Source organism: Photobacterium rosenbergii (genome assembly GCF_003026455.1).
GTDB classification, from domain to species: Bacteria; Pseudomonadota; Gammaproteobacteria; order Enterobacterales; family Vibrionaceae; genus Photobacterium; species Photobacterium rosenbergii.
In genome coordinates this window covers 978932-1209617 of the sequence record NZ_PYMB01000001.1, presented here as the reverse complement: position 1 = coordinate 1209617, position 230686 = coordinate 978932, and the positions used below count along the sequence as shown (strand labels likewise).

Sequence of the window (230686 nt, the reverse complement as noted above, 5' to 3'; positions counted from 1 at the left end):
TGTGAATGGATCCCTAGTTATCAATAACTCTGGGTTTTATTACTTTGGGAACTTTCCCAATGCCCTGTTCAGAGTGTGATCTACACGAGTTTTTGGCAACGTAAACCAGCGTAAAAGCAGCAATAGTGTTGGTGGTAGGGAATAATAATGGCTTCTTTTTTACCGGCGTTGCCGGGTTGATAAGGTGCAGATCCAACATGGCTTTAACTGAAAAACAGAAGATGATTACCGGTGAAATGTATCAAGCTTGGGATGAAGAGCTTGTTGCTGACCGCCAAAAAGCAAAGAAGCTTTGCTTTGCGTTGAACCAAACATGTCCTACTGATAAAGATGCCCGTCAGGCATTAATTAATGAATTATTGGCCAAAGAGACCGATGCATGGATCGAGTCTCCGTTTAACTGTGATTATGGTTACAACTTAAAGGTTGGAAAGGGCTTTTATGCTAACCACGGGTGTACGATCCTTGACTGCGCGCCAATCAATATTGGTGATAACTGCCTATTGGCACCGGGCGTAGTCATTGCAACTGCAGGCCATCCGCTAGACCCAGTCGAGCGCGCTTCGGGTGAAGAGTTTGCCAAGGAAATTACTATTGGCAACGATGTGTGGTTTGGTGCCAATGTGACAGTTTGCCCTGGAGTAACCATTGGCGATAACGTGGTAGTCGGTGCGGGAAGTGTGGTAACGAAAGATTTGCCTGCCAATACGGTATGTGTAGGTTCGCCAGCAAAACCAATCCGTACCCTAAAGATTGAAGACAAGAAATCAGCACTGATTGAGTCTTGATAACCTTGAATAGGTTCTGCTGTCTAATTGATATCGCTAAGTACCGATTTAGTACATAAGCTCGATAATTGGGCAGTGGAGCCATTCAGATACACCAACGGCAAGCGTTGGGAAGGTAATTAGCATCCCTGCAACTGACAAAACAAGCTTCTGAGTGTTCATACTCGTTCCCTAAGAAAGTATTCATTAACTTATTAATTGTAATAAATCGACGTAAAAAGTCCTGCACTTTGACAATGATTTACTTTCGGAAGCATTCCTCTATATGCAACCTCCTGTCTGCTTGAGCTATTTCAGTAGCCTGTATCAAGCTAATAAGTACCACCAAACTAGGACTTTTCTTACCCTTGAGTAAGTTGTCTCATTTTTGAGGCAGTGTATGGTTTTTGAGGCATGGCCCGACAACTACACTTTGCGACACGAACCAGTTGTTGGTGTGGGAGGGGGTATGAGTAGACACTTGATTTGGTTATTGCTGTTGGTTGTTACCTCATTAGTCGGTTGCCATGATGAAGAAATGACATTTGAAGTCACGCTGTCTGGCGCTCAGGAAGTGCCGCCGGTGAAGACTGAAGCGGTGGCTTCTGGAACAGTGACATTATTGATTGAAAAGAGTCACGATGATGATTTTGTCAATGTGACAATTAATGAAGTATCGGCGGGTGATCAGCTTAATAAAAGCGAGGACGAAGATACTCCCTATAAAGATGATGACGACGATGATGGGACTGATGAAGAAGAACGCTTTCTATTATCGGCAAACATTGACGTCAGTGGTGTCGAGAATGTGGTTGCCGCTCATATCCACCAAGGAACAATTGGAGAGAATGGCCCTGTCGCGTTCGCGTTTGTTGATAATGGTGATGGCACCATGTCAGTAGAGGAAATTGAGATCACCGCAGAGCAAGCCGATATGCTGCAAAATGATGAGTGGTATATCAATGTTCATACTCAGCAAACCCCATCAGGTGAAGTAAGAGGCCAGATTGTTGGTGGTGACACTGAAATATTGGCTTTTGTACTGAGTGGTCGCCAAGAAGTACCAGCTATAGAGTCTGATGCTACGGGTAATGGTTATGCAACGGTAAATACCGAAACTAACGCAGTGAACTTGAAAGTAGTAACGACAGGTGTAGAAGATGCCGTTGCCGCTCACATTCACGAAGGGGAAGTCGGTGAGAATGGCGGTGTGGTGGTCTTCCTAGAACAAAGCACCGATGATCCGAATGTGTGGCAGACACCGGATGGCGCGATGCTTGAAGACGATGTGATCGATCAATTGCTCGAGGGTGGTCACTATGTAAATGTCCACACGCCTGATGTACCTAGCGGGGAATTGAGGGGGCAGATACTTCCTGCAACAGTAACGCTGTTTGCCTTTGAGTTGGATGGTGAACAAGAAGTGCCTCCGGTCGAAACAGATGGCTCTGGCGATGGTTATGTTTGGTTTGATTCACAAACTAACTTGCTCTCAGTACTGATCTACACAACTGACTTAGATGATGCCGTGGCGGCACATGTGCACGAAGGTGAAGCCAGTACTAATGGTGGAGTCATTGTAGAACTGGAACAAGATGGAGCTTCAACTTGGCGGAGTCCTGGAGAGGTAGAGATTGACGATGAAACCGCAGAGAGATTACTGTCAGCCGGGCATTATCTAAATGTGCATACACCAGATGTGCCAAGTGGTGAAGTTCGAGGGCAGATAGAGTAGCGGTCACTGCCGAATTATGATTTATCATACTGAGAATAAAACAAAGGAGCTAGAAAGCTCCTTTGTTTTATGGATAGAGGTAAAGAAAGCGTTATTTCTTCTTGGTCAGAATAAACTGCTCGTCGCTGCTGACCACGATATTGTGCTTAAGGAAGTTCTTGCCAAGAATCATGCTGTATTCAAACCGGCTTCTATCACGTAAGTTGACCGCAATTTCTTTTTCCATCCCGTCAAAATTGACAGTCATATTTACCACATAACGTGTGCTTGGTTTTTCTCCGGCACGGGCCTTGATACGCATGGTTTTTACGATTTCTCGGGTATAGGTTTTTTCGTCTCCCTGATGGTTACCATAAGAGAAGGTGACCATCTTCTTGCCGTTGTCTTCAAATGTCTTGATGTCGGTGGCATGCATCGAGCTGACATCGGCGCCGGTATCTAGCTTGACTGGGAAGTGCATGTTATCCATGGTCAGTTGCTCGATGTAGCCGGCTTGTTTGGGTGCCTGTTTTTCAAGCAACTGTGTCGTACGGGTATTGATAAGCAGGGCTCCTGGAACTAAATCCGGGCTGATTTCTAATTGGCTGTACGGGCTATCGTCCTGCTCGCGAGTTTCAAGGGCTATGTCACGAAGTAGCAGTGAGGATGGCAACGAAATCTCGGTACCGACGATCGGTCTAACCTGATCACCAACACGGATCTTTCTCTTTAGTGGCCTGTCGAGACGGTGGGTATCACCATTGGCATCTTTGACGGTGTACTGGATCATCCTGCCGTATTCTGTTCGCTGTTCGTCGATCTGCGATACTTTCAGCAGGGGCGTTTTGATGATACCAGAAGGTCCAGCTTTGACCCTGACGCCATCGATTTTGACGGTTTCCTCACCACTGATCATCAAGATGGAATCATCTTTTGCCATCGTAGAGATAGGCGCCAACTCTGATTTCCCCAAGTAACTCTCACCAAGGTTGACGACAAAGTACTGGTTGAGTGCTTCGGTTCCCAGCCGCAGTTGGCTTTGGTTTCGTGAGCGGTCTTTGAGGTACACCTGAATGAACTGCTCTGAGTTACCTAACTTAACGGGTACGTAAACCATTGGCCTTTGGGCATTGCTAAAGCGAAGCATACGACTTAATGGTTTGGTCATTGTCTTGCGGGATTTGTCTTCGCCTACCAAAGTGAAGGTCACACGCTTATTGTCTTCGTCGACCTTGATATCAAGTGCATGAAGAATGCTGTAACGGCTATCGAAGGAGGTGCTCACTTCTAAGCGGACATCGCCAATTGCTGCTTTTTCTTTGCGGCCAATGATGTGTGCGTCAGGTTGCGCCTGAAGGTAATCAAAACCGGCATCGACCCAGGCTGTATTTCGAAGGAAGGTCTTGCCGATCAGAATAGGATAAGAGAACCTTTCCCTGTTGGTGAGGTTAACTTCGGTGCGGACTGTTTGGCCTGCGATGGTAAGGTCGAGCTCAACAACTGGACGGGCGAGGTGACCATCACCCCGGCTTTTGATCATCGCCAGTCTAAATAGTGGTTTCTCAAGGTGGATCAGCTCCCCGGTATATGGGTGCCTGATATCAAATTTCACCATGATATTGGTTTTGTCTTTCCTATCACGGAGCTGTGTACTGCCAAGGGCATCGTACTCGACGGCGATAGCATTAAGCAGGTCATCACCCTCTAAACCTTCGAAGGCCGGTTCATCGGTGTTAATGACAATGTTTTCGGCATGGATAGAAGTTGAATCAGCTCCGGTGTCAATTTTGGCTGGAATACCTATGTTATCGAGTGAATCAATAGCAGGAAAATAAACGAGTTCAGTGCGGCCTAAGACGACTTTATCGTCAATTTGGCTGCGGCTTTCGATAATGCTTTCATACTGGGTGTTTTGCGCCATGGCGGGTGAGGCGGCAAAGGCTGCCAAGCACAAGGTGGTCAACAGTCGTAGGGAAGTCATAAGTTTCCTGTATCAATTCAGCGAAGGGGATGTCATCGGGTTAAGTGTACTGTTTAAAGGTAGCGTGAATGTGGCTTATTGGCTGTAATTCAGCAGAGATTCAGTAAATCTGACAGAACTCTTGCAAAACTTAGCTGGAAATTTTGTTTTCGCTGTAAACCTTTATACAACAGTGAGTTGGTTAATGAGCGTTGACTTCTTCACTGGATTTGCAGTTGTAAAGTTTTGCTTTGCCCGTGTATGATTGCAGCCTGTGCATTATGGTTTTGTGTTGTCATCATAATGATGATGTTTTGGTGGTTGTATGGGTTTACGTTTTAACAAGAGAATTAAGATTGCTCCCGGTGTCAAAGTAAATATTGGCTTGGGTGGTGTAAGTGCCACTTTGGGGGGACGAGGGGCGTCGGTCAATATTGGCAAGCGTGGCGTCTATGCCAATGCCGGATTACCTGGTTCTGGGCTGTCCTACCGAACAAAGATTGGGGGCAACGCCGCCAGAAGAAACCAGCAGCGCCAGGAAAAACAATTAGTTCGCCAGCAGGCCCAGCAAGCACGATTGGCAGCGTTGTCGAAAGTAGAAATAAGCCTCGACAAAGAAAATGGCACTGTTGTACTTACTGACATAAACGGTACCCCGATCGAGGGGCGCGATAAGACACTTGTTTGGCAACATAAAGGCGAGACTATCACAGAGTGGTTGCGGGAGCAGGCTGAGGAAATCAACGGGGATGCTGAATTACTTGAAGATATTTACCTTGATATGCCAGAGTCGTTTGATGAGCCCGTCTACACTATACAACCTTATGAGACCCCGAAACCGGTAGCCCCGGCCAAGCCTGAGCCAGTGGATAAGCCAGAAAAAGGGATACCGCCATCCATTGGCTTTTTCGCAAGGTGGTTTGAAAGCAAGAGAAAGCAGCACCAAAGTCAGTTGAGTGAATTCGAGCAATCCTACACCTTGGCAATCAAGCACTGGGAGCAACAGGTTCAAGACAGTGAAAACGCATACCTGAGTGCGAATCAACAGTGGGAAGAGCAATGTGCCTTATGGGCAGAGGCTAAACTAGCCCATGAGCAAACTGAACAAGCTAACAGTGACAATTTTGCCCGCACAATCCGAACGGATGTGAAAGTCATGGAGTCATTGTTGGAAAATGCGTTTAGTGACTTGGAATGGCCAAGAGAAACCTTAGTCGACTTTCAGGTGGAGCATGACGGTCAGACGATTTGGGTCGATGTCGATCTCCCTGAAATTGAGGATTTTCCTGCTAAGGTTGCAGCGTTATCAGCAAATGGCCGGAAATTGAACATTAAAAACAAACTCAAGAAGCAGCTACAACTTGAGTATGTAAAGCATATCCATGGTATCGCATTGCGCTTGGCGGGCTATTCGCTAGCGACATTACCCTCAGCAGGGGAAGTCGTTGTCTCAGGCTATTCTCAGCGGTTAAATCGTCAGACAGGGCATATTGTTGATGATTACCTATACAGCATAAAGTTTACCCGTTCAGGTATCGAGCAACTTAACTTTGATGACTTGGAAAGTGTCGATCCGGCCGCAGCCATTGAGTTGTTTGAGCATCGCCGGAATATGACAGTTACAGGCATCCTAAAAGCCATAGCACCTTTTGAGTTATCAACTGCGCTTGCCTAAGGGCATTAAGTTAAGACGGAAAGGGGAGCAATGTGCCGAAGCAGATAGATTGCTCCGGCATTTTTATGGGGATTTTGGGCAGAAATCTGAGTTACTGTTTAGGCAGGTTGGAAATGTCTTCTGCCATTTCCATCAGCTTATCCAAAATACGTTCACCATCGGCGCGAAGGCCGTTGTGCTCATACTCATTGGTGATCCAGGCTTTGCTGTTAGGAATGCCTTTCAAGGTTTCCAGTGAATACTGCATTTCTACATACATGTCTTCGGCATAGACCGCACAAGCAACGGGTACGGTGTTGTTCGCCAGCGCTTGAATGTCATATAAATCTGCCCAATCTGTGCGTTCGGCAAGTAGGTTGGCAACTTCTTGCAATGGCTTGAGGCACTCAAATTGCTCAAACATCCATGGGTAGACCATTTCGCCAGTAAACTGGAAAGTATTCCCTTTCTGGTAGTTAAACTGCGGGAAGCTATCGCGAACCCGGTGGGCAGACCATTTTGATGCTGAGTGTTGGCAATAGATAGACTCGTGCAAAATCGCATAGATAGGGTTGGTCTGGTAGCTTTGCTCTGCCAGCATGGCATTGAGGAAAGCGTAGCTTAGGGTCTCTTGGCCGTTTGTCTCGACAAAGGCATCCTCAAGTAGGTAATACATAGGCACATTGGCACCGCTACGGCCAAGGTTGATGCCTATCATCTGGAACTGCTCAACCGTGAAGCTCTGCCCGTTAGGCAAGCGAACATCATTGTCCAAGAGGTAATCAGCAATTTTCTGGCATTGGGCCTGTGCAGAAGGGAACTGGGCAAAGAAGGCGTTATTCTTGTCCTGTACCCGCTGATAAGTGGCTTGGTATACCTCGTCGGCATGACGAGACAGTGAAGGTACCCCACCGGTAATATACGCCCGGCTGAGGCTCTGCGGGAAGAAAGATAGGTAAGTCAGCGAGCAGAAGCCACCAAAGCTTTGACCCAGCGTTGCCCATTGTTTGACCCCAAGTTTTTCCCTGATGGTTTCAGCATCACGGACAATATTGTCTGCGCGGAAATGGCTCAAATACTCAGCTTGTTCAGGCGCAGATAAATGGGCCAGCGTCTGATGGCTGATCACTGTGCTGTTACCTGTTCCACGCTGATCCAGCAATAACACGCGGTATTGCTGCAATGCACGCTTCAGCCACCCGGAACGACTGTCTGGGCGAGGCGATGGGAAACCAGGGCCACCTTGGAAATAGACCAACCAAGGAAGATCATCTTTTTGTCGGTTAAGGTCGACCATTTCACGGGCGAACACCGAGATGGTTTGTGCTTGAGGTTGGTTGTAATCCAATGGGACTTCGAAAGTATGCTGACGGTAAAGCAAATCACCGTCGATAAATGAGGTTTGCACAGGTAGCTCCTTTACTAGCGAAAACAGACTGATATCGCAAAAGGGTATCCTACCACCAATTCTAATTTCTTTTCATTCTCATCTTACTCATGCAGCTTCTCCCCTCAATGATTGTCCTTGCAGTAAGGTGGAGACTAGGGTTCTGTTTTTGGGCGGAGAATTTGCTCAAACAGCCGGGGTTGGTCGAAATGACGGATGCCGATAAAGGCAATGGCATGATGGCCTAACTGCCGCATGGCTCCCGCAGATGGAATGCCAAAAGGCCAAAGATAGGTACTCTCTAGACGTTCACTACCCGCAAGCATTCCTCTTTGGTCGAAAAGGCTTATTGTGTGTTGTTGGTGGGAGGGAAGTTGGCGCAGTTGATCATAGTGGTGACCGACTAGCGATTGGACTTTATTGGCGTTAGGTAAATCCTTCTTTGCCAGCCACCCAACTTGCTTAATCATATGCTCGCCATGGGATAGGGTGACAGACCATGTTGGCGAATCGAAAGGGGCTGGTCGATTAAACAGTAACGGACTTTCGGTATCGGGTTTGGCATTTTCGAACACGAACTTGTCAGAGAAGTTAAACACCATATGGTAGCAGCCGCAGTGGTGGATAGAGTCGAGTAACATAGGCCGGCCTTGGTGATCGAGTGTAAGCCGAAGCAATACCCCGTCAAATTTACCCGCATAGGGGTCAAAAGATGATGTTGGTGTGCGGTTGGCAAACCATAGGCTGTAGTTCAGTTGTAGGTAGATTTTGCCGTAAAGCTGGGTATAGCTGTGGTGTAGGTAGATGGCCGGTTGCGAGGTATCGACAGTTGGTTTATGTTGGCTATCCACATAGTTTACTGTCCCCGGAATATCATCTGCCGAGGCGGTTTCTATGTTAATTAATGGCGAATAATACTGGTAGAGCTGTGAAATTGTCGTCTTGCTTAACTGGGGCCAATGGATGGTAGATGCATCTAATGCATCACTAAACCAACTCGCAATTAGCTCTCGGTTGATATGAGCTTGGCCGCCTTTGTGTAGAGAAGCCGCAATGCCTGAATCTGAAATGGTTTCAGTGAGCTGATATTGAACAATGTCTTTAGTTGGTGTGTGGAACCCCAGCAAAATCCGCTTTTTCTCTTTATCAATAGAAGACTGGGCGATTTGGCTGCTGATTGGGTAGAGCCCAAATACACGCAGCCAAGGTTCGTAACTGTCTGGAATCGAGACTGTTTGCTGCCTCAGTTCGGCCCATACCTTTTCGTTATGCTTGGCCTCTTTGACCATTTTTTCCGCACAGGTATCAAGTGCAGCGAGATCGTAAGGGTTAACAATAAGGTTGTGGTATTCGGCTTGGCGCTGCTGGGTAGCGAGTTGGGCCGTATAGTTGAGCCATTGCTCACGGTCTTGCTGCGAGGATAAACGGCTAAGTTGCGACTGGCTGAAACGATCAAAGGCAAGATAGGGAAAAGCGGTTAAGTTAACCACCTGAGCATCAGTGACTTTCTGGCGGTTGACCTCTTGCTTGAACATCGCCAATTGGCTTAAGCAGCCTTGCAGATCTTGGGAATAAAGATGTGGCTGAGAAGAAGCACATGCACCCAAGAGGGCTATCAATGTGGCAAGTAAGAAAAAGCGCATAACCACCTAAATGTATAACACATTGAAAGTATTAAATTATAGATGCTTATGGCATTGGTGTTAAAAAAAGCAGGAGCTAGTTGCCCCTGCTTTTAAAATAATACCGAGAGTAATTAGCCTAATTGCTTGATGACGTAATCCAGTGCGCCGGTAATAGCGGCAACTTGCGCCTCATTACACTGCTCTGGGGTCGCACGGTCACTATCTGGGTAAACCTCTGTGGTCGTACCGTAAGTACAATCTGTAATGCCGTTACATAGGCTCAGTTTTTTCAACGGGTAGTTGATCACACCTTCTTGCTGTACTGGGCTACCGATGATATTGCCATCAGCGTCAGGTGGGGCAATATGGGTCACCTTGCGAACAGAGTCGATGATCGCTTTTTGGAAGTCTGGCTGAGGGTTTTCGGTATCACCAACGGTGTAGAAACCATCTGGCACACCGTCTTCAATGTAAAGCTTACCGTCACGGGCTTCACGGGCTGGGCGGAATTCTAGTTCATCGGTATCGGTTGTTTCATGCAGGTCGATATGAACCAGCACTTCGCCTTCTAGTTCACCAACCATCTTCATAAGATTGGCCGCTTCTTCAGAAGGGCTGTCGGCATAGAATGCGCGGTTTGGGTCAACCGTGTTAGGGTTCCAGCGGTTGATCACTTCGTAGCCCCACGGGCTGACGCAAGGTGCAATGACAATGTTGAAACGATCACTGTATTTAGCCGCCTCGGTTTGGGCAAATTTCAGGGCACCGTGCACGCCACTGGTTTCGTAACCGTGCACACCACCGGTCACCAGAACAACGGGTTTGCTGCTATCCCAATTGCGGGTTTTGATGGCAAACAAAGGGTATTTATCGGCATCGTAGCTAAGCGCGCCATATTGGTGGAGGTCAAAGTCAGATTCTAGCGCTGTGATTTTAGATACGACTTCTTCTTGATAAGAGCGCTTAATGGTGGTTTGTGCTAGCCACTGTGCCTTTTCTTCGTCGCCCCATGGCTTGCCCGGTGTCCCGATTGGGTAGTTATGTTCGCGTTTCATTCGATTGTCTTTTGTTGTGTGTGTTTGTCTTTGTTCAAACAGAATAATTGACTGTGTAACCAGACGCAATCGTATTGATATCCGTAATATGTCTCTGTGGTTGCTATTTTGTGAATGGATGTAACGGATTGCTTAGTTACTTAGTCACAAAATGTCACTAGTGTCTGAAAACACGATCAAGCTAACTTCAAACTATTCCCGTAAGTCATTATGCTGGTTGCTAAACTGATGCCCTTTAGAGGAATACTGCGTGAAGCTACATGATCCCCAACTACTGAAACAGGCCTGCTATGTGGCAGGTAACTGGGTGACTGCGATAGATGATGCCTATACCCCAGTGACTAACCCATCAACGGGCGAATTGATTGCAACAGTACCGAGCCTTGGCCGTGATGAGACACTTTCAGCTATTCATGCAGCCGAAAAGACTCAGGGTGAGTGGGCAACACGAACAGCGAAAGAGCGGGCAACAGTCTTGCGCCGTTGGTATGAATTGATTGTCGACAATACCGAAGATCTAGCGGCCATCCTGACGCTAGAGCAGGGTAAGCCATTGGCGGAAGCAAAGGGTGAGATTACCTATGCTGCCAGTTTTGTCGAATGGTATGCCGAAGAAGCTAAACGCGCTTACGGGGAAATGATCCCGAGCCATAAGCCAGATGCCCGTATACTGGTATCCAAACAACCTATTGGCGTTGTTGGTGCAATTACGCCATGGAACTTCCCTGCGGCAATGATCACCCGAAAATGTGGCCCTGCATTCGCAGCAGGGTGCGCGGTTGTGCTGAAACCCGCGCCAGATACGCCGTTAACTGCTTTGGCATTGGCTGAGTTAGCTGACAGGGCAGGGATCCCTGCAGGGTTATTTAGTGTGGTTACCGGTGATGCCGCGGCAATTGGTGGTACTTTGACCGAAAGCCCTGTGGTGAAGAAAATTTCATTCACGGGCTCTACCGGTGTCGGAAAGTTATTGATGGCGCAATCGGCTAGCACAGTGAAAAAAATGGCTCTAGAGCTCGGGGGCAATGCACCGTTTATTGTCTGTGATGATGCAGACCTAAATAAAGCCATCGACGGGGTGATGGTGGCTAAGTTCCGTAATGCCGGGCAGACCTGTATTTGTGCTAACCGTATCTATGTTCACGACAGCGTGTATGACGCCTTTACGGCGAAATTGGTCGAGAGAGTCAAAGCGCTGAAAGTAGCTGATGGGTTTGAGGAAGGGGCTAATTTAGGGCCACTTATCAATGCTGCTGCCGTTGCCAAAGTGCAGAGCCATATTGATGATGCGTTGGCGAAAGGTGCAATCCTTGCGTACGGTGAGACCCAGCCAGAAGGTACTTATTTCTTCCCGCCTCAGGTATTGACCGAAATGAACGACGATATGTTGATTGCTAGCGACGAAACATTCGGTCCGGTCGCCGCCTTATTCCGTTTCTATGATGACGATGAGGTGATCCGCCGTGCAAACCATATTAGCTCTGGCCTTGCCTCTTACGCTTATACGCAATCCCTGTCTCGAGCTTTCAAATTCAGCGAGTCTTTGGAATACGGTATGGTCGGGATCAACGAAGGATTGATTTCAACCGAAGTGGCTCCTTTTGGTGGGGTTAAGGAATCAGGTCTAGGCCGTGAAGGTGCAAGGCAAGGATTGGAAGATTTTCTTGAAACCAAATATACCTTAATGGGCGGCTTGTAATCGCCTTTACCCGTTTTAGGTGTTTAACAATCCAAGAGAATTTCTTAAACTTGCATGCATGAAGAAACAATACTCTCCTGCTTGCAAGAAAGTAGAAATGGATAATAAGGCTCAGCCTGAGGAATAACCAATGACTAAAGCAAAAATCGGCATCGTGACTGTCAGCGACCGCGCAAGTGCAGGTGTATACGAAGACATCTCTGGGCAGGCGATTATCGATACGTTGAACGATTACCTGACCTCTGAGTGGGAGCCAGTATACGAAGTCATTCCTGACGAACAGGATGTGATTGAAGCGACACTGATCAAGATGGCTGATGAGCAAGACTGTAGCCTGATTGTAACGACGGGCGGTACAGGTCCAGCCAAGCGTGATGTAACTCCTGAAGCCACTGAAGCCGTTTGTGACCGTATGATGCCAGGTTTTGGTGAACTGATGCGTGCTGAGTCGTTGAAGTTTGTACCGACAGCGATTTTGTCGCGCCAGACAGCCGGCCTGCGTGGTGATAGCTTGATTGTTAACCTGCCGGGTAAGCCTAAGTCGATCCGCGAATGTCTGGATGCCGTTTTCCCGGCGATTCCTTACTGTATCGATTTGATGGAAGGCCCTTATCTTGAGTGTAACGAAGAGGTGATGAAGCCTTTCCGCCCTAAAAAGAAGTAATCATTCGCTTAACTCAAGATTAAGGGAATAGTGGGATAAAAGGCTGAGCGTGGTGCTTGGCCTTTCTTTTATCTGCTTGGGCTAGGCTTATAACACACTTGGTATATAACCTAGCGAGGAGGGACGATTGTGAAGTTACGTTCATTAGTCGTTGCCATAGCAATGGCGACAACAGTTATGGCAACAACAGCTCCGGTTTATGCTGGCTGGGATGAAATCAAAGATGCAGCTTCAAAACTTGGTGAAGAAGTTGGCAAAGGATCGAAAGAGGCGTGGGATTCCGTGTCGGATTTCTCTAAGGAAACATGGGATTCGGTTTCCGAATGGGGCGAGGATGCCTACAATACCGCCGGTGAATGGACTGACGCCTCGATTGAAAAGAGTAAGGAGTGGCTCGATGTAGCCGATGCCAAGCTGGATGAAATGCTGGAGCCAGAAACCCCTGAGGAAGCCCGCCTAGCGTTAAACACTATGGCAGATACTGCACTGGTCCGTTTATTCAATGAGCAGCCGTCAGCCAAATTGCTATTTGATAGTGCCTATGGCTATGCCGTTTTTGATTCTCGCAAGTTTTCGTTGATGCTCCATACCAATCAAGGGGCAGGGGTTGCGGTTAACCGTAAAACAGACGAACACACTTATATGAAAATGTTTGGCGCGGGGCTTGCGGTTGGCCTTGGTGGTAAGTTCTATCAGCAGATCATCTTTTTTGAAGATCAAAAGACCTTTGATGGCTTTGTTACCGATGGCTGGGAAGCTACGTCAGAAATGGGCGTGGTGGCCGGTACCGATAGCGCTGAGTTAACCGCCAAATACAATGGCGGAATGGCGATTTACCAGATTGGTGAAAAAGGCTTATTGCTAGACGCCAACATTTCAGGTTCTAAATACTGGATTGATACAGATTTAACCCAGTAGCAAGGTTATTCTCCTAGTTAGCGTTAATATGCTTACTAAACCTTCCTCATATGCCCAAGCACCCAATAGTTGCTTGGGTATATTTTTCGCTTCTATGTATGTAAATGCAGTAGTCAAAGTAACCAATACTGTGTTTTTTGGAAGCTTGTTCATAAAAATATCAATAACGCCTGATATTTTCACTTTCCTACGTTATGTTGACAATGATTCATCGTAATCACGTTAGCATAAAACGAATAGAACTAAAGACTAGGCTAGACATGGACATCAAACGTACTTGGGGTTTCCTTTCGCTACTGATCGGTAGTGTTTCTTTGATATTTGGGTTTGTCACTATTGGCGGTATGATCGGCCAAACGCAGGTGGTCTCTGATATGAGCACCTTTATTAGCGCTGGAGGGGGCGATTATCTTCACTCTTTCAGCCCGACACATGCTGCCAGTGAAGTGAAGCACAAATACCAACTACTGCTAAGCAGCGGTATTGTGATGATGGCTATTGGCGGCTTTATGATGCGCGGTCAGTGGCAACGCTACTAAGCGGAAGGCCTTAAGTTTAACTACACTACTTTCAATACCATCTAAGACTCCTAAAGGTAGGTGACCTACCTTTTCTGTGGAGGACGAGTAATGAAAGGCTTTATTAGTGGGTTACCTAAGGTAGAACTCCATCTTCACCTTGAAGGGACGCTTGAGCCAGAGTTAATGTTTGCTCTGGCCCAGCGTAACAACGTCACACTTTCCCATTCATCCATTGAGTCGTTAAAAGCGGCTTATCAATTTCGCGATCTCCAAGCATTTCTGAACCTCTATTATCAAGGGGCCTTGGTATTACGTACCGAGCAGGACTTTTATGATCTGACTTACGCTTATCTTGAGCGTTGTAAGCAAGAGCATATTGTTCATACTGAAGTGTTTTTCGACCCTCAAATCCATACTCGGGCAGGCGTGTCTTTTGATACGGTCGCCTCAGGCATAATACGAGCCTTGCGGGATGGAGAATCCAATTTGGGTATCTCATCGGGTTTGATCATGTGTTTTTTACGGGATTTGCCTGAAGATGACGCCATAGAGACACTTAAGCAGGCCATTGCTTATAAAGACGATATTGTTGCTGTGGGTCTAGATTCATCAGAGCAGGGCAACCCGCCAGAGAAGTTTGAGCGTGTTTTTGCGATGGCAAGAAACACAGGATTCAAAACCGTTGCCCATGCAGGAGAAGAAGGCCCTGCCGATTATATTTGGGGAGCCATTGAAGCACTCAAGGTGGACCGAATTGATCACGGTGTGCGTTGCTTAGATGATCCAAAGCTGGTGGCGTATTTGGTAGAGAAGCAACTCCCTCTGACGGTATGCCCGTTATCCAATGTGAAGCTCAAAGTTTTCAATGATATATCAGAGCACAACATTGTTGAGCTGTTTAAACAGGGGGTACAAGTAACGATTAATTCTGATGATCCCGCTTATTTTGGTGGTTATCTAAATGACAATTATTTGGCCGTTGCACAGGCCTTTAACCTGTCAAAGCAGGATGTTGCGCTGTTGAGTGATAATGCTATTGAGGCAAGTTTTTTGAGTGAAGAGAAGAAGCAGTTGCTGCAACAGAAATTAGCCCACTACTTGGATATTCAGTTCCGGCCGATTATTTAAAAAAAAACGCCTATCAAGTCCATGATAGGCGTAGCAATAAATCGATTAAGGAACAACATATTTGAAGTGCAAGAATCATACGATCTGGGTGAAAATCACGCAACGATCAATGATGTAAAAGTTGTATGCACTTTTGTTAAATGCCTTTTTGATTAAATGCTTAGATTAGACTAAACATTCAAATTATTTTCATTGTTTGCTTGGGCGGCAAATAACCATTATTTTTCAATGGTTAATGCAGGTTATTGCCTTAAATAAGAACCAGTAACTTTGTTTTTTAGGCTAACTGATTTATTTAAATATTGATTTTACAGCATTTTGTAATGTTAACAGCAGACTTGTTTTCGGCTTCATACTGTGAGCCTGATCAACACCAAGGTAATAGGATTGCATGAATTTCTGGCGTATTGATTCAGCCCTGTTGCTATCATTGGCCGCAAGCTGTTGGCAGATCTCTGTTGCGTGGTCATTGGCATAGCTAAAATCGATGCTGTTGAACCCTTGGCATAGGAACCAAATCATTGCGATAGCTTTGACCTCTAACTCATTCAGTGTGTGGAACTTTTTCGCATGCTGCTCCCCGACATGCTGCTTGAATAACGTATCCATTTCACTGATCTTGCTTTGTGTGGCTTGAAACTCATCTAAGACTTGCTGGATTGCGTGGGTAAATAACCCTAGTGCAAGATCTTGCTGCGGCTTGTCCGCTTTTTGCTGGCAAACACTCTGGAAAAAATCAGAACGGAAGTTGACGAAGTCTTGTGCGAATTCGCGCTCGGCATCAGTGAAGGGGAGATGTTCAAAGCCGAAATCGTTTAATAGTTGTTGTAATGTTTTCATAGCGGACTAAAAGTAAGGAGCAATGTTGGCAGTATACAAAATTAGAGCTCACTTTCTAAATCATTCATTTACTATAAATCAGGTATATAAATAGATATAGAAAAGAATCTAGTCATTATAGAGGGAAAGGTTATGTCAGGCTTTTATGAGCTTTCAGCGAATAAAATCAACGGCGAAACTGTTGATATGGGTGAGTTCGAAGGGAAGGTAGTACTGGTCGTTAATACCGCAAGTGAATGTGGTTTTACGCCACAGTACAAAGGGCTACAAACTCTGTTTGATAAGTACCAAGAGAAGGGATTGGTGATCCTTGGTTTCCCGTGTAATCAGTTTGGTGGACAGGAACCTGGTGAAAACAACGAAATTGAGCAAGTTTGTCAGCTTAACTACGGGGTAAGTTTCCCGATGTTTGAAAAAGTTGATGTCAATGGGCCTGATAGCCATGAAGTCTTCAAATACCTGACCAGTGCGCTCCCTGGATTAATGGGTAAGAAGATCAAATGGAATTTTACTAAGTTTCTGATTGGCCGTGATGGAAAACCGATGAAGCGTTTTGCACCAACCAAAACCCCTGAGGCGATCGAGAAAGATATTGTTCGCGCGCTTGATCGCTAAGCCGTCAGCAAAGCTAGCCTAAAGTCTGTGTGGGCTAGCATGTTCGATTTTTGACGGCCTAATCTTGAGGTTCTTGATATAGGGTGTAATAAATATCTAGGCTCTTTGGCTGTCTAAATTGGACGAGTTGCTCTACCGTTAACTGCTTTGCTTTATTGTGGTAATCCCCATATATATCGATTAACTCCTCAATGGCTTTGTAACGGCCACTTTTCTTTTTCTGCTCGGTCAGGTAATGCTTGAAAAACTCTAACTGAACAGAAGAGTCGTTGAAGCTTCCCAACGTATCTTGCAGTGTTTTGAGTCGGTCAACTTGTTGCTTGGTATCGCGAGAAGCGAGTATTGGCGCAAAGTACTCTAGGAGATAGCGGAACTTCTTACAGTCGATTCGAAGTTGATGAATGATGGCGTCATCGCTGTTGGTATCAATGTTGTGGCATTGGCTTTCTATCTGCTTAAATTGATGCCATAACATACTGTGGGCTGTGGCTTTGCAGCCTAATTTGCCCTCTGTGGTCGGATTATCCCGCATACTATCAAGTTGGGTTAGCACTTGATTGCAAGCCGATTTATATTCACCAGATTTTAGCCACCCTTTGAGTGTCTTTAGAGATTTCCTCCGTTGTGACTGAATATCATCGAAGAAGCGGATCAGGCCTTTGTGGTGTTGATGTTCAAGCAAAGAAAAATATTGTTCCATATTGATGAGGAACACATCGAGATCACGCATCAGGTTGGTGTGCTGCATGAGTTGCCTGAGTGTGTCTTTTAGGATGTCTTTTTCTTTACTACGAAATAGCGGTTTCAGTAGGCTGATCAACGCACGACTTCTTCTCAGGGCAACACGATATTGATGAATAAACTCTTCATGATCATCGCGGATAATGCCTAGCTCGTGTTTTCTAGCGTGGTCAAACTCGTTAATAAGGAAATGGTAGGTAGGGAGGTAAATTTCTACTTCCGGTTTCAGCTGAACGGCTGGTTTTTTTCGTTTTGGTAGCTTGAGCTGATCCCGCTTAGTCACTGACATACTGCAATTGCCTCCTTCATACCTCCTCATTAACTTTAGTGGGTAAATTTTCTTTTTGGTGATGAGAAAGTGAAAATCTCACTGATCAATAACAAGAAAATGAATTTTGTGATAGCTCACTCAATAGTTGCTCTAAGTGTATGTATCAAATTGGCAATATGGGTTTACGTTGCGGGTTTACATTTTTGCAACATGGTTTGCAGCACGAATTTCTCATCCAAACAGAGAACTGCTAATTCTTTAAATAAGGTCAAATGACTGCATATTTTAGTGGCTGAAAAGGATGATGAAGATGATTGAGAACCCACTAGGGACGGACGGCTTTGAGTTTGTGGAATACACGGCACCAACACCAGAAGGGATTGCAAACCTAAAACAGCTTTTCCATGACATGGGGTTTGCTGAGGTTGCCAAGCACAAGCACAAGTCCGTTTGGTTATACCGTCAAGGTGACGTCAATTTTATCGTCAATGGTGAGCTGCATTCTCAGGCTTCAGGCTTTGCTGGTGTGCATGGTGCAAGCGTTAACGCTATGGCCTTTCGGGTAGCGGATTCTGCAAAGGCGTTGACTTATGCTGTTGAGAAAGGCGCGACGGCTTGCCCTGCACAAGCTGGCCCAATGGAGCTCAATATCCCAGCTATCTACGGGATAGGTGAGTCGCTGATTTACCTCGTAGATCGCTATGGCAGCAACAATATCTATGATATCGACTTTGATTTTTACCCCGATTATCAAGAACGGATGAAAACCCTAGATGCTGGTTTGAATGTTATTGACCACCTCACTCACAACGTGAAGCAGGGTAACATGGATTTATGGGCCAGCTTTTACGAGCGTATTGCCAATTTCAGGGAAATCAGGCATTTCGACATCAAGGGCAAAATGACAGGTTTGCTATCACGGGCGATGACCGCTCCTTGCGGCAAGATCCGGATCCCGATCAACGAATCCAGCGACGATAAATCGCAAATTGCTGAATATCTTGATCAATACAACGGTGAAGGGATCCAGCATATCGCCATGAGCACCGATGACATATTTGCCACGGTATCGAAATTGAAGTCAGGTGGATTGATCTTCATGAATACGCCAGACACCTATTATGAAGGGATCAACAAGCGTGTCCCGGGCCATCACGAAGATGTCGCCAAGCTCCATGATCTGAAGATCCTGATCGACGGCGATGAGACAGGCATCTTGCTGCAGATCTTTACCGATACCGTTATCGGCCCAGTATTTTTTGAGATCATCCAACGTAAAGGTAATGAAGGGTTCGGTGAAGGTAACTTCCAGGCGCTATTCGAGTCTATCGAGCTCGATCAGATCCGAAGGGGTGTGCTCAAAGCGGAATCTGATTCCTAATTCATGTTTTAATCCGCACTATCCAGTTTGGCCGGTTTGTCCGGCCTTTTTTGTTTTTGTATATGTGAAGTGTTGATTATCAAGCCGCGGGGTTAACGTGTTGTGGACCCAAAAGATGTGAGTTGCAGCACGTTATATAGACTGAATATACGAAAAGAATTCACCATGTATTAAACGTGTATTACTGTATACATGTTTAATACAGGTTGGGATTGGTTATGGCAAACTACAGCAAGATTGCTGATCAGCTTATTAAGGTGATTGGCGAAGACAACATCGAGTCGATTGCCCATTGTGCAACACGACTACGGATCATCGTTAAGAATAAAGATCTTATCGATGACAAGAAAATTTCTGATATTGATTTGGTGAAGGGGCAGTTCTTCACATCGGGTCAGTATCAGGTCATCTTCGGTACAGGTATCGTTAATAAGGTTTACGATCAACTGGCCGAGAAAGGCTTTGCCGCCAAAACGGCTAGCGAAGTGAAGCAGGAAGCTATTCAACGTGAGCCTGCACACAAGCGTGCCATGCGCTTTTTCTCAGACGTTTTTGTGCCGCTGCTACCTGCAATTATCGCGACTGGTGTCGGTCTTGGTTTGAAATCGGTTCTGCTTAACCCTGCTATTTTGGCAATGATGGGCCTGACGCCAGAGAGCGTTCCACAGCCGTTGACCGCATTTTTGGCCGCTGTAACAGAAACCGCCTTTGTGTTCTTGCCGGCCTTGGTTTGCTGGTCTGCTTACCGAGTGGCTGGTGGTTCGCCTTCTTTGGGTATTTTACTGGGTTTGATGCTGATTTCTCCGGCTTTCCCTAATGCATGGGACGTAGCGCTCAACCCGGATGTTAATGCCATCATGCTATTTGATGTGATTGCGTGGCAAGGCTATCAAGGCTCTGTTCTGCCATCGCTGGTTGTTGGTTTGATGGGCGCCAAAATCGAAAAGCGCTTGAATAAGGTAGTACCGGATGTATTACAGCTAATTCTGGTTCCTATCTTGTCAGTATCTATTACTTTGTTCTTGGCATTGAGCGTGCTTGGTCCTGCACTTCAGGTCGTAGAGCAGGGCATTGGCTTTGTTCTGGTTGGTCTTGCTGATATTCCATTTGGTATCGGTGGCTTTATCTATGGCCTGTTCCTGCAAGCGATTGTAGTTACCGGTATGCATCACATCATTACCATGTTTGAAGTCATGCTGGTTAGCCAGACCGGAATGAACCCAATTATCGCGCTGGGTATGCCTTCGATGGCCGCACAAGGTGCAGCAGCTCTCGCTCTGGCTTACCGTTCGCGTAACAAAAAAATCCGCGCGGCGGGTATTCCAGCGGGTGCCACGGTTTATCTGGGTATTACAGAGCCGGCTATTTTCGGTATGAACCTACGTTTTGGCATTCGCCCATTTGTTGTGGCTTCGATTGTCGGTGGTTTCGGTGGTATGGCTGCGGCGCTTCTGGAATTGGCGGCACAGGGTAACGGCATCAGTATGCTGCCGGGAATTCTGTTCTACACCTACGACATGCACCAGTTTGTCTCCTATGCAGCGTTGATGCTTATTACCTCTGTTGTGGCCTTTATTGCGGTCTGCCTATGGGGAATTCCGAAGAAGATGATAGAAGACTACCCAGCTGATGTTGAAAGTACATCATCTAGCAACAAGGCCGCTGCAAAAAAGTCAGTAACAGAAAGTAATGTGGAAACAGCGTAATGATTGATAAGTCGAATCGATTCCGAGCGCTAGGGACGGCTAAACCGGGAGAACTAGAAAACCTACGCCAGCAGATGCTGGCGCAGGATACGGATTACCTTCCTGCTTACCACATTACACCGAAAACAGGTCACTTGAATGACCCTAACGGGATGGTGTTTGACGGTGAGAAATACCACTTGTTTTATCAGTGGTTTCCGTTTGGCCCGTTCCATGGCATGAAGCATTGGAAATACCTGATCACCAAAGATTTCATCCATTTTGAAGAAGGTGATGTCCTTGCGCCGGAAAACGAGTTTGAAACCCATGGTATCTATTCGGGCGGCGCAATCTGCATCGACGGTTTCATCTACTGCTTCTATAGCGGCAACGTGATGAATGAGGATGGTGAGACATTCTCCCAGAACCAGAATATCGCCAAGTATTCCACTGACGGTAAGCTACTTGATAGATGGAATATTGTGTCACAAGCACCTGCTGGCTATACCGGTAACTTCCGTGACCCGAGTCCATTCATCAATGATGACGGCGAACTGATGTTCGTCGTGGGTGCCCAGCGTGAAGACGAATCCGGTGCAACGCTACTGTATAAGATGGCATCGCTGACCGAGGCGGAATTGGTCGGCGAGGTTAGCTACGGTGGGAAGTCGGATCTTGCGCAGCAGGCAGATGTCTACATGCACGAATGCCCGGATATCAGCCATTCCAATGGCAAAGACTTGTTCATCCTCTCGCCAATGGGCTTGAAACCACAGGCAGAGCGCTACAACAATATCTTCAGTACCCAGTTGATGATCGGCCAATACCAGAAAGGTGAAATGCACGCCGAGCAGGTGATTGAACTCGACAAAGGGTTTGATTTCTATGCGCCACAAACGTTTACCGATAGTGAGCGAAATATCATGCTGGCTTGGTGCGGTAATGGCTCATTGAGCATCCCGACGGAATTATTGGGTTGGAAATTCATGCTTTCCATGCCGCGTGAATTGCTGATGGAAGGCAATAAGCTGATGCAGCGTCCACTGGTGGAGTTTGATCAACTCAAGCAGCCTTTGGTGACATTGGAACAGCCTAGTCGCTATGACATTGATGGTAATCTCAGCCAATCACACATTGTTGTCGATGGTATTGCTGACCAAGCGTTTAGCCTAACCTTGTTTGAGGATGCTGAACATAAGCTCGTGCTGACCTACCAAGATGGCAGCCTATTGCTTGACCGCAGCCAGACCATTGAAACCGATGATATGAAGCGTTTTGGCTCAGAGCGGACAGTGAAGTTGGAAAGCTTGCAGCAGTTGGAAATCTTTATCGATAACTCAGTGATTGAGATTTTCATCAATGGTGGTGAAGAGGTGATGACATCTCGGTTCTTTATTCCTAACCGGAGCCACAACATGGCGTTTGCTGGTGCTGCTGCAGTGAAAATCTCTGAAATGTCAGCGATTTCTTTGTACTAAGGTTTCCCCCGAGCCTTTGTACCCTAATAAAACGTTACTCGTGTTGGGGGTAACGTTTTGGGCGCCCCTTCCATCTTTCGGGGCGCCTTTTCTTTATCTATTACTTTTCTTTATCTATTAATTGGCTTGTTTATTTGTTGCCGGTACTATTCGTTATAAGCAATAAGCTCGAAATCGTACTCGCTGGTTTTGAAATAAACCGTTGAAAGTTCGAAGATTTGACCGTCTTTAAGGTATGAGAGCGATTCGTTGATCAAGATAGGCGTTAAAGGATCAATGTCGAAATAGCCTTGAATACGTTTTTCCGGCAAGGCGGGTTTTAGCTTTTGGGTGATCTGGCCAATGCTATAGCCTTTGGCTTCTAGGTAAGCGAACTTGGAGCCTGCCATATCTTGCTCGGTCATTTCTGGGAGATAGCTGACCGGGATATAAAAGGTTTCGAAAGACGCGACACGGTTGTCCAATAGGCGCTGACGGGAGCAGCAGTAGACTGGGCTGTTTTCTGCGATCTGTAGCTTTTGAGCTACTGCAGCAGGCGCATCAATAACGGCGAAATCAATCACTTTATTACTGACTTTCTGGCCGCCTAACTGGCTTTCTTCTGTTAAACCCACCACATTGACAAAGCTATGTTTGAGTTTCTGCTGGGCAATAAAAGTCCCTTTACCTTTTTCACTGTATGTCAGCCCTTCATCATTCAGGATCTGAATCGCTTTTCGAACGGTTACGCGGCTGACATTGAAATCTTCCACCAGTTGCTTTTCTGAAGGCAATATCGAACCCGGCTTGAAGTTACCGCGTTCAATTTCTTGTTTAATAAAATCTGCAATTTGCACATAGAGCGGCAGTGATTGTTTCTGCGCAATGTAATTCGTCATCATCCCTCCTGGTGAATCTCCAAATTATACCTGACTGATGCAGGGATATCAGCCAACGGAACTACCACTTTTGGGGTGGCAGTTCCGGCGCGATTTGTGTTTATAAGCAAGTGGTTAGATATGTTTTTTGGCTGGTTTCAACTGAAAGTGAGTTACAAAACGTAACACTGGAACGCCTGACAAGTCGAAGCGGGCTGGTATTGGTCGTGTGAATGTGATCCGTGTCACCATCAAGATCGACTTAATAGAGCTAAATTGCTCTTTGTGTGATCGCGATCACCAACTGATTAACAAGTACTCCGCGGTGTTCTGTGATGTAGATCGTTTATTTTTTATTGACAAATTGATTTTGGCTTATTTGTAGCAAAGTTTCATTACAGTTTTGCAATAAAGATCACGAAGAAAAAGGTTTGGAGGGGGATTTCGGGGATGTGGCTCACAAAAAACCCGTCATCAGATCGGTTTAAAAATTCTGTGTTAGATTAATTGGGTACTAAGCAATTGGACGGTTTTGGCGAACCGTACCTAACACAAAATCTATAACTGAACATCAGACGGGGAATCGATATGATATCACCAGATGCAAAGATCAAGATACAAAATTTTGGTCGTTTCTTATCTAACATGGTGATGCCTAATATTGGCGCATTCATCGCGTGGGGCTTCATCACAGCACTTTTCATTCCAACAGGTTGGTTCCCGAATGAAGAACTAGCTAAGTTGGTTGGTCCAATGATTACTTACTTGCTGCCGCTACTCATCGGTTATACCGGTGGTAAATTGGTAGGTGGTGATCGCGGTGCCGTAGTCGGTGCCATTACAACCATCGGTGTGATTGTCGGTACCGATATCCCGATGTTCATGGGTGCCATGATGGTGGGACCGCTGGGCGGTTGGGCAATCAAGCGTTTTGACCGCTGGGTTGATGGTAAAGTGAAGAGCGGTTTCGAGATGTTGGTTAACAACTTCTCTGCCGGTATCGTTGGTATGCTATGTGCCATCCTTGCCTTCTACATGATTGGTCCATTCGTGAAGGTATTGTCATCAGCCTTGGCTGGTGGGGTAAACATGCTGGTGAGCGCAGGCCTGCTTCCTCTGACGTCAATTTTTGTCGAGCCAGCGAAGATCCTGTTCCTCAACAATGCAATTAACCACGGTATCTTCTCTCCTCTGGGTATCCAGCAGGCAAACGAGATGGGTCAGTCAATCTTCTTCCTGATTGAAGCTAACCCAGGTCCTGGACTAGGTATCCTACTGGCTTACATGGTGTTCGGTCGCGGTACGGCTAAGCAAACTGCTGGCGGTGCATCTATCATCCACTTCTTCGGTGGTATCCATGAGATTTACTTCCCGTATATCTTGATGAACCCACGTCTAATCCTTGCAGTTATCGCAGGTGGTATGGCGGGTGTGTTCACCCTGACAGTTTTCGATGCAGGCATTGTGTCTCCAGCATCTCCGGGTTCAATCTTCGCAATCTTGCTAATGACACCTAAAGCATCATTTGTCGGGGTAATCCTTTCAGTTATCGCAGCAACGTCCGTCTCTTTCTGTGTCGCTGCACTACTGATGAAAACGCAGAAAGTGACAGATGAAGAAGGCGACGACCTTGCAGAAGCAACGAGCAAGATGAAAGGCATGAAAGCCTCTTCGAAAGGGTCACCAGCAACTGTACTTGCTCAATCAGAATTCAATCTAGCCAATGTGCGCAACATCATCGTCGCTTGTGATGCCGGTATGGGCTCCAGTGCGATGGGTGCCAGCCTACTTCGTAAGAAAGTTCAGGAAGCTGGCCTAAATATTAGTGTGACCAACTGTGCTATCAATAGCTTGCCGCAAGAGGTGGATATCGTGATTACTCATAAAGATTTGACTGACCGTGCTCGTAAGCATGCAGCTAATGCCCAGCACCTTTCGCTAACTAACTTCCTTGATAGCCAGGTGTACAACGACCTAGTAACCAGCATTGTGGCAGCGGGCAGCCCAGAAGCCGCCAATGATGGTGAGATGGTAAAAGTTTCTCCTATTGCCGCCAACGATGACAGTTTTGAAGAGCAACCAGCGCAAGTATTCCAGATTCAAGCGGAGAATATCCACCTTGGCCTGAAGGCTAACAGTAAAGAAGAAGCTATCCGTTACGCAGGTGAGCAACTGGTTAAGCTTGGCTACGCAAAAGATGAATATGTTGATGCCATGTTCGAGCGTGAAAAATTGGTTCCGACTTACCTTGGCGAGTCAATCGCCGTACCTCACGGTACAGTGGAAGCTAAAGACAAGGTTATGAAAACCGGCATCATTATCTGCCAATACCAAGACGGTGTGCAGTTTACTGAAGACGAGGACGATGTAGCGAAACTGGTTATCGGTATCGCAGCTAAAAATGATGAACACATTCAGGTAATTACTACCATCACCAATGCACTTGATGATCCAGAGGCGATTGAGCGCTTGACCACGACCAGTGATGTCAACGAAGTGCTAGAAATTCTAGCCGGCGAAAAAGCCGCTTAATCAACCCCAATCATTGAGTTAAATCGAGGCCGGTGTTCCCCCTCCGGCCTCACCCCTCTAGCGCGAAATTAGAGAACACTTTTTTAGGTAGGAATTATTATGAAAGCAGTACATTTTGGTGCAGGTAACATCGGTCGTGGTTTTATTGGTAAATTGCTAGCAGACGCTAACGTAGCTGTAACGTTTGCAGATGTTGATGAGCCGTTGGTTGACCAATTAAGCCATGACCAGTCATACAAGGTAAAAGTGGTTGGTAGCGAGTGTAAAATCGATACGGTTACCCATGTAACAGCCGTTAACTCAGCAAGCCAGGACGTAATTGATCAGATTATCCACACTGACATGGTGACTACCGCTGTTGGTCCTAACGTATTGGATATCATTGCAAAAACCATTGCGACTGGTCTAACACACCGTTTCGAAGCGGGTAATAGCAACCCACTTAATATCATTGCTTGTGAAAACATGGTGCGTGGTACGACCCACCTGAAAGAAGAAGTCTACAAACACCTGAACAGCATTTACCACAGCCAAGCAGATGAGTTGGTCGGCTTTGTTGATTCAGCTGTTGACCGTATCGTGCCTCCATCAGAGGCGGCCAATGATGACCCATTGGAAGTAACGGTAGAAAGCTTCAGCGAGTGGATTGTTGACAAGCAGCAGTTCAAAGGTGATATCCCTGCCATCGAAGGCATGGAAACCACTGATAACCTGATGGCTTTTGTTGAGCGTAAGCTATTTACCTTGAATACAGGCCATATCGTTACCGCTTACCTTGGCTCCCTGAAAGGTCACGAGACAGTTCGCGATGCGATTGAAGACCAAGAGATCTATGACCAAGTTAAAGCTGCCATGCAGGAAAGCGGTGAGGTGCTGATCCGCCGTTATGGTTTTGATCGTGATATGCACAATGCCTACATCGATAAGATCTTGAGTCGTTTTGCCAACCCATACCTACGTGATGAAATCGACCGTGTTGGCCGTCAGCCAATCCGTAAGTTGGGTGCGAATGACCGCCTAATCAAACCTCTGCTAGGCACGATGGAGTACGGTGTCGAAAACGGTATGCTGCTCAAAGGTATTGCAGCAGCATTCAAATACACTAATGACACGGATCCACAAGCGATCGAACTGCAAGCGTCATTGAAAGAAATTGGTCTGCGCCCAACATTGGCAAAATACACTGGCCTTGATGCAGAAGGTGAAGAAGCGAAAAAAGTTGAAGCACTTTTCCAGTCGCTTTAAGTAATGGATAAAAAGGAGGCGCAATGGCGCCTCCTTTTGCTTTATATCCGAATCGCTTTATACCTAAGTCACTTTATACCCAAGTCTCTTTCGCTGAACCAAGCAACCTGAGAGGATTTAGGTATAGGGCGTTAAATGATAAATCTCGAAGTAGGAAGTGGGGTAGAGTCATGAACCTGACCAAAAATAAATTCCGAGTGGGCGATATGGTTATCGTTAACTGTGGCATGGTAGATCCAGATTTTGGCCAAGAGATCTCCGGTTGGATTGGAACGATTGAAAGCTGCCATTTTATTGAAGGGCAAGGCTATATCTACAAACTACGTTGGAGTGATGAAACACTCATGGAAAACAGTGTGTTAAAGGTTTCTTGCCAAGATCTCGGGTTAGAGTTTGAAACCATGCAGTTATTTGAAAACGAGCTTTCCCTTCACTCATCGGTACGGGGTAAGCACTTTATTCAGCAATGCTTGGCTTTGCCTAGGCGTGAACGGGCATATAGCTATGCCGGTTTTGCATTTTGTTAGGTGAAAATTGGTAATTTAAACAATACTTTGAAATAAGCAATTGTGCGGTTTGGCTCGACTTGGGTATAGTGGTTAAAGAAAGAAAAATGATGGGATGATTTATGCTTTCACCAACAACAAAAATAAAAATACACAGCTTCGGTCGTTTTCTTACCAATATGGTTTTACCCAATATTGGTGCATTTATCGCTTGGGGCTTTTTAACCGCTTTATTTATTCCGACCGGTTGGTGGCCCAACGAGGCCATAGCCCAACTTGTCGAGCCAATGATTATCTACTTATTGCCCCTGCTTATAGGCTATTCAGGCGGTAAGCTCATTGGTGGAGAGCGAGGTGCAGTCGTCGGTGCTGTTACCACTATGGGCGCGATTGTTGGCACCGATATCCCAATGTTTATGGGGGCAATGATCCTCGGGCCAATGGGCGGTTGGATCATTAAGAAGTTCGATCAGGCGGTTGAGGGTAAGGTCAAAAGTGGCTTCGAGATGCTGGTGAACAATTTCTCATCCGGCATTATCGGAATGGTATGCGCCATTATAGCCTTCTTTATGATTGGCCCTGCTGTCAAAATCATTGCTGTTGCCTTGGCAACAGGGGTGAATGCCATGATAGATATTGGCTTATTGCCTCTGACCTCGATATTCGTTGAACCTGCCAAAGTATTGTTTTTAAACAATGCCGTCAATCATGGTATTTTCTCGCCGCTGGGAGTACAGCAAGTGCGAGAAGCCGGAGATTCTATCTTCTTTCTGATAGAGGCAAACCCTGGCCCTGGACTTGGTATTTTACTGGCTTATATGGTGTTTGGTCAGGGGATGGCGAAGCAAACCGCAGGCGGTGCCACGGTTATTCATTTCTTTGGCGGGATCCATGAGATTTACTTCCCGTATATATTGATGAAGCCAAGGTTGATCCTTGCGGCCATTGCTGGAGGCATGGCGGGCGTGTTTGTCCTGTCTTTCTTTGATGCTGGGATGGTATCGCCAGCTTCACCGGGCTCAATTTTTGCGATTTTACTGTTGACCCCGAAGGCATCACTGCTTGGTGTCGTATTGTCTATTGTATCAGCAACCCTAGTGTCCTTTGCTGTTGCGGGTATTTTGCTTAAAACCGAACCGAATGCGGACGAGAAGTGCGAAAAAGCGGCAGGTACGGCATCATAAAGTGAAATAATGCCGGCTGTGATGATACAATCACTTTTATAACAACAGGTTAAGGAGGCTAAGTGCTATCCTTTTGTTACAGAGATACATAATTTATGGCACATAGTGACCAAGAATCTGACATTTTAGAGCGGCTCAATGATGCCCCGACGGTACGAGGTTTTTTCATTACCTCGGTTGAGGTGTTTGATGAAGCGGTTGAAAATCTGATCCAGCGGATCTTCCGCAAAGATGACTTTGCCGTGAAGTCTGTTGTCGAACCCTTGTTAAGCCAGTCAGGCCCGTTAGGGGAGCTTTCTGTGCGCCTCAAGTTATTGTTTGGTTTGGGCGTGGTTGAAGACAATGTGTACCACGATATTGAAGCGATTATTAAGCTGCGTGACTTTTTGAATAAAGAAGGTAAGGAATATAGCTTTACTGAGCCAGCTATTCTCGACCCAGTTAAACAGCTACATATGGTACAAACTATGGGTGTCGTTTTACTTGATGTCGCACCACCAGATGATGATACAGATATCACGTTTTATCAGATGCAACTAGCCCGCCAAGAACAAGTGATCAAATCAGCAATGGCATTGGCTGTATCAGGTATTTGTGCCGAACTCGACAAAGACAGTCCATTCTAAATCTTCGTTTTCCTGACCCTAACCCTAACTTTTAGCCTGTTTTGCTTTTCATTTTTACGCACTCTACACATAATGAGAGGCAAGATGTAGCTAAAACGGGTTAGTTGTGGAAAAAAGAAAACGTATAACGATAGCCGACATTGCCAAATTGGCAGGGGTTTCCAAAACAACCGCAAGTATGGTGCTAAATGGAAGGGCATCGACTTTTCGGATCAAGGATGAAACGCGTGAGCGGGTTCTCGCAGTAGCAAAAGAGCAAAACTACTCGCCGAATGTTCATGCCAAGTCACTACAAGCCAAGCGTTCAGATGCCATTGGCTTGGTGATCCCAGATCTCACCAACTTTGGTTTTGCCTCTATTTCCCGCGAACTGGAGCGTTTATGCCGTGAGGCTGGGTTGCAGCTTTTTATCGCTTGCTCAGAAGATAATCCAGACATTGAACGGCAGGCTGTAGAAGGGCTGGTCAAGCGACAGGTCGATGGTCTAATCATTGCTTCAAGCCAAACCGATGATGACAATTACCAGGCATTAACCAAGCAGATCCCGGTGCTGCAACTAGACCGCCATATCGGACAATCCACACTGCCAATGGTAATTACCGATGCTGCAAAAGTAACCGCTGAATTAATTAGCAAAACAGCGGAGTCGGTCGATGAGTTTTATTACTTCGGTGGTCAACTGGAGCTATCCCCAAGCCGTCACCGCTTGGCCGGATTCAAGTTGGGACTGAGCAGGGCAGGGCTGGAGCTAGACGATGCCTGGATTCGGCACCGTGATTACCAAACCGAGTCTGGTTATATGTTGATGGAGCAACTCCATAAAGAGCTAGGCCGGTTGCCAAAAGCGCTTTTCACTGCATCGTATACCTTACTTGAAGGGGTACTGCGATACTTGAATGAACACAATTTATTAAACGCTCTGCTGAACAAAGAGATGCGCTTGGTCACTTTCGATAATCACGATCTTCTTGATTGCCTCCCTTTGAATATCGACTCGATCGCGCAAAACAGTGAAGAGTTAGCCAAACGAAGCTTCCAGCTCATCCAGCTATTGATGTCCAGTCAAAATGTCACACCGACCGCTTTTGCATTGGATGCCGCTATTCGTTGGCGAAGCGAATAATTACTTTTTCTTGATGAGATTCTAGCCCCTGTTAATGACAAAGTTAGTAGGGGCTTTTTTTTGCTATCAACACTGATTTATCGACAATGAAATTAAGTTCTTGTTTTAAAAGGGATTTAAAATAAGAGTGTTTGGTAAAACGATAAACTTATTAGCCATACCAAATTACTACAAATAATTTGAAATTAGTCACAGCATTATCGTCTATACGAACTGACGATTAACGAATGCGTGCTAAATCCAGTAAACCAAATTGCTCCTACCACACTGCAGAATATACCTTCGCTAACTGAATCCATTGCTCACTACAGAGCATTTGGCATATCTATGTGTGTTTATCGACATATAGCCTGATCACAAAAAAGCACTAAATTGTTTTAGTGATCACAAAGCTAAACGGTTTTAGCAAGTTTTTCTCGATCTGCTAAATCAGTTTAGCAATAATCGCAGCGAACACAATGATTAGCATATATAACAATTATCCGGAGTATCTTTTATGAAACGCAGTGGTCTATTCAAACTGTCCCTAGCTGCTTTAGCAGTTGCAACTTCTTTCACCGCAACAGCAGGGATCAGCATCGTAGATAACGAGCAAGGAAACTTTTCTATCGGTGGTGATGTTGAGTTTGATTTTAACTACCAAGATAACGATAAGGCAGATCAGCTAAACCGCGGCAAAGATTCAAACTACAACCAAACAGGCCGTGTACTTGTTGAATTTGCGGGGGAGCGCAAGACTGAAAGTGGTCACTACCTTGCAATTAAAGCGCAGCCTTTGATGGACTCAAACGGCGAAGTAAATCTTGATGATGCTTACTTCTCGTTCGGTGAGCAAGGTGGTTGGGATCTACGTATGGGTCGTTTTGAAGCCTACGATATGTTCCCAGTTGGTCAGGATACATTCCTAGAATACTCTGGCGATACTGCCAATGACCTATACCGAGACGGTGCAGGTTATGTTTACCAGATGAAAGAAGCGCGTGGTCGTGCAACATCAGCAGGCCAACTAATGTACAGCCAAAGCTTCGACAACCTTTATGTTGAATTGGCAAGTGTGATTGGTGAGCGTGCCGACCTATTCGGTACAAATACGTCTGATGAGAAAGTGACTTACCATGGCCGTGAAGTTTCATCGAATAAAGATGCGATCGTTTTGCGCCCGGTTGTTGCTTATCAGATGGGTGACTTCCGCATTGCCGGTGCGATTGAAGCAAACCTTGTTAAGGATGCTGTGATTGATACCGAAGGTAATGATGTAAGTGACCGTATTGGTTACGGTATTACCGCAAACTACACAATGAATGACTTATCTGTGAATGCAAACGTTGCTTACATGGATGCGCTAAACGAAAAAGATACCTCTGTTGGTCTGAACGTATTGTGGAAAGGCTTCGGTATTGGCTATGTCTACGGTGTGAATGACTTCGATGCAAAATCTGATTTCTACGACGGTAAAGTGAAGATTGATACGTTCTACGCATCTTATGAGTTTGCCAACGTGCTGGACGTGGAAGACTTCTCAATTTACCTAGGTGCTTTCCACACTAGCTTGAATGAAGAAGGTACGCGTTTGAACGATGGTGCAATGTTCAGCGAACTTGACGACAAAGGTGCTCGCGTACGCTTCAAGTACTTCTTCTAAGCTAAACGTCTCTTAAATACTGTTATCTTTTGTTCTTTTCAGTCCTTTTTGGCAACAGCAAATACTGTTGCCACTTTTTAACGGGAAGTGAATTTCACTTCCCGTCTTTTATTGAGCTGAGTATTACCGCTCAATCCCATTTCGCTGCTTTACCACCAAGCTTCGAACTGAACCCCGACGTTAAACTCAGAGTCTACTGTCGACACAACATTGTTATCGTCGATACTGTCAATGTTTGAGAAGTAGGTACCGTAGAGACGAATTTCCGGACGGGCAAAGAAATCTTCACCGGCATTCCATGCCTGGGCAATAGTGATTTTCTGACCAGAAAGGTCTTTTCCACTGGTATCTTGGTTGTTGAAGTAACCTGCTTCAAAAATGGTTTTGTGGTGTTTATCCCAGCTATAGACGGGGCGTACCACGGCAGAAAAGTATGTCAGGTCGTCATTTTGATTGGCTTCAATATCATCAATAGTTGCAGACCATAGCAGTTGGTGGCCAAGTTCAATGTTTTTGGTCAGATTGACCACACCCCAGTTGATCAAACGATATGCACTCCCACCACTTTTGGTATTGGCATGGTAGGTCGTACCCGCACCGAATGTAGCAAGTTCGGTGGCGTAACCTTCGGTGGCGTATTGAAGGACAGTTTTATTAAAGCCACTGTCTAGGTTTTGAGTGATCTGAGCTGTTGCCATCACACCGTCTTTACTGTCTTTCGCTTCTTGCGGGGCATCTTCCGAAGGGTTAGTGATTGCGTAGTTAATGCCTAGCTCCAAGTCCGCATTGTTCCACAGATCAATACCGGCATAACGCATGTCGATAACGTTGACATTAAGCCCCTCACCTCGGTTACCTGTATCGGTAATATCATTATCGTCGTTGCGGATCACGGCAAATGAAAAGCGGCCATCGCCCAGGTTGAGGTTTTCGATACCGGCACCGGCACCCGAAGTATTCCAGTAGTAAAAATCGGTAATATGAACATCGTGACGTTGGTAGTAACGTTTACCAGCCCACAGTGTCGCCTCGGGAGCAAATTTTAAAATGCCTGTTGCTTGCACATTCAACTGGCGGAAATCAATGAAGCCGTTTTCTTCGTCATCTTTGAGTGACTCAAAAATGTTAGAGCCGTCACTGCCCACTGCCAGCATAGAGTCAAAGTAAAAACGGGCACCATCTTGGTTATAGATTTCTTTGCCGAGACCAAACTCTGCAAAGGTATCAGCTTCGTTGCCCAAACGGCCCAGTTGTTGTTTGTTGAATTCAACATTCTGGCCATTGTCGCCACTGATACCGATACCTGAGCGAGCGTAACCGTGGAAGACAAAGCTGTCATCAGCAAAAACTACTGGAGTGAGTAGGGTGGCAGAAACAGCCAGAGCGGTAAGGTTCATTTTCATCATTTTTAATCCCTTTAATGGAAATGTATTGGTATTAAATATTGAAATTATTTTGTGGGAATGTTCCCATTTGTTGGTGGCAGATGATGGCAGGGAAGTGCGATTACGTAAATGGGAATGTTCCCATGGCGTGAGTCGGTTCACACTCTCCTGATAACAGTGAGGAGGGGGGAATTAGGCGAAATCTACCAAAATCTCTTTAATATCAGTAATATGGTTTGCAAGTGATTCATTCAGGTGATAAATGCCAACAATGCCCGTTTGTGGGGTATGGGTATCCGGTAAGGGGATGATGTCGAATTGGGCAAAGTAGTCAGCCATACTTTTGGTATAGGGCATGATGGCTTTGGAGCTAACAAGAAAATCTATACTGGCACTGAGTGAGTTTATTTCGTAACTGATTCTTTCTCCCAGTTTTTTTCTTTCTTTTTCTTGCTGTTTGGGCTGTGGGTTTTCAATTAGGTGTTGATAATTGTCCTGATCAGGGGTGACTTGGAGTAAAGGATAAATGTCATAGTCTTTTTCGATATCACTGCCAATTAGCAGAGGATGCGAGCAATGGACAAATTGTGCTTCATGATCTTGCAGTATCGGTGTGAATAATACATTGCAGCGGCGTGAAAGACCTTGAATTTCGTGCCCGATAAATAGGTCAATATGGCCATGGATCAGCATGTCCATTAGCTTAAGGTGATTGCCAAACTCAAGTTGTATTGAAATACCCGGGTGCTGGCGACAATAAGCGTTCAGTGCATCTTTAACGAAGACCTCCCACCATGCATCACCGGTACCCATTTTTATTTTTTCTGTTTTACGCGCTTTTAGGTCAGCGAGCTTGTCCAGCATGGCATCATGGCGTCGGCTCAGGTCTTGGATTTGCTCTTGAAAAAGCTTGCCGTACTCAGTGAGTTCAACACCTTTGGAGCGGCGAGTGAATAGAGAAACGCCCAGGTTACTTTCCAGCTTTTTCATATTGTTGGTCAGTGTTGGCTGGCTAAGGTTTAGTTGCTGTGCCGCCGAGCTGATATTGCCTAACTCAGCTATCGCGAGAAATTGGCGGTAATGCTTTTCCATTGATAAAACCAGTGAAAATTTCTTTGCAAGCAGTCTCACATTTTTTGAAATCCATCACAAAGAAAAAGGAATTGAACTTGTGATCTCTGTCGTCAATTTTCTTTGTGATATAGAAAAAAGCTATACCATAGCGATGGGGATGTATTTTTCATAATGAGAGCGACGTCATAAGATATTGGAAATTTCGATTTCTCCTCAGAAATCAACCTAGATGACAACTGAGCTCCTAGAGGGCATTTTTTGAGGTTTTGCCATGAACATGAAGCCTAAATGGTGGCACGATGCCGTCGTATACCAGATCTACCCGCGCAGTTTTTGCGATAGCAACAACGATGGTATGGGTGATTTGCAAGGTATTATAAGCAAACTGGATTACCTGAAAACCTTGGGCGTGAATGTCCTTTGGTTGTCGCCGGTGTATAAATCACCAATGGACGACAATGGTTATGATATTTCTGATTATCAGGATATCGCACCAGAATTTGGCACCATGGAAGATATGGATCAGTTGTTGGCGGAAGCTAAGCAACGTGACATTCGCATTATCATGGATCTAGTGGTGAACCATACCTCTGATGAACACCCTTGGTTTGTTGAAGCGCGTAAGTCGAAAGACAACCCTTACCGTGATTACTACGTCTGGCGCCAGCCTGCCGAAGACGGCGGTGTACCAGATGAGATGGGCTCAGTATTTGGGGGGAGCGGCTGGGAATATGACGAGCAAACCGGTGAGTACTTCCTACATATCTTCTCCAAACGCCAGCCGGACTTGAACTGGGAAAACCCTAAGGTTCAAGAAGAAGTTCATAAGATGATGAACTGGTGGATCGATAAGGGTATCGGTGGTTTCCGTTTGGATGTTATCGATCTTATTGGTAAGGAAATTGACAAGAAAATCACCGGTAACGGCCCACGCCTACACCCGCTTATTCAGCAAATGAACCGTGCCACTTTCGGAGATAAGGATCTTTTGACTGTGGGTGAAACCTGGGATGCGACACCTGAGATTGCCAAGCTATACAGCGATCCTGCCCGTGAAGAGTTCTCCATGGTGTTCCAGTTCGAGCACATTAGCTTGACGTGGAAGCATGGTGATAAGTGGCAACCAATTCCATTGGATCTTCCAACGTTCAAGAAGGTATTGACCAAGTGGCAAGTAGAGCTTGCTGACGAAGGCTGGAACTCTTTGTTCTGGAACAATCATGATTTACCGCGCGTGGTATCGAAATACGGCTGTGAAGGGCAGTACCGAGTAGAATCAGCCAAAATGCTGGCAACAACAATGCATATGATGAAAGGCACACCTTATATCTACCAAGGTGAAGAGATTGGCATGACCAATGTGGCCTTTGACAGTATTGATGAATACCGTGATATCGAGACGCTGAACTTCTATAAAGAGCGCACAGAAAACGGGGTGCCACCAGAGACTATGTTGGCAGCGGTGCATGAGAATAGCCGTGATAACGGCCGTACTCCTATGCAGTGGAATGACAGTGCTAACGGTGGTTTCTCGTTGGTTGAACCTTGGATTAAGGCTAACCCGAACTACCCGGAAGTGAATGTTAGTGCAGCATTGGATGACCAAAACTCCGTATTCTATCACTACCAGAAGTTGATTGAGCTTCGCAAGTCGCTGCCGGTTATCGTTTACGGTGAGTTTGAGCCTGTGTTTGAAGAGCATGACAAGGTCTTTGGCTATGTCCGTTCCGATGCAAACCAGCGTTTGTTTGTGCTAAACAACTTCACAGCCGAAGAGATCACTATCGAACTACCGACTCATTTACAAGCTCAGCAGGTTGAGTGTGTGATTGCGAACTACGAGCATCATCAAACTCTGCCAGCGACGATGACACTGAAGCCGTATGAGTCATTTGCTGTGCTGCTGCCAGAGAATCATTAATATCCGTTAACTGCAATTAATTGTCTTTATTGTTGTTAGGTTTGGCTCTATTTCTTGTTTGAAGTAGAGCCTTTTTTATTTATAGCCTCTGGCTACGCTTACAAAAGTTGAGGGGCAATATTAATATGGATGCAAAATTATGCATTACAAGGTCGAGGATAATCAGGTTGTATTCACTGTTTCCTGCCAGAGTGAAAGTTTATATTTAAAGGGAACATTTACAAACTGGATGGTTGACGAAGGTTTTCGATTTGTAAAAAGCGCAGAAGGCTACCACTTGATAAAGCATATTGATGACGTTAATAAAATAGGAAACTCCGGATTTATAGAATATGTCATATGGGATGATAATGCTCAAACAGCTATTGAAATAGATTTAGAGCAGGAAGGGCATTATTTTAATAACCAGTGTAATGGCGGTTTTAACCAGCTATTATTTTTACAATCGCCTAAACGAGAATGTTTAAAAGAGATTTCTGAAGCCTCCCGGCAATCTTTCCGTATAAAAAACCAAATGGGTCAATTTAACTCAGATGCGCAGTTAGCCAATTTTCGCTGTGTCTCAGGCGGGAAATTAAAGTCCGACTGGATTTATCGTAGTTATCATCCGGTGGTAGCTTCAAGGGGAAATCACCCTCAGCTAAAGCACATTGAACCGGCCAGGCAGGCTAAAGTGCTTGCTCTGATGGAGCAACACCAAGTCAGCAACGTGATTAACCTGTCGGACACCGCAGATGCACTTAACTATTTGATGCCTGATGCCCCTGAGAGTTATTACAAGCATTGCTGGCAGCAAGGACAGGTGCATAATATTCCAGTCGCCTACGAGACAGTTTATTTCATGTCAGACAGAAATGAGCCTCTAAATGGTGATGAGCTGGGCTTTGAAGACGGTATCCGTTGCTTGATTCAGACAATTGCCAAGGCTTCTGGGCCATATTTAGTCCACTGCCGACTAGGCTCTGATAGAACTGGGGTGATTTGTGCTTTCCTCCAATTGATGATGGGGGCCTCAAGACAAGAGATCGCAGACAACTATCTAAAGACGAATCAGCTTGGTATAGGTGAATACCGCAGTATTAGGTTACTGGAAAGGGCGCTGCAATCTACAGTGGGTGATGACTGTTTTGTCGATAGTGAAGAGAAGGTACTAGAATATCTTCTCGGCTTGGGCTTGCCAATATCGCTTATTGAACAGGCTAAAACCCAGCTTTCATAACGCTTACGATAGAAGAAAACAGCCCAACAGTTCGAATCTGTTGGGCTGTTTTGTTTAGTTTGAGGTTATAAACGCAGGGCCTAGTCGCGGTACAAAATCGTCAGCGATTGGGCACCTTGCATATAGGTTGTCTGCACTTGTCGCGAGCCTAGTGCTGCTTCAGAGGTATCACAGACGACTTGCCATTTGCTGCCTTCAGGTAGTCGATAGCGTGTTGGTATCTTCGAACTGTTAATCAAGAACAATAACTCTCTACCATTATCAAACAAGCCGAGATACAAAGAAAAAGCTTCGAGTCCCTGCCAATCTTCAGCATTCATCGGCTGTCCGTTTGAACGATTCCAATGGATTCGATGGTGACCTCGATTTCTGCCACTGAAAGCGCGTAGGAAAGGCGACATGTACATTTTTCGCCGCTCAAGCATGGTTGTCAGCCATTGGCTAAATTCAGATTTATCCTTACATGGTGACCAATCTGCCCAACTGATTTCGTTGTCTTGGCAATACGCGTTGTTGTTACCCCCTTGGGTGTGGGATAGGGCATCTACAGCGAGGATATGAGGAATACCAAAGCTAAATAGCAGGGTAGTCATTAGGTTGCGCTTCTGGCGCTCCCTGCGGCTCAATACGGCATAGTTGTCCGTTTCCCCTTCAACGCCCTGGTTGTTTGAGCGGTTGTCGCCATGGCCGTCACGGTTGTTCTCACCGTTAGCATGGTTGTGTTTGTGGTTGTAGGAGACTAAATCCTGAAGGGTAAACCCGTCGTGGTAAGAAACAAAATTGACAGGCAGCTTATCTGGCCAGCACCCAGCACTGAATAAGTCACGGGAGCCCATTATTCGGGTGGCGAACTCTTTGACATTGTTTTCCTGACATAGCCAGTAGCTTTTCACTGTGTCACGGAACTTGTCGTTACACTCATTCCAGCCGCGAGGGAAATAACCAAGCTGGTAGCCGTCAGGGCCAATATCCCAGGGTTCTGCGATAAGTTTTACTTGTCTCAAGACAGGATCTTGGGCAATGGCCTTAAAGAAGGCGCTTTGGGTATTGAATCGGTCGCCATTTCGGCCAAGCGTGGCTGCCAAGTCGAAACGGAAGCCGTCGATTTTGTATTGCGTCACCCAGTTGCGCAGGCTATCGAGTACGATATTAAGACTAGGTTGGTAGGTCAGATCAAAGGTGTTACCGCAACCGGTATGGTTCTTGTAATTCTTATCTGTATCTTGCAGGTAGTATCTCTTATCCAGACATTTGAAATGGAACTTAGGTCCACCTTCACCACCTTCAGCTGTGTGGTTGAAGACGATATCCATAATCACTTCGATGCCATGGCGGTGTAGCTCCCTGACCATGGTTTTCATTTCGGTGACCGGATCTTCGGTCGCATAGCGCGGCTCAGGTGCCATAAAGCACAAGCTGTTATACCCCCAGAAGTTAACCTTGTCCATTTTCAGCAAATGCGGTTCGGACATACATGAGGTTACAGGCAGCAACTGTAGGCTAGTGACACCTTGCTGTTTGAAGTACTCGATCATAGCGGGTTGGCATAGGCCTAAGTAGGTGCCTTGATACTTATCTTCAATCTCAGGGTGCTGTTTGGTAAAGCCTTTTACATGGGTTTCGAAAATGATGGTTTCTTCAAGGGGAACTTGGGGCAGGGTAGTACCTTGCCAGTCAAAGCTGTGATCAACCACAACGGATTTGGCGAAGTGCCAGCTCCTGTCGGCAGTGAAGGGCTCATTATAATAAGGCACTTTATTTAAGGCTTGAGCATAAGGGTCCAATATCAGGCGGGTTTCATTTTTATCTTTTATTTGGTAACCGTATACCTGACCCTTATTAATACCTTTAACGAAGGTATAATGTATATCTAAGTGCTGATTTTCTAATTCAATGAAGGTTTTTTTATTGTTGTTATCAAATAAAACCAGTTGAATCTCTTTGCTTTCTGGGCAATGAATAGAAAAATTACAACCCTGATCACATAATGTAGCCCCTAGTGGAAATGGCTGAGCTAATTTAGCGAACATCCTGTACATCTCTTTGCTAATTTACACATTTATAAGTGCTATTTAAGCGGGAAAATATTTTCAGTCAAGGGAAGTTTTTTTTTCTTAAAAAATTAAAAAAAAATCAGTTACCAATAATTTCACTAAATTCAAATAAAAGTGACTGGCTTCTTGTTTTTCTCTCTTGATCTGTAATTTTCTTTCAGTTTTACGCCTAACCTTCGTGAGGCTTATCACGGAACCCCTCTCCACCCCATTTCCTACGCCCCTCTCATCCTCCCTCCTCCTCCCTGTTTTAGGAGGATGTAGAAAACTGTATCAAGGCTGAATATGAGTCCCGAAAAGATTGCTAGATAGCAGTCACGATAAAAATATAAGAAGGGACATTCCTATGAAACACAAGTTAGTACCTGTAGCAGCGGCATTACTTACCGCGCTAGCTTCACACAATGTAGCCGCTGAATCTGCCACTGATATTGTCACTGATGGTTGGACCGTTAATGGTTATGCATCTATGAACTACCGTTTGGTAGAAGGTGAGACAACAGATAATGAGTATGGCAAGCCTGACTACATGACTGCTGGTACACATGGACACAGTACAAACCAAGTAGAATTCATTATTAAGAAGCACACTGAACATCGAAACGGCGTATGGTCTGACTTCGTTGTTCGCTCTGAGTACGGTAATGGCAACACATTCGCTTATTCATCGCCTGGTAGCCAGAAACAAGATCATTTTGACGGCCAATTTGAAATTAAAGAAACCTATGTTGAAATTGGTGGTATTTCTTTCCTAGGTGAAGACACATCTGTTTGGGGTGGTCAGCGTTTCCTAAACCGTTCTGCAGGTCTACTATCTGGTGAGTTCTGGAAGCAGTCTTCAGGTGTTGGTGCAGGTATCCAAACTAAGCTTGGCGGAAATACAGCAGGTTTTGCAGTAGTTTCAGCTGATGCTGATGGCACAATTGGCCAGTACCAAAAGGATGAAGATGGCAACTTTATCGATAGTGATGGCAATATTACCAATGACGATAGTAAGAGAGTTCCTGTAGAGCGCAAGACTCTGACTTCTATCGACTTGTACTACTACGGTGTGCAGGCGCTTGGCGGTAGCTTTGACTTTGACCTGAAATTCATGTCTCAAGCTAACAGCGATGATGACGGTATCGGTGCATCTATTACCTATAACCGCGATTACTACGGCCTTGACGGTTGGACTCAAACAGCCATTGCCTACGGTAAAGGTATTGCACAAAACCGTGGTGTGAACTTCGGTAGTTGGTCTGGTGGTGATGACAACGCAGAATCATTGTTCATCACATCATACGGTGTTCTAAACATCTCTGATAATTGGCAGATGGGCTCTGAAATCACTTACATCGGCGCGCTAGACGAGCTATGGGGTGCTGAAGATCTTGAGCGTATGCTAATCGCTGTTCGTCCTTCTTACAAAGTAAATGATAACCTGCGTCTTGAGATGACTGCTTCTTACGGTTATGAAAACGGTAAAGATGGTTACTGGGGCCGCGAAGGTGATGCAGTTAAGAGTGAAATCTATAACTTTGAGCTAGCTGCACCACTTACAGTAAATGCTGATTACTTTGGTCGCCCACAGATCAAACCTTACGTGAGCCACATCATGGCTGATGACCGTGCAAGTGCTGAACGCGTTGGTATCCGCAGCGGTGATAGCGAAACAATTGTTGGTGTTCACACTGAAATCTGGTTCTAAATCACAAAATTGTTAAGGCAGCCCTCGGGCTGCCTTTTTCAGTCACAATTGGCTCTATACCTATTCGCTTTTTTAAGTAGATTAGTGAAAGCAAATAGATATATACCCAACCGGCATTATGGGTGTAGGAGAGAAAATGAAAATAATGAAATTAACATTAGCAGCATTGCTGACAGCGTCGCTTGTTGGCTGTGCATCTTCCCCAACAACAGAAATGGTAAAGGACGTCACTATTACTCAGCCAGCTTGTTGTAGTTCTTACAGTGAGTTTGCGTGGATCCCGATGAGTGGTGACAGCATTGACTTTGCAGTAGATGAATACTCACAAATTGGTGAATTCCCTGAAGGTAAAAGCTATTTCGCAGGGTTCGTTCTAACTGAAAATGTTGAACGTATGCGCGTTGACCTAAAGAGCTGGATGCGTACATCGGGTGTTTTTGCTCCAAAAGTGCTTTTACTTAGCCCAACATTCCAGATCGTAGAGTCTTATGACTTGACGGACTTTGAATTTAAGCCTTCATCGATGTTCCAGCTCAATAGCTACCATAAGCGCTTTGATATGAACCAAGCGACCACCCCATACATGGTTGTTTATTCACCGCTTGAATACCGTGAAGGCCAGATTGAGGTTCCACACCCAGAACGTATTCGCGCTGAAGAGTTAGGTATGGCACGCCCAATGGTGACCGATCCTATTATCCAGCACCAGAAATTCGGCTCGCTTGAACTAGACATGAAGCCAACAGCGCTGCGCTCTTACCGCGCAAGTGAAGCGCCTAAAGCGACAGTTGCGACTCCAGTTGTTACCCAGGCAAAACCTGCAGTAGCAGCGGCGGCACCTGTTGCAGCTCCTGCTGCGATAACCACAGCGACTGCGGCAAGTGTGGCATCGTCTTCATCAGCTAAGATGCTGCCTGAGAGCGAAGCTTTCTATAACAGCCAGATTAAAGCGGCAGTAGAGAGCAATGATATGCAAAAAGCCCTAACCTTGATGGAGGAAGCCAAGCGTGCAGGTTCAAGCACTGCTGAAGCCACCTTCCTCGAACTGATTAAAAAGTAAGGGTGCAGTTTTAAACAATACCCACTAGCCAAGGTGTTCTTCGAATCCTCACCTTGTTGAACATTGGGTATGTCGGGCAGACAGTCGTCTGCCCGTTCTCTTATCTATTATCTAAATCGATTCTATTTGCTTGTACTGAGTTAATTTCATGACAGATTCTATGCATTCATCCGCCGTTGAGCGAACGACAAAGCAAAATAAAGAAGTGGTCTACCAAGTGTTTACGCGTCTGTTTGGTAATACCAACACGACGAATAAGCCTTGGGGGACATTGGAAGAAAACGGTGTTGGCAAGTTTGCTGATTTTACTGACAAGGCCTTAAGCGAAATTAAGGCACTTGGGGTAACCCACATTTGGTATACCGGTGTTCCTCACCATGCTTTGGTGCGTGACTATACCGATTATGGTATTGAAAATGATCACCCAAGCGTCGTTAAAGGCCGTGCTGGCTCGCCTTACGCTGTGAAAGACTACTACAACGTGAACCCTGATTTGGCCCTTGATCCTGCCAATCGCCTTGAAGAGTTCAAAGCGCTCATCGAGCGCTCACATCAGCATGGTTTAAAGGTGATTATTGATATCGTCCCTAACCATGTCGCAAGGCGATACCAGAGCCTGACAAACCCTGAAGGTGTAGAAGACTTTGGCGCATCAGATGACACCAGTGTTGTTTACCATAAAGACAACAACTTTTATTACATCCCCGGAGAGCGATTCTCGGTACCTGAAGCTAAAGATGGCTACTTGCCGCTGGGTGGTGAGCAGCACCCTACGCTAAAGACGCCTTTTGAAGAGAACCCAGCGAAGTGGACAGGTAATGGTTCACGTTTGGCCAAGCCGGAATTTGATGATTGGTATGAAACCGTCAAGGTGAACTACGGTATCCGTCCTGATGGCAGCAAAGATTTCGATGAACTGCCTGCAGGCTTCGAAACACAAGATCACTCAGCCCATTTTGTTTTTTGGCAAGATAAGGAAGTACCGGATTCTTGGGTGAAGTTCCGCGATATCGCCCTGTACTGGCTGGCTCTAGGCGTGGACGGCTTCCGTTATGATATGGCTGAAATGGTGCCGGTAGAGTTTTGGAGTTATATGAACTCTGCCATCAAACAGGTCAACCCGGATGCTTTTTTGATGGCTGAAGTTTACCAGCCGGATTTATACCGCGATTACATTCATCTTGGCAAAATGGATTACTTGTACGACAAGGTCGACTTGTACGATACCCTCAAGTTGGTCATGCAGGGCAAGGGCTCAACCGATGATATCGTCGATGTTCAGGCGCAGTTGATGGATATTGAGCATCATATGCTTCACTTCTTGGATAATCATGATGAGCAGCGGGTTGCCAGTCCGGAATTTGCAGGAGATGCCAATAAAGGTAAACCTGCCATGTTGGTTTCAGCCCTGCTAAGTACTTCGCCAACCATGATTTACTTTGGTCAGGAGGTAGGAGAGCCCGGTGCTGAGGATGCCGGCTTTGGCTTAGCTTCCCGTACAACCATCTTTGACTATTTCGGCGTACCTCATCATCAACGCTGGATGAACCATGGTGAGTTTGATGGCGGTCAGTTGACAGAAGAAGAGCGTAACCTGCGTGACTTCTACCAACGTTTGATGAACTTCTCACTCAATAGCTCAGCCTTGATGGGGCAATATCTCGAACTACATACCCATAACCGTCAACACGGTGTCGGATACGATGATCAGCTGTTTGCCTTTAGCCGGTTCGATGATAGCGAAAAGCTCATTATGCTCGCAAACTTTGCTGATAGCGTGAAAGGAAAGGTGACGCTTTCTCTGCCTGCAACCTTGATAGACCAATGGCAATTGGCCGATGGTGAGTATCAGTTGGTTGAACAGCTTTATCGAAGTACTGATGCTATGCTGGTTGTCGAAAACGGCCTAGGGCGAATAACGCTAGAGGTTGATGCACTAGATAGCATCGTTCTCTCGTTGTGATGAAACAATGCTCAATTGAGCTCATCATATAACGTGAATGAAGGTCGCAGAAATGCGACCTTCTTTGTTTTGGCTGCGGGTTGGTCAGAAATGGCGAAATCAGAACCAGATCACAAAAATAGGTAACGTTTAGTTACATCAAATTTACTAATAAATTCATACTGTCAGCAAACATTAGCCTCCACGCAATCAGTCGCATGGTACAATTTGAGTTACCAAGTTGTTATTCATCTGTATTGTTGGGAGAAGTCTATTGAGTACAGAATTAATTATGCTAGGGATGGCGGCGTTGATTGCCATCGGTATCCTGCTTCATCAGCCATCGAAAACCTTGGGTCTACCTTCACTACTGATCTTTATTGGAGTTGGTCTGCTGTTTGGTAATGGTGAATTTAATTTTGTTTATGACGACTTGGCGTTGACTTCATTTATCGGCTCCTTGGCCTTGAATGTGATTGTCTTTGTGGGCGGTTTGAATACGTCCAAAGCCAGTATCAAAGTGGCTTACAAAGAGGGTGGGGTACTTTCAACCATCGGCGTGCTGTTTACCACCGCTATTTTCGGTGGCCTGCTTTTCTATATCACTGATTTCAACCTCTTGACCTGTTTCTTGTTTGCGGCAGTAGTGTCTTCAACCGATGCCGCAGCCGTTTTCTCTATCCTTGAATCTAAGAAACTCAAACTCAAAGAGTCTACCGATACGATATTGGAGTTTGAGTCAGCCACCAATGACCCTGTTGCTTTGTTGCTGGTGGCTATCCTGACAGAAATGTTAGTCAATACTAACCAGCAAATTAGTGGCCTCTCGATTGGCATAGAGCTGGTCCAGCAGATCATCGTTGGGTTAGGTGCTGGTTACCTGATTGGGTGGTGTTGTGTGTGGCTGCTCAATAAAATCAAACTCGAAGAGTACGGTTTAATCCCTGTTTTCATTTTGGCCTGTTTCTTCATTGCGGCCTACGGCAGTGACTTACTGGGCGGCAATATTCTGGTGTCTTCTTATGTGGCGGGTGTGTTTATTGGTAATGAACTCAAACGTGGCCGAGAGGTGAGTAAGCACTTCTTTAATAGCTTATCTTGGCTGGCTCAGGCACTGATGTTCATTATCCTTGGCTTGCAGTTCTTCCCGAACGAGCTATTCGGGGATGTTCTGTATGCGATTTTGCCTGCCATTGCACTTATCTTTATTGCAAGGCCACTAGCCGTCTTTTTGAGCTACCTTCCATTCAGGAGAGTATCATTCAAAAAGAAAGTATTTATCTCTGCCATTGGTCTTAAAGGAGCAACGCCCATCGTTTTCGCTTTGATTCCTGCTTCAGTTGGGGTCGCTGGCTCGCAAGAGATGGTGCATATGGTGTTCTTTATTGTGCTTATCTCGGTTGTTCTGCAAGGCTGGGCCATTGAACCTCTGTCCAATAAGTTAGGGCTCGTCGATAAATAACAGATTCTCGCCTCCAACCCAATACAGCCATGGACCTGTGGTTGTATTGGGTCATCTCAAAATTACATAAAATCAGCGTTTTAGTGTTACTTGCTAATATGATTGAAGAGCCAAAAGTGAATCACCTATCAAATACTGGGCCTTCAAATGGATAAAAAGCAACTTAGACAAGTCGTTAACCAACTTGCTTATCCCCATGGGGATTTTGGTTTAGATGTTGCGGCGAAAATGAATGAAACCAATGCTTTTATTACTGCTCGCTCTATCGAGGCTTTAGCCCCAAAAAATGGTGAATATATTGCGGAGCTTGGTCCGGGCAACGGAGCTTTATCTATCGATCTTGTCAGAGCTATTGGTTCTGAAGGGAGGTATCTCGGCATAGAGCTCTCCGATGATATGGCGATATCGGCCAGAAAAACGTTACGTGAAGTAGCCTCGGCTAGAGTAGATATACATTCTGGTGACTGTCGGAGCGTGTCATTAACTAAAGCCAGTTTAGATGGCTTAATCGCCGTTAATGTCCTGTATTTTATTGATGATTTAGATAGGCTATTTAATCAGATACGTCCTTGGTTGAAGCCTATGGGCCGGTGCGTTTTTGGTATACGGCCAGTACGGACACTTGAGAGTCTAAAGTTCCATGATTTTGGCCATCATATTCGTTCCCCAGAAATCATTGGCAACCGATTACAGAAAAGTGGTTTTGCTGATATTTCGGTGACATACCATGATGAGGGGGAAGGAAGCTTGGGAGATATCACCTTTCCTAATGGTTCTATTATCATCAGGGCACAGGTAGCAGACGAATCGTAAGATCTACAAAATGTGTTCAGTTTCACAGTGTTGAGTTAAGTATAGGGGGGCGTAGGCCAGGGGAGGATGCTCATCGCCATTGGGAGGAGGAAAATGCTCACGTCGAATAAAAATAATTTTGGATACAACTATGAAACGTGTGATGAAATCGTTCGCTCTGTGCTCTCTGACTGCTGCTCTTGCATTTCCGATGGCAGCCTCTGCCATGCAGGAAGGTGAAATTCTAATTTGGATCAACGGTGACAAAGGCTATGAAGGTCTGGCTGAAGTTGGTCGCCAGTTTGAAGAAGACACGGGCGTGAAAGTTAACGTCCAGTACCCTGAATCACTGGAAGCTAAGTTCCAACAGGTTGCGCCTACTGGCGGCGGCCCTGATATTATCTTCTGGGCCCATGACCGTTTTGGTGGTTATGCAAAATCAGGTCTGCTAACAGAGATCAAACCGTCTCAAGAATTCAAAGAGAAGCTGGTTGATTTCAGCTGGGATGCGGTGACTTACGACGGCAAACTGGTCGGTTACCCAATTGCACTTGAGTCACCATCACTTATCTACAACAAAGATCTACTTCCTGAACCACCTAAGACTTGGGAAGAGTTGTACGAGATTGAAAAACAAATGTCAGCCAAGGGCAAGAAAGCCATCATGTGGGATGTGAAGAATGCTTACTTCACATGGCCAATGATTTCTGCCAACGGCGGCTACGCATTCAAGAAAACCGAAACGGGCTTCGACGGCAAGCAAATCGGTATTAACAACGAAGCCGGTGTTGCTGGTTTGAGCTTCCTGGTTGACCTATCTAAGAAAGGTGTTGTCTCTGCGGATATGGATTACGCAGTATCCGAGTCTGAATTCAACAAAGGCAACGTAGCAATGACCATCAATGGTCCTTGGTCTTGGGGTAACCTTGAAAAATCTAAGATCAACTACGGTGTTGCAGTATTCCCGACACTGGACGGTGGTAAATCAAACCCATTTGTTGGTGTACTGAGTGCCGGTATCAACTCTGCTAGCCCGAATACTGACCTAGCGGTTGAATTCCTAGAGAACTACTTGATCACTGATGAAGGTCTAGCGAAAGTGAACGACGACAAGCCACTGGGTGCTGTGACGTTGAAATCTTTCCAGCAGGAACTATCTAAAGACAGCCGTATTGCAGCGACAATGACCAACGCTGAAAACGGTGAAATCATGCCGAACATCCCTGAGATGACTGCTTACTGGTTCGCTGAAGGTGCCGCTATTGAGAATGCCCTACTAGGCCGTCAGACAGTTCAGGAAGCATTGGATACAGCGGCTTCTCAAATCCGTTAATCTAACCAAATTTACGTACATGTCTGGTAACGAATAGACATCCATATTATGCGCAGATCTCCTTGAGGAGACTGCGCTTTTTTGTCATTAACGATGACCCAAGGAATACACGTGAGCATAATTGAACAAGCGCCTTTTAAAGAGCAGTTATACGTTAAAGGGACATTCAATGGCTGGGGTGACGACACACCGATGACTTACATTGGTGAAGGTTGTTACCAAGCTGTAGTTTGCTTTTCTGCCGATCTTCATAATTTCAAAATATCCGATCAACAAGGTTCTGAGTCACTGAGCTTTGCGGCCGATAAATACAAAGCGGTAGCTTGTCATCTGAAGCAGCCGCAGGCACTGATCCCTGCGAAGGGGATCGGCAATGATCTTACCTTTTTGGCGCCAGACACGGGTTTATATACCCTTTCTGTTTTTGCTTCTGACGAGAGCATCGAAATGGTGATAGAGGCTGGTGGCGAAAATCTCGATAGCGAGCCGAGCCGACCATTGTTTGAAGCAAATTTCGCTGTGGATGCAGTGGCAGGGGCAATGAAGGGTAAAGGTAACAAGGTTCTCAGCCCTGAGCAGTTGTTTGAAGAGCTTGCCATTAATGTTGAACAGAGCGCGCCATTTGTATTCGGTGACAATATCGACGGTTATTTTGATGGTGTGACCCACGGTTATGTTGCGGCGGGTAAGTATCGCCACAAGCAAGGGTGGTATCTGGGTGCAATGGCTTCGTTCGTTGATGGTATGCTCAATGATAAAACCACGGCCAAAGAAGCTCGCATTTATCCTTATGGTGTAACCCATCAATTCACCGATAATGCCTGGAATGACATAGAAGAGACCTTCATGTTGTTTTCTGGCCAAGAAAGCCGTCAGCGAAGCGCTGCTATTAAAGTGAGGTCGGCAAAGCCTGCTATTTTGTCGATAGCGCCTCAACTAAATCTTGCAATGGATAGCTCATCGGTGAAAGCCTTTGATGGTGGCGTAGTCTACGCCCTTTCTGAGGAGTTACGCCAAGCGGGTACGCCATCATTTATTGCACTTTGCGCTAATCAGTCTTTCACGTTTAGCGAAACGACTTTTGTCGATACACCGGAACTCAAAGATAAGGTTCACTTGAGTGGTCATCATGTGAAGCCTTTACTGACTTCATCAGAGCTACAAACTGAGATGACGATATATCTGGCTTTCGCAGAGACGGAAGCTGAAGCGATTGCTCATGGTCGCTTACTGGTTGAACAGGATGGGGTAAGTGTTCATTTGCAGCAGGTTTATGACATGCTGACCCATTCTTATCTTTGGACGTCGGATCGCGAATACAACCGTGCTTTGATGTGGGCTAAGGCTGCTGGCAAAGTGTTTGTTTCAACTGAATTCGGCAAGGGTATTTGGGCAGGCCTTCCTTGGTTCAAAGATTGCTGGGGGCGTGATTCCTTTATTGCTGTACCGGGTATTACTTTGGTTAATGGCGACTTTGAGGATGCCAAGACTATCATCGATAACTTCGCGTCGATGCAGTTGGCTGACGAAACCAATGTGAATTTTGGCCGTATTCCTAACCGGGTAACCAGCTTAACCAACATTATCTACAACACCACAGATGGTACTCCATGGATGGTACGAGAGGTGTGGGACTACTTGCGCTATAGCGGCGACAAAGACTACGCCAAGGCTATCTATCCTGTGGTGCAGACTTATATAGCCGGTATCGAAAAGCACTATCTTGATGATCATGGGTTGATGACTCACCGGGATCCGGATACCTGGATGGATGCCAAACTTGAAGGTAAACTGCCTTGGTCAGCGCGTGGTACTCGTGCAAATGATATCCAGGCGCTTTGGTACACTAGCCTATTGGTCGCTGTTGAACTAGCGAAGCTAACAGATGATGCACAAAGTGAAGAGCATTATCAGCAGATGGCTGATCGGGTGAGTGAAAGCTTCCAAAAATTATTCTGGGATCAAGACCAGCAAAAATTAGCTGATCGCTTGCACAGTGATGATCTGCGCGATCTTCAAGTACGCTCTAATCAGTTAATGACGGTAACGGTTCCATTCGATAACGGGCTACTTGATAAAGCTATTGGTGCAAAAGTGGTTAAGAATGCGGTGAGTGAGTTGTTGTTCCCGTGGGGGATCACCTCATTGTCGCAGTATGATCCGATTTTCCACCCATATCATGCTAACCGAGAGGAATACCACAAAGATGCCGCTTACCATAATGGCACCATTTGGGGCTGGAATGCGGGTTTCACGGTTTCGAGCTTGATTGAGTATGGCTACGCCGATTTTGCTTATGAGCTGACTAAGAACCTTTCTGATCAGATATTGTACCTTGGTCATCGTGGGGCAATGAGTGAAAACCTGGATGCATTTTTGAATGAGCAGGGTGGGTTAACGACTACAGGTACTTATGCTCAGGCTTGGTCGGTGTCAGAATTTACCCGAAATGGCTATCAGGACTACGTTGGCTTTAAGCCGGAGTTGTTGTCTGGCAAAGTCGTATTAGCTCCTTGCTTACCATCGAGCTGGCAGCAATTTGATGCAGAGCTTCGTTTTGGGCAAGCAAATGCGTTGTCTGTCGGTTACCAGTGCCTTGAGAAAGGTTTGCAACGCTTCCAGTTGGCCTATATGGAAAGCAGTGCTGTGCAGCTTGAGCTTCAATTGATGGCATCAGACAAGGCAAAATATCAGCTTGTGCTGGAAGCTTATGAGCTACCAGCGGTGATCGAGTTTGATCCAGTTGATGTGAAGGTTGTGGTGAACGATCAGGTTCGTGATCTTGTTCAAGTACAGCCAAGCTTTGCATCAGTAGTTGGTGGACTCGCTTTTGCTAAACCGGACCATGCTTTGGTTTTCCCGGTATTACAAGGCCAGCATGTGTTGCAACAGCAAGTGGAGAACGCAAACCTTGCTCTGGCAACTGACTAATTAATCAGCTTTTATAGCAAAAAAGAAAAGCGCTGCTGATAGGCAGCGCTTTTTTAATTGGTCGTCGGTTGGTCAGCTAAAGGAGCAGCACGATACTTAGTCATAATCCATGTAAGTACGCCCCTCTAAAGAGTAGGGCTCGTTGTCGTCATATAGATTCCGCTGTCCTCTAAGCTTTTGTACTTTGGCTTCAAGGGCTTTGGCCTCTTGATAGTTACCCTCTTGATAAGCTAGGTGGATGCGTTGTTCGATATCTTCGATCCTATCATGGCTGCTCATGTCATGATCCTCCATTCGAAAGCCATACCCACTTAGGTAAACACATGCGCGGTTCAGTGTTTGCCCAAGTAATGAAGTGGTACAACCTACTTGCCGTTTCATTTTCAGTGTAGGAGCGGATTTACTCCTGTTCCACCTGATAACTAAACTTGGGACGACTTGGATCACTTTCGCTTTAAATTTTTATTAGGTTGGTGAATCGGCGAGCCCACGCCCTCTCACTGTGTATACCGCCATCATCCACATTGAAATGGCAAGCAATTTGTGCTGATTTGCCACTTAGCAACTCTGCAAACTCAACCGCAAGATCATGGTACAGCGCCGGGAATGCTTCAATAGAGGGATCACTGGTCTCATTAGTACCGATATCCATATAGATTTTGGTGGGGTGTTTAATGCGGGCTTGCTCAAGGTAGGTTTTCATCGCCTCTGATGCAAACCAGAAGGCAGGAGAAAATATGCCAGCCTTGGAAAAGGTATCTTGGTATTTCAGTGCGGCATAGAGGCTGATAAACCCTCCCATCGAGCTACCTGCAATGGTGGTAGACTCCCGCTCAGGTTGGGTGCGGTAATGTTGGTCAACGAAGGGCTTGAGGGTTTGGACGATAAAATCGCAATAGGCCGTGCCTTCACCCCCCTGTGGCTCAATAGCCTGTTCCCAGTTGGTCAGTGCTGCTGGTGGGGCAAACGGCCAAGGTGAGTATTCATCACGACGTCCTAGATGACCTCGCGCCTGACTACAATCGATGGCTACCACTATGTAACCTTCTGACTCCCCCTCGGTCTGAAGGGCATCGAGCTGTTCTGCAACTTGCCAACTAGCACCAGCAATGCACAGCTCAGGTTCGAACACGTTCTGGCCATCATGCATGTAAATCACCGGATAACGCTGTGTACTGCTCTCGTAATTAACTGGCAGGTATATACGTACATGACGTTGGCGATCCAATTGTGGGATATATATATTCTTGTGGACTACCATCCGTTTGGGATCATAGTTTTTCTGCGTTGGGTCTAGGGTAAGAGTCATAGGTACTCCATAGGCGAGGCATAAAAAAAGCGCTGTTGGTTTTAATCAACAGCGCTTGCTTGTATTCAAGTGGTTTTAAGGCACTTGGTTATACGAGGGGGAAACACGTTTCCTTATACACCTGGCTCTTTGTATAGGCGGCGGCATGCTTTACCGTCGCTGTGGAACAGGTGACAACGGTGCGCTGGGATATCAACCTTGAATGAATCACCTGAATCAACGTCAATGGTGTCTGGACGACGGTAGATGAAATCAGCATCCATGTGTTCTAGGCGAAGGTAAGCTTGGGTTTCATAACCCAGTTTCTCTACAACCTGCACTGTACCTTCGATAGTTGCATCACCTTCACCTTCTGGCAGTAGGTGCTCAGGGCGAACACCCAGAGACATACGGTCGCCTTTGGTAACGGTTGTACCGTCAACAGGAATCCAGAATGCTTTGCCGTTAGCCATTTGAACCATCACGCGGTCTTCTTCAACCTGCTCAATGAATACACTCATGAAGTTCATCTTTGGAGAGCCGATAAAGCCTGCCACGAAGCGGTTTTGCGGGTAGTGGTATAGCTCAAGTGGCTTACCAACCTGAGAAACATAACCACCGTCTAGCACAACAATTTTCTGTGCCATGGTCATCGCTTCGATCTGATCGTGGGTTACGTAGATCATGGTTGAGCCAAGTTGCTTGTGAAGCTTGGCAATTTGGATACGCATCTGAACGCGAAGTGCTGCATCAAGGTTAGAAAGCGGTTCGTCCAGTAGGAAAACTTTCGGTTGCGACACCAAAGTACGACCGATAGCTACACGCTGGCGCTGACCGCCAGAAAGTGCTTTTGGCTTACGCTCAAGAAGGTGGCCTAGTTGAAGGATGTCCGCTGCGTGGTCAACTCGGCGCTTAGTTTCTTCCTTGTCGGCTTTTGCCAGCTTCATGCCGAATGACATGTTATCGAACAGATTAAGGTGAGGGTAAAGTGCATATGACTGGAATACCATGCCCACACCACGCTCTGACGGTGGCACGTCGTTCATACGTTCTTCGCCGATGTATAAATCACCTGAAGTAATGTCTTCCAGGCCTGCGATACAACGTAGAAGTGTTGACTTACCACAGCCTGATGGACCTACGAAGACAACGAACTCACCTTCAGCAATATCGAGATCAACGTTTTTGGAAATCAGGTTATCTCCATATGCTTTACATACATTTCGTAAAGTAACACTCGCCATCGAGCCTATTCCTCTAAGTTGTTGTTGCCAGCAAGGCCTCATCTTATTCGGGCGAGGCCTTGCAGGTAAAGAATTTTTCCGTGTAATTGAAGAAAAATCGGGTAGAGCGCGATTCACTGGGAATCAACGTCTACCCTGACAAAATCCAAATTATCTACTTCCCCAAGAAATAAAATGGTGCTGTCGTCTTTAAAATAGAGTGGTTAGTGCAAAAGTGCATTACCTAATAAAAAGAACAGTGTCTTCAACTACCCCGTGGGTATGGTTGTATTCTTGCCGAGGAAACGCGCAGAAACATCCTCCTTATCAATAAATAAAAAGGGGGATGAGGGGGGGAGGAGTGCTTAGATCACACTTTGTTATTGTAAGGGCTGAAGGGATGTTTTATTCCCGTTAGTATGTGCGCTGTATCACAATCAAACGTCGTTATTAGATCTGCATCACTAACCGAAACGACGGAGATCACGCTTTTCACACTTAGGGGGTGGGGGCGTAGGACACAGGATGATGCCGAGTGCTTGATACTGTTGGAAGATACAGACTGAAATTTGTATCGCAGAGAGGCTTCTGCAATACAACCAATAACAATCATGAAGGATGTTAATAATGAAGAAAGTCCTCAGCACAGTCGCATTATGTACCCTTGCTGCTCTTGGTTCAGTATCTGCGCATGCAGCGATTGAAGAAGGTCAACTTACCATTTGGATTAATGGTGACAAAGGTTACAACGGCTTGGCAGAAGTAGGTAAACAGTTTGAAGAAGACACTGGCGTAAAAGTTACTGTCGCTTTCCCTGATAACCTTGCAGAGCGTTTCCCACAGGTTGCTGCAGCCGGTGATGGTCCTGATATCGTATTCTGGGCGCACGACCGCTTTGGTGGCTACGCAAAAGCTGGCCTACTCGCTGAAATCAACCCGACTCAAGAGATGAAAGATAAGATCATCGACTTCACTTGGGATGCGGTTTCTTACGACGGTAAATATGTCGGTTACCCTGTTGCTGTAGAAGCTCTTTCTCTAATTTACAACAAGGATCTTGTTCCAAACCCACCTAAGAACTGGGAAGACATCGAAGCGCTAGACAAGAAGCTTCAGAAAGATGGCAAGAAAGCGATCATGTGGAACCTGAAAGAACCGTTCTTCACATGGCCAATCCTAACTGCTGACGGTGGTTATGCCTTCAAATTCACTGCGAACGGCTACGACGTTAAAGACGTAGGTGTGAACAACTCGGGTGCGAAGTACGGCATGAACTTCATCAAGTCTCTGGTTGATAAGAAAGTTATCTCTCCAGATATGGACTACAGCATCTCTGAGGCAGAGTTCAACCAAGGTAACGTTGCAATGACAATCAATGGCCCATGGTCTTGGGGCAACATTGAGAAGTCAGGTATCGACTACGGTGTAACACTACTTCCTAAACTGAACGGTAACCCATCTAAACCTTTTGTTGGTGTACTAACTGCAGGCATCAGCGCAGTCTCTCCTAACAAAGACTTGGCTGTTGAGTTTATTGAAAACTACCTACTAACAAACGAAGGTCTGGCAAAAGTTGATGCTGACAAGCCTCTAGGTGCGGTAGCACTTAAGTCTTTCCAGCAGAAGCTAGATAAAGACACCCGCATTGCCGCGACAATGGACAACGCAATGAACGGTGAAATCATGCCAAACGTTCCTCAGATGACTGCTTTCTGGTACGCACAAGGTAACGCTATCCAGAACGTTGTTGACGGTCGCCAGGGTGTTGATGACGCTCTAGACGCTGCAGCGGGTCACATTCTTAAGTAATACGTTTTACGGGGAGGGGTAACTCTCCCCATCTTTATTTGTCATTTTTGCTAGCAAGGAGCTGAGATGCAGTCAGTTCAAGGTGCAGAACTTCTCGATTCACCTGAAGAAAGTTCGAAATTAAATTATCGTAAGTGGCTTAAGTGGTCACTGCTAGGCATGATCGGTACGGTTAACGGTTATGCTACTGTCTTAATGTACGCACAGGGTGAGATTCCCTTCGCGCTTCTTACCGTTGTTCTAACAGCTCTTGCTCTTTATATCTTTGGTAGTAAGAAAACATACGCCCATCGCTACATCTATCCTGGCGTAGCCGGGATGATTATTTTCGTTATCTTCCCGCTGATTTATACGGTCGGACTGGCCTTTACCAACTATAGTGCCTCCAACCAGTTGTCTCTAGAGCGTGCGCAGACTGTTCTGCAGCAACGGTCTTTCTTGTCAGGGGAAAGCTACGGTTTTGATTTGTACAAGGTTGATAACGGTCACCAGCTAATCATTAAATCCAATGGCGACCTATTGGCCTCTGAGGTATTCGATATCTCTAATCCGCCTGCTGAAGAGCAAATGAACCTGCGTCAGGTTGACGCGGTACAAGGCGAGAAAGAAGTTATCCGTACTATCGTGCAAAACCGCTCTAACCTGAATAAGGTTGAGCTGGAAATGCCTAGCGGCGAACACATCCGCATGAGTGGCCTACGTAAGTTTGCAGCTGAAACGCCGTTGTTTACTCTTCAGGAAGATGGTGAGTCGCTACTAAACAACCAAACGAACCAACTGTTTAAGCCAAACTACGAGATTGGTTTCTACCAGCCTGTTGATGCAAACGGTGAGTTCATTGAAAAACCAATTTCACCAGGATTCGTCGTCGGCGTTGGCTCAGCTAACTTTGAGCGTGTTCTAACTGATGACGGCATCAAGGAACCATTCGTTGGTATCTTCATCTGGACGGTTGTCTTTGCCTTCTTGGCCGTTGCCCTGACACTGGCTCTGGGTATGATCCTCGCTGTTATCGTACAGTGGGAACCACTAAAATTCAGCGGCGTTTACCGTGTATTGCTTATACTTCCATATGCGGTGCCATCATTTATCTCGATTCTGATCTTCAAGGGTTTGTTCAACCAGAGTTTCGGTGAGATAAACATGTTGCTTGAAGCCATGTTCGGGATTAAGCCTTCGTGGTTCTCAGATCCAGTTATGGCCCGCGTGATGGTAGTTATGGTTAATACCTGGCTTGGTTTCCCTTACATGATGATTCTATGTATGGGCCTATTGAAGTCGATTCCTGAAGATTTGTATGAAGCGTCTGCCATTGATGGTGCAGGCCCTATCCAGAACTTCTTCAATATCACGCTACCTATGTTGATTAAACCGCTAACGCCGCTACTGATTGCAAGTTTCGCGTTTAACTTCAACAACTTTGTAATGATTCAACTATTGACCTCTGGTGGTCCAAACATGGTCGGTACCTCAGAGCCAGCGGGTTACACTGATTTGCTAGTAAGTTATACCTACCGTATCGCGTTCGAAGGCGGCGGTGGTCAGGACTTCGGTCTAGCCGGTGCAATCGCAACAGTTATCTTCCTATTGGTAGGTGGTATGGCACTACTTAACCTGAAATTTACCAACACTAAGCTTGAGCAGGACTAAGGAGAGACGTCATGCCAATGGTTCAACCTAAGTCATTAAAATATCGGGTATGGGCAACACACATTGGATTGTGTTTGTTCCTAGCAGCAACAATTTTCCCGCTACTGATGATTGTTGCCATCTCTCTGCGTGAAGGTAACTTTGCAAGCGGTGAGTTGATTCCAAGTAACCCAACGTTAGATCACTGGCGATTAGCCCTTGGCTTCTCAGTGACTAACAGCGACGGTAGCGTGACACCACCACCATTCCCAGTACTGCTGTGGCTATGGAACACCGTTAAGGTGGCAGGTATTACCTCTATTATCATCGTTGCACTTTCAACTACCAGTGCTTATGCGTTTGCCCGTATGCGTTTCAAAGGTAAGAGCACTATCCTTAAAGGGATGATGATCTTCCAGATGTTCCCTGCGGTACTTGCTCTGGTTGCCTTGTATGCCTTGTTTGACCGTCTGGGACAATACATCCCATTCTTGGGCCTAAACACCCACGGTGGTCTGATTTTCTCTTACCTTGGTGGTATTGCCCTGCATGTTTGGACAATTAAGGGATACTTCGAAACTATTGATGGCTCCTTGGAAGAAGCGGCTGCACTGGACGGTGCAACACCATGGCAGGCATTCCGCCTAGTATTGCTGCCGCTGTCTGTACCAATTCTTGCTGTAGTATTTATCCTGTCGTTCATCGGTGTGGTAACAGAAGTGCCGGTAGCGTCGCTACTACTAACAGATGTCAGTAACTACACGCTCGCTGTTGGTATGCAGCAGTACCTATACCCGCAAAACTACCTATGGGGTGACTTTGCAGCGGCCGCGGTACTATCAGCAATTCCAATTACGACAGTGTTCCTACTGGCCCAGAAGTTCTTGGTTGGTGGCCTGACAGCCGGTGGTGTAAAAGGCTAACACTTTTCATTGAACCGAAAGAAAAATCAAACCGGGTGCTTAGGCACTCGGTTTTTTTTATACCTAATATGAATGTGGCTTTTCGTTTAAGCTAAACAGTCGTTTCTCATTAGTAATACGTGGCAAGTAATATAAAGCACTGCAAGTAGCACGTTGCTTTTACTTCAGATAATACCTGCTACGCTTTAGGAGTTGGTTTACGTTGTGAATAAACCCAAACACGTGGAGGCTTCTAATGAAAAAACTGCTTGTTTTGATGATGCTTGCTTTTTCTGGATTTACTTTCGCCAATTCTTCATCCGGCCATAGCGGTGGTAGCACAGTAACTGCGCCACAAATCATATGCATGTATGAAGGGAAGATACTTGGTGTAACCGCTATTCCTATCTATGAATGTACTAAGTTAAAAAAAGAGATGAAGGAAGGCGAGAATAAGTAATACTGCCTCGTTTTTATAAAAGTGATCATAATTATGGTCACTTTTTTATTTATAAAGTTTGAAATAATTACAAGCCTATTAAGCTGTTTTTAATGATTTTTTTATGTTTATTTTTGATTATTAATTGTCAATTCACTCAAGATTATAAATTTTGAATAAATGATGAATTTTAGTCATTTCCGCCATCTTATTTGTTTCACATTTCATTTGGGGCTGATAGAATCATTCTAGTGGGGCATAAAAGTGCCTCATGGAATAATAACAACACGCTTGTTTTCACTTAGGCAAGCGACTCCCGAGCTTAGTGCCTAACAATGGTTTGGCCGCCGATCTGTTAGGGTAAGCTAGGCTCCATACATCATTGGCGTTGCTGCATAGCTGGGCTTACTTTTTGTTAAGAGTAAGTTTTATTGGTAACCAAAACCCGACATTCCTGTTCGGGTTTTTTTGTATCTAGTCGATGGAGAGGTCGTTCTGAGAAAGGTAGGCTAGGCATGGAGTCGCTGGCAAACTTGATTTCTTCCATTAGATTTAGCACGGTATAGTGCCTTATCTGCCGCCTTCAACACTGAGTATGGGTTATCCATTTTGTGGTTATCAGAAACACCAATACTGACTGTAATATTGGTAGAGGCAATATCGGCATCCATTGAATGCTCACCTTTAGGATGATCCTGTACTTTTAGTGGGTAGGCTTCAATTTGCTTCCTGATTTGTTCTAAAAACCTCAAGCTATCGTTTTGTGTCCTGCCTTTAAAGATAATCGTGAACTCTTCCCCGCCGTAACGGTAGACCTTGGCGTTATTTGACTGTTTGGCAAGGATACTGGCAACAAGACGCAGCACATCATCTCCAGTGTTATGGCCATAGGTATCGTTGAATACTTTAAAGTGATCTATGTCGAGCATCGCAATTGAATAGGTACGTCCTAGGTGTTTAATTTCCGTATCCAGCGAGCGCCGTCCCGGTATCCCTGTTAATTGATCTATATAGGCGAGTTCATGGCTACAGCTGATCAGGTTTGTTAACAGCAGCAGTGACAGCACCGAATAGGCAACGCTCGAAATCATCGAGTAGTGAAAGAAAGTGAGGGTAAGCGCTGAGAAAAGTGTCCCGATAAATAATGCATGATCATGGGGGTGGTTTCGTTTGAAGACCAACATAGCATGAATAGTCAGTACAGCAATAAAGAGTAAAATGATGACAACTGGTAGTCTTGATATCAGTGGAAAACTAATCAGGTACTGTTGCCAGATAAGGGTTAAGTCAAAGCTTGCTAAAAGGTTTACGAGAAATACCGCCCCAATAAACTGCACAAGTACAGCACCTAGGAAAAAAACATTGGAGCGGGTCATTAAGCGGCGCTCAGGGAGTCGGTGAATCATAAGTAAATTCAACGGAAGAGCGACGGCAAGGACGGTATAAGCGAGTTTAGTAAACGGAATTGACAGTGGTGACTGTAACCAAGTTTGTATGATGTGGTAGCTAAACAGCAATAAGATGGCTGCCAGTGAAGTACGTGATTGGTTGAACAACTCCCCTAAGAAGACGGCAACAGGAAGCAGTATGTAGGGGAGAGACTTGACGAGAGCCTCATTTGTCGTGGAGAAAGGTGAAGCATGATGCAAACCAGCCAGCACAATAAGTGCCAATAGGACCGGAGCTCCAAATCGGAAAAAAGCATGTCGGCAGAGTGGGATTGAAAATAACTGCATTGCTTGCTGATGATACCTTTGCTCAAGTTGGATACGTTGAATCATTAAACGAGAACAGCAATTACCTCTTGTTGATTATATACACGGTGCGCCAGTGTGCATAGGAACATACGTTCTTATTATTTACAATTTATAGCACTGATTTATTAATGTTTATTGGGAAGGGACTTAAAATGAGAGCTAGGTATGAAGTGCCATAAAATTGACACCAGACTCTCAAGCCTAGTGTCAATTCTCTTGCGATTATTTACTTGATAAATGGAAAGAGCTTTTTCACTTCCTCTTCAGACAAACCTTCAACCCGTTCTATGTTTCGCTCAGGGATCCCTTCTGGGTCGGGATAATGCTTTAGGACTTTTTCCATACTATCCTCACGGATCAAATGGAAGATCGGGTAAGGTGAGCGGTTGGTCAGGTTTTCTGCGTCCTCGGGTTGAGTACCGTGGAAGCAATAATCTGGGTGGAAGCTGGCAATCTGGTAAGTGCCTTGATAGCCCATTTGAAAGATAAGGGCATCAATGAGATCGAGGTATTGATTGTAGTCACCAAAATCTTCGAACAGGTGAGGGGTTACGACCAAAGTCGTTTCCAACTCATCGACTGGCGTGCTATCGAGCTTTTGCAGCTGCTGGTAGATTTCCTCGAGTAGTACATCTTCACTGTTAGCTTCAGAGATGAAAATCTGGATTTGCTTGTTACGGTTAGGTTTAGCCGCAAACGGGCAAAGGTTGAGTCCGATGACAACATCTTCTAGCCATTGCTGGACTTGCTGGTGAACGAGTTCGAAATTTTGATTTTTCATAGCTGACTTATTGTTAGGCCACTGAGCAATGTGGCTTTTTGATTTATAGCGATAATTATATAAAAAAGGGCCAGCAAGCGCTGGCCCTTTGGTGTCTTTTGCTTAGAGCTTATTAAGCTTCAGCAGACTCTTCAGCAGGCGTATTCTCTGCTGCTGGAGCTGGGAATTGCTTAACAGGCTTGGCAACTAGTTGGCGAGTTGCTGTACGCACTTCAGCGATGTTGACCTCAAGCTGATCACCAAGCTGGTATTCTTTCACCTTGTCGATGTTCACAATGCCTAGCTCGCCGTTGCACTCGATACGTTCTTTGTTATCGAGGATCAATGGGGCAGGAATGAAGGCTGCAGCACCATTTTCAAGTAGGCGAACACGCATACCTGCACGGTTGATATCGAAGATCTCAGCGGTAAAGACTGTTGCCTCTTTCACTGCATCTTTCAGTAGTCGTACATATAGCCAGTCAGCAACATCACGCTCCGCCATACGATGGTTACGACGGTGCATGGCGATTTCTTCACCCACAGTGTCATCTGGTGTTTGGCTTGGTTCCAGACCCGAGATAACGGCTTTAAGCAGACGGTGGTTGATCATATCGCCATATTTACGAATTGGGGATGTCCACGTGGCGTAGACATCCAATCCCATTGCGTAGTGCGCAGCAGGCTTATTACCCACTTCACTGTACGCTTGGAACTTGCGTAGGCGGTTGTCTAAGTAAGTGCTGTCTTGAGCGTTTAGCCAGCGGCGAAGGGCACTGAAGCCTTCCAGCGTTAGCAACTGCTCTTTTTCAAACGGTGCTTCGGCTTCTGTGAGGAAGTCCATCGCTGTATCCAACTTCTCTGGGTTGAACCCGTTGTGGTAGTTGTAGACACCAAAACCGAATTTGTCTTGCAGAACGCGACCAGCACAAATGTTTGCGGTGATCATCGCTTCTTCGATCATGCGGTTTGCGGTACGGCGCGGATCGGTGTGGATAGCGATAACATCGTTATCTTCGCTTAGCTCGAAGCGGTAATCTGGGCGATCTGGGAATACGACCGCGTTAGCTGCACGCCAAGCGCTACGAGCATTAGCAAAACCGTGAAGGGCTTTGATTTGCTCAAGGATAGTGTCGTTTGGTGCCCAGTTTTCGCACTCACCGTTTTCAAGCAGATCAGACACATTGTCATAAGCCAAACGAGCTTGTGACTTAATCCATGCAGCAAAGAAATGGATATCGTCTTGGATAACGCCGTCTTTATCAATGCTTACGCGGCAGCACAGTGTTGGGCGTTTCTCGTCTTCTAGCAGCGAACACAGTTCGTCACTCAGTTCACGAGGTAGCATTGGGATGTTACGGCCTGGTAGGTAGATGGTGAAGCCACGCTCGCGTGCTTCTTTGTCCATCTTGTCACCGACTTCGATGTATGAAGTAGGATCAGCAATGGCGATGGTGATTTCAAAGCTACCATCTTCCTTGGCAACCGTGTAAATCGCGTCATCCATATCTTTAGTGGATTCACCATCGATAGTGATGAACGGAAGCTCGGTCAGATCTTCGCGCTCTAGGCCTTCTTCCAGCATCGACCAGCTTTCTTGCGGCGCTGGCTCGGCATTTGGAAGATCGTGACGCGCAAGCGTTACCCACCAAGGGGCAATCTTGTCATTGCTGTCTGTGATCTTTTCTTTGATTTCACAGAAGAAAGTCTTGTTGTCACCAACCAACGGGTGGCGTGTCATGTTGGCAACAACCCAGTCACCTTCTTTTAGTAACTCTGGGTTCAGTCCTTTGACAGGGCGAGCTTTAATAGCGTCTTTCAGCTGCGGGTGATCGGGAACAACATGCAGGCGATCACGGATAAGCTTCACTCGGCCAATAAAGCGAGTGATGAATTGCTCAATCAGTTCCTGCGGCTCTGCAACTTCACGTTCCTTTTCTGTACGAATGACCGCCATAACACGGTCACCGTGCATAACGTTTTTCATATAGTTAGGTGGAATGAAGAAGCTTTCCTTGTTGTCGACTTCGAGAAAGCCAAAGCCACGGTCAGTTGCTTTGATGCTGCCTTCTTTTTTAGGAAGTGTTTCCTGAATTTGTTTTTTAAGCTGTGCTAGTAAAGGATTATCTTGAAACATTATGCCCGGTCTCAGGTTGTTAACAGGCACACTATAAAGTTTTCAGCCCATAAAACCAAGCTCCAGACAAAATGTCACCAAATTGTCTTACTTCCTTTTTACCCATGCTGTTACTCAACAGACATATGATGGCGGTCGAAATAATACAAACCGAACTGCTTAAATTTATAACATGGGCTGCATTCCATAAATAAAGCAGGAGTCAACGTTCTGTGAATGGGATATAAGTGCCTTATCAAATGGTTGCATATGCTTGTCATTGCTTTGCTTCCTATAAATAAAGCGGCATAGCTGCTAAGACATGGCTAGGTATCAATATGAATAAAGAATCGAATAGGGAGCTGGATAAGCTAGTCGATCAACTTGTTCGGCAGGCCAACATGAGTCAGTGGTGTAAGGCATTATTAGGAAGACTCAAGGACGATTTCTACTTAAGTAACATGACCTTCATGATTGAGCAGGATAATGAAATCATGGCCGTTGCAAGTTGCGTGGAAAATACCTTTCAGTACTACTCCCCGGCATTACGTTTAGATGATTACAATGGCGTACCGCTGGGAGCGATTCAATTTGCCCGTGATAATGGCCAATTCGTCCGGACATATGTAAATCGGCCCTACAAAGCAATATGGTATGACGACAACGGTGATTGGTGTCAGCTTGTTTTGCCAATCGTTATGCACGAAAGGCCTGTTGGTTACATTTATGCCGAAACCAATAAACCCGAATACTTTGAAGCAAGAATTCAGGAGGTTGAACAGTTCTTCGCAGTGATTGCCTCTGATGTCAGTGCTCGGGTGCTATTGAAGGAATTGGACTCCCAGCATCAGTGCCGGCAAACGGCAGAAGCTGAGCTTGCTGATCGGAATAAGTCACTCAAGCAATATCTGAAGTTACTTAAGAACCTGCACGAACTGACGTTGGTCTTGTCAAAGGTCGATACCAACGATGAGCTGTTTAAGGCCGCAGTGATGTTAGGGCGCGAAAAACTGGATATTGACCGAATGGCTGTTTTTCTCATTGATTTTGAAAAAAATGAAATGCGGGGAACTTACGGTACCGATCCCGAGGGCCAGCTCGTTTGCCGACGTTCATTCTGTAGTGCAGTGCCAGATCACCCATTGGTCAATGAAGCTTTGAGCCGCAAGGATCATGTTGTCGTTAAGGAAAATGCCCCTCTTTATTACGGCACGCAACAAGTGGGTACTGGCTGGAATGCGATGATAGCCATGTGGAACGGTGATCGTTGCATTGGCTGGATCGCAGCCGATAACCTATTAAATCGCCAGCCTATTACTGAGCATGACAAACAAATATTGAAACTGTTTGGCGCGTCATTGGCTCAGCAGATTGTGATTCGACAACAAAATGAAGAGCTGAGGCAGTTGAACTCTGAATTGGAAGGGCGAGTAGCCCGTAGAACGCAGGAGCTAATGTCTACCAATGCCGCTTTAGAAACGGCAAATAAAAAGTTGGCGCTATGGTCAATGCAAGATGGTCTTACTCAGGTTTCAAACCGACGGTTTTTTGAAGAAAGTTATCGAGAAGCATGGTTGGAGGCATTGGAGGGCTCGACATCGCTTGGTGTCATTATGCTAGATATTGATCATTTTAAAGCATTCAATGATTACTATGGTCACTTGCAGGGGGATCAGTGCCTAAAACAAATTGCCCATATGTTGAAAATCATTACAGATAAAACCGATGGGGCTGTTTTGTCCCGGTTTGGCGGTGAGGAGTTTGTCTGTATATTACCTCGCTGTAGCCAGCAACAACTACAGGCACTCGCCAACAAAATGGTGACAGGGGCAAGGAAACTAAAGTTAACACATGAAAAAAGTGCGTATGGAGTTGTGACGTTAACTGCTGGTGGTTGTTGTATGGTGCCATCGAAGTCATCTCCTACCGATAGCACATATAAGGATATGGATAAAACTGCGCAACAAGTAGTGCAACCCGCAGTTTTGCATGGTACGGAATCGAGCGTGTTAATCAATAAAGCAGATATGGCTCTGTACCAAGCTAAAAAGGGGGGGAGAAATCAGGCCTATATCGTTGACGCCAAATCTTGCCTGCATGAACTCTAGAAGATATCACTGTTTTTATTAACTAAGTTCAGATTTTCTAAAGCGAAAATGAGGAAAGCCAAAATAAGTTGTATGAGATGGGTTACCTAAATAACCGGTTTGTACAAATAATAAGTGTTTGAAGAGTATTTTGTGACAGTGCTCAATTTTTTCTGGCTTTTTATCTTGTATTAGCGCACAATGCGCGCCTCTATAGTCGAGGCCCATGCTTGTGGTTGCTGTTGCAGAACCGTTTTATAGCCAAAGGGGCCCCGTTTCCGTTAGATCATTTATTGGGATCCCAATGCAAGAATCTGTTACAGAATTTCGCCAGTTAGAACTGGCCGACACACTACTATCCGCACTAGACTCAATGGGCTTCGTTGCGCCGACTCCTATCCAAGCGGCGTCTATTCCTCTTCTACTTACTGGTACTGATGCACTAGGTAAAGCGCAAACAGGTACAGGTAAAACAGCGGCATTCTCACTGCCTCTACTAAACAAACTGGATCTTGGTCAGCATAAGCCTCAGGCGATTGTAATGGCACCGACTCGCGAACTAGCGATTCAGGTTGCAGCTGAAATCAAGACTCTAGGTCAGAACGTTAAGGGCCTTAAGGTTCTAGAGATCTACGGTGGTGCTTCTATCGTTGATCAAATGCGTGCTCTTAAGAGCGGTGCCCACATTGTTGTTGGTACGCCTGGCCGTGTTAAAGACCTTATCACTCGTGATCGTCTACACCTTGATGAAGTACACACGTTTGTACTTGATGAAGCAGATGAAATGCTAAAAATGGGCTTCGTTGACGACGTGACTTGGATCATGGAGCAAGCGCCAGAAACAGCACAGCGTGTTCTGTTCTCTGCAACTATGCCTCCAATGGTTAAAGAAATCGTTGACCGTTTCCTACGTGAACCTGCGCGCATCGACGTTGCTGGTGAAAACCGTACTGTTTCTCAGGTTGAGCAGCAGTTCTGGGTTGTTAAAGGCGTAGAGAAAGACGAAGCAATGATGCGTCTTCTTGAAACTGAAGATACTGATGCGTCTATCGTATTTGTACGTACTCGTCAGGACACCGAGCGTCTAGCTGACTGGCTATCTGCACGTGGCTTCAAAGCTGCTGCACTTCACGGTGACATTCCTCAGTCTCTACGTGAGCGTACTGTTGATCACATCAAGAAAGGTGTTATCGACATCCTAGTAGCGACTGACGTTGTTGCTCGTGGCCTAGACGTTCCACGTATTACTCACGTATTTAACTACGACATCCCATTCGATGTTGAGTCATACATCCACCGTATCGGTCGTACTGGTCGTGCTGGTCGTACTGGTAAAGCGATCCTATTGGTTCGTACTAACCAGATCCGCATGCTACGTACTATCGAGCGTGTAACTAAGTCTCGTATGGAAGAGATCCAGCTTCCTCTACGTGACACTGTTGCTGAAGCACGTCTGAACCGTCTAGGTCAGGAGCTAGAAGCACAGAAAGAAGAATCAAGCCTAGAAGCGTTTGTTGAGCTTGTAGAGAAGCTACAAGAAACCATCGAAGTTGATGCTGCAACACTAGCTGCAATGCTACTTAAGCGCCAGCAGGGTAACCGTCCTCTGTTTTACAAAGGTCCAGACCCAATGATTGCTGCTATCGAGCGTGACAAGCAGCGTCGTGAGCGCCGTCGTGAAGACCGTGGTGGTGAGCGTGGCGAGCGCCGTGAGCGTCGTAACTTCAACACTGCTGACTGGGATACTTACCAGCTTCAGGTTGGCCGTGAGCAAGGTGTTCAGGTTAAAGATATCGTTGGTGCTATCGCAAACGAACTTGGCCTAAGCAAAGAGTTCATCGGTGCAATCAAGCTTGCGCCAGAGCACACTTACGTTCAGCTTCCTAAGAAGATGACAAGCGAAGTGGCAGCACAACTTAAGAAACTACGTATTCGTCAGAACGAAGCAAAAGCTGTAGTTGTGGCTGACGATGTACTGCGTGAGCACCGTCGTGGCGGCCGTGATGGCAACCGTGGTGGCTACCGTGGTAACCGCGATGGCAACCGTGACGGTAACCGTGAAGGCTTCCGCCCACGTCGTGACGGTGAGCGTCGTTTCGACCGCAACCGTGGCGGTGATAACCGTGGTAGCTTCCGTGGTGAGCGTAACCATGGTGCTCCTCGTCGCGACCGTAAGCCTCGCTTCGAAGACTAATCGACCTAGATTGCACAATCTAGTCAGATGATTTGAGAATCCAGTCCTGAAAAGGGGCTGGATTTTTTTATGCCTGTCAGTTTTCCCTTCTTTCAGTCATTCCAATGACTTATTATTAATACCGCTAAGTCTGTTTTTTGAGACAGAGATAATTGTTCCTTGTGGCACACCCTCTATACTTTCCCAAATGGTTTGTAATAGGGAACACCGACATGACACCAGAAATCTCAACATGGTTAGCACGGGACCCTGATCCGGTAACACGTGAAGAGTTGCAGCAATTAGTTGATGCCAATCGCCAATCAGAATTAGCTGATAGGTTTTCAACCCGCTTGGCATTTGGTACCGCAGGACTAAGAGGGATTGTTGGCGCAGGGCCAAACCGGATGAATCGGCTGGTTATCCATGAAACCGCATTGGGGCTTGGCAAATACCTATTGCAGGTGGATCCACTATCGGCGGAGAAAGGGGTTGTGATTGGGTATGATGGTCGTCCTGACTCACGCCAGTTTGCCCATGATGCTGCCTCAATGCTGACTTCATTGGGTATCAAGGTTTTCCTAACCGAAAAAGTCGCACCCACTCCAGTCGTTGCTTTTGGCGTCCGTCACTTACAAACAGCTGCAGGTGTGGTGGTAACGGCCAGTCATAACCCGCCAGCCTATAATGGCTTTAAGGTCTACTGGGGAAATGGTGCGCAAATCATCCCTCCTCATGACTCTGGGATTGCAGAGCAAATTGATATTGCCGCCACAGAAGATCTGCCACAGCACTCCATTGAAGATGGCGAGCGAGAAGGGCTGCTACATTGGCTTAATGGCGATTTCTATACCGAATACCGCAAAGCGCTCAATAATAGTGCATTACTGTCCAATCACAACGAACCAGAAGCGCTTAGCCTAGCTTACACGGCGATGCATGGCGTGGGGGCTGAGTTGGCTGAATCTCTGCTTGCTGATGCAGGGTTTACCAAGGTTTATAGTGTTGCTGCGCAGCGGGAACCCGATGGTGCATTCCCAACCGTTAATTTTCCTAACCCAGAAGAGCCGGGTGCGATGGATATGGTCATCGCCGAGGCAGATAAACACCAAGCGACTTTAGCTTGCGCCAATGATCCTGATGCTGATCGTTTTGCCGTTGCTGTGCGAACAGAGGAAGGTTCATATCAAATGCTAACGGGTGATCAAGTGGGCGTGTTGCTGGGGCATTATTTATTAACCCATGCGGCACCAACCCAAAATTTGGTGGGAACAACCATAGTGTCATCGACTTTGCTCAATAAGGTTGCCGAGTCGGTTGACGCGACTTTTTACCAGACCCTGACCGGCTTTAAATGGCTGACTAATGTTGCGATGGAAAAGCAGACAGAGGAGAGCCAGTTCTTGTTCGCCTATGAGGAAGCATTAGGCTATACCGTAGGTAATGTGGTGTGGGACAAAGACGGTTTATCTGCCCTCGTTGCCTTTGCCCAGTTAACGGCTGAGCTAGCTTCCAAAGGGAAAACGGTTTGGGACCAACTTGAGTCAATTTATCGCGAACATGGCCTGTATATCAATGCCCAGAGAAGTATTTCACTACAACCCGGTACACCTCCAATCGGAGACAGTTTGCGGGCTTCTCCACCAAGCCATATTGCAGGACGTGGAGTGGACATAGTCGATGATCTGAAAACATCAAAACGTACCCACTCGGATGGGCAAACGGAAGTGATAGATTTACCTCCGAGTGATGTTCTGATTTACCACTTGGATGATGATTCTCGAGTTGTTGTTAGGCCATCAGGTACAGAGCCTAAACTGAAATGCTACTACGAAGTTGTTGAAGCGATGAGCCACGAGGATTGTTTTAATCACGTGCAGCAACGTGCAGTAGAGGCGATGAATGATTTGATCACAAAACATCAGGCATCTTTAGGGTAGGACAGACTCCAGCCAGAACACATTTTCTTCGGTTCAGGGTTCTGGCTGGGCTGAATGCTTTCCCAGCAATCATAAGTCGGGATTGATTCTTTCGACTTGATGTGGGCTGTTAGCTCTTACGTTGCTCGTTAATTTCAGCGTAAGTGTGCAGCAAATCTGTCAGTACTTTAATCCAGCCAAATGCATCTGTAGGCGCGTTGATAAGCAGTTTCTCAACCTGCTCACAGTGCTGCTCGAGCGTAACTGCTTCCTCAAGGTTGAATGACATTGCATAGAAGTGCCATAAGATAAGGCGGGTCATGCGCTCCGTGTTCTGCTTGGCATTGTCTGATTCAGCAAAAGCGGCACTCACTTCACCAAGCGCAATGGCAGTCATACGCAGCATGGCATCAAATTGTGCCGATTTCATGCGATCTTCGCTGTCGATCTCTTCCTGTTCGAAGGTAAAGATCTCTTGCATCATATCTTCAGGCACCATGCGGCCGATCACTCGCAAGCTGAATTCTTCAAGCTCATGGCGTGGCATCGTCATCAGGCACTCTAGTTTATAATCGCGTTCCATTGTTTCTCTGCTTGGCTATCAGTTGTGGGGCGCGTATTTTGCTCGATTTTGCGCTTAATTTCCAGCGATGTAGTGGAGTTAGCTTTGTTTGCTAGGTGATGTGGTGATATGGAGGGTGTGAATGCTTTGACAGATTACTGACAAAGCATCTTGCACCTTGCGGTAAGGTCGGCGCGAATTTGTAACGAAAGCGACATTATGACCAAGCAACAGAAGCGTATTGAGCCTCAAATTACCGAGCTGGATATCCCATCATCTGAATCTTCGGCCCCAAAGAAAAGTGTTAAGCCTCGCCGCTCTTACCGTAAATTGAAATTTGCGCTACTGGGTGTCTGCCTGCTGACCACTGGTGGCATTGTTAAAATGGGTTTTGATATTAACGATGAGGTGACAGCAAAGTTCGAGGGGCAATTATGGCAACTTCCTTCTGTTGTCTATGCACGTGAACTATCGCTGCAGCCCGGTGTACTGGTCCGTTATGAAGACTTGGTCAATGAGTTGGAGGCGCTGAAGTACCGTAAGGTCAGCAACCCAACCCGTCCTGGTGAATATTCTACTAGCCGTCTAACGGTCGAAATGATCCGCCGTCCATTTGAGTTTCGAGATGGTCAGCAGGAAGCTAGGCATGTTGTTGTGAAGTTTGACTATTCCAAGGTCAAATCAATCACCGAGGTTGAGTCAAACCGGGAGCTTGGTTATATCCGAGTTGAGCCGAAGTTGCTTGGTATGCTCGAGGCGCAAACCGAAGAGCAGCGTATCTACCGACCGATGGATGAAATGCCCAAAGACCTAATAGGTGCACTGATTGCGACAGAAGACAGGGATTTCTACGAGCATGATGGAGTATCGCCTACGGCTATCGCGAGGGCTTTTATTGCTAACCTTAAGGCGGGTCGCACGGTTCAAGGGGGCAGTACGCTAACCCAGCAATTGGCCAAGAACATGTTCTTGACCAGCGAGCGCAGTCTTTGGCGTAAGGCTCGTGAAGCCTATATGGCGCTGATCATCGATTATCGTTACAGCAAAGATCAAATCCTTGATGCGTACTTGAATCAGGTCTATCTGGCACAGAGTGGCCGAGATGCCGTACACGGTTTTGAGTTAGGTTCGCGATTCTATTTTGGCTTGCCACTGTCTGAACTTCGAGTTGATCAGCAGGCCTTATTGGTTGGCTTAGTTAAAGGCCCGTCATATTACAATCCTTGGCGCTACCCTGAGCGAGCCAAGAACCGTCGAGACCTCGTGTTGCAGTTGATGTTTGAAAACGGGGTGTTGGAGCAAGAAGATTACCTTGCAGCTGTCGATAAGCCTCTTGATATCCAAGAAAAAGGCACTATATCAAACCGCCAGCCGGCTTATTTTGGCCAATTGCAACGAGAACTTGCGGCGAAAGTACAGAACTATCAGGCAGGTCAGGGACTGAGGTTATTCACAACGCTAGATCCTCGCTCTCAGGAAATGGCTGAGCAGTCAGTACGTAAAATTATTCCCAAGTTAGAATCAAAGGCAGGCGACCAACTTGAAACGGCTGTGGTTGTTGCTGATCGGGTCAGTGGCGAAATACGTGCAATGGTGGGTGGCTCTCGCCCGGGATATGATGGTTTTAACCGTGCGGTGGATGCAAAGCGTCAAATTGGCTCAGTCGTTAAACCGGCGGTTTACCTGGCAGCACTTGAGATGCCTAAGCGTTTTTCCCTTGCAACTAGCTTGCAAGACAGGCCATTGACGTTAAAAGGTCAAAATGGGGAAAACTGGTCACCACGAAACTATGATCGTCAATACCGTGGTGAAGTCCCATTGTATAGTGCGTTAGCGAAGTCATATAACATCCCGACAGTGAACCTAGGAATGGCTGTTGGCTTGGATGAAGTTATCGATACCATGGAAAAGCTAGGTATTGATAAAAATGAAGTACCTAAGTTGCCGTCTATGTTGTTGGGTGCATTTACTTTGACCCCGGTCGAAGTAACCCAGATGTATCAAACTATCGCCAGCGGTGGCCATAGAACGGAACTATCTGCATTGGGTGCGGTTGTTGATAGTGAAGGACAGATCCTCTATCAATCTTTGCCTGTGTCGACCCAAGCAGTATCGCTACAGGCGGCTTGGTTAACCATGTATGGCCTACAACGTGTGGTAAGCGAAGGGACAGGGCGTTATCTGAATTCTTTGCTGCCTTCTTCACGCCTAGCCGGTAAAACCGGAACCTCAGACAGAGGCCGGGACAGTTGGTATGTTGGTGTCGATGGCCGTGAAGTTGTAACGGTCTGGATGGGACGCGATGATAACAAGGCCGTTAAACTGACAGGTTCATCTGGCCCGTTGCGTTTGTATGCAGACTATATCCAGAGCCGGGATCCTGAGCCTTTGGTGTTACAAACCCCGGCTCAAATCGCTGATTTTGACTACTATCGGGATCAACGAGGTGTGCTATCACAAAGCTGTGTAGGCCAAACCCATTTGCCGGCCTGGGATCCTCAAGGCACACTGAAGCAAGGCTGTGTTAAGAAGGTTGAGAGTTTCTTCAAGCGGCTATTTGATTTTAATTAATCGCGCTGGTTAATAGCGAGAGAGTCAAACTATTGAATACCCCCTATCCATATATTGGCTTGGGGGTATTTTTGTATTGCTTTGCAAATAGCAAAAAACAGCCAATAGTTTATTGGGCGCTATAAAAAAATCAAATAAAACATGGCCTTACTTTAGTGTCTGAGTTGGCTTACAAATTGCCTAAATGTTCGTATAGATCAAAAGGAGTGGGCAATGAGTATAATCGCAGGCATTTTTTCTACAAACTGGACACCGGAACTGACCGCGGTCAAACACAATATTGACAGACACATATCTCGTAATCAGGATGATAGGCGAGAAATTTTCTCTGACTCCTCATTATTTCTTTGCCATGTCGATTATCAATGTTTCGGTAAGCCCGCAAAAGCCGACAATGAACGTAGCTTTGCTGTAACTGCGGGTCATCCATTGCTGTCTCAATGTGTTCAGCATGATTTGGAAACACTGACTGATAGTGCCAGCCCGGAAAAATTGTTGCTGGAAGGGGAAGGGACTTTTTGTGTTTTTCATTATCAAAAAGAACCACAAATTTTGTCGATATATACAGATAGCTTGGCGATAAGGCCATTTTATTTTATGCACTATCAAGGCGCGGTAGTATTTAGTACTTGCCTTCGGATATTCCCTGAACTCGGCGTTCCATTAGACAATAACTTAGAAACACTGACAGAAATAGCGACATTAGGTTATCCATTAGCGAGTAAAACGCCCTACAACCAAGTGATCGCGTCTCGACCAGGAGAAATGGTCGAAATCTCAAACCCGAAACTGATGGACGCTTCTGTAGATATTAAGCGACGCCGATACTTTTCCTGGGCTAATGCAGATATTGCACCTTGTTCTCTGGAAGAAGGGGTTGCACGCTTAGATATTGGTTTCAAACAGGCTGTAGAGCGATACCTAGGTTCGGATACTTCGACCATTAGTACATTATCTGGTGGATTGGATTCTCGCACTATCGCCACAGAATTGCAGCGTAGGGGCGTTGAACTAGAGTGCCTGAATTTCTCGCGTAATCACTCACAAGATGCCTCTTATGGTCAGGAGTTTGCAGCCCATCACCACATCCCCCTTCATAGTATTCGAGTGACAGATACCCAAGAGCTGACGGTTGAGCAAAGGCTTGGTAAGCATTGGCAATCAGAGTGCTTTGAATATTATGACAAACTATCCCGCCCTAGGCTTTTCTGGTCAGGAAATGGTGGCAGTGTCTGCGTGGGCCAAATCTATACCAGCGAAGCAATTGTCAAGGCGTGTGAACAAGAAGACCTTGAACAGTTGGTAGACTGTTATTTAGAGCAGCAGATGGCATATATTCCACATCGACTTATCAAGCAAGGCGCAATGTATCAGCAGCGATTGCGGGAGAATATAATCGATAGCTTCAGGGAGTATGCACACCTACCTTTGCTCAAAGCCTATCAACTCTTCTTGTGGGAAAACGATCAACACCATCATGTTGCTTTACCTTTTGAAGATATGGATCTCTTCCAACTGGACTTTTGCTTACCGTATTACAGCAAGTCAGTATTGAAAGCCATGTTTGCGATGGATACTCAGTGGGCATTGAAGCATGGCATCTATATGGAGTGGCTGCAACAATGTTATCCGCAAGCGTTACAAACGCCCTGGCAGACCTATCCTGGCCATATTCCATGCCCCATTGATGTGGATAAGCCGAAAGCGAGCCAATGGCAGTTTTCTTTACCGACAAAGACGAAAAACCAGTTGCTTAGGGAAGGTTTCTCGACAATTTTCAGTGAAAATGCCACTGTCTTCAATCGCTCGGTTTTAGGGGTGCAATGTCTATTAACAGCATTGCGGTTATATGACTGCACGCCCGGGTTGACAATGGTCAAGCGGATGAATACTTATATGCTTTGACTTGGGAAACGGATTGTTATCGGCTAGAATGCACCGCTTGTTAAAACGTTCGGAAAATATACATGCGATTACTGAAAGCAACCGTGCACCCTGATTTACAACATCTAGAAACGTCTGAACTTCATCGTAATACGTTTCACCGTAAGGCGGCACGGGGCATCATTCTCAATGGTGAAAATATCTTAATGCTGTATACCGAGCGTTATCACGATTACACCTTGCCTGGTGGTGGTATCGATGAAGGTGAAGATGCTATTGAAGGTTTGGTTCGTGAATTAGAAGAAGAGACCGGCGCACAGAACATTCGTGATATCCGTGAGTTTGGCCTTTATGAAGAATACCGCCCATGGTACAAGCCTGACTTTGATATAATGCACATGCACTCTTACTGCTATGTTTGCACTATCGATGAGAAACTCGGCGACACCAAACTGGAAGACTATGAAGTGAAAAACGGGATGAAGCCTGTTTGGATCAGCATCTTTGATGCGATTGCTCACAATGAACATACAATCGCCAACAGCGAAAAGAAAGGTATGTCTATTGAGCGTGAAACCTTCTTGTTGAAAACTATTGCCGCTGAGTTACTTGGGAAGGCAGTGCCGAAAGCGAGTCCTTTAGAATTAAAAGCGGCTAGCTAACCACATCGCATACTAAGCGTAGACAATGGATTTATCTTAGAACGGCCTCATATTGAGGCCGTTTTATTATTCAAAAATGTAAATCATGATTTTCTAGGCATGTTTTAATGTTTGGCTCAGGCTATTAGGGTGAGGTAGGAATACTTATTGGTAGTGTGATCATTCGCATGCTTAGTTAAATAGCGAAAATTAATTTCATAAAATTCCATTCATGGAGAAAAATTTGCTAATCATTGCTCTTGTTGCAGGGCAAATAAGAAAACATTTTCCTCAAGATAGCTGTACATTAACCTCATAAAGATAAGGGCTTATATCTCCTCATTTTGCATTTCAATAAGCCCGTAGCCCTACCTATTAGTATTAAGGTGATGAACATGAAAAAGCATCTATGGAATGGTTTCATTGAAACTGTTAAGCGTGAAGTAGTCCCGGCGCTGGGTTGTACCGAGCCCGTTTCTGTTGCTTTGGCTGCCGCTTTGGCGACGCGTGAGTTGGCGTGTACTCCGACTCAAATCGATGCTTATGTTTCTCCAAACTTGATGAAAAATGGTATGGGAGTAGGCGTACCTGGTACTGGCATGGTCGGTTTACCGATTGCAGCGGCTGTGGGCGCACTGGCGGGTGATGCCGATGCAGGCCTTGAAGTGCTGAAAAATATTACTTCAACAGACGTTGAAAAAGCCAAATTAATGCTGGATAGCGAATCAGTATCTGTAGGCGTTGCTAATGTTAGCAATATTTTATTTGCCAAAGTGACCGTCAGTAACGGTGCTGACTCCGTAACAGTGATTATTGCTGATAGCCACACACGTGTTGTTTCTATTGAAAAAAATGGTCAGGTTTTATTTATCGCCGACCAAACAGGCTCAGCTCAACCTGCGGTAAAACAGAATATTTTCGAGCAAGCAACCGCTCACGATATTTTCGAGTTTGCTTTGAATGCGCCAATTGAAGAGATTGATTTTATTTCTCAAGCTTACGCGCTGAATGATGAACTATCAAAAGAAGGTTTGACTGGTAAATACGGTTTGCAAATCGGGGCAACATTCCAACGAAATGTTGATCGTGGCTTGCTGACGGGTGGCCTTTTGACGGATATTCTTCGCCGAACATCAGCGGCTTCTGATGCCCGTATGGATGGTGCAATGAAGCCAGCAATGAGTAACTCAGGTTCAGGTAACCAAGGTATTGCAGCAACGATGCCGGTCGTAGTAGTGGCAGAGCATGTAAAAGCGGATCATGAAACGACAATTCGTGCGCTAATGATGTCACATTTGATGGCTATTTATATCAAGAGTTACCAAAACAAACTGTCTGCCCTTTGCGGTGCTACCACTGCTTCAATGGGGGCAGTAGCCGGGATGACCTGGTTGCTCGGTGGCCAGTTTAGCCATATTAGCAATGCTATATGTAGCATGATCGGTGATATCACTGGCATTATTTGTGATGGTGCTAAAACAAGTTGTGCAATGAAAGTATCATCGTCTGCCAGTGCAGCTATTAAAGCCGCGTTAATGGCTCTTGATGGCATTCGAGTCACAGGTAATGAAGGGATAGTTGCAGATGATGTTGATGCTTCCATTCGTAATATGTCAGCACTAGCCAACGGCGCAATGACCCAAACCGATGTTCAGATCTTGGAGATCATGGTTCACAAATGATTGCTAACTAGTGCATCACAAATATTGAAAAAGGGCACTAAGGTGCTCTTTTTTATCCCTTGAATATGGCTTGTGGTGAAGTGGATCTGACTTCTGAAAAACTTGAACCTGGTGTCAATGACTTCATCCTGGCAATGAAATCAAGCCGAATTTTGGTGTATTGGTATTGGGTTTTACAAACCAGCCATTCAGAGCGGTCTGGATGAATCTCTGTGTTGATACATTGGCCTTCTACAGTGCTGTCATCCGTGAGCTCAAGCAGGACGTCATAATGGGCATCACAAGCTTGTTCGAGATAATTTTGCAACCTGTAGTCTATGGGTTGGTATCTATTGGTCATAACGCGGTCTCTGTAATTAGGGGCTGCGTTTTTGTTTTGGCCCCAAGTTGAGTTGAAGTTGGATCAAGATTCCACAGCCACCACATAAAAGCGTAGTTAAGAATGAGAATCTCGCTTAAAACTGAAACAACTTGAAATGATTTAATGAGTGAATAATCGTTTAGGGGTAGAGGCCACTACCCAATCGTAGTGACCTCTGGGGGAAGATTAAACAGCGATACTTGCTGGTTGTAGGTACTGCTGCCACGCATCGTGATAAAGTGACTTCGACGTAGCGCGTAGTTTGTTAATTTGAGCAATTTCAAATTCGCTTTGTGGACGGCTCTGGCTCAGTGCCGTACGCTCAATATGCTGAATCTGCTCGTAAATCTTGTGTTCTTCACCATTTTTTACATCAGAAATGGCATCTAGGTGTAACTGAACCTCAGCAATTAACTCCGAGCCTGGTAGTTGAACCAGTAGTTTCAAATCACGGTAACCTGAGTCTGTTGGCGACTTAAAGCGGTTTTTAACCGATACAATGGTCGCCTCTTTACTAATGAGCTCGTAGGCATGAACCAGACCTGAAATATCTTCAGCGACTAGAGATGCACGGGCAAGGTCAGTAATCTTGCTGGCATCGCCATTAAGTTCGGTAGCGATTTTCTTTTCTGCTCGCTCACGTGACTTAACATCAGGCATCACGATATTGGTATTTGTCATCAGACCCACTTCATTCATCAGGTTTGCCAGTTCCTGTTGGGCAGAAGGGGCTACTTTGTATAAATCTTCAAAATTTTGGTGTGGCTGCTGAATATCAGCAGCGCGCCAGCTCTCAATGCTATAAAGACCGCTCAGGCTTTTTTGGAACGACTTTTTACTGGCTTCTGAATGCTTTGGTGATACCTCATAATCTTGTCCAGAGTAGTCTGCCATCAATGGTGTTGCCATCGCTGACCCACGGGTCAGGAAAAACAGAACAAAACACGTTCGAAGTACAGATTTCAAATCCATCAAACAACTCCTTGGTTGCCCGATCAGATCGGGCATCATACGTAAAAAGGTGCATCTCAGCGGGTAAGACCTGCTCAGAAAAAGCGACGTATTTATTTGAGTTGCTAGCTACTCTACGCTTGCTAGATTAGCAAAGTTATCTGAACGCTGGATGAATTTGGAAAATTCATTGATGAGAGTTAACAAAGTACTGACAGAACATGTGATAACTTACTGAAATAAAAAGGGGAGCAAGTTGCTCCCCTTCGAAAATAATTTTCTTTAACTTGCCATTGCAAGCGGTTCTGGCTGTAAGTATTGGTGCCAAGCTTGCTGATACATTTGTTGTGATTGTTTGCGCAATGCTTTGATCTTGGCAACTTCGATATCGTTCAACTCACGTTCCTCAAGGGTTGCTTGGCGCTCTATGTGCTGAATAGATTCGTAAATGTCGTGTTCAGGACCACTTTTTATTTCTGCAATGCTATCAAGGTGGAGCTGAATTTCAGCAATCAAGCCAGATTGAGGTAACTGAACCAGCATTTTTAAATCGCGGTAACCAGAAGATGCAGGCTGTTTGAAGCGGTTCTTGGTTTCTACGATAGTGCTTTCACGGCTAAGGTGATTGAATGCATCAACTAAAGAAGAGATGTTATTGGCAACCAGTGTCCCACGAGCGAGATCAGTAAGCTTTTCTGGTTGGCCATTGAGTTCGGTTGCGATTTTCTGCTCTGCACGTTGGCGAGACTTAATACCTGGGATGATGGGCTTCGCTTCGGTATGAAGGCTGATTTGAGTCAGTAGCTGCTCCAATTCTTGCTGGGCGGCGTGAGCGTGATGGTATAGGTCGTCGAAGTTGTGATAGGGCTGGCTCAAAGTCTCTTGGCGGAAGCTAGGTATTGAAAATAAACCGCTTAGTGAGCGTTGGAAGTTATCCTTGGTGTCTTGTGTTGGGGATGGAAGCTTAAACTCCGAATCAGTAAATTGTGGTACTGCTGCGTTGGCAACGGGGCCACGTCCGAAAACACATAACAGAACAAAACAAGTTCTGAACAAAGACTTCGCGATCATTGGATCTCCTTGGTATCACCGCTCTAACTTCAAGCGGTACACGTAAGATATCTGGGCGAAGGCTGGGTTTTCAATATGAACCATAGCGAAAAGTAGGTAGCAAATTATCATCCTGTGACGAGCTTCCCAATCAACAGATTTGCAATGTGACCTAGGCCAAAATTAGGAAGTTATTCTTTTAAGGGCTGTGTAGCTGCAAAATGCGGGCGTTATCACAGTTGAATCTTTTATATCCGACAAGAGCCTTGGCTTTGGGGCTAAAGCCGGAGTTGTGTATAGAGGAAACATTACGATGAGTTTGCATAAAGTGGTAGACTGCGCTGGTGGTGTTACTTAAGAGATAAATGATGCAACAAAACTTAATGATTATCTTTGCAGCGATTTGGTTGGCGATGGCTGCAGGCAGCTATATGTTGTTTCAAAGAGGGAAGGATGTTGCTAGAAAGCGTCGTTTGTGGCCGATATATACCATTGCAAGCAATGTTGTGATTGCCGCTGTGATTGTATATGTGCAACCACCTATGCCAATGATGCTGGGATTATTGGCGTTTATGGTACCGCTGACTTGGCTGACGATTCGCTCAACCAAGTTTTGTGATGGTTGTGGAAACCCATCACGCTCTCCTTTTTTTATGAAACCGCCAGAGAAGTGCTCCCATTGCCAGAAAAAGCTGTAAATAAAGAGCACTAATTTCTAAGCGCAGGCCCTTTCAATCAGTGGGGCCTCATCAAATTGAATGCCTTGCCAGCCGTATTTCATAAAATGGCGAATATTCTGGTGATCATTTCCGTCTGGGTTCTGAAGCACATCGATACGGTAGTAGTCACCAAAGCAGGCGAGTGTTTCCGCTTCAGAGAGATTATTGAGTTTGGCAAATGCAAAGATCCGGCACGATCCCTCATTGGTACCAGCGTCGTTGATTAGGGTGTCGTTACCTAATCCGTTGGTAAACGGGACCGGTTGGTATGTGTAGTTTCTTTCAATAGCAGTCATTACTTCAGGAAATGAGACTGAATCCGGCTGGGATTTGAGCTTAGCGAGAAGCGCTTCCATGGCTAATGTCCTTAAAATGAGGGGCGAGATTACGTTATCGCCCCCGAGTTATTGGTTGCTATTGGTTGGTTTAGCGGTTACCTGATTTTTTTGCTTGTTGTTTCAGCTCAAAATCAAGCTCATCAGGGAATACCACAAGACCATCTTCGTCCTGATTTGGGAAAATAACGATAGCTAGTTCATCGTCTTCAAGGCCGTATGTCCAGCGACTGTGCCACTTATTAAGGGAAATAGCTTCAGCTTTGCAATCTTCCCATTCACCCGTTGCCCAAGATTCAGCAAATTCTTTGTTTGGCCATACTGGTACACAGTCCTCGTCATCGGTATTGAGCATGACACAGCCATGTTCATCCGTCAGAATCCAGATTTCGCGGTTACTCACGACTTCTTTCACCAAATACTTGTAGCGCTTTTCAGCGTCATAGCCTTGAATTTGTTCGATTTGGCTTGGATCTAATGGCGTAGACATTCTTATTTTCCTGTTACACATAGTAGTAGCGACATAGCATAGAGGAAAATTAGACTTTAGTCATGAAAATAGCCTTACCCGCAATGGGTAAGGCTATTAAATGAAAGGCAGTTAAGCAGAAAGGTTAGCGCAGAGTATAAGGGACTCGAACTGTCAGTTGGAAATCGGGGGCATCTGCTGTCAAACCTGCACTCACACCCACGTTCAATGTGGTTTCAGGGTTGATGGCATAGTTAGCGCCCATAGAGATTGAGTCAAGCTGAAGCAGTTTGGCATTTGATGGGGTAGAACCATCAGTTTTAGATTTCAATATGGTCTTGTGGCTTAAGCCTAAACTGAATGAAAATTTAGGGTTAACCGCAAAACCCATACCGGCACTGAATGAAATGACATCCCCTAAATCTATCTCGCTAGCCTGAAATGTCCGTTCATCATCATCATCGTCACTTGGGACAGTTACGTCGACTTCGACATCATCTTTAATATTCCAGGTATAGCTTAGGTTGGCAAATATTACGGCCGGGTCCATGGGCATAATCATTGTTAGTCCTGGCTCTATGCTAGGAAAACCTGAGCCTGTAGGAAGCTCTTCAAAATCACTAAGTTCGTTTACTGGAACATCATAGGGAGAACTCCCCGTCGTCGTTTTGAAGCGTAAGCCAGCAATCCAGTAGGGGGGATTAGTCATGTTTATTTGATATTTGAACGCAGCTTCAATATCTCCGATATCTTTTCCTTCAACAGTACGTAATGTGTCGCTTGGCGTTCCTTGCTGCAATTCACGTTCAAAAATAGAGTCTGAGCGATAAACAAATGGGACTCGAGCCTCGACCTCAAGACGGTTAGTAATCCCGTAACGGCCTGTAAGACCAAGGGTCAAGGTTGTTCTATCTATATCGCTGGCTCGGATAAGGCCCACAAGTAGTGAAGGAAGGACTGTATAGCCAACGATGGAAACACTGTTAGATGAGTTTTGTGTATACGAAAAGCTGGTATCAAGCACAAATGACCCCTTGGGTGTAAGAACACCTGGTAGATCGGGGTCAAGGAGATCGCCGAAGGTTTGCACTCGTTTTGGCTTTTCATTTGGTTGCGATGAGTTGTTTGCTTGATCGGTCTCTGCTGCAACCGTTCCTGATATCAAAGCAAGAAGCGCGATAAAGCTTTTGTCATTGAAAATACTCACGATTTCCTCACTTAATTCACTGAGCTTACCCATAAGTTGTATTGTGGTTATTGCTTTTATTTAGCTACGAGATAAAAAACTGATAGCGATGAATAAGAAAATCATAGTAGAGGTGAGAATTATATGGTACTTAAGAATCTTATTCTCGGTCTTATTAGTGAGAATATATATTTTATTTCTTTAAAGTGAGAAAGTGATATTGTTGTTGATAAAATGAAGCAGCATTCTAAATGTTGAAAAAGTGAGAATGAATTTCATATTTTTTACGTTATAAACGCTAGGAATTAAAAGGAAAAGTTCAGAATAAAAAGCACAAAAAATTATTAAAAATAATACAGGAACTTTTCTTGCCAACACTATAGTTAAGTTATCTCGCGAACACGGCGAGTGATTATAAGAAAATAACTACTAAATATATTTGGAGTATGACCATGCGTAAAACACATATCGCACTTTTAGTAGCAGTTGTTAGCTCTCCACTTGCGCTAGCGAATGATTACCAACAGCCATATAACCCTTACTACCCATCATATGATGATGGTAATGATAAAACAATTACAGACTCTCACAATACAGATATCGATAAAACTCTGACTTACGATGCTGATAAAGAGTACACCATTAAAGACTCTTACAATCAAGATAATGACGTTCTAAAAATGAAAGACGTCAACAACTCTTACAGTAAAGAGTGGACAGACAACAGCATGAACGATTACAGCGTTGATCTGGATGTAACTGAGCTACAAACCTATCATGTTGCTAAGTCTGAACTGCATGGTTACGTTACTTACTCTGACGTTGAGTACGGTGGTGCATGTTGTGACAGCTATGACCCATACGGCGGCTACGGCGGTTACGGTTCAGGGGATGCAGCATCTTTGACAGTTAAACATAGCAATGACATGACGGGTGCTTTCTCTGGCGCTTCAGGTATCAACATTGCGGGTCAGAATGCTGGTAACAACTCTTTGGTACAGCAGAGTGCTAGCACCAATGCGGTTTTGGCTGGTAATTAATACATACATAACTGAGAGCTGCATTGCAGCTCTCAGGAGGATGTCATGAAATATTTAACACTGATAGTGGCGACATTTATAACATTTAGTGCAGCAGCTACTGATGAGTTGGATATTCTAGCAAATTCTGAAGTATTGACTGAAGAGTTTATGACCCAGTCTCGTGGCGGAGAATACGAACTGGATACTGAAAGTCTTCAAGCAAGTTCAGAGATGTATGGCGATGTTACAGGTAATAGTGCGTATAACAATATCACTGGGGATAATATTATTGATGGCGGTGCCTTAAGTAATTCTTCAGGGGTTTATAATATCGTACAAAACACCGGTAGTAATGTATTAATTCAAAATGCAACCGTGATAAACCTGACATTGAAGTAATTGTTAGTCTATCTTTGCTGACATGAAATTGTCAGCAATAAACCAAACTATTATCTTTGGTTTCGCAGGGCGTAACAAAAATGCTTCTGGTTTATAAATATTTATTTATGTGAGATTAGTCTTGACCAAACGGACTTGTAAAACTATTACAAATACAAATTTGGAGTAAAATCATGCGTAAAACTAAAATTATGCTGTTAGCAGCGCTAGTCGCAACCCCTTTCGCAATGGCAAACGATTATGATTACGGTGGTTATAGCGATTTTGATGATGTAACCATTGAAGGTAGCTTCAACGATACTAAGACTTTGAATGTAGACGCAACCGTAAATAAAACATACACCGAAGATTACGTAGGTAATAAAGATAACGACAAGCTGATCATGAAAAACGTAGGCAACACTTATGATGTTGACCTAGAAGACAACTCTCAGAATGACTGGTCAGAAGTTTCCAAAGGCCATCATGAGTGGGATGAGTTGCTAGCAGAGTCTTTGATTGACGGCGCGGTAATGGGTAACACAGTGACTTACGGTGGTGCATGCTGTAAGGGTAAAGGAACTGATGTTTATGTAGAGCACGCGAATACAATGCACAGTGGTTACCAAGCAGCTTCTGGTATCAACATTGCTGGTCAGAACGTGGGTAACAACTCAATGGTACAACAAACTACAAGCACCAATGCAGCGCTTGTTGGCTCAGGTGGAGCAAGCCTTCCTGGTGGCGGCGGCTCATACTAAGATTTAAGGGCCGAAAGGCCCTTTCTTGCTTTGCCCTGGAGTAGATATCGTAAATGCATTGTTTGATAGGCGTTAGCGTATGAAGAAATCAATTATCATGCTTATCAGCGTATTAGCATCATCAAGCATTCATGCCCTAGACTATTTTCCGAGTCGAGGGGGGTATAATGTGCAGGTTAAAAGTTACCAAGAGCAGTTATTTGGTGACGTGTTTAGGCAGCAATACGACTTCAGCTGTGGCTCTGCAGCAGTAGCCTCATTACTGACTTATCACTACGATATTGAATCCCAAGAGAATATCATTTTTGAATATATGTTTAAGCATGGGGACAAAGAGCAGATAGAGAAGCAAGGTTTTTCAATGCTAGATATGAAAAACTATATGAATTCTGTCGGTCTCGATGCAAATGGCTACAATATTCCTCTAGAAAAATTCCAAGATTTACGCATTCCTGCAATAACCATTGTGAACTTTGATGGCTATATGCACTTTGTAGTCATTAAAGGAATGAACCAAGAGAATGTTATTCTTGGTGACCCGTCTAGAGGAACATTATTGATTCCTATCAAGGACTTCAAGCAAGTCTATAAAGGGACGGTATTGCTGGTAAAAAACCGCGTCGAGCAAGGGCGGGGAAGTTTTATAACAGCAGATAATTATAATATATATAATCCATCACCCGTGTCAGAGGCTGTTGTAAGAGACTCATTATCAACGTTTAGTATTACTCTGCCTGGTAGTAATGATTATTAGAGGCTAGTATGAAAAGGTTAACACGGTTAATTGTCGCATCAACAATAGGAGCATCCGCTCTTATTACGCATGCATCTATTGGTTTTCTCAGTATTGATGAATTGGGGTTAACAACCCTATCAGATGATGAAATGTCCACACTCAGGGGCGGTTTTGTATCTGTAAATGATAATATAATTAATATTGGTCTTTCTGTGACAACAGAAGTGAATGGTGAGACTGTTTTAAACACGCACATAGCAGACTTTACTATTAGTAATGGTATTTTGTCTAGCAGTGATGGAATGCGCACCTATGACTATGATGACCCATTAAAGGTTATTAGTGTTGGTGAAAACAATGTCGCTAATATAGGTTCCTCTCAGGATGCCATAGGCACTGTAGTGCAAAACTCTGCTGATAATACCTCAATCAAAGTTGAAACAGTGCTTGATATTGAAGCTGATATAGAAGGCTTTAATAGGCAGACCTTGTTCAACAATAGATTGGAGCATGCCATTCTACATAACGGCTACTAACCCTGTTGCAATACAATTTTGCGGTTTGGTACTTTTTTGACATGAAAAGCATTGTTTTATTAACAATGCTTTTTTTTATTTCCTGTAATACTGTTGTCCTCAATAAAAAGTTCAATTTTTTTCTTATCATTTTTAAAAGTGTAAGTTATTGATAAATTAACAACTTATCGCTCTGTTCCTACTGTTGCAAATCGGATACTTAAATTTCTTAGTTTTGAAACGCATCACAACACAAAAATGTCACCTATATTTTCAATACAAACACAATAAATATAAGTTGATAGAAGGTGACTTCGATGGTGACTCAAAGTCAAAATAAATCAATAGATGGTCGTTTAGTAGCACTGGGATGTAACTACGAACCTTGGATTGCGCTTTTAGAACAATCTGGATGGAAAACCCACTGTTGTTATGATTTACGTACGGTTGATTCAATTTTGGAAGAATACAGTCCGTGTATCTGTGTTGTTGATTTAAGCAATAATGATTTTAGCTTAAACAGCATTTCATTGAGGGCAAACAAAACCAAGCAAGTAAAGTGGATTGCGATCATTAAGAAGGAGCAGCTTAAGACTGATGCAATCTGCCAGTTCATCAATAACTTCTGTGTCGATTATTTTACCGTTCCAATTCCAAGTAGCCATCTCCTAAGCACAATTGGCCACCAGCTCGGCATGCTTGAGATTGAATCAAGCTCTTGGGTTGAAATCACAACGCAGCACGACATGGGCCTGTACGGCGAGTCTAAATCTATCAAGCAACTCAGAGATATGGTCCGCCGCGTAGCAATGACCGAGGTGAACGTTTTCCTAACAGGGGAAAATGGCACCGGCAAGGAGTTGATTGCGAAATCTATTCACAATCTCTCCAAGCGAAAAAACACTCCGTTTATTACTGTCAATTGCGCATCGCTCAATCGCGAAGACGACAACATGGCATTGCTTGATGGCAGCTACCGACAGGAAGACGGCACGCCATTTAACGGCACCTTGATGTTGGATAACGTTGATGAGCTTTGCAAAGAGATGCAGGAAGAGCTGTTGACTTATCTCCAATCACCAAGCAGTGATAGTTTGGAAGGTGAAGCGTCTGGGGATGTGCGTATCATCGCCTCTACCAGTGCTGATTTGGATGCAGCAGTAGCAAGTGGCACATTCAGTAAAGAGTTATTTTATCGTTTGAATGTTTTCCACATTAAAGTTCCAACCTTGCGAGAGCGCGGTTCTGACATCTTCTTGCTGGCAGAAACCTTTTTGACCAAGTTTGCTCGCGAATACAGCACAATGGCTTCATCATTCTCTGAGGACTCCAAGCAGTTGCTGTTGCGCTATAGCTGGCCTGGTAATGTTCGTGAGTTGATTAACCAAGTTAAGCGTGCTGCCTTACTTGCTGAAGGTAATGAAGTAAAAGCCGAACATTTTGATTTGCCGAGCAAATCAAACTTGAAACAAAGCTTGCGCAATATTAAAGATGAAGCTGAAAAAGATGTTTTGGTTGCGGTTCTTGAAACCCATCGTGGACAAGTGGCCTCAGCAGCTAAAGATCTCGGTGTTTCACGAGCGACCATGTACCGGCTGCTAAATAAACATAATATCGTTCCTGATGTACGACATTATAATAATGGATACGCCAGAGATTGATAATTAACTCAATAAAGCAAGGGCCCCATTTGGGGCCTTTTTTATTGTTGGTGGGTGAAATATTTCCTCAGTGAATGCTTCTGGGGGGGACGCTGAAGAAATGATCTCATGCAGCTTTTAGTTTGAAAAAACAATGAAGTGATACTCTCACTGAGATAAAAATGTAATAATTCGAGCCGTGAATTAAATTGATTGAACATGCTAACAACAAAAGGAAACGGATGTTTAGTTTATCTTTACGGCAAAAACTGGCTGTCTCGGCAAGTATCGCTATTATCCTCGGTGGCGCATTAGTCACAGTCCTCTCTTTCTTTTCATCCCTAAGCCGGTTGGATGAAGATTTAAATGCCAGACTTCGTGGTGTTGCCGCTGCTTATAACGAATATGTCGTTGACTGGATGGACTCAAAAGCCATGGCATTGTCAGCTTTTCCACAAGACATCAATGCGCAAGATATCCCAGCCCATCTTCGTCAGGTAAAACATTCAGCGGGCTTTGATAATGTTTTCTTGGCCTTTACTGATGGTTCCCAGATAAATGCCAACCAGGTGTTGCTGCCACAGGGTAACAACGATCCACGCCAATGGGATTGGTACCGGCATGCGCAGGGCCAGAATGGCAAGGTGACGGTCGAAAACCCAACAGTGGCGGCGGCGACGGGTACCAGTGTTGTATCCATGGGCAAGGCTGTGAATGTGATGGGTGAACAGGCTGTACTCGGGGCAGATGTAGAGATCAAGAATATCATCAGCCAACTTGATAATGTGGTGCTGCCAGGCTTGGGCTATATGTTCATAGCCAATGAGCAAGGTAATATTTTTGCCCATGCTGATACGTCACTACTCAATAAGCCGACTAATTTCAAAGATAGTGATTTAACGAACCAGTTACTTGCTCGTTTGGCCAGTGATCGCCATGTAGAGCGTGTAGTTATTAATGGCACTGACAGTTACCTGTATGTTGCCCCAATTGCTGGGAAACCACTGCAAACGGTTATTGTAATTGATGCCAACTCGGTGCTGGACCCACTCTATAGCACTTTATATGAGCAGATGTTTTTGACGTTGCTGGTGGTCGTGGTATGCGCCTTTTTGTTCAACTTACTATGTATGTACTTGTTCAAGCCGTTACAGCAAGTTTCCTCTGCGTTAGGTGTGATTGCGCAAGGCGGAGGTGATCTTACCCAGCGAATCAACATTGATACCCAAGATGAAGTCGGTGATTTAGCCCGAAACTTTAATCAGTTCGTGGCAAGCCTTCAAACATTGATCCGTCATGTTCGCCATCAGGGTGAAGAGTTAGGGGAGAGCGCAACGCAAAGTGAGTCCCGAGCAGACAAGCAAGCGAGGGAACTTCAGCGCCAGCAAGATGAAATTACTATGGTGGCAACAGCAGTGACTGAAATGGCATCCGCTACTCAGGAAATTGCTTCACATGCTGAACAAACCGCTCGTGCCGCTCATGATTCTACCTCTCACACTAACAGTGGCCGAGAACTGGTTATCCAAAGCCGTCATTCGATTTCGAATTTGGCCAATGAGGTCAATGAAGCTTCCAACGTGATCAGTCAGTTAAATGAGCATGCTCAGGGTATCAACAGTATCTTGTCTACGATTCAGGGTATTGCTGAGCAGACAAACTTATTGGCACTAAATGCGGCGATTGAGGCCGCGCGTGCCGGTGAGCAAGGTAGAGGCTTTGCGGTGGTTGCTGACGAAGTACGGGTCCTTTCACAGCGAACTCACACTTCGACAGAAGAGATCCAGAGTATGATCGCTACTTTGCAGCAAATTACTACCAAGGCGGTGGATCTAATGGAGACCAGTTCTAAGTTAGCCCAGTGTACCGTTGAAGATGCAGATGAAGCCAATGTCGCATTGGAGCAGATCAATGCATCGGTTGCGATGATCAGTGACATGGCGACACAAATTGCTACCGCTGCTGAAGAGCAGACCCACGTTACGGATGAGATCACCCAAAATACCACCACGATTAAGGATGTGAGTGATCAGTTAACTGAAGATGCCCATCAAGCCCGCCAGCAAGCTGAAAGCCTTAGCCAGCAAGCGGCAAACTTGAACGACAAGGTGTCCACCTTTATCGTCTAGCGTTACTTTAACCCAAGACGCTTGGCTAGACGGTGAAGGTTTCCGGCGTCTAGTTCAAGCGCTCTGGCTGTTGCCGCCCAGTTTTGGTTGTTACGTTGATAGCTCTCATCGATAAACTGGTACTGGAAACGGTTAGTGGCGTCTTTGAGCCCAATATTGGTATCCACCGATATTGGGCTTTTTCTATGGTGGGGGGTATCAGTTCCTACCGTTGAGAGTGTAGAGTCTCCATGAGATTCGGCATGGAAATCAAAATGCTGCGGCTGAAGTTCGACAAAGTCCAAGCCATTTGATTCTGCCCTTGCAACCACAGAGGCTCGGTTGATGGCATGCTCAAGCTCCCTGACGTTGCCCGGCCAAGAATAAAGACTAAGCTGTGTTACCGCCTCTTGGCTTAAGCGCATCGATTGAATGCCAAGCTTGCCTTTACACCGCTCCATGAAGAAGCCAGCAAGTAGCAGAATATCATTACCTCTTTCCCTTAGGGGAGGAGCCATGATGGGGAAAACGCTTAAGCGGTGGTAAAGATCGGCCCTGAATTTGCCGGTTTTCACTTCCTCATGAAGTAAACGGTTTGTCGCTGCCACTATTCGAGTATTCACTTTCAGTAAACTATCGTCTCCGACTCTTTGCAGATCACCATATTGCAGGACTCGTAGTAGCTTCGCCTGCAAAGAGAGGGGAAGTTCACCCACTTCATCAAGAAATAGGGTGCCGCCATCAGCCATTTCAAACTTACCCTTGCGATCACTGATGGCACCTGTAAATGCCCCTTTTACATGACCGAACAACTCGCTCTCAGCAACCGATTCAGGCAAGGCTGCACAGTTGAGGTAAACCAGCGGTTGTTGACTTCGGTGTGAAGCTTGGTGGATGGAAGCGGCGATGAGTTCTTTACCCACGCCTGTTTCTCCAGTAATCAATACCGTTAACTCTGTCGCTGCCACTGCCTGGATGTGGTTTCTGAGCTCCTCCATGGCTTTGGACTTACCGATCATTTCCACTTGACCTGCCTGAGGTAACTTTCCTGTTTGTAAGTTAGTTGTACCTTGGGGCTGCGGTATGTTCACTGCTTGGCTTTCCAGTCTCTCCATCAAGAGAGCAGTGTGCAAGCTTGCCGCAGCAAGGGCACTGATCACCCTAAGCTCTTCATCGCTAAATTGGTCAAACTGATGAGGGTCAAAGCCATCGATGGTTAATGCACCGATGAGCGACTCATTGGCGATAAGGGGGAGGCCAATACAGGCATGAACATGAAGGTTCCCTTGATGGCTGGGAATTAGCCCATCATAAGGATCAGGTAGATCGCTGTCATGAGGAAAGCGGACTATATCACCGGCTCTGGCTATGGCTTCTAAGCGAGGGTGTTCATCAATATGAAACTGGCGTCCAAGCACTTCTTCATAAAGACCGTTAATCGCTAGTGGAGAAAAATGCTGATCTCGGAAAGCGAGAAGCGCTGATGAGTCACAGCTAAAAAGAGACTTGATGACAGACAGTAATCGATCAAACCGGTATTGGCTGGAAATACCTTGGGTGAGGTCCAATGCAAGTTGGGTCAATTCCTTGGGTGTGTTCTTCATGTTAGTCATGCTTTTCAGATTGATATATTGTCATTATGACAGATGATTGTTTAATTGACAGTAATCTAAAGTTGTCAAAATGACAGCTTGTTTCAATGGTTTTATTAATAAATTGATTAAAATCATACGCTTAAAAAGTTGGCATGGTCGGTGCAGTACCTTAATCAGATTTCAAGTGGCATGTTGCCCACATCATTGAATAAATTAAACAATTTATACAACCTGTTTGAATTAGACCGGAGATCACTATGAGTCATCTACGTATTCCTGCTCACTGGACAGTACAGCGCTCAACACCTTTCTTTACCAAGGATAATGTTCCACCTGCTTTGCTTAGTCACCATAATACTGCTGCGGGCGTATTTGGACAGTTATGTGTCATGGAAGGGACGGTTACCTACTTTGGTTTTGCTGATAGTGAAGCCAAAGAGCCAGAGCTAAAGGTGGTCATTAATGCTGGGCAGTTTGCAACAAGCCCACCGCAATATTGGCACCGTATTGAAATAAGCGATGATGCCCAGTTCAATATTAACTTTTGGTCTGAAGGCGATAAATCCGGGCAGCCAATGTTTCACGCTAAAAAACCAGACTAGGCATTGGTAATGCCCCAAATAGAAATCAGCCCGGTTAAAGCCGGGCTGCTTTATTAGAGGTGCATTGTTAATCGCGATAGGTCCGCAATAGATATCAGGCAGTAAAATTCGCCAAGTAGTTATTTACCTCTTGTGACAACGTCACTTTCTGGGGGCTTTCAATAAAACTTGCTTCAATAGCGTTCAGACTGAACTGAGCGATTTGCTTGGGGCTAATAGGATGTGCCTCGACAACAGCAACAAAGTTGTCGGTCATATAACCACCGAAGTAGGCCGGATCATCAGAGTTGATGGTGACACACAAGCCTGTTTCAAGCAGATCAACAATATTGTGCTGTTCCATCTTATCGAAGACCTTGAGCTTAATATTAGAAAGCGGACAAACGGTCAACGGCATCCGGCTTTCAGCCAGTTGTTTGACTAGGTCGGGGTTTTCTACACACCGCACCCCGTGGTCGATACGGCTGATTCCAAGCAGATATATGGCATCGAGTATGTTTTGGGCTGGGCCTTCTTCACCGGCATGGGCAACGGTTAGGAAGCCGGCCTCTCTCGCTGCTTGGAATACCCGGGCAAATTTCTCTGGTGGATGACCCAGTTCAGAAGAGTCTAGCCCTACAGCGATAATCTTATCCTTATAAGGCATCGCTTGCGCTAAGGTTTCGAATGCTGATGCTTCATCGAGATGGCGAAGGAAACACATGATCAATTGGCTTGAAATATCTAGTTCGGTCTGGGCTTGCTCTAGCGCTCTAGTGATACCGTTAATGACGGTTTCGAAAGCAATACCGCGCTCGGTATGGGTTTGGGGGTCGAAGAAAATTTCGGTGTGAACGACGTTGTCCTCACGGCAGCGCAGTAGGTAGGCCCAAGTGAGGTCAAAAAAATCTTGCTCTGTAATGAGTACGTTTGCGCCTTGATAATAGATGTCTAAAAAAGATTGCAAATTATGGAACTGGTAAGCATCGCGAACTGCTTGGGGAGAAGAGAATGGGATTGCAACCTTGTTGCGCTGTGCAAGCTCAAACATCAATTCAGGCTCTAGCGTGCCCTCAATGTGCAGGTGCAATTCTACTTTAGGTAATCCTTTGATAAATTCTTTCATATCAAGCCCTTATTATAATTCTAACCCGCCTTACTGTAGTAGGCGTATGGATTGTGGAGTATTAAGGTGCTTTTCTGTCGCGTCGGATACTGACATACAAAGAGAAAAGCACACATGCGCTCAACTCTTCGTAATCAGAATTTTACGGATTCTGGTAGAGACCCCCATACCATATCAATGGGGTTATACGAAGCCGTTTGCTTATTAAAACCAGTGTAGTAATAAATCACAAAATAGTGCAAGCAAACGTTTTCGTGATCATCGCATAGCGACGTTATCGATGCAATCTTTAGCCATGCAAAGTTATTGATCCAGGATTGTGACCTTACTGTCTTTCTCTGCAATGTAAAACACAATGACTTTGGCGGGTTCATCACCGGTATTTTCACCGTAATGGGAGGTGTTCATCACTTCAACCAGTACTTCTCCGGCATTGAGGGTGACTTTCTTATCTTGAGTGTGAACGGTCAACTGTCCGCTGAGCAAGATCCCGGTATTGATAACTGGGTGCTGATGCCACGGTAGTTTTTCACCCGGTTCAACGATAATTTCCTTGATGGTGATTTCAGGTTGCTGGAGTTGAATCGAAGGCAGTGGTTCGCCGTTCCAGCTGGATGTTGTCTTGATCAGATCTTTAGATGTTGCTGCGGAAAGTGAAAAGCTGGATAGCAGTAGCTTTAACGTTAATAACGCTAAAAGTGCTTTCGGAAAAGTCGTCCTTATATTCATGGCTAGCTCCTTGTAATACCTTATAGCCATAAGCGTAGAACAAGCTTGGCGCTTTATTGGTTGTGAACAGTTTTATTCTCGCTGGGTGCCATAGAGTTGAGAGAAAAAGGGAGGCGCAATTAAGCGCCTCTCCATGATTTAGCTTGTTGTCATGATGGATTGATTTAGCTTGCTAGCCAGCTTTCCACATTTTCTTTTTTGGGTACGCTGCCTTTGTGTACGACAACATCATTGATGACGACAGCAGGCGTCGACATCACCCCGTATACCATGATTTGCGCCATGTCTTGTACTTTCTCCAGTTCGAACTCAACGCCTTGTTGCTGGAAAATATCGTTGATGAGTTCGACTGTGACGGTGCAGTTCTTACATCCAGAGCCGAGGACTTTTACATTTTTCATGGTTTGATTCCTTAATTGATTCAATAGTAATTACATAATGGGAAAGGTGGCATTGAACACCCAGCCGATCATGGTGAATGCAACCAATAGAAGAGCAAATAGCGTTGCAAGCAGCCGCCATTGCATCACTTGCTTGAGTAGAATGAATTCAGGGAAGCTTGCTGCGACCGTACTCATGCAAAAAGCCAGGGTTGTACCTATGGGTAATCCGTTGGTGATGAGGCTTTCCATCACGGGGATAACGCCTGTCGCATTGGAGTAGAGCGGGATACCGAGCAAAACTGCGGCTGGAACTGACCACCATTGGCCAGCACCTAGATATGACTCTATAAAGCCTTCAGGGACGAAGCCATGTAGAGTTGCACCCAGTCCGACACCGATGAACACCCACTTCCATACCCGACGAAAAATAGTGACCACTTCCTCTTTGGCGAAAGTATGTCTTTCTGCCAGAGAGAGGGGGGCTGTATCGTCTGAAAGCGCTGGCGTATCAATCTGACTATTAGCCTCGGCCCCTTGCTTTAATTGTCCCTGTTTGAGGGCGTTTGCTGCAAAAGGCTGTAACCAACGTTCAGCCTTGATAGCATCAAGGAATATCCCGCCTAATATCCCTACTGTCATACCCAGAGCAATATAAACAAGTGTGAATTTCCAACCGAGTAAGCTAACTAACAAGAGTACTGCGACTTCATTGATCAGCGGCGAAGTGATCAGAAATGCCATGGTGATCCCCAAAGGGATCCCCGCTGAGGTGAAACCTAGAAAAACAGGAATACTAGAGCAGGAGCAAAATGGGGTAATGGCTCCAAAGAGTGAACCTAGTGAATAACCAAGCGCCCGGTGTTTTCCAGCAAGGTAATCCCTTACCCGTTCGACGTTAAGAGAGGCTCTTATCAGAGCAATCACGTAAATCATTACCAGCAACAGGGCAAAGATCTTGAGGGTGTCGTCAATGAAAAAATGCAGGGCACCTGCGAATTGGGTTTCTGGTGATAGACCCAGCACTGAATACACCAGCCATGAGGCGATGTCGGTGAATACTTGGAACATACTTCGTCCTTAGCAAAATGATTATCTATGGATAAAGACGAAGCATCAGAGAAAAGGATTCGCTTTTTTTTGAAATAATTGAAAAAGCCCCCTAAGCGAGTAGAAGGGGTGGGGAATGCCCCCAAAAACGGCTTTTTCAATGACTCTAAATGTTATCAATGCCTTTGCGGGCATACTGTACGTGGATTTTGTACTCAGGTGTGGGTTTCAGTTATTCAGAATAATCGTGGGAGTTATCACTGAATAACTGCGGCAAATCTTTTTGTTGTCTAGGCTGATAACAAGCATTGTTAGGCAGGGCTAAATATGAAAAAGCAGTTGAAGGTGGTGGTAACAGGCGGGCCGGGAGGTGGCAAAACTACGGCGCTGGACTTGTTCCGTAGGGAGTTAGGCAACAAAATCGCTGTTGTCCCTGAGGCAGCGACCGTCCTTTTTTCCGGAGGGATTACCCGATCTGAAGATGAGCAAGTACTCAAAATGATCCAAAAAACCATTTTCCAATTGCAGAAAAACCTCGAAGATATCAATAAGGCACATTATCCAGACCGGTTGCTGGTGTGCGACAGGGGCTCATTGGATGGTCTAGCCTATTGGCCAGGAAACGAAAAGGACTTCTTCAAGCAGGTGAACTCAACGTTTGAAGAGGAAATATCCCGTTATGATGCGGTGATCTTTTTTGAATCAGCTGGGGCGACAGGCCATGACATCAGCAGTAATAATCCGGTAAGAAGCGAGTCATCAGAACAGGCGGCACGACTGGATGTAGTCCTGCAGAATATCTGGGCTAGGCATCCAAATTTCTATTTTGTCGGTAGCTCTGAGTCATTTGTGCGAAAAATCATGTTTGGCATCATGACGATTGAGAATGTGATAAACCGATATCAGCGTGAATAGCCGAATCATTAATCCTGCTCAAGTGTTGATTTACTTAGTCTTAAGTTAAGCAGCGACATACCACCGACCATCAGGAAGATCAGGGTGGCAATGGCACCGGCTAATCCGAAGTCCTGCCCCCCTCCGCCTTCGAAAGCGATACGGTAGGTATAACTGACCAGCAAATCGGTATAGCCTGCTGGCTCTGATGTACCAACCATGTTGGGCCCGCCTGCTGTCAGTAGTTGGATCATTACAAAGTTGTTGAAGTTGAAAGCAAAACTTGCAATTAGTAATGGCGTTAAAGGCTTGATTAACAGTGGCAGTGTGATCATGAAAAAATTTTGTATCGGACCAGCGCCGTCAATGGCGGAAGCTTCGTACAAATCCTCGGGGATCGACTTCAATAGCCCCATGCACAAAATCATCATATAAGGGAAGCCAAGCCAAGTATTAACCAATACGACCATAAACCGGGCTAGTGTAGGATCAGAGAACCATGACGGTTTAATGCCAAACATAGCATCGAGCATCATGTTGATTTCGCCAAAGCTTTGGTTAAACAAACCTTTGAAAATAATAATAGAAATAAACGAAGGGACTGCGTATGGGAGAATTAGTAATACTCTGTAAATACCACTACCTTTCAAAGGTTCCCATTGAACAATACACGCTAAAATCATCCCTAAAGCCAGTGTCAGGGCAACAGATAAAAAAGCAAAAACAACAGTCCAGATGAAAATCCCAATGAAAGGTTCTTTGATACCGTCATCGGTTATGACACGCTCGAAGTTGGCATTACCTACTCCAACTACAAAACCTGGTGAAATGGGGTCACCGACAAAGTTACCTTTATTGTCGACAGGTTGATAGAACCCAGTTTCCAAGTTGGGTTTATAACGCTGTTGGTTTTGGTTATTCAGCAGGCTCAGGCCATCTTCCTCGACGGTGAAGAGAGGGGTTTCGGCTGCAAACCTTCTCAAGCCGCTCATGCGGATGTGTTCACCGTTTGGCATGATTAGTTCAATTTTGTTCAGGTTTGAGCGGTTCTGGACGATGGTACGAATGATTTCTTTTTCACCCGTTGCAGCATCAATGGGCTGCAGCTCCATGAAATCGGCTACTGATGGATTGGAAATATCGAATACTTCAGAAGCAAAGAGAGTATTGTCAGCTTTGATAACTAGTTGGTGCCCTGCATCCACCTTGTAGAGATCAAATAAGTAGCTCTTGCCTGACTGAAAGCTGCGCTGAACAAGGATTGCTTGAGCCCTTTCAAGGGTTAACTGGTTCGAAGCACTGTAGTTGGTAAATGAAAGTCCAATGGTATAAACCAAAGGGAAAATGATGAACACTAGCATCCCGACAACACCCGGGAAGATATAGCGGTGGGCGTATGTCTTTTTGCTGCCAAAAATATAGAGGCATAGTGTGGTTAGGACAACCGTAAGAAGTGCAAAAGGGGTTTCGCCCTTTGCATACATCAATACGGTTGCATAACCGTTTACAATGCCAATCGCTCCAAGTAGTGACCATTTAAGCCACCAACGGAAATTGAATTTGGAGCTTTCTTGTTGTGAATTCAAACCCTAGTCACCTTATTATTAAAATAGGGGAACTTTCACTTTAAATAGCTATTTAAGCATGTGTCCGGCTGCTTCATCCAATGCCTCATCAACATCTTGGCGACCATCAACAACATTTTGAATGGCATTGCCTAAGGCATACCAAAATGCAGTCATCTGCGGAACATTAGGCATAATCTCACCGTTTTGTGCGTTCTCCATCGTGGCGGCAATGCGGACATCTTCTTCAATTTTTTTCTGGAATGATTTCAGTGCGACCGCGCCGAGTGGTTTGTCATCATTTACCATACCCAAGCCCTCGTCAGTGAGTAGGTAGTTCTCTATAAACTCAACGGCAAGATCTTGGTTGGGTGAGACGGAGCTTATGCCTGCAGTCAATATGCCGACAAATGGCTGTGAAGGGCTGCCATTTAGCTCGGGTAATAGCGCGACGCCGTAGTTAATACCTGATTTATCAATATTACCCCATGACCAAGGGCCATTGATTGTCATCGCCACGTTCCCCTTGTTGAACTCAGCTTCAGCGATGTTGTAATCCATATCTGGCGAGATAACTTTTTTATCAACCAGTGATTTAATAAAGTTCATACCGCTTTCGGCACCAGCATTATTAACACCAACATCTTTGACGTCATAGCCTTTATCCGTGCTTTTGAACGCGTAACCGCCATCAGCAGAAATGACAGGCCATGAAAAATAGGGCTCTTTCAAATTCCACATGATCGCTTTTTTGCCATTTTCCTGAAGCTTTTTATCTAGAGCTTCAATGTCTTCCCAGTTCTTAGGTGGGGTAGAAACCAAATCTTTGTTGTAAATTAAAGAGAGCGCCTCAACTGCAATGGGGTAGCCAATATACTTACCGTCATACCGAACAGCATCCCAGGTAAAGTCGATGATCTTATCTTTTAGTTCCTTGGAGGGTTTTACTTCAATCAGCAAACCTGATTTGGCATAACTACCGAAACGGTCGTGTGCCCAGAATACGATATCTGGACCATCACCAGCCGCAGCGACTTGAGGGAACTTCTCAGACAGGCCATCTGGGAAAGCAACGGTGACTTTCACACCTGTATCTTCCTCAAATTTCTTACCGACTTCAGCCAGACCGTTGTAGCCTTTGTCGCCATTGATCCAAATGGTAAGCTGGCCTTCTTCTATCGCTGCAAACGTATTAACTGAGCCAATTGTGGCAAGGGTACAAAAAGCTGCAGTGGTAAGGGCTTTTTTCATCTTTTGTATCCTTCTCGGTGGTGATTGTTTATGCTGCAGAAAAGCCTCGGCAGTACGTTTTTTGGTGATCATTTCTTTTTATTATTGTCTAGCTATGCCTGAGAAATTATAGACTCATTTTGGCAGCCAACTTAATCTGATGATAAAACTGCGAATCTAAGTGATAGCCAACTTTCAAAAGCGTGGTTTGGTCATAACGTTAAGCGTTAACAAAGAATGCTTTTTAAAGAGTCATGAATTTTAACTTTTTGGGTCAACACGGTTATTTATATGACTGTAGATATTAGCTGTAAATAATGGTTTTCTTTCGTTTTAATAAACATGTCAACCTTAGCCCACTTCTATTTTGTCGAACTTTATAATTGGCAGTTAGCTGTTGTATTTTAGGTTTATAGTAGCCGTAGCGAAGTTTTCATTTGTTGTTTTCTTAATTTTAAGAATGCAGTTGAATTAACATGGATTTCTCGCAAATAATACTTTGTCTTTATATTTATACATTGACGATATGAAAATAGTGATATTCTTTATCATGTAAAAATAATATGAAGTAATTTTTTGTCTTAATAAAAACAAGAAAATACAAACGCTAAATTAATCGCTGTCAGCGTTGGTTAGAGGCTCGAGCACAGCAAAGCTTGCTCGTTAAAGGAAGAATATATAACAAATTAAAAAGCAAAAAGGTCCATTATAGGAGCGCTAAAAATGAAAAAGCATACGCTGAAATTGACTGGTGTCATTTCGACCATGATGGTTTCTACATCAGTTTTGGCAGAAGTGGATTTTCACGGCTATATGCGTGCAGGTATTGGTATCAGTGGTGATAACGGCCAGCAGGTGCGCTACGAGTCTAATAAAATTGGCCGTCTCGGTAACGAGGATGACCTCTATGCTGAAGTCCAGTTAGGCAAAGAGGTTTATAACCAAAATGGTAAATCCTTTTATGTCGATTCGATGGCCGCTTGGCTCTCCAATGGCAGTAACGACTTTGAGGGGACTAATACCTCTTGCGAGTTGGTTCAAGATACACAAGAGATCTCTTGTAACAATGATGCGCAATTTGCTATTCGTCAGTTCAATGTTAAGGCCGAGGGGCTAATTGCTCGCGATCCAGGGGCCGTTATCTGGGCTGGTAAACGTTACTACCAACGTCATGATATTCACATTACTGATTTTTACTACTGGGATACCTCAGGCTCAGGGGCGGGGGTTGAAAATATATCTGCTGGCCCTGGCAAACTGTCATTAGCCGCTCTTCGCCAAGATGACGGTGACGTCAATGTGAATAATTTGGATATCCGTTATGCTGAATTAGGGCTATGGGATGAGGCTAATCTCGAACTTGGCTTTAATTACGGCTTTATCAATGAGACCGATGACCAGAAGGGAATGGGTATCAGCGATGATCCACTAATGGTGACAGCTGAGCTTACCATGGCTGATGTAGTTGGTGGCCTAAACAAAGTCATACTTCAATATGCGACAAACAGCTATGGTGCCCAAATGGCTGGACTGGAGGCAGGTAACTCTCCTGAAGTTAGTCCTGGGTCAGATACTCTTCTTAACGGTAGCGATGGCAGTGACGGTTATCGAATCATTAACTGGGGGGTGATGGCCCCATCGGATACCTGGGAAATTGGTTACCAACTTGTCTATGCCCGTTCGACTTTTGATAATAAGGACGATCACGACATTTTTAGTGTAGTTGTTCGTCCAATGTACAAATGGAATGAATACAACCGTACCGTGTTCGAGGCAGGTTGGTTTACCGAAGATAATAGAGTAGATAAGGACTTAGATAATAATAATGCCGATGCCTCTGCGGGTAAATTTACCATCGCCCAAGCTTGGTCAGCCGGTAGTAGCTTCTGGGCTCGCCCTGAACTTCGAGTGTATGCCAGTTATATAGAAGATTATGAAGATAACTCGATTGGCAAAGCGGGTGACTCGGAATACAACCTGGGTGTTCAGGTGGAAGCATGGTGGTAAGAGGTATAGAGAGATAGGGAATGCTTAAGTCAATCTCCATAATTTTATCCCTGTGCATCATTATGACTTCGGGTTGCTCGTCAGCACCCGAAGTCAGTACTCAGGCTAAAAGTCCTACCAAAAATAGGGCTGTTTCTGCAGCAGAGTTAAATTGGCAGGAACTGGCGATGCCGTTAGATATCAATTTTGAATTTAACGAAACAAGTCAGGTACTGGTCAGTGATGAGAGTACAGGCCCGGTTGCCAGCTTTGTTATTCCAGTAACGAGTACGCCGATTGAAATGGTGCTCACCAGTTATGTGGATAGCAAATTAACCTTGTATAACCCAAATGTATTGGTAACTGATCCCGAAGGGGAGGTGCTTTATCACATTGAGTCGGGCGAATTCAAATATATACCAGCAAGGCTTTTGCAAGGAGATCAAGTTCAGGCCAAGTTTACCATTGTGCCGAAGTTCGGTACTGAGCGAGTCAATGTTTTAATCTATACCACGGCTGAAGATCTTAAGGGAAGTACCACGGTGTTGCACCCTGCCAAAGCGTTCGCGATTGGAAAAGGCAACCAGCCTCCTAGTATCCCAGATCTAACGGCATTGCATAGTAAATATGGCCAGCTACATTTAACGGCATTGGCGTCAGGTCATGGTCATCAAGGCAGTGCTTATGCTGCGACCGAGTATCAACCCGCTAGAGATAGCGGCAACATAGACTATTTGGATTCAATTCAAAACAGCGTAGAGCAAGGTGATATGGATCAGGCCATTACCTTGTTAAATGAAGCGGAGAAAAGGGGCGTACCGAACGCCAGAGAGACCTTCATTAATGCTGTTGAGAACCAAAAGGGAGTTAACTAACACCTTAAATGAAAATTACAGATTAGATGTAAGCTATGGCTAAGTTGGACTTCGATGAAGCTTCAACGGGTCATAGCTTTTCTTTTTTATTCTCTTCCCGCGGCGTAAAACAACAAACATGTTGATTTCCATCGAGCTTAACTTTACATGCCGTCATCAATTGCTTTTTCAATTTCCCTCGAGCGCGCAAAAGACGCGATTTGACGGCAGGTAGGGTGAGGCCATGCCGATTGCCATATTCTTGCTGAGTCATTCCTCTTATGTCACAAGCCTTTAATACGTGACTGTCTTGTTCTGGAAGTTCCGTCAGTACCCGGTTCAAGCATTGGGTAAGCGTGTCGATGACAGCCTCTGAGTTTGTCTCTTGTTCGATATCCTGCTCAAGCGGATCAAGGCGCTTTTTCCGGCGGTGGTCTATCAGCAGGTTATTGGCGACACGGTAAAGCCAAGCGCATGGATTATCGATATCACAAAACTCTGTATCTTTGAGCATGGCGCGGATAAATACTTCTTGGAGCAAGTCTTCGGCCAGAGCCTCGTCGTGGGATTTTGCTTTGAGCCAGTGACTGAGAGGTTGGGCGTGTTCTGACCAAGCTGACATCAAGCATGGGCGGGCGCTTGTTGCTGATCCTTTGGCAAGCTTGATGGTTTGTTCAGTAAGAGACTGGCTCATTGTTGTGTCATTTCCATTTATGCTAATCGTACGCAGTGATATTACGCCAAAGTGGATACCAAATCAGGCATCTCACGTTACTGAAATCGCCCGCTTAAATTTTGTTTTTACCGAGCGCCAATGGGTGACCGGCGCTGTTGGTGCCTTGTCCAGTAGGTGTTGGTAATCTTCTGCCGCAGGACTTATTTCGCCGCCGTGGGCAAGCAATACGCTCGTTGGCGATAGATTGATGACTTTCTCAATCGAACTACGATAACGTTTTGGGTAGAACACAGGAAAAGGCGGAATATAGCGCCCTTTGACTTTCACCATTAAATCCGCGACATAAATTTTGCCTGAATCCTTGTGATATAAAGATAAATCTCTGTCGGTATGACCTTGGGTTGCCAGAGCTTGCCATTCGGGGAAACCGGGTAAGGGTTCTTGGTCATCCAATAAATAATCCGGCTTCAGTTTAGCGTCATACCATAAGTTGGTACGGGGCTTGTTCATTCGCTTTGCCACCCATCCAGCCAGTAGCAAATCGGTCCAGTGCATCAGTGCACCGTCAATCCCTTGGTACCAGTGACCTGGTACATTAGCAGCGGCAATTGCGCAGCCTGTAAGCTTTCGAAGGCGGTGTGCAGCCCCAGCGTGATCGGGGTGCATATGGGTTACGACCACCAGTTTGAGATCTTTGGTAGGACGATTGAGTTCCTTAGCAATGAAATCCAGCAAAATAGGGATATCTGCCCTACAGCAACCATCAAGCAATAGCAGTCCATAACGGTATTCAACAAGATATATCGATTGGATGTAGCCATTGATGTGGTGAAGTTTCATCATGATATCCCTATATGGATGACAGCGGTTGAGCCTTTCCGTAATGAAATCATTATTTAACAACTCATCAGACCAATCAAGCAGGGAATTGCATGGTTGTGGCAGGTATAGGGGTATAGCGGAAATTTTCGTAGGAGAGTATGAGGAAAAAAGCCCAGCAAGCCTGTTATGAGTGGTAGAGCGAGCAACTTGCCGGGCAAAAAAGTGAATATAACGAATAGAGAACAGGTTAAATTTCCCAATCACCTCCTAGTGCCTTGTTAAGGCCAACAACCATGTTGGCAGTCTGAAGGCGTGCTGCGACTACTTGGTCACGCATTGCATGCTGCTGACGTTGAGCGTCCAGTACTGATAGGTAGTCAATCAAGCCCGCTTTGTAGAGTGAAAGCGCTTTGTTTACCGCTTTGTCAGTTTCAGTTTCAGCCTCTAACAGCAAGGCTTGGTACTGCTGGCTATTGCCGTAGCCATTGAGCAAGGTTTCCACCTCACCAATAGCGCTGTTAAAGGCGTGTTGGTAGGAGAGGGCACTGGCTTCGAAGCGAGACTCTTGCAGCGCTATCATGGCATCGGTGCGTCCACCGTCGAAGATGTTCCAGCTAACACCCAAACTCGCCATCCAGGTCGCCGAGTCACTGCTAAACAAATCATCAAAGTCGTTGGCCAATACTCCCGGCGCACCGGTCAGGTAGAATTTCGGATACTGGTTGGCAACCGCAGCGGCCAGCTCGGCATTCTGGGCCGCCATTTCCCGTTCGGCGATCCGTAGATCAGGTCGCCTTTGCAACAGATCAGACGGCAACCCTGTTGGAATAACTCCGTCAAAGGTTGGTAATGGAGAAGCACTTGCAAGACGCTGTTTTATTTGCCGTGGTGATTCACCCAGTAAGATCCCCAAGCGTTGCTGGTGGGCATTCTCAGCGGTTTCTAGCTGGGGGATCACTGCTTTAGTGGCTGCTAGCATGGCTTTGGCTCTAGCAACATCGAGTTGGGAGCCGTAGCCACTGCGATGGACCTTTTCTACCAGTTCCAGCGTTTGCTGCTGATCGTTAACAAGATCGAGGGCGATGGCTTTGCGTTCTTGTGCTCCCCGGAGTTGCAGGTAATTGTGGATCACATCACTGGTGATCAAGGTTGTCAGCCCTTGTCGCATGATCTCGGCTTGCTCGGCGCGGATCGAAGCCGCTCTGGCTTGGTTGTCGATACGGCCAAACAAGTCTAGCTCCCACGCGATAGTCATTCCTGCATGGAAGGCACTTTGATCACTGTCGAGAATCGGGGTACCCAGTGGATTGTTGGACGACACAGCAGCACCGAGCAGTGGGTCATTTTCACTAATGCCATACGAGGTGTAGCCAGCGCCTAGACTAACCGTCGGCACTTTGAAGGACTCGACGATCTGATTAAAAGCCTGGGCAGATTTGATCCTCTCTGAGGCGACTTTCAACGGGATATTCTGGTTTTGTGCATCCTTGATGAGCTGATTAAGCGTTGGATCATTAAATTGTGACCACCAATGGGCACTGATCGGCTCATTCGCTAGACGCTGGTTTGAGTTGGTTCCTTCCACAGATTGGTTCAGGAAGGTATCAGTCAGCGAGTGGCTTGGCTGCTGATAATCAGGCGCCGATGCACAGCCGGTTAGGATCAAGGCAACCGCTAATACCGATAGGTTAAGCTTGTTCATTAGTCAGTTCCTCGTTAGCCAAAGTTTGTGGTGTTGGTTGTTTCAAATCGGCCCGGTAGAACAGGCGATATAGGGCTGGCATCACAAACAGGGACAATACTGTCGCTGCAGCCAAGCCGCCTATAATGGTTGCAGCCATTTGGTCAAACAGTCGGTCGGACAACAATGGGATCATACCTAGGGCCGTTGTCAGGGCGCCCATCGAGATGGCCATGGTGCGGTTCAAAGTTGCTTCTTCGATTGCTTCTTCTAACCCTTTGCCGTTGTTCCTTTCCAGTTCGATTTGATCCATTAGGACAATGCCGTTCTTGATGATCATGCCAGATAGGGCGATAGCACCGATTAACGCCATGAAACCGAAAGGTTTATCTGTCATCAACAGGAACCAACTTGCACCAGTGGCAGCCAGCGGCACTGTGGTAAGGATGATGATGGGTTGCTTAAAGCCATTGAACAGCGCAACAAGGATGATCACCATAATCAACAAGGCTTTAGGCAGCTGTTTGAAGGTATCGGTAATTGCCCTGTCTTCATCGTAATATTCACCGCCCCACTCAAAGCTATAGCCATAAGGAAGCTCAATAGCTTCTATATCTTCGATAAGCTCTTTGCGCACATCAGATGCCGTCATACCCGTAACAGCTGCTTGTACCGTGATGGCAGGGACACGGTTGCGACGCCAAATCATGCTCTCTTCGTCTTTGAGTTCGAATTTGTCGACCACCTGACCAAGAGGGACAGAGTGCATACCCATAAGAGAGCGTACTGGCAGGGTTTCTAGCGAACCAATGTCAGCCTCTGCGCTACGTATCTTGATAGGGATAAGCTCATCACCTTGATGAAGTTGTGCCAAGGTAACGCCCTCTGTTGCACGTTGGATAGCCAAGGCCACATCAGTTCGGTTGATACCTGCGCGACGCGCTTGCTCTTGGTTCAGTTGAGGTACGATGACCTTACTTTTCTGGCGCCAGTCATCACGAACATACTTGGTGTTCGGATGGGCTTGCATAATGGCTTGGGCCTGTTTGGATAAGTCATGCAGCACCTCAGGATCTGGGCCGATAAACCTCCCTTCAATGCTGAACTTGTCTTTGGTGGCAAGCTTAAGTGCACGGAAACGCGGCTCTGCATGAGGGAACTGCTCTTGTAGCCACTTATCGCCCCGGCGCTCAAGCGCTTCAATACCATCAAAATCATGGGTATTGATTAGGATCTGGCCGTAACTTGGATCATAAGGCTCCGGCTCTACCGTTACCGAGAATCGCGGTGCGCTGGCTCCTACAAACGTAGTAAAGTCTTTCACTTCTGGTTGCTCACGAAGCCAATCTTCGATACGAACCATATCTGCTGAAGTCTGTTCTATTTGAGCGCCATTGGGTAACCAGTAATCGAGGAAGACCATCGGACGATCAGAGGTTGGCATGAAGTTAACGGCAATATGTGGTACCACAAACGCAGTAACACCAAGCAGCGGGATTAATAGGCTAAGCCCCTTGAGCGGGTGGCGCACTGTATAGTGGACGGCTTTGCGGTACAAGGATGGTTTGTTTTCTGATGGAGCATTATTTGATGCCGATTGTTTTTTGCTCGGTTTTATCCATGCCCAACACATCAAAGGCGTGATGGTCATCGCTATCAGCCACGAAAGTAGCAGTGATGCACACATTACCCAGAATACCGAACCGGCAAATTCTGCTGAGTCTGTTTTAGAGAACATCACAGGGCTGGCACCCATTACCGCAATGAAAGTAGCAGCAAGAAGTGGTACAGCGGTTTCCTGAACGGTTTCTTTTGCTGCGCTTAGTCGATCGATACCTTTATTGATCTTTGAGATGATCATGTCTGTTACGACAATCGCATTATCAACCAGCATACCCAGTGCAAGAATGAAGGTACCTAGCGAAACCCTTTGCAGATCAATCGCATCTATCTTCATGTAGATCAGAGTTAGCAGAATAGTCAGCATCAAGCTGCTGCCGACGATCAGCGCACTTTTCATGCCCATGAATAGCCATAGGATCACAACAACAATGGCGACACTTTCCACCAAATTGGAGACGAAGTTGTTGATCGACTTTTGAACTTCTTCCGGTTGGAAAGCAACGGTGTTGATCTCGACGCCGAGTGGTAAGGTCTGCTGGTATTCATCAATCACCTGGTTGAGTTGGTCACCAAGAGACACCACATTGATACCGGAGTTAGGGCTTACTGCCAGTGTAATAGCATCAATGCCATTGAAGCGGCTTTCAGAAAGGGCTGGTGTTTGGTAACCCATTGAGACAGTGGCTATATCGCCAAGTCGGATAAGGCCAGTACCTAAATCACCAATGCCACCTTTTATCATCAGGTTTCGGATATCGTCCAAGCTAGTGAACTCACTGCCTTGGTCGATACGAATGCGTTCGATACCTGCCTTGAATTTACCCGCTTCATAAATCATGTTTTGGCTAGCAAGTTGGTTGATCACCTGAGCGGAAGAGATACCATAATCAGCCAAACGTTCATCAGGAAGGTCGATATTTACTACTTGGTTGCGTACGCCGTGCAGCTCTATTTTCTTGATACCTTCGACGGCTTTCAGGCGGCGTTGAAGTTCTTTGGCATAAAGTCGCAGCTCGCTAGGTTCAATACCCTCTCCCGTGACCGCAAATAGCATGCCGTACACTTCAGAGAACTCATCCTGAACAATGCTGATCTGGGCGGTTGGCGGTAAGCTGAGCTTAACGTCATTGACCTTACGGCGAAGCAAGTCCCACTGCTGGGGAAGATCTTTGGAGTTGGTCGCCTCTTGGAGGTCGACAAAAATCATCGAGCTACCTGGCCTTGAGAGTGAACGCAGTTTCCACAGCGTCTCCATCTCTTGCAACTTAGTCTCGATTTTATCTGTGACCTGTTCTTCAACTTCTTGGGCTGATGCACCCGGGTAGAGCGTCACGACAACGGCGCTTTTAACGGTAAAGGTCGGGTCTTCAAGCTTGCCAAGCTTGAAATAGGACGTGATACCGGCGATCACGCAGAGCACACTGAAAAAAACAATGAAGGTGCGCTGTCGAATGGCAAATTCTGCAAGGTTCATCTTGGTCACCTATCGAGCTTGTGGCGCTGATTCATTGGACAATGAAGGCTCTGAGGCAGAAGCAACAAATACCTCATTATTAGGTGCCTGTGGTGGCACTAAAGCTGTGGTGATCACCTCACCGACCGGTTGGCTTGGTTCTAGGTAGGGCACGCCCCCGGTGATGATTTTATCGCCAGCGTTAACGTTGCCTGAGATACAAGCCTGGTTAGCTTGCAGGGAATGTATCGTGACGCTTCTTGGGTTGGCTGTCCCATCTTTGATGGCAAAAACGGTATGGGTAACGCCTGTTTGCATTATCGCAGAATAGGGAATGCAGTACTGGCCTTCACCCTGAGCAAAGGCAATATTCAATTGAATGGCCTTTCCTGGTAGGGCTGAGTTATCCATTGTAAGCGCAGTTTGATCTAGCTGGTAGGTAAGCTGGTACGTTTGCTTGATAGGATCAGGCAGAGTACTGACTTCTTTTAGCGTGGCCGGGATAGGAGTGTTATTGCCATACCATGATACAGCCCCGCTTGGCTGGCTTTCGAACTGGTTGATGAGGCTTTCTGGGATATCGACAACAGCCTGAAGGAGGCTTGGTTGATGGATCGTGAAAACGGGGAAGCCAGGAGCCGCTTGCTCGAATTGTTCGCTAAAGCGTTTACCAATGACACCATCAAATGGCGCGGTTAACTCGGTGTAGGAAAGGGCATCTTTGGCTTTTTGTAAGTTCTGCTCAACCACTTTGACCATTGCTTGGCTACGCTTATAGCCGGATACAGCCCGGTCAAGGTTCACTTCAGCGATGGCATTATCGCTAGTGGCTTGCTTGACCCGCTTAAGTTCAATATCCGCTAACGCTTTTGCGGCTTTCGCCTCATCCAATCTGGCTTCAAGTTCAAGCACCGCAACCTGGTAGTCATGTGGGTCTAGCCTTGCGATGATTTGACCCTGTTTTACTTGCTCTCCCGTTTTTACCAGGACTTCGGTAATAGTGCCTGGCACTTTAAACGCAAGGTTTGCGGTATCGATAGCTTCCAGAACACCCGAAAATTGACGGGTATTAAATTGGTGTTGGCTACCAAGCTCAATGACTTGTACAGGACGCGGAGACTTTTCGGCGGCTGGTGGCGTATTGTCACTGCAACCGCCAAGAACAAGTATGGCTATTGGGGCCAACGCATAGGGAGTTATTATTTTCATCATCCATTCCACTCAAAAAAAAGCTGTTTTATTTAAAGTCGATATATTTAAAACAGTGTTATTTTAAGTTTTGGAACGGAAAGGATAATCAGGCTACTACGTGAAACACTGTCACACTTTTCGTGACAATAAAAGTAAATATCCCCTTGCTAAAGCGGAGGTATCCCTGTATTTGAAACAAATAATGCAACAATCAAAAAGCCTTGGGTAAATATTCGAGAAGATGGTCAATAAGCGCTCGGGTTGCTTGACTTATGCCCAGTCTGTCGGGGTAAATCAGCCACACATCTTCTGATTGTGATTTACAGTCAGGAAGGAGCTGGACTAATTCGCCTGATTCCATGGCTTTGATTGCAAGAAGCAAAGGAAGGAAACTGATCCCTTGCCCAGCTATCATGGATCGCCGAATGTAGCCTGTGCTGTTGCTACTCAGGACGGGTTTCACTTTTAATGCGGTGTCTGTAAAGCGCCAGGTATCCTCGATCCTGCCATCAGGCCAGCGGTAGCAAATGCAGCGATGGTGGAGGAGCTCATCAATGCTACTTGGCTCACCGTGTTGCTCAATATAGGCAGGACTGGCTAATAAAAAGCGATGGATAGATGTAATGTGCCGGGCAACTAGGCTGGAGTCCTGCAGCGGTCCGACATGAAAGCTCAAATCAAGCCCTTGCTCGTAGAGGTCATGGTAGCCATTAGTGCTGAAACGTACATCAAGCTCAACGTCCGGATACTCTTGCTGGAAGTGGGTGAGGATAGGTTCTAACAGTTCGTCACTGTCTGGAAGGGCACCGATTTTAATTTTACCTGTAGGCTTATTATCGAGTTGGTACATCGCTTCTTGGGCTTTTTCTATTCCCTGAACCACTTTCAATAGTTCTTGGTACAGAACTTCACCATGTTGGGTAAGGCGAAGTTTGCGAGTGGTACGGAAAAAAAGTTGGGCATTGAGGTGTTTTTCCAACTCGCCTATTCGGCGGCTCACGTTGGCTCGAGGAAGGTCGAGGGCATTAGCAGCTGCAGAGAAACTACCCAATTCCACTACTGTGGTAAACAGCTTGAGGTCATCCAGACGCATAAGTGTCACTTATAACTATTATTCACTGTTTTACAGTGTAAATGCCGAGGATTAGCAAGGGAATGATAAATGTCATGAAGGAGAAGAAGAAAGCCGACTTGGTGTCGGCTTTCGTTATTGGCTATTAGGCTTATTATCAGAATCAGTGGTGGCTATGATCCATCTTTTCTTGTTTCATACCTTCGGGTATGTAGGTGGCTTCCTCAACTTTAACTTCAACCTTGACCTCTCCGGCTTGCTTGAAGTTAAGGGTGAGCGGGAAGCGTTCGCCAAGCTCGGGAACGTCTTTGAGATCAAAGAACATAACGTGGTAACCGCCTGGTTTTAACATCTGTGAACCATGGGCTGGCACTTCAATTTTTTCCACTTCACGCATCTTCATCATGCCATCTTCATGGATATGGGCATGTAATTCGGTTTTTCCTGCAATAGGGGAGGATGCACTGATTAGCTCATCACCGTTGTCACCATGGTTCATGATATTGAAAAATGCCGCGGCGACCTGAGAAGTTGGCGGGACTTGCTTTGACCAAGGGTGATCGATATGTAAATCGCCTGCTTTGTAGTCATGGGCATTGGCGGCGGCTGTTAGTGCAACAAGGCTTCCTAGCAAAATACTTTTTATTGTTTTCATTACGTTCTCCATCTGGCGTCATGCCAATTAAATTATGGTTAATTAATTGAATTTTTTGCATTAGATTGCCATAGGCGGAGAGTGCTTGGGCGCGATTCGGTACAGCTTGTTTGTAAGGCCGTGGTATTGAGATTCAATGTTTCCGATGTGCCCGACAAACTGGATAAAACCGACAAAGTTGTAGGCGCCATCGAATGAAAAGCCTTTTCCGTCATGCAGTTTAAAAACAGGGCAGTGGGCATTAAAGCTTGAATGTTCCTCATGGCTCTGATGGTTGCTGTGCCTTTCAAGAGAAGAGATAGAAACCCATTTCAAACCATCAGAAGTACAAACCAGGACGTTATTCCCCGTTAACCAACCAGCTTGTTTTTCAAAATATTGGGGATTAAGAACAACAATAGAAGACAGTAGGGAAGAGGAGAATAACGCCAGAACAAGTAGCGAGCAGAACCATTTTCGGAAATGAAAAAGAGGCTGTGAAAATGGAAAGTTGCTTAACATGAAGATTCGTTATTATTGTTTTGATACCTAAAGGGTAACAGGCAACATCTATCATGTAACTGTTTTTGTTAATGGTTTGTGGCGCTTTTGAGATCAAGGTACCATGCCGCTTTTATTCGGCAATGGTAATACGAGGACTAATCGACTAGAGATAGCTGTTTATGAAGTCGATATTGCCCTCAGCAATCATATAGTAGTGGAAGCGTTGATCTTGCCAAGCCGTGTGGGTGAGTAGTGGTTGTTCACTGATTAGCATTGGTTCAAGTACCGCGTTCATGTCTTCACCGAAGACAGTGAGGTTTGTAACAAACAGCCATATATATTTCCCGGCCTCATCTTCTAAACAAACAATTGAGACTTTATTATCATCCCATAACTGGGTGACGCCGCCTAAAGCATGCATAGTATTCAGCGGTTCGGGGGTGACATAGGTCGTCGGCCAGTTGGCTTTACCAAACTCTTGATTGATCAATGTTAGATCTTCGACAGTAATATCCATTTCATAAGGCTGGGTGGCAAAAGCGATCATGTCTTGTTGAAACTGGATGAAGCTTGGTTTTTCTGTTGGTTCAAATAACCCCCAGGACAACACGATCAGCAGCAATGAAGCTGCAATGGCGAGTGGGGCTAGCCATGAATGACGTTTTGAAAGTGCTGGATCTGTATTTGTATTCTCGTCATCTTTCTCATTGAACTGTTGGATAAGTTGGTCTTTCAAGCCGCTAGGGATTGCAATACTATCGAACTGCCCACTGATTGCATCTTCATTGACTAAGTGCTTCTCATACCATGCTTTCAGCTCTGGCTTATTATTGACTAGAGAAAGGGCCTCTGAAACGGGTTCAGTGATTTCATCTACACCTGGACGATAGAGTCTTAAAATCGATTTGGCTTTGTTGCTATCCATCATTCTGCTCCTACTTGCTCCAAGCTATCGTCGAAGTCGGATAAATCAGATTCAATGATTTTATATAGCATTGATTTGCCTCTTGAAATTCTTGATTTAACCGTACCCATAGGAACGCCAATGATCTCTGCAATTTCTTGATATGAGTGCTCTCGCATGTAAAACAAAATCAAGGGAGTACGATAAAACTCATTCAAGCTTGATATGGCTGCCATCGCCTTTTTTGGGTCAATACTCAGTGGATCTTGGCTTTCCTGATCTTCTGTCACACCTTCGACAATATCTTCATCACTCGTCAGCACACTGAGCTTACGCTTTGTATGTAAGAACTCCCTATACAGCGTGGTAAACAACCAAGTCTTAACTTTGTCCTGGTCGCGCAACTGGTGGCCTTTTTCCAACCAAATACAAAATGTCTGCTGGGTAAGATCACCAGCGTCTGCCTGTGAGTTCGTCAAGCTATATGCAAAGCGATATAGCTTTGCATAGTACTGATCCACAAGCTTACTGTAGTCATGCTGTGATTGAGTGAGTCTACTCATGCTAATAAGAGGCTTATAGTTTTAATTTTGTTCCACACATGGTCGTAATCATAGAGTGAAAATGGCAAAGGAAATTTCTCAATATCGACATGGAACAATTTCTCGACAGCTGTCTCATACCCGTGAAACATGGATGTTTGTAGTACCGCTTGGAAAAGCAGTGGCATGTTTGATTGAATCAACTTGATTAGGTGAAAACATGAAAAATGGTATTCAAGAAGTATTAACAACAGTGGGTATTGTAAGTTTGGTTGCTTTCTCCGGCAGCAGCTTGGCTAAAGATGAAGATAGAACAAGATTAGAGTGTGAAAAACGCGGTGCTTATGACACCAGTATGGATGCAAGGTATGAAGTGCGGGATGATCGAAGAAAGTTCGATGCATCTTTCGAAGCCGCGCCGGGTGGCAAGTTTTATTCTGGTCAGGAGCTCAGTGTCTATGTCGACTACGAGAAGGTAGGCACTATGGTACTTCGATATGAAGGCTATGATCTTCAAGGGGATTTAGAATTTGATTCAAATGTTGATGGATACTACGACGACAGTGTTCCATTCCCTGAAAACTTCCCTCCTGTAGGATACGGCACCCACGTGACAATCGGGAGCTATGACGCTGGGTATTTAAGCTGCACTTTATAAAAAAGACGCTGTGTCTTTTATCGATATCAGAGTTGATACCTTGAAAGACACAGCGCTACAGGAAACTAGATATCAGTTAAGTACTGATTAGCTTTTGGTGAAGCGGTAAGTTTGGATCTTCTGCTCTTGACCATCAACCTGAGCATAGGTGTCAACCATCCATACGCTTGGACCCGCGAAGCCAAGTTCTAGGCGAACGGTTGAAGAGTCAAAGTTTTCGTAAATGCTGGCCTGTGCATTGGTTGGGTAGAAGTTGTAACGGTTCATGCTCTGCTGGAATTCACCGGCAAAAGTCACTGGAACATTGCTTGCGTTGTCAGTCACGGTCAGGCTGTAACCTGTTTCTGGCGTATAGGCAAAGTTAGCAGTAAAAGAGAGTGCCTGTGATTGACCGTCAATGTTTAGGTTGTTGATGTTAACACTTGCTTCAGTGGTTTTAGCTAGAGAGCCGGTTGCTTTAGCCGTTGCGTTTACGGCTTGCTCGGTTGCACCGCTCCAGATACTTACGTTCCAGTTACCTGTGAAGTTATCGAGCTTATCCCAGTTTTGTGGTTGTGCGTTGGTTGCTGCAACTTGGCCACCGCTGCCGATTTGAGTCAATGCATCGTTACGGCTGTCATGGCGCTGGTTTTCACGGTTGTTTTGGATATCAGCAGAAGCACCCGCTACACCACCTGACACACCACCGGCAATGGCACCTTTAACGGCAAGGTCTGCGTCACCGGTTAGGGCACCTAGTGTTAGGCCAAGTAGGGCTCCGCCAGCTGCGCCTTGTTTGGTCAGGGCGTTTGGATCATCTTGCGTGTCAGGGTTAACACAGCCAGTCAGAAGAGTTAGGCCGATGATTGAAACAATAGAAGTTTTGGCGAAAGTGTTCATGATGATTCCTGCTGATAAATATGCTTTAAGGCTTATCACTGATGTGATTGCGTTTTGTTATGGCGCTAATTTAGCAACTGTAAACTGAATCATTCCTGTATGAATTGAACGGTGTTTTTTATATTTCAAAATGTAAATTTGCTTGCATCTTAACGCTAGCGTTTAGCGATTAAGCGCTTGGTGCTATGTGTTTGATTTTAAAAACGCTGTTTTTAAATACGAGCGAGGATTTGTGGTTAACTATGTATATGCGTGAAAATCACTGCAAATTTTAAATGGTGAATGTAAGAAAGTATTACAAAGACCACGCGTATTCCTTTTAATCCCGCTCAGGCAGCATCAAAGAATGCCACCTGAGCAGGATAAGAGACGTTATATCGCTTAGTTGTCGTTAAAGTCCTCTTTGGCGTCTACATCACCTTTTTTGTAGGTGGAGAGGGTAAAGGAATCAACATAGCCGACGCCTTCCCAGGTTGGCATTGGGGTTCTGATTGGTACAGTTTGCCCTGGTTTTTCAATATCCCAGCGCAGCAGTTGGGCATGATCTTCATGTTGGGTATTGTGGCAGTGCTCCATATAACTGCCCATAAATTCCCTGAACCGAATCGCAACCGTGAGTTCGCGACTACTGTCTTTGACATCACCTATTCGGTAGATGTCTTTCCTTGCCCATTTCTCCCATTCTGGAGGATTACCACCGTCTCGGCTGAGGATTTGCCCTTCTTCGAAGTGGATATGGATAGGGTGACTCCAACCACCGCCTCCGCTGATGTGCCAAATTTCAACATCACCAATGTTGGGCGCAGCAGAGAGCCTTTTCGGATCGGTAGCAAAGCCGGATCCGCCATCAGTTTTGATGGTCCAAGGCGCTGAATCTGTTCCGCTACTACGGCCAAATTCGAAGGAACGATGACGGGCGTTGGCTAACTCAGTTTTAGTGAACTTCGGACGCTTGATCATCTTCTGCTTACCTTTGACGTAATTAGCAGGGTTCATGCTGTGATCAATACCATCATATGAGTGAACCCTAAACTCCATGAACTTGCCAACTGCAGGATCACAGGTGTTCCCTCTCTTAAATGGGTCATTAAATGCCTTGGAGCGGCTTAAGGTACTTTCTGGCTCACGGCCATCTTCATGCTCCATCAGGTTCACCAAGTAAATTTTGGTGCCGGGGGCAAACTGGCTGAAGTCTATGATGATGTCATAGCGCTCGCCAATAGCCTGGGTGGGAAGTTCTCCTTTCTCAAAGAACACACTGTGCTCCATGATATTACCGTCGTTAGCAATCATATAAAGAGGAACCGGGTCTTTGTCCTCTGTCATTACCGCAATTTTCATCCAGCGAGAAACCGAAGCATTAAGGACTCTAAACCGGTACTGCCTGGCTCTGACATCCATGTAAGGCTTGTATTGCCAGTTAACCAACATTTGATCGCCTAGAAAGCCATCAAGATTGAAGATATTGAAAAATAACTGGCCGTTTTTATCCCAGGCTTTATCGGCCACCATCAAATTAACGTCATAGTCCCGATTTCCCCAGTCTAAATGGGTGCCACTGGGGAAGCGAAGGTTAACGCCGTCATCAATGTATTCATTGCCTCTGTCTAGGGAACTGTAGAGGTTCAAGCAAGCTGCATTGCCCTTGTAGACATTTTGGGCGGTGAAGTCGAGCATGTGATCATGGAACCAGAGCGAGCTCATGGTCTCACGGAAATCACCCGGTATTTTTCTGATCCCTTTATTGCCATCTGGGCCACCCGCACGGTAATCCGTTGCCTTCTTGTTCCTATGGTCGTGTCCTGCCAAAATCATCGGCCAACGGTAGTCATAATACTGGCCTGGGAAATAGAACGCTTGGGTATATCCATCGCTCTCTGCAGGGTTATGACCATTGTGTTGGTGGGTCGTGATGGTATGCAGGCCAAAGCCGTTGTTGGCTGAAGGTGAGATGGGCAAGGCATTGTAATGCCTGAATAATACTGGATAGCCATAACGCATCTTCAGTAACTTAGGCGGGAATGTGCCATCAAATGTCCACAAGGTATTGGCTTGCTGGACAGGCATTTTGGGATGAAATTGAGCGGGAATGCCATCAGTAGTACCCTTGAAGTTATCACTGAGACCCGGTTGTTTATCCCAATTGAAGGTGGAGTGATATAGACCGCCATCTTTAAATTCATGAGATTGGAATTCATGGCTTTGGTATTGATCGCGAAAGCCTCGATTTTCCCTCACGCCAGATTGTGCAGTCACCGTATATTCTTCTGGGTAGAACTCACTCCAGCGTTGGTGAGCCCAATCAATACCCGGTGGTCGGCCCTCAGCTGGTGGATTAACCAAATTAAGACCAAGGAAGCTGTTAATTTTGGCTTTCCAAGGGTTCAGATCTGACGTATTAGCGTAGGAACCTGAGTGTGATGAGTCCGGTATAGGGTAAAGAGTCTGCCCCATGAAGTTATCCAATTTATAACCCGCTGGCGACGAATTTTTATCGCTAGGGGTTGGAAATGAATTTCCTGGGTTCGATGAATTTGGCAGGGGAATCGTCCCAAACTCTTCTAATCGATATAAGGCTTGAGTAAATGGCTCGGCACCAAATAATGGACTTGGCGATGCGCCTGTTGGAATATCACAATCGGCCAATAAATTATTGGAGTAAAGAATACATGAAATGAGACATGTTAAAGCTCCTATTTTTGTTGTTTGAAGAGAGTTCCTTGTACCGCTTACGTTATTAGTAGAATTTGTATTATTCATTGTGAATACCATACAAATAGGGTTGGTGGACGTATCTGATGGATTCTTTTACCGCTTATAAATTAATTTAAAAGCCTAGCAGTCGAGATTAATATCACAAAGATTATGTATTTATTACAGTTTGCTAAGTCATTGATATCTTATCCACTAGGAAGTTGTGGATATTAAACCTTAACGCAATGTATGGAAATGGCTACATTTATTTTAATTAGAATTAATCATTCTATTATATATTCCTATTATAATTTCAGAAAATATATGTTGTTTATGTTGTCATTTAACATACTATTTTGTCATTTATTTGTTATTGAGAATATTAACGGTCATCTGTGTTACAGCTTCAATTAACTTTAAGTTGCAAGAGAGTAAGCCATTATGTGAGTAATAATGGCTTACATAAGGCATCTCACCCGACAACATTGAACTGTTTACTGGCTGTCCTGTTCTTTCATGAACAACATCAGGCTGTCGATATCGGTGTCGCTGAGTTGAAAGTTTGGCATGCGAACCCCGTTGTATTGCTTGAGCATAGCGATAGCCACAGGGTCTTCTTCAAGCATGATGTCAGGCTCTTTAAGCCAGCGACGCAGCCACGCTTCTTTGCGACGTTCTGTCACGCCCGATAAATTCGGACCAAGCATTTCATCGCTGTCGGAATAAGAGTGGCACGTTGCGCATCGTGTACGATAGAGATATTTGCCATGGGATTCTTCATCCAGTTTTGGTGCTTGGTCGTATGAGGCGAGTTGCTGGCTAGAAGGAGACTGCCAATTATGTAGCCAATCACCAATCATGGCGGCGAGAACAGCGGTATCTTCATAGGGGGAGCGTTTCATCCAGCGCCCTGTGGCTTCGTTACCTATGATAAGGCTTAAATTGTGATCTAGTTGACCATCGTCAGAGATTACCAAGTCATCGATCGATAAGCCCAACTTGGTTCTGAGTTCATCAATTTCGTCTTTCTTGCCTGTCAGAAAAAGCCAGCCAGGGCCAATTTGATATTGTTTGGCATATTCGTTGAGTCTTTCAGGTGTGTCATATTCAGGATCGATGGATATAGAATAAAAGAAAATATCTTTGCCGACCCTATCTCCGAGTTTTCGCTGTAGAGCAACCAGCCTGGCTGTCTCCATTGGGCACATATTCTGGCAGCGGGTAAAGATGAAATTAATGAGTACAACTTTGTCTCTGAGTAGATCACTATAGAAATTAACCTTGGTGTTGTTGTGTGTTGTGAGTTCAGTATTAGGGAAGTAGTTTTCGCGCCATTTTGCGGCAAAGGTTGGGGAACTATTTAACAGAAGCATAAAACCACAGATTGCCAAAATTGGCAGTGATTTATTTATTTTCATTATCATATCTCCTTGGTGGCATCAGTCATTGATGCCACCTGTTAAACGTTTTTCGTCAATATGAATTAATCGTCGTTAAAGTCTTCTTTTGCATCTTCATCGCCGGTTTTATAGGTGGGAAGAGTGAAGGAATCGACATACTTTACTCCCTCCCAACTCGGCATAGGACTGCGAATAGGGATCGCTTGATTCGGGTTCTCAATATCCCAGCGAAGTAGCTGTGCATGATCTTCATGCTGGGTGTTATGGCAATGTTTCACGTAACTGCCCATAAACTCCCGGAACCGTATTGCGATGGTTATTTCCCGACTACTGTTGACTTCGTCACCTAGCCGATAAATATCTTTTCTTGCCCAGCGTTCCCACTCTGGTGGTTTTTCTCCGTCCTTACTGAGGATTTGGCCTTCTTCAAAATGGACATGGATAGGGTGGCTCCAGCCGCCGCCAGTTTTAAAATGCCAGATTTCTACAGCGCCGACTGTCGGTGCTGCTGATACCCGGCGAGGATCAGCCGTGAGACCTTGACCACCATCGGTTTTTATAGTCCAAGGTGAGGTATCTGTTCCGCTGCTGCGACCGAAGTCAAACGTTCGGTGCGTGGCATTGGCTAACTCTTTCTGGCTGAACTTTGGCAAAGGGATCATTTTCTTCTTCCCTTTGACATAGTTGGCTGGGTTCATGCTGTGATCTTTGCCTTCGTAATCATGCACCCTGACCTCAAGGAATTTACCTACCGCTGGATCACAGGTATTACCTCGTTTAAACGGGTCATTGAATGCTTTATTGCGACCAAGTGTCCCTTCTGGTTCACGGCCATCTTTGTGCTCCATAAGGTTGACGAAATAGATTTTGGTATCTTTTTCAAATTGGCTGAAGTCGATAATGATGTCGTAGCGTTCAGCAATCGCTTGGGTAGGAAGTACACCATTTGCAAAGTAAACACTGTGCTCCATGATGTTGCCATCATTGGCGATCATATACAGGGGGACGGGCTCTCTATCCTCAGTCATTACCGCCACTTTCATATACCGGGAGACAGATCCATTAAGCAGCCTAAATCGGTATTTTCTTGCCCTGACATCTAGGTACGGTTTGTATTGCCAGTTGACCAGCATTTGATCGCCGAGAAAGCCATCGACACTAAATATATTGAAGAAAAGCTGCCCGTCTTTGTCCCAGGCTTTGTCTGCCATCAATAAATTTATGTCGTAGTCTCGATTACCCCAGTCGAGGTCAGTACCACTAGGGAAACGCAGGTTTACTTTGTCGTAGTGGTCTTCTTTCCCCCGATCGAGCGCACTGTATATGTTCAAAAGAGCGGCATTGCCTTTGTAAACGTTGGGTGCTGTGTAATCAAGCATATGGTCATGGAACCACTGGGAGCTGATGGTTTCCCTGTAATCACCTTGTACCTTTTTGATCCCGCCTGCACCGTCAGGACCTCCCGCACGCTTATCACTGGCATCTATGTTGATTGAATCATGGCCGGCGAGTGCCATGGGCCAGCGATAATCGAAATATTGTCCGGGGAAGAAAAATGCTTGGGTATAGCCGTCACTCTCTGCCGGGTTGTGCCCATTGTGACGGTGGGTAGATATAGTATGAAGTCCGAAGCCATTATTCGCTTTGGGAGAAATCGGCAGGGCATTATAGTGCCTAAATAATAACGACTCCCCGTAACGCATCTTGAGGAGCTTGGGCGGAAATGTCCCGTCAAATGTCCATAATGAATTCCTCTCTTGTAATGGCATTTTCGGGTGGAACCGAGGAGGAATCCCTTCGGTGGTGCCAGTAATAGTCAACGACTCAGAGCCATTACTCCACTGAAGTGTTGAATGGTAAAGCCCGTTTTCTCCAAACTCTATTGAATCATATTCGTGGCGTTGGAAACGGTTTCTAAATCCGTTGTTGGTTCGGACGCCTGCTTGGGCCGTGATGGTGTATTCGGTGGGATAGAACTCTTCCCAACGTTGATGGGCCCAATCTTTACCCGGTGGACGACCCTCAGCGGGAGCATTGGTTAAATTGAGATTGAGGATCTGATTAATTCTTGTCTGCCAAGGGTTGTGATCAGCGATATTCGCTTCTGCTCCATCGAGTTCCCTTGATGGAATAGGAAACAGACCTTGGGCGAGGAAGTTATCAAGGTCAAGACCTTCAGGTGAGTTATCTCCTCTTGTTGGTTGAGGGAATGAATGCCAATTTGAAGTCGTAGCCGATGGAGGAATGGGTCTTGTGCCAAATTCTTCCATTCGATAAAGCGCCTGAGTGAAAGGCTGGGCATCAAATAAAGGGCTGAGAGGTGCGCCGGTTGGAATATCACATCCGTCAGCGTTTGAGTCAACGGAGTAAAATAGGCATGCGAGTATACATGGTAGGACTCCTATTTTGAATGGGGCTGTTTTGAATGTAGCTATTTCAAATTTAGCTATTTCTTTGTTTGTACCGCTTACTATATTTCTGGGGGCTGTATCACTCATTTTGAATTCCATACAAATTGAGAGGTTAGCGTTTATGTCTGTACTTGGATTTAAAAAATCGCAAGTTAAATCGTAGCAGTACCATGAAATATCTCAAAAGGAGTGTTTTTGTTTTATTGACTTAAGTTGTTGATTTGCTGAGTTGTGCCCATCGCTTTGATTGCCAAGTTGGATTGTAATGTCTGGAAAAGGTTGCATTTATTTTTTTATATATCGAATCAATATATAAAAATAACTTTTTAAAATTCACTTCAAATTAGGAGTCATATTTTAAAATGGTTGTAAATAATTCTTCATTAATTTTATTACATTGAATATATATTCTTTGTTCTGATTGTCAGCAATTTAAACTCCAACTATTTATACTTTGTTATACAAATTTGATTTTGCACTTTGTTGACTAGGATTTCTTTGTTGTTATCAGGATTGCATCTGACGGGTTTGGTTCATCGTCCGTGAACCGCCAGCACCATAACTGTTAATATCGAACCGGTTTTGTGGGCGATGCCTTTTCTTTTCTAAACGGGATAGGTCGATACCATAGCGTTGTTTAAGTAAGCTTATCGCTACATCTAACTCTCGCTTTGGCGCCTTGCTCTGTACTAGGTAGTAATAAAGGTTGATAGCACGTTCTTCAGTCATATCTTCCTCCAAGTATTTACGGTTACATTGATTGGTAAATGATCAAATATATTTATGCCATAGGTGATGCCATCAGAAATAACCTTTTCTTTGGAAGGGGGGGCTGAAATGAAAGGTTTTATTAATGGCTGTGGGCGGCACCACCAAGGTTGATAATGGCAATTCCAATTGCAACAATCACCATGCCCAACCATACCTTGGCATCAAGGTGTTGTTTATAGATAAGCCCCGACATAGCCGTGACGGTGACAATAGCAAGTCCTGCCCAGACTGCATGGACGATACCCACGGGAAGCGACTTCATTGCCTGTCCCAAGAATACAAAGGCGATCAGGTGACCTAAAATGACTATGGTACTGGGTAACCAACTGGTGAATCCATTTGTGGCACGAAGTGCGACATGTGAAGTAGCCTCTGCCATTACCCCTAACAATAGAAATGCCCAGCCCATTTAGTCCTCTCTTCTGTTTGTTGATCGTTGGTATCAAGATGATGGCAGTATAACTATTTCTTAATTGATGATAATTACCTTATATGGCAAATTACTTTTTATGTACAGTAATAATATAGGGGTGGAAGCGGAAATTTACTGTTATGTGGACGGTTTTTATTGATAGCTTTAACACCACCAATATCTCATTTTCACAACTTTCACATTTTTAACATTTCAATGCGATTTCATTTGATGCAACATCGTTATGACAATAAAACCTGATGCGTATGTGTCGAGTTTGACACTAGGCATCTGGCATTTAACGAGAAGGAGTACTCAATGCGTTCAATGATCAAAAAAGGGATTATCTCTTTGGCTCTAGCGGTTTCACTGCCAGTGGCAGCGAACAATTATACCATCGGCACCGGTAGCCAAAGTGGTACTTACTATCCCTTGGGTGGCTTGTTAGCAAAGGTTTGGAGTGAGAATATTGATGACTTCAATATGCGAGCAGAAGTTACAGCTGCATCGGTAGAGAACGTCATCAAGGTGTCGACCAAGCAGCAGCTTGCCGGTATTGCAATGGGCAATGTGGTACAACAAGCCTATCAGGGTACAGAACCATTCCCACGCAAGATGGATGTGTCAGTATTGTTCGCCCTGTATCCTAATGTGGTTCAGTTCATGGTTCCCGCCAACTCAGACATTAAGTCTGTCGCCGATCTGAAAGGGAAGCGTGTTGCTCTTGGTGCTCCGGGTTCAGGTACCCGAGTCAGCGCATTGAACATCCTTAAAACGCTAGGCATCGAAGAAGGTGATATGCGTGGTCAGGCCCTGAACTACACGGCGACAACTGAAGCATTGGCAAATGGCCAGATTGATGCAGGGGTGATCGTCGGTAGCCTAGGTGTTGGTGCAATTACAGAACTCGCTTTGACCCGTGATATTCGCATCTTGTCATTCAGCGATGAGGAAATTGCGCAAATCAATGCAGCTAATGCGTCATACAGCGGGCTGGATGTCGATGCAGACAGCTACCGCAATGTGCCTGCTTTCCAAGCACCAGCTGTATGGAACGTATTGGTAGTGAAGGGCGATCTGGATAAAGAGCTGGCTTACGAAATGACCAAGGTAGCCTTCGATAACATCGATCAAATCCGCCAGTCTATCGGCGTGACTAAGTTCACTACTGTCGAGAACATGAACAAGCTAGCAGGTATTCCTCTGCACCCTGGCTCTCAGCAGTTCATGGATGAAAAAAAGTAAGACAACCGAAGTAATACCTGTCGATATCGATAGGTGAACCAATACCCCCGAATCTTTTCGGGGGTATCAAACATTGCAGTGTACAAGGAGTTCGCAATGACTAATTCTTCGGCGTTAAATCACAGGGTCACTGAGCGGTTAATGCAGTTGGCAACTATCGCAGCGATTGCATTATCAGTGTTTCAAATTTGGCAGGGGCTAACTGCCAACCTCTCCGCACCTGTATTTCGCCCCGTCCACCTATGTTGGATCCTCGCTCTCGTATTCCTCGTTAGGCCACTAGTCAAAGAAGACAGCAGATTTTATCTTCCGGCAAGGCTTATCGATTTATCAATGGTTCTCGCTACCTTGTGGGCTGCGCAGCATATCGTCAGGTTTGATTATGACGATATTGGCTTTTTGCTTGATGGGCTGGGTGTGGATGATGTCCTGGCCGGTTCGATATTAATCGCCACCTTGCTTGAAGCCACACGCCGGACCGTAGGTATGGTGATGGTGGTCATAGCTGCGATCTTTTTGGCTTATGCGATGTTTGGCGATGTCTTGCCTGCCAGTGTGGCGAGTAAAGGTTTCGCGCTGGATGAAATCATCCGCTTCCATATCTATTCTACCAACGGGGTCTTCGGGGCACCGCTGGCTATTGCCGCTGGCGTGGTATTTATTTTTGTTTTGTTTGGTGCTTTCCTACAGGTAACTGGTGCCGGTCAGTTCTTTATCGATGCGGCTTTTGCTGTTGCGGGTAAATACCGTGGCGGCCCAGCTAAGGCGAGTGTTGTGGCTTCAGCTGCACTGGGTTCAATATCCGGTTCGGCGATTGCCAATACGGTGACAACCGGCGCTCTGACTATCCCGATGATGAAAAAGCTCGGTTATAAGCCGGAGCAAGCAGCGGGTATTGAAGCGGCGGCCTCTACAGGCGGACAAATTATGCCGCCGGTAATGGGGGCAGGGGCCTTTGTAATGGCCCAGTTTACCGGTATCGCTTATAGCGAAATTCTGTTGGTGTCGATCGCGCCGGCTATTTTGTACTTTGGCTGTACCTTGCTTTATGTCCATCTGATGGCTTGTAAACTTGGCCTAAAAGGCATGGATAAAGTCACCCAGCTTAAAGTGGTGATGAAGCAAGGCTGGCACTTTATTGTACCTTTGGTGCTGATCACTACCTTGTTGCTAATGAGTTACTCGCCAGTACTTGTGGGTATTGCGGGCTGTAGTGCTATTTTGGTCGCAGCCATGTGTCGTAAGCACAGCCGTATCAGTATTCGTCTTTTCTTTGAGGGAATGAAAGAAGGGGCATTGTTGGCACTGCCGATTTCTGTTGCCTGTGCTACTGCGGGTATTGTGGTTGGTGTCGTAGGTCAAACCGGTATTGGTCTGCAGTTCACCCAGTTCTTGATGGCACTGTCTGGTGGCTATTTATGGTCGGTGATGGCGTTAATTGCCGTTGCTGCCGTTATCCTAGGAATGGGCTTGCCGGTAACAGCGGCATACATTGTGTTGTCGATTATGGCGGTACCAGCCTTGACCGAGCTTGGCCTTAGCATTCTGGCAGCACACATGATTGTGTTCTGGTTGTCGCAGACATCGAATGTGACCCCGCCGATTGCATTGGCGGCCTTTGCTGGTGCGGGTGTTGCCGGTGCATCACCAATGCAGTCTGCGGTGCAGGCGTTCAAACTGGCGCAGGGTTTCTTCTTGATCCCATTGATGATGGCCTTCTCGCCACTTATCTATGATGGAGAAAACCTATTAGGCTTCATGTTTGCGATTGTCACGACTATCGCCTTGATTGTCGCCTTTGCCGGGGCGATTGAAGGAAGGTTAATTAAGTCGCTGTCACTGGTCGAGCGTGCTGTGCTGCTGGTGGTGCCGTTTGCCTTGATTTTCAGTGGATTGGCTATCAAACTCGCGGCTGTGGCCGTTGTTGTGGTGATTACTTCTTTGAATGCTTTTCGAGGGCGGGAAAGAAGTACAACAGCAGCTTGATAGCTACTTTGAAAGTAAAGAGTGATTAACTAAATAAGAGGGGAAGCCAAGTTGGCTTCCCCTCTTATTTTTGTCGATTTTTTAAAAGCCTTTAGCAAAGTTGGTATCTGCGCTCGGGCCTGCCAACGCTACCATAGGATACCTCGGCGCTAAGCTCATCAGTACTGACCATGTATTCAAGGTAACGTCTTGCGGTTGTCCTGCTAGCGCCAATTTGTTGCCCGACTTCTTCGGCGTTGAGAAGGGTGGAAGGCGCACTAAAGACTGCCCGGATTTTATCTAGCGTTAATCCGTCAATGCCTTTTGGTAAGCGGTTTGTTACCTTAGCAACGCTAACTTGCTGGCTGGTATCGTCCGTTGAGGCTTGCAATAAGCCATCGACATCGCTTTGGATGAGTGAGTCAAGATCGGAAAACCTTTCCAGATGGCCTCGAAATTTTTGTAAAGATGCTTGAAGCCTCTCGAAGACCAGAGGTTTTAAGATATAGTCGAAAATTCCACTGTGCATTGCCTGGCGCAAGGTCTCAACTTCGGTGGCGGCGGTGACCAAAATGACATCGGTGTTGCAGCCATCGGCCCGTAACTCCCTGAGTAATTCAAGGCCAGTGCCGGTCGGAAACTGGTTATCAAGCAACACAAGTTCCGGTGTTAGCACTTCTATCAGGTCACGCGCTTCATCGATGCCGTGAGCGATCCCTATCACCTCGAATCCTTCTATTCGTTCTATGAAGCGCCGTTGGATTTCGGCAATCTGCGGATCATCCTCGGCGATGACGATGCGGATAGTGGTAGTCATGATTGCTCCTCCATGTGCGACGTTGAACCCTTGTTCTGTATATTGTTGTTATGGTGGTTTAGCTGTTTGGGCAGATATAAGGTAAATCGACTGCCGGTACCCCCGGTTTCTGCCTCAATAGATTCAACGGTAATGAGTCCGCCAAGGTGCTCTGTGAGGCTCTTGACTAAATCCAACCCAATACCATGTCCTTGAGACGTTTTGGTTGTATACCCACGAGTAAAAATTTTGTCCTGATCTTCCGTTGCGATACCTGGCCCTTGGTCTTCTACTTCGAAAATTAGCTCTTTTCCAAAGTCCGACAAAATGACGGTGACTTTGCCGCCCTTGCCGTGATGGGAAAGGGTTGCTTCCAGGGCATTGTCGATAAGGTTCCCTAAAATACTCACCAATTGCTCTCGGGGAAGATCATCAGGTAAGGCTGACATTTGGCTGTCTTGCTCGATGACTAATTCTAACCCTAGCTCCTTGGCACGGTTGTATTTACCCAATAGGCAACCAGCCAGAATGCTATCTGATGTCACTTCCATAAGCTGCTGGATGAAAGCTTGATGGCTTGATGATTCTTGTCCTATGACAGCAAGTGCCTCATCTTTGGCATCGATCTGGATCAGCCCGGCAATAGTATGGAGTTTGTTATTGTACTCATGGGACTGGCTACGCAAGCTCTCGGCGTATTGTTTGATACGGGTAAGCTTACGGCTGACTAAATCAACTTCATTTTTCAGCCTGAAACTAGAGACCACGCCTGTTACCTGATCGCCTTGGATCAGCGGGATCCGGTTGGCTATTAATAGGTGATTGTGTAGCCAAACCTCTTGATCATATTGCGGCTCACCTTGCTCAAGCACATCTAGCATGCCGCTGTCTGGTAACACCGATTGAATATGTTTACCGATGTAATTGATGTTTTCTGGCAACTCCAATGTTTTGATCGCCGCGTAGTTGAAGGTGGTGACATTCCCTTCATGGTTGATAGCGACAATCCCTTCGCGCACCGTCTCAAGGGTTGCATTCCTTTCTTGGAACATCCGACCTATTTGCTCGGGCTCTAGGTTGAAAATGGCCTTTTTGAAATGGGAAGCAAACCAGACTGCGGTAAATACACTAAAGAGGAAAGCACCACCAATGGCAAAGAACATGCTCAGGCGGTGGTTGCTCACTAACCTATCGACGGTATCAAGCATATAGCCTACAGAGACGATACCAATAACTTTGGTCCCTTCACTATCGAATACTGGCGCCTTGCCTCGCATCGACCAGCCAATACTGCCAAGGGCTTTGGATACATAGGGTTTACCATGAACAAGGGCTGGCTCATTGGTATCACCATCGTCATCCGCCATGGAATTGCCAATCATATGCGGGAAAGGGTGGGCTAGGCGTATGCCGTCTTTATCGCCAAAAACCACAAATCTGGCTTCTGCTGAGTGGGCGAGCTTGTAACTTAAAGGTTGCAAAAAATCAGAGTCTTTCGCTTCTACTGCGCGAACCACATCCGGTGAAGCCGCAATCGCCAGTGCAACTCGCATAGCTTGCTGACCGATTTGCTCATCCAACACATTATCGAGGTAGCGGATAGCAAAATGGCCAAGCATTCCGGTTTGCAGTACGGCAATAACGCCTAAAATCAATACCATACGCCACTTTAATCTGAGGTGGCGTAACGACAGCATACGTAACATGAAGCGGGTGATTCCTTTCACCGTTAATGATGTAACGACTTTACCTGTTTTTGTGGCGACATGCTGTGAACAATATGAACAAAATGATAAATAAAGCCGTTATTCACATTAATTTTACAATCTTTAGTTTACTCAATAGCTGCCTTACCTTTGTGTTGAAGGATAAAAACAACACTCAACGAGGAAAGAGCTATGCTTACTCAGTTTATTACCCGCAAACGTGTCACCCTACTGGCGACGATTATGGCTTCTGCAATGAGCATTGGCTCAGTGCAGGCAAAAGTCGACGAAATTCACTTCTTGGTACCTGGTGGTGCAGGTGGTGGTTGGGATAGCACAGCACGTGGTACCGGTGAAGCACTCTCGAAATCAGAATTGGTCGACAAAGTGTCTTATGAAAATATGTCTGGTGGTGGCGGTGGTAAAGCGATTGCCTATCTGATCAAGACGGCTGAGCAGTCACAAGATACCTTGATGGTGAATTCGACTCCTATTGTTATTCGCTCCCTTTCAAAAGTTTTCCCTCAGTCATTCCGTGACCTGACCCCAGTTGCAGCCACTATTGGTGACTATGCTGCCTTTGTCGTGGCAAAAGATTCACCTTATCAGTCTTTCAATGAACTCGCCGAAGAGTATAAGAAAAACCCTCGCTCAGTCTCTGTTGCTGGTGGCTCTTCTCGAGGCGGGATGGATCACCTTGTTGCGGCATTGGCTTTCAAAGCCGCTGGTGGTGAACCTCGTCGCGTGAAATATCTTGCCTATGATGCCGGCGGTAAAGCGATGGCGGGTTTGCTATCGGGAGAAACCCAAGTGCTATCAACCGGTTTGAGTGAAGCGCTTAGCCTTGCCGAGGCAGGTGAAGTCCGCATTTTGGCGATGACAGGTGAAACTCGCTCTCCAGTGGCTCCGAATGTACCAACCCTAAAAGAACTGGGCTATGACGCAAGCTTTGTTAACTGGCGTGGTTTCTTTGCAGCACCAGGCATCAGCGATGAGCAGGCCGATGAGTTCGCCAGCGTGCTAGAGAAAATGTACAAGACCAATGAGTGGACAACAGTACGAGATCGCTACGGTTGGACTGAAATCTACAAACCTCGCGAAGAGTTTGAAGTATTCTTGCAAGAGCAGGAAAAAGAGATGGGTAACCTAATGAAAGAGCTAGGCTTTTTGAACTAACCCATGACTGACCAAATGCAGGGTAGGCGAGATGCCTACTCTGCCCATTCTTAAAGCGAAAGATTTCAATAATATCAATCAGGGGATACACCCATGACGCTTACCAAAGATCATATCGGCGGGCTGATCTTCTTGTGCTTCTCAGTTGCCTACGGCTATTACGCCAATCAAATACCACTCTTTCCCGGAGACGAGTACGAACCTTTCCACGCCAAATCAATGCCGACCATGCTAGCAATGCTGGGTATTGCCTTGTCGCTGTTACAGCTAATTGCTGCTCACCGGAAAACTCAAGTGAAAGCTTCGGACATGCTGTCTCTAGTTGGGCTGGATTTCAAAATCATCAGCAAGTTATTGGTTTTGATGGTTCTTTTTGCCATTGCGCTGGAGTGGGTGGGCTTCCTTATTTCCACGGTTTTCTTTCTAGCCGGTGGGTATTGGTTATTGGGTGAGCGTCGCCCGAAAATTCTGTTTTTGGCATCAGTGCCGTTTGCGACTGGTTTTTGGTACGTCCTGACTCAGTTGCTGGATATTTACTTAGCCCCAGGCCGCTTTTGGGCGTTTATCTAAAAGGGAGAGACTTCCATGTTTGATGGAATGATGTCAGGACTGACAACGGCATTTATGCCATTTAATTTAATGATGGTGGTGGTCGGCTGCTTTGCCGGTACCTTCATCGGAATGCTTCCGGGGTTGGGGCCGATTTCAGCGATTGCCTTGATGATCCCTATCACTTACGGCCTTGACCCTTCATCGGGCATTATCTTGATGGCCGGTGTTTATTACGGCGCGATTTTTGGTGGCTCGACTTCGTCGATTCTAATTAATGCGCCGGGCTGTGCCAGTACGGTCGTTACCGCTTTTGATGGCTATCCCATGGCTCAACGTAAGCAAGCGGGTAAAGCGCTAGCATTGGCGGCTTACTCATCATTTACTGGTGGTACCATTGGCGCGATTATCCTGTTATTTGCCGCACCTGCGCTTGCCAAAGTGTCGCTCAGCTTCCAGTCATCGGATTATTTTGCCTTGATGATTTTAGGCCTGACAGCCGTTGCTGCTTTTTCTGGCAAAGGGCAAGTTATCAAAGCATTGATGATGACGGTATTCGGCTTGATGATCGCTACTGTCGGTAACGATGTGATGTCTGGGATCCCGCGCTTTACTTTTGATAACGTCAACCTCATTGACGGTATTAGCTTCTTGCTGTTGGCAATGGCGACGTTTGCGCTGACCGAAGTGATCATGACGGTATTGCGTGGTGAGCATAAAGAGAAAGAGCCGCAGATGGATATGGACTCTTTGGGCAGCATGAAACTGAACAAAGAAGAAGTGAAACATGTCGCGCCAACCGTTGGCCGTTCCTCTGTGTTCGGGTTCTTGGTTGGGGTACTACCGGGTGCAGGTGCAACCATTGCCTCGTTCTTGAGCTATGGCATGGAGCGAAACCTAGCCAGCAAAGAGGAAAAGGCCAAATTCGGCAAGGGTGCACTGCGTGGTTTGGCAGCACCGGAATCAGCCAATAACGCTGCCTCGACAGGCTCTTTTGTACCGCTACTGACATTGGGTATTCCAGGCTCAGGCACCACGGCAATCATGCTGGGTGCATTGATTGCTTACGGTATTCAGCCAGGGCCGCGTCTGTTTGTTGATAACCCAGATGTGTTCTGGTCGGTGATCATCTCTATGTACTTCGGTAACTTGGTTCTGCTTATTCTGAATCTACCGTTGATCCCGTATATCTCGCGTTTGTTGGTGATCCCTAGGCCAATCCTGATCCCATTGATCTTGTTCTTCTCTATCACGGGTGTTTATTTGGTGAGCTTTAACACCTTCGATATTCACATGATGGTGATCATCACGATCATTGCCACTTTCTTGAAGCTGCTTAGCTTCCCTATGGCGCCTATGCTGCTGGGTTTCATCCTCGGTGAAATACTTGAAAAGAACCTTAGCCGTTCACTGACCTTATCTGATGGCAGCTATGCCTTCCTATGGGAGCGCCCACTGACTTTGTCCATCATGATTTGTGCCGTACTAGCTTTGATGATGCCAGTGGTCAGTAACCTGTTGGATGCACGAAAAGCCAAGCAAGCTCAAATGGCACAGGGTGAGGCTGCACCTGAGCAGCAATAGAAAATTTCTCACCATAGCTTTAACTATTTTTACGATGGAGTCGAAGGATGCTGACACCACTAAACCAATATCGCGTGCTGGATTTGACCAATGTGCTAGCGGGACCATTCTGTGGTCATCAACTGGCCCACTTGGGGGCTGAGGTGATTAAGGTCGAAGTGCCGAAAAGCGGTGATTTGGCCCGCCAGTTAGGCGCTTCCCCCACACTGAATAAAGCGGGAATGGGAATTTCGTTTCTTGCCCAGAATGTAGGCAAACAATCGGTCACGCTGAACTTGAAAACGGATGCAGGTAAATCCCTGTTTAAACAGTTGGTTGAAACAGCAGACGTAGTGATTGAAAACTTTCGTCCGGGTGTAATGGACAGGCTGGGTTTGGGTTACGAAGAGTTAAAAGCAGTCAATCCCAATATTATCTATTGCGCGATTTCTGGTTACGGTGCTGATGGCCCGATGCGCCACCTCCCCGCATATGATCAGATAATCCAGGGTATGTCTGGGGTGATGAGTATTACCGGAGCACCGGAAAATGCACCATATCGGGTGGGCTATCCGATAGCCGATACCATAGGTGGAATGACCGCTGCATTTGCCATATGTGCAGCGTTGGCAGGCAGGGAGAAAGCGGGCGAAGGCTCGTTTATCGATGTATCTATGCTGGAGTCAACGTTGACCACTATGGGGTGGGCGGTTTCCAATTTCTTGGTCGCTGATAAAGCGCCTCAACCGCTTGGTAATAACAATGTTACCGCCAGTCCGTCGGGCACTTTTAAAACAGGTGAAGGTTTGTTGAATATTGCCGCCAACAAACAAGAGCAGTTTGAAGCCTTGTGCCAACTCATTGGACGGGAAGATTTGATTCTTGATTCTCGTTTTGCCGAGCGGCAGGCAAGGTTGGAAAATCGTGAGTTACTGACAGGTCATATCGAAGCGGCTTTTGCTGGGAAATCAGCCGAAGAATGGGAGTCTGCGCTGAACCACATTGGAGTACCTGCCGGTAGGGTGCTGAGCGTTCCACAGGCACTGGATTTACCTCAAGTGCAAGGCAGGGATTTTACCGGGTGTTTCGTAGACTCGCCTGGGGTAAACCAAGATGTCCGCTATGTTCGGACCGGCTTCAAATTAGACGGTGAGCGTCCTGCGGTGACATTACCCCCTCCGCAGTTAGGCGAGCATACCGAACAGTGGTTGACGAATCTGGGGTTGAGCAAGGAAGACATCGAACAGTTACAAGGACAGGGGGCAATATGAGTATCGAAAGACCCGAGCAAGGAATTGGCCGTGATGTGAGTGACTGGTGGAAGACAGATATCATCGATATGTCACCGGGTGTAATTCGCTATTATGGTTATCCTATTGAAGATCTCATCGGCAATGTCAGCTTTGCTCAGATGATTTGGTTGATGGTAAGGGGGGAGTTGCCTTCGCCTTCACAAGCCAATCTACTCGATGCCACCCTGATGTCAGCCGTTGATCACGGCCCACAAGCCCCAAGTATTGCAATTGCCAGAATGGCATCGACCTGTGGTGTTGGCCTGAACAATGCTATGGCTTCGGCGGTTAATGTGTTGGGTGATGTACATGGTGGCGCGGGTGAACAAGCAGTTGCTTTATACCAAGCTATTGCAGGTCGCTGCGCGCAAGGTGAAACGCTAGAAGCCGCGATAGATATAGAAGTGACTGCCCACAAAGAGCTTCACGGTAAATTTATTCCAGGCTTTGGCCATCGTTTCCATCCAATAGATCCCCGGGCCCCGGCTTTGATGGAGTTAGTTAAGCAAGCCGCAGATAGTGGAACGGTAACGGGTCAGTTTGCTGAAATTGCCATGGGAGTCGAAAACTACCTGTTTCAACAAAAAGGCAAACGTATCCCGATGAACATCGACGGGGCAACGGCTGTGATTTATGCCGAACTGGGCTTTCCTGCCCCGCTTGCCAGAGGACTATTTTGCCTATCCCGCTCGGTTGGGATATTGGCCCATGCGTGGGAGCAAACAGGGCAAGGAGGCAGGAACAAAGGGCCTATTCCGCGCAACCTACTTTGGTCTTATGAGGGGCCAGAACCGCGCAAGGTTGAAGACTCATCGAGTTAATCAGAATGGGGTGCTTGATTTCGTACTTAGTACTGATATTATGTGCGTTGTGTGGCCTTTGATGATGTTTTAATAAAATCTCGTCTATTTACCTCTGTTTGAGGGGAGTGTAATGGCAACGAACGTCTGCTTGTTTGCCATTACACCTTTTCTTTTTCTCATTTTTTCAATTATTTAGTGGAAAAGAAAATGTCGCCGTAGTAGGCGGTGGCTGCCTGACCGCTGTTGTCGCTATCGGTCATGATGGCAATGGCATCGAGGTAGCGGTAGGCCTTTCGGTTTTTGTGCTCGCTACCTTTATCACCGAACACATTGATAAGATCCTGATAAACGTTCCGCTTTTCTTTGCGCCACTGTGAGATGGTGTCTGTCGCTCCCCGAACCGCAATCATTTGGACTTTGTCGCCGGCAAAGGGATTACTCCAGCGTGAATAACGTGGTTGGTTGCTGGACCAAACATAATTAATTGCTTTCGTCGCTGGGTTCAGCAAGTTATCGCCGATAACCAGATAAATCCGAGCCGCAAAGTCATCGCCGTTTTTTGTGGTCTCATTGATTCCACTCAACTGATCTTCTACTCGCCATGACCAATTGAGGTAGGGGGTCTCTTCGAGATCGATACGAATTGGTTTGGTGATGATGGTGGCACTATCGTTGCTGGTCGCTTTGAGGACACGTTGTCCATCAAAAGGGACTACAACGTATTGGGTACGCCCTACAAAATGCTTCACTTGCCATGAGGTCATTGACTCCAGGTTAAACTGGGCGACTGGGAGTTCAAATGAGGCCAAGGCACGCAAAGGCAACAGCAATAAGATGAAATATAGAAGTACTGGCATGAAGGTAATAGTAGTCTGATAAAACTAGCTTTGCTCCATGCCCATCCATTATCTGTCTTTCAGGCTATGTTTAATCTACGAAAGGTGCTTGGCCAGTCTGTTGGCTAAACAAAGTAAAGTAAAGGTTGGTGGTAAGCCCCAAGCTTCAGGAATAACGGAAGCATCGCAGACAAATAGCCCTTTGATATCGGTTTCTAGGTTGCTATCCACAATATCACCGATGGCGGCACTGCCACCTTGGTGTGCCGCAAAATGATGGGTGCGATAGATGTGCGTTGCCCCTGCGGCTTTCAAAATATATTCAGCGATTTCTGCCCCTTGGTTTAGTCGCTCTTTATCCTCATCGCACAGTGTCTTAGCCGCCCAATTAGGGCCAATTTTCCCTTTCGGGCTATCTTTTGCTTTGACCATAATGGTCAACGTGTTATCGGCAGAAAGCATCCGGTCAAACCGGCCAACTTGGGCAGTGAACAAATGGAAAAACGGCTTGGGCAGAGCAAGGTCTGACAGGACAATACCTTCATCAGGCAGGTGTAAGCCGGCAGCCATCGGCACTTCTCCTGCTTTAAACTTTTCATCGACAGCCCCCATCACTGCCACGACAGGATCAATAAAGAACTGTTGGCCTGCTGCTTTAATCCCGCTTTGCTGCAGGATCTGCGGTGAGCCAATCCCACCAGCGGCCAAAATGATGTGCTCTGACAAAGCCAGGTGTACACCCCCGTTATACAGGTACTCAACACCAACCGCATGTTGACCGAGTTTATGGTGATGCTCTGTCAGTACCTTGGTAACTTTTGCCTTGGTAATGAGTTGAGCACCGTTTGATACAGCGTCTTCCAAGAAATTTCGGGCGGTCCACTTGGCATTATGTGGACATCCATAGCCACACAAATGGCAATTCGCTCGGCATTGTTGGGCATCGATCAGTTTGTCGAGCTTTTGCCATTCAATCCCTGCTTTTTGTGCCCCTTGCCAGATGCGTTTTGCCCTTGGGCCAATGAGGTTGTCAGGAAGGGGAGAGCAGGGCACAACCTGCTGCATTTCCTTGGCTTCGTCACGTAAATCAATACCGTAACGGTCAAACATATCAAATGGAGGAAGCATGGCAGCAGCGTAGTTGATAGCTGAACTACCACCAGCGGTGATCCCGCGAATCAGCAACGAAAGATCTTTGCCAACAAAAGCGCCTTTGCCGGGGATGGCGGCAATATTTGCCATTTGCCAGAAAGAACCTGTTAGCGGGGAGTTATCACCCCATTCAAGAACAAGAATCTTTTTCCCTTGCTGACTGAGTGATTTAGCCGCTGTTGCACCCGCTGGCCCACTGCCAACAATAATTGCATCAAAAGATGCGTTTTCCTGAATTGCCATGGTTGTGACCTGAACATTTAACTTTGTTAACTATATGACAAATAGGCACTTAATCCTATGCTTGTAACTGGCGATTAAAAAGCAGAACGATAAGTCTTCTGTATGGGTTTAAGCGCTCAGCTTACCAAACGTGACATTCAGCGCTGTAGGAGTAAACTGACGAGTTTTTTATTCCATATTGGAATGTAAGCCATGGATGGTGTGTAGAGAGGACAAAGCATGATCCATGACCGAGCCAGCCAAATGGTCATCTTCCATACCTTAGTTGAGGCTGGCAGTTTTACTGCCGCTGCCCGGACTTTAGGGGTATCAACTTCCCATGTTAGTAAGCAGCTAGGTGTGCTGGAGAGTGATTTGAATGTAAAGCTGATCCAGCGGACCACACGCAGCTTAACATTGACAGAAGCTGGCCATCATTTTGAAAAGTATGCCAAGCAAGTTGTTGATGCCGTTAGCGAAGCTAATGACACTATGGCGCTGGAGCGTGATGATGTAACCGGTGTGATTCGTCTGGGGCTATCCCAGTCATTCGGCACTATGCATATTATCCCAGCGATAGAAAAACTGCGTCAGTTATACCCCGACTTACAGGTTGAATTGAGCTTGTTTGACCATAAAGCCGATATGTTGGCAGACGGTTTGGATTTGTGGATCACCAACTTTGAGCATATCCCTGAAGGCTATGTTGCTCAGCGCCTGGCAGAAACCCGTTTCATCGTTACCGCTTCGCCTAAATACCTGATTGAGCATCCTGCTCCGAATCATCCGTCAGAGCTTGTCAGTCATAATTGCGTGACCTACCAAAGTCGTCAGCGAGATTACAGCTGTTGGGATTTTACCAAAGAAGGGGAATCATTGACGGTGAAGGTCACAGGTAACTATCGGGTTGATTTGGCAGAAGCGGTAAGAGATGCAGCCGTTGCCGGGTGGGGAGTTGCCTATCTTGCCAGTTACTTATTAACCGATGAATTCAGGGATGGGAAGCTCATCCAACTCCTTCCGGATTGGACGGCTAATCAGACAATGCCATTTTATGCTGTTTATCCGAGCAGGAAGCATTTACCGCGGAAGATAAGTGCGGTTATTGAATTCTTTAAACAATACATTGGTGAAGCCCCTTATTGGGATGAAGCACTGAAACCTTGGGTAAAGATCTAGCAGCTGCCGATAATTCCAACAGTTGCTAGCAAATAATTGTTCGTGAAGGCATAAATACTTTTTCCATTTGGCAATAATAAGGAAGGCTGCACAGATAAAATATTTATAATCAATGCTTTATGTTTGCCTTTGTTTTTGGTGGTTTAGACATGTAACAAACGAATAGCAAACCCGTCTTGTGCGCAATCCTTTGCTCTCTAGAATGCGCGGCTCAACATTTAGAGCAAAGGTGCTATTTTCATGTCGTCCTTACTGGGTATTTTCGCCATTTTGGTTATTGCGTATCTCTTATCAACAGATCGCCGCAATATACCTGTCAGAACTGTATCACTGGCATTCGGCCTACAGATTATTTTTGCCTTACTGGTGCTGTACGTTCCTGCGGGTAAAGATGCCTTGAATGCAGTAACAGCGGGTGTGTCCAGTGTCATCGATTATGGCCAACAGGGAATTAGCTTTTTGTTTGGTGGTTTGGCAACCGGCAGTGTGGGGTTTGTTTTTGCCATTAATGTACTGGGCATTATTATTTTCTTCTCGGCACTTATTTCTGCGCTCTACCATATTGGCTTGATGCCGAAAGTTATTAACGTTATTGGTGGCGGTTTGCAACGTTTATTAGGTACAGGCCGTGCTGAGTCACTATCGGCAACTGCTAATATCTTTGTTGGCATGGTTGAAGCACCGCTGGTGGTAAAACCTTATCTGACAAAAATGAGTGATTCGCAATTTTTCGCGGTCATGACTTGCGGTTTGGCATCTGTTGCTGGTGGTACTTTGGTCGGATACGCCTCGCTGGGTGTGGAATTGAATTTCTTGATTGCGGCGGCATTCATGTCGGCACCAGCAGGTTTGTTGATGGCTAAAATGATGGTGCCACCAAGCGAACAGGCTAATGATCAAGATGAGATCACTTCGGTAGAATTGCCGCGTGCCACCAATGTGGTTGAAGCCTTGGCTGATGGTGCGATGTCTGGTGTGCGTATTGCCGTTGCGGTAGGCGCCACGCTACTGGCCTTCATCAGTGTAATCGCCCTGCTTAATGGTCTATTGGGTAATGTCGGCGACTTGTTCGGTATTCAGTTGAGCTTTGAAATTATCCTAGGCTACTTGTTTGCGCCGATTGCTTTCCTGATTGGCGTGCCGTGGAACGAAGCTTTGGTCGCAGGTTCTTTGATTGGCAGCAAGGTGGTGGTTAACGAATTTGTTGCCTTTATCCAAATGATGGAAGTCAAAGAGCAACTTAGCGAGCACTCACTGGCGATTGTGACTTTTGCATTGTGTGGTTTTGCCAATGTTTCAACCATGGCTATTTTGATTGGTGGTCTTGGCAGCCTAGCTCCTGAGCGACGCACTTTTATCTCGAAAATGGGTTTCCGTGCGATCACCGCTGGTGTGCTGGCTAACTTGATGAGTGCCTCCATCGCAGGTGTGATCCTTTCACTTTAAGCGTGGTATTACTTTAATAAAGACAATGCTTTCGGCCATCCTAGTGGTTGGTTTGAATAGACAATCAAGAGGGGAGAACGTGAGTTCTCCCCTTTTTTCATAAGGTTATATGGCTGGTTGCTAAATAAGCTATTAGGTTTACTTAGCTAAAAGGGGTTGCTACTGTTAACGGGCAAGCAAAATAATACTCAATGAAAAGGATGACAAAATGAAAGTGATAGCCTTCGCCGCAAGCAACAGCAGCACCTCCATTAATAAACAACTTGTCACCTATGCCGCCTCGCAATTAGAAGGCATCAACGTCGAAGTGTTGGATCTCAATGATTTCGAACTGCCGCTTTTCAGCCAAGATAAGGAAAATGAACTCGGTCAGCCCGCGCTCGCCCATGCATTCCTTAGTAAGGTCCAATCTGCAGATGCGTTGCTGATTTCATTTGCTGAACACAATGGCTCTTACACTGCCGCCTATAAGAATTTGTTTGACTGGGTGTCGCGAATTGAGCCAAAAGTGTATCAAGACAAACCGGTTGTTTTGCTATCGACCTCACCGGGCCCTGGCGGGGCAAAGAATGTATTGGCCGCTGCTGAGGCATCAATGCCATTTTTTGGCGCCGAAGTGAAGGCGACGCTATCTGTACCGAGTTTCTATGACAATTTCGACCCTGATAATGGCGGCATCATTCACCCGCACTTGAATGATAAACTTGTTACGACAGTGCAGTTGCTTCTGTAGTAATAGTTTCAGTAACAACTGCTTTATTTAATACTTTAGGGTTAGCCTGTCTCTTATTTATCAATGCCCTTGTGATATTTTCACAAGGGCATTGCTCCCACTTTCATAGTTAATCTGGTTTCAAAATTGGAAATTTTGATTGGTTAAATCGAATTATACCTTTCAAATACATATAATAAATATTGTTAACCCGCTGAATTATATTGACTTTAAAATAATTTAATTACTCTTTTATAAAATAAAAATACCTACCTATACATATTCATTCATTTAATGTCTTGAACCTGAATAATTGCTGAATCTATAATCTCGCCACAAATAAAACAGCGCTCAATATTTTTAGTGCCATTACGCAAGAGTTTGAAAAAAGGCCTAGTAAATGAAATACCGATTAATTGTAGTAATAATGGCTGTTGGGGCTCTCCTGACAGGTTGTGGTGGTGGCGACTCCTCTTCAAATTCCCAATCTAGCAGTGCTACTAAACAATATGGTCGTCAAACTCAACTGAGCATCAGCGATGGTGAGTTGGCAACACTTCAAAACGTAAAATATGCCTCCAATAAAGGGGTTGGCATGCGTACCCCGTCAAATTTTGAGAAGTAGAGATTACAATGAAGAAAACGGCTATCACTGCTCTTTTGGTCATGGCAACCTCGAGCGCCAACGCCTCCCCGAATATGCAAGGTTATTATCAATCAAAAGAACTTATTAATTATGCAGTTAATAAGATTCAGCAAAATAAAGCTGAATACTTTATGTTGGACTATGCCTTAACATTACCGGCCAGCAATGAAGCTCAAATAGCTGAATACAATACCGCTATAGGCTATTTTCAAGCTCATAATACAGATGTGAGCGAAGATGTATTCATCAACATCGTGAACAAAGTGAACCCATCAGCACTCGACGATCAGTTTGTATGCCGTGTTGATATCAAAGGGACAAACCATGCAACGAGTAAGACAAAACTGGCTTACATCGCTAAGCGTGGTCAGGTGTGTGATGCGAATTATGACTCTGAACCACGTGCTATTAGCCAAGTAGGTACCAAGATTTCCTTCTTCCGCCGCTGGGATTTCGACCCAACTTCCCCACATTTTGATATTCAGAGTTACGATATTGATGAGTTATCAGGGCGTGAAGTGATAACCCAAGATTATTTCTTAAAGTTTGAAGGTCACTGGATTGGCACATCAGTACGTGTCATTAAGGCTGATGTTAAAATGGACTCTGGTCATAATGAAACCAGTTATGATGTAGCAAGTTATCGGGAGTTAGGGGCTAGAATTGGGCAGATTCCAGGCGGCAACAGTCTGCTGTATAGTGACCACCCTTATTTTGTCGCAGAGGATAATTTGGATTCACCTGTTGATAGGAGCGTAAAAGCGGTTACCCAGACTACCTTCAATACAGTCAGTATAATAGAAGGGCCGTATAACGGACGTAATTTGCATACTGAAAAAGCTCACTATGAAATCAATCGTGATTATGTGAAACCATACTTATTGGATAATCTTAATACGTTATACCTCGTTTCAGATCCGCAGTTCTTTGCAATTGATAGTTCTCTAACTGGCCCATATGATAGTTCGGTTTGGCGTGATGAGACTAGCGAAGCTAAAGGTGGGGATTGGGTTGCACATGCATTTAACAATACTCACAATATTGTTAGCTTTAGCCCAACTTATTGTATGATAGAAGATATTGCTGAAGGCCGACCTGTCATAGAATACCTCTCGGCGGATGGGGATAGTTTGTTTAATCCAGCGATGGATAAATGCCAAGTATATCAGCCCGGCACAGTTGCAAAAGAATACACCCACTTTACTAATGCCGATGGTATCGATTTAGCCGTTGAGTCGCTACGTCAGAGTGCTAAAGATATTATTGATGTTCGCACACAACACCCGCAAGGAAATGAAGCTTTACTAACTGTCGATGATGTAAATGCAATGCTTGATTCACCAAGGTACCAAGATATTAAAAAGGAATTGAGTCAGCGTTACAGTTGGTCTAAGCCTTACGATATCTTGAAGTAGAAATAAAAACAGCGACTCAGTGAGTCGCTGTTTTTATTTTAGAGGTGTTGGCTTACTTGTTTGCCACTTAGCTTTTGTTAGTTACAAGTTGCAACACCGATGTTCTCCCATACAGAAGCGACTCCTGGCTCTTCGCCTTTGGTCCACCATTGGGCTTTCCAGCGGTAGTCGTTATGGTTGACTTCATCATCACCGTTATACGCAACACCGGTGTTCCAACCGAACTCAACATCACTGATCAGTTTCCACTGATCGGCAGTCACGCTTGGCTCATTACTTTGCGTCCAGTATTTTGCCTCCCAAACTAACTGATCATGACTCACTTGATCGCCGGTGTTGTAAACTGCACCGCCAGTCCATGCAGGGTAGTTGCCAGCATTTGGATCGGTTAAGTCACACTCATTGCCGCCTGTATCCTTAGGTGTCACTGTCACTAGGGTCTGCGCCTCGGCATCCAGTGCGCCATCTGTTACTAGCACAGAGACAGTTGCCTGCGTCTCCTCTGTAACTGCAGGGGCTGTCAAGGTTAGTGACGCAGTGCCTTGGCCCGATACAAGTGCAAAGCCTTGAGGGATTGACCAGCTGTAAGTTAATGGGTCACCGTCTGGATCATCCGCCTGGGCATTAAGGGTGAAGTTATCCTGCGACTCAACAGAAAGCTCAGTTGGCAGCGATACACTCGGCGGCTGGTTTTCCTGCTCTGCTTTGTTGTTGATGGTTACCGTGTCGCTGTCAGTTAGGCCTTCTTCGTCTGTTACTGTCAGGGTGAAGGTATAACTGATGTCAGTATCTGTTGACGGTACGGTTATTGTGGCCTTCGCTTCGTTTTCCCCAGTAATAGACAGGGTGTTGCCAGCAGTTTGTTTCCAGCTATAGGTAATGGTTTGTTGCTCCGGATCGTAGGAGCTAGAGCCATCCAAAATGACATCAAGTGGCCCAGTTACGGTCTGGTCTACACCGGCATTGGCATGGGGGGGCTTGTTTTCCGGTGGTGGTGTTACCCCATCATCACCATGTCCTAACCCTTCGTGCATGGCGTTGAGGACATCCCCATTGTCGGCATCTATTTCCCAAGAGAACAGGCCCGCTAAGCCACGTTGTTGAACATAGTTACCTTTCGCTTTTACTGCTCTTGCGTTGTCATAGGAGATCAATTCTTTTGTGCTAGGGTTCCACTTGTAGGAAGCTTCAGCTTGTTCGTCGTACCTGTCTTCCCAGCCATTACCTGAGTGGTTGTCGACGATATCACGGTAATCCAATACGCCGGCTTCCCATGTGCCATCAATACCACCGGTGGCTTGTCCTGTCATTGGGTTATCGCCGGTGTAGTTATGGACGCCTTTCCAGCCACGACCATATTTGGGGACACCAATGACCAATTTCTTCGGATCAAGTCCTTGTGCCAGAAGATCATTGACGCCTCGGTCTGTGGTGTGGGTAATCGCCGGGTTGTGGCTTGCGTCATAAAGCCCGGCCTGATGACCAAGATTGTTCAAATCGAAGGCACCGAACATGTCGTAGTTCATCAGGAAGATGTAGTCCATATATTGCTGAGCACGACTATAGTCAACAACTTCGATCTTTTTGACATCGACACCAATGGCAGAAGTTAGCTCATAGGTACGGCCTGTTTCCGCTGAAAGCTCATCCAGCATTTCACGAAGCTCTTTCATCAAGGTGACATACAGTTCGCCATCTTTTTCTTTGTCACCCAAAGTCGGGTGGGCACCATTACCGCCAGGATATTCCCAGTCGATATCAACACCATCAAAGAACTTCCAGGTTTGTAGGAACTCTTTTACTGAGTTAACAAAGGTCCGGCGTTTGGCTTCATCATGCATGAAGTAGAACGGGTCCGATAAGGTCCATCCGCCAATAGAAGGTAGGATCTTCAAATCTGGGTAGGCTTGTTTGAGCGCCATCATCTGGCCAAAGTTACCCCGGTATGGATCGGCCCAATCACTGACGCCTTGCTGGCCTTTTTGGATCGCAGCCCAAGGGTCATGGATAGCGACTTTGAAATCATCACGTCCCGCACACGCTTTTTGCAACGCTTCGAAGCTGCCAAGGATTTGCTTTAAGCTGTCATTGATGCCGTTGCCGCCACAGATTGGGGTGAAACCGTAGATGATATGCGTGAGGTTTTGGGCTGGGACTTTATCGATAGGGAAGGCTCGGTCATAGACGCTCCACTCAACGAAATAGGTGCCGACAACCTTACCTGATTTATTGGTGTAAGGTTTATTGTTCTCTTGCAGAACAGGTACCAGCGGTGCGAGGTGGCTGCCATCGGTATCTGCGATAGTGAGTTCGACACTGCCACTTTCACTGCAGCCATCAGCGTTACACAGCTCAACGGTCATGTCATAGACACCCCCTTTGCTGACGTCGAATGTAGCGCTTTTTACACTACCGTTGCCAGTCCAAACCGTATTGCCATCAAGTTTTACATTGGCCGTCTCTGCAGGATCGCCGCTCCATGTTTGCCAAGAAACCGTCACTGCAACACTGTCATGCACGCCAACCACGATTTCTTCGTAACTGCTTGCATCGCGGTTCAATTCGACAAGGGCGTAGGTGTACTCACCCCAATCGATGGTTGGTGCCCCGGGTGCGGCGGCAAAGCTTATTGAGGATGAGAGTAAGCCGCCAATTAACATGGCTAGATTAGACTTTTTCACAGAATGAACTCCATTTACATAAAACGGGTAATGGTTTGTTGAGCGGGATAAAGTGGAAATCTATTTATAAAATGAGAAAAACAGAATCCATTAATATTGTCGCGCTCCATTTGTTTTAATAAATACGAGTACAACGAAAGGGAGAAAACTCCACTTGAGGTAGCCCCGCTATCATAGAAAAATCTTTAGACCGGAAGCTTTGCGTCCTAAATTTTCATTTAGTTTGCCGTTGTCACAAGTACTATTAAATGTGTAGCAAAGGTGCTTATTTTGGTCAAAGAAAAATCTATTGTTTTAATTAAAATGACAGCAAAAAAGTGTAGGCATGTGAGCTTGCTCCATGAACTTGAAGATTAATGATAATTCAATTAACTGTTTGAATTTAATTGGTTTGGTGATCTATATCTAGCAAATTGGTGCGACCAGTTTGATTGATTTATAAGCTGTCTCTTGCTGTTTGTGGTGTCAATATAATGCCGATTGTTCCTCGCATTAATCGTTGTTATGACGTTTGTTTATTGTATTTAGTCGATGAATTTTGGGCTGGTTGGGTTGAAAAAAGGCAGATGACGTCAGATGTCATTGTTTGTTTGCTCTTAATGATTGTTAATTATCAACAGAAGAGTGATTGTTGGGTTTTAAAAATTAGCGGGTTTTTTGTTAATATCTTGTAATTTAATGACTTTAATGTGTTTTAAAGTGAAGGGTGGAATTTTATAAAGAAAGTTAAACATTCGAATTAAGTGGTTGGTTTAGCAAATTATGACCAAGTTGATTGGTTGCGGATACTTGCTATCAAAATAAGCTGATCGACTTGTTTTTACGGAACTTAAATAAATGTCTAAGAATATTTTTGTTTTGCTGAACTGCTTCAAATCTCTATCGCTAAGTTTGCCATTGGCCTACGGTTTTTATTTACTTGCGCGTAGACAAATATCTATCTCTCCGAGAAAAAGCAGGTAAACAATGACGCCACGTAAATTTGCGGTTGATGACGGTTCAACCAACGTTAAAGTAAGTTGGATTGAACAGGGTGAACTACATACCGTTATCTCTCCAAACTCCTTCCGTAAAAACTGGAAAAGTGCCGCACTGAGAAAAGACAAGAAGATCTTTAACTATACGATTGGCTCAACCAAATATACCTACGACATGACCTCAGACAAGGCGCTGGAAACAACTCATGTCGACTACCAGTATGATGATTTGAATTTGCTGTCAGTCCACCATGCCTTGCTACAGACTGGCATTGAACCGGGCCCGGTAAAATTGGTGGTCACTCTGCCAATTACCGAATATTACAACGCTGAAGACTGCCAGAAAAACGAAGCTAAAATAGCGCGTAAGCGTGACAACTTAATGCGCCAAATCGAACTTAACAAAGGTGATTTGTTTGAAATCGTTGATGTTGAGGTCATGCCAGAGAGTTTACCTGCCGTACTTTCTACCCTGACTATGCAGTCTGTTAGCCAGTTCAACCGTTCTTTGGTGATAGATATCGGTGGCACAACACTGGATATGGGTGTGATTGTGGGTGAATTCGATGATGTGTCAGCCATCTATGGCAACAACGAAATCGGTGTATCCATGGTGACGGACGTAGCGCGCAAGTCACTGGCTGTTGCTGATAGTGACTCAAGCTATTTGGTGGCAAACGAGCTCATCAAGCAACGTGATAACCTAGATTTTGTCCGTGAAGTGGTCAATGACGAAAGCCAGATCTCAGTTATCCTCGACAAAATCGACACCAAGATTGATGAGTTGGGTAAGCAAGTCGCTTATGAAGCGAAGAAGTTCGCCAAGAACCCAAATCGTGTGTATTTGGTTGGTGGTGGCGCGAGCTTAATCTATCCGGCTGTACAAAAGGCCTATGAAACTTTGGGCGAGCGAGTAGTGCTGGTGGATGAGCCACAAGAGGCGTTAGCACGCGAGCTTTGCTTGTATCATGCAGACGGTGAGGCCGTGAATATGCCAGAGCAAGAGGCTGTCAATGGCTGATCGCTTGAAGCGGATAAATTACTCGATTTATCTCGACCCGCTGAACAACCCCGCAGATCTTTACGCGAGCAAAGTGCTTCATCAGTGGGCTGATGACTTCTCGCGTTTGAAAGCTGAGTCTGCCGAAGAAAATGGCTTGGCATTAATCAATGCTCGGAATGTTCAGAAACAAGTTTACCTAAGTGGCTTGTTCCTGCATCTGCTAAGCCCTGAGCTGTCTCAGCAACTGAGTTTGCAGGTGACAGAGGCACAGGTGTCGGCGTCCACATTAGAGAGAACGTTGAATGGATTGGGTCTTTTGGTAGAGGGTTCTGATTCCAAGAGCACCCAGCAAGGACAACATGATTTGCTTCAGGCTATAAAGGACTCGATTGTTGAGCAAGTTCAAGTTGAAGCTAGTCATACCCGAGAGCTCTTTTCGTCACAAAAGCAACAGTCGTCGCAAAAGCAGCAAATACCAGAAACAGAGCTGTTGAAGCGGGTAGAAGAACAGTCGCAGGAGCTCGCTGAGTTGAAGAAATTGCTAACAGATCAGACTGAGTTGATCCGCAAGCTATCGAGTGACAATGTTCGCTCTGCGGTGGGGCAATCAGAAAAACAGCAGCAAGATACGCCTGTTGTTGATCTCAATGAGCGCCTTGCCCATGTGCAGAAAATCAAGAAAAAAGGGATTTTCTAGGCCAAAGACCGAAGGATGAACCCTTAAAAAAGTACACGCCTAAAGCGTGTACTTTTTTTATCTGGGTGTTTTGATCGGGTCTGGGTTAAGCGGTCACGGCGTTGAAAGAAATATCACTACGCTGTTTTTTCTGAATATCTTTCCAAACCAGAGGCACAACAATAGCGGCTAGCAGGATATTCGATAGCGGCACCGACAGCCAAACGCCATTGACCCCCAACCACTGTGGTAAAAAGTATAAGAATGGCAGTTGAACCAGCATGTTACCCGCAGAAATCCCCAGTGCTTTGCCGCCTTGGTTAACCGACATGAAGTAAACAGAAGCCAGTGCAATAAAGCCATCTAAGAACATGGCAAATAGGTGTAGGCGCAACCCATTAACGGTTTCGGTGGCAAGGGCTGGGTCGCTATTGCTGAACAAGCCCACTAAAGTATTCGGGAACAGGTTTAGGAAGATCACTGAAGTGATCCCTGTTAGCACAACGACTTTACTTGCAAGGATCAGTGTTGCTCTGATTTTCTTGCCATGCCCAGCACCGTAGTAATAACTGACGGGCGGTTGCATACCACTGGCGATACCTTCTGCAAGCAGGTAGTACATGGTCATCAAGTAGCCCACAATGGCAAACGCCCCAACATGGACGGCACTGCCGTAATCCATGAATAGCTTGTTGTGTACGGCAACGATAAAACTGAAATAGGCATACATGAACAAGCTGGATGTTCCAAGGCTTACCGCATTAGTTGCGATGCGGAAGTTAAACTTCAGCGTTCTTAGGCTGAGCCTTAGCTTTGAGTAGTGCGTAAAAAAATAGCCTACCGCCGCAACGGTGATAGAAATTTGGGCAATGATGGTTGCAATGGCAGCACCTTTCAGGCCCATATCAAGGTGGGCAATGAAAATATAATCGAGGATGATATTTATCACAGCACCCGCCATCATCAGTGCGGTTGAGAAGTTAGGGCTGTCATCGTTACGAATGAGCATCGGCAAGGCACCTGCGGCAATCGTAAAGACGGCACCCCAAGTGAATACTTCGATGTAGGCGCTGCCCATTGCCAATGGTGTACCTGTTGCGCCCTGTGCGAGTAATAGCGAAGGTGCAATCATGGTCAGCAACGCCATCACGAGCAAACCAAAAATAGCGATTAGGCCTAGACCCGTTGACAGAGCCTGTTGTGCCTTGTTGTGGTTACCTTCACCTTTGTAAATTGAGATCAGGCTGCCAGTGCCCATGCCAACAAGCAGGCCGAGTCCGGCAATAAGACCGACAATCGGCCAAGCCATATTGATACCCGCTAAGCCTTCAAAACCAATGTAGTGGCCAACGAAAATACCATCAATAACTTGATATAAGCCGTTGACCAGCATGGCAGCGACGGAAGGGATCGCGTATCGCCAAAATGTTTTGCGAATACTCTTGTTATCGATAGCGGTGTTTGGCTGTGATGAATCTGGGGAGATGTTCTGTTGCATAGGGATATCAGGCTTTTATGACTTTGAAGCTATTATCGCTATTTTCCAGATTGATTGAAGTTAGTATCCATCCGCTTTTCGGATAGAATAAGAAGGAAAAGATCAGACAAAAATTGAGAATGGCAACGTGAATTGGACAATCGATCAACTGGAAGCCTTTGTATCTGCGGTGAACTATGGCTCTTTTTCTGCAGCAGCAAGGCATCTTGGCAAAGCCCAGTCCAGGGTGAGTACCGCTATTAGCAATCTTGAGTTGGACTTGGGGTTTGAGTTGTTTGACCGCAGTGCCCGTTTACCGGTATTAACTGCTGCAGGTGAAGAGATGTATATTGAAGCCCAGACGGTGCTTGCACAGTGTCAGCGTTTATCGGCCAGGGCCATGACGGTATCCTCAGGCGAGGAGGCTTCGTTCACCATCGCGATTGATGAAGCGGTGCCGGTTACCGCATTCGAGAGCCTGTTTGCTTTATTGGCAGAGCGATACCCTTTGCTGAAGCTGACGATTATCAATGGCTCTCAGCAAGACATCTCCCAATGGGTCGAGGCTGAAAAAGCCGATCTAGGGGTACTGTTTCACCAAGATGTGTTGCCTGAGAGCTTGGAGTTCACCTCAATAGGTCAATTCAAGCATGCTTTAATTGTGTCGAGGGCGCACCCCTTAGCCAAGATACCTGTTCCGAAAATTTCTGACCTAACCCATTACCGGCAATTAGTTATTCGTGACCGGATGGGAGTGGGCAAAGCGAAACCCATCTCCTCCAACTACTGGCATATTGACTCTTATTATTTGATTTCCTCGATGGTGATACGTGGGATAGGCTGGGCGTTGGTTCCGGAGCACGTTGCCAAGGAAATATGGTATGTGGATGAACTGGTGGAGCTATCCTGTGATGAAATCCCAGAGCCTCTTCTGGTAGAAATGGGCGTAGTGAAGCGCAGGGACAAAGGGGTTGGCAGGGTGATGGACTGGGTGTATACCGAATTGGCTAAAATTTTCTAGCACCATATCAATTTCTAGTTATGTTTATTAAACAATTTCTTGCTGCTAATGTCGTACCTATATCACCGTGAAAAATAAAGAAGTAAAGAGTACTGCCAAGCTATGACCGTCGAATCACCACTAACAACAAGCCAAGCCACCTCAAAGCCTTTGCCCCTTGTTCTTGCTGGGCCAATATTGCGCAAGGTAACACCTCGCGAGTTGACGTTGTGGTTTGCGGTCTCACGCCCTCTTGAAGGAAGTTTTACTCTCTACCAGCAAACAAACCAAAGGGAGCTGTTTTCAGGCTGTCTTTCGCAAGGTAAGCATATCCAAATTGGTGTGCGCGCTTGGGTATACCAAGTGACTTTTAGCGGTGAGTTTCCTGCTGATACTCCATTGGAGTACCAAATTGAAACACAGGATGGCTTAATCACTGAGCTTATGCCTGATCTGCTCTATGAGGGGGAATCACGCCCAGCCTTTATCATTCGGACTCAAGCTGACTATGTGATGCATGGCTCTTGCCGAAATCCGCATTATCCTAGCAAAGACAGCCTTGTGGCGGCGGATGTCAAAGTTGCAGGCCAAAACATTACTGACAGGCCATCATTGCTCATGATGAGCGGTGATCAAATCTATGCCGATCATGTTGCTGGCTCAACCCTTGATAGTATCCATCAGGTTATCGATTTGCTTGGGCTTTATGATGAAGATTTCGACAAGGCGCCGGTCGCCAATACCAAGGAATTACTCAATCATGTTGATAACTTCTATGGCAGGGACAAACTGTTACCTCAATACCTAGAAGGCGGTGAAGACATCATTGAGCGTTTTCCTAGCGTTGCTAATTGGTTGAGGCGCAAGTCTCCAGTTTTTAGCTCCCGTGAATCAGGAAATCACTTGATCACCCTGAGTGAATTTAACGCCATGTACTTGCTGGTGTGGTCGCCAGAACTGTGGAAACTGGTTGATAACTCCCGGCTAGAGAAAAATAGATTTCAATGGCCTGGCAATACGTTGGAATCAAATACCTTAGAAGTTAATACCTTAGAAGCTAGGTGGCAAACCCTTTGGGCTGATGAAAAAGTGCAGATCGATCAGTTTGTCGAAGGGTTACCTCAAGTTCGTCGCTTAATGGCACATATTCCTACCTATATGATTTTTGATGATCACGATATAACGGACGATTGGAATCTGACAGTGGGTTGGGAACAAGCGGCTTATCATAATCATTTCTCAAGGCGGATTATTGGTAACGGCTTGATCAGTTACTGGCTATGTCAGGGCTGGGGTAATGCACCTGAGAATTTTGACTCCATATTTCATAGCCATGTAGATACCTATTTCAATCAGCCTGGCAGCGATAGCCAAGATAGCCTGATTGACTACCTCTACCGGTTTGAGCAATGGCATTACACTATCAATACGACGCCGAAAATGCTGGTCTTAGATACCCGGACTCGCCGCTGGCGTTCGGAGTCCAAGATGAACAAGCCGTCTGGTTTGATGGACTGGGAAGCACTCAGTGAGTTGCAAATGTCTTTGATGAATGAACCGGCGGTCATCTTGGTTTCTGCTGCGCCTATGTTCGGGGTGAAGTTCATTGAGTCTTTGCAGCGCGGGATGACATGGTTAGGGCAACCACTGCTAATCGATGCCGAAAATTGGATGGCACACCCGGGTTCGGCCAATACCCTGATTAGTATCTTCACCCATACCAAAACACCGACGAACTTTGTGATCCTCTCTGGTGATGTGCACTATTCGTTTGCCTATGACGTTAAGCTACGTTTTCGAAACTGTAGCCCCAACATTTACCAGATCACCTCGAGTGGCATAAAAAATGAGTTCCCTAATGCCTTGCTGCGGGTTTGTGATTTCATGGACCGGATGCTCTATAGTCCTCGCTCGCCACTTAATTGGCTCACCAAACGTAAGCGCCTTAAAATCTTCAAGCGCGATCCTGACTTGCCGGGCAATCATCGCCTAATCAATCGAAGTGCTATCGGTGAAGTTAGGCTGGATAGCGAAGGAAAGCCTGTCGATATCGCGATTTTGACTGCCGAAGGGGAGAGGGTGAGCTTTCCACCCATTAACGCTAAATAAATTACTGACCTATATTTTCTAAGTGATATTTCAAAGAAATAACAATAGAAGGGGAAGTCAATGGCGGTAACGTGGAAGAAGCAACTAATGATGGGTGGTGTTTCTGCGGCTTTGATATTGAGTGCTAGCAGTGTTTGGGCCGGTTGGAAGTTAGACGGTACTAACTCCTCGGTCGGCTTTTCATCGGTCAAAAATGATAGCGTGATGGAACAACATGGTTTTCGCAACCTAAGTGGCTCTATTTCAGATAGTGGAGATGTATCGCTATCGATTGATTTAACCAGCGTTGATACCAAGATTCAGATCCGTGATGAGCGCATGAAGAAAGAGCTTTTTCATACTGAAAAGTTTCCACTAACGAATATAGAAGCCAAAGTAGATAGCGAAGCAATCAGCGGGTTAGGGGCCGGGGAAACCTTGGTACAAGACGTTGAATTTAAGCTCGATCTGCATGGTAAGGAAGAAACGCTGAATGCCAAGGTGCAAGTCACTGGCCTGGATGAAGGCGGTTTACTGGTTTCTACAATTACCCCGGTAGAAGTGCAAGCAGGCAGTTTTGGCCTCGATGAAGGGGTAGGCAAGCTTAAAGAAATCGCAAAATTAAACTCGATTTTATTGACGGTCCCGGTCAATGCCAACTTGGTATTTGTTGCCGATTAATGAAGTAAATAAGAGTTGGTGAACTATATCTAAAGCCAATACCCTTTATGCTTATTTTTTCAAAGCCGACCATTGTCGGCTTTTTTTATCGGTGATACTTTGCTATTTCAAGGAAATGTAGAAAGGGATTGAAATGAAAACAGTTATCGTCGACAAACAAGCCGTTACGCCAAACAAAGTTGTGTGTGTGGGGCGTAATTACGTTGCTCATATCCATGAGTTAGGTAATGAAGTCCCTGATGAGATGGTACTCTTCACCAAACCTAATTCAGCGATCTCCGAGGGGCTGCTAGCTGCTCATCGCGGTGATGAGCTTCATTACGAGGCGGAGCTGTCTTACCTTTACCGCAATGGCCGCTTTGATGCTGTCGCAGTGGGGCTCGATCTCACCAAGCGCGGCGTTCAAAGCAAACTAAAAGAAAAAGGGTTGCCTTGGGAGCGTAGCAAAGCATTTGATGGTTCAGCCCTGTTTAGTGAGTTTGTTCCTTTGCCTTCAGAAGATTTGGGTGAGCTAGGCTTACGACTGTTTATTGATGATGAATTGACCCAATCAGGGACTGTTTCATTGATGATTTATTCACCTGACGTGATTTTACAAGAAGTTCAAACCTTCATGACGCTTAATGATGGTGATATTGTGATGACAGGTACACCTTCTGGTGTGGGTAAAGTCAAGGCTGGCAGTCAGTTTAAGGCGCAGGTAATAGCTGGGGAGCAAGCTATCGTTTCCGCTTGCTGGGTAGCTAGTTAGGGCTTTGAAATGCCTATGACATACCGTAATGAGAATAGCGAAACGTGTTTGATAAAGAAAAAATCGTAAAGTTAGCCAATGTGAAGATGCCATTTGGCAAGTATGCCGGGCGGGTCATCATTGACCTGCCGGAAGAATACCTGTTGTGGTTTCAGAAAAAAGGCTTTCCCGAAGGTGAATTGGGTCTGCTGATGGCATTAGCCTTGGAGATGAAAATCGAAGGGCTGGAGAGCGTTATACGCCCATTGAGACGAGATTAGAGCATTATAGAAAAAGGATTGTTGTGGAAATATCGATTAGGCACTATGAAAAAACGGACAATGGCGATTTGTTCGATATTTACCGATTACCAGAAGTGACGGAAAATACCTCCCAGCTACCCTATTTGAGCTCGGATACAGTCGCACAGCTATTTGATAACCCTGATAACTATACCCTTGTTGCTGAAGTCGATGGTAGGGTCGTTGGCCATGTAACCTTGTTTATGACTAACAAGGTGAGGGACCGACATGCGGCCTTTGTGGCGATAGCCGTACACCCTTCCAGCCAAGGAAAAGGGGTAGGGCGATACCTTATGGAAAAAGCGGTTGAGCAGGCGGACAATTGGTTAAATTTGATCCGTCTGGAGTTGGAAGTCCATGCCGATAATGAAACTGCGTGTGCGCTGTACCATAAGGTTGGGTTTGAAACGGAAGGGATCAAGCGACTGAGTACGTTCAAAGCTGGTAAGTATATCGACATGGTGCTGATGTCGAGAATAAAGCCAGGTGCACAAGCTTAAAGCCATTAAGCGAGTGCACCTTGTGTTTTTGTTAGCGGATGCGGTTCCAGATAAACTGATCCAATGACGCTTTGCCCGCTCCTGAGAATACAAAGAAAGCGAAAACAGATAGCAGTGTCCATTGGTACTCAAGGCCACCGTTGAGTGAGTTTAAGCCAGCGCTGAAACCACCCATAGTGATGATGGCGACAACCATGCACACTGCCAACCCAAGGGCGGCCAATCTGGTCGCCAAGCCCAGCATCAGGGCCAGACCGCCAAAGAACTCAGTAATCGCCGCAAGGATTGCACTCAAAACAGGAAACGGGATGCCTTTCATTTCAAGAAAAGGTACTAGGCCCATTGGGTTCATTAATTTATGAAAGCCATGGTAGAGCATGATGAAACCTACCATGAGGCGGAAAATAAGCTCTAAGTTGCTATTTTCTGAAACTTTGAATAATGGTTTAAATTTTGAAATGTCCATATTATACCTTTAACTACAATTAAAATATGTATTCGATGCCAGCAACATGAGTATCTTCTATGGTTCCGCTATCGCCACCATCAGAAATACGGCCCTCAGCAAAAAGGAATAGAGAAGGTAAAATATCGAAGGCATTATAATGAACGCCGTAGCCTACAAAGCGTTCATTTTCTGCGCCCCACCGCCCATAAATTTGTGCGTGGTGGAGAACAATGGATAATTTATCATTTACTGCATATTCAGCAGCAATGTCCCAAGTATATTTATTTAGATCAGCGCTTTTGGCATTGTCATTTAATTCTGACTTTGCAATCGTGGCGCCAATATACCAAGGGCCTTGACGATAATTTGCCCCAATATTATGTGTCGCATCACCTTTATCTTTATAAAGTCCACCATTTGGACCATATAAACCCGCATCATGGTATGAATAACCTATGCCAAATCCGTCACCATAAAAAGGAGAGGCGCCATAAGTAATGGTGAATGCATTGCCATCAGTGGTGAAGGCATCATCTTTATAATCAAAATTACGGGTAGAGTCTGATAGTTGGGTGGAAGCAACAAACCCCCAATCACCAATACTGTTTTTATAAAGAAGGGTATCACTGTTGCGCCATGTAGCCTGCCCTGCTGCGACATCTTGAAAGCCTAGGTATCGCATTTTTAGAATGGGCATATGGGCATAGGTTGCCCCCCAGTCTTTACCGAACCACAGGCTACCAAGGTCAGTATGGCTGACACCAATGTATTCATAGCGTTTCCGCAGCTTACCGTTTTTTACTTCTGTCCCTTCCTTAAGGTTAAGAAAGTTAAGGTCATACTCCATACGACCAAAAACAGCCCAGTCATCATTGATGTCAAAATTGGCTAAACCATTAAGTCTAACTTTTGCTTCAATAGGGTTACCGTCTTGAGAACCTTCAGCTAATGGACCTCCATTAGTTTGATAGGCACCCAGTAAACCAACAATATTAATATTGTCAGTTAACTCAACGGCATGACTAGAGAAACCACAGAATAATGTGGCAAGCGCTAGATACTTCTTCATTATTTCCTCGACAGGACAAAAGTAATTAAATATGAAAATGAAATTATGATTTTTTTATAGATGTAGTGATTTACTGACCTTAATAAAAAGTCAGTAAATCAATAAAAGCGATGCTAAATGTTGCTAGATAGTTTATTACAAATGGTTATAATTGATTCTATTTCGTTACTCTCTAAAGAGGATAACCATTTTCTTTCTAGCTTCTGCATAATAATATCACCAAGCTTTCGTGTTTTTGTACCTTCTTCAGTCAGCGTAAGTAATTTATGCTTTTGGTTGTTTTCATCTTTTATTGTTGTTACTAAATTACGCTTAATTAAGTTGTCTACTAATCGTTTTGTTGCACTTCTTTCATTCATCAATGCATCAGCAAGTTTTTGCTGGCTTATTGGTTCAAAGCAATTTATGACCTCTAAAGCTTTCTGCATTTCAGTCGTGATGTCGTAATTTGCCATTAGCTCTTTCTGAGCTTGATTTCGAAAGTGTCGGTGTACAACGCCCATCATAAAGAACGGGGATTGCTCGAGGCTTTTTGCAATAGGCAAATTTGGGTAGTTATCATTTGAGTCCATATTCACTGCACTTTAACTCTAGTTTTACTCAATTGTACGTGGCTTTGGGAAATAACCCTACACTTGTTGTGCCTGCAACATGAGCGTATTGTCCATAATTATGTTGTAGGTGCAACTAAAGTGGTAGGTTAAATGTAACACAATGTTGGTTCTGTAAGCGTTGGGTTGAAAAGACGAAGAGCACTCTGAGTATAAGCTGATGATTAAAAAGAAATTCAAATCAAAGTCTATAGTGGTGAGCGTGATGGTAATTGAAATGATGGTTATGGATGCTAATGCAATGAACTGCCGTATAAAGTGATATACGGCAGTTTAGGACTTTGATGGGGCTATGATAAAAGGTTGATGACTTCGTTAGATAACTCGCCTTCATCATCATTCAAGTTCAGGCTATCAGGGCAGTCTGCCAGTAGCTCTTCGTCTGTCGGTACCACAATCGTTGTATTGTTTAGTAAATCCATAGTTACACACCTTGTATAGTGCTATGGCAGAGGCCCATAGCAAGTTATTCCTTTACGGGAACGATCCATTACTTAACGTTTTACTGGCAAGGTTAGGGGTGTTAAATGACAGGTTAATGAAAGCGCGACATTGATCTCACCATCTATGCTTTTTTACGGTTGCTTGGGTGAAATTTAAGCAATTATATTGGCTAGCGAGACAGTTTGAAGCGTAGCCTGTTTTGACTTGCCATGCGCTGTCCAGCAGCATTTTGCAAAGAAAAGATTTGCTTATAAATGGTGAAATAGCGGTTGATGTTCCCTACATAAGTAATAGGCTCCATGCCGACTTCTTCTTTGACAATCACTTCGACATTGTTGAACCACTTGGTTGGGTCATAACCGCGCTCCTCAGCAACCTTTCTTAATCGCCTTATCCTGTTTGGCCCAGCGTTGTAGCTAGCAAGTGCGAAGTAGAGTTGATTCAGTTCGTCGGTGTCATCATCCGTCACATACCTCTCGCGAATGAAATCCATATATTTGACCCCTGCATGGATATTGTTCTCGATATTTTGGATGTTGCGAATATTGATGTAGGGCTCGCTGGCTGTCTGGGGGAGTACCTGCATGATCCCGATGGCACCGGCATGGGAGCGTTTGGACTGATCAAAGCCTGATTCTTGATAAGCCTGAGCCGCGATAATTAACCAGTTGATATCATACATGTTACCGTAACGAATGAACCGATCTTCTAGTTCTTTGAATTTATCAATGTTCTCTGGGCTCATGACTTTTTGGAACCACTGTTTACTGTTGAGGTAGCGGTTGAACAAGACATTGCCGTTTAGTGTACCCCGGCGGTTGTTTTCCACGAACTCGTCCACCAAAGCTTTAAATTCAGGGCTGTTTTTACGAAAGCTCCATCCGATAGCCCCATTTTTGCGGATAGGGTATTCATAGTGGATCTGTAAATCGTCAGTAACCAAATCCCAAAATTCTGCTTTGTGTGAATCCAGAACCGTCATAGGAATAATGCCTTCTTGGACCATCTGTAACATCTCAAAGTCCTGAAGCGTTTCTTCGAGGAAATGAACAAACATTGGCTCTTTCCCTAGTTTCTCAAGCCGTTTGTTGATACGGCGAATACTTTGGTAGTAGCTCGAACTGGCACGCAGCCAGACACTCTTTTTTGATAACTGCTTGATGTTTGTAATGGGACTTCGAGTCGAGTGGGTGATGAACAACTCTTGGATATCAGAGAGAATAGGGTAGCTAAAGTCCACTTGTTTCATTCGTCGTGGTGTAATCGTCAGGTTGGCGGTGACCAAATCGCCAATGCCGGCATTTAATGCCGGTAGAAGCTGATCTCGATTTACTGGGATGATTTGTATACGGATTTTTTTCTGGGTTTTTTCGATGACGAATTTTTCAAACAGCAGTAGCATCTCAGAAATGAGACCCTTAGGTTGCCCTCTGTCTAAGTAGTAAAACCCTAGGTCAGCAGCAACAAGAACCCTAATAACTCGCTCTTCTTCCATGACAGGAAGATCACCGGTGTATCTTTCGTATTTCTGCGGGGTGATTTGGAATGCGCCGCAGACAGAAGACAACAGTACGCCAATCATGAACAAGAAAGGCAATGCGGTTCGCATAGGCAATACTCTTCACAATAATGCTTTTGAGTATAGAGGGCGAGAAGGTAACCGACAAAATGCTACCGAGTCAGGACTGACTCGGGCGCTGGATTTGAATGTAAACTCTAAAATTAATTCAAGTGATTTTTTTAGTGTTTTCAGTATTGATAGCAAAATAAATGAGTTGACATTTTTGCAATGCAACGAGTGAAAATGCCCATTTTGAGAGGTAACCGAAAACATCGGTTGTTAGCTGTACGCTCTTAGTAAAATACTGACATAGATCAATGTTTCCGTTCCTGAATTCTCGCTTAATACACCACATCTTGTATTGGTCAATTTAGTTAGCCCTATATTTAGTGGTTTTCGTGACACTGTCATTTTTAGGAGCCTTGTGTGAACCCTGTTGTGATTAAGCGTGATGGTTGCCTTGTACCGTTTAATACTAAGCGTATTAAAGAAGCGGTATTGAGCGCTGCCGAATCTGTAGAGGCAATGGATGCCAACTATGCTGAGTCTGTTGCTGAGCAAGTCCTTTCTCAGTTTGCTGACCAGAATCAGGTTGAGATCCACGCTATTCAGGACGCAGTTGAAAACCACCTGATGATGGGGCCACACAAAGCGGTTGCACGTGCATATATTGAGTATCGTCATGATCGTGACATTGCCCGTGAAAAGAAAAGTCATCTAAACAACGAAATCCGTGGCTTGATTGAGCAAAGCAATGCATCACTGCTTAATGAAAACGCCAACAAAGATAGCAAGGTCATTCCAACACAGCGTGATTTGCTGGCAGGTATCGTTGCTAAGCACTACGCGAAGCAGCACCTGTTACCACGTGACATCGTAAAAGCGCACGAAGACGGTGATATCCACTTCCACGATCTGGACTACTCTCCATTCTTCCCAATGTTTAACTGTATGCTGATTGACCTAAACGGCATGCTGACACATGGCTTTAAGATGGGTAATGCGGAAATCGATACACCAAAGTCGATTTCAACAGCGACCGCTGTCACCGCTCAGATTATCGCTCAGGTAGCTAGCCATATCTATGGTGGTACGACGATCAACCGTATCGATGAAGTGTTGGCGCCGTACGTCACCGTGAGCTTCGAGAAGCACCTGAAAGTGGCAAAAGAGTGGGATATCCCGCAGCCAGAAGAATTTGCCAAGGCACGCACAGAAAAAGAATGTTACGACGCATTCCAGTCTTTGGAATATGAAGTAAATACGCTTCACACCGCGAATGGCCAAACACCATTCGTGACCTTCGGCTTTGGCTTGGGGACATCATGGGAATCTCGCATGATCCAATCGTCAATTCTGAAGAACCGTATCGCTGGTTTGGGCAAAAACCGCAAAACCGCTGTTTTCCCTAAACTGGTATTCGCAATTCGTGATGGCCTGAACCATAAGCAGGGTGATGCCAACTACGATATCAAGCAACTGGCACTAGAGTGCGCATCCAAGCGCATGTACCCAGATATCTTGAACTACGACAAAGTGGTTGAAGTGACGGGTTCATTCAAGACCCCAATGGGCTGCCGTAGCTTCTTGGGTGCCTATGAAGAAAATGGCGAGCTAATCCACGAAGGCCGTAATAACCTGGGTGTGGTTAGTTTGAACTTGCCGCGTATTGCTTTGCAAGCCAAAGGCGATGAATCACAGTTCTTCGCATTGCTGGATGAAAAACTTGGCCTTGCCCGCCGAGCACTGGAATCCCGTATCAGCCGCCTTGAAGGTGTTAAGGCACGAGTTGCTCCAATCCTTTACATGGAAGGTGCATGTGGTGTTCGTTTGCAGCCAGACGACAATGTGTCTGAAATCTTCAAGAATGGCCGTGCTTCGATTTCACTAGGCTACATTGGTATTCATGAAACCATCAATGCCCTTTACGGCACTGAAACTCATGTCTACGACAATGAGGCACTTCGTCAAAAAGCGATTGCTATCGTTGAGCGTCTGAAAGCGGCGACTGACAGTTGGAAAGAAGAAACAGGCTACGGTTTTAGTCTTTACAGCACACCAAGTGAAAACTTGTGCAGCCGTTTCTGCTCTATCGATACTAAAGAATTCGGTGTGGTAGATGGCGTTACAGATAAAGGCTATTACACCAACAGCTTCCACCTTGATGTGGAAAAGAAAGTAAATCCTTACGACAAGATTGATTTCGAGATGCCATACCCAGAAATCGCCAACGGTGGTTTTATTTGTTACGGCGAATATCCGAATATTCAGCATAACGTCGAAGCGTTAGAGAACGTTTGGGATTACAGCTACACCCGTGTGCCATACTATGGCACAAACACTCCAATTGACGAGTGCTACGAGTGTGGGTTCACCGGCGAGTTTGACTGTACCAGCAAAGGCTTTACTTGTCCTAAATGTGGTAACCATGAGCCATCTAAAGTGTCGGTTACCCGCCGAGTATGTGGTTACCTAGGTAGCCCAGATGCACGCCCATTTAACTTCGGTAAACAAGAAGAAGTTAAACGTCGCGTCAAACACATGTAATTGTTGGTGTAACCCCGTCAATTGAATCAAGTGCCGAGTAATCGGCACTTTTTATTTGGAGCTGCAATGAATTACCACAACTATTATCCTGTTGATGTCGTCAATGGCCCAGGCACACGCTGTACCTTGTTTGTGTCAGGGTGCATGCACCAGTGCCGTGGTTGTTATAACCAGAGTACATGGCGATTGGATGCTGGGCATGTCTTCACTCAGGAAATGGAAGATCAAATTATTGCGGATCTCAATGACAGCCGGATAAAGCGCCGTGGCTTGTCTTTGTCAGGCGGAGACCCCCTCCACCCAGCAAATGTTTCTGCAGTTCTAAAATTGGTCCAGAGAGTAGGGCTAGAGTGTCAAGGTAAAGACATTTGGCTGTGGACAGGTTACCGAATGGATGAGCTCAATGAAGAGCAGAAAGCAGTGCTGGACTATGTGGATGTGGTGATTGATGGTAAGTTCGAAAAAGACAGTCATGACCCTGAATTAGTTTGGCGTGGAAGTAGTAATCAAGTTATCCACTACCTGAAAGACCCAGAATAAGTCATATTCACAGCGTGACACTGTCATTCTGCCTCATTTTGGGCAAAAACTTGCTGAAATCAACCTTCTTTTGTTAAATTTTTGTTTAAATCAGAAGGTTATCCACTGTTTCTGTGCATAACTCTGGGAAAACAGTCGAATAGGTTACCCTTGCTATCTTAAATATTGCATATATACATAAATTCATTTTTCATTAGTGTAAAATTGCAGTAAATTATTCTTTACTTTAATCGGATGAAATAATTTAATTTCAATTATTTTTGTGAATGTAAATATATATTTCGATATTTATTTTCATAATACAGTTTTAGGTAGTGATTTAGGGTATTTAAATTTTTAATAGTATTGCTAGGCTTGATAAGTATGAATAAAGCTATGCTTTTTTGTTATTCAATCACCTTGTTAGCCGTTTTTCTCTCTGTATAACATATAGCATTAGGCTATATAAATGTAATTTAGTGTGTTAGTAAATCTAATTTGATATGATTAAAAGTAACAACTCGTTAGTTGTGATTTTTACCTAATGACTAAGTGTTCGGCTTGGTTTATAAATTGGATAATTTACATTGCCTCAATTACTCTCAAAGTTATCTACTAATCCTATTTTAGTTGCTATCAGCAATGTCTTTATAATGGCATTACCCGTCTCGTTGATAGCGGCTTTTTTCAATTTACTCTCTATCTTTTCAGGACGAATGGGCTACGACAGCGCCAGTGTGACTCTAGGGTACGTGGGGGAGATGACTGGGCATATGTTTCCACTGCTGCTGAATATATTTCTAGCAACGTATTACTCATCTGTCTTGAGATTACCTAAAGCTGCTCCCATTTCTTGTTCACTTGCTTCCTTTTTCATTATTTCCCAGCAATGGGATTTTATTTCGCCAGTAATAGCTTTGCCCAATAGTTTTGCTGTTGCATTACTGACAGCATATGCTTCATGTGTCATTATTGCGAGAATTAATAAGCTCCGTTTGTTCAATATCGATAAGTTTATTAGCACTGTCGATTCTTCTATTCAGATGATTGTCACCTGTGTGCTGACATTGGCAATACTAACTTTCGTTTCTCACCTGTTATTTTATACTTTTATCCAATTTATTCAGCCTGAAATTACACTTCCTGAGTTGGACCCAACCTCCTTTTATGATGGGCTATTTTACGAGTTTATCCGTGGGGTATTATGGAGCGTCGGGGTCAATGGCCATAATATCCTGCATATGTACAAAACAGAGCTGTACGATATCAGCATAGCTAATATGGCGGATTGGAAGAACTTAGGCACTGACCTCAACATTATCAGTACTAACTTTTACGATTTCTTCACAGGGATGGGGGGCAGTGGTAATACGATAAGCCTTGTGCTCTGCATGCTGTTTTTTGCCAAAGGTAAGGGATACCGCCTGCTTGCAAAGGCAGCGCTGATTTTGACTATTTTCAATATCAATGAGCCTATCCTTTTCGGTATTCCTGTGATTTTTAATCCGATCATGATTGTTCCGTTCTTGAGTGTACCTCTTGTCAGTTTCATGCTGGCTTACGCTGCAACAGCCATTGGACTGATCCCACCATTGAGTGAAGTTCACAGCTGGCTTTTACCTCCTATTTTTAGTGGATATGTCTCTTCAGGGGGATCTCTGTCGGTAGCCATATTCCAGCTGTTCCTTATTCTGTTGGGGATGGCCATCTATTACCCGTTCTTTAAAGTGATGGATAAGCGTTCCGTGGGGGTAGATGTGTCTTCTATGTTCCGCACTCATGTGTTTAAGGACGATGAAGTGGCCGTAAAGTCTAAGTTGAATAGTTTTATTCCATCCATTCAGGACAATATAAACGCCCAGCGAGAAGTGGAGCAGCTTCAAAACAGTGGATCATTTGTGCTCTATTATCAGCCACAAGTGGATATCAAAAGCTCTACAGTGGTTGGTTTTGAAGCATTGATACGACACGAAGATGTTCAAGGACGCGTAAAGGGGCCGACTTTTCTGAAATCCTTTGGTCAGTTAGGGTTACTCTCTGATGTGGATTTTTGGGTATTGGAAAAAGCGATATCGGATGCGTCAGAGATGGTGAATACGCCTAACTTCACTATTTCGGTGAACGTATCGGCGGATACGATGCTTAGGAAAGGGTTTGTTCAATCACTTAAACAGGTCATTGATTTGAGCAAGCTGAATTACAACCAAGTAGAGATTGAAGTCACCGAAGAACTACTGATCCAGGATGAGGTGAGAACGGCTGAGGTCATTCAGGAGATTAAAGCAATGGGGGTCTCTGTTGCTTTGGATGATTTTGGTACGGGGTACTCATCGCTGGCTTACCTCTCTCGCTTTGACTTTGATAAGATCAAAATTGATCGATCACTAGTGGAAAACCTAGATTCAGAGCGAGGTCGGAGTTTATTTGATGTTGTCGTGCAACTTGGCCACATTACACAAGCCATGATAGTTGTGGAAGGTGTTGAGACGGTTCAAGAGCTAGACTTTATTCAAGAAAAAGGGGTGCAGTTTGTACAAGGGTTCTTCTTATACCAGCCGATGTCAAAAGCCCAGATTATGACTGAACATATTATGCCGACATGCTCAAACCAAACCGGAAAAAAGGTTTCATCTGAAATTGAAGTAGGGTAAATTCCCTGTCTTGATTTTGCTGTTGGAGGCGTTATGTCGCGCACTATTATTTATACCTATAAGAACGAAGAGAAAACAATCACGTTTTCTTACTCTCAGTATCATACGATTCATGAGGCGGTGGCAGCAGCAGAAGGCATTGATTTGACTGAATACCTCAAAATGGAACAGCAGGTAGAAGCGGTATCTTCTGGCAGCAAGGCGGTGAGGGATTTCCGTGATAGCCATTTCCGCAAGCTTGGGTTCGGCAAGATTGCCTTGATGCAAAAAGAAAACCGTGGTGTCGGCAAGAAATAAGCTGCTAAATCCTACCATGAAGCCCTGCTAACCGCAGGGCTTTTTTGTGACCGCTTTTTTCCACCCTAGATAAACATAGTAGCCTGCTAACGCAGCTAGGATATGTTTAATACAATGCCCGCTAACCTGTGAGGTGAGTTCGTAAAGTTCATCATCATTAGACTCAGCCCATTTGCAAAGTACATATAAACCAAGTGCGTAAAGGTAATACCGGGTTGGATTTTTCTCGTTGGGGTAGAGCCACACAATGAGAGGGATATGGATGATTGGAAGTAATTGGACCAATACATAAGGGGCCATGTCGCCACGGCCGGTAATGACATCTGTCATATACCAATAGACAACAGATATCACTCCATAAGCCAGCATTGGCAATAACATTGCCCTTCCAAGCTTTGGTGATAAGTACTCAGCCAGAATGATGCAATATAAGCTGATAAAACCGATGGTGATAGGGATCCTATCTATCATCAAAGTGAAAGCTCCCGGGGCCAAGTGATAAATACTTGAACCTAAGAAGGCACCGATGAGGCTAATGAAGAAGAGCTGGTAAGCAAATGACATAGACGGCTTCACCGCGAGGGATTGGCGCTTGTTTTCTATTAACCCCATCACACCGACAATAAGAAAGCCTACGTTACTGATGACATTCCAAAAATGGGGTATACCAAGTAACAACCGTTGATCGGCATAGTCATAGAAATTACGGCTTTGTTTAATTGGGGAGAAATAGAGTGCTAGTGCGCCAAGAATTAGTGCGATCGCAATAAGTAAGATATAACGCCAATCGAACTTTGAACGTTTAATTGCGGCAGACTTTTTGTCTTGTTCAGATGACGTATCATCGGGCTGAAAATTTGAGGACATGGCGTTTCCCTATATACATTCCTCTTTCATTATAGCGATCCCCGCTTTGAAGCAATCCCGCCACGCTAGTGCAATCTCGTCATTGAATTTTGGGTCGCAGATCCGAACAGTGTCGAGTAGAGAATCCAACCATATTTCAAAATCCGCTGGCTTTACACCTATGCCATCAGGCCCATGGGCTTTACCATAACGCCGGATTCCTTCCCTTGCCTGATCTGAGGTAGACGCCAACATAATCATTGAAATCGAGAGCTTGAGCATCCTGATCTGGCGCTCCATATCGACACCTTTAAATATGTCTTTGAATCTTTCGTCTTTAGCCCAGAAGCGGCGGTAGAAAATGAGGAAGAACTGTTGGTTGCGCTGGCAGCGTTCATAGCTGTCGTTAAAGATTTCGTGGGTATCCACACCTCAACGAGCCTCTATTTAATTCCATACAATTATTATGGTATTTAAAATTAAATATGCAATACAGGTCATAGGTGGGTAAAAATAATGCCACTGAAAAAGATAACTTTTTCAGTGGCTTATATTAGCAGTGTTAAGATGTTTTTAGCCGCTTCAACGCTAAGCCGCTTAAAGCTTCAAGGCTACATAGAAGTAAACCTAGCCAAATGAAGCCGAAACTAACCGCCTTGACTTGATCAAACACTTCACCAAACAGGAAAACTGCGAGCAAGAACTGCAATGTCGGTTCAATGTACTGCATCAGGCCAACCATGGTTAAACTGGTACGACTGATGGCAAGGGCAAAGAAAATCAAAGGTGCCAACGTTACAGGTGCTGAACCTACATAGAGCAACAAGGTAGTAAAGTCTGCAGAGAGTGCTGTCGAGGTTTGGTTTGCATAGGTATACCCCAAGTACAACAGTGCAAACGGCGCGAGTATCACTGCCTCTATAGTTACCGAAGTAAGGGCATCGTAACGGATGTATTTTTTACACAGGCCATAAATGGCAAAGAAGCTGCCCATTATTAATGAAATCCACGGCAGGTCGCCGTAGTGCCACACTTGGTAGCCAATTCCCAGGATACCTAAAACAACCGCTGCTGATTGGGCTTTGCTGAGCTTCTCCTTGAGGAAAAGAACGCCTAGCGCAATGGCAAACAGAGGGTTGATAAAGAAGCCTAAACTCGCAGCAAGTACTTGGTCATGGGTAATTGCCCAAGTAAAGGCATACCAAGATACGCACATGGTTAAACCGGCAATGCCAGCCATTACCAAGGAGCGCTTGTCTTGCCAAACCTGAACAAGTTTAGGCATTGGCCGACGTAAAAGCAGCATCACTAGCAGCATGAACGGAATAGAACAAACAATCCGAAAAGCTAGCAATTCATTGATATCTGCTCTTGGCAGAAATTGATAATAAAGAGGGAGGATCCCCCACAGCACAAAAGAAAATGCAGCAAGCGCATTTCCGGCACGCTGAGTGTGCATAGCAGCAAACCTACATAAGTATATGAAAGACAAAAACCCAATAGCACTCATTCAAGGCATTGATTGAGTGTGACTTGGTGAAAACGCTGGTGGAACCTATTGGGGATGGCTATTTTGTCATGGATTCATCTAAACAAGAACAAAAAACGAACATGAACCGCTAGTTTTTTATTTCTTATTGGGTAGCTTGATATATTGGGTGTTACTTCTTCATCGCGATGATGGTATGGATCAGCCAAAGACGTTTTTTCCCGGTTAGATTCGCTGAGTACTCTTGCTTCTTCTTCCAGGAAATAATGTAAAAGTCAGCAAATAGCTGCTCAAGTTCAAACTGGCTGTGGGTAAGGATAGGTAAAGTTTCATTGGGCTCCAACGCTTCTTTGCCCAAGAAGTGGCCGCAAAAAATCCCGCTTTTTTTCAAGCTACTAGAAATATTGGTCCAGAGTATATTGAAATCGTGTGGTGTACAAAAGAACAGGCAGGCACTGGCGTTGATTAGGTTGGCCCGAGGGAACTCATAATCGGCAAAACTGCTTATTTGAATGTCCAAGTTGGGGTGGGCGCCGAGCAGCGGGTGTTCAGACAATGCAGCTAGGCGAGGACGGTCATTGTCAAAGGCATAGACATGATAGCCTTGCTCCAAGAGGTAAAGTGTATCTCTACCATTACCGCAGGCACAATCAACTGCGACCTTTCTCTCTCCAAGTTCTCCGATGTACTCGTGGGCTTCTATGAGGTGCGATCGCGGATTCAGAATGGTCTGATTACTCAAGTTAGTTAGCCAGTCAACCGTTGCCATGCGATATCCTCTAATACTGCCCGTTAAGTATTGTTGTTCCGGTCATCTAAACAAGTATAGCCACCTTCTGAGTGCTAAGGATAAAGAGGTAATAATCTGATGAAGTTAGCAGCAGATATCACGATAAATTGTACATCTTCTGTCATGATTCTCTGGTATTATTAGCACACATCAAGTTACTGATGCTGTATCCGAGTCACTTGGGTATAAACATACATAAGAGAGAATAGAATGACTAAGTTAACCACAGATATTAAAGCAAATTGCGATCTGTTTGTTGAAGAAACCAAAGATAGCCAGCAGGTATGGGGTCTTTGTAATGAAGAGGGTGACTGGCTTTCTGTTGACTCTAGCGAGTTCGAAGAATCTGAAGTAATGCCATTCTGGTCTAACGAGGCAGATGCGAAAGTTCACTGTGTTGACGAGTGGGCTGAATTCACGGCAGTAATGATCCCGTTGGATGTGTTCGTCGAAGACTGGATGATCACGCTGGCTGAAGATGGCGTATTGGTTGGCCTGAATTGGACTGATCAGCTAGAAGGCTCAGAGAAAGAACCTTCAGATGTGGCGAAAATGTACCTATAAGTACTCCCCACCTAAAAGAACTCATGAGGCTACCACTTGGTAGCCTTTTTTGTGCCCTTGCTATACTTGTACTGAAACTTTTCCTGAGCCGATATCCTCTTTGGTTGTTAGTGGCATGGTTTAACTGGGATACAAGGCTCTTTCTGCTAGGAGAGTATTATGGTCCTGTCAGAGTGTCGCCAGTTAATGGCAGAGAATGCAATTGTCGAAGCCCGTTTAGTGCATGATTTCCTCAGTGCAGGGTGGGGTGTGAACTTTATTGATGCTGAAGGTAATGAGTACCCAATTACAGATACTTATGGTATCCCTTGTAGTTACGACTCGCTCAAGCAAGCCGAAGATATGGTTCACCAAGTCGGAAATTGCCCTGTTCGCATCGACAGCTTATTCCGGTTTGCGGAGCGCTAACCAGTTAACATTGCAAGACTTGTCGCTGGTTAACTAATGCTGTGCTGGGTATTCGGCTTTTTCCTACTTTCATTAATAGTACGATCGTGCTAAAAAGGTGAGGTAAGCCGCAATCTGCAAATAGAAATGAGTACCTGGTAATAAATGAACCAACAATCAATGAGTAAGAAAGAGGCAACCCGCCTGCATATTTTGAATACAGCTTTCTCGCTGGCGAGCCGTGACGGGCTTGATAGCTTGACGATTGGTCAGTTGGCTAAAGCCTCAGGTATGTCCAAAAGCGGTTTATTTGCCCATTTCAACTCTCGGGAAAATTTGCAGATTGCCGTTTTGGACTTTGCCGGAGAACAGTTTGTAGAGCGAGTCATTCAACCTGCCCGTATGCAAACACCAGAGACAATCGAGCAAAAGTTACGGCTTCTGCTTGCAAACTGGTTGGCCTGGAATCGTTCATTTCAGGGTAGTTGTATGTTCTTGGATGCTTGGACTGATCGAGGCGAAAAAGAGCCATCAATGCAACTGAGGTTAAAAGAAGTCACTAAGCGCTGGCTTGGCTATTTGTACCGTCAGTTTGAACAAGGTAAGCAGCAAGGCGAGTTTAAGACGGCCTTGGATAGTTGGCAGTGTGTGTACCAGATTTATGGTGTTTACCTCAGTAGTCATTTGTTCCAGAGCATGGAGCTAGAAACGAATGATCACCAGCGTTTCTGGCATGAAGTTGATAATCTGATAGGCCAGTGGCGAATTTAGCGAAGAAATGAAATTCATCGTATTGCTCAAATACGATGAATGACTATTTAAAAATTAAAACAGAATAGCACGGTCGTTCTATTTAAGTTGGATGAGAAAAGTATGAGCAGCAAAATTTACTTCAAAAAAAGTCGAGGCTTTGATGTGCGCAGGAAGTTAATCAACTTAACAACCACACTGCATCATCGCCTAGCCCCTGAACATGCTAAGCGTGTTGCACGTAAGGTACTACTCACTCCTGTACGAAGTAAAAAGTCAGTTGAAGAGCCAACTGGTTTGGAAAAAAAGCCGGTTCAAACCTCTGAAGGCATGATGATGACCTACAGCTTGGGAGAAGGCCCTACATGGGTTCTAGGCCATGGTTGGTCAGGATCATCACGTCAGTTCTACTCACTGATGGAACATATAGCGGCTTCAGGCTACAAGGCGCTGGCTTTTGATAACCCAGCCCATGGGGAGAGCGAGGGACGGTTTGGTCACTTACCAGGCTTTGTTGCAGCATTTGACAGTATTCTGGAACAGCAGGAATCGATTGCTGGGGTTGTTGCCCATAGTATGGGCGGTGCAATGGTGCTAGAAAGCCGCCATCCACAGTTACAAGACAAACCTGTATTGTTAGTTGCACCTGTCTTAAATTATACCGAGAACCTAGTGTCTGCAGTGGCACAGTCTGGTTATTCGATGAAGCTTTTCCATGATGTTGTGGACGATATTGCCAAGCAGTATCAATATCCGCTGGATAGTATTGATCCGATGCATCGTTTGGAGGGCAGGGGAGCGAAATCGGTGATTGTACACGATAAATATGACCGCTTTGCTTCCTATGCGCATTCTGAGCTAGCAAGTGCTAACCAACATGTGACTTTGATTGCAACAGAAGGATTGGGCCACGGCAGGATCTTACAAAGTGAGCAGCTCAAAAGCGGGTTCGATTTACTTGTTAGCGATGAACACTAAAGGTATGTAGTGCTGAAACTAAAAAGGCTTGCCATTATTGGCAAGCCTTTTGTGCATTCTCGGGGCATGTTAAGAGCTGGCTGTCACTTTATTTTCTGAGCGAGCTTGCTCGAGTTGGGCTACTTCAGCATCTAACTCTGCAATTTTCTTTTCCATCAGTTCGTGGCAATGGTCGGCTAGTTTGCGGGCATCTGCCAGTTCGTAGCCTGATACATCAATGGGATCCATCATCTCGGCAATGACAATGCCATTGTCACGGTTGGAAAGTGAAATCTTGTTGTGAATTGAGCTTACGCACATAGGCACAATTGGTACGCCGGCTTCAATTGCCATGCGAAAAGCACCGGTCTTAAATGGTAGTAGCCCTCGCCCTTTACTGCGGGTTCCTTCAGGGTACATCCATACTGACAGGTTGCGCTTGTGGATAGCATCAGCCACTTGTTGGATGGTATTGCGGGCGCTGGATTTGTTTTCACGGTCAATCAGGATATTACCTGTGATCCAATAAAGTTGACCGAAGAATGGGATCCACAGCAGGCTCTTTTTACCGATAGAGACGGCACGAGGTGGCAGCATACCCGGTGAGGTGACGAAATCAAAAACGTTTTGGTGATTAGAGATATAAACGGCTTTTGGCGTATCGACAATTTTTTCTTGGCCACGATGGATGAGTTCAACACCGACGATGCGTTGTAGTTGATTAAACCAGCGGCAGAAAAAATGCACGTGCTTTGGATCGCGTGGCTTAAATAGAGTGCAGTAAACCAGTGCAAAGAGCGACATAAAGATTATAAAAATAGCCGCGAGGGAAATACGGAAGAATGCAAGCACGCTTACTCCTTAGCGATTTAATGAAAAACTGCATGCATTATGAAATCTTTTTAGTTACATGACCAGTCACTCGAGACATGTTTTATTAGAATAATTGATAACAAGTCCATAACTGTTTAAATAATATCCGATAAAAACAGCGAAAAGTTCACTTTTTGTTGATTTACAAACACATGCTGTGTCTAGAGCAAAAAAGCGAACAGATAAGGTAAATCTTGTGCTGATGTTCATAAATGCGTGAAGTTGCTCGCAGTTGTATCTGTATCAGTCAAAAAGTACTGGATAAGTAACTGAATTAAAGCGATAAATACTTCTGATAGATGCAGTGCACACTCTTTGCTTGGGTGCTCGCTGAGCGTTTATCTCTTCTGTTGTGTGGAGTTTTATAGGCTGACGATTGTCAGCCTTTTTTTTGCTCATTTCCTTGCTACCTGCCGCTCTTGCTGACTTTCTCATCAGTTATGTCAAAAATTTGCCTTAATCGCATAATAATGTTTTCGAGGCTGCATTTTTTGACTAACCTAGTAGATTATTACCACAAAAAATTCATAGTCAGACCTTATTGACGCAGCACAGGAGTCAACCACAGTGAAGAAGCAGTTACTATCACTGGCTTTGACAATTTGGCTTTCGGGGTGTTCCTCGTCCCCAGACTCATTAGAGGGCGATGATGCGTCTAGTGAACAGCAGGCCAATAATCCGCGCTATGAATTTGTTGAAATGAATGTCCCGATCCACCAGTCTCCGTCTCTCGACTCCGTTTACCGCCAATGGCAAGGCACTCCATATCGGCTAGGAGGGACTACCAAAGCGGGTATAGATTGCTCGGCCTTTGTTCAGATCGGCCTTGCCGAAGTGTTCCAGAAAAAACTGCCGCGAACCACAAGCGAGCAGGTCAGACAGGGTAAATGGGTCGCAATCACTGAGCTGCAAGAAGGCGATCTTGTTTTCTTCAAGACCGGGCGCACTCTGCGTCATGTCGGTATCTACCTAGGTGAGTCCCAATTCCTCCATGCTTCAACGTCGCAAGGCGTGATGATTTCAAACCTTAAAAACCCTTATTGGCGCAGTACTTACTGGCAGGCGAGAAGGGTTGTTCAATAAGACTCGTTTCTGTGTGAAATTCTTTACGGCTCTAGTCCTGAATTTAGCTCGCGAAATCCTCTATCCCCTCCCATACTGATGCTGTAGGCCCAGTTTCCATCAGGCTCGTTTTCTATCCTAAGGAAGTGGCTTGGTGATAGATCAGGAGGTGATCCCATGGCTATGGCACTGACAGTAGGGCAATTCCTCAACAGCCACAATGTCGACTTCAGTTTAACTCGGCATAAACATACTGATACGTCATTTAGCTCGGCCATATCGGCCCATGTACCAACCTCGCAAGTTGCGAAGGCTGTAATGCTAAAAGACCAAAACGGTGAGTTTTTGATGGCTGTTGTTCCTTCAAACCGCCGCGTAATGATAGACAAGATCAGCCGCATGATGGGGAAACAATATTTCCTTGTCGGTGAACATGAGTTATCCGCGATATTCCAAGACTGTGAACCCGGTGCGGTTCCATCAATTGGCCAAGCATATCAAGTAGATATGCTGGTGGATGATATGCTGTTTGATCAAGATGAGCTGTTTATTGAATCGGGTGACCATGAGAACTTGATTCATGTCGACAGCAAACAGTTCCACAAAATCATGCATGATATCCCCCATAGAAATATCAGTGGTTACCGGATGATGTTTTCAGATGGTCATGAAGGTAGGCATTGGGAGTGGGAGTAACACCGGCATTACCGCGATGCTAGATTAGTTATATAAAACTCAGCCCAGTCATAGACTGGGCTGTTTTTATTGGTAACGCAGGTAGCGAGTACTAACTGGCAGTTATTCCTCAACTCGCCAACTGCATCCTGAGCCACAAACCTGGAGGGGTGCTAAAACCTGTGGTTACAGAAGACACTTCTCCATCTTTGATGATGAAGACAGAAGGGACGGCAGAAATTCCCCACTCCCGCATCAGACTGCCTCGGTCATCATTGATAGTCGCAAAACTGTACTCATGGTGGTCAAGGTAGGCATTAAGGCGACGGTTATCACCTGAATTGACCGCAATAGAAACTACATCATAGCTATCATCCAGCCAATTAATCGTTGGGCTGACAAACCGGCAGACACTACACCATGTCCCCCAGAAATAAACCATAACCGGCTTTTCATGGCTACGAGCGATAAGATCGATGTGCTCGCCTGTGGTTGACTGGGCAACCAAGGGCGGAATGGCGTCTTGTGGCATACTTTGACTTCGCCATACATCCAAGCCTGTTGAAACAGCAATTAGCACAAGGACCATTAGGATGGCTTCCCTCAGCCATTTCATCAGCCTTGAAGGTTTTGAGTTCCCATCTTTAACCGTTTTATCCGACGACTTCGATGTCATTATTCTACTCCCTTGCCGCTCGCCGTCTCAATTGCCTTGATAACATCATTACTGGTCAGGATAACCGGTAGGGCAATGCCTGTCGGTGCATTGGGCCCATAGACGATGTTGAATGGCACACCAAAGCGACCATTGGAGCGAAGGTAGCCTGTGACATAGTCAGAAGGCTTAGTCCAATCGCCTTTCATCAGCACAATATGGTCTTGCTCGAGTGCAGAGTACACTGGATCTTGCAGTAGTACGCTGACCTTGTTGACCTTACAGGTAATACACCAATCTGCTGTTACATCGACGAAGACTGTCTTGCCTTGGCTCACTTGTTGCTGGATGGCATCAATATTGAGTGGTTGCCAAGCATGGTCTTGCGGTAGTGGCGTTGCCCAATTATCGGCAGTCATACTGCCAGCAATCAAACCGCCGCCGGAACCCACAATGATGAAAGCCATCGCCAGAATAACCGGTTTGCGGCCTTTGACTTTCCCTAGGCGCCACAGTAAAACCACAACCATTAATACGCCAATAAGAATGACGGCAGCAGTTGAGAAGAAGCTGGTCATCAAGCTTAGTAACCACAAGCTGGTTGCCAGCATCATCAAACCGAACAGGCTCTTGACCTTATCCATCCACATGCCAGGTTTTGGCAGCAGGTTCGCAAGGCGAGGGAAGAGGGCAATCAGTAGCCAAGGCGCAGCCATACCAATCGCCAATGCGGTAAAGATCGCAACTAGGGTTATAATATCAGCACCAAGTGCGAAGGCCACGGCAGTGCCAAGGAAAGGAGCACTACAAGGAGTCGCCAACAAGGTAGCGAACATTCCTTGGACAAAGTGACCGACATAAGAGTCGTCACCTTTAGTCGCCATCCAAGTATTGGCCCCGCTAGATAGGCGAATTTCAAACAGGCCAAGCATGTTGGCCGCAAACAGGGCGGTGATGATCACCATTGCGCCAATGAAGTAAGGGCTCTGGAACTGTACCCCCCATCCGAGCGCCTGGCCTGAAAGCTTAAGTGCGATCAGGAAACCTGCCAATAACCAGAAAGAGGTCAGGATACCGGCTGCCGATGACAGGAACTGCATACGGATTTGGCGCTTTTCCAATCCTTCAGCGGCTATCACACTGCTTAACTTCATGCCCAATACCGGCAGCACACATGGCATGATGTTGAGGATAAGGCCACCAAGCAGGGCAATACCGATAATTTCGAGTAGGTTATTGTTGCTTGCGGTAATGGTAACGGGAATATCATTGGCAACCCCTGTTGTCTCGACAGAGAAGTCGGTGTCGCTGATGGTGATGTTGAGTGTTTCGCCCAGTAATTTAGGCTCGCCGAACCAACTGCTCACTTTCATTTGTGCGGTTAGGGTGTTGCCCTCGACATTGACCGTTGGTTTTAGGAAAGAAGCATCCTGGACGTTCTGCGACTCACCGTCGATAAATACGTCTGGTTGGTTCCAGCCCAGCGTGTTGCTGGCAACGACAGATAAGACTTTGTTGTCTTTGTCGAATGAAAGGGCCTTGATATCAACACTCGGCTGCTCTGTCGGTACATGGCTCATGCCTTGGTTGTACAGATGCATGGCCTGCTCGGAAGCCGTCAGGTTGGCTGGATTGAAATCGAGGAAAATTTCGTAGTCGGTCAATACACAAATATTGGTGCACGAAGACATGGTCAGGATGCCTGAGAGGAATACCGGCTTAGACATGTCTTCAACGTGGATCGTCATCGGGAAGATGATGGTGTGCTTATAGCCTAACGTTTCAACACCCAAGAACTCATAACGTTTGGGCATTGGCCAATGCCACTCGACTTCATCGAGGTTGTTGGATAGCGACCAGTCGATAGATGGTGCGACACCGCCTTCGCCGGGGCTACGCCAGTAGGTTTTCCAGTCGGTGTCGAGTCTCACTTCCAGCAGGGCCTCGACCGTTTGGTTTTGTGGGTCTTGCTGGCCTGTCAGCATGTAGCGCAACTGAACTGGCGGGTGGTCTGGGTTTTGTAGCCAACCGGTAGAATACTCAACGGCAGAAGCCGAGAACGAGAAAAGGCTGCTGATTAGAATAAGCAGTGCAGTCAGTGCGGAAAATCGTTTAAAAATCATATTTTTCAATGTAATAACTCCAAGAATAACAAAAGCGTTCTCAAGCTGGACTTGAGGAGAAAGGCTTAGGTTTATTCTCGGAACACACACAGCGTGAGGTGGCGCCGCCGTGTAGGAGGAATAGGTTCGGTGAAGACAGGTGTGGCTTTGGTGACCACAGCATAGATCAGTAGCGCCAGTACCACGATGAACATACTGACAATGGCATGCTCAACAGACTGCTGGTGCATCTGTAGTAGGTGGTCTGCAAGGGTGCAGTGGCCTTGTTCTGCTGGGTCGTCACTGGATTTCTGGTTCTGGATTGAAGCCGATACAGACTGTTCGGATTCATAGGTTGAAGCGTTTAGGGTGCACGCAGACGCAAAGCCGAAATTTTGCCCGGAACAGACAAAAATGACGACCATGACTAACAGCAAGGTATACTTGGCTGCTTGGTTGTGTTTTATCGCTTTGCGCATCGACAATCTCAGTAGCGAACAGACCCTTTACAATGACATTCAGACCGTTCGAGGAAAGAAAAGTTTCACTGTAAGCAAACAGATAGCCATTTTCTCTGTTTTCTTTCTATACCGCAACCAATGTGCAAGATTGAGTCCAATCACCCTGCGGAAAATATTACGGTGTATCGGATAAAAAAGCCCCTATATACAGAAGTATATAGGGGCTAGTCATTGGTATCCGAAGTCTTGGTTAACGCTTGTTTTTCAGGTAGCGCTTACGGCGTTCTTCTTTCTTCTTCGCCTTTTGTTCCGCTTTTTGTTCAGCTTCAATCGCTACGTCGATCAGCTCTTGGGTGATCATTTCTGGGCGTTCCATGGTGATTTGGCCCAGCGTACCGTTGCGCAGTTCGTTGATAAGAATTTCAGATGCTTTATGAAGATCAACACGGCCACCGGCTTTCAGGCAGCCACGTTTGCGGCCAATGGCTTCCATCAGCTCGATTTCAGTTTCCGGTACTTCATCTTCATCAAGATCATAACGAGCCTTGATGAGGTTAGGATATGCCTTGATCAAGTACTCGATGGTAAAGAAAGCCACATCGATGTAATCCATAGCAGTGTCTTTCACAGCACCGGTAGCTGCCAGACGGAAACCACTGTGTGGGTTTTCCACTTTCGGCCATAGGATCCCCGGAGTGTCCGAAAGCACAATGCCATTTTGCAGGTTGATTCGCTGCTGCTGGCGGGTTACCGCTGGCTGGTTACCTGTTACGGCAACGGTACGGCCTGCAAGGGTATTGATGATGGTAGATTTACCGACATTCGGGATCCCCATGATCATAGTGCGAATGTTCTTGCCCATCTCTTCGCGGTTCGGTGCGAGCTTGCGGCAAAGATCCATGATCTTGTTTACTTCATTCACATTCTCAGTGGTGATCGCCAGCGCCTTAACCCCTTGTTCTTGCTCAAGGTGCTCAATCCACATTTGGGTCATTTCCGGATCAGCAAGGTCGCGCTTGTTCAGAACCTTAACAACCGGCTTGTTGGTTTTCTCGCGGAAGGTTTTGATCAGTGGGTTTTCACTACTAAAAGGAATGCGGGCATCAAGCACCTCGATGATCACATCGACCTTAGGCAGGACTTCTTCGATCTCTTTACGGGCCTTGTGCATGTGGCCCGGAAACCACTGGATTGTGTTACTCATTGTTAGTTAACTCTTATTAGCTTGGATGCCAAAGTGTAGTACCGTAGTCACTATAAGAAGTGGCGCTCCAAAATCAGTCTCCAAGAATAGGTAGCAGTGCAATTAGCAAATCCTAGATTCTAAGCGACTTATGATTGTCAGTTGCCGTGAAGTTTAACGTAACTGGCGGGATACATAAATGTTTTCGGTGCTTGATAATGTTGAGTGGATAGGGCAGATCGCTTTGAAGTCCCGATTTCGTTGAAGTTAACAGTCGCTTTATTCACCAAGGAAGGAATAGCAAATGAAATTAACCGCCTTCACAGAGGCCGATAAAGAGCTGCTGATGAGTTGGGTTCCTTCAGCAGAATTTAACCACCTTTGGAGTGGTGACCGGTTTGTATTCCCTCTTGATAATGAGCAACTTTCCAAGCACTTGCTGTGCGAGCAAGTCACACCCTTGATCTTGCAGCAGGGGGAGAAAAAACTTGGTTACATTGAGCTGTACCATGAATCAGAGTCGACTTACCGATTATGCCGAGTCTTGATTGGTGAACCATCAATCCGAGGTCAGGGGTGTGGTAAGAAGATGGTGGAGCTTGCAGAAGAGTATGCCCGAACGACGTTGAATGCCAAGCACCTCAAGTTGACGGTTTTTGAACACAACCTTACGGCACGCCGATGCTATGAATCTCTGGGCTTTACGGTATGTGAAAGGGAGAGCGGCTTCAAGGCTACCAATGGGGATTTATGGACAGCCCTTTATATGAAGAAGTTAATCACTTAGAACATTTAAAGCGAGTGTTTATACACTCGCTTAATTCATTTTAGGGGAGGGAATAAATATTATGCAGTGACTGGTCTAGTCTCTGTGAAAGATGATGTGCATTGCAGGCTTTGGGCTTTGAAAAGCGACGCTTCCCAATACTACGCCCGCAGTTGTCTGCCATTGCCAGTCGCGAAAAGTTGTGTGGAGCAGATTTATTGCGACTCAGCTTGCTCATTACGCCTTGTTGCCTTGTGCCAGTTGTCAATTTCACCTTTTTTCTGCATGTCGTGAAGAGCTTCAATCAATGCTCTGTCTTGCTCGGCGAAATAGAGATCTTCTTCGGCTTTTCCCCTTAGTCTCATCTTTTGCGTGAAGTCCATAATTCTTCCTCCCCAATGATGATTTTCACTATAAGTGTAGTCATAGCATTGAGTTACTTAGAGAATAAGTGACAGAAGTTTGATCTAGGTCGAGTATGATTTTAGCGAATGGGAATTTTGTCGCAGATTATACCAAGGCCGTACAAGCGGCCTTGGTAGTTATGAGATCACGGCTTGATATTCTGGTTGTGGTGGAACAGGTTGTCAGGGTCGTATTGGCGTTTGAGTTCAACCAGTCGTTGATAATTACTGTCATAGGCAGCGGTTACTCGCCCACCTTCTTCTTCAGTCATGAAGTTCACATAAGCTCCCGCAGATGCATATGGCGTGGTAGCTTTGAAGAAGTCTCTTGCCCAGTTTATGGCCCCTTCATCTTCTGCTGGCGTCTCCCAGCGGGCATGAACATTGAGAACAAATTTTGCATCTCGGCTGCTGTAGGCCATAGCATCAGAAGCGACCTGATTAGTAGCTCCTGCCAGTTGACCAATAAAGATCTCGCAGTGCGGTGAGGGTAAGTTACCCGCGTAATGCAGTAAGAAATCCAAGGCCTCATCATGCAACTCTGTGAAGTTATGTGATTTCCAATAGTTACGCATGCCTTCAGTGAGCAACGGATCGAAGGCTTGCTGCCATGCTGTGTAAGGCTGGGCTCCTATATGCTCACCATGAGGTGTACCAAATTGGCGTAGAGGATCAAGTAAGCTTTCGCCCAGCGCTAGATCCCCTTCATAGAATATGGCCAGCACAATGACTTCTTTGCCATGCACATCTTCGGGTAAAAACGGTAATGGTGGCGCTTGGCGCATGACAACCCAGACGTTGAGATCGGTCGGAGCGTTTTGGGTAAATACTCGATATTGTTCTAGCACTTGTTTGGCTTGTTCGAACGGAAAAACAATTAGGCCTGCTAATACTTCAGGGCCAACCGAGTGTAGCTTGAATTCAAATTCAGTGATGATACCAAAATTGCCGCCTCCGCCTCGTATAGCCCAGAACAAGTCACTATTTTCTGTATTTGACGCAGTAAGCTGGCCGCCATTGGCAGTTACGACTTGGGCTGATACCAAGTTGTCGATGGTCATACCGTACTTGCGAGTGAGCCAACCAAACCCCCCACCTAGTGTTAACCCAGAAATACCTGTGGTGGAGTTGATGCCCACTGGGGTCGCAAGCCCATGCTGTTGGGTCGCTGCATCAATATCTGCCAGTGTGGCTCCGGGCTGGACAAGTGCCCGTTTGGTTTCAGGATTAACCGTGACACTTTTCATTCTGGAAAGATCAATCATTAGCCCGTTATCGCAAATCGAGTTACCGGCGATGTTATGGCCAGCGCCACGGACGGTGATTTCTAGGTGATTAGTTTTGGCGTAATTGAGTGCGGAAAGTACATCTGAGGTACTGCTGCATTGCGCGATAACTGCAGGCCGTTTATTTATCATCGCATTCCATATTTGCCGTACTTCATCGTAATCATTGTCATCAGGTACGATGATTCTTCCTTGAAACTGACTGCCGAGAGTTTCTTGGTGGGAGTTCATAATGTCAGCTTATATGGCATAGCCATAGGTGGTGGTACTAGACATTACTGTAGACGTGTGCGGACATTTTTCCAGTTCAAAAAGCATGAAAAAGGCCATGTGTGAGCATGGCCTAGTTATATGTGTTGGGCTACGTGTGTTTATAGATTATTTGAAGATGAATCTTTTGCATTGGCTTCGAGGAATGCCATTACCGCAGAGCGCTCATCTGGGCTCAAACCAGCCCGTGGGAACATGCTCTTGGTGATGCCCCGCCACTGTGCTTTGGTGTACTGGCGAGGATCCTTGGCAGAATGGCATAGAGTACAGCGCTGGTAAAACAGGGCTTCGCCAGGGCTTTGTTCTACTTGCTGAACTGCTTGGTCTGCGGCGATTGAAATACCTGTTGTTGCTAATGGCTCTGCCTTTTTTCCGCTTACGATTTGTGGGGGCTCAAAGGCCAAGTTGTCAGACTCAGGGTCACGGCAGCGCTGTATATAGGCTAGGCAGGTGTTGGCACTATTCGCCTGACTTAATCCGCTGCATGCTTGGCTGGAGGTGATGACATTAATTGCACCGCTGTTGCAACGCCCTTGGCTATCAAACTGCAGCCATGCACCTTCTTCCAAACTGATCACACCGGGCATGATTTTGTCTGACACTTTTGCCCCTGCGATGATCTTGCCCCGGTCATTGAATATTTCGACCAAGTGCCCGCTTCGGATCCCACGGCGCTCAGCATCTTGATCATTAATGAGGACATATTGCCGCCCCTGCACGTCTTCATATTTTCTCGTCTCAGCATTAGCCATTTGCGAGTGTACCCGCATATAAGGGTGCGGGCTGACAACATGTACTTGGTTGTTCTTGGCGTTGCCCAGATATTCAAACGGAGTTAGGAAGGTCGGCATCGGCGGACAGTCTGCGATGGCAAAGTTCGCGATATCTTGGCAGTACAGTTCAATTTTTCCTGATGTTGTATGCAATGGGAACTGTTCCGGATCACGGTAGAAATCGCCGTGGCGTACCCATGCATTAGCGCTTTCTGGTGTTGTAACCATGGTATGGCCCTGTTGCCAGAATGCATCAAAAGGAAGTTCTGCCGACGAGCTACCATAAGCACGTTTCAATATTTCAGGGTAGGACAGGCCATCTGTAAATTGGTGTTCAACGCCAAAGATCTCGGATAAGCGGCGAAAGATCTCAAAGTCATCCAAGCTTTCACCATAAGGCTGAATGACTTGCCGCATTGCGTATATCTTGTCATTGCTATAGGTGCCGCCGGATGATAAATCGTCACGCTCCAGGGTACTGGTAGCAGGCAATACGATATCGGCAAAGCGTGATGAAGCGCACCACCAAGGGTCCTGGCAGATAAACGTTTCCACCTGTTTATTGAGCGCTTCAATAAGCTCATTGGTGTTTTGCTGGTGGGATAGCAGATTATTACCTGCGTTGTAGACCAGCTTAACGTCGGGGTAGGTGTACTCAATACCATCACGGGTAAATGTTGTTCCCGGATTATTCAGCATCTCTGAAATCCGTGATGCAGGGCAGTTGGCACTGATAGGGTTTTTACCTTGTGATAAACCGACAGGCATCAAACCGCCTGATTGGGGCATACCGCCGTTACCATAGTGCCAACTAAACCCGACGCCTTCGCCCGGTTTGCCGATTTTGCCCAACATGGCAGCGAAGTTGATGATAGCCCAATGGGTCATTTCACCATGATCGGCCCTTTGCAGCGACCAACCTGCTGCAAATTGGGTTTTCTTCCGGGCAAAAAGCTCGGCCATTTCGGTAATTTTTTCAGCTGGTATACCCGTTATCCCCGCAGCCCATTCGGGCGATTTTACTGTGCCATCCTGTGTACCCATTAAGTGCTTAATGAATTCGTCGGCACCAACGGTATAGCGTTCCAGATAATCGGCGTCATGCAGGTTCTGGCTATAGGCATGATATGCCATAGCGAGGAAGAGGGCAGTATCGGTGTTTGGAACGATCTTTACCCACTCGGCATCCAGTTCATCATCGGTTCGGGTACGTTGAGGGTTAATCGAGATGAAATGCATGCCTTTATCGGCAAACCGTTTCCAATGGGGATACATCTGGTGGTCAGCAACTCGAAACTCGATGCGGTTGTTTTTCCACGGATCACAACCGATCAGGACAAATACCTCGGTATGTTCTTCAATGACTGGCCACGCGGTCTGCGGTGAATAGACCTCCATATCACCAATAACGTGCGGGAGGATAACTTGGGATGCCCCGCCGGAATAATCACCCGTCGTGGTGCTTTGCCCGCCTATCAAATTGAAGAACCGCCCTTGCAGTACTTGTGGACGCATCAATCCGGCATGCGACCATCCTCCGTAAGAGCTACTAAATAGTGCCTGGTTGCCATGGGTTTGGGCGGTAGTATGAATAGCATCGGCAACAAGGGCTAAAGCCGTTTCCCAGCTAACTCTCACGAAGGGTTCTTTGCCACGTAAATGCGGTTTGCTATCACCCTTCGGGTCGGCGAGGTAAGACTCGCGAACCATTGGGTATTTGATCCGGGTTTTATCATAGACACGACTGATAATACCTTCGGTCAGCATTTCGGTAGGCATGGCGTCAAGTTCTTTCAAAGGTTGAACGCCGATAAGGATGCCGTCTTTGACGATGGCATTGAAGGGCCCCCAATGGCTGGCATGGGGAATAACGGTTGTACCTGCCTCGTTAAAACGTGTTGAAGCATGGAAAACGGTGAGTCCACCGGTGGCTGCAACCGCTGTTGCAATGGAGGCTTTGAGGAATGCGCGACGTGAAATAGCCATTTTGATGTCCGTTGCCCTACTGAAAACGCAGTAAGGCATTCACAAAAATAAAGATGAAACGACAGTATAAAGCCTAAAGTTGCATTTTAAATGATCATTATGAAAAGTAAGATTTCTTAGATGTCTAGAAACCGATCAAATCTAAATCTGAACATTTGTTCAAAATTATATTGAGCGATCGTTCATGTTGTTCTATAGTTTAACCAACTAGATTAAGTAAAACCTTTTGCTACAAGGGATCACACGTTGCCGTCAGATGCCTACGGCTAAACACCATTCATCAGGAGAGTCATCAATGCTTAAGTTTTATTTTCATCAAACCCCAAACCCAATGAAGGTAGCTCTGTTCCTTGCTGAAACAGACCTGCCTTATGAACTGATTGCGGTAGATACGTTAAAAGGGGAGCAGCATACTGCGGAGTTCCGTGCGATCAACCCAAACGGCAAGCTTCCGGCGATTGTCGATGAAGGTACCCGCGTATTCGACTCTAATGCCATCTTGTTGTACCTATCTGAAAAAACAGGGTTGTTGGCAGGTAAGTCAGAAGACCGTGCAGAGTTACTTTCCTGGATGATGTTTATTGCCTCTGGGCTTGGTCCATTCTCGGGTCAATGTGTCCATTTTCACCGTATGGCACCAGAACAAATTCCCTATGCGAAAAACCGATACCTGCGGGAAGCACAACGTCATTATGAAGTGCTAGATGGTCACCTTGAAGGGCGTGACTACATTGTCAGTGATGAGTTCACGATAGCAGATGTGGCTGCATGGGGCTGGATTGATAAGGCACAGGTTGTATTGGGTGAAGAGGGGTTAGCGCCGTATCCTAACCTTAAGCGTTGGTTCGACAGCGTGAATAACCGCCCGGCAGTGGCTATCGCTCGAAACATTGACAAAGATATCGAGTTTAAGTCAACGGTGGATGATGAAAGCCGACGAGCGCTATTTCCATCAAACTATCCGAAACAAAACCGTGGACAATAAGTAGGGGTGGCGAGTACGCCACTTATCTACAGCCATTAAAATAACGGCTCAAAGGGGGCTTTGGTGGTAAAGGACACAATAATTTTCGATATTAACGAAACAGTATTAAACCTTGATTCATTAAAGCCCAAGTTTGGCAAATTCTTTGGTGACGAAAAAATCACAGGCTTATGGTTTTCAATGTTACTGCATACATCGACCGTGTGTATTTTAACGGGGGTGAAAACTGATTTCCTGACCCTCTCAAAAATCACACTTGATACGGTCGCCTCGCGTGTTGGGGTTGAGTTAACGGAGGTTGAGAAAGCTGAAGTGCTGTCAATATTCGCTAGCCTTCAACCCCATGATGATATAAAAAGAGCATTATTCCGCTTGCGGTCTGCTGGGTATAAAACGGTAGCGTTTTCAAACTCATCGCTAAACTTGGTTTCTACTCAAATTAAACAGGCAGGCTTGGAGGAGTACTTCGATGAAATCGTATCAGTTGAAGAAGTTGGAAGCTTCAAGCCTGATCCCGCTGCTTACGGTTATTTGGCTGGAAGGTTGAATTTGCCAGTAGAGAATTTACGCTTGGTGGCAACCCACGATTGGGACACGCATGGTGCACTCAACGTAGGTATGAAGGCCGCTTATATCGACCGTTTGAATTGGCCATATAATCCGTTGTATAAGAAACCTGATATAACCGGGAAGACAATGGATGAGATTGTTGAAGCAATTATTGGTTGAGGGTAATACGGATTTTAAATGCCGTTTAATGGAAGTGAATCGTATTACCTTGCCCCCGAACCAGTCAGTTTACAGAGTAGAACACTCAGGTAATTTATAAAGAACCAGCGGTCAGTCCGCTGGTTTTTTATCTTTGGCATCGGTTTATTTATCGGGTGTTTACTGTGGCCCCAAATTACATTTTGGTACTAGGCGATAATTAATCGAGAACGATTTCAACGAGCTCATAGTTGAAGTCATTCTTACCACGCTTGATATACATTGCGCATTCTTCTGTGCTTAGTGACCAAGAACCTTGCTGGGTTCGAGACGTTAGCTCACTGAGAAAAACCTTTTGCTTTTCAATATAATTACCTGCTAATGCGTGACCATATTGTTCACACAACTCTTTATCCGTTGTCGCATAAGAAGAAAAAGAACACAAAGTAAGTGTTAAAGCAAATATGTATTTCATGACACTATCCCTTGAATTTATTTATTCATGAAAAGGGTAGTTCAGTTTTTGTTATTAATACACTATATAACTCAATAATATTTATCTAAATAGAGACAATTTTGTCCTTTTGTAATACATGCTAAAGTTAATATTTTTCCTTAAAGTTCACATGTATTATTTTAATCCTAATTTATGAGATTAAAAAATTTCATTCTCCTCTAATCATTTATAGTGGTTAGAGCTTGCCTTACAGTCATGCTAGATTATTGAACTATGGATATCAAAATGGTTCTAGTGGTATTTGTATGCAAAAAGGCCGCTTATTGCTAAGCGGCCTTTTAAATCTATTCCTAGTGTAAGGAGGCTATTTCTCCTTATCCAGACGTTTACTCTTTACCGAAAACGTTGTTTTCTTGCTCTTGTACGCGGATGAAGGTAGTACGCTTGGTCAGCTCTTTCAGCTTCGCGGCACCCACATAAGTACAAGTAGAGCGTACGCCACCCATGATGTCCTGGATAGTGTTCTCAACCGGGCCACGGAATGGCAGAAGAACGGTTTTGCCTTCTGCTGCACGGTACTTAGCAACACCGCCAGAGTGCTTGTCCATCGCGCTTTGTGAAGACATGCCGTAGAACTTCATGAAAGTCTTGCCGTCTTGCTCGATGATTTCGCCGTTGCTCTCTTCGTGGCCAGCTAGCATACCGCCAAGCATGACGAAGTCAGCACCGCCACCGAAGGCTTTGGCAACATCACCCGCACAAGCACAGCCACCGTCACCGATGATACGGCCACCTAGGCCGTGGGCTGCGTCAGCACACTCGATGATAGCTGAAAGCTGAGGGTAACCAACACCGGTCTTAACGCGGGTAGTACATACAGAGCCAGGGCCGATACCAACTTTAACGATGTCAGCACCAGCAAGGATAAGCTCTTCAACCATGTCGCCCGTTACTACGTTACCGGCACTGATAACTTTGTTAGGGAACTCGGCACGAACTTTCTGTACGTATTGTACAAGGTGCTCAGAGTAGCCGTTGGCAATATCGATACAGATGAAGATAAGGTCGTCAGACAGCTCCATGATGTCTTTGGTCTTCTGGAAGTCAGCGTCAGAGGTACCAGTAGAAACCATTGCGTTGTTCAGCACGCTAGCGTCGTTGTTTTTAACGAACTCGGCCCAGTCAGCGACAGTGTAGTGCTTGTGAACAGCGGTCATTACGCCGTGCTTGGCAAGGGCAGCAGTCATTTCGAAGCTACCAACAGAGTCCATATTGGCAGCAATAATAGGTACACCAGACCATTGACGACCGCTATGCTTGAATGTAAAATCGCGGGTTAATTCAACTTGAGAACGGCTTTTTAGGGTTGAACGTTTTGGACGAAACAGTACATCTTTAAAACCCAGTTTCAAGTCTTGTTCGATACGCATTGGTCATTCCTTATCTTATCGAATTTTGCATCATGGCTTGTTGCTATTGGCAGATAGCAATCAGGTTCACCATGTTGCAGGCACAAAAAAACCGGAGCGTTGGCAGACGCTCCGGTTTTCAGCATTATAGGTAGAGAAAGTTTTTTAACAAGTCTAATAATATAAATTTTTTTGTGTTACCTTTACGAAGATAGCACCTAGACACCTGCCTGCTACCTTCGTAATTCTTCTCTTATTTGTTCTCAAGTTTCTGATTATTAATTAGAAACCTTCAAGCACGATTTTGCCCAATGCCTTTTGTGACTCCAACAGTTCATGTGCTTTTTTCAAATTATCTGCGCAAATCGTACCGCCCTGATGAGCAACTGTTGATTTTATGTCCCCGTTATCGACCATTTTTGCCACATTGTTGAGCAGGTGATGCTGTTCAATCATGTCTTCAGTGCCAAATAATGAGCGGGTATACATAAATTCCCAATGCAATGAAATGCTTTTGCGCTTGAGTTGCAAGATATCAAACGATGCTGGATCATCAATCAAGCCGAATTTACCTTGTGGTTTGATTGATTCGACAATCTCGCCAAGGTGATCATCCGAGTTGGTCAAGCCCACTACATAATCCACTTCACCAAGCCCTTTATCTGTCAGTTGTTTGCTCAGCGACTCGCGGTGGTTGATGACATGATCAGCGCCAAGCTCTTCAAGCCATGCTTGGGTTTCCGGGCGTGAAGCGGTACCGATAACTGTCAGGTTAGTGAGCTTCTTCGCCAATTGGACCATGATAGAGCCCACACCACCGGCTGCGCCGATGATCAAAAGTTTCTTATTACTTTCCTTTTCCACCTGCAGGCGGTCAAACAACAACTCCCAAGCAGTGATTGTAGTGAGTGGTAGGGCTGCTGCTTCAGCAAAACTCAGTTCCTCTGGCATGTGGCCGACAATTTTTTCATCGACTAACTGCAACTCGGCATTGGAGCCTGAACGGGTAAGGTCACCGGCATACCAAACTTTGTCACCTGGCTTGAATAAGGTGGCATCAGGGCCGACAGCTTTGACGATACCTGCGGCATCCCAGCCCAATACTTTATATTCGCCTTGTTCAGGCGCTGCACGCATACGTACCTTAGTGTCTACCGGATTCACCGAGATAGCTTTGACTTCAACCAAGATGTCAGTGCCAGTAGCAACAGGCTCTGGCAAGGTAATATCAACCAGTGATTGAGGTTCAGAAGTAGGTAGTGATTGCTGATAGCCGACCGCTTTCATGGTGTTCTCCTTTAGCTTCCCTTACACAAGGGTAGGTGCTGTATCAAATCTATGGTTGAAGTTTATTTGACAATGAAAATTTGAAAAACCAGTATTGGTTTAAATTACTTTCAAATAATTTTTGAAGATAGGGCTGTCGGTGAAAGCGCTAAACGATCTCAAGATTTTTATAGAAACGGCAAAGCAGCACAGTCTTTCTGCTGCAGCAAGAAATATGGATATTACTCCAGCAGCGGCCAGTGCAGCGCTGAAAAGGCTCGAAACAGAAGTGGGGGCGCTGCTCTTTATTCGCTCCACCCGAAACATCAGGCTCACCCAGCAAGGGGAACAGTTTCTCAATTACTGCGAACAAGCCGTTGGTTTGATGGCTGAGGCATGCAGTTCGATCTCAGAGGGACAGGCGGAATTTCAAGGTGTGATTAAACTCTCCATGCCTTCAGATTGCGGTCGAAATATATTACTGGGGTGGATCGATGAGTTTATGGAACTGCATCCAAAACTGGAAGTCAGGGTGCAGTTGAGTGATGGTTTGGCAGATATGTATACCCAGCCTGTCGACGTTGCACTGCGCTATGGTGAACCAAGTGACTCTTCATTGGTGGCTTTGCCGATAACTGGTGGCAATACCCGGGTTTTATGTGCCTCTCCTGACTATTTGGCCGAGCACGGCATCCCCGAGACTCCAGAGGATTTGGCTAGCCACAACTGTTTGTGTTTTGCCCTGGGGGAGAGCTTGTATAACCGCTGGCGTTTCTTCCATCATGGGCAAGAGGTGACACTGGTTGTGAAGGGGAATCGCTACGCCAATGACGGCGAGGCGGTAAGACGCTGGGCCCTTGCTGGTAAGGGGGTTGCCTACAAGTCTTTATTGGATGCTAAAGAAGACTTGCTTGCAGGGCGATTGCAGCAGATTGATATTGGCAGGGACCCAGAACTGGCTCCCTTGTATCTGGTGTGTGCAAGCCGAAGGGTCATTAACCCACAGATTCAGGCCTTGAAAGAGTTTTTGGCAGACAAGGCTGAAAAATATCTGTCAGCAACCTCACTGCCTGAACTTTCCAAGCTTACCCACAATATATGTTGATACCATTTGGAATACAGGATGGTTTTTAAGGTGCTGATTATATTGAGGTGTTGGCTTTATTTATCTAACTCTTAATTAATTCACCAATAGGAAGAAAGTGATTAAATGGCTATTTCCTTTCTCGATGGTAAGTAATATTTTACTTCTCAATTTACAACACAGTCGTTGAAGTTATGAGGTGGCGCTAAGTTATTGGTTCTGCCTGAGTGCTACTGTAAGTAGTAGGTATTCATGTCATTGACTCAATGAACCAACCGTAAGAGATAAGGCAATGAAAGGAAGCTATTACCAACGTATTACTATTATCCTGTTTTTACCATTGCTGTTAGCGGGCTGTATGAAGGAACCCTCCAGCCAAGCACTTGGTACTCTTGAGCGGGACAGGGTCACTTTTAGTGCGACTGCCAATGAAATTATTCGAGAGCTTCCCGTTAAAGAGGGCAGTACGGTACAGCAAGGGGATGTGCTGGTAAGGCTAGACAGTAAGAACCAACAGGCAATATTGGCTCATGCCATTGCCGAGCAATCTAAAGCAGAAGCTTATCTGCTTAGGCTAACCAATGGTGAAAGACCAGAAGATATTGCCGCAGCGCAAGCCAAAGTAGCAAGAGCACAGGCGCAACTCACAGAGGCTGACAAGAATTATCGCCGTAAGGCTGAGTTGGTCACACGGAGACTGATCAGCCAATCAGAACAAGACAGTGCACTTGCAGCAAGAGATTCAGCCAAAGCCGAATTAGACTCCGCCAACGAGGAGTTCAGCAAACTTACTGCAGGTTCAAGGCCGGAAGATATAGATCAAGCCAAAGCCCAATTGGCTGCCGCAAAAGCAGATGTGGATTTGGAGCAACAAAAGCTTGATGAACTGACTATTGTTGCCACCCGTGATGGCATTTTAGACAACCTGCCATATAACCTTGGTGAGCGGGTTCCTGTAAATGGTGTTGTTGCTGTTGTTCAGGCAAACCGTGTTCCCTATGCAAGAGTTTATGTACCAGCCAGTCATCGGGTCGATTTTGTTCCCGGTAGAAAAGTCCCTGTTCATGTCGATGGAGTAAAGCAACCTTTTGAAGGAACAGTTCGCTGGGTTTCGTCCGAGTCTGCATTTACCCCTTATTACGCCCTGACAGAAGATGAACGCTCCCGTCTGATGTACCTTGCCGAAGTCGACTTGCCTGATAGTGCGGCACAGCTGCCATCAGGTGTGCCAGCCCAAGTGGAATTGGCTGGAGAGTGATCATGAGCGAATATGCTATCCAAGCCCATAACGTAAAGAAAACATTTGGTGATTTTACTGCTATCGACAATATAAATCTCAATGTGCCCAAGGGCAGCATCTACGGTTTTTTGGGTCCCAACGGCTGTGGTAAATCGACCACCATCCGTGTACTGACGGGCTTATTGAGCCCAACCGAAGGTGATGTTTCTGTACTGGGTTTAACTATCCCTAAGGAATCAGAGAAGCTGAGGCTCAAAATAGGCTACATGACTCAGAAATTCTCCCTTTACGATGATTTGAGTGTGGAGGAAAACTTGGAGTTTATCGGCCAGATTTTCGGGATGGGGAAAAAGGCGTTAGCGCAAAGGATAAACGAACAGTTAATTACCTATGGTTTGGATCAGCGGCGAAAGCAGCGTGTTTCCGGTATGAGTGGCGGGCAAAAGCAGCGCTTGTCGTTAGCCGCAGCCACTATGCATAAACCTGAACTCCTATTTCTTGATGAACCGACATCGGCGGTGGATCCTGAAAACCGCAGAGAATTTTGGGAACAGCTTTTTGATCTTTCTGATCAGGGCACCACGATTTTGGTCACAACCCACTATATGGATGAGGCAGAGCGCTGTCACCGTTTGGCGATAATGGAAGCCGGTATGATCCGCGCCGATGGTGAACCTGAAACCTTGATGGAAGAGATGGGCGTTCACGTTGTCGAAATCAAGGCAGAGCGTTTACGAGAGCTGAAAGAGCAATTGTTGAAAAAATCTGAAGTCCGCTCGGCGGCGCAGCTTGGTATTCGTTTGAGGGTGCTAATTCGACAACACATCGATGATCCTATCAGCTGGTTGAAGGGGAGCTTCCCACAGTTAGCCAGTGCTGAAGTGAACATTGCTAGGCCTAGTTTGGAAGATGTCTTTGTGACAGTGACGGGGGAGGGTAGGCAATGAATGCACTCACCCGTATGAAAGCGGTGATGGTGAAAGAAATTCGCCAGTTATCACGTGACCGTATTACCTTTGGCATGGTGGTGATGATCCCGCTGATACAGTTGCTGTTGTTTGGCTATGCGATAAATACAGACGTCCGAAATATCCCGGTTGCTATCGTTGATCAGAGCAATAGCGTCGCAGGACGAATGATTATCGAGTCAGTTAAGGTTACTCAAGTTATTGAAGTGAAGAAGCAGTTTTCGTCACCTCAAGAAGCCGAATTGGCCATTCAGCAAGGGGAGGTGAGGGCAGCGCTAATATTGCCTAGTGATTTGACCCAGCGAGCAATGCAAGGCCGAGTGTTGGGCCAATGGATTGTCGATGGTTCGGATACCATGATCAGTGCAGCAATCCTCGGTTTGCAAACCATGCCACTGACTGATCTAGATATCGAAATTCGCCCTCCGATAGCAAAAACCTTTGAGGTGGCACTGTATTTCAACCCCACCCAACGCTCTGCAGTGAACATTATTCCTGGTCTTCTGGGGGTGATATTAACCATGACAATGATTTTGTTCACCAGTGCTGCGATAGTGAGGGAGCGTGAGCGTGGCAATCTCGAATTGCTGATCACCACACCGATCCACTCGTTTGAATTGATGGTGGCCAAGATAGTCCCTTATATTTTTGTCGGCTTGATTCAGGTATTTATCATTCTCGGATTGGGGCATTTCATCTTTGATGTGCCGATCAATGGTGCGATCAGCCAGATCTTGTTTGGGACCTTGTTGTTTATCTCAGCCAGTTTGACCTTGGGCTTGGTGATTTCGACGATCGCCTCAACCCAACTTCAAGCGATGCAAATGACCGTGTTCATACTGCTACCCTCGATTTTGCTTTCAGGCTTTATGTTTCCTTATGAGGCTATGCCTGTTGCAGCGCAGTGGATATCAGAAGTACTGCCGGCGACACACTTTATGCGTTTGATAAGGGGTATCGTGTTGCGCGGGGCTGATCTGGCCGGGTTATGGAAAGATACACTGTGGCTGGCAGGATTTACTGTTATCGGTCTGGTGGTGGCTTCTAAGCGGTTCAAGAAATCGTTGGATTGATTGTATTACCTGCTTGGTGTCCGGCGCGCATTAAAAAGGCCTCTTCAAAATGAAGAGGCCTTTTTGTACTACTGGATCCGCTTATTTAGCGAATTGCATCAAGGCTTGCTTGACGTCTTCTGATGCGAAGGAGTGCTTAACACTCATCTGGTAGATTTGGTAGTAATCTTCTTCACTCAGTTCGAACTGTTCCACTACCTTGCGAACTTCATCAGTCATCGTGGTGTTAGATACTGTTCGGTTGTCAGTGTTGATCGTCACTGGCACGCCATCTTTGTAGAATGCTTTGATTGGGTGCTGTGATAGCTCTGGGATCGCTTTGGTTTGGACATTGCTGCTTGGACAGGTTTCAAGTGCAACGTCTTCATCTTTCACTAGGTTGTACGCTTGTTGGTGATCTTTGATTGCAACACCGTGACCAATGCGCTCAGCACCTAGGATAGAAATAGCTTCATAGACATTTTGGCCGCTGCCTTGTTCGCCAGCGTGGATAGTGACTCTGTAGCCTTTGTCTTTTGCATCCTGGGCGAAAGAGGCATAGTCATGGCTGAAACCATCAAGCTCACTACCGGCAAGATCAAACGCCACCACACCTTTGTTCAGTAGGCTAACACCTGCGTCAATGACTTGCGGGATGGTATCAGAAGGCAGGAACTTCACCATCGAAAGGATGTAGTTACCTTTGATGTCATACAGTGCTTCCGCCTTTTTCATGCCTTTAACAGCGCTGGCAATGATTTCTTCATAGGTCAGGCCGTTTTGAATGTGTAGCTGAGGCGCAAAACGAACCTCTAGGTATTTCACATTTTCTTTGGCAGCGTCTTCAAACAGCTCAAACGAAATACGCTCTAGGCTATCTGCTGTCTGCATCACAGATACCGGCAGATCAAAGCGGCTGAGGTATTCTGGCAGGTCAGAGCAAGTTTCTGGGGCAACCATCAAAGCGTTGATTTCATCAACATCATAGCTAGGCAGCGTGATGTTCTGCTGTTTGGCCAGATCGATGACAGTCTGCGGTCTGACGCTGCCATCTAGGTGGCAATGAAGATCAATTTTCGGAAGATCGAAGTAATTCATTCGTGTTGTCCCAACGATGTATAATCCGGGAAAACGCAGTGTTTCCCAAATTGCGGTTGATTATTATGAGTATAGATAGCTAGCATTTTGCTTTCTAAGCTTATGAACTGTAGCTTATAGAATCGCTCGGGGACACTAGCACGACAATTGTCCGGGTGTGGCAAAAATAATTTTATATTTTGATAGGTTGGACACAGTTTACACAAAATGGATATGTCTGAAATTTTGAGCAAAGGGCCAGATAGGTTTCGCCAGTTAATTGCCAATGAGAACTTTCGGCGCATTACTTGTCATAAGGGCGACTATATCGTTAGGCAAGGACACGAAATTACCGAAGTCTATTGGTCTGCCGCCGCCCAATTTATGTTGTTGCATACAGCTCTTAATGGTAAGACGCTCAGCTTGGGTGACTACTTGCTGGAAGATAACTTCTTTGGCGAGATTGAGTTTTTCTCGGGAAATCGCTGTTCATTCGATGTGGTGGCAACAGCGACCACCGAGCTTGTTGTGATCCCAAAAGAGCGGTTTGCCGAAATCCTGCTTGAAGATGCGACGATTTCATTTTGGATGAATCACCGCATGGCCAATATGTACCAATCGTCAATGAACATTGCCATTGAACGTTCCTTGTACCCGCTGAAGTTTAATATCGTCAAAGATATCGTGGACAGGTGTACGACCGACACCCGTTCTTTGAATCATGATTATATGTATCAGGAAGCCCAGCGTTTCGGTTGTACAGATAGGGCCTATACCCGAATTATTCACGAGTTGATTAAAGATGGCTTGGTAAAGAAGGGAGAGGATAACTCGACAATTATTCCGGTCGACCTTGATGGATTGGTCGAATATCTGAATCAGTGCCAGCAATAAGTTATTTGAATAAGATAGTCGAACAAGCTAGTTGAACAATACAGTCAAACAAGACAGCCCGGCCTCTTGCCCTTTGATATGTGATAAAGAGCGAGAGCCGGGCTTTGTTGTATGGCGGATATGGTTCTGCTTGGTTTACAGAAAACGAAGTTTATTTCATGACTGATTTAATTGCGGCTTCGGCACAAATGACATCAAGGTGGCCGCCTGGTGCACCGCCAACTCCGATAGCTGCGACAACTTGGCCTTTGTACTCAACCGGAAGGCCACCGGCAAGGAATAGTAGGTTGTCGTCCATATCGCGCAGTGGGTCCATCAATGGCTTTTCGGCGACCAGTTTCATCAAGTTTGCCGTTGGTTGCTTCATACTAACTGCGGTGAAGGCTTTCTGACGAGAACTCTCCAATGTGTGCGGGCTTGCATTGTCGTAACGCAGTTGCGCTTGTACACGACCGGAAATATCAACCACAGTTGCAGACACGTTGTATCCGTCTTTTGCACATTGACCTACTGCTGCATTCGCCAGTTCGAAAGCTGCAGCTGATGATAGCTGGGTAATTGTCGTTACTTTTTCATCAGCTAAAACAGAGCTTGAGGCAGCGAGTAATGTTGCGGCTAGTACAATATTCAATTTCATGATCTTTCCTTAATCGGTTCAGTAAATCAGTAATGGTGTCAGGCGTTATCTTGCGAGATAGCTGTTGAGCTCTCGATGCCTGTGTTGTTGCGATGGAATAACTGTATCTAGCCAGAATTACTGCAACCTTGTTGGAACATTACATGTTTGTAATGAAGTGAAATGTTGTCATCATGTAATATCTAGACATGGAGTGGCGGTCAGCAGGATGCAAAATGAATATATTAGTGATTGAGGATGATAGTCATATCAGTGCTTTCCTTAAGCAGGGCTTTGAGGAGATGGGCTTCAATGTCAGTTGCATTGCTGATGGCAAGCAGGGTTACCAGCTGGTTACGCAAGACGATTTCGATTTAGTGATTTTGGATTTGATGCTACCCACCTGGGATGGCTTGGACGTGCTGCGTCGATTGCGGGGTGAAGGCTATCAAGTGCCCATTATTATCCTTAGCGCCCGCCATTTGGTTGAAGAGAAGGTGCAAGGATTGCAATCTGGGGCTGATGATTATCTGGTGAAGCCGTTTGCCTTTGCTGAATTGGCAGCACGATGCCAAACCTTGTTGCGGCGGCAGATGCCCACCAATAGCCAAAGTCAGTTGGTGTATAACGATCTCAAGCTCGATTTATTGACCCGTAAGCTTTTTCGTCGTGAAAAGGAAATCTCGCTCAAACAGCGTGAGTTCGATTTGCTGCAATTGCTGATGCAGCAACCGGAACGGGTATTTTCCAAAACCGTTATTTTAGAAAAAATTTGGGGCTATCAGTTTAACCCGCAAACCAATGTCGTTGATGTGTTGGTGTGTCGGTTAAGATCACAAGTCGATAAAGGGTTTGAGCAACCTTTGATCCATACCATCCGTGGGGTGGGCTATGTCCTTAAATATGAGAGCTGAGCAATCGACCCGTCTGGCACAAAAAATGTTGTTCGGGCGTTTTGTTGCCACAGTGATCTTATGCTTTGTGGCGATCCTGCTTGGAATTGGCCTAATGCAGGTGTACTCCCTTGATGGAGCAGACAAGAAATTGCTCAAGTCGATGGGCGCAGAATATCAGCGGATCTTAAAGTACGAATCGGATGATAAATTGATCCATGTGCTCGAAGGAAACCCCGAGCGCTTAATCGAAAATGCAATTACGGCTGTTTCTGTTAGCCAAAACACACAGGGCAAACCGCAATATATTGCAGGTACTAAGCAGGACAATATCGATATCCCCTTTGCATATTTCCAAGCGGATGACCGAGCCTGGTATCAATTGCTGCTTGAACCACATTACTTAACGCTAAAACTAAACGGCCAGCACCAGGATTTCTGGTTGGCTTTAAATGTTCATCCACGTTTGCATCTCCTGTTTATGCAATGGCTGATTATGGTGGGGGCGTTGGCACTTTTGTGTGCGGTTATTTCCTTGTTTGTTTGGCGGTTGCTGGCAACGACGCTTTCCCCTGTCCATCGCTTGGCGAAAACGTTGGATCAAGCGAGCGAATGGTCGGTTAGTACGCCACAAGAGGATGGCACTCATACGGCCACAACCCAGGATAAGGCCACAGCTCAGGATAATAACGGCAAAGGTGAAAGTGGCCTGGCAGTTCTGAACCAAAGCTTGGAACTGGTTCACGGGCGATTGGAAGCAACGATTACCAGCATGGACAATACCCTTGATGCAATAGCCCACGATCTGCGTACTCCACTGTCCCGCATTGCATTGACCACGGAAAATACATTGGGATCAAGCCAGCCTCCATCCAATGAACAACTTACCAATGCCTTATCTGATTGTGCTGAGTCGGCCCAGCAGGTGAGCGGCATGCTTAATACTTTAATGAAGATTAATGATGAAGCCGCCAGTAAGTCATCAGTAGCTTTTAAAGCAGTAGATTTGAACCAATTGATGCTGAACGTTGCCTCTTGGTATGAAGAACTGGCTGAAGACAGAGCTATGAAAATTGATGTCTCGGGGCTGAAGCCCTGCGAGGTAAGCACAGAGCCAAACCGTTTGGTACAGGTTGTTGTTAACCTCATTGACAATAGCTTCAAGTACACCCCTACAGGCGGCACGATTTTTTTGACCTGCGGCCCTGCAGGGGAAGGCGCAATGCTGAGTGTAGGCGATAATGGGATCGGGATAGCACCGGAGCACCATGAGTTGATTTTCAAGCGGCTGTACCGGGTTGATCAAAGCCGAACCAAATCGGGGTATGGCTTGGGGTTGGCGATGGTGAAGGCAATGGTGACTTCTCTCAAGGCTAGGATCCGAGTGGATTCAGTATTGGGGCAAGGTGCGGTGTTCACCGTTGTTTTACCAAACGAAACTACAGTGATTGATGGTTAGCGATGAATTAAAAAGGATGGTTTACAAAAACCATCCTTGAGCATTATCTGGCATCTAGCTATTCATCGAGAGATTCGTCATCTCGGTGCCAGTTATCCAGCTCGCCGTTTTGACGTTTTTCTCTTATAGCTTCAATAAGCGCTCTTTCCTCGCGGGCAAAGTAATCATCTTCTACGGCTTTGCCTCTGGATCTGAGTTTGTCTGCTAAGTCCATATCCGCCTCCGTATAACTTGTTCTCGTTACAACTACTCATGACTACGGTGTATATGTTTGTTTAGATTGGTCAGTTAGGCCCGCTTGGAGCCAAAGAGTGTAAGCGGATATGAACCAAGAGTGGGATTGAAGCTTTAAACGGGTAGATAAAAGAAAGGCCGCTTATTGCTAAGCGGCCTTTGCGAATACTTTTATCAAATAAGCAATCATCAAACAAGCAATCGCTTATTCTTCACCGGAGAGCTATTTACTCTTTACCGAAGACGTTGTTTTCTTGCTCTTGTACGCGGATGAAAGTCGTACGCTTGGTCAACTCTTTCAGCTTCGCGGCACCCACATAAGTACAAGTAGAGCGTACGCCACCCATGATGTCCTGGATAGTGTTCTCAACCGGGCCACGGAATGGCAGAAGAACGGTTTTGCCTTCTGCTGCACGGTACTTAGCAACACCGCCAGAGTGCTTGTCCATCGCGCTTTGTGAAGACATGCCGTAGAACTTCATGAAAGTCTTGCCGTCTTGCTCGATGATTTCGCCGTTGCTCTCTTCGTGGCCAGCTAGCATACCGCCAAGCATGACGAAGTCAGCACCGCCACCGAAGGCTTTGGCAACATCACCCGCACAAGCACAGCCACCGTCACCGATGATACGGCCACCTAGGCCGTGGGCTGCGTCAGCACACTCGATGATAGCTGAAAGCTGAGGGTAACCAACACCGGTCTTAACGCGGGTAGTACATACAGAGCCAGGGCCGATACCAACTTTAACGATGTCAGCACCAGCAAGGATAAGCTCTTCAACCATGTCGCCCGTTACTACGTTACCGGCACTGATAACTTTGTTAGGGAACTCGGCACGAACTTTCTGTACGTATTGTACAAGGTGCTCAGAGTAGCCGTTGGCAATATCGATACAGATGAAGATAAGGTCGTCAGACAGCTCCATGATGTCTTTGGTCTTCTGGAAGTCAGCGTCAGAGGTACCAGTAGAAACCATTGCGTTGTTCAGCACGCTAGCGTCGTTGTTTTTAACGAACTCGGCCCAGTCAGCGACAGTGTAGTGCTTGTGAACAGCGGTCATTACGCCGTGCTTGGCAAGGGCAGCAGTCATTTCGAAGCTACCAACAGAGTCCATATTGGCAGCAATAATAGGTACACCAGACCATTGACGACCGCTATGCTTGAATGTAAAATCGCGGGTTAATTCAACTTGAGAACGGCTTTTTAGGGTTGAACGTTTTGGACGAAACAGTACATCTTTAAAACCCAGTTTCAAGTCTTGTTCGATACGCATTGGTCATTCCTTATCTTATCGAATTTTGCATCATGGCTTGTTGCTATTGGCAGATAGCAATCAGGTTCACCATGTTGCAGGCACAAAAAAACCGGAGCGTTGGCAGACGCTCCGGTTTTCAGCATTATAGGCAGAGAAAGTTTTTTAACAAGTCTAATAATATAAATTTTTTTGTGTTACCTTTAAAAAGATAGTATCCACGCTTTCTTCTCTACTCCGGCAGTTCTTGCTCAATTTTTCATCATCTTTTTTGTGTTTCGTACAGCATTTAGTCCTTGCTTACTGAATATGATGTTTGAGTTATAAAAAAGGCCCCTTCCGGAGCCTTAATCAATACTGATATTTGGTTTTAACTATCTTTATGCTTTAGCCAACGTCGCATCTTGCTCTTGATCGACTTCTGCTTTTTTCAGCATTACTCGGATCATGCGAGAGGCAAGCAGGGCAACTGCAACCATCACAACCGCAAGCATTGTCAGTAGGCTAAAATAGTCACCGTAAACGGTTTGTACGATTTCCTGGGTGATCTCCTGGCCTTTTTCCAGTGCGATAGAGGTTGAGAATACCGCGCCGACAATACCACTTAGGGCAATAGCCACCGAGAAAAGACTGACTGAGAAGTTCTCGATGTGTTTAGGGGCAACCGAAAGAATGAAAGCAACCACCAAGCTACCAACAATCACTTCTGCCAGAGCCTGGAAGAAGTGGATAGCCAAGAACACTTCTGGGCGGATGATGACATTTTCGCCGATGTTGTAGATCGCCATGGTCAAAATACCAAAGGCAATGGCGGTCAAGACGAAAGAGAAGCTCACTTTCGTTGCTGTAGAGAAATTAATATTACGCTTCTCTAGTGAAGAGAAACCCCACGATACCAAAGGACCGCCGACAATACACCATAGTGGGTTCATCGCCATCGAGGCTTCTGGAGCGATTGGGATAATCCCGAACAGATCGCCGCGCATGGTGTTGATGGTGACCATTGTCATTGAGGTCATCATCTGTCCGTAGTAAACAAAGAACGCGGTGGTCAATGCGGTAATGATCAAGATAGTCCCCATTTTCAAGGAGTCTGAGCGGTTAGCTTTTATCATCAACCAAATAAAGTAACTGATAGCGGCAGCACCAATCGCGTATACGATGTTTTTACCGATATCCATGTTGGAAAACATGAAGAAAACGAGGCCAATCATTGACGCTGAAATGGCAACAAACGCCAACCAGTTCTTCGCTCCTGCAGGCTTGTTGTCCATATCAGTAGCAACAGATAGCAGGGGCTTGCGCGAAACGAAAAGGATAATGAATGCTACCGCTGCCATTGCTGCTGAAAGGGCAAAACTGCCATGGAAGCCAAGGATCAACACCAGCATCGGGAAGAAGTATTGGCCTAGCAGGGCACCGACGTTGTTTACCGAGTAGTTAACTGGGTAGGCATTCTCGAAGTGTTCTTCTGATTGGAAGGTGCGCTTGTAAAGGCTTGGGTAAGAAGGTGACATTAGACCGCGGGAATAACTTGCAAGCGCAATACCAATCAAACTCATTGGTACATTCAGTGTTGATGCTCCCATCACAAGCAAGGCATAGCCAATGGCAAAACCGAAGTAACTGATGGTAAGTGAACGGTAAGCCCCGAGAAATTTATCAGCAATAAAACCGCCAGCAATGGCAAATAACGGGCCTATTGATGAGAAAGCACCCACGACCATCATGGTGTCGGCTTCACTGTAGTTTAGGTTTTCTAGGAAAAAGCGGGTGAGGATAACCATCACACCGTAAAAAGATAGGCCAAACATCATTTGGCAGACCATCATCGACTTATTGAGTCTATTCCACATAATACATCTCTATGTTTATGGCTTGGGTAAGCAGGTTACAGCTAGCTAAATGTAACCAAATGTAAATTGGTGGAGATGTTATCACTTCTTAACCTTGCGTACGCTGAATAATGTGCTTTTAGTGACCAAGTAAACATTAGATATATTTATCAATAAGGTTAATTATTTTTATGTTGACAGTTTTGTTAGCTAGGTAAAGTCACTGATATTGTTGGATTTGATATACTTATCAATAGTTTGTGGTTATATTGCTAGGTTCTGGTCGGAGCTGTTTTGTTATTATTAATAATAATGATTTAAGTTAATGTATTTATATTTCATCTATAACGCGGCTTGAGCAGATCGAAGGTAGGAGTACCTTTTGTGAGGATTTGGTGCAGGGGGTTTTTATCATAGCCCAAAGTAAGTGTTTATTTGCTGCATTGAATGGGCGCTGGTGGAATGGGCTAAATGATGAATGCCGTTAAATTAAATGCGTCGAAAATTGTACAGTTATGTCAAAATTGCCGGTTTTGATCGGTAATCACTTCCATTCTGCTGCAATCCTTGCATAATTCAATTGATAGGCTGGTTAAGTGGATTAATTGACTTTGTTTAGCAAAAGAAAAACAAAAAATACTTTCCCTTTGGATTTCTACGGCGAGGATGGGAGCTGGCGATTTATTATTCGCGCAGATCGGCCGTCAGAAATTGTGGATGCGATGTACTGGCGTGCTTATATCTCTTGCCACCGAAAAGAATTCGATCTGTTACACATCGCAACGGGGAAGTTTAACTACAAGTATAACTATTCCTCTCATGACTCGTCAGAGCTGCATTATGCATCGGGCAGTGACGCACTAAGGGTCAATATGATGGGGCCTATTGTTCCGATCTCTGCCATCTTAGAAAAGGTGAAGGAAAGAACGGACAAGGCGACGGCCTGACATCGACCAGAGAAAAACGTTAAAAAGGGCCTAATGGCCCTTTTTTACATTTGCTCGGCGGTTTTTGCTGGCTTTAGGTAGTAGCGATAGTAGCCAATGAAGTTACTGGAGAGGAATACTGCCTCTAGAAGCACGGCGGTAGGTGAACCAATAATGATGTTATGGGTGAGCCACAAGCTGGTCCCCATAATCATTAGCTGGCGAAGCCGTTTATCGTTGTTGCTAAAGGTCGCGACAGTTTGGATTAATGCTGCTACGCAGCTGATAATGCTCGCAAGCCCTGCATAGGTGAAGAAGGTGATGACCAGAGTGCTTATACAAAATAGCAGTGCCATCTTCTTGGAGCTGGTATATAGGCTTGTAAAGTAACGCAGTGCCGCGAGAGCCATCAAGCCCGCACCTGTCCACTGTTCCAATAGCGCAAAGTGGATACTTATCAGGATAACCGCGCAGATAAAGCATTTGATGATGTTTTTCTTTTCCTTGAACTGGAATGAAACAAGATCAAAGCAGACTGCAATACCCATTAAAATTTGTGATAGTAAAAACGCTGACATAGGTTATTCCGAGAGTTCCGTATTTGTTGCTGTCTTTTTCTTTTCGATTCGGGCCAGCCATACAAGTGGTAGTACAATCATGGCTGTGCCAAGTATCATGGCAATATCCGGTGTTTCTCCAAACCAGACCAAGCCAACCCCTACAGCGCCGAGCAGCCCACTGTATTCAGCACTGGCAATCTTATTGCTCTCTGCAGAGCGGTAGGCAATCACACAAATAGCGGCATAAATTAAGATGAAACTGCTCGAACCCGCTGCGGTTATCAGTGGTGTCCAATCCCAATCACGTCCTTCCCATATTGCCAACCCCAATGATGCAGGAATACCCGCAAGATTGGTCAACAATAAAGTCTGTGCCACCGTCTGGTGCTTGGGTAACTTGCGTATCAGTAAGTTATTGCTAGCAATCGTCAGTGCAACAACCAGCGCAGCAATAGCGGCCCAATCGATCTCCGTAGGCCGAATGATCACCACTACACCAACAAAGCCAAGTACACCGGCGGCAATAGAGTAGCGGGTGAGTTTCTCTTTGAAAAATACCAATGCGAGCGGTAGCATCATTAGCGGAGCCGCATAGAAGATGGCATTGGCTGTAGCCAATGGCATGGCATTAATAGCGAACACCATAAATATGGCCCCCAGCAACCAGATGTGGGCGCGCAGGGCATGCCATTTGAGTCCGTCGGTAAAGCTTTTTCTACTGACGCCATAACAGAAGGGCAATAATATCAATACTGCCGTCAATTGCCTGAAAAAGACAAATTGAAAAACAGCGGTATCTTCGCCCAAGGTTTTAATTAAGGCATCTGAAAAAACTGCAATAAGGTTGCCGACAATGAGTAAACCCATTGCCATTCCAACAGACATTGAAGGCATGACTAAGCTCCTGTCATTGACTGACACGTGTTCAGTGGTTGTACAAAAGGAAGTGGTGCGTTGTGATTCGGTAAGCTTAATCTATAAATAACCTTCATATATAATGATAAATATTCACTTAGTATGAGCTGAACTAATAATGAAGTTACCACCTCTACGTGCTGTTCAGTGTTTCGAATCTGTTGCCCGTTTAAATAGCTTTTCACATGCGGCAAGATCACTGAACGTAACACAAAGCGCTATTAGCCATCAGGTACGACTGCTGGAAGAATATTTGGGTGAAACCTTATTTGTTCGGCAGGGGAGGCGCCTGTCTTTAACCCCAATGGGTGAGAAATATTACGATGAGATCTCCCATTCATTGCAAAATATTGCACAGGCCAGCCAACAGATACGCGAGGGGGAGAGCGGGAAGATACGGCTCGCAATGTATAGTTCTCTTGCGGTGAAATGGTTGGTGCCAAGGCTGGAAAATTTACGACAGCAACACCCTGAAATTGATTTATCGCTGGCAATGTTTGCCGATGAGCCTGAATTTACTGATCAGGTAGCGGATTGTTTCATTACGGCTCATCCCCCTAAGAAAAACTATGTCAGTGATTTTCTGTATAAAGAATTGCTATACCCTTTCTGTAGTCAAAAGCTTTGGCAGCAGATCCAAGACAAGCCCCTGCCAGAAGCCCTGTGGGAGCACCCGCTGCTGTCGGTACATTCAATCTTTAAAGATGGCAATCAGGCGAAAGATTGGCTGACATGGTGCAGTCGTGGGGGATTTGAATTGCCTGAAAATGCAAAGATCAGCCATTTTAGCCATATGGTGCTTGCCGCCGAAGCGGTGAAGTATCATCAGGGCATTGCATTTTTGAATGATTATTTCCTCAATGATCACGACCACCAACAGAACCTCGTCCGTATACCAATGCATGAGTTGCCAACTGGCGATAATCTTTATTTTGTTTATAAACAGTCGCGAGCCAAGCAATTTGAAATCAAAACGCTTGGCCAATGGCTCAAGCAGCAATGCTTTGAGCATGACGGTGACAGTTTACGTCGATAAATAACCTTAATTGTATTAATGGAATTTACAGCTCGTACCACGTAGAATACCGCCCTTTTGCATTGGGTATTGGCAAAAGGGTAATGTCGAAATGAGTGACCAATTTGAGCTGTTAGCACCGGGCGGCGATTTAGAATCAATAAAAGCAGCAATTATTGCTGGCGCTGATGCTGTGTATTGCGGGCTGGATAACTTTAATGCGCGCAACCGGGCGACTAACCTTACCTTTGAAAACCTCAGTGGTGTGGTCCGGTTGGCCCATCAGCACCAATGCAAAATCTTCCTGACGCTTAATGTCATCATCCTTGAAAGCGAAGTACCTGCACTGGTTCGTTTGCTCAATAAACTGGTTAACACTGATATTGATGGGGTCATTGTTCAGGATATCGGCCTGTTTTCTATTTTGAAAACGCATTTCCCTACGTTGGATGTGCACGCTTCGACGCAGCTCAATACCCACAATGAAGGCCAGATCCTCTTTCTCAAGCAATTGACGGCTTCACGAATGAACCTGTCACGTGAACTGAATATCGATGAGATCAAACATCTGGCACAGTTTGGCCATCAGCACGATGTCCTAATGGAGGTCTTTGTCCATGGTTCATACTGTATTGGCTTCTCTGGCCTGTGTTATATCAGCTCGGTGAGAAATGGCAGTTCAGGCAACCGTGGCCGTTGCAGCCAGCCTTGCCGTGAACAGTACCAAACTACCGAGGTAGGTAGGGATTACCCACTGAACCTGAAAGATAACTCGGCGTATTCTGATATGGCGGCTCTCGCTGACGCGGGTGTGTATTCCTTGAAAGTTGAAGGGCGGATCAAGAAATCCCATTATGTCTATACGGTTGTGGATACTTGGCGCAAGCAAATTGACAGCTACTGCAGCAAAGGAGAAATGCTGACGGATACCAGCCGGCTTTATACGGTTTTTAACCGAGATTTCTCCAATGCGTTCTTGAAAGGCGATATCAATAAAAGCATGTTTATTGATAATCCTAGGGATCATGCCGCAACCCACTTCTCGAATATTTACAGCTGCACCAGCATGGATGATGTCAAAGCGGTCAAGAAAAAGCTCTATGACACTAAAACTGACATTATTCAGGAAGTAGAGCGGGTTACCGAGGATCTATGTGTTGAGAAACTGCCGCTTGATGTGAAGGTGATTGCGGTTGAAGGCCAGCCACTGAACGTCGAATTAAGAACAACTCAAGGTTTGGTTGAACTGAAGTCAGCATCAAGCTTGGTGGCTGCAGGGAAGTTTACCCTCGATGAGGAAGGGGTCACCAAGTGGGTCAACAGTTTTGCTAATGCGGATTATCAGGTCAATGAGGTTGATCTGAGTGCGCTAGGAAGTGGCTTGTATATTCCGTACAAAGAACAAACGGCAATCAAAGAGCAGGTAGCCGTTGTTCTCAATGGTAACAAACCGCTTATTGCACCGGTAGAGCTGGCAAAGCCACTGAAGGCTGCTAATACCGATGTTGGCCAAAACCCTCATCTGTATACACTGATTTCATCGCAAAGTGACTTATCTTTGTTGTCTGAGCCAGATACAACCGTTTACTACCAGTTGCCTGAAGCGTTGGCGAGTGACTTGCCGAAGTTGGTAGCCCTATTCAAGGAAAATGCACAATTGCTACCTTGGTTCCCGGCTATTTTAATCGGGGAGAACTATGAGGCGGCTGTGACCTTCCTAGAGCAGGTGAAACCAAGCCGTATTGTGACCAATAACAGTGGGGTGGGTTACGCTGCATACCAGTTGGGTATTGATTGGGTCGCTGGGCCGCAGATGAACATTATCAACTCATACAGCTTGGCTTGTTTGAAAGAAGAGTTTAACTGTGTTGGGGCGTTTGTCTCCAATGAGATCAACAAGAAGCAAATCAAGCCACTGGTTAAGCCTGACAATTTCGAGCTGTATTACAGTATTTACCATCCGATCACTTTGCTAACCAGTCGCCAATGCTTGTTCCACCAGACGGTAGGGTGCAAGAAAAAACGTTTTGATGACAAGTGTCTACGTAAGTGTGATAAGTCGGCTTCGATCCTGAGTCTCAAGCATGCTTCATATGTGGTAGATAAACAGCGCGGTGCCCACAACGCTTTATATAGCCAAGAGAATTACCTCAACGTGGATGTGCTCAATGATCACTCCGGCCTGTTTAACGGCTATATGGTGGATTTGCGTGATATTAAAACCCATACCCAGATTGCGTTGGAGAAACCTCAATTGCTTGAAGCTTTCCGGGAGCAGCTAAAAGGTGATGTAGCCCCAGCTGAAATTCATGCCAAGCTTGCTCCGACGACAATGGCCCAATACAAAAAAGGGTTGTAGGGAAACTATTCCCTCGCGCTAGCAAGCATAAAAAAGCCCGACGTTATAGCCATAACGTCGGGCTTTTTCTATTGGAACAAATTCAATAACACAAACTTGCTAATTAGGTTATCTTAGGCCTCAGCAGTGTCAGGCACGCCGTGCCATTGGTAATGGTTGTTCGGTTTCTTACTGACGATGCCTTCTTCCATGAAGCGGCTGAATATGTCGTCGACTTCATCACTGCTGGTTTTGAGGTATTTGGTCACAGCGCGTTTAGTGCAGTTGACCTGATTGGTACTCAAGGCATCGATAGCTTGTTCGTAGAGTGATTTTGGTTTCTCTGGCTCTTTAGGTACGACAGGCTCTTTTTCGACGGTCTCAGTATTTTCAGCGCTTGTATCATGCTGCTGGTTTGTAAGTAACTCTGGCTCTTTGACTTCGTTTTCGGCATAGGTATCAATGGTGATAGGGCCAACGCGTCGGAACTGGTTTCTGAAGCGAAGCTCTTCACCAATTAGGCCAACGAAAAATGCCGCAAAGAAATCGAGTAACACAGAGAGGAAAATCACCAAGCTGAGCTGGGCCGTCTCTGTCTGGATCTTCAATGATTGGGCCAAACTATCGATAAGGCCGATAACCGAGCCTTGGTTTACAACTGGCAAGCTATCACGCTCAGCGGCGAGTTTTAACTGCTGTTCGCGCAATTCATCATTTTCACGCTGGATACGAGCTACGCCTGTTGCGATACGCTCCATCTCAATGTATTTCTCAGCGGCAGAATTGTTGAGCTCAATTTGCCTTTCAATCGCAGCAATTTGCATGTCGTAGTTGTTGACCTTACTCTGCTGCACATTGACATGGCTCTGGGCTTGGTTGGTTGCACTATTGATGCCGCCGACCGAGCCGCCGATTGAAATGGCCGCAAGCACAGCATAAAAGGCAAAAGCTGAAGCGGCACCAGCATAGTTGCGTCTCGCCCGGCGTTCCCCAAATTCATACCAAGCAAAAAATTTCCCTAGCTCGAAGATGACGGCCAGGCCACCAAACAAGATCTGCATGATAGGATCTTCGTCGATGGACAGAAAAAGCAGCAACGAAAAAATGATAGATGCGAGAATGGAAGCACCGGTAAAGCTGTATACCGTCCCCATTGCAAAGGCCCCTTTGGGGTAACGGACTGGAATGTTGTTATCGTAAAGCATAATTGTTGATACATGTAACTGGCGCGTGCGCCGACGGTTACCTGCCGAAAAACGTACGGTTTGTCGTCAGGTTGAAAAAAGGTGGCCTAGGATAACGTAAAACCGGCCTCTATCCCTTATAAATTAAGGCCTTTACCGTTTTTACGTTGATTTTTTACACGCTGCTTTCATAACTGTAGAAAAGATGTGCATCATCCTTTGCGGGAATAGGGAAAAAGGATCTAACCGACAAGAAATAGAAAGAGTTGTTGCAAACATGTTACTCGCTGTATAGGTTAATAGTCGAACACGTGTTTAAATTGGGTGTTTACAGCAAGAGGTTGTCGTTTAGGTTTTACTTTTACATTTTTGATGCAAGGAACTGCACATGTCTAACTTACTTGAAGGTTTTCCCGTCATTACTGAAATCCCTGTTGCATGGGGGGAAATGGATGCATTAAACCATGTAAATAATGTGGTGTATTTCCGCTATTTTGAAACAGCCCGGCTAGATTATTTTGCAGATATTGGCCTGATGGAAGAGATGCAAGTGACGCAGACGGGTCCTGTGCTTAGTGAAACCTCAAGCCGATACCGTAGGCCTGTGACATACCCTGATAATCTATTGGTTGGAAGCCGGGTATCCGAGCTCGCTGAAGATAGCTTTGTCATGGAATATAAAATTGTCAGTAAACAGCAAGGGGCAGTGACAACTACAGGTACTGCGAAGGTGGTCATGTTCAACTTCAAACAGCAAAAGCGTGCGAGGTTGAGCCCGACATTGCTTGAAAAGATTGTCTCTATGCAGCCTGAGCTCGCTATTACAACTGATTGATTCTCCTCATAGTTAATACATCGAAAACGTCATAATCCACCTATAATTGAAATATGAGCATTGTTAAAACAAGGGGTAGGGAATGTTTATTGTCATCCAGCATGAGATTACGGATCCCGAATTGTTTTGGCAAAGGGCAAGTGGAGTGCTGACTCATCCGCCTTCAGGCATGCGGCTTCATACGACCATGGTGGTTGAGCGCCACAAATTGTGTCAGTGTATGTGGGAAGCAGAATCAATCGATGTTGTTCGCAATTACTTAGAGCCTGAACTGGGGGAGGCGAGCATCAATACCTATGGCTTGGTCGACCCTGATAGAGCCATTGGCTGAGGTAGAGATAAGATAATCGCTTTAGAGAAAAGTGGCGCAATGGTATTGCGCCACTTTTTGTATTACTTGGTGTAAGAGTCAGCGATGTTGTCGATACGCTGATTAGCACGCATTGCTTCTTGGTAAGCAGCATCAGATGCAGCGCGAGTATCGTTAACCGCACCTGCCATTTGATCTTGCTGGCTTTGTAGACCTGCTACTTGATCAGATAGCGCATCAACTTTATTTGTTAGTTGGCTTAGTTGCTCTGCTTCTTCGCTGCTTGAACAGCCCATAAGAGTTGCACTTAGAATTAGGCCAGCGACTAGAGTCATAGAACGTTTCATTGTTATTCTCCACAATTGGTTGATATTTACTACTGCTACAAACACTGAATTAGCATTACATAAAGTCATTCTATTTAACAATAAAATAGATAAAAAATGTGTCAGTAACTTCATCTTTTAGCTTTTTTGTCAAAATTTAATGCCTTTGTGTACGTTGTTTTTATGTTTTAAACAGTTTTATTTATGCTTTTCAGTATGGGGGCTATTAAAACAGAATTTATGAAAGCAATTGTTATGGGAAAATCAGCAACTGCTTGTTTTTTAGTAGCTAAAGTCAGAGGAAAGTAAAGACAAATGAAAATGTGATTTAAGTCACATCAATGGCTTGGTGTTATATTTTAAGGATAAGCAAAAGAAAAAATGGAGTGTGCTGACAAAGAAAGAGTGGGGGCTAATTACAATGTTGTCATTAAGGCTGCCGGCAGGATATAAATCTACTGGCAGCCCAAATTACTTATCGAGAACAACTCGCAGCTTATTTACCTGCAATACTGAGTTTGTTAAAGCGAATAAGTGGGGCAAAGAAGTTTTTACCGTGATCGTGAGTTAACGTATCACCAACCGCATCAATTTCTTTGATCATCTGGTAGAAGTTACCTGCCACTGTAATACCGCGTACAGGCTGAATACGTTTACCATCACGACACAAGAAACCACTGGCGCCAAATGAGAAGTCACCGCTTACTGCATCGGCACCGGAGTGAACGCCTTGAAGCTCGATCAGTTCTAGGTATTCGCCTCCTGTCAGTTCAGCTTCGCTACTTTGGCCTGTTGCGATAACGGTATGGCGAGCAGACACGCCTAGGCCGCCTTTCGCCGAACGAGAGCCGTTAGCCGTGTTGTCGATACCGAAGAAACTCGCGGTATGGCTGTTATGCAACAAGCTCTGTAACTGACCTTCACCAATCAAGATCGTATCGCAAGTCGCGAAACCTTCACTGTCAAAGGCCTTAATTGCCGAGCCGCCTTCGATATAGGCTACATCCGAAATAGTCAGCAATGGGCTAGCAACGGTCGCATGCAGTGAGTCACGCCACGGGTTAATGCCTTTCATTGCCGATTGACCCGAGAAACACATTCCAAACGCGCCAAATAGGCTGCTCAAGCAATTAAGGTCAAAGACTACGCTGTAGTTACCCGTGTTGACTGGCTCGCCATCCAGCAGCGCTTTTGCCATGTCATAGCCATGGTTGATGCAGTACTCAGGATCGAGTTCATCAAAACGGCGACCGGTAGACATGCCACCGTGCATAGCTTGCTTGCCGTCTTTTTCAAACAAGGTATAGGCATAACAATAAGTCGAACGTTCTTTGTGGTAGCAATGGGTGCCTAAGGTATTGGCAAGGATAACCTGGCTGTCAGATTCACCGAACCCATTATATGGCGCAGACGTCGCGTTGGGTTTCTCAACCACCCCTTTTTCCAAGGCAAGGGCAAGGGATATTTTGTCATCTACGGTTGCGTTGTCTGCTTGGTAGACCTCTGGATAATCAGTAACAAGTTGGCTGTTTGCACAGGCAATGGTCTGGTGAGGGTCTTTTTTGGTGTAGGTGGCATTGGCAAGGGCATGCTCAACCATCATATCCAAGCTGGCAGGCTCTAGTGATTCAGAGTAGCTGGTGGCTATATGCTCGTCTTTGACAATGCGTACGCCGATGACTTGGCCCGAGGTTACCTTGTACTCATCAAGTTCGCCGGCATTGGCTTTAAGAGAAAAGTTATTGCTACTGCTAGCAATCACATCCGCCTCGGCACCTGCAGCCTTAGCACGCTCAAGGACTTGATCAATCGCGCTTTGAAGTTGTTGTTGATCGGCCATTAGTTACCCCCTACAAGAATGTTGTCCACTTTCAGTGCTGGCTGGCCAACGGTGGTAGGCACCGAGCCGCTTACAGAGCCACACATTCCTGCGGCCAAGGCGAAATCACGCCCGATCATGGAGATCTCTTTAAGTACTTTCGGACCTGTACTGATCAAGGTTGCTGATTTGAGTGGCTTGGTAATCTGGCCATTTTCAACCAAATAAGCTTCCTGCACAGCAAAGTTGAATTCACCCGTTCCAGGCTGGACTGAACCACCGCCCATTTTCTTGGCGTAAATACCTTTCTCGACGCTGGCAATCATCTCATCCAAAGAACTGTCACCCGGCTCGATAAAGGTGTTCCGCATTCTTGAGGTCGGCGCATACTTGTAGGATTCACGGCGGCCTGAGCCAGTCGGGGCGAAGCCAGTTTTCAATGAGCCCATATGATCCACCATAAAGCTGGTTAGTTTACCGTCTTTGATCAGCTGGGTACGTTGGGTTTCCATCCCTTCGTCATCAATATTGATGGAGCCCCATTCGTTGGTCATGGTGCCGTCATCGACTGCACTAACCACCGGGTTGGCAATCATCTCACCCATCTTGTCGTGGAATACAGAAGCTTTTTTGGCAACTGATGTGGTTTCAAGCAAGTGACCACATGCTTCATGGAAGATAACACCACCAAAACCATTCCCGATAATGACCGGCATTTCACCTGATGGGCAGTTTTCGGCAAACAGCTTCACCATCGCTTGTTTAGCTACGGTGTGGCCAAGTTCTTTGGCATCTAGTTGGCTGTTGAATTCCCAGCCGGTTAGTGCGCCTGGTGCTTCGAAGCCGGTTGATTGCTCACTGCCATTTTGCGCGATAGCCGTTGCAGCAACACGGGTGTAGTGGCGTGTATCACCAATATGCAGACCCGTTGAGTTGAAAATCTCGACTTGTTGTTCACGTTGTAAGATACGGCCAATGAACTGGTTGATTTTCTCGTCTTCACCTCGCGCTGCGGCATCACACTGGCGCAAGAAGGCTATTTTAGCTTCAAGGTTTGGGTTCTGGCTCAACGGCTGCTGACAAGCATGTTTGCTTTGGTAGCGGCTAAGGTTTAATGCACCCGCGTTGGCGATTTGGTCGCGTTTGTCTTTGGCAGCAAGTAAGCTGGTGACGCGCTTTAACTCTTCTTCATCGGTGCTATTGGTGTAGCCGTAAAGCACCTTGTGGCCGAAGAATAGGCGGACACCAATACCGAAATCGATACCGGAGTTTACTTTGTCGATATCACCGGACAGCAGCTCGACAGAGCTGGATTGATGGTGTTCAACGAACAGTTCGGCAAAATCGGCGCCAAGGAAGAGGGCATGGTCGATCACTGCTTGCGCTGTTGCAGGGTTTAGCATAGATGCTCCTTGCGTGTTAGCAATCTCACGAAAAACGTTATGTAAACAAATTGTGAGCAGAATTGCCATTAATGGCTTGGATTTACGGGTTTTATAAGCGGCAAGTGCTCAAAAAGGGTGACTTTTCACCCAACACTTTAATCTTGGGTAATAAACTAAAATAAATCAAAAGCCTCAACGCCACAAGACAGCCACAATGATTTGAGGCCGGGGCGTATTTCATGTAAATTTCCCGTCAACATTTACGGAAAAATCACTCATTATGCGAATACCAACGAATGTCATCACGGGTTTCCTTGGAGTTGGAAAAACCACGACGATTCTCAACCTACTGAAGAATAAGCCTGCCGATGAAAAATGGGCTGTATTGGTCAATGAATTTGGTGAAATTGGTATTGATGGTGCCATTCTTACTGATTCCGGTGCAATGATCAAAGAAGTCCCGGGTGGCTGCATGTGCTGCACTGCTGGAGTTCCTACTTCTGTGGGGATCACAGCGCTACTTCGCCAGAACCCAGACCGATTGATTATCGAGCCGACTGGATTGGGCCATCCCCACAAAATTATCTCGGTCCTAACGTCGAACCAGTTCAAAGATTACATCGATTTGAAAGCTACAGTGGCTTTGGTTGACCCACGTAACCTCTCTGATAAAAAGTATACGGAAAACCAAAACTTCAACGATCAACTTGATGTGGCAGAGATTGTTATTGGCAACAAGCTTGATGAATGCGACGAGGTTGATGTTGGGATCTTCGAGCACTGGGTGGCGACGCAGCAACCGAAAAAACTGGCAAGTATGCTGGTTAAACAGGGAGAGTTTCCCCTAGCGTTGCTTGATACCGAAAGAGAGCAGCAAGAAGAGGCCGCTGCAATCGAAGCCCATCATCATGAACATGCTGAGATGGAGCCGCAATTTCAGCTGCCACCAAACCAAACGTTCATCCGCAAAGAAAACAAAGGACAGGGCTACTTTAGCTGTGGCTGGATTTTCGGCGCAGAGGTCACCTTTGATTTTGACCAGTTGTTTTCCATGTTTTGCAAATTGACCGCAGAGCGTGTGAAAGGGGTGATCAATACCAACAAAGGTTGCCATGCGTTCAATGTCAACAATGGTGTGGTATCGGTTAACCAGATGACACTGGAAGGCTTTGAAAGCCGTATCGAAGTTATCGATAGCCAACTTATGCCTTGGGATGAACTAGAGCAGATACTGTTGAGTATCTCAGATTTATAACCCTTCGTTAGAAGGCGAGTAGTCTAAAGTTGTCAGGAATGAACCGTAACTAATATGCTTGAGCGATTGGTCTATTATACCAGCCATGATGGCAGTAATACCCAGCTAGAGCAGGAGAATCAAAATGAATCAAGAAACAAAAACAATGGAAGTGCCTTTAGCTATCGCTGATCGAGTGCAGGCTTTGATTGATGGCCATATTGCCAAAGAGAAGTTCAATGCCGAGCGCCGGGAAGTGGTGAACAATTTCCTAGCGATGGATGGTCTGAGTTGTGAAATGGCGGTTTACAGCCTGCCTCAAGGCGAACTGCTTGATACCCTACGTTATGTGTACGAGCTTTCAGGTACCAACAGCAAGTTCATTAAGAATATCCTGACTATGGCTCGAGAGAATCCGAAGAAGGTACTTTCGGATGCCCAGCGTGCGTCTGCGAAAAGCATGCTGTTTAATCTGTTAAATGACCCGTCGGTTATCTCGGCGATGAAAGAGAGCGCTTAACACTTCCTTTGAGTTAAGCGAATAAAAACCGCCCATATCTGATATGGGCGGTTTTTTAATGCGCTTTAGTTGGTATCGTTACTGTGAACCTTCCCTCAAGAGGCTTTATCCATCACTGGATGGATGCTGGAGTCTTCCTTTGTGGAAGGCTTAGCCTCGCTGACATCTGTGAAGATTTCCGCAACCGCACTACGCTCCAATTCACCTTGTAAATTGCCGTCTTCGTCAACCACGGGTAGCGAGTAATCACATGACATGGTGTCGGGAAGGACCTCTTCAATCACGGAATCTGGTGAGATGACTGGCACTTCTTCATAGATATCATCTTGAAGATCCTGGCTAGCATCAGTTTTGGCCGCATCGAGCAAACTCTCTTTAGTCACCACGCCTTGATAACCTTCATCTGTCACGTTGTAGGCGTAGTCTTGCTTGATTCGCTTCATCTCAACCAATGCTTCTTCAATTGTCTTGGCCGTGATGCGGTAAGCTGGTGGCTGCATCACGGTTTCGACAGTAAGTGCACGGGCTCGGTTAACATCCTTGACGAATGCTTCAACGTACTCATCGGCAGGGTGAAGCAGGATTTGGTCCGGTGACCCCTGTTGCACCAGTTCGCCATCTTTTAGGATCGCGATTCTATCGCCTAACCGCAGTGCTTCATCCAAATCGTGGGTAATGAAGATAATGGTTTTATGTAGCTTTTCCTGAAGCTCGATGAGCTGGTCTTGCATCTCGCTACGGATTAATGGGTCTAGGGCTGAAAATGCCTCATCCATCAATAAGATTTCTGCATCAGTGCTTAACGCCCGAGCAAGACCGACGCGCTGCTGTTGACCACCGGAAAGCTGGGCTGGGTATTGATTTTCATACCCTTTAAGGCCAACGGTTTCCAGCCACTCTGTTGCTTTCGCTAGCCGCTCTGGTTTTTTGATACCTTGGATCTCAAGCCCATAGGCAACATTATCAACAACGGTACGGTGGGGGAGAAGGCCAAAACGCTGGAAAACCATCGACATTTTGTGCCGGCGAAAGTTAACCAGTTCATCGGTAGACAGTTGCATCACATCGATACCTTCAACCAAAATTTGTCCCAATGTCGGGTCTATCAAACGGTTGAAATGTCGGATCAAAGTGGATTTGCCCGAGCCGGAAAGGCCCATAATGACAAAGATCTCCCCTTTGTTGATTTTTAGGTTGATGTCTTTAAGGCCAACCGTATGGCCGGTGTCATTGAGCACCTTATCTTTGCTTTCGCCACTCTTGACCCTGTCAATGACCGATGTCGGCTTAGGCCCGAATATCTTGTAAAGACCGCTTACTTCAATCAATGGCTCAGTCATGGGTAAGATCTCCTAAATGGGCCTGAGTACGCTTGGCATAAGCCTGAGATGCACGATCAAACAAGATTGCTAGGGCAACAATGGCAAGGCCATTTAACAACCCCAGTGTAAAGTATTGATTGGTTATCGACTTAAGTACAGGTTGGCCCAATCCCTTAACACCAATCATCGAGGCAATGACCACCATAGATAATGCCATCATGATGGTTTGGTTGATGCCGGCCATAATCGTTGGCATGGCTAAAGGTAACTGGACGCCTAATAAGCGCTGTTTCTTGTTAGCCCCAAATGCGGTCGCAGCTTCTAATACTTCTTTATCGACTAGGCGGATCCCGAGGTTAGTCAGGCGGATCACCGGCGGGATGGCATAGATAACAACGGCAATTAGGCCTGGGATTTTACCGATACCCAGCAGCATCACGACAGGGATTAAGTAGACGAATGCTGGCATGGTCTGCATCACATCCAACAAAGGTGTCACTGTGGCTTGTACGCGGTTTGAGCGGGCCATCGCGATGCCGATAGGGATACCCATCAAAATGGCGAGCAGGGTGCAGACCGTAATGATGCTTAAGGTCCGCATAGTATCCTCCCACATGCCGAAATAACCAATCAGAATGAGGGAAACAAAGCAGCCTAGAGAAAGCTTCCAAGAGCGACTAGCCGCATAAATTAATGCGGTACAGACGCCCAGCACGATAACCCAAGGGGTGGAAATGAGAAGCTTTTCAAACCAGACCAAGAAAGAAAGTAGGGGATCGAAGAAAGATTCGATGAGGTCGCCGTACTCGCGAGAGAAGTCGCGATAGGCGCCATCCAGTGATTTACGGATTGCGCGGAGATCGGAACGATCCATCTCCGGAAATTCACTAAGCCAATTAGACTCTGACATGTTTAATTCCTTTTCTTACCAGAGCCCCGAGGGGCTCTGGCGTACTACAAGGTAATCCTATACCTGAAATTGTAGATGCGGCTTATAGTGCGTCCTGCACTTTTTTCGCGACATCTTGTGGCACCCATTGCTGCCAGATCTGTGGGTATTCTTCGAGGAAGTAGAACATCGCCTCTTCACCATCAGCTTGGTTATCTTCCATCCATGCCAGAATCTGGTTCATGTCGGCATTGGTGAAACCACGTTTGGTGAAGTATTCATAAGCTTCTGGCGCGTTGGAAGCAAACTTCTCAGTGGTAACGGTATGAACGGGTGATGGCGGGTACATAGTTGTCTTGGGTGATTCACATTCAGCGTTAGTGGTGCATTTGACGAACTCTTCTTCATCAATGCCACTGCCGAAGTCGACTTTGACCATGTTGTATTTACCCAAAACGGCTGTTGGCGCCCAGTAATAGCCAAACCAAGGTTCTTTCCTCTCATAGGCTTTAGCAATAGAGCCTGACAAACCGGCCGCAGAGCCTGGGTCTACAATGACAAAGCCGGAATCATCTAGCTTCATCGCTTTGAAGAGGTTGCCAGCACTGATTTGGCAGTTCCAACCCGCTGGACAGCTATAGAAGGCTGATTTATCAGGATCTTCTGGGTGTTCGAACAGTTTGGCATGTTTTTCGATACCTTCGATGGTTTTCATCTCTGGGTATTTCTCAACCAAGTAAGAAGGAACCCAAAATCCTTCTTCACCGCCGTCAACTAGCGCTTTGCCTGCATAGCGTAGGCGCTTTTCAGCCACGCCTTTATCGAGAGCGTCTTTTAAGCTGTTGCTCCAAAGCTCAGGGGCTACATCCGGCTGGCCTTTTTCTATCATGGAAGTGCCGGTTGGCATGGTGTCGCCAGGGATCAGTTCAGCGTCACATTCGTAGCCGTGCTCTAAGATAAAGCGGTCGATGTTTGCGATAAGGCTGGCAGAACTCCAGTTCATGTCAGCAATAGTGACTTTCCCACATTCGCTGGCATTGGCATTCATAGCCAGTGCGCTTATGGCAAGCAGTAATGGGGTTTTGTATTTCATATCGAGTATCCTTCCTCAAATTAGGGTTCACCCAAACAATTATTAGTGTTCGAATGAGTTGCTCAATAAGATTGTATATGAATTGTGAACGAATGTGACAAGATTTTGTTTTTTAATTCGTAAGTTAACGGAATTAGGCTCTATAACCGCAATTGTTCTCTCATCTTGCTGCGGTTAGTTTGTTTTGTTGGTTTTGATATGTTTCGTGCTCTAATGAATTTTTTGTTTCGGAAATATGTCCTTGAGCTTGCCGTACTAGGCCAAGCTTTGTGACGGAGCTCTAAGTGTCTGTTAAGTAATAGGAAAAAAGTAAAGAAATAGCTTTATGATGGGTGAGTAATTTATTGCACCTATAGAGCGAGTCAAGGATGACAATTTTTCCCCCACCACTAAAACGCGGTGACACCATAGGTTTTTTCTCCCCATCTTCTCCTGCAACGTGTTTTGCCCCGAAGCGATACGAGAGGGCAACAGCATTCTTGCAGCAAAAAGGGTTTAACCTGAAAGCGGGCAACCTGACGGGGAAGTCAGACTATTACCGTTCTGGCACTATCCAAGCGAGAGCCGAAGAGCTAAATACGTTGATCCGTGACCCAGACGTTCGCTGCATAATTTCCACAATCGGCGGCAGTAACAGTAATGCCTTGTTGCCTTACATTGATTACGACGCGTTACGGCAAGATCCAAAGATCATTATCGGTTATTCGGATGTCACGGCATTACTGTTGGGGATTTATGCCCAAACAGGCTTAGTGACCTTCTACGGCCCAGCACTCGTTGCGTCGTTCGGTGAGTTTCCTCCATTAGTTGATGAGACGTTTGATTCCTTCGAGGCTATGCTTTGCCAACAGCAAAGCCTTCCTTACAACTACGTAATGCCTGAACATTGGACGGATGTGAAAATTGACTGGGAAAGCCAGAGTGAAGCTAAACAGACTCAACGAAATGACTGGCAATTTAACGGTAAAGGGGGGATAAAAGGCCGAGTCGTGGGAGGCAACCTCAACACGATGACGGGGATATGGGGAAGCTCATATATGCCCGAAATTAGGCAAGGGGATATCTTGCTAATCGAAGATAGCCTGAAAGGGATAGAGACGGTAGAGCGCTCATTTAGCCATTTGAAGTTATCGGGTGTTTTCGACAAAGTCTCAGCCATTGTGCTTGGTAAGCATGAGCTGTTTGATGATAAAAGCACAGGCCGCCAACCTTTAGACGTGTTAATGGAAGTCCTCAATGGACAAGCTGTTCCAATTTTAAATGGCTTCGATTGCTGCCATACCCATCCTATGCTGGTCACTCCCATCGGAGTAAAAGGCGAAATAGACTTTGACCGGCAGGTGTTTAGTCTTACTTCGCCTTGGTTGAAATAACCCCGTGAAATATTGAGCTATCGATGTTATGTCTTTAGCTCATCTCTATCCCTAAATTCTTCCAAAGACTCTGGGTTTGCCAGCGCCCCAACGTTTTTTACTGGCTGATTGTGAACGATATTGCGAACGGCCAGTTCGACTAGTTTGCCTGATTTAGTTCGGGGAACATCCCTCACGGCAAGGATCACCTCGGGTACATGGCGGGGCGAGCAGTGCTCGCGGATTTTCTGTTTGATGGTGGCTTTTAATTCGTCTGTCAGTACTTCAGTTTCGACCAGTTGCACGAACAAGATCACCCGCACATCTGCGCCTTGGTTCTGGCCTATCACTAGCGAGTCTTTGATTTCCTTTAACCGGTTCACCTGCCGGTAGATTTCAGCGGTACCTATTCGTACTCCTCCGGGGTTAAGAACGGCATCAGAGCGGCCATAGAATATCATGCCACCGGTATTGGAAAGGCTGACGTAGTCACCATGGTGCCAAATACCGGCATAGGTCTGCCAGTATGCGTTGTGGTATTTACTGCCATCAGGATCGTTCCAGAACCCGATAGGCTGGTTGGGAAAGCTATTGAGGCAAACCAACTCACCATGTTGTTGATAAACAAAACGGCCAAGTTCATTGAATACTTGCACATCCATACCCAGCGCCAACCCTTGGCACTCACCTCGATAAACTGGGCCTAACGGGTTGCCGATGGCAAAACAGCCGCAAATATCGGTTCCCCCTGAAATACTGGCTAGCTGAATGTCGCTGTGAATAGCATCATAAACATAATCAAACTGCTCGGGTGCAAGTACAGAGCCTGTTGAACATAGGGTACGTAGTGAGGGTAACTTCGTTTTGTCTTTAGGCCGGTATCCTTGTTTCTCTAGGGCTTCGAGGTATTTGGCCGAGGTACCAAATAAGGTGACTCCTTCCTTTTCGGCCAGTTGCCATAGCACGTTACCGTCGGGGTAGAAGGGGGAGCCGTCATAGAGAATCAGTGTCGCACCAGAGGCAAGTGCCGATACCAGCCAGTTCCACATCATCCAGCCGCAAGTGGTGAAGTAGAAGACTTTGTCACCTGCTCGAATGTCCGTTTGTAACTGGTGCTCTTTTAGGTGGTTGAGTAGTGTACCGCCAACGCTATGGACAATACATTTGGGGTTGCCCGTCGTGCCCGATGAATAAAGAATATACAGCGGGTGATTGAAGGGAACGGGGGTAAAACCAAGCTCACTGGGCACAGTGCTCTCGAGGATGTCACTCCAATAGTGATGATGAATGCTATCGGGGATGGCGGATTTACTCGGTTCAGCAGCTATAGACACAGAAGCTGGTATTTCGACTAGGAGCTCAAGTTCTGGGATGTTTTGACTTACCGCCACGACCTTATCGCGGTAAGAAATAGGCTTGCCGTTATACTGGTAACCTTGGGCGAACAACATCACTTTCGGTTTGGTTTGGCCAAAGCGTTCGATAACACTTTCGGCGCCAAAATCCGGTGAGGTTGAAGTCCATATCGCACCAAGGGAAGCAGTGGCTAGCATAGCGACGACAGCCTGAGGGATATTGGGTAGGTAACCAGCGACAACGTCACCTTTTTTGACGCCATGGTTATGGAGAAAGCTCGCGACTTGGGAGGTTTGCCGGTAAAGCTGTTGCCAACTTATGTGCTGTCGCTGATTTGGGTCGCCTTCGCAGTGAAAAATGATGGCATCAGCCGCAGCTCGAGTTCGCCAGTTTCGCAGCAAGTTCTCGGCGTAATTGAGCTTGGCATGCGGGAACCATTGGGTATCTTTTGCAGGTGTGCGGCTATCAGCAGGACAAAATGTTACGGGGGGCTTTTTCGCGCCTTCTACTTGGCAGAAATCCCATACCATGCTCCAAAACTCTTCACTATGGTTGACGCTCCAATGATGAAGTTGGTTGTAGTCATGATAGAGGGTGTTTTTTTTCTCACTCAACTTGACCATGAACTGATACAGCTTGCTATCGTGGATGCGATCTTTTTCTGGCATCCACAGCAATTTTGGCTGCTCGGGTTGTTGATAGTCCATACCGGAAGGTGCTGAGTTTACTGTTGATTTATCGGTCACAGTGCTCTCCTTATTGACTATCTGGGTGAGCTTGCTGGAAGGCAGGGAGTGCTAAGCATTTCTGTTCGATTTCAAGTAATCTCGGGTAATGCTTGGTTTCAAAGCCAAAGCGCTTAGCATTGTAAAGCTGGGGAATTAAGCAGATATCAGCTAGGGAAGGGGTATCGGTACAAGTAAACTGTGTTTTGTAGCGGCTTGATAGACTCTCTAGACTGAGTAAGCCTTGTTTTAGCCAGTGGTGATACCAAACCATCTTCTCATTTTGGTTAACGCCTAACTCACTATTTAAATAGTTGAGCACTCTTAGATTATTCAGGGGATGGATATCGCAGGCTACGATCAGGGCAATTTCCCGGCATTGTGCCTTATGCCAAGGATCGCTAGGCAATAATGCGGGCTCAGGGTAACACTCATCGAGATATTCGATAATGGCTAAAGACTGGCCCAATACCGCAGTGTCTTCTGCACCACTATCTGTAGTCTCCCCACGAGCAAAGCCGGGTACTAATTGGTTTGGATTGAGCGCCGAATAGGCGGCGCTGTTTTGTTCTTTATCCAGTAATGAGATAGCCACTTGCTCGTAGCTAAGGCCCTTTAGGTTCAGCGCAATTCGCACCCGGTACGATGCCGAGGAGCGATAGTAATCATACAGTTTCACGTTGTTATATCCCTAAGCATTTATGTTCGTGCCGCCTCTTACCCACCACGTTCTAATTATTGATGATGGTGTGGGTTATGGTGGTTTAAATCTTCATCATGGTAGCGATGTTGGTACTTAACCACGGTCTGTTCGATGGCACCGAAAATAGACTCTCCGTTGTTATCGAACATTTCAATCTTGACCGTATCGCCAAATTTCATAAATGGTGTTTCCGGGTTCCCATACTCCAAGGTTTCCAGCATCCTTCTTTCCGCCAAGCAACAAGAACCGCTGCTGCGATCCTTATTGGATACAGTACCCGAGCCTATAATTGTGCCAGCGCCGATGGCTCGGCTTTTAGCGACATGTTGGACAAGTTCAGCAAAGTTAAATGTCATGTCTGTGCCAGCATGGGGCTGTCCGAATAACTCCCCATTGAGGTGGACAGTAAGGCGATGGTGGAGTTTGTAGTCATGCCAACTGTCACCCAGTTCATCCGGTGTAACCGCGACGGGCGAGAAGGCCGAAGAAGGTTTGGATTGGAAGAAGCCAAAGCCTTTGGCGAGTTCACTTGGGATCAAGTTACGCAGTGAGACATCATTAACTAGCATAAGTAGCTTAATATGACCATGGACTTCTTCTGTACGGATACCCATATCGACATCATCGGTAATGATGGCAATTTCACCTTCAAAATCGATCCCCCATTGCTCATCTGCAACTTTGATCTCTTCTGTGGGGGCGAGGAAGCCATCTGACATCCCTTGGTACATTAAGGGATCGGTCCAGAAACTTTCTGGCATCTCTGCGCCTCTGGCTTTGCGTACCAACTCAACATGGTTGACGTAAGCACTACCATCAGCCCATTGATAGGCGCGTGGCAGAGGCGAGCTGCATAATGCTGGATTAAAAGGGAAGACATGCTGGGCCATACCGTCGTTGAGGTTGCGGTATAAGTGCTGCAAGTCAGCTTCGACTTGCTCCCAGTTATCTAGGGCAAATTGCAGTGTCGGGGCAATATCATGGGCGTGAACAGCCTGCTTCAGATCGCGGGAAACCACGATGAGTTGGCCGTCACGGCCATGGTTAAGTGATGCAAGTTTCACATTCGTCTCCTTAATGGCTTATTCGGCACGATCTCATTGATTCTGTATTGGATGAGATCTACTAAGTGGGTTACTCAGCGTTACTGCCCTTCCTTTATTCCTTTCCACGAAAACACATAATCTTTGTTTTCGGCTCCCTCGGGCAACGGGGCGACCTCCAGCGGCCAGCGGGCATCAATCATAACGGCGACTTCATCCGTTTCTTTCTTCGGTGCAGTCATGCTCGCTGCCAATGCTTTTGGGTGGGGGCCGTGGGAGAAACCACAGGGGTGATGAGTGATCATGCCGGCGTCGATATTGTCGCGGCTGAAAAAGTTCCCCCGGTGGTAGAAAAGCACTTCATCAAAATCATCATTGTTATGGTAGAAGGGGACTTTTAACGCATTAGGATCACTTTCTATGGGCCGAGGCACAAAGGTACAAATTACAAAGCCATCAGCGACAAAGGTAGTATGTGCTGATGGGGGAAGATGGTAGCGGTGACTCATCAAGGGCCTGATGTCTCGCCAGTTGAGCTTGAATGCTGTTAGGTTGCCTTTCCACCCTTGTGCGTCCAGTGGGTTGTAAGGGTAAGTGATAGTGTTGAGTTGATTACGGGCTTTAAGCTGCACTTTCCAATGCTGATGCTCACATTGTTGCTCGAGGAACCGATCATTGATTCGTGCGTATTCCAATACTGCCGGATCATAGACCGCATGCTGGCCGACTATGCCACGTTCTGCCATTTGGTAGGCACTATTAGACGCCTCAATCAACAGCATAGAGACGGGCTCTTTAGGCTCAATTCGCCAGCTGGTTGCTCTTGGCAAGACAATGTAATCACCATCGCGGAACGTCATATGACCGTAATCACAGAACAAGTCTCCACTTCCTTGGTGGAAAAATAACACCTCATCACCGTCACCATTCCGGGCGAGATCTTCCATCGCTCTGTCGCAATGCCACACCCTCATTTTGAGGTTGTTGTTAAACAAAATCAGTGAAGCATCCCAAGGAGATAGCCCTTCTGAAGGCATTTTGTTGGTGTCTATTGCTTTGGGGCGTAGTGGGCCATCCCAATCAATCCACCCAGTAGGCGGATGACTATGGTACATGTGGCTGGCAGGGCCAAAGAAACCTTCTCTGCCACATTCACGCTCGAATGTGCCTTCGGGTAAGTCACAGTGTGCTTGCCGAGAAGCCTCTCCTTCGGTGATAGGAAATTGAAACCATTGCCGCATTGCATATCCCTCGTAATGACAGTCATTCCAGATTGACTCTGTTAATAAAATGTTAGCTCAATGACTTAACTCTGGCGTACTCAGGTGGGCAAGGCAATTAATGACATGAATTCAGCCTCGGAATAGCTGTCCTTGATGATTTACAACAATTGCTTGGAAATCCACTGTTTATTGTGAATTTCCAACGCGTTGAAGTTAAAGTGTTGGCGATGGGGGTGTGCTACATGAAAACATGCAGGGTGTAAAATAAATGTTACATTTCGGGGAGGTTTCATTGCTGAGAACACCTTTTAGTGTCTCCGTTACCCGACCTAATCTAAAGGAAACGAACATAAATTAGCGGATTGCTTAGAAGCCAGGGTGAGGCAGTAACATAGATGAAGGTCAATTATGGGTAGCGGAACGAAATATATTTCTAAAAAACCAGACCAAGACGGGGTTGTTCATTGGGACAGCATGGAAAGCCTTGTTTGGCACGATTTGGTTGAGCGTCAACTCGCTTGCATTGAAGGGCGCGCCTGCCAAGCCTACATTGATGGGCTGGAATTATTAGATTTACCTCAGGATCGCCCACCGCAGCTGGCTGATATCAACTCAGTTTTAAAGGCATCGACGGGGTGGGAATGTGTTGCTGTTCCTGCTTTGATCAATTTTGACCGCTTTTTTGCTTTGCTAGCCAACCAACAGTTCCCCGTCGCGACGTTCTTACGCCGCAGGGAAGAATTTGACTATTTGCAAGAACCTGATTTTTTCCACGAGATTTTTGGCCACTGTGCCATGCTGACCAATCCTGCTTTTGCCGCTTTTACCCATACTTACGGAAAATTGGGAGCTAAAGCCAATTCTGCGCAAAGAGTATATTTAGCAAGACTATACTGGTTTACAGTTGAATTTGGGCTTTTGCAGCAAGTTGAGGGATTACGGATATATGGTGGCGGGATTTTATCTTCACCCGGTGAGACACAATATGCCCTGACGGGAAAAATGGATAGAGGCTCTTCAACAGAGAGTAAAACGAATAAATCGAGGCCGCTTTATAAGCCATTTGATCCGGTTGATATCATGCGTACACCTTATCGTATCGATATTATGCAACCGCTCTATTTCATTCTTGACGATATTAACCAGCTCTACGATTTGGCCCATCAAGACATTATGTCAATGGTCGTCAAAGCACAGCAACAGGGGTTACATCCGCCTTTGTTCGAAACAAAAATCAAGGACGTGGGATAAGGGGAACTGATGACAGAACTACATCAACTAAAATGTGAAGCATGCCATTCAGGCGCACCTAAAGTGACAGAGAACGAAAAAATAGCATTACTGGCTACGCTACCAGATTGGCAGGCGATTGAAGTGGATGGTGTTGAACAGTTGGAGCGCCTGTATACCTTCAAGAACTTCAAGCTCGCGTGGGCGTTTACTGACAAAGTCGCCGCGCTGGCTGAAGAAGAGTGTCACCACCCTGAAATCACACTAGAGTGGGGCAAGGTTAAGGTGCGCTGGTGGAGTCATGCGGCAAAAGGGCTACATAAGAATGACTTTATTTGTGCCGCCAAAACGGATCAGCTGTTGTCGTCCGAATAGCCTTTTCCGGCTCTTATTTCAGAGAAGCACTCGATTTAATCGGGTGCTTTTTCTGTTATGTGCTAATAACTTAAATATGTTCTAAGTAGAAAATTGAAGTATTATACCGCTCACATTATGGATGGCCCTGCTAGTTTGCAAGGTAGATTGAGGTACAAATGGGTGAACCACAACAACGACAAGCGCTAGTCGGCTGTGAAGAGTGTGGGTTGGTGGTAGCGTTGCCAGAGCTCAAAGATGATGAGAAGTCAGTTTGTCCTAGGTGCCACCACACATTGGTTAAACGCATCGCTCAGCCATTTCAGAGGCCACTTTCTTACGGCTTGGCAAGCCTTGTCATGCTGGTGGCTAGTGTCAGCTTCCCTTTTATGTCTTTTAGTGTGCAGGGCATAAGCCAAGAAATTACCCTGATGCATTCAGCGGAAATGCTCAGCGTATTCCAAAATAGCTTATTGGCATTATTGCTTCTTCTTACCGTCATTGTGCTTCCTGCATGTTATCTGCTCTCGTTGTTGTATTTGTATTTCCGTGCCGGGCAGCGAATAAGAAGGCCAGAGAAAAAACCAATTGCGTTCTGGGAAAAGCGTTTGTGTCGCTTGATGATCCGTATCGAGCCATGGCTAATGGTTGATGTATTCCTTATCGGGGTGCTGGTTAGCCTAATCAAAATTGCGTCGTTGGCGGATATCGGATTGGGGATTTCATTCTGGGCATTCTGCCTATATACCATGCTGGTGGTGAAGTGTGTTTCTATGGCTGACCGGACATGGTTGTGGCTGCAATTTCTCCCTCTAAAACCTCAGGAAGGCGTAAAAGCGGGCGATTGCCATAACAGCCAAAATCATATTAGTTGCCATGTTTGCTCACAATTAAACCCGGTAACCGACGAAAAACATGGGCGTTGTATTCGGTGTCATGGCCGGTTACATCCTTATGAGCCTCAGCAAATGCTGCAACGTTCATGGGCATTGCTCATTGCCGCCGCAATCTTTTTTATTCCTGCCAATCTTTACCCCATGATGTATACCGTGAGTTTGGGAAAGGCTGAAGGTTCTACCATACTTGGTGGGGTGGTGCTGTTGTGGCAGTTGAAATCGTATCCCATTGCAGCCGTTATTTTTTTGGCAAGTGTCGTTATCCCACTGGCTAAAATTATAGCGCTGTCTTGGTTATATATAGTCGCGGGGAAAGGCGGTAACCCTGATGAAAAGAAGGCAGTTCAGAAGCTGAAGATATACCGTATTACCGAATTAATCGGTCGGTGGTCGATGATTGATATCTTCGTGGTAGCCATCTTAGTAGCATTGGTTCAACTTCAGAACCTGATGGCAATCTATCCAGGCCCTGCAGCATTATCTTTTGCCTGTGTTGTACTGCTAACCATGATATCGGCAATGACTTTTGATCCACGCGTTTTTTGGCCAAAGGACTCGGCATTTGTCTCATCTGCAGGCTATGTAAACAATAATAAAGAGAAAAACAGTTATGAGTGAATCCTCACCCCCACAGGCAAAGAAAGAAGCCATAAAGCAAATCTCATCCATTTGGCTGGTGCCTGTCATTGCTGTCGGCATCGGTATCTGGATGTTGTTCCAGTTTATTACCAGCCAAGGCCCGGAGATTACCCTGAAAATTGATACCGCAGAGGGCATTGAGGTCGGCAAGACAGAGATTAAAGCGCTGAATGTTAAGGTCGGGGTTGTAACCGGGGTTACCTTGAACGAGGACTACAGTGCCATTGAAGTGACGGCTCAAATGGATAAAGATGCAGCCCGGATGCTCAAAGATGACACCTTGTTCTGGGTTGTGAAGCCGCGTATTGGAAAATCTGGGGTATCAGGCTTGGATACCTTGTTATCTGGGGCCTATATTCAGCTGCAACCGGGTAAAAGTGACAAAGAGCAACGTACCTTTGAAGTGCTGGATATTCCACCTGTCGCACCACCTGATGCAAAAGGGCTTCGGTTAATTCTAACCCACAACGAAGCGGGTAAATTGGGCGTTGGTGATCCTGTGCTTTATGAAGGCTTTACTGTCGGCCGTGTTGAGAATGTCACGTTTGATACAGAAACGAAGAAAGCCCACTACCAGCTATTTATCTTCGAGCCTTACAACAGCCTTATTCGTAAAAGTACCCGTTTTTGGTTGACGTCTGGCGTCGATCTTCAGATGTCTGCAGAAGGTTTTAACTTAAAGATTGGCTCTATTGAGTCATTGATCACCGGTGGGGTAAGTTTCCGTGTACCGAAAGGGCGTGAACCCGGTGAACTCATCACAAAAGAGAAGTCCAAATTCCGCTTATATAACAATATCAAGCAGGTACGGGAGCGTTTCTTCGAGGACTACCTTGAATACGTCATGTTGTTTGATGAGTCGGTTCGTGGTTTGAAACCGGGAGCCCCGGTTGAGTACCGTGGTATTCAAATTGGTACCGTGCGCAAAGTACCACTGGATATTATGGCCAGTGAGAAAAACTTCTCTAACCGTGAAATTCCTGTTCTGGTGCGTATCGAACTGGATAGGGTGATCGCCCATGTCCGTTACGATAACTTGGATATGCTAAAGGCCAGCCTTGAAGAAGAGTTTAAATACGGGCTACGGGGCTCGCTCAAAACAGCTAATTTGCTTACCGGTGCATTGTTAGTGGATGTGGGTGTATTTGAAGAAGAGGATAGCTATAAGCATCAAAACTACGGCGAATATGATGTATTCCCAACCAAGGCAGGAGGCTTTGCCCAGATCCAGAAAGAGATCTCATCAGTGCTGAAGAAGATCAACAACTTACCTGTAGAAGACACATTACTGACTCTCAACAAAACGTTGGAGAGCTCCCAGCGAACACTACAGGCCTCAGAGAAAGTTGCCAAGGAGCTGAAAAGTTTGCTGGCCCAGAAAGATACCCAAGCGATCCCTGGGGAAATCCGTCAAAGCCTGCAGCAAATTCAAGACACCCTCAATGGTTATAGCCCTGACGGTGCGCCTTACCAGAGTTTGGAGCAGGCACTGGTACAGTTTGAACAGGTCATGGCTGAACTGCAGCCGGTATTGCGCCAGATAAATGAAAAACCAAACTCGTTGATCTTCAGCGGAGAAAAAGCTGCTGATCCCATCCCAGTAGGAGGACGTCAATAATGTTAAAGGGAAGCTTGATGGCGTTAGTCCTGCTTGCTGTGGCAGGGTGCAGCTCGACCGAGCCTGTAACCAGAACGTATTTGCTGCCGGATCAAAGCAATGACTTGACTATGGCTTTTGCCAACAAACACCAGCCTGTGGTTATCGTTCGCCCAGTAGAGGTTGCCGAGCATTTAGCCGGTACAGGGTTGGTGTACCAAACCAGTGAAACTGAAGTGGTACAGGCGCAGCAGAACTTGTGGGCAGAGAGCCTTTCCCGCCAGTTAACTCGGATTATCACCCAAGATTTACGCCAGAAGCAGTCGAGGTATTGGTTTGATGAGCTGACCCCGGTGGTAAACAGCAGCGGATTGCCAAAGTTGCAGGTGAAATTCACCCAGTTCAACGGGCACTATAGCGGACTGGCACGATTGAGTGGGCAGTGGCTGTTAATTGGCGAGCAGGGTGAGGCTTTGGCAAGACAACCGTTTTTCATCCAGGTCCCTCTGGAGCAAGATGGCTATGATGCGCAGGTAAAGGCCCTTGCTGAAGGCGTTACTCGATTGACCAACCAGATTAGTCAGAGTATGAGTAGTTTAACCTTGTAACTGCTGTTTAAACCAAGCCTATCAGAATAAGAAAGAGCCCTCATTGTGAAGTGAGGGCTCTTTTGATTGGTTTAACGCTGGCTGTGCCGATAGTAACCGTTGATCCAACATTCAGGTAATTCTTCACCTGAAGGAAACGCCAAATGCTGTTTTTCGATGTTTACAGGATCGGCAAGATCTTCACCAGACTGATACTGCACTGTTACTTCAGAGGAGAACGGGTTGACCAGAGAAGACATGTCGATGACGTCAACTAAATCACCGGTGCGTGACTCTTTTAGAAACATCACAAATCTCCAAAATATATTGAATTAATGACGAGAACTCATCATCGGTGCCATTATGTTTTGGTATAAGTATGGCTGATTTTACGCGCTTTGCAGAGCAGGAGAGCTATGAGTAAATTTTATTGGGGCGTTGATCTGGGCGGAACGAAGATTGAGTGTGCGGTTATGCAATATGCAGATGATCGCTGCGTGCTACGCAAACGCCTGCCAACCGAGGGCGAGCAAGGCTACCAGCATGTTCTTGGCCAGATAAAGAAGCTGATTGATTTATGTGTCGAGGAGGTAGGTGAATCTCCCCAGTCTGTCGGGTTCGGAACACCGGGCACTCTAGACCCAGCGACAGGCACGATGAAAAACTGCAATTCGACTCACCTTAATGGGCAGCCTTTAGATAAAGACCTTCAATCCTTATTGGGTTGCACGGTTAAGTTAGCCAACGATGCGAATTGCTTTGCGTTAGCTGAAGCGGCATTGGGCGTGGCTAAGCAAGTCAAACCGGATGCGGAAGTGGTTTTTGGCATCATCATGGGGACTGGTGTCGGTAGTGGTATTGTCGTCAATGGTAAAGTACTGAACGGTTGTCACGGTATTGCCGGTGAGTGGGGACACAATGTACTTGAAGCTGATGGTGCAGCTTGTTATTGCGGTAAACACGGTTGTGTGGAAACCGTGTTGTCCGGCAAAGGGTTGGAGCGGTATTACTCTGAGCAAAGTGGCAGCAGCTTGAGCTTACCTGAAATTGTTTCATTGGCTGTAGATGGCGATGAACTGGCGAAGCAAACAATCGATAGAATGCATGCCTATTTTGGCCTTGCGGTTGCCTCAATCATTAATGTCATCGACCCGGATGTCATTGTGATCGGGGGCGGTGTGGGTAACATTGATTCCTTGTACTCAGAGGGCAAAGCAGCAATCGTCCCTCACCTGTTTAACCCGACACTCAACACTGCGCTGGTGAAGCCGGCATTAGGTGATAGTGCAGGGGTATTTGGCGCAGCCATGTTAGTCAAATAGGCCAGTGAAATAGCCTCGCAAGTGGTTGCATGGTATATTCCCCGCTCGCGGCTGCACTTTGTACCGAATACGGATTCTAAAGAGAAGAAGATGATTGTAGAAAGTGTTAACTCCAAAGACTATTCAGAGCTGCTGAGTGTCTGGGAGAATTCAGTCCGAGCGACTCATGACTTCATTACCGAAGAGGATATTGAGTTCTTTAAGCCTATTATCATTGAGCAGGCATTCCCTGCCGTCACGCTAAAGTGTGTCAAAGACACACAAGGTATGGTGCTAGGTTTCGTTGGTGTTCATGACACAAAAGTAGAAATGCTTTTTGTCCATGATGATGCCAGAGGGAAAGGGGTAGGTAAGGCCTTGCTTCAGCATGCGATCAATGAGCAAGGTGCTCTTTTAGTTGATGTGAATGAGCAAAACCCGCAAGCGGTTGGTTTCTACCAACACATGGGCTTTCAGGTCGAATCTCGCTCACCGCTTGACGGTATGGGCAAACCTTTTCCGATACTTCATATGAAATTGCATCAAGACATGTGAGTCACTCGATAAATGTGCATGACCCTGTTTTTTCTTTATAGGGTGCAAGAGAGAAGAAGCGTCTCAGGCTAATAACCGGAGACGCTTCCGTTTTATTGGGGGATGGCTCGCCCTAGAAGAAAAAGTTAAGCATCAAGGTGTAAAGGTTCACGTCCTTGTCTTCATCGTATCGCTTAGGTGGATTGACAAATTGACCGTCGTTGAAGTCGTCGTAATCTTTCTGGTCCATGTATATACCCTGCCATTCGGCATTGAGTGAAATTTTCGGCGTTAGGTCATAACGGACGCCAGCTGTAACGCTGTTGGATTTACGGCGGTGGTGACTCTCTCCATAAACTAGATATGGGGTGAAATCGTCTATGTTGTAGGCGGCACTGATATACCAGTTGGTCTGAATATCATCTGTTTGTATTTCTGACATAAACTGCCACTGGTCATAGGAATACTCACCGCCGAGGGTATAAATATTGGTTGTTTCTTTTGGCATGCTTATGCCTAGCCGTTCGATCTGATATTCAGATCGCATGTAGCCAAGGTGAACCCGGTAGTTGAAACCACTCACTTCAGTAGATAGCCCCGCCATATAGTCTGACTTGAAATTGAATTCACTACCACTGAACTCGATTTTGTTGTCGTTGCCAAAGCCGTAATATGGAGTGATGTTTACCACAATTTCATCGCTGGCATCCCATTGCCATGTCGCGCTAACCCCTTCGAAAGAGGTAAACCCAAGAATACTGTCATAGACATCTTGTGGCGGGCGAGCCCAAGTATAGGCCTGTCCAACAAAGAAGTACTCAGAAACGAGGAAAAGCGGTATTCGCAGCTTACCACCACGAACAGAGAACTGGTTATATTCGTAATTGATGTAAGCCCATTCCAATTCAGGGTCTGACCATTTGTCTTGCGGACGCTTAACGAGTTGAACTGAGGCGTTAAGGTTGTCGATGATCGATAAGTCAGCTTGCAGGCCGAAGGTGGTGTCACAGTCATAGCAGGTATCGTCAGTAATTTCACGGTTGACGAACAACGGAGTGCTGTTATCAGTTTTTGCAATAGAGGTGGAACCAAAGCCACTAATTGAAAAGTTATCTGTGATTTGTATTGCTGCCACACTAGTTAATGGCGATACAAGCAGAGTGAATGCAAGTAATGATTTATGAGTCATATCTTACTCTCCTTGTAAGACGGTGATGAGAATATTGGCGTTTTCAGGAACTGCACTAACCGGTGCGTAGGCAATGCCATTAGGATTATCGTTGAGCCATTCGAGGATATCTTTAATATCATCACTGCTTAACTCTTCTGGTGGAGTTCCTTTACCAGAAAAAGAGAGGCTAGCCCAATAACCATTCATTTGTGATACCGACTTACCTAACAGCATGTTGTAGAATTCTTCCCGGTGGATAGATTTCTCAGGCAAATCAACCAACACAATCTTGATACTACCGTTTAGCTTTTTTGTCCTTCCTTTATAAAGCATCCTCGCTTTGCTTTTTGTAAGGGCAGGGATCTCATTATTCAATGAAAAAACTGCAAACTCTACATCTTGTATATTTTCATTATCTTCAGCATGTGCCGGCGTCATTATTGATGTAATTGCCAATAATAACGATAAAGGCAATAAACTTTTAAAAGTCAATCCTTTGATCATTGATTTAGTTCCATCATTACGTCTATTCCTGCTATAAATGTTAGTAGACATTGAAGTGAGTACAAATAGACAAAATTGGATTTTTTGATCAAGGTGAGGTTATGGGGCTTTTAAATCGGTTTTCGATAAAATTCAGACTGATTTCTCTTGTTGTTCTGCCACTTACGTTTTCTGGAGTGTTTGCAACGATTGAAATTTCGAGCCTTTTCGACAAAGTCTCGTCATTGAATACACTAACAGCCCGGATGGAACTGTTAAGGGCAAATTCTCAATTTTCAAATGCAGTGCATGAACTGAAATTAAATAAGTTATCTGGCAATGAAAACAATGAAAACAATGAAACAATAGATGATGCAACACAACGAGCATCACAATATTCTGTTTTAATCCCTCAAGCCTTTCCAAATATTGATTCGACTGAGCCAATGTCTACCAGTGAGGAAATGAAAGATCTCATTACAGAATATGAGTTTGTAGAAGCCATGGATGTTAATGACTGGTCTGATTGGGGCTTTGATCTTCTCATTCAAAACTTGGTCTCGTTAGAAAAAGCACCGCTTAATGTCGCTGATACAAACATCGAACAGAAGCTGTCAATCTTATATCAACTTCAGTGGCTCCAACTTTGGGCACAGCAAGAAAACTGGTATATCCGGATAATCGCCAGCCAACCAGATCAAGCCGCCGACTATAAAGAGCAATTAGATACAATTATAGAACGTCAGCAATTAATCATTGAGCGCTATTTATCGGTAAGTGCAAATCCTACGCAAATTGAATTGCTGCGTAAAACTTTTGCTAACCCTGTGTTTGCTACGAGCTACCAACTACGGGAAAGTATTTTTTCAGATTCATTTACTGGTTTTAATGCGGGTAATTCATTCTCAGCGCTAGATGAGCGTTATGCTCTAATTCAATTTGTTGTGGTTGAGATAAGTCGAGAGTTAGCCCGAGATATTCAAGGCAGTATCAGCCAGTCTAAGGTGCTTATTTGGTTATATGCTGGTGTGATCTTGTTGTCTGTAACCATGATTATTTGGCTTGGGGTGAATCTGATAAGGCGAATTGGCTCTTATTTGAGCCGAATACTTAAAGCCATGTCTTTACTTGAAACAAGCAATGATGATCACTCCGCAGCGAAAATTAAAGTCGATGGCAAGGATGAATTTACTGTATTTAGCCACCAACTGAATGGGATGATAGAGGAGCGGATCGAAAACCATAACAAGCTTATCCAAGCGAAAGATGAAGCTGAAAAAGCCAACCTTGCCAAAAGCTCCTTTTTGGCCAACATGTCCCATGAAATCCGTACTCCACTCAACGGTATTATTGGGATGTCGGGTATTCTTTCAGATACTGAACTGACGCCCTCGCAGTCGGAATATGTACAAACCATTGAAACTTCATCTCAAACCTTGTTGCTGCTGATCAACGATATATTGGACTTATCGAAGATCG

The 230686-nt window shown here is 45.7% G+C and carries 200 protein-coding genes, 1 pseudogene and 2 riboswitches (1 of these 203 only partly in view); of the genes and pseudogenes, 108 read left to right on the top strand and 93 right to left on the bottom strand.

The genetic code is table 11. The annotated features are described in order from the left end of the window. Positions 1-197 precede the first annotated feature (197 nt). Complete coding sequence (locus tag C9J01_RS05705; RefSeq protein WP_107297116.1) at positions 198-788, top strand: sugar O-acetyltransferase; 591 nt, start codon at positions 198-200, stop codon at positions 786-788. Positions 789-1236: 448 nt separating this feature from the next. Next, entirely contained in the window at positions 1237-2502 is a 1266-nt protein-coding gene (locus C9J01_RS05700; protein WP_158264492.1) for a CHRD domain-containing protein, read from the top strand. A 91-nt stretch (positions 2503-2593) separates the two neighbouring features. On the opposite strand, the gene C9J01_RS05695 is transcribed toward C9J01_RS05700, so the two are convergent. Then, a complete protein-coding gene (locus tag C9J01_RS05695) occupies positions 2594-4462 on the bottom strand; it encodes an ATP-dependent zinc protease family protein (RefSeq protein WP_107297114.1) in 1869 nt (622 codons plus the stop codon). A gap of 304 nt (positions 4463-4766) precedes the next feature. Here C9J01_RS05695 and C9J01_RS05690 point away from each other — a divergent pair, with 304 nt between their 5' ends. Then, on the top strand, positions 4767-6116 hold the full coding sequence (locus C9J01_RS05690; protein WP_107297113.1) for a DUF4236 domain-containing protein: 1350 nt from the start codon (positions 4767-4769) through the stop codon (positions 6114-6116). Between the two features lie 91 nt (positions 6117-6207). On the opposite strand, the gene C9J01_RS05685 is transcribed toward C9J01_RS05690, so the two are convergent. The 3 genes from C9J01_RS05685 to C9J01_RS05675 form a co-directional block, all read right to left on the bottom strand. After that, entirely contained in the window at positions 6208-7503 is a 1296-nt protein-coding gene (locus tag C9J01_RS05685; RefSeq protein WP_107297112.1) for an alpha/beta fold hydrolase, read from the bottom strand. A gap of 134 nt (positions 7504-7637) precedes the next feature. Continuing rightward, positions 7638-9125 (bottom strand): hypothetical protein, encoded by a 1488-nt coding sequence (locus C9J01_RS05680; protein WP_107297111.1) that lies wholly within the window; start codon positions 9123-9125, stop codon positions 7638-7640. Positions 9126-9238: 113 nt separating this feature from the next. Continuing rightward, entirely contained in the window at positions 9239-10162 is a 924-nt protein-coding gene (locus tag C9J01_RS05675; protein WP_107297110.1) for a M14 family metallopeptidase, read from the bottom strand. Positions 10163-10412: 250 nt separating this feature from the next. On the opposite strand from C9J01_RS05675, the gene C9J01_RS05670 reads away from it, so the two are divergent. The 5 genes from C9J01_RS05670 (at position 10413) to C9J01_RS05650 (ending at position 15092) form a co-directional block, all read left to right on the top strand. After that, positions 10413-11861 carry an NAD-dependent succinate-semialdehyde dehydrogenase gene (locus tag C9J01_RS05670; RefSeq protein WP_107297109.1) on the top strand — a complete coding sequence of 483 codons (1449 nt, stop codon included), beginning with the start codon at positions 10413-10415 and terminating at the stop codon, positions 11859-11861. A gap of 130 nt (positions 11862-11991) precedes the next feature. After that, positions 11992-12525 (top strand): molybdopterin adenylyltransferase, encoded by a 534-nt coding sequence (mog, locus tag C9J01_RS05665; protein ID WP_107297108.1) that lies wholly within the window; start codon positions 11992-11994, stop codon positions 12523-12525. Positions 12526-12687: 162 nt separating this feature from the next. Then, positions 12688-13443 carry a lipid-binding SYLF domain-containing protein gene (locus C9J01_RS05660; RefSeq protein WP_201797805.1) on the top strand — a complete coding sequence of 252 codons (756 nt, stop codon included), beginning with the start codon at positions 12688-12690 and terminating at the stop codon, positions 13441-13443. A gap of 260 nt (positions 13444-13703) precedes the next feature. Continuing rightward, a complete protein-coding gene (locus tag C9J01_RS05655; RefSeq protein WP_107297106.1) occupies positions 13704-13982 on the top strand; it encodes a hypothetical protein in 279 nt (92 codons plus the stop codon). 90 nt (positions 13983-14072) lie between these two features. Continuing rightward, entirely contained in the window at positions 14073-15092 is a 1020-nt protein-coding gene (locus tag C9J01_RS05650) for an adenosine deaminase (protein WP_107297105.1), read from the top strand. A gap of 291 nt (positions 15093-15383) precedes the next feature. On the opposite strand, the gene C9J01_RS05645 is transcribed toward C9J01_RS05650, so the two are convergent. Beyond that, positions 15384-15932, bottom strand: coding sequence for a hypothetical protein (locus C9J01_RS05645; RefSeq protein WP_107297104.1), 549 nt, complete (start codon positions 15930-15932; stop codon positions 15384-15386). A gap of 132 nt (positions 15933-16064) precedes the next feature. Between C9J01_RS05645 and C9J01_RS05640 the strand changes: the two genes are divergently transcribed. Then, complete coding sequence (locus tag C9J01_RS05640; RefSeq protein ID WP_107297103.1) at positions 16065-16547, top strand: glutathione peroxidase; 483 nt, start codon at positions 16065-16067, stop codon at positions 16545-16547. Between the two features lie 58 nt (positions 16548-16605). Here C9J01_RS05640 and C9J01_RS05635 read toward each other — a convergent pair whose 3' ends face one another. Then, positions 16606-17577, bottom strand: a complete 972-nt coding sequence (locus C9J01_RS05635) for a CHAD domain-containing protein (RefSeq protein ID WP_107297102.1) — start codon at positions 17575-17577, stop codon at positions 16606-16608. Positions 17578-17863: 286 nt separating this feature from the next. Here C9J01_RS05635 and hppD point away from each other — a divergent pair, with 286 nt between their 5' ends. From hppD to C9J01_RS05620, 3 genes are all read left to right on the top strand, one after another. Next, a complete protein-coding gene (hppD, locus tag C9J01_RS05630; RefSeq protein ID WP_107297101.1) occupies positions 17864-18940 on the top strand; it encodes a 4-hydroxyphenylpyruvate dioxygenase in 1077 nt (358 codons plus the stop codon). Positions 18941-19158: 218 nt separating this feature from the next. After that, positions 19159-20646, top strand: coding sequence for a PTS transporter subunit EIIC (locus C9J01_RS05625; protein ID WP_107297100.1), 1488 nt, complete (start codon positions 19159-19161; stop codon positions 20644-20646). Then, complete coding sequence (locus C9J01_RS05620; protein WP_107297099.1) at positions 20646-22103, top strand: glycoside hydrolase family 32 protein; 1458 nt, start codon at positions 20646-20648, stop codon at positions 22101-22103. The genes C9J01_RS05625 and C9J01_RS05620 overlap by 1 nt, the downstream gene beginning before the upstream one ends. Positions 22104-22249: 146 nt before the next feature. Here the strand turns inward: C9J01_RS05620 and C9J01_RS05615 are convergent, their stop codons facing one another. After that, positions 22250-22981: a GntR family transcriptional regulator gene (locus tag C9J01_RS05615; RefSeq protein WP_158264491.1), complete on the bottom strand. Its 732-nt coding sequence runs from the start codon at positions 22979-22981 to the stop codon at positions 22250-22252. 567 nt (positions 22982-23548) lie between these two features. Here C9J01_RS05615 and C9J01_RS05610 point away from each other — a divergent pair. From C9J01_RS05610 to C9J01_RS05580, 7 genes and pseudogenes are all read left to right on the top strand, one after another. Further along, entirely contained in the window at positions 23549-25492 is a 1944-nt protein-coding gene (locus tag C9J01_RS05610) for a PTS mannitol transporter subunit IICBA (RefSeq protein WP_107297097.1), read from the top strand. Positions 25493-25591: 99 nt separating this feature from the next. Next, positions 25592-26737, top strand: a complete 1146-nt coding sequence (locus tag C9J01_RS05605) for a mannitol-1-phosphate 5-dehydrogenase (protein WP_170114876.1) — start codon at positions 25592-25594, stop codon at positions 26735-26737. A 170-nt stretch (positions 26738-26907) separates the two neighbouring features. Then, the gene (locus C9J01_RS05600; RefSeq protein WP_107297095.1) at positions 26908-27264 is read left to right on the top strand and encodes a hypothetical protein; all 357 of its coding nucleotides are present in this window, start codon (positions 26908-26910) and stop codon (positions 27262-27264) included. A gap of 101 nt (positions 27265-27365) precedes the next feature. Then, a pseudogene (locus C9J01_RS05595) lies at positions 27366-28412 on the top strand (PTS mannitol transporter subunit IICBA); the annotation flags it as partial. A gap of 110 nt (positions 28413-28522) precedes the next feature. Beyond that, positions 28523-29053 (top strand): MltR family transcriptional regulator, encoded by a 531-nt coding sequence (locus tag C9J01_RS05590; RefSeq protein WP_107297093.1) that lies wholly within the window; start codon positions 28523-28525, stop codon positions 29051-29053. A gap of 106 nt (positions 29054-29159) precedes the next feature. Continuing rightward, the gene (locus C9J01_RS05585) at positions 29160-30176 is read left to right on the top strand and encodes a LacI family DNA-binding transcriptional regulator (protein ID WP_107297092.1); all 1017 of its coding nucleotides are present in this window, start codon (positions 29160-29162) and stop codon (positions 30174-30176) included. 496 nt (positions 30177-30672) lie between these two features. Continuing rightward, positions 30673-31818 (top strand): carbohydrate porin, encoded by a 1146-nt coding sequence (locus tag C9J01_RS05580; protein WP_107297091.1) that lies wholly within the window; start codon positions 30673-30675, stop codon positions 31816-31818. Positions 31819-31967: 149 nt separating this feature from the next. Here C9J01_RS05580 and C9J01_RS05575 read toward each other — a convergent pair whose 3' ends face one another. After that, complete coding sequence (locus tag C9J01_RS05575; RefSeq protein ID WP_107297090.1) at positions 31968-33224, bottom strand: maltoporin; 1257 nt, start codon at positions 33222-33224, stop codon at positions 31968-31970. A gap of 171 nt (positions 33225-33395) precedes the next feature. Continuing rightward, a complete protein-coding gene (locus C9J01_RS05570; RefSeq protein ID WP_107297089.1) occupies positions 33396-34295 on the bottom strand; it encodes a LysR family transcriptional regulator in 900 nt (299 codons plus the stop codon). A gap of 259 nt (positions 34296-34554) precedes the next feature. On the opposite strand from C9J01_RS05570, the gene C9J01_RS05565 reads away from it, so the two are divergent. Together C9J01_RS05565 and C9J01_RS05560 are read left to right on the top strand one after the other, a co-directional pair. Next, complete coding sequence (locus C9J01_RS05565) at positions 34555-36198, top strand: glycoside hydrolase family 13 protein (RefSeq protein ID WP_107297435.1); 1644 nt, start codon at positions 34555-34557, stop codon at positions 36196-36198. Positions 36199-36337: 139 nt separating this feature from the next. After that, entirely contained in the window at positions 36338-37417 is a 1080-nt protein-coding gene (locus C9J01_RS05560; protein WP_107297088.1) for a tyrosine-protein phosphatase, read from the top strand. Between the two features lie 80 nt (positions 37418-37497). Here C9J01_RS05560 and glgX read toward each other — a convergent pair whose 3' ends face one another. Further along, on the bottom strand, positions 37498-39447 hold the full coding sequence (gene glgX, locus C9J01_RS05555) for a glycogen debranching protein GlgX (RefSeq protein ID WP_107297087.1): 1950 nt from the start codon (positions 39445-39447) through the stop codon (positions 37498-37500). A gap of 370 nt (positions 39448-39817) precedes the next feature. On the opposite strand from glgX, the gene C9J01_RS05550 reads away from it, so the two are divergent. From C9J01_RS05550 to C9J01_RS05520, 7 genes are all read left to right on the top strand, one after another. Beyond that, positions 39818-41161: a carbohydrate porin gene (locus tag C9J01_RS05550; RefSeq protein WP_107297086.1), complete on the top strand. Its 1344-nt coding sequence runs from the start codon at positions 39818-39820 to the stop codon at positions 41159-41161. A 136-nt stretch (positions 41162-41297) separates the two neighbouring features. Further along, positions 41298-42221, top strand: a complete 924-nt coding sequence (locus C9J01_RS05545) for a MalM family protein (RefSeq protein WP_107297085.1) — start codon at positions 41298-41300, stop codon at positions 42219-42221. Positions 42222-42369: 148 nt separating this feature from the next. Beyond that, positions 42370-44184 (top strand): alpha-amylase family protein, encoded by a 1815-nt coding sequence (locus tag C9J01_RS05540; RefSeq protein ID WP_107297084.1) that lies wholly within the window; start codon positions 42370-42372, stop codon positions 44182-44184. Positions 44185-44437: 253 nt separating this feature from the next. Next, a complete protein-coding gene (locus tag C9J01_RS05535; protein ID WP_107297083.1) occupies positions 44438-45625 on the top strand; it encodes a potassium/proton antiporter in 1188 nt (395 codons plus the stop codon). A 147-nt stretch (positions 45626-45772) separates the two neighbouring features. Then, a complete protein-coding gene (locus tag C9J01_RS05530) occupies positions 45773-46438 on the top strand; it encodes a class I SAM-dependent methyltransferase (RefSeq protein ID WP_107297082.1) in 666 nt (221 codons plus the stop codon). 130 nt (positions 46439-46568) lie between these two features. Continuing rightward, complete coding sequence (gene malE / locus C9J01_RS05525; protein WP_107297081.1) at positions 46569-47750, top strand: maltose/maltodextrin ABC transporter substrate-binding protein MalE; 1182 nt, start codon at positions 46569-46571, stop codon at positions 47748-47750. Positions 47751-47861: 111 nt separating this feature from the next. Beyond that, positions 47862-50681 (top strand): amylo-alpha-1,6-glucosidase, encoded by a 2820-nt coding sequence (locus C9J01_RS05520; protein WP_107297080.1) that lies wholly within the window; start codon positions 47862-47864, stop codon positions 50679-50681. A gap of 96 nt (positions 50682-50777) precedes the next feature. Here C9J01_RS05520 and C9J01_RS05515 read toward each other — a convergent pair whose 3' ends face one another. The 3 genes from C9J01_RS05515 to malK form a co-directional block, all read right to left on the bottom strand. Continuing rightward, the gene (locus C9J01_RS05515) at positions 50778-50960 is read right to left on the bottom strand and encodes a hypothetical protein (RefSeq protein WP_107297079.1); all 183 of its coding nucleotides are present in this window, start codon (positions 50958-50960) and stop codon (positions 50778-50780) included. A gap of 175 nt (positions 50961-51135) precedes the next feature. Further along, positions 51136-51990: an alpha/beta hydrolase gene (locus C9J01_RS05510; protein WP_107297078.1), complete on the bottom strand. Its 855-nt coding sequence runs from the start codon at positions 51988-51990 to the stop codon at positions 51136-51138. Between the two features lie 113 nt (positions 51991-52103). Continuing rightward, positions 52104-53213: a maltose/maltodextrin ABC transporter ATP-binding protein MalK gene (gene malK, locus C9J01_RS05505; protein WP_107297077.1), complete on the bottom strand. Its 1110-nt coding sequence runs from the start codon at positions 53211-53213 to the stop codon at positions 52104-52106. Positions 53214-53819: 606 nt separating this feature from the next. On the opposite strand from malK, the gene malE (C9J01_RS05500) reads away from it, so the two are divergent. The 4 genes from malE (C9J01_RS05500) to C9J01_RS05485 all read left to right on the top strand — a co-directional run bounded on the left by malE (C9J01_RS05500) (position 53820) and on the right by C9J01_RS05485 (position 57992). After that, positions 53820-55001 (top strand): maltose/maltodextrin ABC transporter substrate-binding protein MalE, encoded by a 1182-nt coding sequence (malE, locus tag C9J01_RS05500; protein WP_107297076.1) that lies wholly within the window; start codon positions 53820-53822, stop codon positions 54999-55001. A gap of 66 nt (positions 55002-55067) precedes the next feature. Then, on the top strand, positions 55068-56651 hold the full coding sequence (gene malF, locus C9J01_RS05495; protein WP_107297075.1) for a maltose ABC transporter permease MalF: 1584 nt from the start codon (positions 55068-55070) through the stop codon (positions 56649-56651). Between the two features lie 11 nt (positions 56652-56662). Then, positions 56663-57553: a maltose ABC transporter permease MalG gene (gene malG / locus C9J01_RS05490; RefSeq protein ID WP_107297074.1), complete on the top strand. Its 891-nt coding sequence runs from the start codon at positions 56663-56665 to the stop codon at positions 57551-57553. A 235-nt stretch (positions 57554-57788) separates the two neighbouring features. Further along, a complete protein-coding gene (locus C9J01_RS05485) occupies positions 57789-57992 on the top strand; it encodes a hypothetical protein (protein ID WP_107297073.1) in 204 nt (67 codons plus the stop codon). A gap of 488 nt (positions 57993-58480) precedes the next feature. On the opposite strand, the gene C9J01_RS05480 is transcribed toward C9J01_RS05485, so the two are convergent. The 3 genes from C9J01_RS05480 to C9J01_RS05470 form a co-directional block, all read right to left on the bottom strand. After that, positions 58481-59644 (bottom strand): GGDEF domain-containing protein, encoded by a 1164-nt coding sequence (locus C9J01_RS05480; RefSeq protein ID WP_158264490.1) that lies wholly within the window; start codon positions 59642-59644, stop codon positions 58481-58483. A gap of 310 nt (positions 59645-59954) precedes the next feature. Continuing rightward, positions 59955-60509, bottom strand: a complete 555-nt coding sequence (locus C9J01_RS05475; protein ID WP_107297071.1) for a DUF1415 domain-containing protein — start codon at positions 60507-60509, stop codon at positions 59955-59957. Between the two features lie 112 nt (positions 60510-60621). Next, entirely contained in the window at positions 60622-62625 is a 2004-nt protein-coding gene (locus C9J01_RS05470) for an exoribonuclease II (protein WP_107297070.1), read from the bottom strand. 317 nt (positions 62626-62942) lie between these two features. Here C9J01_RS05470 and C9J01_RS05465 point away from each other — a divergent pair, with 317 nt between their 5' ends. The 3 genes from C9J01_RS05465 to C9J01_RS05455 all read left to right on the top strand — a co-directional run bounded on the left by C9J01_RS05465 (position 62943) and on the right by C9J01_RS05455 (position 68804). Further along, positions 62943-64712 (top strand): diguanylate cyclase domain-containing protein, encoded by a 1770-nt coding sequence (locus C9J01_RS05465; RefSeq protein WP_107297069.1) that lies wholly within the window; start codon positions 62943-62945, stop codon positions 64710-64712. A 283-nt stretch (positions 64713-64995) separates the two neighbouring features. Then, the gene (locus C9J01_RS05460) at positions 64996-66885 is read left to right on the top strand and encodes a DEAD/DEAH box helicase (RefSeq protein WP_107297068.1); all 1890 of its coding nucleotides are present in this window, start codon (positions 64996-64998) and stop codon (positions 66883-66885) included. A gap of 212 nt (positions 66886-67097) precedes the next feature. Then, positions 67098-68804, top strand: coding sequence for a phospho-sugar mutase (locus C9J01_RS05455; RefSeq protein ID WP_107297067.1), 1707 nt, complete (start codon positions 67098-67100; stop codon positions 68802-68804). 109 nt (positions 68805-68913) lie between these two features. Here the strand turns inward: C9J01_RS05455 and C9J01_RS05450 are convergent, their stop codons facing one another. Continuing rightward, positions 68914-69366: an exoribonuclease R gene (locus C9J01_RS05450; RefSeq protein WP_107297066.1), complete on the bottom strand. Its 453-nt coding sequence runs from the start codon at positions 69364-69366 to the stop codon at positions 68914-68916. A 198-nt stretch (positions 69367-69564) separates the two neighbouring features. On the opposite strand from C9J01_RS05450, the gene mrcB reads away from it, so the two are divergent. The 4 genes from mrcB (at position 69565) to C9J01_RS05430 (ending at position 76123) form a co-directional block, all read left to right on the top strand. After that, positions 69565-71916 (top strand): penicillin-binding protein 1B, encoded by a 2352-nt coding sequence (gene mrcB / locus C9J01_RS05445; protein ID WP_107297065.1) that lies wholly within the window; start codon positions 69565-69567, stop codon positions 71914-71916. A 213-nt stretch (positions 71917-72129) separates the two neighbouring features. After that, positions 72130-73821: an asparagine synthase-related protein gene (locus tag C9J01_RS05440; RefSeq protein ID WP_107297064.1), complete on the top strand. Its 1692-nt coding sequence runs from the start codon at positions 72130-72132 to the stop codon at positions 73819-73821. Between the two features lie 62 nt (positions 73822-73883). Further along, positions 73884-74462, top strand: coding sequence for an NUDIX hydrolase (locus C9J01_RS05435; protein WP_107297063.1), 579 nt, complete (start codon positions 73884-73886; stop codon positions 74460-74462). A gap of 374 nt (positions 74463-74836) precedes the next feature. Continuing rightward, entirely contained in the window at positions 74837-76123 is a 1287-nt protein-coding gene (locus C9J01_RS05430; protein WP_107297062.1) for an L-cysteine desulfidase family protein, read from the top strand. Between the two features lie 52 nt (positions 76124-76175). Here C9J01_RS05430 and C9J01_RS05425 read toward each other — a convergent pair whose 3' ends face one another. From C9J01_RS05425 to C9J01_RS05415, 3 genes are all read right to left on the bottom strand, one after another. After that, positions 76176-76463 carry a Rho-binding antiterminator gene (locus tag C9J01_RS05425; RefSeq protein WP_107297061.1) on the bottom strand — a complete coding sequence of 96 codons (288 nt, stop codon included), beginning with the start codon at positions 76461-76463 and terminating at the stop codon, positions 76176-76178. Positions 76464-76670: 207 nt separating this feature from the next. Beyond that, positions 76671-77450, bottom strand: a complete 780-nt coding sequence (locus tag C9J01_RS05420; protein WP_201797803.1) for a RelA/SpoT domain-containing protein — start codon at positions 77448-77450, stop codon at positions 76671-76673. 267 nt (positions 77451-77717) lie between these two features. Continuing rightward, positions 77718-78506, bottom strand: coding sequence for a nucleotidyltransferase family protein (locus tag C9J01_RS05415; RefSeq protein WP_107297059.1), 789 nt, complete (start codon positions 78504-78506; stop codon positions 77718-77720). 344 nt (positions 78507-78850) lie between these two features. On the opposite strand from C9J01_RS05415, the gene C9J01_RS05410 reads away from it, so the two are divergent. Continuing rightward, positions 78851-79183 (top strand): hypothetical protein, encoded by a 333-nt coding sequence (locus C9J01_RS05410; RefSeq protein ID WP_237156879.1) that lies wholly within the window; start codon positions 78851-78853, stop codon positions 79181-79183. Between the two features lie 17 nt (positions 79184-79200). On the opposite strand, the gene C9J01_RS05405 is transcribed toward C9J01_RS05410, so the two are convergent. The 3 genes from C9J01_RS05405 to C9J01_RS05395 all read right to left on the bottom strand — a co-directional run bounded on the left by C9J01_RS05405 (position 79201) and on the right by C9J01_RS05395 (position 81248). Beyond that, entirely contained in the window at positions 79201-79560 is a 360-nt protein-coding gene (locus C9J01_RS05405) for a HopJ type III effector protein (RefSeq protein WP_107297057.1), read from the bottom strand. Between the two features lie 70 nt (positions 79561-79630). Next, entirely contained in the window at positions 79631-80029 is a 399-nt protein-coding gene (locus tag C9J01_RS05400; RefSeq protein WP_107297056.1) for a DUF2750 domain-containing protein, read from the bottom strand. Between the two features lie 124 nt (positions 80030-80153). Next, positions 80154-81248 (bottom strand): transporter, encoded by a 1095-nt coding sequence (locus C9J01_RS05395; protein WP_107297055.1) that lies wholly within the window; start codon positions 81246-81248, stop codon positions 80154-80156. Between the two features lie 398 nt (positions 81249-81646). Between C9J01_RS05395 and C9J01_RS05390 the strand changes: the two genes are divergently transcribed. The 7 genes from C9J01_RS05390 (at position 81647) to C9J01_RS05360 (ending at position 88375) form a co-directional block, all read left to right on the top strand. Continuing rightward, positions 81647-82234, top strand: a complete 588-nt coding sequence (locus C9J01_RS05390) for a hypothetical protein (protein ID WP_107297054.1) — start codon at positions 81647-81649, stop codon at positions 82232-82234. A gap of 45 nt (positions 82235-82279) precedes the next feature. Beyond that, entirely contained in the window at positions 82280-82615 is a 336-nt protein-coding gene (locus tag C9J01_RS05385) for a carbon storage regulator (protein ID WP_107297053.1), read from the top strand. A gap of 173 nt (positions 82616-82788) precedes the next feature. Further along, positions 82789-83355 (top strand): hypothetical protein, encoded by a 567-nt coding sequence (locus C9J01_RS05380; RefSeq protein WP_107297052.1) that lies wholly within the window; start codon positions 82789-82791, stop codon positions 83353-83355. 79 nt (positions 83356-83434) lie between these two features. Continuing rightward, complete coding sequence (locus C9J01_RS05375; protein ID WP_107297051.1) at positions 83435-84109, top strand: C39 family peptidase; 675 nt, start codon at positions 83435-83437, stop codon at positions 84107-84109. A gap of 8 nt (positions 84110-84117) precedes the next feature. After that, the gene (locus C9J01_RS05370) at positions 84118-84627 is read left to right on the top strand and encodes a hypothetical protein (RefSeq protein WP_107297050.1); all 510 of its coding nucleotides are present in this window, start codon (positions 84118-84120) and stop codon (positions 84625-84627) included. Positions 84628-84923: 296 nt separating this feature from the next. Beyond that, entirely contained in the window at positions 84924-86267 is a 1344-nt protein-coding gene (locus C9J01_RS05365) for a sigma-54-dependent transcriptional regulator (RefSeq protein WP_107297049.1), read from the top strand. Between the two features lie 221 nt (positions 86268-86488). Beyond that, the gene (locus C9J01_RS05360) at positions 86489-88375 is read left to right on the top strand and encodes a methyl-accepting chemotaxis protein (RefSeq protein ID WP_107297048.1); all 1887 of its coding nucleotides are present in this window, start codon (positions 86489-86491) and stop codon (positions 88373-88375) included. 2 nt (positions 88376-88377) lie between these two features. On the opposite strand, the gene norR is transcribed toward C9J01_RS05360, so the two are convergent. Next, positions 88378-89958, bottom strand: a complete 1581-nt coding sequence (norR, locus tag C9J01_RS05355; RefSeq protein ID WP_107297047.1) for a nitric oxide reductase transcriptional regulator NorR — start codon at positions 89956-89958, stop codon at positions 88378-88380. Between the two features lie 248 nt (positions 89959-90206). Here norR and C9J01_RS05350 point away from each other — a divergent pair, with 248 nt between their 5' ends. Beyond that, positions 90207-90551, top strand: coding sequence for a TehB family protein (locus C9J01_RS05350; protein WP_107297046.1), 345 nt, complete (start codon positions 90207-90209; stop codon positions 90549-90551). A 94-nt stretch (positions 90552-90645) separates the two neighbouring features. Here C9J01_RS05350 and C9J01_RS05345 read toward each other — a convergent pair whose 3' ends face one another. From C9J01_RS05345 to C9J01_RS05330, 4 genes are all read right to left on the bottom strand, one after another. Further along, positions 90646-91656, bottom strand: a complete 1011-nt coding sequence (locus C9J01_RS05345) for an adenosine deaminase (protein ID WP_107297045.1) — start codon at positions 91654-91656, stop codon at positions 90646-90648. 111 nt (positions 91657-91767) lie between these two features. Further along, positions 91768-91867: riboswitch (purine riboswitch) on the bottom strand. Positions 91868-91959: 92 nt separating this feature from the next. Beyond that, on the bottom strand, positions 91960-92385 hold the full coding sequence (locus C9J01_RS05340) for a cupin domain-containing protein (protein ID WP_107297044.1): 426 nt from the start codon (positions 92383-92385) through the stop codon (positions 91960-91962). 164 nt (positions 92386-92549) lie between these two features. Further along, positions 92550-92786: a thioredoxin family protein gene (locus tag C9J01_RS05335; RefSeq protein ID WP_107297043.1), complete on the bottom strand. Its 237-nt coding sequence runs from the start codon at positions 92784-92786 to the stop codon at positions 92550-92552. A gap of 30 nt (positions 92787-92816) precedes the next feature. Beyond that, positions 92817-93836 carry a permease gene (locus C9J01_RS05330; RefSeq protein ID WP_107297042.1) on the bottom strand — a complete coding sequence of 340 codons (1020 nt, stop codon included), beginning with the start codon at positions 93834-93836 and terminating at the stop codon, positions 92817-92819. Between the two features lie 306 nt (positions 93837-94142). Between C9J01_RS05330 and C9J01_RS05325 the strand changes: the two genes are divergently transcribed. Next, entirely contained in the window at positions 94143-94730 is a 588-nt protein-coding gene (locus C9J01_RS05325) for an AAA family ATPase (protein ID WP_107297041.1), read from the top strand. An 8-nt stretch (positions 94731-94738) separates the two neighbouring features. On the opposite strand, the gene malF (C9J01_RS05320) is transcribed toward C9J01_RS05325, so the two are convergent. Then, positions 94739-96295: a maltose ABC transporter permease MalF gene (malF, locus tag C9J01_RS05320; protein ID WP_107297040.1), complete on the bottom strand. Its 1557-nt coding sequence runs from the start codon at positions 96293-96295 to the stop codon at positions 94739-94741. 48 nt (positions 96296-96343) lie between these two features. Continuing rightward, positions 96344-97525: a maltose/maltodextrin ABC transporter substrate-binding protein MalE gene (gene malE / locus C9J01_RS05315; RefSeq protein WP_107297039.1), complete on the bottom strand. Its 1182-nt coding sequence runs from the start codon at positions 97523-97525 to the stop codon at positions 96344-96346. A gap of 702 nt (positions 97526-98227) precedes the next feature. Here malE (C9J01_RS05315) and C9J01_RS05310 point away from each other — a divergent pair. Together C9J01_RS05310 and C9J01_RS05305 are read left to right on the top strand one after the other, a co-directional pair. Then, a complete protein-coding gene (locus C9J01_RS05310) occupies positions 98228-99511 on the top strand; it encodes a maltoporin (protein ID WP_107297038.1) in 1284 nt (427 codons plus the stop codon). A gap of 20 nt (positions 99512-99531) precedes the next feature. Continuing rightward, a complete protein-coding gene (locus tag C9J01_RS05305) occupies positions 99532-100365 on the top strand; it encodes a MalM family protein (RefSeq protein ID WP_107297037.1) in 834 nt (277 codons plus the stop codon). A gap of 70 nt (positions 100366-100435) precedes the next feature. On the opposite strand, the gene C9J01_RS05300 is transcribed toward C9J01_RS05305, so the two are convergent. The 10 genes from C9J01_RS05300 to C9J01_RS05255 all read right to left on the bottom strand — a co-directional run bounded on the left by C9J01_RS05300 (position 100436) and on the right by C9J01_RS05255 (position 111467). Then, positions 100436-101038 (bottom strand): sigma-70 family RNA polymerase sigma factor, encoded by a 603-nt coding sequence (locus C9J01_RS05300; RefSeq protein WP_107297036.1) that lies wholly within the window; start codon positions 101036-101038, stop codon positions 100436-100438. A gap of 72 nt (positions 101039-101110) precedes the next feature. After that, the gene (locus C9J01_RS05295) at positions 101111-101860 is read right to left on the bottom strand and encodes an MBL fold metallo-hydrolase (protein WP_107297035.1); all 750 of its coding nucleotides are present in this window, start codon (positions 101858-101860) and stop codon (positions 101111-101113) included. 229 nt (positions 101861-102089) lie between these two features. Beyond that, the gene (locus C9J01_RS05290) at positions 102090-103544 is read right to left on the bottom strand and encodes an efflux transporter outer membrane subunit (protein ID WP_107297034.1); all 1455 of its coding nucleotides are present in this window, start codon (positions 103542-103544) and stop codon (positions 102090-102092) included. Further along, positions 103531-106620, bottom strand: a complete 3090-nt coding sequence (locus C9J01_RS05285; RefSeq protein ID WP_107297033.1) for an efflux RND transporter permease subunit — start codon at positions 106618-106620, stop codon at positions 103531-103533. Before C9J01_RS05285 ends, C9J01_RS05290 begins: the two co-directional genes overlap by 14 nt. A gap of 9 nt (positions 106621-106629) precedes the next feature. Next, positions 106630-107808 carry an efflux RND transporter periplasmic adaptor subunit gene (locus C9J01_RS05280; protein WP_107297032.1) on the bottom strand — a complete coding sequence of 393 codons (1179 nt, stop codon included), beginning with the start codon at positions 107806-107808 and terminating at the stop codon, positions 106630-106632. 193 nt (positions 107809-108001) lie between these two features. Further along, positions 108002-108883 (bottom strand): LysR family transcriptional regulator, encoded by an 882-nt coding sequence (locus C9J01_RS05275; RefSeq protein ID WP_107297031.1) that lies wholly within the window; start codon positions 108881-108883, stop codon positions 108002-108004. A gap of 142 nt (positions 108884-109025) precedes the next feature. After that, positions 109026-109517, bottom strand: a complete 492-nt coding sequence (locus C9J01_RS05270; protein ID WP_107297030.1) for a copper chaperone PCu(A)C — start codon at positions 109515-109517, stop codon at positions 109026-109028. A 60-nt stretch (positions 109518-109577) separates the two neighbouring features. Further along, positions 109578-110018 carry a hypothetical protein gene (locus C9J01_RS05265; protein WP_107297029.1) on the bottom strand — a complete coding sequence of 147 codons (441 nt, stop codon included), beginning with the start codon at positions 110016-110018 and terminating at the stop codon, positions 109578-109580. A 145-nt stretch (positions 110019-110163) separates the two neighbouring features. Next, positions 110164-110928, bottom strand: a complete 765-nt coding sequence (locus C9J01_RS05260; RefSeq protein ID WP_158264489.1) for a hypothetical protein — start codon at positions 110926-110928, stop codon at positions 110164-110166. Next, entirely contained in the window at positions 110925-111467 is a 543-nt protein-coding gene (locus tag C9J01_RS05255) for an RNA polymerase sigma factor (protein ID WP_107297027.1), read from the bottom strand. Before C9J01_RS05255 ends, C9J01_RS05260 begins: the two co-directional genes overlap by 4 nt. A 199-nt stretch (positions 111468-111666) precedes the next feature. On the opposite strand from C9J01_RS05255, the gene C9J01_RS05250 reads away from it, so the two are divergent. Further along, positions 111667-112104, top strand: a complete 438-nt coding sequence (locus C9J01_RS05250) for a hypothetical protein (protein ID WP_107297026.1) — start codon at positions 111667-111669, stop codon at positions 112102-112104. 87 nt (positions 112105-112191) lie between these two features. Here the strand turns inward: C9J01_RS05250 and C9J01_RS05245 are convergent, their stop codons facing one another. The 6 genes from C9J01_RS05245 to C9J01_RS05220 form a co-directional block, all read right to left on the bottom strand. Beyond that, complete coding sequence (locus C9J01_RS05245) at positions 112192-112983, bottom strand: hypothetical protein (RefSeq protein WP_107297025.1); 792 nt, start codon at positions 112981-112983, stop codon at positions 112192-112194. 381 nt (positions 112984-113364) lie between these two features. Continuing rightward, positions 113365-115437, bottom strand: a complete 2073-nt coding sequence (locus tag C9J01_RS05240; protein ID WP_201797787.1) for a multicopper oxidase domain-containing protein — start codon at positions 115435-115437, stop codon at positions 113365-113367. 734 nt (positions 115438-116171) lie between these two features. Further along, positions 116172-117095: an SCO family protein gene (locus tag C9J01_RS05235; protein WP_158264488.1), complete on the bottom strand. Its 924-nt coding sequence runs from the start codon at positions 117093-117095 to the stop codon at positions 116172-116174. A gap of 65 nt (positions 117096-117160) precedes the next feature. Then, positions 117161-119347, bottom strand: coding sequence for a multicopper oxidase family protein (locus C9J01_RS05230; protein WP_201797786.1), 2187 nt, complete (start codon positions 119345-119347; stop codon positions 117161-117163). Between the two features lie 648 nt (positions 119348-119995). Continuing rightward, complete coding sequence (locus tag C9J01_RS05225) at positions 119996-120217, bottom strand: hypothetical protein (RefSeq protein WP_107297021.1); 222 nt, start codon at positions 120215-120217, stop codon at positions 119996-119998. Positions 120218-120338: 121 nt separating this feature from the next. Further along, positions 120339-120668 carry a DMT family transporter gene (locus C9J01_RS05220; protein WP_107297020.1) on the bottom strand — a complete coding sequence of 110 codons (330 nt, stop codon included), beginning with the start codon at positions 120666-120668 and terminating at the stop codon, positions 120339-120341. A gap of 321 nt (positions 120669-120989) precedes the next feature. On the opposite strand from C9J01_RS05220, the gene C9J01_RS05215 reads away from it, so the two are divergent. Then, positions 120990-121916 (top strand): TAXI family TRAP transporter solute-binding subunit, encoded by a 927-nt coding sequence (locus C9J01_RS05215; RefSeq protein WP_107297019.1) that lies wholly within the window; start codon positions 120990-120992, stop codon positions 121914-121916. Between the two features lie 96 nt (positions 121917-122012). Beyond that, positions 122013-123902, top strand: a complete 1890-nt coding sequence (locus C9J01_RS05210) for a TRAP transporter permease (protein ID WP_107297018.1) — start codon at positions 122013-122015, stop codon at positions 123900-123902. A 91-nt stretch (positions 123903-123993) separates the two neighbouring features. Here C9J01_RS05210 and C9J01_RS05205 read toward each other — a convergent pair whose 3' ends face one another. Continuing rightward, positions 123994-124698 (bottom strand): response regulator, encoded by a 705-nt coding sequence (locus C9J01_RS05205; protein ID WP_107297017.1) that lies wholly within the window; start codon positions 124696-124698, stop codon positions 123994-123996. Beyond that, positions 124695-126383: an ATP-binding protein gene (locus tag C9J01_RS05200; protein ID WP_237156878.1), complete on the bottom strand. Its 1689-nt coding sequence runs from the start codon at positions 126381-126383 to the stop codon at positions 124695-124697. Before C9J01_RS05200 ends, C9J01_RS05205 begins: the two co-directional genes overlap by 4 nt. A gap of 192 nt (positions 126384-126575) precedes the next feature. On the opposite strand from C9J01_RS05200, the gene C9J01_RS05195 reads away from it, so the two are divergent. The 5 genes from C9J01_RS05195 to C9J01_RS05175 all read left to right on the top strand — a co-directional run bounded on the left by C9J01_RS05195 (position 126576) and on the right by C9J01_RS05175 (position 131784). Continuing rightward, positions 126576-127559: a tripartite tricarboxylate transporter substrate binding protein gene (locus C9J01_RS05195; RefSeq protein ID WP_107297016.1), complete on the top strand. Its 984-nt coding sequence runs from the start codon at positions 126576-126578 to the stop codon at positions 127557-127559. Between the two features lie 93 nt (positions 127560-127652). Then, entirely contained in the window at positions 127653-128129 is a 477-nt protein-coding gene (locus C9J01_RS05190; protein WP_107297015.1) for a tripartite tricarboxylate transporter TctB family protein, read from the top strand. A gap of 15 nt (positions 128130-128144) precedes the next feature. After that, the gene (locus tag C9J01_RS05185) at positions 128145-129692 is read left to right on the top strand and encodes a tripartite tricarboxylate transporter permease (RefSeq protein WP_107297014.1); all 1548 of its coding nucleotides are present in this window, start codon (positions 128145-128147) and stop codon (positions 129690-129692) included. 47 nt (positions 129693-129739) lie between these two features. Further along, positions 129740-130942 carry a CaiB/BaiF CoA transferase family protein gene (locus C9J01_RS05180; protein WP_107297013.1) on the top strand — a complete coding sequence of 401 codons (1203 nt, stop codon included), beginning with the start codon at positions 129740-129742 and terminating at the stop codon, positions 130940-130942. Beyond that, the gene (locus C9J01_RS05175; RefSeq protein ID WP_107297012.1) at positions 130939-131784 is read left to right on the top strand and encodes a citryl-CoA lyase; all 846 of its coding nucleotides are present in this window, start codon (positions 130939-130941) and stop codon (positions 131782-131784) included. Before C9J01_RS05180 ends, C9J01_RS05175 begins: the two co-directional genes overlap by 4 nt. 170 nt (positions 131785-131954) lie before the next feature. Here the strand turns inward: C9J01_RS05175 and C9J01_RS05170 are convergent, their stop codons facing one another. Both C9J01_RS05170 and C9J01_RS05165 read right to left on the bottom strand, forming a co-directional pair. Beyond that, positions 131955-132623, bottom strand: a complete 669-nt coding sequence (locus C9J01_RS05170; protein ID WP_107297011.1) for a DUF3047 domain-containing protein — start codon at positions 132621-132623, stop codon at positions 131955-131957. Between the two features lie 75 nt (positions 132624-132698). Beyond that, positions 132699-133997 (bottom strand): FAD-dependent oxidoreductase, encoded by a 1299-nt coding sequence (locus tag C9J01_RS05165; protein ID WP_107297010.1) that lies wholly within the window; start codon positions 133995-133997, stop codon positions 132699-132701. 219 nt (positions 133998-134216) lie between these two features. Here C9J01_RS05165 and C9J01_RS05160 point away from each other — a divergent pair, with 219 nt between their 5' ends. The 5 genes from C9J01_RS05160 (at position 134217) to C9J01_RS05140 (ending at position 139374) form a co-directional block, all read left to right on the top strand. Next, complete coding sequence (locus C9J01_RS05160) at positions 134217-135155, top strand: LysR family transcriptional regulator (protein ID WP_107297009.1); 939 nt, start codon at positions 134217-134219, stop codon at positions 135153-135155. A 240-nt stretch (positions 135156-135395) separates the two neighbouring features. Next, the gene (locus C9J01_RS05155; protein ID WP_107297008.1) at positions 135396-136601 is read left to right on the top strand and encodes a NupC/NupG family nucleoside CNT transporter; all 1206 of its coding nucleotides are present in this window, start codon (positions 135396-135398) and stop codon (positions 136599-136601) included. A 208-nt stretch (positions 136602-136809) separates the two neighbouring features. Beyond that, positions 136810-137334, top strand: coding sequence for an NADPH-dependent FMN reductase (locus tag C9J01_RS05150; RefSeq protein ID WP_107297007.1), 525 nt, complete (start codon positions 136810-136812; stop codon positions 137332-137334). Positions 137335-137713: 379 nt separating this feature from the next. Beyond that, entirely contained in the window at positions 137714-137938 is a 225-nt protein-coding gene (locus C9J01_RS05145; RefSeq protein WP_237156877.1) for a hypothetical protein, read from the top strand. Positions 137939-137946: 8 nt separating this feature from the next. Further along, positions 137947-139374 (top strand): porin, encoded by a 1428-nt coding sequence (locus C9J01_RS05140; RefSeq protein ID WP_107297005.1) that lies wholly within the window; start codon positions 137947-137949, stop codon positions 139372-139374. Between the two features lie 77 nt (positions 139375-139451). Here C9J01_RS05140 and C9J01_RS05135 read toward each other — a convergent pair whose 3' ends face one another. Continuing rightward, positions 139452-142034, bottom strand: coding sequence for a glycosyl hydrolase family 18 protein (locus C9J01_RS05135; protein ID WP_107297004.1), 2583 nt, complete (start codon positions 142032-142034; stop codon positions 139452-139454). A 176-nt stretch (positions 142035-142210) separates the two neighbouring features. Next, positions 142211-142293, bottom strand: a riboswitch (cyclic di-GMP riboswitch). 728 nt (positions 142294-143021) lie between these two features. Here C9J01_RS05135 and parM point away from each other — a divergent pair. Together parM and C9J01_RS05125 are read left to right on the top strand one after the other, a co-directional pair. Then, entirely contained in the window at positions 143022-144053 is a 1032-nt protein-coding gene (gene parM / locus C9J01_RS05130; protein WP_107297003.1) for a plasmid segregation protein ParM domain-containing protein, read from the top strand. Next, positions 144046-144732: a hypothetical protein gene (locus C9J01_RS05125; protein WP_107297002.1), complete on the top strand. Its 687-nt coding sequence runs from the start codon at positions 144046-144048 to the stop codon at positions 144730-144732. The genes parM and C9J01_RS05125 overlap by 8 nt, the downstream gene beginning before the upstream one ends. A gap of 85 nt (positions 144733-144817) precedes the next feature. Here the strand turns inward: C9J01_RS05125 and C9J01_RS05120 are convergent, their stop codons facing one another. Continuing rightward, positions 144818-146209 (bottom strand): MATE family efflux transporter, encoded by a 1392-nt coding sequence (locus C9J01_RS05120; RefSeq protein WP_107297001.1) that lies wholly within the window; start codon positions 146207-146209, stop codon positions 144818-144820. A gap of 127 nt (positions 146210-146336) precedes the next feature. Here C9J01_RS05120 and C9J01_RS05115 point away from each other — a divergent pair, with 127 nt between their 5' ends. From C9J01_RS05115 to C9J01_RS05090, 6 genes are all read left to right on the top strand, one after another. Further along, positions 146337-147209, top strand: a complete 873-nt coding sequence (locus C9J01_RS05115) for a LysR family transcriptional regulator (protein WP_107297000.1) — start codon at positions 146337-146339, stop codon at positions 147207-147209. 102 nt (positions 147210-147311) lie between these two features. Continuing rightward, complete coding sequence (locus tag C9J01_RS05110; RefSeq protein WP_107296999.1) at positions 147312-149297, top strand: alkaline phosphatase D family protein; 1986 nt, start codon at positions 147312-147314, stop codon at positions 149295-149297. Between the two features lie 60 nt (positions 149298-149357). After that, a complete protein-coding gene (locus C9J01_RS05105; RefSeq protein WP_237156876.1) occupies positions 149358-149957 on the top strand; it encodes a YceI family protein in 600 nt (199 codons plus the stop codon). Positions 149958-150090: 133 nt separating this feature from the next. Then, positions 150091-150708 (top strand): fumarylacetoacetate hydrolase family protein, encoded by a 618-nt coding sequence (locus C9J01_RS05100; RefSeq protein WP_107296998.1) that lies wholly within the window; start codon positions 150091-150093, stop codon positions 150706-150708. Positions 150709-150752: 44 nt separating this feature from the next. Next, on the top strand, positions 150753-150968 hold the full coding sequence (locus C9J01_RS05095; RefSeq protein WP_039469726.1) for a DUF3820 family protein: 216 nt from the start codon (positions 150753-150755) through the stop codon (positions 150966-150968). Between the two features lie 23 nt (positions 150969-150991). Continuing rightward, complete coding sequence (locus C9J01_RS05090) at positions 150992-151489, top strand: GNAT family N-acetyltransferase (protein ID WP_107296997.1); 498 nt, start codon at positions 150992-150994, stop codon at positions 151487-151489. Positions 151490-151520: 31 nt separating this feature from the next. Here the strand turns inward: C9J01_RS05090 and C9J01_RS05085 are convergent, their stop codons facing one another. The 5 genes from C9J01_RS05085 to C9J01_RS05070 all read right to left on the bottom strand — a co-directional run bounded on the left by C9J01_RS05085 (position 151521) and on the right by C9J01_RS05070 (position 155670). After that, positions 151521-151955 carry a DoxX family protein gene (locus C9J01_RS05085; protein ID WP_107296996.1) on the bottom strand — a complete coding sequence of 145 codons (435 nt, stop codon included), beginning with the start codon at positions 151953-151955 and terminating at the stop codon, positions 151521-151523. A gap of 19 nt (positions 151956-151974) precedes the next feature. Continuing rightward, positions 151975-153006 carry a porin gene (locus tag C9J01_RS05080; RefSeq protein WP_107296995.1) on the bottom strand — a complete coding sequence of 344 codons (1032 nt, stop codon included), beginning with the start codon at positions 153004-153006 and terminating at the stop codon, positions 151975-151977. A gap of 113 nt (positions 153007-153119) precedes the next feature. Further along, complete coding sequence (locus C9J01_RS05075) at positions 153120-153578, bottom strand: MarR family winged helix-turn-helix transcriptional regulator (protein WP_107296994.1); 459 nt, start codon at positions 153576-153578, stop codon at positions 153120-153122. Positions 153579-153907: 329 nt separating this feature from the next. Then, the gene (locus C9J01_RS29990) at positions 153908-154039 is read right to left on the bottom strand and encodes a hypothetical protein (protein WP_272898706.1); all 132 of its coding nucleotides are present in this window, start codon (positions 154037-154039) and stop codon (positions 153908-153910) included. A gap of 191 nt (positions 154040-154230) precedes the next feature. Then, a complete protein-coding gene (locus C9J01_RS05070; RefSeq protein WP_107296993.1) occupies positions 154231-155670 on the bottom strand; it encodes an MltF family protein in 1440 nt (479 codons plus the stop codon). A gap of 378 nt (positions 155671-156048) precedes the next feature. Between C9J01_RS05070 and nrdD the strand changes: the two genes are divergently transcribed. The 4 genes from nrdD (at position 156049) to C9J01_RS05050 (ending at position 161636) form a co-directional block, all read left to right on the top strand. Beyond that, on the top strand, positions 156049-158169 hold the full coding sequence (nrdD, locus tag C9J01_RS05065; protein WP_107296992.1) for an anaerobic ribonucleoside-triphosphate reductase: 2121 nt from the start codon (positions 156049-156051) through the stop codon (positions 158167-158169). A gap of 66 nt (positions 158170-158235) precedes the next feature. Further along, the gene (nrdG, locus tag C9J01_RS05060) at positions 158236-158709 is read left to right on the top strand and encodes an anaerobic ribonucleoside-triphosphate reductase-activating protein (RefSeq protein WP_107296991.1); all 474 of its coding nucleotides are present in this window, start codon (positions 158236-158238) and stop codon (positions 158707-158709) included. Positions 158710-159341: 632 nt separating this feature from the next. After that, the gene (locus C9J01_RS05055; RefSeq protein WP_107296990.1) at positions 159342-161339 is read left to right on the top strand and encodes an EAL domain-containing protein; all 1998 of its coding nucleotides are present in this window, start codon (positions 159342-159344) and stop codon (positions 161337-161339) included. A 33-nt stretch (positions 161340-161372) separates the two neighbouring features. Then, positions 161373-161636: a DUF2960 domain-containing protein gene (locus C9J01_RS05050; RefSeq protein WP_107296989.1), complete on the top strand. Its 264-nt coding sequence runs from the start codon at positions 161373-161375 to the stop codon at positions 161634-161636. Between the two features lie 27 nt (positions 161637-161663). Here the strand turns inward: C9J01_RS05050 and C9J01_RS05045 are convergent, their stop codons facing one another. The 4 genes from C9J01_RS05045 to C9J01_RS05030 form a co-directional block, all read right to left on the bottom strand. Next, positions 161664-162503: a ceramidase gene (locus C9J01_RS05045; protein ID WP_237156875.1), complete on the bottom strand. Its 840-nt coding sequence runs from the start codon at positions 162501-162503 to the stop codon at positions 161664-161666. Positions 162504-162512: 9 nt separating this feature from the next. Continuing rightward, entirely contained in the window at positions 162513-162911 is a 399-nt protein-coding gene (locus C9J01_RS05040) for a globin (protein WP_107296988.1), read from the bottom strand. 133 nt (positions 162912-163044) lie between these two features. Continuing rightward, on the bottom strand, positions 163045-163941 hold the full coding sequence (gene rarD, locus C9J01_RS05035) for an EamA family transporter RarD (RefSeq protein ID WP_107296987.1): 897 nt from the start codon (positions 163939-163941) through the stop codon (positions 163045-163047). A 202-nt stretch (positions 163942-164143) separates the two neighbouring features. Beyond that, the gene (locus C9J01_RS05030; RefSeq protein ID WP_107296986.1) at positions 164144-164740 is read right to left on the bottom strand and encodes a class I SAM-dependent methyltransferase; all 597 of its coding nucleotides are present in this window, start codon (positions 164738-164740) and stop codon (positions 164144-164146) included. A 231-nt stretch (positions 164741-164971) separates the two neighbouring features. On the opposite strand from C9J01_RS05030, the gene C9J01_RS05025 reads away from it, so the two are divergent. The 4 genes from C9J01_RS05025 (at position 164972) to C9J01_RS05010 (ending at position 167440) form a co-directional block, all read left to right on the top strand. After that, on the top strand, positions 164972-165325 hold the full coding sequence (locus tag C9J01_RS05025) for a DUF2750 domain-containing protein (RefSeq protein ID WP_107296985.1): 354 nt from the start codon (positions 164972-164974) through the stop codon (positions 165323-165325). Positions 165326-165484: 159 nt separating this feature from the next. Continuing rightward, on the top strand, positions 165485-165733 hold the full coding sequence (locus C9J01_RS05020) for a hypothetical protein (protein WP_107296984.1): 249 nt from the start codon (positions 165485-165487) through the stop codon (positions 165731-165733). Between the two features lie 159 nt (positions 165734-165892). Then, complete coding sequence (locus C9J01_RS05015; protein ID WP_107297431.1) at positions 165893-166483, top strand: TetR/AcrR family transcriptional regulator; 591 nt, start codon at positions 165893-165895, stop codon at positions 166481-166483. Between the two features lie 102 nt (positions 166484-166585). After that, entirely contained in the window at positions 166586-167440 is an 855-nt protein-coding gene (locus C9J01_RS05010) for an alpha/beta hydrolase (protein WP_107296983.1), read from the top strand. A 69-nt stretch (positions 167441-167509) separates the two neighbouring features. On the opposite strand, the gene C9J01_RS05005 is transcribed toward C9J01_RS05010, so the two are convergent. Next, the gene (locus C9J01_RS05005; RefSeq protein ID WP_107296982.1) at positions 167510-168271 is read right to left on the bottom strand and encodes a 1-acylglycerol-3-phosphate O-acyltransferase; all 762 of its coding nucleotides are present in this window, start codon (positions 168269-168271) and stop codon (positions 167510-167512) included. Positions 168272-168859: 588 nt separating this feature from the next. On the opposite strand from C9J01_RS05005, the gene C9J01_RS05000 reads away from it, so the two are divergent. Then, the gene (locus C9J01_RS05000) at positions 168860-169375 is read left to right on the top strand and encodes an NlpC/P60 family protein (RefSeq protein WP_107296981.1); all 516 of its coding nucleotides are present in this window, start codon (positions 168860-168862) and stop codon (positions 169373-169375) included. 156 nt (positions 169376-169531) lie between these two features. Then, on the top strand, positions 169532-170050 hold the full coding sequence (locus C9J01_RS04995; protein ID WP_107296980.1) for an aminoacyl-tRNA deacylase: 519 nt from the start codon (positions 169532-169534) through the stop codon (positions 170048-170050). A gap of 109 nt (positions 170051-170159) precedes the next feature. Here C9J01_RS04995 and C9J01_RS04990 read toward each other — a convergent pair whose 3' ends face one another. From C9J01_RS04990 to ylqF, 4 genes are all read right to left on the bottom strand, one after another. Beyond that, positions 170160-170705 (bottom strand): protein disulfide oxidoreductase, encoded by a 546-nt coding sequence (locus C9J01_RS04990; RefSeq protein ID WP_237156874.1) that lies wholly within the window; start codon positions 170703-170705, stop codon positions 170160-170162. Further along, positions 170705-172807: a protein-disulfide reductase DsbD family protein gene (locus C9J01_RS04985; RefSeq protein WP_107296979.1), complete on the bottom strand. Its 2103-nt coding sequence runs from the start codon at positions 172805-172807 to the stop codon at positions 170705-170707. The genes C9J01_RS04990 and C9J01_RS04985 overlap by 1 nt, the downstream gene beginning before the upstream one ends. A gap of 71 nt (positions 172808-172878) precedes the next feature. Further along, entirely contained in the window at positions 172879-173265 is a 387-nt protein-coding gene (locus C9J01_RS04980) for a hypothetical protein (RefSeq protein WP_107296978.1), read from the bottom strand. A 232-nt stretch (positions 173266-173497) separates the two neighbouring features. Next, entirely contained in the window at positions 173498-174451 is a 954-nt protein-coding gene (ylqF, locus tag C9J01_RS04975) for a ribosome biogenesis GTPase YlqF (protein WP_107296977.1), read from the bottom strand. 283 nt (positions 174452-174734) lie between these two features. On the opposite strand from ylqF, the gene C9J01_RS04970 reads away from it, so the two are divergent. Beyond that, positions 174735-175217, top strand: coding sequence for a GNAT family N-acetyltransferase (locus C9J01_RS04970; RefSeq protein WP_107296976.1), 483 nt, complete (start codon positions 174735-174737; stop codon positions 175215-175217). 194 nt (positions 175218-175411) lie between these two features. On the opposite strand, the gene C9J01_RS29755 is transcribed toward C9J01_RS04970, so the two are convergent. The 3 genes from C9J01_RS29755 to C9J01_RS04960 form a co-directional block, all read right to left on the bottom strand. Continuing rightward, on the bottom strand, positions 175412-175579 hold the full coding sequence (locus C9J01_RS29755; protein ID WP_170114875.1) for a hypothetical protein: 168 nt from the start codon (positions 175577-175579) through the stop codon (positions 175412-175414). Between the two features lie 167 nt (positions 175580-175746). Beyond that, a complete protein-coding gene (locus C9J01_RS04965) occupies positions 175747-177117 on the bottom strand; it encodes an FAD-binding oxidoreductase (RefSeq protein WP_107296975.1) in 1371 nt (456 codons plus the stop codon). Between the two features lie 140 nt (positions 177118-177257). Next, positions 177258-179915, bottom strand: a complete 2658-nt coding sequence (locus C9J01_RS04960) for a molybdopterin-dependent oxidoreductase (protein WP_107296974.1) — start codon at positions 179913-179915, stop codon at positions 177258-177260. Between the two features lie 295 nt (positions 179916-180210). On the opposite strand from C9J01_RS04960, the gene C9J01_RS04955 reads away from it, so the two are divergent. Then, on the top strand, positions 180211-180900 hold the full coding sequence (locus C9J01_RS04955) for a glutathione S-transferase family protein (RefSeq protein ID WP_107296973.1): 690 nt from the start codon (positions 180211-180213) through the stop codon (positions 180898-180900). A 63-nt stretch (positions 180901-180963) separates the two neighbouring features. Then, entirely contained in the window at positions 180964-181629 is a 666-nt protein-coding gene (locus C9J01_RS04950) for a haloacid dehalogenase type II (RefSeq protein ID WP_107296972.1), read from the top strand. A 199-nt stretch (positions 181630-181828) separates the two neighbouring features. Here the strand turns inward: C9J01_RS04950 and C9J01_RS04945 are convergent, their stop codons facing one another. From C9J01_RS04945 to C9J01_RS04935, 3 genes are all read right to left on the bottom strand, one after another. Next, complete coding sequence (locus C9J01_RS04945) at positions 181829-182083, bottom strand: hypothetical protein (RefSeq protein WP_107296971.1); 255 nt, start codon at positions 182081-182083, stop codon at positions 181829-181831. 368 nt (positions 182084-182451) lie between these two features. Next, complete coding sequence (locus C9J01_RS04940; RefSeq protein WP_107296960.1) at positions 182452-183495, bottom strand: GMP reductase; 1044 nt, start codon at positions 183493-183495, stop codon at positions 182452-182454. A 261-nt stretch (positions 183496-183756) separates the two neighbouring features. Beyond that, on the bottom strand, positions 183757-184761 hold the full coding sequence (locus C9J01_RS04935; protein ID WP_107296970.1) for a zinc-binding alcohol dehydrogenase family protein: 1005 nt from the start codon (positions 184759-184761) through the stop codon (positions 183757-183759). Positions 184762-184900: 139 nt separating this feature from the next. Between C9J01_RS04935 and C9J01_RS04930 the strand changes: the two genes are divergently transcribed. From C9J01_RS04930 to C9J01_RS04915, 4 genes are all read left to right on the top strand, one after another. After that, on the top strand, positions 184901-185845 hold the full coding sequence (locus C9J01_RS04930; RefSeq protein WP_107296969.1) for a LysR family transcriptional regulator: 945 nt from the start codon (positions 184901-184903) through the stop codon (positions 185843-185845). A gap of 337 nt (positions 185846-186182) precedes the next feature. Beyond that, a complete protein-coding gene (locus C9J01_RS04925) occupies positions 186183-187082 on the top strand; it encodes an HlyD family secretion protein (RefSeq protein ID WP_170114884.1) in 900 nt (299 codons plus the stop codon). Positions 187083-187084: 2 nt separating this feature from the next. Further along, on the top strand, positions 187085-188011 hold the full coding sequence (locus C9J01_RS04920) for an ABC transporter ATP-binding protein (RefSeq protein WP_107296967.1): 927 nt from the start codon (positions 187085-187087) through the stop codon (positions 188009-188011). Beyond that, positions 188008-189105, top strand: coding sequence for an ABC transporter permease (locus C9J01_RS04915; protein ID WP_107296966.1), 1098 nt, complete (start codon positions 188008-188010; stop codon positions 189103-189105). The genes C9J01_RS04920 and C9J01_RS04915 overlap by 4 nt, the downstream gene beginning before the upstream one ends. A gap of 81 nt (positions 189106-189186) precedes the next feature. Here the strand turns inward: C9J01_RS04915 and add are convergent, their stop codons facing one another. After that, complete coding sequence (gene add / locus C9J01_RS04910; RefSeq protein WP_107296965.1) at positions 189187-190182, bottom strand: adenosine deaminase; 996 nt, start codon at positions 190180-190182, stop codon at positions 189187-189189. Positions 190183-190395: 213 nt separating this feature from the next. On the opposite strand from add, the gene C9J01_RS04905 reads away from it, so the two are divergent. Then, positions 190396-191055 carry a Crp/Fnr family transcriptional regulator gene (locus C9J01_RS04905; RefSeq protein WP_237156873.1) on the top strand — a complete coding sequence of 220 codons (660 nt, stop codon included), beginning with the start codon at positions 190396-190398 and terminating at the stop codon, positions 191053-191055. A gap of 151 nt (positions 191056-191206) precedes the next feature. On the opposite strand, the gene C9J01_RS04900 is transcribed toward C9J01_RS04905, so the two are convergent. Further along, the gene (locus tag C9J01_RS04900; protein ID WP_107296963.1) at positions 191207-191692 is read right to left on the bottom strand and encodes a GlcG/HbpS family heme-binding protein; all 486 of its coding nucleotides are present in this window, start codon (positions 191690-191692) and stop codon (positions 191207-191209) included. A gap of 215 nt (positions 191693-191907) precedes the next feature. Here C9J01_RS04900 and C9J01_RS04895 point away from each other — a divergent pair, with 215 nt between their 5' ends. Continuing rightward, positions 191908-192585, top strand: a complete 678-nt coding sequence (locus C9J01_RS04895) for a response regulator (protein ID WP_107296962.1) — start codon at positions 191908-191910, stop codon at positions 192583-192585. Then, positions 192563-194023, top strand: a complete 1461-nt coding sequence (locus C9J01_RS04890) for a sensor histidine kinase (RefSeq protein WP_107296961.1) — start codon at positions 192563-192565, stop codon at positions 194021-194023. The genes C9J01_RS04895 and C9J01_RS04890 overlap by 23 nt, the downstream gene beginning before the upstream one ends. A 58-nt stretch (positions 194024-194081) precedes the next feature. Here C9J01_RS04890 and C9J01_RS29585 read toward each other — a convergent pair whose 3' ends face one another. From C9J01_RS29585 to C9J01_RS04880, 3 genes are all read right to left on the bottom strand, one after another. Further along, positions 194082-194237: a hypothetical protein gene (locus tag C9J01_RS29585; protein WP_158264487.1), complete on the bottom strand. Its 156-nt coding sequence runs from the start codon at positions 194235-194237 to the stop codon at positions 194082-194084. A gap of 247 nt (positions 194238-194484) precedes the next feature. Beyond that, positions 194485-195528 carry a GMP reductase gene (locus C9J01_RS04885; protein ID WP_107296960.1) on the bottom strand — a complete coding sequence of 348 codons (1044 nt, stop codon included), beginning with the start codon at positions 195526-195528 and terminating at the stop codon, positions 194485-194487. 359 nt (positions 195529-195887) lie between these two features. After that, the gene (locus C9J01_RS04880; protein ID WP_107296959.1) at positions 195888-197363 is read right to left on the bottom strand and encodes a peptide MFS transporter; all 1476 of its coding nucleotides are present in this window, start codon (positions 197361-197363) and stop codon (positions 195888-195890) included. Positions 197364-197947: 584 nt separating this feature from the next. Between C9J01_RS04880 and C9J01_RS04875 the strand changes: the two genes are divergently transcribed. Next, positions 197948-198289, top strand: a complete 342-nt coding sequence (locus tag C9J01_RS04875; RefSeq protein WP_237156872.1) for a hypothetical protein — start codon at positions 197948-197950, stop codon at positions 198287-198289. A gap of 44 nt (positions 198290-198333) precedes the next feature. Here the strand turns inward: C9J01_RS04875 and C9J01_RS04870 are convergent, their stop codons facing one another. Together C9J01_RS04870 and C9J01_RS04865 are read right to left on the bottom strand one after the other, a co-directional pair. Then, entirely contained in the window at positions 198334-198846 is a 513-nt protein-coding gene (locus C9J01_RS04870; RefSeq protein ID WP_107296958.1) for a YgjV family protein, read from the bottom strand. A gap of 3 nt (positions 198847-198849) precedes the next feature. After that, complete coding sequence (locus tag C9J01_RS04865) at positions 198850-199722, bottom strand: DMT family transporter (RefSeq protein WP_107296957.1); 873 nt, start codon at positions 199720-199722, stop codon at positions 198850-198852. Between the two features lie 139 nt (positions 199723-199861). Here C9J01_RS04865 and C9J01_RS04860 point away from each other — a divergent pair, with 139 nt between their 5' ends. Then, positions 199862-200779: a LysR substrate-binding domain-containing protein gene (locus C9J01_RS04860; protein ID WP_107296956.1), complete on the top strand. Its 918-nt coding sequence runs from the start codon at positions 199862-199864 to the stop codon at positions 200777-200779. 91 nt (positions 200780-200870) lie between these two features. Next, positions 200871-203117: a peptidase U32 family protein gene (locus tag C9J01_RS04855; protein WP_107296955.1), complete on the top strand. Its 2247-nt coding sequence runs from the start codon at positions 200871-200873 to the stop codon at positions 203115-203117. 113 nt (positions 203118-203230) lie between these two features. Here the strand turns inward: C9J01_RS04855 and C9J01_RS04850 are convergent, their stop codons facing one another. Next, a complete protein-coding gene (locus C9J01_RS04850) occupies positions 203231-204301 on the bottom strand; it encodes a Preprotein translocase subunit SecY (protein WP_107296954.1) in 1071 nt (356 codons plus the stop codon). Between the two features lie 367 nt (positions 204302-204668). On the opposite strand from C9J01_RS04850, the gene C9J01_RS04845 reads away from it, so the two are divergent. Next, positions 204669-205115 (top strand): acyl-CoA thioesterase, encoded by a 447-nt coding sequence (locus C9J01_RS04845; RefSeq protein WP_107296953.1) that lies wholly within the window; start codon positions 204669-204671, stop codon positions 205113-205115. Positions 205116-205197: 82 nt separating this feature from the next. Continuing rightward, entirely contained in the window at positions 205198-205446 is a 249-nt protein-coding gene (locus tag C9J01_RS04840) for a hypothetical protein (RefSeq protein ID WP_107296952.1), read from the top strand. 62 nt (positions 205447-205508) lie between these two features. Here the strand turns inward: C9J01_RS04840 and C9J01_RS04835 are convergent, their stop codons facing one another. From C9J01_RS04835 to C9J01_RS04825, 3 genes are all read right to left on the bottom strand, one after another. After that, positions 205509-205772 carry an Lpp/OprI family alanine-zipper lipoprotein gene (locus tag C9J01_RS04835; protein WP_107296951.1) on the bottom strand — a complete coding sequence of 88 codons (264 nt, stop codon included), beginning with the start codon at positions 205770-205772 and terminating at the stop codon, positions 205509-205511. A 475-nt stretch (positions 205773-206247) separates the two neighbouring features. After that, the gene (locus C9J01_RS04830) at positions 206248-207591 is read right to left on the bottom strand and encodes a TldD/PmbA family protein (protein WP_107296950.1); all 1344 of its coding nucleotides are present in this window, start codon (positions 207589-207591) and stop codon (positions 206248-206250) included. Continuing rightward, the gene (locus tag C9J01_RS04825) at positions 207591-208973 is read right to left on the bottom strand and encodes a TldD/PmbA family protein (RefSeq protein ID WP_107296949.1); all 1383 of its coding nucleotides are present in this window, start codon (positions 208971-208973) and stop codon (positions 207591-207593) included. Before C9J01_RS04825 ends, C9J01_RS04830 begins: the two co-directional genes overlap by 1 nt. Before the next feature lie 262 nt (positions 208974-209235). Between C9J01_RS04825 and C9J01_RS04820 the strand changes: the two genes are divergently transcribed. Together C9J01_RS04820 and C9J01_RS04815 are read left to right on the top strand one after the other, a co-directional pair. After that, positions 209236-210210 carry a CobW family GTP-binding protein gene (locus C9J01_RS04820; protein ID WP_107296948.1) on the top strand — a complete coding sequence of 325 codons (975 nt, stop codon included), beginning with the start codon at positions 209236-209238 and terminating at the stop codon, positions 210208-210210. Between the two features lie 124 nt (positions 210211-210334). Then, positions 210335-210709 (top strand): hypothetical protein, encoded by a 375-nt coding sequence (locus C9J01_RS04815; protein WP_107296947.1) that lies wholly within the window; start codon positions 210335-210337, stop codon positions 210707-210709. A 95-nt stretch (positions 210710-210804) separates the two neighbouring features. On the opposite strand, the gene C9J01_RS04810 is transcribed toward C9J01_RS04815, so the two are convergent. From C9J01_RS04810 to C9J01_RS04800, 3 genes are all read right to left on the bottom strand, one after another. Next, a complete protein-coding gene (locus tag C9J01_RS04810; RefSeq protein ID WP_107296946.1) occupies positions 210805-212049 on the bottom strand; it encodes a quaternary amine ABC transporter ATP-binding protein in 1245 nt (414 codons plus the stop codon). After that, positions 212042-212941, bottom strand: coding sequence for an ABC transporter permease (locus C9J01_RS04805; RefSeq protein WP_107296945.1), 900 nt, complete (start codon positions 212939-212941; stop codon positions 212042-212044). The genes C9J01_RS04810 and C9J01_RS04805 overlap by 8 nt, the downstream gene beginning before the upstream one ends. 82 nt (positions 212942-213023) lie before the next feature. Beyond that, a complete protein-coding gene (locus C9J01_RS04800) occupies positions 213024-214013 on the bottom strand; it encodes an ABC transporter substrate-binding protein (RefSeq protein WP_107296944.1) in 990 nt (329 codons plus the stop codon). A 368-nt stretch (positions 214014-214381) separates the two neighbouring features. Between C9J01_RS04800 and C9J01_RS04795 the strand changes: the two genes are divergently transcribed. Then, positions 214382-215386 carry a S66 family peptidase gene (locus C9J01_RS04795; protein ID WP_107296943.1) on the top strand — a complete coding sequence of 335 codons (1005 nt, stop codon included), beginning with the start codon at positions 214382-214384 and terminating at the stop codon, positions 215384-215386. A gap of 26 nt (positions 215387-215412) precedes the next feature. Here the strand turns inward: C9J01_RS04795 and C9J01_RS04790 are convergent, their stop codons facing one another. The 4 genes from C9J01_RS04790 to C9J01_RS04775 form a co-directional block, all read right to left on the bottom strand. Then, positions 215413-217428, bottom strand: a complete 2016-nt coding sequence (locus C9J01_RS04790; protein ID WP_107297428.1) for an acetoacetate--CoA ligase — start codon at positions 217426-217428, stop codon at positions 215413-215415. Positions 217429-217477: 49 nt separating this feature from the next. After that, on the bottom strand, positions 217478-218125 hold the full coding sequence (maiA, locus tag C9J01_RS04785; protein WP_107296942.1) for a maleylacetoacetate isomerase: 648 nt from the start codon (positions 218123-218125) through the stop codon (positions 217478-217480). Between the two features lie 56 nt (positions 218126-218181). After that, positions 218182-219213 (bottom strand): fumarylacetoacetate hydrolase family protein, encoded by a 1032-nt coding sequence (locus C9J01_RS04780; protein WP_107296941.1) that lies wholly within the window; start codon positions 219211-219213, stop codon positions 218182-218184. An 80-nt stretch (positions 219214-219293) separates the two neighbouring features. Beyond that, complete coding sequence (locus C9J01_RS04775; RefSeq protein WP_107296940.1) at positions 219294-220433, bottom strand: homogentisate 1,2-dioxygenase; 1140 nt, start codon at positions 220431-220433, stop codon at positions 219294-219296. A gap of 390 nt (positions 220434-220823) precedes the next feature. Between C9J01_RS04775 and phhA the strand changes: the two genes are divergently transcribed. The 5 genes from phhA to C9J01_RS04750 all read left to right on the top strand — a co-directional run bounded on the left by phhA (position 220824) and on the right by C9J01_RS04750 (position 225739). Then, a complete protein-coding gene (gene phhA / locus C9J01_RS04770) occupies positions 220824-221666 on the top strand; it encodes a phenylalanine 4-monooxygenase (protein ID WP_107296939.1) in 843 nt (280 codons plus the stop codon). Between the two features lie 9 nt (positions 221667-221675). After that, positions 221676-222020: a 4a-hydroxytetrahydrobiopterin dehydratase gene (locus C9J01_RS04765; RefSeq protein WP_107296938.1), complete on the top strand. Its 345-nt coding sequence runs from the start codon at positions 221676-221678 to the stop codon at positions 222018-222020. A 158-nt stretch (positions 222021-222178) separates the two neighbouring features. Continuing rightward, on the top strand, positions 222179-223513 hold the full coding sequence (locus tag C9J01_RS04760) for a paraquat-inducible protein A (RefSeq protein ID WP_107296937.1): 1335 nt from the start codon (positions 222179-222181) through the stop codon (positions 223511-223513). After that, positions 223506-225152 carry an intermembrane transport protein PqiB gene (gene pqiB / locus C9J01_RS04755; protein ID WP_107296936.1) on the top strand — a complete coding sequence of 549 codons (1647 nt, stop codon included), beginning with the start codon at positions 223506-223508 and terminating at the stop codon, positions 225150-225152. Before C9J01_RS04760 ends, pqiB begins: the two co-directional genes overlap by 8 nt. Then, positions 225152-225739, top strand: coding sequence for a PqiC family protein (locus C9J01_RS04750; protein WP_107296935.1), 588 nt, complete (start codon positions 225152-225154; stop codon positions 225737-225739). The genes pqiB and C9J01_RS04750 overlap by 1 nt, the downstream gene beginning before the upstream one ends. Before the next feature lie 71 nt (positions 225740-225810). On the opposite strand, the gene C9J01_RS04745 is transcribed toward C9J01_RS04750, so the two are convergent. Then, complete coding sequence (locus C9J01_RS04745) at positions 225811-226026, bottom strand: acetyltransferase (RefSeq protein WP_107296934.1); 216 nt, start codon at positions 226024-226026, stop codon at positions 225811-225813. 108 nt (positions 226027-226134) lie between these two features. Here C9J01_RS04745 and C9J01_RS04740 point away from each other — a divergent pair, with 108 nt between their 5' ends. Next, positions 226135-227040: an ROK family protein gene (locus tag C9J01_RS04740; protein WP_107296933.1), complete on the top strand. Its 906-nt coding sequence runs from the start codon at positions 226135-226137 to the stop codon at positions 227038-227040. Between the two features lie 90 nt (positions 227041-227130). Next, on the top strand, positions 227131-227574 hold the full coding sequence (locus C9J01_RS04735) for an acetyltransferase (protein ID WP_107296932.1): 444 nt from the start codon (positions 227131-227133) through the stop codon (positions 227572-227574). A 112-nt stretch (positions 227575-227686) separates the two neighbouring features. On the opposite strand, the gene C9J01_RS04730 is transcribed toward C9J01_RS04735, so the two are convergent. Together C9J01_RS04730 and C9J01_RS04725 are read right to left on the bottom strand one after the other, a co-directional pair. Further along, entirely contained in the window at positions 227687-228742 is a 1056-nt protein-coding gene (locus tag C9J01_RS04730) for a porin (RefSeq protein ID WP_107296931.1), read from the bottom strand. A 3-nt stretch (positions 228743-228745) separates the two neighbouring features. After that, positions 228746-229228: a hypothetical protein gene (locus C9J01_RS04725; protein WP_237156871.1), complete on the bottom strand. Its 483-nt coding sequence runs from the start codon at positions 229226-229228 to the stop codon at positions 228746-228748. 101 nt (positions 229229-229329) lie between these two features. Here C9J01_RS04725 and C9J01_RS04720 point away from each other — a divergent pair, with 101 nt between their 5' ends. Then, a protein-coding gene (locus C9J01_RS04720) for a hybrid sensor histidine kinase/response regulator (protein ID WP_107296930.1) crosses the window boundary here: on the top strand, positions 229330-230686 show its beginning. 1403 nt of this gene lie beyond the right edge of the window; only the first 1357 of its 2760 coding nucleotides appear in the window; it begins with the start codon at positions 229330-229332; its stop codon lies beyond the right edge, outside the window.

Coding starts and splice junctions, on each gene's coding strand:
- C9J01_RS05705 (WP_107297116.1), top strand. CDS start 198: ATGGCTTTAACTGAAAAACAGAAGATGATTACCGGTGAAATGTATCAA.
- C9J01_RS05700 (WP_158264492.1), top strand. CDS start 1,237: ATGAGTAGACACTTGATTTGGTTATTGCTGTTGGTTGTTACCTCATTA.
- C9J01_RS05695 (WP_107297114.1), bottom strand. CDS start 4,462: ATGACTTCCCTACGACTGTTGACCACCTTGTGCTTGGCAGCCTTTGCC.
- C9J01_RS05690 (WP_107297113.1), top strand. CDS start 4,767: ATGGGTTTACGTTTTAACAAGAGAATTAAGATTGCTCCCGGTGTCAAA.
- C9J01_RS05680 (WP_107297111.1), bottom strand. CDS start 9,125: ATGCGCTTTTTCTTACTTGCCACATTGATAGCCCTCTTGGGTGCATGT.
- C9J01_RS05675 (WP_107297110.1), bottom strand. CDS start 10,162: ATGAAACGCGAACATAACTACCCAATCGGGACACCGGGCAAGCCATGG.
- mog (WP_107297108.1), top strand. CDS start 11,992: ATGACTAAAGCAAAAATCGGCATCGTGACTGTCAGCGACCGCGCAAGT.
- C9J01_RS05660 (WP_201797805.1), top strand. CDS start 12,688: ATGGCGACAACAGTTATGGCAACAACAGCTCCGGTTTATGCTGGCTGG.
- C9J01_RS05655 (WP_107297106.1), top strand. CDS start 13,704: ATGGACATCAAACGTACTTGGGGTTTCCTTTCGCTACTGATCGGTAGT.
- C9J01_RS05650 (WP_107297105.1), top strand. CDS start 14,073: ATGAAAGGCTTTATTAGTGGGTTACCTAAGGTAGAACTCCATCTTCAC.
- C9J01_RS05645 (WP_107297104.1), bottom strand. CDS start 15,932: ATGAAAACATTACAACAACTATTAAACGATTTCGGCTTTGAACATCTC.
- C9J01_RS05640 (WP_107297103.1), top strand. CDS start 16,065: ATGTCAGGCTTTTATGAGCTTTCAGCGAATAAAATCAACGGCGAAACT.
- C9J01_RS05635 (WP_107297102.1), bottom strand. CDS start 17,577: ATGTCAGTGACTAAGCGGGATCAGCTCAAGCTACCAAAACGAAAAAAA.
- hppD (WP_107297101.1), top strand. CDS start 17,864: ATGAAGATGATTGAGAACCCACTAGGGACGGACGGCTTTGAGTTTGTG.
- C9J01_RS05625 (WP_107297100.1), top strand. CDS start 19,159: ATGGCAAACTACAGCAAGATTGCTGATCAGCTTATTAAGGTGATTGGC.
- C9J01_RS05620 (WP_107297099.1), top strand. CDS start 20,646: ATGATTGATAAGTCGAATCGATTCCGAGCGCTAGGGACGGCTAAACCG.
- C9J01_RS05615 (WP_158264491.1), bottom strand. CDS start 22,981: ATGACGAATTACATTGCGCAGAAACAATCACTGCCGCTCTATGTGCAA.
- C9J01_RS05610 (WP_107297097.1), top strand. CDS start 23,549: ATGATATCACCAGATGCAAAGATCAAGATACAAAATTTTGGTCGTTTC.
- C9J01_RS05605 (WP_170114876.1), top strand. CDS start 25,592: ATGAAAGCAGTACATTTTGGTGCAGGTAACATCGGTCGTGGTTTTATT.
- C9J01_RS05600 (WP_107297095.1), top strand. CDS start 26,908: ATGAACCTGACCAAAAATAAATTCCGAGTGGGCGATATGGTTATCGTT.
- C9J01_RS05590 (WP_107297093.1), top strand. CDS start 28,523: ATGGCACATAGTGACCAAGAATCTGACATTTTAGAGCGGCTCAATGAT.
- C9J01_RS05580 (WP_107297091.1), top strand. CDS start 30,673: ATGAAACGCAGTGGTCTATTCAAACTGTCCCTAGCTGCTTTAGCAGTT.
- C9J01_RS05575 (WP_107297090.1), bottom strand. CDS start 33,224: ATGATGAAAATGAACCTTACCGCTCTGGCTGTTTCTGCCACCCTACTC.
- C9J01_RS05570 (WP_107297089.1), bottom strand. CDS start 34,295: ATGGAAAAGCATTACCGCCAATTTCTCGCGATAGCTGAGTTAGGCAAT.
- C9J01_RS05565 (WP_107297435.1), top strand. CDS start 34,555: ATGAAGCCTAAATGGTGGCACGATGCCGTCGTATACCAGATCTACCCG.
- C9J01_RS05560 (WP_107297088.1), top strand. CDS start 36,338: ATGCATTACAAGGTCGAGGATAATCAGGTTGTATTCACTGTTTCCTGC.
- glgX (WP_107297087.1), bottom strand. CDS start 39,447: ATGTTCGCTAAATTAGCTCAGCCATTTCCACTAGGGGCTACATTATGT.
- C9J01_RS05550 (WP_107297086.1), top strand. CDS start 39,818: ATGAAACACAAGTTAGTACCTGTAGCAGCGGCATTACTTACCGCGCTA.
- C9J01_RS05545 (WP_107297085.1), top strand. CDS start 41,298: ATGAAAATAATGAAATTAACATTAGCAGCATTGCTGACAGCGTCGCTT.
- C9J01_RS05540 (WP_107297084.1), top strand. CDS start 42,370: ATGACAGATTCTATGCATTCATCCGCCGTTGAGCGAACGACAAAGCAA.
- C9J01_RS05530 (WP_107297082.1), top strand. CDS start 45,773: ATGGATAAAAAGCAACTTAGACAAGTCGTTAACCAACTTGCTTATCCC.
- malE (WP_107297081.1), top strand. CDS start 46,569: ATGAAACGTGTGATGAAATCGTTCGCTCTGTGCTCTCTGACTGCTGCT.
- C9J01_RS05515 (WP_107297079.1), bottom strand. CDS start 50,960: ATGAGCAGCCATGATAGGATCGAAGATATCGAACAACGCATCCACCTA.
- C9J01_RS05510 (WP_107297078.1), bottom strand. CDS start 51,990: ATGACTCTTACCCTAGACCCAACGCAGAAAAACTATGATCCCAAACGG.
- malK (WP_107297077.1), bottom strand. CDS start 53,213: ATGGCGAGTGTTACTTTACGAAATGTATGTAAAGCATATGGAGATAAC.
- malE (WP_107297076.1), top strand. CDS start 53,820: ATGAAGAAAGTCCTCAGCACAGTCGCATTATGTACCCTTGCTGCTCTT.
- malF (WP_107297075.1), top strand. CDS start 55,068: ATGCAGTCAGTTCAAGGTGCAGAACTTCTCGATTCACCTGAAGAAAGT.
- malG (WP_107297074.1), top strand. CDS start 56,663: ATGCCAATGGTTCAACCTAAGTCATTAAAATATCGGGTATGGGCAACA.
- C9J01_RS05485 (WP_107297073.1), top strand. CDS start 57,789: ATGAAAAAACTGCTTGTTTTGATGATGCTTGCTTTTTCTGGATTTACT.
- C9J01_RS05475 (WP_107297071.1), bottom strand. CDS start 60,509: ATGAAAAATCAAAATTTCGAACTCGTTCACCAGCAAGTCCAGCAATGG.
- C9J01_RS05470 (WP_107297070.1), bottom strand. CDS start 62,625: ATGTTTCAAGATAATCCTTTACTAGCACAGCTTAAAAAACAAATTCAG.
- C9J01_RS05465 (WP_107297069.1), top strand. CDS start 62,943: ATGAATAAAGAATCGAATAGGGAGCTGGATAAGCTAGTCGATCAACTT.
- C9J01_RS05460 (WP_107297068.1), top strand. CDS start 64,996: ATGCAAGAATCTGTTACAGAATTTCGCCAGTTAGAACTGGCCGACACA.
- C9J01_RS05455 (WP_107297067.1), top strand. CDS start 67,098: ATGACACCAGAAATCTCAACATGGTTAGCACGGGACCCTGATCCGGTA.
- C9J01_RS05450 (WP_107297066.1), bottom strand. CDS start 69,366: ATGGAACGCGATTATAAACTAGAGTGCCTGATGACGATGCCACGCCAT.
- mrcB (WP_107297065.1), top strand. CDS start 69,565: ATGACCAAGCAACAGAAGCGTATTGAGCCTCAAATTACCGAGCTGGAT.
- C9J01_RS05440 (WP_107297064.1), top strand. CDS start 72,130: ATGAGTATAATCGCAGGCATTTTTTCTACAAACTGGACACCGGAACTG.
- C9J01_RS05435 (WP_107297063.1), top strand. CDS start 73,884: ATGCGATTACTGAAAGCAACCGTGCACCCTGATTTACAACATCTAGAA.
- C9J01_RS05430 (WP_107297062.1), top strand. CDS start 74,837: ATGAAAAAGCATCTATGGAATGGTTTCATTGAAACTGTTAAGCGTGAA.
- C9J01_RS05425 (WP_107297061.1), bottom strand. CDS start 76,463: ATGACCAATAGATACCAACCCATAGACTACAGGTTGCAAAATTATCTC.
- C9J01_RS05415 (WP_107297059.1), bottom strand. CDS start 78,506: ATGATCGCGAAGTCTTTGTTCAGAACTTGTTTTGTTCTGTTATGTGTT.
- C9J01_RS05410 (WP_237156879.1), top strand. CDS start 78,851: ATGATGCAACAAAACTTAATGATTATCTTTGCAGCGATTTGGTTGGCG.
- C9J01_RS05405 (WP_107297057.1), bottom strand. CDS start 79,560: ATGGAAGCGCTTCTCGCTAAGCTCAAATCCCAGCCGGATTCAGTCTCA.
- C9J01_RS05400 (WP_107297056.1), bottom strand. CDS start 80,029: ATGTCTACGCCATTAGATCCAAGCCAAATCGAACAAATTCAAGGCTAT.
- C9J01_RS05395 (WP_107297055.1), bottom strand. CDS start 81,248: ATGGGTAAGCTCAGTGAATTAAGTGAGGAAATCGTGAGTATTTTCAAT.
- C9J01_RS05390 (WP_107297054.1), top strand. CDS start 81,647: ATGCGTAAAACACATATCGCACTTTTAGTAGCAGTTGTTAGCTCTCCA.
- C9J01_RS05385 (WP_107297053.1), top strand. CDS start 82,280: ATGAAATATTTAACACTGATAGTGGCGACATTTATAACATTTAGTGCA.
- C9J01_RS05380 (WP_107297052.1), top strand. CDS start 82,789: ATGCGTAAAACTAAAATTATGCTGTTAGCAGCGCTAGTCGCAACCCCT.
- C9J01_RS05375 (WP_107297051.1), top strand. CDS start 83,435: ATGAAGAAATCAATTATCATGCTTATCAGCGTATTAGCATCATCAAGC.
- C9J01_RS05370 (WP_107297050.1), top strand. CDS start 84,118: ATGAAAAGGTTAACACGGTTAATTGTCGCATCAACAATAGGAGCATCC.
- C9J01_RS05365 (WP_107297049.1), top strand. CDS start 84,924: ATGGTGACTCAAAGTCAAAATAAATCAATAGATGGTCGTTTAGTAGCA.
- C9J01_RS05360 (WP_107297048.1), top strand. CDS start 86,489: ATGTTTAGTTTATCTTTACGGCAAAAACTGGCTGTCTCGGCAAGTATC.
- norR (WP_107297047.1), bottom strand. CDS start 89,958: ATGAAGAACACACCCAAGGAATTGACCCAACTTGCATTGGACCTCACC.
- C9J01_RS05350 (WP_107297046.1), top strand. CDS start 90,207: ATGAGTCATCTACGTATTCCTGCTCACTGGACAGTACAGCGCTCAACA.
- C9J01_RS05345 (WP_107297045.1), bottom strand. CDS start 91,656: ATGAAAGAATTTATCAAAGGATTACCTAAAGTAGAATTGCACCTGCAC.
- C9J01_RS05340 (WP_107297044.1), bottom strand. CDS start 92,385: ATGAATATAAGGACGACTTTTCCGAAAGCACTTTTAGCGTTATTAACG.
- C9J01_RS05335 (WP_107297043.1), bottom strand. CDS start 92,786: ATGAAAAATGTAAAAGTCCTCGGCTCTGGATGTAAGAACTGCACCGTC.
- C9J01_RS05330 (WP_107297042.1), bottom strand. CDS start 93,836: ATGTTCCAAGTATTCACCGACATCGCCTCATGGCTGGTGTATTCAGTG.
- C9J01_RS05325 (WP_107297041.1), top strand. CDS start 94,143: ATGAAAAAGCAGTTGAAGGTGGTGGTAACAGGCGGGCCGGGAGGTGGC.
- malE (WP_107297039.1), bottom strand. CDS start 97,525: ATGAAAAAAGCCCTTACCACTGCAGCTTTTTGTACCCTTGCCACAATT.
- C9J01_RS05310 (WP_107297038.1), top strand. CDS start 98,228: ATGAAAAAGCATACGCTGAAATTGACTGGTGTCATTTCGACCATGATG.
- C9J01_RS05305 (WP_107297037.1), top strand. CDS start 99,532: ATGCTTAAGTCAATCTCCATAATTTTATCCCTGTGCATCATTATGACT.
- C9J01_RS05300 (WP_107297036.1), bottom strand. CDS start 101,038: ATGAGCCAGTCTCTTACTGAACAAACCATCAAGCTTGCCAAAGGATCA.
- C9J01_RS05295 (WP_107297035.1), bottom strand. CDS start 101,860: ATGAAACTTCACCACATCAATGGCTACATCCAATCGATATATCTTGTT.
- C9J01_RS05290 (WP_107297034.1), bottom strand. CDS start 103,544: ATGAACAAGCTTAACCTATCGGTATTAGCGGTTGCCTTGATCCTAACC.
- C9J01_RS05285 (WP_107297033.1), bottom strand. CDS start 106,620: ATGAACCTTGCAGAATTTGCCATTCGACAGCGCACCTTCATTGTTTTT.
- C9J01_RS05280 (WP_107297032.1), bottom strand. CDS start 107,808: ATGAAAATAATAACTCCCTATGCGTTGGCCCCAATAGCCATACTTGTT.
- C9J01_RS05275 (WP_107297031.1), bottom strand. CDS start 108,883: ATGCGTCTGGATGACCTCAAGCTGTTTACCACAGTAGTGGAATTGGGT.
- C9J01_RS05270 (WP_107297030.1), bottom strand. CDS start 109,517: ATGAAAACAATAAAAAGTATTTTGCTAGGAAGCCTTGTTGCACTAACA.
- C9J01_RS05265 (WP_107297029.1), bottom strand. CDS start 110,018: ATGTTAAGCAACTTTCCATTTTCACAGCCTCTTTTTCATTTCCGAAAA.
- C9J01_RS05260 (WP_158264489.1), bottom strand. CDS start 110,928: ATGATGGATAGCAACAAAGCCAAATCGATTTTAAGACTCTATCGTCCA.
- C9J01_RS05255 (WP_107297027.1), bottom strand. CDS start 111,467: ATGAGTAGACTCACTCAATCACAGCATGACTACAGTAAGCTTGTGGAT.
- C9J01_RS05250 (WP_107297026.1), top strand. CDS start 111,667: ATGAAAAATGGTATTCAAGAAGTATTAACAACAGTGGGTATTGTAAGT.
- C9J01_RS05245 (WP_107297025.1), bottom strand. CDS start 112,983: ATGAACACTTTCGCCAAAACTTCTATTGTTTCAATCATCGGCCTAACT.
- C9J01_RS05240 (WP_201797787.1), bottom strand. CDS start 115,437: ATGGGGCAGACTCTTTACCCTATACCGGACTCATCACACTCAGGTTCC.
- C9J01_RS05235 (WP_158264488.1), bottom strand. CDS start 117,095: ATGAAAATAAATAAATCACTGCCAATTTTGGCAATCTGTGGTTTTATG.
- C9J01_RS05230 (WP_201797786.1), bottom strand. CDS start 119,347: ATGGAAGAATTTGGCACAAGACCCATTCCTCCATCGGCTACGACTTCA.
- C9J01_RS05225 (WP_107297021.1), bottom strand. CDS start 120,217: ATGACTGAAGAACGTGCTATCAACCTTTATTACTACCTAGTACAGAGC.
- C9J01_RS05220 (WP_107297020.1), bottom strand. CDS start 120,668: ATGGGCTGGGCATTTCTATTGTTAGGGGTAATGGCAGAGGCTACTTCA.
- C9J01_RS05215 (WP_107297019.1), top strand. CDS start 120,990: ATGCGTTCAATGATCAAAAAAGGGATTATCTCTTTGGCTCTAGCGGTT.
- C9J01_RS05210 (WP_107297018.1), top strand. CDS start 122,013: ATGACTAATTCTTCGGCGTTAAATCACAGGGTCACTGAGCGGTTAATG.
- C9J01_RS05205 (WP_107297017.1), bottom strand. CDS start 124,698: ATGACTACCACTATCCGCATCGTCATCGCCGAGGATGATCCGCAGATT.
- C9J01_RS05200 (WP_237156878.1), bottom strand. CDS start 126,383: ATGTTACGTATGCTGTCGTTACGCCACCTCAGATTAAAGTGGCGTATG.
- C9J01_RS05195 (WP_107297016.1), top strand. CDS start 126,576: ATGCTTACTCAGTTTATTACCCGCAAACGTGTCACCCTACTGGCGACG.
- C9J01_RS05190 (WP_107297015.1), top strand. CDS start 127,653: ATGACGCTTACCAAAGATCATATCGGCGGGCTGATCTTCTTGTGCTTC.
- C9J01_RS05185 (WP_107297014.1), top strand. CDS start 128,145: ATGTTTGATGGAATGATGTCAGGACTGACAACGGCATTTATGCCATTT.
- C9J01_RS05180 (WP_107297013.1), top strand. CDS start 129,740: ATGCTGACACCACTAAACCAATATCGCGTGCTGGATTTGACCAATGTG.
- C9J01_RS05175 (WP_107297012.1), top strand. CDS start 130,939: ATGAGTATCGAAAGACCCGAGCAAGGAATTGGCCGTGATGTGAGTGAC.
- C9J01_RS05170 (WP_107297011.1), bottom strand. CDS start 132,623: ATGCCAGTACTTCTATATTTCATCTTATTGCTGTTGCCTTTGCGTGCC.
- C9J01_RS05165 (WP_107297010.1), bottom strand. CDS start 133,997: ATGGCAATTCAGGAAAACGCATCTTTTGATGCAATTATTGTTGGCAGT.
- C9J01_RS05160 (WP_107297009.1), top strand. CDS start 134,217: ATGATCCATGACCGAGCCAGCCAAATGGTCATCTTCCATACCTTAGTT.
- C9J01_RS05155 (WP_107297008.1), top strand. CDS start 135,396: ATGTCGTCCTTACTGGGTATTTTCGCCATTTTGGTTATTGCGTATCTC.
- C9J01_RS05150 (WP_107297007.1), top strand. CDS start 136,810: ATGAAAGTGATAGCCTTCGCCGCAAGCAACAGCAGCACCTCCATTAAT.
- C9J01_RS05145 (WP_237156877.1), top strand. CDS start 137,714: ATGAAATACCGATTAATTGTAGTAATAATGGCTGTTGGGGCTCTCCTG.
- C9J01_RS05140 (WP_107297005.1), top strand. CDS start 137,947: ATGAAGAAAACGGCTATCACTGCTCTTTTGGTCATGGCAACCTCGAGC.
- C9J01_RS05135 (WP_107297004.1), bottom strand. CDS start 142,034: ATGTTAATTGGCGGCTTACTCTCATCCTCAATAAGCTTTGCCGCCGCA.
- parM (WP_107297003.1), top strand. CDS start 143,022: ATGACGCCACGTAAATTTGCGGTTGATGACGGTTCAACCAACGTTAAA.
- C9J01_RS05125 (WP_107297002.1), top strand. CDS start 144,046: ATGGCTGATCGCTTGAAGCGGATAAATTACTCGATTTATCTCGACCCG.
- C9J01_RS05120 (WP_107297001.1), bottom strand. CDS start 146,209: ATGCAACAGAACATCTCCCCAGATTCATCACAGCCAAACACCGCTATC.
- C9J01_RS05110 (WP_107296999.1), top strand. CDS start 147,312: ATGACCGTCGAATCACCACTAACAACAAGCCAAGCCACCTCAAAGCCT.
- C9J01_RS05105 (WP_237156876.1), top strand. CDS start 149,358: ATGGCGGTAACGTGGAAGAAGCAACTAATGATGGGTGGTGTTTCTGCG.
- C9J01_RS05100 (WP_107296998.1), top strand. CDS start 150,091: ATGAAAACAGTTATCGTCGACAAACAAGCCGTTACGCCAAACAAAGTT.
- C9J01_RS05085 (WP_107296996.1), bottom strand. CDS start 151,955: ATGGACATTTCAAAATTTAAACCATTATTCAAAGTTTCAGAAAATAGC.
- C9J01_RS05080 (WP_107296995.1), bottom strand. CDS start 153,006: ATGAAGAAGTATCTAGCGCTTGCCACATTATTCTGTGGTTTCTCTAGT.
- C9J01_RS05075 (WP_107296994.1), bottom strand. CDS start 153,578: ATGGACTCAAATGATAACTACCCAAATTTGCCTATTGCAAAAAGCCTC.
- C9J01_RS29990 (WP_272898706.1), bottom strand. CDS start 154,039: ATGGATTTACTAAACAATACAACGATTGTGGTACCGACAGACGAAGAG.
- C9J01_RS05070 (WP_107296993.1), bottom strand. CDS start 155,670: ATGCGAACCGCATTGCCTTTCTTGTTCATGATTGGCGTACTGTTGTCT.
- nrdG (WP_107296991.1), top strand. CDS start 158,236: ATGAATTACCACAACTATTATCCTGTTGATGTCGTCAATGGCCCAGGC.
- C9J01_RS05055 (WP_107296990.1), top strand. CDS start 159,342: ATGGCATTACCCGTCTCGTTGATAGCGGCTTTTTTCAATTTACTCTCT.
- C9J01_RS05050 (WP_107296989.1), top strand. CDS start 161,373: ATGTCGCGCACTATTATTTATACCTATAAGAACGAAGAGAAAACAATC.
- C9J01_RS05045 (WP_237156875.1), bottom strand. CDS start 162,503: ATGTCCTCAAATTTTCAGCCCGATGATACGTCATCTGAACAAGACAAA.
- rarD (WP_107296987.1), bottom strand. CDS start 163,941: ATGCACACTCAGCGTGCCGGAAATGCGCTTGCTGCATTTTCTTTTGTG.
- C9J01_RS05030 (WP_107296986.1), bottom strand. CDS start 164,740: ATGGCAACGGTTGACTGGCTAACTAACTTGAGTAATCAGACCATTCTG.
- C9J01_RS05025 (WP_107296985.1), top strand. CDS start 164,972: ATGACTAAGTTAACCACAGATATTAAAGCAAATTGCGATCTGTTTGTT.
- C9J01_RS05020 (WP_107296984.1), top strand. CDS start 165,485: ATGGTCCTGTCAGAGTGTCGCCAGTTAATGGCAGAGAATGCAATTGTC.
- C9J01_RS05015 (WP_107297431.1), top strand. CDS start 165,893: ATGAGTAAGAAAGAGGCAACCCGCCTGCATATTTTGAATACAGCTTTC.
- C9J01_RS05010 (WP_107296983.1), top strand. CDS start 166,586: ATGAGCAGCAAAATTTACTTCAAAAAAAGTCGAGGCTTTGATGTGCGC.
- C9J01_RS04995 (WP_107296980.1), top strand. CDS start 169,532: ATGGCTATGGCACTGACAGTAGGGCAATTCCTCAACAGCCACAATGTC.
- C9J01_RS04990 (WP_237156874.1), bottom strand. CDS start 170,705: ATGACATCGAAGTCGTCGGATAAAACGGTTAAAGATGGGAACTCAAAA.
- C9J01_RS04985 (WP_107296979.1), bottom strand. CDS start 172,807: ATGATTTTTAAACGATTTTCCGCACTGACTGCACTGCTTATTCTAATC.
- C9J01_RS04980 (WP_107296978.1), bottom strand. CDS start 173,265: ATGCGCAAAGCGATAAAACACAACCAAGCAGCCAAGTATACCTTGCTG.
- ylqF (WP_107296977.1), bottom strand. CDS start 174,451: ATGAGTAACACAATCCAGTGGTTTCCGGGCCACATGCACAAGGCCCGT.
- C9J01_RS04970 (WP_107296976.1), top strand. CDS start 174,735: ATGAAATTAACCGCCTTCACAGAGGCCGATAAAGAGCTGCTGATGAGT.
- C9J01_RS29755 (WP_170114875.1), bottom strand. CDS start 175,579: ATGGACTTCACGCAAAAGATGAGACTAAGGGGAAAAGCCGAAGAAGAT.
- C9J01_RS04965 (WP_107296975.1), bottom strand. CDS start 177,117: ATGAACTCCCACCAAGAAACTCTCGGCAGTCAGTTTCAAGGAAGAATC.
- C9J01_RS04960 (WP_107296974.1), bottom strand. CDS start 179,915: ATGGCTATTTCACGTCGCGCATTCCTCAAAGCCTCCATTGCAACAGCG.
- C9J01_RS04955 (WP_107296973.1), top strand. CDS start 180,211: ATGCTTAAGTTTTATTTTCATCAAACCCCAAACCCAATGAAGGTAGCT.
- C9J01_RS04945 (WP_107296971.1), bottom strand. CDS start 182,083: ATGAAATACATATTTGCTTTAACACTTACTTTGTGTTCTTTTTCTTCT.
- C9J01_RS04940 (WP_107296960.1), bottom strand. CDS start 183,495: ATGCGTATCGAACAAGACTTGAAACTGGGTTTTAAAGATGTACTGTTT.
- C9J01_RS04935 (WP_107296970.1), bottom strand. CDS start 184,761: ATGAAAGCGGTCGGCTATCAGCAATCACTACCTACTTCTGAACCTCAA.
- C9J01_RS04925 (WP_170114884.1), top strand. CDS start 186,183: ATGAAGGAACCCTCCAGCCAAGCACTTGGTACTCTTGAGCGGGACAGG.
- C9J01_RS04920 (WP_107296967.1), top strand. CDS start 187,085: ATGAGCGAATATGCTATCCAAGCCCATAACGTAAAGAAAACATTTGGT.
- C9J01_RS04915 (WP_107296966.1), top strand. CDS start 188,008: ATGAATGCACTCACCCGTATGAAAGCGGTGATGGTGAAAGAAATTCGC.
- add (WP_107296965.1), bottom strand. CDS start 190,182: ATGAATTACTTCGATCTTCCGAAAATTGATCTTCATTGCCACCTAGAT.
- C9J01_RS04905 (WP_237156873.1), top strand. CDS start 190,396: ATGTCTGAAATTTTGAGCAAAGGGCCAGATAGGTTTCGCCAGTTAATT.
- C9J01_RS04900 (WP_107296963.1), bottom strand. CDS start 191,692: ATGAAATTGAATATTGTACTAGCCGCAACATTACTCGCTGCCTCAAGC.
- C9J01_RS04895 (WP_107296962.1), top strand. CDS start 191,908: ATGAATATATTAGTGATTGAGGATGATAGTCATATCAGTGCTTTCCTT.
- C9J01_RS04890 (WP_107296961.1), top strand. CDS start 192,563: ATGTCCTTAAATATGAGAGCTGAGCAATCGACCCGTCTGGCACAAAAA.
- C9J01_RS29585 (WP_158264487.1), bottom strand. CDS start 194,237: ATGGACTTAGCAGACAAACTCAGATCCAGAGGCAAAGCCGTAGAAGAT.
- C9J01_RS04885 (WP_107296960.1), bottom strand. CDS start 195,528: ATGCGTATCGAACAAGACTTGAAACTGGGTTTTAAAGATGTACTGTTT.
- C9J01_RS04880 (WP_107296959.1), bottom strand. CDS start 197,363: ATGTGGAATAGACTCAATAAGTCGATGATGGTCTGCCAAATGATGTTT.
- C9J01_RS04870 (WP_107296958.1), bottom strand. CDS start 198,846: ATGTCAGCGTTTTTACTATCACAAATTTTAATGGGTATTGCAGTCTGC.
- C9J01_RS04865 (WP_107296957.1), bottom strand. CDS start 199,722: ATGCCTTCAATGTCTGTTGGAATGGCAATGGGTTTACTCATTGTCGGC.
- C9J01_RS04860 (WP_107296956.1), top strand. CDS start 199,862: ATGAAGTTACCACCTCTACGTGCTGTTCAGTGTTTCGAATCTGTTGCC.
- C9J01_RS04855 (WP_107296955.1), top strand. CDS start 200,871: ATGAGTGACCAATTTGAGCTGTTAGCACCGGGCGGCGATTTAGAATCA.
- C9J01_RS04850 (WP_107296954.1), bottom strand. CDS start 204,301: ATGCTTTACGATAACAACATTCCAGTCCGTTACCCCAAAGGGGCCTTT.
- C9J01_RS04845 (WP_107296953.1), top strand. CDS start 204,669: ATGTCTAACTTACTTGAAGGTTTTCCCGTCATTACTGAAATCCCTGTT.
- C9J01_RS04840 (WP_107296952.1), top strand. CDS start 205,198: ATGTTTATTGTCATCCAGCATGAGATTACGGATCCCGAATTGTTTTGG.
- C9J01_RS04835 (WP_107296951.1), bottom strand. CDS start 205,772: ATGAAACGTTCTATGACTCTAGTCGCTGGCCTAATTCTAAGTGCAACT.
- C9J01_RS04830 (WP_107296950.1), bottom strand. CDS start 207,591: ATGGCCGATCAACAACAACTTCAAAGCGCGATTGATCAAGTCCTTGAG.
- C9J01_RS04825 (WP_107296949.1), bottom strand. CDS start 208,973: ATGCTAAACCCTGCAACAGCGCAAGCAGTGATCGACCATGCCCTCTTC.
- C9J01_RS04820 (WP_107296948.1), top strand. CDS start 209,236: ATGCGAATACCAACGAATGTCATCACGGGTTTCCTTGGAGTTGGAAAA.
- C9J01_RS04815 (WP_107296947.1), top strand. CDS start 210,335: ATGAATCAAGAAACAAAAACAATGGAAGTGCCTTTAGCTATCGCTGAT.
- C9J01_RS04810 (WP_107296946.1), bottom strand. CDS start 212,049: ATGACTGAGCCATTGATTGAAGTAAGCGGTCTTTACAAGATATTCGGG.
- C9J01_RS04805 (WP_107296945.1), bottom strand. CDS start 212,941: ATGTCAGAGTCTAATTGGCTTAGTGAATTTCCGGAGATGGATCGTTCC.
- C9J01_RS04800 (WP_107296944.1), bottom strand. CDS start 214,013: ATGAAATACAAAACCCCATTACTGCTTGCCATAAGCGCACTGGCTATG.
- C9J01_RS04795 (WP_107296943.1), top strand. CDS start 214,382: ATGACAATTTTTCCCCCACCACTAAAACGCGGTGACACCATAGGTTTT.
- C9J01_RS04790 (WP_107297428.1), bottom strand. CDS start 217,428: ATGGACTATCAACAACCCGAGCAGCCAAAATTGCTGTGGATGCCAGAA.
- C9J01_RS04775 (WP_107296940.1), bottom strand. CDS start 220,433: ATGCGGCAATGGTTTCAATTTCCTATCACCGAAGGAGAGGCTTCTCGG.
- phhA (WP_107296939.1), top strand. CDS start 220,824: ATGGGTAGCGGAACGAAATATATTTCTAAAAAACCAGACCAAGACGGG.
- C9J01_RS04765 (WP_107296938.1), top strand. CDS start 221,676: ATGACAGAACTACATCAACTAAAATGTGAAGCATGCCATTCAGGCGCA.
- C9J01_RS04760 (WP_107296937.1), top strand. CDS start 222,179: ATGGGTGAACCACAACAACGACAAGCGCTAGTCGGCTGTGAAGAGTGT.
- pqiB (WP_107296936.1), top strand. CDS start 223,506: ATGAGTGAATCCTCACCCCCACAGGCAAAGAAAGAAGCCATAAAGCAA.
- C9J01_RS04750 (WP_107296935.1), top strand. CDS start 225,152: ATGTTAAAGGGAAGCTTGATGGCGTTAGTCCTGCTTGCTGTGGCAGGG.
- C9J01_RS04745 (WP_107296934.1), bottom strand. CDS start 226,026: ATGTTTCTAAAAGAGTCACGCACCGGTGATTTAGTTGACGTCATCGAC.
- C9J01_RS04740 (WP_107296933.1), top strand. CDS start 226,135: ATGAGTAAATTTTATTGGGGCGTTGATCTGGGCGGAACGAAGATTGAG.
- C9J01_RS04735 (WP_107296932.1), top strand. CDS start 227,131: ATGATTGTAGAAAGTGTTAACTCCAAAGACTATTCAGAGCTGCTGAGT.
- C9J01_RS04730 (WP_107296931.1), bottom strand. CDS start 228,742: ATGACTCATAAATCATTACTTGCATTCACTCTGCTTGTATCGCCATTA.
- C9J01_RS04725 (WP_237156871.1), bottom strand. CDS start 229,228: ATGATCAAAGGATTGACTTTTAAAAGTTTATTGCCTTTATCGTTATTA.